The organism is Bradyrhizobium sp. 18BD (assembly GCF_054185225.1).
In genome coordinates this window covers 1-230,686 of the sequence record NZ_JAVAYL010000004.1, presented here as the reverse complement: position 1 = coordinate 230,686, position 230,686 = coordinate 1, and the positions used below count along the sequence as shown (strand labels likewise).

Below are 230,686 nucleotides of genomic sequence, written 5' to 3'. Positions count from 1 at the left end.
CAGGGTGGTGGATTCCCGGACCTGACTGACGAGCCCGACCGCAACCAATGTCTTGATGTGATGCGACAGCGTCGATGCTGGAATCTTCAGCTTGTCCTGCAGGCGGCCCACGGGCATGCCCGGGTGCCCGGCCCGGACCAGGGCCCGATAAATCTGGAGCCGGGTTTGATTACCCAAGGCTTCCAGACGTGCTGCTGCGTCGGCGATCTTCATGGGTGCAAAGCTGCGCCTCTTCACGCCGGCCGTCAACGATATTTCTAGAATATTCGAAATAGCAGGATTTCCGATTGACGCCCTCTCCATAATTCCATAAGTCTGGATATATGGAAACGGAAGAAGCTGTCCTCGCGCTTGCAGCGCTGGCCCAACCGACCCGTCTGGAGGCCTTCCAGACGCTGGTCAGGCACGAGCCTGATGGTCTTGCCGCCGGCGACCTCGCCCGCCTGTTGGAAGTCCCCCAGAACACGCTGTCGGCGCATCTGTCGATCCTGAGCCGCGCGCGTCTCGTATCGTCCGAACGGCACAGCCGATCGATCGTCTACCGCGCCAACCTCGGCGAATTTCGCGACGTTGCCGTTTTCCTGCTCCGCGACTGCTGCGGCGGCCGGCCAGAGGTTTGTGAACCCGTCGTCGAGACCCTGCAGTCCTGCTGCTCGCCAAAACGAAAGGAGCGAGCGCGCTGATGGACAATTTCGACCTTTCGCGACGCCTTGCAGCCGAAGCGCTCGGCACCGGCATTCTCGTCGCCACCGTTGTCGGCTCCGGCATCATGGCGGAGACGCTGACCAAGGATGTTGCCCTTGTGCTCCTCTGCAACACCCTACCGACTGGCGCCATTCTCGTTGTCCTCATTACGGTGCTCGGCCCGATCTCCGGCGCGCATTTCAATCCGGCGGTCACACTCGTCTTCACCGGGAAACGCGAGCTGCCGGTGAACGAAGCGATGCTCTATGTGATTGCGCAGATCGCCGGTGGCATCGTGGGGACGATGGCCGCACACCTGATGTTCGGACTGCCCCTGCTCGATCTCTCGACGAAGGTTCGAACGGGCGGGCCGCAATGGCTGGCCGAAGCCGTCGCCGCCTTCGGGCTGGTCGCGACGATCCTGGCCGGCGTCCGCTTTCAGCGGACAGCGGTCTCCTGGCTTGTCGGCCTCTACATCACCGCGGCCTATTGGTTCACGGCCTCGACATCGTTCGCCAATCCGGCGGTCGCCATTGCGAGATCGCTGACAAACACGTTCTCGGGCATTCGTCCCACCGACCTGCCCGGATTCATCCTGGCGGAGCTCTGCGGAGCTTTCGCCGGCTTGCTGTTGATGAATTGGCTGCTTGGACGGACCAGGGTCCGCGGCCCTGTCCCAATCGCAGAGACAACCCGATGAGCATCACGATCTATCACAACCCCAACTGCGGCACCTCGCGCAACACGCTGGCGATGATCCGGCAAAGCGGCATCGAGCCTGTCGTGATCGAATATCTGAAGACGCCGCCATCACGCGAAACGCTCAAGCAACTGGTCGCGGCGATGGGATTATCGGTCCGCGCGTTGCTGCGCGAGAAGGGGACGCCCTACAAGGACCTTGGCCTCGACGATCCCAAATGGTCCGATGACGAGCTGATCAACCAGATGCTCGCGCATCCCATCCTGATCAACCGTCCGATCGTGGTGACGCCAAAGGGCACGCGCCTGTGCCGTCCCTCCGAAGCCGTCGTCGATCTCCTGGACAATCCCGTCGGCCGCTTCGTGAAGGAGGACGGCGAGGTGGTGGAGGCGCGTTAGGCCGGCGCTGACTGGTGAGGCGTGACTCGGCGGGCAAAACTGGACTGGCAACATCAAAAGTTCGTCTCACCCACGCGGAGAAATCAGCCGCGGGCATTTCATGTCGCACCAGAAGCAGCCCGGGTCAGCAGATTTCTCTGGTTCCACCTGCGGTCAGCTTGCGCCATCGATTTGTAAGCGCCGAGGTTCCAGGAGTGACGGGCCTGATCCGATCACCTGCAGTGCTCCTGGAGAGCTGGACGGGGCCGGTTCCGCGTCGAGCCTTTGTCCGTGCCAAGCCAAAAAGGTTCAATCGATGCGATGACTTCGCTCCCCCGAACGCGGGGAGTTCATCATTGTCTCGGTTTGTCAATGTGATAGCCTTCACAGACGGTCGCATTAGGCTGTTGTAGGCTGGGCTCTCGCGTTCGAAAGTTTGTGGAGTCCCCGCTATGGGCGAAATTCGCAACTTCAGATCGGGAAGTCAGGATGAGCCGCCTCCGCAGGGAGTGGGGCCGCGTCGTCTTGCAGCGATCATCGTCGGCGATATCGCCTCCTACAGTCGCTTGATGCAAGCCGACGAGGAAGGCACGCACGTCCGCGTGAAGCGGATCGAGCGGGACCTCATCCAGCCCAGCATCGTCGAGCATCATGGAAGCCTCGTGAAGACGACGGGCGATGGCTTCATCGCCATCTTCGACAGCCCCGTCGAAGCCGTTCGATGCAGCATCGTCATCCAGCAGAACCTGATCGGCCGTAACGCCTCGCTCCCCAAGCATTCGCGGATCGAGTACCGGATCGGCGTCAATCTCGGCGACGTCATTGTGGAGCCGGACGATGTCTACGGCGACGGTGTCAACATCGCCACACGCATCGAGGGCCTTGCCGAACCGGGGCAGGTCTACATCTCAGGCGCGATCTACGAGCAGATCAAGCACAAGGTCGTGTGTGGTTACGAGTCGCTTGGGGATCGCAAGGTCAAGAACATCACCGATCCCGTGCGCGTTTATCGCGTACTGCCGGATGCCGACGCGGTCGGCAGGACGCGCGGCCGCCGCGAGAATGCCCTGATCTTTCTCCTGGGCATCACGCTGCTGATCATTGCCGCCGGCGCGCTGTGGTATCTGCTGGCTTTGCCGCGCGGGAAAGTGGGCGAGCAGGTCGCCATGCCGACCGCCTCTCCTGCTCCGTCGCCTGCGCAGTCACCGCCGACTCCAGAACGCCAAGCGGCGGCGCCGATGCCGCAGCCGTCGCCCTCGCCGGCTGCGTCGCCCTCACCGCCCGCCCCAGCGCCGAGCCCAACGGCGGCGCCCGTTCGCGAGCCCGAGATGATCGCCATTCGCGGCGGTAGCTTCGCAATGGGCAGCAATGATGATCCGACCGAGCGGCCTGTTCACCAGACCACAATCAAGCCGTTCTCGATCGGCAAATATCCAGTGACGGTTCAGGAGTGGAACGCTTGCGCGGCGGCCAAGGCCTGCGGCTTCACCGCCAGCGGCCGGGACGATGCGCCGGTCACCAATGTGAGTTGGACCGACGCGCAGCAATATGTCGCTTGGCTGGCGCAGACGACGAAGAAGGCCTATCGCCTTCCGAGCGAAGCTGAATGGGAATATGCCGCGCGCGGCGGAACGCAAACCAAATATTGGTGGGGCGACAAGCTTCAGCCCGGCATGGCCGGGTGCAAGGATTGCGGCGATGCCGCGGCCGAGCAGCCGGCGAAAGTGGGCAGCTTCAAACCCAATCCATTCGGACTCTACGACATGGGTGGTGCCGTCGATCAGTGGGTCGAGGATTGCTGGCATAAGACGTATCAGGGTGCGCCTGGCGACGGATCGGCATGGCGCGGCCCGGACTGCACGTCGCATGTCCTGCGCTCGGGCTCCTGGAAAAACGATTCCAGATATGTCCGGGCGTCAAATCGCGATGGCTACGACACCAATGTTCGATACCCGACTCACGGCTTCCGCGTCGCGCTCGATCCTTAAAGCGCGATGAGATGAGGATGAATCGTCACTTTGGGTTGTTGTTTGAGCATGATCGTTTCGAAAAACCGCTGCGCACTTTTCCGGATCATGCTTTAGTTGCGGGGAGTAGGTCTGATGCAAATCCTGCGCTGCCTTGCGCTGTCGGCGATGCTCGCATTGCTGCCGGCTGTCGCCTATCCACAGGGCAAGGCCGCCCCCAAGGACGCAAAGCTCTATTTCATCACGCCCCATGACGGGCAGAAGATCCGTGCCGGGTTCTGGGTTCGGTTCGGCTTGCGCAACATGGGTGTGACGCATGCGGGCGATGACTACCAGAACGCAGGCCATCATCATCTGCTGATCGACGTCAGCGACCCCATCGATCCCAAGGAGCCGATTCTGCAGGACAAATCGCATCTGCATTTCGGCGCGGGGCAGACCGAAACGTTCCTCGAGCTTCCGCCCGGGACTCACACGCTCCAACTGGTGCTGGGGGACGCCAAGCACTATCCGTTCGAGCCGCCGATCGTATCGGAGAAGATCACCATACGCGTCAGGCCGCCGGTTTCAGCGCGGCAAGGTAAATAGCAAGCCCGGATCGGCAAAATATTCGATTTCCTGACAACGCCTATTCGGCGGCCTGCGGCGTGCGCAGCGGATGTTCTTCCTCAGAGGTCGCACGCTCGCCCGGCGGCAGCCCCCGCCCCTTCACCAGGCCGAAGATCGCGGGGATCACGATCAGCGTCAGCAGCGTCGATGACAGCATGCCGCCGATCATCGGCACCGCAATGCGCTGCATGATCTCCGATCCGGCGCCGGTGCTCCACATGATCGGCAGCAGGCCCGCCATGATGGCGACGACGGTCATCATCTTGGGCCGGACGCGCTCGACGGCGCCGACCATGGTGGCGTCATTTAGATCGCGGCGCGTGAGGCGCCGACCTTCGGCATCTCGCATGGCCTTCATCTCGGCCAGCGCGTGATCGAGATAGATCAGCATCACGACGCCGGTCTCGGCGGCGACGCCGGCGAGCGCGATGAAGCCGACGGCGACGGCGACGGACAGGTTGAAGCCGAGCCACCACATCATCCAGATGCCGCCGACCAGCGCGAACGGCAGCGACAGCATCACGATCAGGGTTTCGGTCATCGCCCTGAAGTTCAGATACAGCAGCAGGAAGATGATCGCGAGCGTCACGGGCACCACGATCTTCAGGCGCGCGGCGGCGCGCTGCAGATATTCGTACTGGCCGCTCCAGACCACGTAGTATCCGGGCGGAAACTGGATGCTGTCCGTCACCGCGCGCTGCGCGTCGGCGACGTAGCTGCCGATGTCGCGATCCCTGATGTCGACGTAAATATACGTCGAGAGCTGCCCGTTCTCGGTTCGGATCGACGTCGGTCCCCTAGCCAGCTCGACCTTGGCCACCTCGCCGAGCGGCACCGCGCCGCCCGCCGGCATCGGCACCAGGATGTCGCTGGCGATCGCCGCGGGATTGTCCCTGAGGTCACGTGGATAGCGCATGTTCACCGTGAAGCGCTGCCGGCCTTCCACGGTCGTCGTGACCGTCTGGCCGCCGAGCGCGGCCGCGATGGTGTCCTGAACGTCCTGGATCAGGATGCCGTAGCGGGCGAGCGCTTCGCGGTCCGGCACGATCTCGAGATAGTAGCCGCCGATGCCGCGCTCGGCGTAGGCCGACGAGGTGCCGGGGACGGTCTTGATGACGCGCTCGATCTGCTTCGCCAGCCGATCGATCTCGACGAGATCGGTACCCATCACCTTGACGCCGACAGGCGTGCGGATGCCGGTGGACAGCATGTCGATGCGCGCCTTGATCGGCATGGTCCAGGCGTTGGACACGCCGGGGAATTGCAGCGCCTTGTCCATCTCGGCGATCAGGCCGTCGACGGTGACGCCCGCGCGCCACTGCTCCTTCGGCTTCAGATTGACGATCGTCTCGAACATTTCCGTCGGCGCAGGATCGGTCGCGGTCGCAGCGCGTCCCGCCTTGCCATAGACCGAGGCGACTTCCGGGAAAGACTTGATGATCCGGTCCTGCATCTGCATCAGCTCGGCCGCTTTAGTGACCGAGATGCCGGGCAGCGTCGTCGGCATGTAGAGCAGCGTGCCTTCGTCCAGCGTCGGCATAAACTCAGTGCCGAGCTGCCGCGCCGGCCAGATCGTCACCGCGAGCACGGCGAGCGATGCCAGGATTACCAGCGTCTTGGCACGCAGAACGCCCCTGATCACGGGACGGTAGACCCAGATCAGGAAACGGTTGATGATGTTCCTGCTCTCGGGGACGATCCTGCCGCGAACGAAGATCACCATCAGCGCCGGCACCAGCGTGACGGACAGCAAGGCCGCCGCGGCCATCGAAAAGGTCTTGGTGAATGCCAGCGGGCTGAACAGCCGTCCCTCCTGCGACTCCAGCGTGAAGATCGGCATGAACGACACCGTGATGATCAGCAGGCTGAAAAACAGCGCGGGGCCGACCTCGGACGCGGCATCGATCAGGACCTGGACGCGCGACTGACCGGGCCCGGCACGTTCGAGGTGCTTGTGGGCGTTCTCGATCATGACGATTGCGGCGTCCACCATGGCGCCGATCGCGATCGCGATGCCGCCGAGGCTCATGATGTTGGAGCCGAGCCCGAGCAGCTTCATGGCGCCGAACGCCATCAGCACGCCCACTGGCAGCATCAGGATCGCAACCAGCGCGCTGCGGACGTGCAGCAGGAACACGATGCAGACGAGCGCGACGACGATGCTCTCCTCGAACAGGGTGTGCTTGAGCGTATCGATCGCCGCATAGATCAGGTTGGACCGGTCGTACACCGGCACGATCTCGACCGACTTGGGAAGGCTGCTCGCGATCTCGTTGAACCGCTTCTTGACGTTCTCGATGACGTCGAGGGCGTTGACGCCGAAACGCTGCAGCACGATGCCGCTTGCGACCTCGCCCTCGCCGTTCAGCTCGGCAATGCCGCGCCGCTCGTCGGGACCAAGCTCGACGCTGGCGACGTCGCGCAGCAGCACCGGCGTGCCGCCAGAGGTCTTCAGCACGATGTTGCCGAGATCATTGATGCTCTTGATGTAGCCCCTCCCGCGGATGACGTATTCAAACTCCGAAAGCTCGACGGTGCGGCCGCCGACGTCGGAATTGCTGGCGCGGATCGCCTCGCGGATCTTCTGCATGCTGATGCCGCGGTCGCGCATCCGCTGCGGGTCGAGGACCACATTGTACTGCTTGACGAAGCCGCCGATGCCGGCGACCTCGGCAACGCCTTCGGCCTTGGCCAGCGCGAATTTCAGATTCCAGTCCTGGATCGTGCGGGTGTCCGCCAGGTTCAATTCCTTGGATATCACCGCATACTGGTAGACCCAGCCGACGCCGGTCGCGTCGGGCCCGATGGTTGGGGTCACCCCGGCAGGAAGCCGCGAGGCCGCACCGTTGAGAAACTCCATGACGCGCGAGCGCGCCCAGTAGATGTCGGTGCCGTCCTCGAAGATCACGTAGACGAACGACACGCCGAAGAACGAGAAGCCGCGCACGACCTTCGATTTCGGCACCGTCAGCATCGCCGTCGTCAGCGGATAGGTGACCTGATCCTCGATCACCTGCGGCGCCTGGCCGGGATACTCTGTGTAGACGATGACCTGCGTGTCCGAGAGATCCGGGATCGCATCCAGCGGAAGATGAACCAGCGCATAGAGGCCGGCGGCGGCCGCGAATCCGGTGCCGAACAGCACCAGCAGCAGGTTGCGCGCCGACCAGGCGATGATGCGGGCGATCATTTGCGATCTCCCATCGCGGGCTCGGAGCCGTTGGCGCGGGGCGCACCTTCCGCAAAGCCTTTCAGCGCGGCCTTCAGATTGCTCTCCGCATCGATCAGGAAGTTGGCGGAGGTGACCACCGCCTCGCCGTCGGCAAGACCATCTCGCACCTCGACGTAGCCGCCGCCGCGCCGGCCGAGCTTCACCTCGCGCGGCTCGAAGCGCCCTTCTCCCTTGTCGACGAGGACGGCCTGCCGGCGGCCGGTGTCGAGCACCGAACTATCGGGCACCGCCAGCACGGGCGCGGCATCAGCCGTATCGATGTCGGCATCGACATACATGTCCGGCAGCAGCACAGCGTCGGGATTGGCGAGCTCGATCCTGACACGGACGGTTCGCGTGTCGCGGTTCACCTGCGGATAGACGAGTGCGATCCTGCCGCTGAAGCTCCGGCCGGGAAAGCTCCGCGCGCGCACCGCCACGGACTGCCCGACCGCGACATTGCCGAGATCGCGTTCGGCCACGTCGACCAGTGCCCAGACCACCGAGGTGTCGGCGATACGAAACAGTACGTCGCCGGGATTGGCCCGCATGCCCTCGATCGCGTTGCGTTCGAGCACGACGCCGTCGCGCGGCGCCGACCAGCGCAGCGTGACGGGCGCGGTATGCGTCCTGTCCATTTCCGCGATGGCGGATTCGGGAACGTCGAGATTGACCAGCCGCTGCCGCGCGCCGCGGCCGTACATCTCGACGCCGCCGACCGTCTTGGAGGTGATGGTCGCGAGATATTCGGCCGCCGCGGAGGCGACCGCGGAACTGTAGATCTCCATCAGCGGCTGCCCGGCCTTCACGCGCGTGCCGGTGGTCACATCGGAAACCTTCTGCACGAAACTCTCGGCGCGCATCGCGATGACGGAGACGCGGCGCTCATCGAGCTGGATGGTGCCGGGCGCCTTCACCGCGACGCGGATGGCGCGCCGCGCGACCGGCTCGGACTTCACGCCGGTGCGCTGGATCCTGCCGGGCGAGAGTTTGACCGTGCCGTCGTCGACATCGTCGCCTTCGTAGACGGGGACATAGCTCATCCCCATCGAATCCTTCTTCGGCACGGGCGAGGTATCCGGCAGGCCCATGGGATTGCGGTAGTACAGGATTTTTCGCGAGGGCTCCGGCTGCGGCTGCGGCTTGGTCTCCACCGGGAGCGCCTGAGCGTCGTCATAGACCGGCAGATAGTCGCGCCCGCGGTCGTCCTTCCTGGGACCCGCGGACCACAGCGGCGCGCCTGAGGGGTCGCGGTAGTAGAGCGGCGCTCGGTCCGCGGCCGCCGCAGGCGGCGCGAACTCGCCCTTCGTGTATCCGAAGGCGAGGCTGCCGCCCAGCACGAAAATCGTCAGAAGACGCAGCGTTTTCATGGCGTGTCTCCGCGCACCCGGGAGCGCGCGTCCGTGTCAATGGAAGAGGGAATGTCGGGCGCCGCCCAGCAGCGCCCGAGCGCTCACTTGGTCGCCGTGACGATCACCTTGCCGGTGACGGTCTCCGGTTCGCCCTGCACCTTCACGGACAGCGTCACCTGGTAGCGGCCGGCCATCGGCAGGTCCGTCCTGAAGGCGTAGACGCCGGGCTCCTTCGACGGCAGCGGTGCGACCGCCGACTCCATCTCGGCCATCCCGTCCGGGGCCATGTCGACACGGGTCTTGAAGATGACGGCGTCGGACACCGGCTTGCCGGTTTGCCTGTTGGTCAGGCGAACGGTGAGCGTGACGTCCTCGCCCTTCTTCATTTGCGGATTAACCGGCTCGAAATTGTAGTCTCCGGCGCCCGCCATCGCGGCGGAAGCGGCAAGCGAAAGGGTGGCGGCGAGAGCCGCGGTGCTGAATTTGGCAAGCATTGTCCAGTCCTCATGAATTGATCTTCCGCCGCGGCGCATCGTGCGCGCACGTCAGTCGTCGTCGCGAGCAGCCCTGCTGCTCGCGTCTTCAGGCTTTGCGAGATCAGATTCGAGGAGGTCGGAAGGGAGGACTGCCGCCGCGGTAGGAGGCGACCTGATCCTCAGGGATGGCCATCGTGCTCGCCGCAACGGCAAGATGTTCGAAGGCGACGGGCCTGACGTCACCGAGCGCGACGATCCCGCCGATGCAGCAGAAACCCATCCCGCACTTGTAGCCGCCGGTGTGCGAGCCTGTTCCCTTCATGTCGGGACAACACTCGTCCATCGACATCTCGGCATCGCCGCCCATGGTCGTCTGCAGGTTGTCCGGCGACATCGCGATCTCGGCCGCGGACACACCAACGGGCAGCATCGCCAGGGATATGGCGATGGCAAATGCCAGGATGGTACGAACGAACCGCATCGATGAGACTTACCCTCTGGGCGCCGGAACTCGGCCTCAGTACCATATCCGGGCAGCGAAAACAGTCCTTGATCGCGGTCAAGCATCCGTGACCGAGGCTCCCAATTAACTATCTCGGCGGTCGCCTCTTCTCGCGCTGATTCATCGGCTTTTCGGATTGACGCCCTGCAGGCAATCTCTCGAGGCGCGATAGGGTTTCCCCTCCCCGGCTCAGATCTTCGGGATCTTCGCCCGCTCCACCACGGCCGACCATTTGGTGATCTCGGCCGCGATCAGCGCCTTCATCTCCTCCGGCGAGCTGCCGCGGACCTCGCCGCCGACGGCCGTCTCCAGGCGCTGCCTGATGTCAGGATCCCTGAGGACTTCGAGCGTCGCGGCGTTGAGCGTCGCCATGATCGCGGGCGGCGTTCCCTTCGGCGCCAGCAGGCCCGCCCAGGTGCGCACGTCATACCCCTTGATGCCGGCCTCCTGAACGCTGGGGACATTGGGCAACAGCGCGGTGCGCGCCGGCGAGGTCACCGCAAGGCCGCGGATCGCGCCGCTCTGGATCTGCGGGGCCAGCAGCACGGGCGTGCCGACGATGACAGGGACTTCGCCGCCGAGCAGCGCGGTGACCGACTGCGCATCGCCGCGATAGGGCACATGCACGATCTCGACGCCGGCAGACGCGTTCAGCAGCTCTCCGGCAAGGTGATGCGTGCTGCCGAAGCCGACCGATCCGAAGCTCAGCGCGCCGGGCTTCTCCTTGGCGATCGCGATGAGCTCGCCCAGCGACCTTGCCGGATGGTCGCTGCGCACGGCGATGACGAGCGCGTAATAGACCAGCGTCGAGATCATCTCGAAACTCTCGGCCGGCTGGTAGGCGAGGCTCTTGTAGGTCGCCGCCGAAATCGCGTGGGCACCGGTGACGAGGCCGAGCGTGTAGCCGTCGGGCGCCGCCTTCGCGATCGCATCCGCCGCGATGTTGCCGCCGGCGCCGGGCTTGGCCTCGACGATGATGGGCTGGCCGAGCTTCTTCGAGAGCCCGTCGGCGACGATGCGCGACAGCGTGTCGGCCGCGCCGCCCGCGGCAAATCCGTGCAGCAGCCGGATCGGGCGCGACGGATAGTTGTCCGCCGGCACTGGGGTGGTTGCAAGACAACCGCCCAGCAGAAAAATGGCCGCAGCAAGCCGCTTCATCCGTCGCATGGATGCGTCTCCCTTTGATTGTTATGTCTTTGGCCGCAACGCGCGCGGCGTCTTCGTGCCCTAGCTAGCGCGCGAACTCCGTACATTCAGGTGAAGGCGCCATGCCCCAGACGTCGCGCGGCAGGCCGACCCACACTTTCGGCCGCTGCGGACGATCGCGGTGCCACGGGCGCGGCTCGAAATAGCCGAGCTCCTCGTCGGTCATGCGATCGAGATCGTGAAACAGCTCGACCAGATGCCCGTCGGGATTGCGGTGATAGATCGCGGTGTTGTGCCCGGGGCCATGACGAACCGGCCCCCAGAGCACCGGCAGCTTGTGCCGCGCGAGATGATCGCAGGCCTGATGCATGTGGGCGGGTCCCCGCAGCTCGAAAGCGAAATGGTGCAGACTGCGCACAGGAGCGCGCGCAAAATTCAGCGTGTGATGCTCGAAGCCGCTGCGCATGAAGACGAAGCGGTCCTCGATCCAGTCGGAGACACGCAGCCCCATGACGTCAGCATAGAACTTCGAGGCCGCCTGCGGATCGGGCGTGCGAAGCGCGACATGGCCGAGCTTGGTGACGGCGAGCGCGCCGATCCGCTCCTGCGCCGGCGTCGGCGTCCAGCCCTGGATCAACTCGAAGCGCGTCCCTTCAGGATCGCTGAACGACAGCAGCCTGGAAATGCCGGGCAAGGGATCGCTGTGAAGCTCGGGCCGCAGATCGGCCTGTTTCAGCGCGGCGCCCAGCGCCTCGATCTCGACAGCGGGCGAGATCTCGAAGGCGATGCTTTTGAGCGCGGCCTCGCCGGGCTCGATCACGAGCGAGAGCTGCTCGGAATCATTGGCAAGAAAGAGACGCTTGCCATCGCGGGCGACGAGACCAAGCCCGATCACGCCACGATAATAGTCAAGCAGCCGCTCCGGATCAGGCGAGGTGAAGGTCGCGTGCCGCAGCCGGGTGAAGCGCGCAATGGGTGCTTGTGTGGTCATCGGTGCGTCCACCCCCTCATGGCGTCATGATGATCTTGCCGAGCGCGGAGCCCTGCTCCAGCAGCGTATGCGCTTTCCTGACCTCGTCGAGCTTCAGCACCGCCGAGATCGCCGGCTTGATCGCATTCTGGCTCAGCGCATCGATCACGCTGCGCATCAGGGCGCGGCGGCCGTCGCGATCGTGGTCATAGATGTGGAAGGAGAAGCAGCGGATCGCCGGACAGATGTCGAGATGGTCGCGCATCGCCGCCATCAAATTCTCTTCCGGCAATCCGGCAAAGGCGTTGTAGGACAGCAGCGTGCCCCATTTCCCGAGCGCGCCGAGATAGCCGGTGAACTCCGGCCCGCAGACGTGATCGAGCACGAGGCCGACGCCCTCGCCCTTCATCAGCTCGCGCGTCCGCGCCACCACGTCCTCGCTTCGGTAGAAGATGATGTGGTCGGCGCCGTTCGCCTTCGCAAACGCGGCCTTCTCCTCGGTCGAGACCGTGCCGATCACGGTCATCCCGGCGAGCTTGGCCAGTTGCACCAGCGCGGTGCCGACACCACCGGCGGCGCCGATCACCAGCACGCTTGCGGGGGCGCGCGGATGGCGGCACTCGTGCAGCAGCGCATAGGCGACCTGGTAGTTCGACAGGCATACGGCCGCCCGCAGATCGGCATGGTCGGGCAGCGCGTGGACCGCGTCCGCCGGCGCGACCACATAATCGGCGTAGCAGCCGCCGCGCTGCGACAGATCGCGCGCGCTCAGCAGTACCTTCTGGCCGGCGGCAAAGCCCTCGACGCCGGGTCCAAGCGCAGAGATGCGGCCGGCGACGTCATTGCCGGGGTTGGCCGGCAAAGGCGGCATCCATTTGTAGACGCCGCGCCGGATCAGCACGTCCGGCTGCCCGACCCCGAACGCCTCGGCCCGGATCTGCACCTGCTTGGGCCCCGGCACAGGCACCGGAAGCTCGACCATCTCAAGTGCATCTGGCCCGCCCGGCTGACGCACCAGCACTGCCCTCATGATTCATTGCTCCCTAGACCATATTTTCGAAAATAATATCGTTTACGAAAATTATTGCAAGATGGTCGTTGGCGCGGCATCTTGAGGCATCGATTCACTGGCAAAGCCATGCCCGACAGCGCCATTCGCCCCCGCAAGGAATTCGGCAAGACCATCGCCGCCGACATCACCCATCGGCTGCGCGAGGAGATCATTGCCTGCGCCCTGCCGCCGGGCGAGCCGCTGCGCTTCGACGTCCTGCGCGAACGGTTCCGCGCGAGCTTCACGACGCTGCGCGAGGCGCTGACCGCGCTCGCCGCCGAAGGGCTGGTCGACGCGCAGGAGCAGCGCGGATTTCGCGTGGCGCCGGTCAGCCGCCAGGATCTGGTCGAGGTCACCGACGCCAGGGTGCTGATCGAGGTGGAATTGATCCGCCGCGCGATCGAAAAGGGTAATGACGACTGGGAGATCGCCGTCATTTCGACGCTGCACCGTTTGAAGCGGATCGAGCAGCGCGATCCCGAGCATCCGCTGCGCGACCCCGAATGGAAGATCGCCCATCGCCAATTCCACCAGGCGCTGGTGTCGGCCTGCGGCTCGGCGACGCTGCTCGCCATTCGCGCCGAGCTGTTCGATCGCGCCGAGCGCTACCGGCATCTATCGGCCAGTTTCCGGCCGCGTCCGCGCGACAAGGCCGGCGAGCACCAGGCGATCATGCAGGCCGCGATCTCGCGCAATGCCGATCTCGCCGTACAACTGATTGAGACGCATATCCGCTCGACCTCCGACAACGTCGCCAAATATGCCGCCCACCTGCTCGACGCCGAATAGGCCAGAGCCGCATTTTCGCACCGGCGGGCTTGCGCGCCGGTAGATTTTCGAAAATAATACGTTAGATCGAAAGTCATAACCTTGGGGCGAAAACCATGAAGCTGCTGTCGTTCTTGGACGGAAACCGGGAAAGCTGGGGGGCCGTTGTCGAAAACGGTGTCGTGGACCTCGGCCGCGCCCTGCCCCAGTACCCCACGCTCGCGGACTTCCTCGGCAGCGACGATTATGCGCGGCGCGCGGCCATCGTCGCGGCCCACAAGCCCACGCTGGCGCTGAGCGACCTCAAATATCTGCCGGTGATCCCGCGGCCCGAGAAGATCGTCTGCGCCGTGCGCAACTATCTCGACCACCACAACGAGGCGGTGGCGTTCGGCATGAAGCGCGAGATCACGGAGTTTCCGCCGATCTTCCTGCGGGTCTGGCGCTCCCAGGTCGCGCACAACGCGCCGGTGATCCGACCGAAGGTGTCCGACAATTTCGACTGGGAGGGCGAGCTTGCCGTCGTCATCGGCAAGGGCGGCCGCCACATCAGCCAGGCCGACGCCTGGAGCCACGTCGCGGGTTACTCGATCTACAACGACGTCAGCGTGCGCGACTGGCAGCGCCACGCGCAGCAGATCGCCTCCGGCAAGAACTTCGTCGGCACCGGCCCGTTCGGACCGTGGCTGGTCACGCCCGACGAGATCGGCGACCCCACCAGGCTGAAGCTCGAGACGCGCGTCAACGGCGCGGTGGTGCAGTCCTCGGACACGTCGATGCTGATCTTCTCGATCCCGCGGCTGATCGAATATTGCTCGACCATTTTCGACCTCGTCCCCGGCGACGTCATCGCAACAGGCACGCCGGCCGGCGTCGGTTTCACCCGCAAGCCGCCGGTCTTCCTCAAGCCCGGCGACGTGGTCGAGGTCGAGATCGAGAACATCGGCGTGCTGCGCAATCCCGTCGTCGACGAAGCCTAGAGCCGCCCATGTCGCACGACATTCGCAAGACCGCGCTCAGCGTCGAAACGATCCGGCACGAGCGCGGCCCGCGGCTGGAGACGCCGCTGCTGGTCGGCACCGCCATTGCGGTGATCCGCAATCCCTTCGCCGGCCGCTACGAGCCGGACCTGATGCCGTTCCAGGCCTCGTTGCGTGAGCTCGGGCGCGAGCTCGCAAGCGGGCTGATCGCGCAGCTCGGCGGCGCCGCGCGCATCGAGGCCTATGGCAAGGGCATCATCGTCGGCGAGGACGGCGAGCTCGAGCATGGCGCCGTCTGGCACGAGGCCGGCGGCCATGGCATGCGCGAGGTGCTCGGCCAGCCCAAGGCGATCGTCCCTGCGGCGAAGACCATTGGCGGGCCCGGCACGCGCCTGATGGTGCCGCTCGGTCACATCCATGCCGCCTATGTCCGCAGCCATTTCGGCACCGCGGAGATGACATTGTGGGATGCGCCACGGCGCGACGAGATCGCCTTCGGGCTCGTGATGGCCACCGGCGGCCGCCCCCATGCCCGCATCGGCGGCCTCAAGGCATCCGACATCTCCGTGCATGACGGGCAGCGCTGACGACGGACCGGCCCGCGCTCAATGCCCGCCGCAGCGACAGTTCTCATAATCCACGGGATCGTGGCTGTTGACGATCCTGACGCGGTCGCCGTGCTCTTGCTTCAGCGCGCGCAGCCGCGCCTGGTTGGCGATCCGCATCTTGCGGTCCATGTCGCCCTTGCGCTGGAAGAAGCCGAGCATCAGCGGCACGCGCGGCGATGCGTCGAGCTGGGCGTGGTGGAAATAGCTGTCGCCGGCATGCAGCAGCCAGGCGTCGCCTGATCGCACCGCGATGCCGCAATGGCCGAGCGTGTGGCCGGCGAGCGGGATCATCAGGATGTCGGCCTCGGTGTCGCCGAGCGCGCGCACGCCCTTGAAGCCGAACCAGCCCTCGCCGGCTTCGCCATAGAATGTCCAGCGCGGACCATGGCTCCACTGTCCCGTGACATAGCGCCCTGCGGGCGGCGCCGGCTTGCGCTCGACCGCCATGTCGTATTCGGCGCGATGGACGTGGATCGCAGCGCGCGGGAAATCCGGCACGCCGCCGGCGTGATCGCGATCGAGATGCGTCAGCAGCACGTGCCGCACGTCGTCGGGGGAATAGCCGAGCGCCTTCACCTGCTCGACCGCCGTCTCCGAAGGGTCGAGCTTTGGCGCGGTCTGGCGCACCCATCGCCGTCCCAGCCGTTCGGGTGTCGCGATATCGCCGAGGCCGATGCCGGTGTCGACCAGGGCGAGCCCGTCATTGGTCTCCACCAGCAGGCAATGGCAGACCAGGCGGGCGCGCTGGAACAGGCTGCCGGTGCCGTTCACGAGACGGCGGCCCATCGGGCACATCGTGCCGGTGTTGAGGTGGTGGATCTTCATCGCGCGTCCCCGCTGTTGTGACGGGAGCGTTCTTGCCATCACGCGATCCATAGGTAAAATATCGACTATTGATATTATCTCTAGGTTTATCCTATGGACATCCGCGAGCTTCGCTATTTCGCCGCCGTCTACCGCGAACGCAACCTGACCGCAGCGGCGCGTGCATGCTTCGTGTCGCAGCCGTCGATCTCGACCGCGATCACCAATCTGGAGGCCGAGCTCGGCACCACGCTGTTCATCCGGCACAAGAAGGGCGTCGCGCCGACCGCCTCGGCCGAGCAGTTTCACGCCCTCGCCCGCCGCATCATCGACGAGACCGACGCGGCGCGCAGCCTGTTCAGGAAGCCGGCGAGCAAGACCGCACTCACCCTTGGGCTGATGCGCACGCTCGACGTGCCCCGGACGATCGCGCTGTTGAAGCCATTGACGGCGCGCAGCGACATCGCGCTCCGCCTCGTCGGCAGCGACGAGCGCGCCGATGCCCGGATCATCTCGAAGAGCATGCTGCGCGCGGACGAGCATTTCGTTTCGCTGTGGAGCGAGCGCTATGTGGCCGCGCTGCCGCCATCACATCCGCTGACGCTGAAGGAGAAGCTCCGGGCCGCCGATCTCGCCGGCGTTCCCCTGATCGACCGTTGCCATTGCGAGCAGAGCGAATTCTTCGCCCGCGCGGCACAACGGCGCCAGACCGCGGCGATCGCGCAATCGGAGGACTGGGCGATGGCGCTGGTCGCGGCCGGCGTCGGCATCGCCATCGTCCCGGAAGGGGTCGCGCGGGGCAATCCTGACGTCGCGGTGCGCGAGATCGAGGTCAAGGTGAAGCGCGACGTCGGCCTCGCCTACCGCGCGTCGATGCCGCTGGCGGACGCGCTGAAGGATTTTGTCGGGAAGCTGCAGAAGCAGCGGCGCAAGTCCGGGCCGGCCAAGCGGCCGCCCCGCGCGCGAAAATCCTAGCCCTTCGAAACTACCGCGCGGCCGTAGGGCGGTTGCGCCTGGACCGGCGGGTTGGCGGTCTGGGCTGCGAGCTCGCCGATCAGGCGGTCGGCATCGGCGGCCATGGGATCCGGCGCCTGGATCACCAGGCGCTCCAGCGCCCAGCGATAGGACGAGACGCGCTGCTCGAGGCTCTGCTGCACCCACTGGATGATCAGCGAGTTCTCCTGCATGCGCGCGACCGCGTCATCCCTCTCCTGCGGCGAGAGTGCGGAGACGCGCACCATGGTGGCATTGCGCTTCCTGTCGAGATCGATGACGCGGATCGCGGAGGCGAAGAACGGCTCGAAGCGCGTGGTGTCGTTGCGCACGTCCTCGATCAGCTGGGCATAGCGCGAGGAATGCGAGCGATGCGGCTCGTCGATCAGCGTGCGGCCGTACATGGTGCGGTCGAACACCACCTTCTGGTGCCAGGGAGCCGGCAGGGCCCTGTAGTCGCCGAACACGCTCTTCCATGCGGGGCGCGACAGCGGCGGCTCGATCATGGGATAAGCGAGGTCGCGAAGCTGGCGCTCCTCGTCGGTGAGCTGGAACTGGGAAGCTTTCAGGCCGAGGCTGCCGGTGGCTTCAGTGCCGAGCCAGCGATGCATGTCGTCGCTGCGCATGTCGGCGCGGGTGCGGCCGAAATCGCCGCCGCTGCAGGCGCCCAACATCGCGCCGAGCAGCGCAAGCAGGACGGCCGATAGGAAGGGCCGGATATGGCGGATGGTGTCCGGCATTGCAAAGTCCGGATCAGCGACGGCGACGACGGCGCCCCGGCGCTGTGCCCTGCTCCGGCCCGCGATCGCCGCTGGTTTCGTCGCTCTCGCGCTCGATCCGAATGACGGGGAGGATCAGAACGGTCCCCATATCCGCGCGTGGTGTGACATCCCCCGACGAGCCTACCCGGCGACCGGCCGGAAATTCGATGATGGTCCCCATGTGAGCTCTCTCAATTGCCGCGCGATGAAATACGCTCCTGCAACATGGCGATCATTAAGATCAGTACATGGTTAACGGGGTGTAAACATGCCGTCCGGACCGTAACTGCACGGACCCGCCGCCCCGTCTCGTTGCGGCACGAGATGCCTTCAAATTGAAGGGCCGGCTTCACGGCTCGTTTTCCTTAACGAGCCTTTAAAGGAACCTGCGCTAGGCTCGCCCGGAAGTTTCTTTCCGAGTTGCGTACGCTTCCATGACCAAGTCGCTGTTTCCCGGATTCGACGGGTTGATGACCCTGTCCCGTCGCGAAGGCGTCGATGTCCGCCCGACGCTGCTGCGCGTGCTGACCGACCTCTATGTCCAGACCCGCATCCACAGCGACGACGAGCAGCGGCAATTCGTCGAGCTCGCCACACGATTGATCGACCAGGTCGACGATGCGACGCGCGCCTCCGTCAAGGCGAAGCTCGCGATCTACCCGCAGACGCCCGTCCCGGTCCTGCAGAAGCTCGGGCTGGTCGCCGCCCAGGAAGGCCGCAGGGTTCCGCTCGCGCGCGAGATCCCGTCGTCCCCGGCAGAACCCGCCCCGGCCCGTACGCCGACCGACGCGGAGCTGCGGATGGCCGCGAACATGGCGATGCAGCCGAAGGACGCCGCCGAGATCTACGACATGTTCTTCCGCGCCGGCTCCTCCGAGCGCGCACTGATCCTGCACAATCTGGCGCAGACGCCGCTGAAGGCCGCCCCGCGGATTCCGACCGTGCGCGCCAAACGCGCGATCCAGATCCTGGAGATGGCGGCGATCGCCAACGACGCCGAGAACTTCACCTATGAGCTCGGCGACAGCCTGATCCTGCCCTCGCGCGTCGCAGCGCAAATCGTCGACGATGCCGGCGGCGAAGCGCTCGCGGTCGCCGCGCGCGCGCTCGACATGCCGAGCCCGAACTTCCAGCGCATCCTGTTGTTCTTCAAGCCGGAGATCGGCAACTCCGTGAACAACGTGTACCGGCTGTCGCGGCTCTACGATCGCCTCAATGACCGATCGGCCCTGGTGATGCTGGCGGCCTGGCGCGGCTCGACGCTCGCCGTCACCCGCGCGAAGTATCAATCGTCGCTGCACGACAGCGACCGCCAGCGCGCCCGCGCCGGTGCGAGCCAGTCGCGGCCCGGTGCACAGCCCGGCTCCAGCCCGTCGGTGCGAACGGGTACGGGTGGGTCGTCGGAGCGGTAACGCCGGCCTTCAGAGACAGCGACATTGGATGTGGGGCGCGCGCCGCCTCCACAAGCTCGTCATTGCGAGGAGCGTAGCGACGAAGCAATCCAGAATCCCTCCGCGGAAAGATTCTGGATTGCTTCGCTGCGCTCGCAATGACGGCAGCTAGGTCTTCGCCAATTCCAGAAAATGCCGCCCGGCGCGGTCCTCGGTCTCGACGATCCACGCATCGGGATCGAAGCGGAGCTCCTTGGTCAGGCGCTCCTCGACTGCAGCCTCCGGCATCGGCTGCGGCGCGGCGGGCACGAAGAAGCGATCGACCGGCCGGCCGTCGTCATAGACAGTCTGCGGCGCCGGCACGTAGAGCATCGCATTGCCGTCGAGCAGCGACACTTTGACGAACACCGCGCCCGCCTCCTCGGCGCCGCGACGGCGCACGGCGCCGAACACGCCCTCGCCCTGGCACCGGCGCAAATAGGCCGAGACCCATATGTTGGATTTCAAACGCATGAATCGCACGATAGGCCAGCGCCGGGATCAGCACCAGCCTTCGCAGGCCCAACGCTTATTCGACGGGATGGCCGATCGCGGCGGCGAGCTCGCGGAGCAGCCGATCGGAGACCTGGCCGGTGACTTGCATCTTGTGCTCGCGCTCGAATTTCTGGATGGCGGACTGGGTCTCGCCGCCCATCGCGCCCGTGATCTTCAGATTGCCATAGCCGTATTCAGACAGCGCGCGCTGCACGCCGGCGATGCGCCGTGCGGCAGGGGTCTGCGGCAGCGGGATCGGCGCCGGCGGACGCATCGCGGAGGAAGGCGTCGAGGTCGTCGCCTTGACCAGATTAGTCATGGGATCGTTGCCCGCGCGCGGCGTCGATGCGGTCGCCTCGACCGGCTTTTCGGCGGCGCGCTCGGGTGCTCGCTCAGCCGGCTTGGGCTCGACGCGGAACTCGGTCGCCTTCGGCTCGAGCGGCGAGGTGTCGGCGCCGACGGGGCGCGGACGCGGCAAGGGATTCGACAACGGCGACGACGGCGCGGGAAGATTAATCAGGGTGCCGAACATCGGCGCCGGATGCCGGCCGGTCTGCAGGAACAATGCATTGGCGACGATCGCGCTGATGGCGCCGACGGCGACGAGGCCGGCCAGTGTGTCCTTGGGGCTGTGCAGCAGCACGCGCATCACGAGATTGCGCTCGGTCTCGACATCGATGACCGCAGCCTTGGCGCCTCCTTTGGCGCCACGGCGGCGCGGAGCAGCTTCGTCGTTGGCAGACTTCTTAGGCACTTTTCTTCACCAGAGCAGGTTGGTCGTGAAGTTGTTCCGGAGTTTCCTGGCGCAGCACGGGCGTCAAGGTCGCGATCTTGTTCTCGGCAGGCTTCGCCTGCGGCGGCGTGTAGACGAGCGGCAGCTTGACGGTGACGGCAGTGCCCTCGCCCAACCTGCTTTGTACCGTCAAATCGCCGAGATGCAACGCCACGAGGCTCTTGACGATGGACAGGCCGAGGCCGGTGCCTTCGTGACGGCGCTCATAGGTCTTGCCGCATTGGAAGAACGGCGCGCCGATGCGCTTGAGATCGTCCGGCGCAATGCCGACGCCGGTGTCGCTGATGCGCAGCGTGAGCTGCGAGGCGGACGCGGCCGCCGACACCGTGACCTGGCCGCCGCGCTCGGTGAACTTGATGGCGTTGGCGACGAGGTTGAGCACGATCTGCTTGAAGGCGCGCGGATCGCCGGTCATCACAGGCAGGTCCTGCGGCGCGTCGGTGATGAGGTCGATGCCGTTCTCCCGCGCCTTCAGCGCCAGCAGGTTGCAGCAATGCATCAGCGAGGCGCGCGGCGCGAACGGCTCGGACGCGATCTCGAAATTGCCCGATTCCATCTTCGACATGTCGAGGATGCCGTTGACGACCGACAGCAGATGCTGGCCGGAATCGTTGATGAGCTGGGCATATTCCTTGCGCTGGGCTGCGCCCAGCATCAGGGTCTGCTCCTGCGCGATCATCTCGGAGAAGCCGATGATGGCGTTGAGCGGCGTGCGCAGCTCGTGGCTCATGGTGGCGAGGAAGCGCGTCTTGGCGGCATCAGCGGCTTCCGCCGCGCTGCGCGCCTGATCGAGCGCCTGCTCGGACAGCTTGCGATCGGTGATGTCGCGCATCACACCGACGACTTCCGCCTCGCGCGTGGCGTCGCGACCGAGATCCTGGTCGAGCGGCCGGCAGCGCATCTCGACCCAGATGAAATCGACCTGGCCCCGCTCGGCGCTGACAGGCTCGCGCCGCAGCCGGAATTCGACGCTGCGCACGTCGCCGCGCGCGGCATCGGACAAAGCGGTGAGATAGGCCGGGCGGTCGGCGACATGGACGCGGTCGAACAGGCCATGGCCGTGCAGTTGCATCACTGATATGCCGAGCATGGCCTCGGCGGCCGGCGAAATGAACTGCACCGCGCCATTGCGCTGATGCCGCGAGATGACGTCGCTCATGTTGCGCGTGAGCAGGCGATAACGCTCCTCCTCGCGCGACAGCAGCGCAACGCTGGTGCGTGCGAGCGACTCCGCGCCGAAGGCAAGACCCGCAGCATAGAGAGTCGCCGAGGCGACGCCGAACGCCATCAGCACGCCGCGCTCCGTGGCGCTCGGCTCTTCCACCGGCAGCCAGCCGAGCTGGCTGATCAGGATCAGGATCCCCGCGCAGGACAGCGCGAGCAGCGAGGCAAAGGCGGCGACGCGGCGCGAAGCCGACAGCGCGGCTTCGAGCGGCACCACGACCAGCCAGACCGCCGCGAATGAACCGATGCCGCCGGTGGTCGTCGCAACCGCCATGATCAATCCGGCGAGCGCCAGCGACGATAGCACATGCGCGCCTTCATAGCGGCCGGTCCGCGACAGGAACCAGGACAACATGATGGGTGCGATCAGCCAGGCGAAGGCCGCGACCTCGACCGCGCTCGGCGCGCCACGCATGGCGAGATAAACAGGAAATGCGGCAAAGGCTGCCAGGCTGCCGAGCAGCCGCGGCGCCATGAAGGCACGATGGCGTGCACGCGTCAGCGCATCGTAACGCGCGGAGGGATGCAGCAGCGCATCGAGACAATCGCGGATGATACTCAAAACTGTCACGGGTCTCGCGCTTCGGCTCACTCGTCGAGAAGACGCGCCGGAACGCCTCCTTATCGTTGAGCCAACCTGTCAGAGCGACCTTAAACGAGTGCTAAGGCGGCAACGCGTGCGGCCGGACACCGCGTCATCGCGGAGCTTTTTAGACGATTTGACGACGTCTTTAGCGAGGATGGTGAACACAGGGTTTCACCTTCCGCCGCATGGTTTCGAATTGGTGGATGCGTGATCTGGAGGAGCGCGGAGCCGCGCTATCAATAGAAAATTTACGAGACCGCGCATCTCGAAGATTTTTGCGTAAACATTCCCCGAATTAAGCTCGAAGCAATCACTTGCGATTTATCGAGAGTTGCTAGGTCCGAGCGCCTCGCGGAGATCGCCGCGGCCGGATCTAACGTACAGGTCGATAAGATGCGCTTTCTGCTCCGCATCACATTCTGGCTCGGGCTGGTGCTGGTACTCCTGCCGCGGGACAAGACGCCCGAATCGGAGAAGCTGCCGCAGATCGGCGCTGCCGATGCGGTGCAGGCTGCGACCGCGGCCGTCTCCGACGTGACCCAGTTCTGCAAACGCCAGCCGGCGGCCTGCGAGGTCGGCGGACAGGCCGCGACCATCATCGGCCAGCGCGCCCAGGACGGCGCCAAGAAGCTCTACCAGATCATCAACGACAAGAAGGAGCAGATCGAAAAGAACGACAGAAACGACAAGAGCGACAAGAAGGCGCCCGACCACACCGGCTCGATCGCACTGGCCGGCGAAGGCGACGCCGCCTCGAACGAGGCGCCGCGTGACACCCTGACCCAGGACGACCTCGCGCTGGAATGGCGCGGTCCTCACGCTGCGAATTAGGCCCCAATCCCTATCGATTTCACGGCTTCGCGTCCTTATATTGGCGTGAACGGGAACTTTGGGCCAACATGACGACGATCGACGAAATCAGGGACAATTTCGAACTTCTGGACGAGTGGGACGACCGCTACCGGTATGTCATCGAGCTCGGCCGCACCCTGGAACCGATGCCGGAGGCCGAGCACTCCGCCGAGAACAAGGTGAACGGCTGCGTGAGCCAGGTCTGGCTGCAGAAGCTGGTCGACCGCGATGGCGGTGCGCCGATCCTGAAATATCGCGGCGACAGCGACGCCCATATCGTGCGCGGCCTGGTCGCGATCGTGCTCTCGCTGTACTCGGGCCGCACGCCGCAGCAGATCCTCGCTACCGACGCGATCGCCGTGTTCAACGAGTTCGGCTTTCGCGACCATCTGACGCCTCAGCGCTCCAACGGCCTGCGCTCGATGGTCGAGCGGATCAAGACCGATGCGCGAGAGGCGCTGGCGGAGGCGTCGTAAGCGCCTCGCGGTGAGGCGCACTTCTCGAACCAAGCTGCAAAGATCTGGTAGGGTGGGCACAGCGCTGCGCGCCTTTGCCCAGCCTACGGGAGCTGACCGCGCGGACGGACTACTTCCGCTTCCGCTGCTGCTGTCCCAAGCCCATCTGCTTGGCCAGTTGCGAGCGCGCCACCGCGTAGTTCGGCGCGACCATGGGATAGTCGGCCGGCAGCCCCCATTTCTCGCGATATTGCTCCGGCGTCATGTTGTACTGGGTGCGCAGATGGCGCTTCAGCGACTTGAAGCGCTTGCCGTCCTCGAGACACACCAGATAGTCCGGCGCGATCGACTTCTTCAGCGACACCGCAGGCTTTGCCGGCTCGTGTGGGACGACCTCGTTGCGGCCCGACGAGACGCGTACCAGCGCGCCATGCACCTGGCTGATCAGGTTCGGAATCTCGGCGGCCGGCGTCGGGTTGTGGCCGACATAGGCCGACACGATGCTCGCCGTCAGCTCGATGAAATTCTTGGCTCCGGCATCCGACATGGCCCGCCCTTCCCTAAGATCCTGCGCGTCAGGAGATTGACGACCCCAAAGTATTCCGTGTCAACAATACGTTCGGCCAAAATACAGGACTGACGAATTCGAGCTGATGACTGATGAGCCGCAGCGCTTTACTTGGGCGCAGCGAGCGTCAGCCGCCCCGCTGGTCGAGATGCGCGCGCAACTCGTCGATCGAGGCGAAGCGCATCATGCCCTCGGGCATCTGCGCCTCGATCGAGCCGTCCGAATAGAGCGAATAGGCCATGCCGTCGACGATGCCGGATTTGAGCACCGTCACGGCCGCCTGCTCGACCTCCGGCTCGGGCTCGGGTGCAGGCGGTGGCGGCGGGGCAGCCTCGGCAAAGGTCGATGGCGAGCGTGGCGCCGGGCGGCGCGAGGCGGCCGGCGGCTCAGGCGCACGCAGGCGATCCGCCTTCGGCCAGGCGTCGTCGAAGCTCGCAGGCGGCGCGTCAGGGGCCGCAGGCGCTGCGAGCTCTGCATGTGGCGGCGCGCCTTCGGAGGCCTTTGCGGCCTCGGCGCGCTCGCGCTCCTTGCGCGAGGTCGAGGCGAACAACAGATTGCGCCGGCGCGGCGCTTCCGGCGCGGCAGGCGGCGTCGGAGCTTCCGGCTCGGCGAGCGGCGGCTCGACGCGCGGACGCTCGCGCGCGGGTAGCTCGCCCTGCCATGGCGGCGGCGCGGCGGGAGCCGGCGGAACTGGCGGCTCGGCCCGCATCGGCGGCGCAGGCTCGGGCGCACTCGGTGTCGCGAGACCCGGCAGCACGGGCCTGACCCGGACCTCGGACGACGCGGCCGCGCCGGCCAGCCGACGGCCGATGCCCTTCAGCTCCAGCGCCACGACGTAGAGACCAGTCAGTAACATTCCGGAGCAGACGCCGATCGTGCCGGAGATTATGAGGGTGCTGCCGAGGCTGAATTCCCTGACGGAAAAGCCAAAAGCGACCGCAAGGAGGCCCGCCACGGCGGCGACGATGCCCGCGATCAACAATGCCAAGGTCATCGAACCCACCCCAAGCCGCGCATCCACACGCGACATCCTCTCACTCTACGCCACGATACCGTCATACTGTGGTCCTCGCCAACGGCCAATTGAGGGCAGCGTTCCTAAAGGGAAGGATATCAGGGACTTATTCACATTCCCTTCAGCTACGGATCGCTACTGCTAGTCTGCCCCCGGTTGCAAGGATTTGCTGCGTCGCATCAGGAATTTAGCCATAATGCCCAATTACTTGGTAATGGAACTGCGCTATAGGGATTCCGGGGAAGTGGCCCGCGCGCGCCAGCAGGGCCAAGAGGGGATTCCGGGTCACCAATAGCCATGACATCCATCACGACTTCGGCGATCGACACGCCCCTACGGCGCTCGGTTGAACGGACTTGCGACGATCTCGCCATGCTGGTGCTGGCTGCGGTCGCCGTCATTTCAGGCCTGACCTTCCGCGACTACGGACTCGGCTGGGACGACTACACCCACGCTGAATATGCCGACCTGCTGCTGCGCATGTTCGGTTCCGGTTTCCGGGACACCGCGGCGCTCTCCTTTGCCAATCTCTACATGTATGGCGGCGGCTTCGACATGGTCGCAGCGCTCCTGCACAAGGTCATTCCGCTCGAGCTGTTCGAGACGCGACGCCTGGTCGGCGCGATCGTCGGCGTGATCGGCCTGGCCGTGACGTGGCGGCTCGGCCGCCGCATCGGCGGACCGCTTGCCGGCCTTGCCTCGCTCCTGCTGCTCGCGCTGTGCCCGATCTTCTACGGCCACATGTTCATGAACCCGAAGGATGCGCCCTTCGCGGTGGCCATGATCATCCTGATGCTGGGCCTCGTCCGGCTCGCCGAGGAATATCCGCAGCCCTCGCCGCGCACGATCCTGATCGTCGGCTTAGGCGCCGGCCTCGCGCTCGGCACGCGCATTCTCGGCGGCCTGTCGCTGGTCTACGCCGTGATCGGCTTCATTCCGCTGTTCCTGGAGGAGCTGCGCACCGAAGGCCTGCGCGAATCGGCCCGCCGCTTCGCCCACGTGGTCTATGTGCTGCTGCCCGGCCTTGCGCTCGGCTATCTCGTGATGGGCCTGATCTGGCCGTGGTCGATCATGGAGCCCGGCAATCCCTTCGAGGCCCTGACCTACTTCTCGCACTTCTTCGAAAAGCCCTGGAAGGAGATGTTCGACGGCGCGATCGTATCGGTGCCCGACATGCCCTGGTCCTATCTGCCGACGCTGTTCGCGCTGCAGCTGCCCGAGGTGATGCTGGTGATGATGGGCGGCGCCGTGGTCAGCACCTTCGCCATGCTGACGCGCCGCGAGGTTCCGGCCCGCCGCAAGACCATCATGCTGATGCTGACGCTGGCCGCGACCCTGCCGCTCGCGATCGCGATGGTGAAGCGTCCGGCGCTCTACAACGGCATCCGCCATTTCGTCTTCGTGATCCCGCCGATGGCGGTGCTCGGCGGCGTTGCGTTCGCCTGGACGATGGAGCGCCTGCGCGCCAACCATCGCACCTGGCAGCCGGTCGTGCTCGCCACCTTCTGCTTTGGCCTTGCGCTCTCGCTCGCCGAGATGATCCGGCTGCATCCCTATCAATACACGCACTTCAACCACATCGCCGGCACCGTGCGCGGCGCCGACGACCGCTTCATGCTGGACTATTGGGGCCTTGCGCTGAAGCAGGCTTCCGATGAGCTGCGCGAGCAGCTGGTCGAGCGCCAGGAAGCGCCGCCGCGCAACCGCAAATGGAAGGTCGCCGTGTGCGGCCCGCAGCGTCCGGCGCAAGTCGCGCTCGGCCCCGACTTCACCATCGGCTGGGATTCCAATGCGGCCGATTTCGCCATGACGCTCGGCGAGTTCTACTGCAAGGGCCTGACCGCGCCCGTCCTGGTCGAGATCAAGCGCGACGACGTGGTGTTCGCCCGCGTCTACGACATCCGCGGCAGCAGCATTTCGAGCCTGCTCTCGATCCCGGCGCCGTAACAACTTGCTCCTCACCCGTAGCCCGGATGAGCGACTTGTCCGCCGTAGCTCGAAGAGCGAAGGCGGAAGCGAAAACCGGGACCGCTCGTGAGGCCCCCTCCGCGGCGCTCCATGCGGGCTACGCTGAACTGCCGCGCTTTGTCCGCCTTGCTGCCAGCCCCGACCGCGACTACGCTCCCCCTCCGCAACAACGAGGTTCGGAGAAATTGTCATGTCACCAGCGGAAGCGCGCCTGAAGGAAGTGCCGTCGAACATGACGGAGGCCGAGTGGCAGCAACGGGTCAATCTCGCCGCCTGCTACCGCCTCGTCTCGCTGTATGGCTGGGACGATCTGGTCGACACCCACATCTCCGCCCGCGTGCCCGGCCCCGAGCATCACTTCCTGATCAACCCCTACGGGCTGATGTTCGACGAGATCACGGCGTCCAGCCTCGTCAAGGTCGACCTGCATGGCAACCAGCTCACCGAGAGCGAGTACAGCATCAACCCGGCCGGCTTCACCATCCATTCGGCGATCCACGAGGTGCGTGAGGACGCGATCTGCGTGCTGCATCTCCACACCCTCGACGGCACCGCGGTGTCGAGCTCGGCCGAAGGCCTGCTGCCGCTGAACCAGACCGCGCAGCTCGTCACCCACGACCTCGCCTATCACGATTATGAAGGCATCGCGCTCGATCACGACGAGCGGCCGCGGCTGCAGAAGGACCTCGGCGACCACAACCACATGCTGCTGCGCAATCACGGCACGCTGACGGTCGGCCGCTCGGTCGCCTCCGCCTTCGAGCGCATGTACCACCTCGAGCGCGCCTGCTCGATGCAGGTGCGCACCCGCGCGCTGGGCACGCCGGTCTATCCGGTCGAGGAGATCGCGATCGAGAAGAACACCGAGCTGCTCGCCAACCGCGACCGCGCCGAGTTGCGTGCGACCAACCTCGTCTGGCCGCCGCTGCTGCGCAAGCTCGATCGCGAGCTGCCCGGCTACCGGTCTTGAGATTTCGCGGATTTCGTGTAGGGTAGTTCTCAACGACCTCTGCACGTCTTGGAATGAAACGCCGCCCAATTCCGGGCGGCGTTTTTATTTGGTTCGCTCGTCATTGCGAGGAGCGAAGCGACGAAGCAATCCAGACTGCGCCCCGCGGAGAGATTCTGGATTGCTTCGCTTCGCTCGCAATGACGAGGACAGGTCTCGTAGGGTGGGCAAAGCGAAGCGTGCCCACGTCTTCTTTCTTCGTGATCACTGAGCGATGGTGGGCTCGGCGCGTTGCGCCTTTGCCCACCCTACGGCACCTCGGCTTACTTCACCTCCGCGAGCGCGGCGAGGATGCGGGCCCAGGAGCGGATGCCCTTCTGGAAGCTGCGCAGGTCGTACTTCTCGTTCGGCGAATGGATGTTGTCGTCGTCGAGGCCAAAGCCGACCAGCAGCGAATCGAGGCCGAGCGTGCGCTTGAAGTCGGCGACGATCGGGATCGAGGCGCCGGAGCCCATCAGCACGGTCTCCTTGCCCCATTCCTCCGCCAGCGCCTTGCTGGCGGCGGCAAGCGGCTTCATGTTCCAGTCGAGCGCGACCGCGGGCGCTGCGGAATGATCGCCGAACTCGACCTTGCAGTCGCCTGGCAGCCGCGCCGTGACATAGTCGCGGAAGGCCTTGCGGATCTTGGCGGGGTCCTGCCCCTCGACCAGGCGGAACGAGACCTTTGCCGAGGCGTGCGACGGGATCACCGTCTTCGAGCCTTCACCGATATAGCCGCCCCAGATGCCGTTGACGTCGCAGGTCGGACGCGACGAGGCCTGCTCGATCAAAAGGCGCCCCTTCTCGCCGGCCGGGATCGACAGGCCGATCGGCTTCAGGAACATCTCCGGCGTGAGATTGAGCTTCTTCCACTGCTCGAGGATGTCGGGCGGCAGGTCCTTAACGCCGTCGTAGAAGCCGGGGATGGTGATGCGGTTGTCGTCGTCGAACAGGCCGCCGAGGATCTTCGTCAGCACCCGGATCGGATTCATCGCGCTGCCGCCGAACACGCCGGAATGCAGGTCGCGATTGGCCGCGGTGATCTTCAGCTCTTCATAAAGCAGGCCTCGCAGCGAGGTCGTGATCGCCGGCGTGTTGCGGTCCCACATGCCGGTGTCGCAGACCAGCACGTAGTCGGCCTTGAACTCATCCTTGTTGGCTTCGATGAACGGCACGAAATTCTTCGAGCCGACCTCCTCCTCGCCCTCGATCAGGAAGGTGATGTCGATCGGCAGCGAACCCGTCACCTTCTTCCAGGCGCGGCACGCCTCGACGAAGGTCATGACCTGGCCCTTGTCGTCCTCGGCGCCGCGCGCGACGATGATCTTGCGGCCGTCGGCGTGGTCGGTGACGACGGGCTCGAACGGCGGACGATTCCAGAGATTTTCCGGATCGACCGGCTGCACATCGTAGTGACCGTAGAAGATCACGTGCGGGCGGCCGCCAGCGTTGGTCTTGCCGACGATGGCGGGATGGCCGGCGGTCGGGCGCACTTCGGTTGAGACGCCGAGGCTTGCGATGTCCTTGGCGAGATGCTCGGCCGCCGCTTTGCAATCGCCGGCAAAGGCCGGATCCGCGGAGATCGACTTGATCCGCAACAGCGAGAACAGACGCTCCAGGCTGTTGTCGAAATCCTTGTCGATGTGGTCGAGCACGGATTGAAGCTGGGCATTGGCCATGATCGGATTCCCTACGTTCGAGATGTCTCGGCTTTTAGCGCTGTCGCTGGCCCGGAGCCAGCCGCAACCGGCGGATGTCGGATGTGCCATGCCAGCGCACCGGCAAGAACAGCCGTGGCAATGAGGTTATTGCCCCAAGCCTGGATGACATTGGGAAACCACGGCAGCGCCAGCAGCATGAGGATGCCGGCAGCGCCCAGCGCCAGCCAGGTTCCCAGCCGCACATGCGGCCGCACGTCGAAGGCGGCGCGATGCATCAGCACCGTCATCGGGAAGAACAGCCACATGAAATAGTATTGCCGCGCGAGCGGCGAGGCCACCGTCATCAGGCAGAACAGGATACCGAGCTCTTCGGCATCCGAACGCGCCGTTCGCCGCCGCTCCGGCGGCATTACCGCGAGGAAGCCGAGCCCGAGCAACGCTGATACCGCCAGCACGATCCGGTTCGCCGTCTTGTAATCGACGTCGATGATATTCATCGTACGCGGCGGCTTGTTGTGATCTTCCTGATTGTAGTTGATCGGCCGGACCAGGCGATGCGTCACCGCAATGAGCGACTGGTTGACCCACGACCAGTTCTGCTCGTCGCGCTGGCCGAAGCCCTTTTCCGAGCTCGTGCCGACCATGCCCTGGTACCAGGTCTTGAGCTCGGCGGCGTTACGCTCGAAGCCGCGGATCGGCGCCGGCACGATATAAAGAAGGATGCCGGTGAAGGCGACCGTCGCGGCGACGGCGGCCCACTTCCTGCGCCAGACCAGATAAGGCAGCACCGCGATCGGAAACACCTTGATGGCGGTGGCGAGCGCGAACATGAAGCCCGCAAACCAGGCGCGCTGATGCTGCAACAGCCAGAAGCCCCACAGCATTATCGCCAGCAGCAGGAGGTTCGGCTGGCCGAGATCGAACATGTCGAACACGAAGGTGACGGTGACGAGGGCCGGCAGCGCCTCCAGCCAGGGACCGGGCTCGCGGTCCGATCCCGTCATGGCATTGGAGAGTATGCCCGTGTACCACCATGCCACCACGTTCAGGATCGACAGCACGGTATAGAGCGTGATCTTGCCGAACCAGCTCGGGATCGCCAGCAGGATCGCCGGCAGCGGCGGATAGATGAACTCGAAATACGCGCGGATGTCGCTGGGATAGAGCGGCCCGTTCTTCAGAACCTGCTGCCCGGCCCAGTACCACAGGCCGTAATCCTTGGTCTTGCCATGACCGAAGATCTCGGGGCCGAGGACATCCGCCGTCAGGATCAGGCAGCAGAGCAGAAAGAGCAGGTCGAGCGGCGCTCGCAGCGACAGGGTTCGGAGTGCGCCGGGTTTGGCGAAAGGTTCAGATGAGGTCACGATGAGGTCCAGTGGCGAAGGCACAGGACGTAGCAGACCGGGGGAGGCTTGAGAGCCCCCTCACCTGAAATTCTGTGGCGGTAACGGGCCTTTTCTGCCCCAAACCGGGCTTCTCTGCCTACCGACGCAGCAATCCGCCGAGCGCGCCGCGGACCAGCGTGCGGCCGATCGAGCCGCCGAGCTGGCCGCCGACCGACTTGCCGATATTGGCGGCCATTCCGCCGATCACCTGGTTGGTGACCGATCGCGTCACATCGCGTGCGATGACCTGGCCGGTCGACAGGCGGCCGCGCTTGACATTGGTGCCGAAGATGGTGCCGACGATCGAGCCGATCTGGCCGAGGATGCCGCCACCACCACCCGCCGCGCCTGCATCGGCCGTCGCGGCCGTGCCGGAAATGCGCTTCTGGATCATCTCGTAGGCGGACTCTGCGTCGACCGCGGTGTCATATTTGCCCTTCACCGGGCTCGCATCCATGATGGCCTTGCGCTCTTCCGGCGTGATCGGTCCGATACGGGCCGACGGCGGCCGGATCATGACCCGCTCGACCATTGCCGGCGTGCCGTTGCCTTCGAGGAAGGACACCAGCGCCTCGCCCTTGCCGAGCTCCATGATCACCTTGGCGGTATCGAGCTTCGGGTTGGGGCGGAAGGTCTGGGCTGCGGCCGCGACCGCCTTCTGGTCGCGCGGGGTAAAGGCGCGCAGCGCGTGCTGCACCCGGTTGCCGAGCTGACCGAGCACGCGATCCGGCACGTCGATCGGGTTTTGCGTCACGAAGTAGACGCCAACGCCCTTGGAGCGGATCAGGCGCACCACCTGCTCGATCTTGTCCATCAGCGCCTTCGGCGCGTCGTTGAACAGCAGATGCGCCTCGTCGAAGAAGAACACCAGCTTTGGCTTCGGCAGATCGCCCGCTTCGGGCAATTCCTCGAACAGCTCTGACAGCATCCACAGCAGGAATGTCGCGTAAAGCCGTGGACTCTGCAGCAGCTTGTCGGCAACAAGAATGTTGACCATGCCGCGGCCGTCGCGGTCGGTCTTCATGAAATCCTTCAGCGTCAGCGCCGGCTCGCCGAAGAATTTGGTGGCGCCCTGGTTCTCCAGCACCAGGAGCTGGCGCTGGATGGTGCCGACGGTGGCCTTGGTGACGTTGCCGAACCCTTGCGCCGCCTTCTTGATGTCGGCGAGCGGACTTTCCTCGGCGTCCGCGCCCTTCTTGCCGGCATCCGGCACGATGGCATCGAGCAGTGCGCGCAGATCCTTCATATCGATGAGGGTGAGGCCGGCGTCGTCGGCGACGCGGAAGGCGACGTTGAGCACGCCTTCCTGCACGTCGTTCAGATCAAGCATGCGCGCCAGCAGCAGCGGCCCCATCTCGGTGACGGTCGCCCGCACCGGATGGCCCTGCTCGCCGAAAACATCCCAGAACACCGTCGAGAACTGGTCCGGCTGGAATTTCAGCCCCATCTCGGCCGCGCGCTTGACGATGAAGTCCTTGGCCTCGCCGACCTCGGAGATGCCGGAGAGGTCGCCCTTGATGTCGGCCGCGAAGACCGGGACACCGGCGCGCGCAAAACCTTCCGCCATGACTTGCAGGGTCACCGTCTTGCCGGTTCCGGTTGCACCGGTGACGAGACCATGGCGATTGGCGAGCGCCAGCGTCAGCCATGCCTGCTCGTCTCCCTTGCCGACGAAGATCTTGTCGTCGGTGTCGCCGAGCTTGCTGTCCTGTGCGGTCATTATTCTCTCTGATCTCTCTGCCGGGTTTCGCGTATTGAAACTCAAATGCACCAGTTCCGTAGTTTAACGCATGTCGCGCGTCGATTAAAACCGTTCAACGCGGCCTCGGCATGCGACATTGTCGGAAACATCCGGACTTGCATCCGCCGAAAGTAGGAACGTTGCGTTCGCACCGCGGCAATTTTCTGCCGATTCCATCTCCGCTCTTGCATCGCTGCAACACTTTTTGCGCGTTCGAGAGTGAATCGGAACGTTGGCCGCGTTCATCGCTTGTATTTCACATCACACCGGCTCAAGATCATTTTCGAAAACAATACTCCGGCATGTGAACCGGCTGAGGGGCAGGCCATATGGACGAGCTGATCGGAAGGCTGGCGGCGAACGCCAGCATAGATAGTGCTGTCGCCGAAAAGACCGTCGGCATTATCCTGGGCTTCCTTCGCAACGAGGGTCCCTCCGAGAGCGTCCAGGCTCTGATCGATCAGATTCCCGGCGCAGAAGCAGCCATCGAGGCATCCAAAAGCGGCGGCGGACTGTCGCGGCTGATGGGCGGCGGCCTGATGGCGGTCGGCACGCGCCTGATGGGCCTGGGCCTCGGCATGTCCGACATTCAGACGATTGCCCGTGAACTTTTCCGCTTCGGCCGAGACAAAATCGGAGCGGATCAGATGGGCAAGATCATTGCGGGGACTCCAGGCCTCAGCCAGTTCGCCTGAGGCCTTTCGTATTTCATATCGAGTATCATGACATATCCGATCTCCGAGATTGAGGGCCTGTCGGCCTTTGCCGCCAACAAGTTGAAGGCGCAGGGAATCCGCACGACCGACGCGTTGCTCGAAGCGGCCTCGACCGTGAAGGGCCGCAAGGCGCTGTCCGCCAAGACCGGCATCAGCGAGCAGCAGCTGCTGGAATGGGCCAACGTTTCCGACTACATGCGCATTCCCGGCATGGGCCGCGCCAAGGTCGGCCTCGTCCGCGCCGCCGGCGTCACCACCGTGCGCGAGCTCGCCTATCGGAATCCGGCAAGGCTCGCCCAGAGCATGCGGGACGCCAACGAGAAGAAGAAGCTGCTGCGCATCCTTCCGTCCGAGAAGTCGGTCGGCGACATCATCGCCAAGGCCAAGAAGCTGCCGCCGAAGATTACGTATTAGCTCGCTCACTCACCCCGTCATCCTGAGGTGCTCTCCACGGGACGCAACGCGTCCCGTGGAGAGCCTCGAAGGATGCACGGCCACTCTGCGAGAGCCGGGCCGTCGCCCTTCGAGGGCCGCTGAAGAAGCGGCCACCTCAGGGTGACGGTGATAGAGCAACGTATGTGGCCTCGATCTCAGTCCGTAGCCCGGATGGAGCGCAGCGTAATCCGGGGCCAGACCGTCCGCATCGCAAGGCGGCCCGCGTGGCACGAAACCCGGATTTCGCTGCGCTCCATCCGGGCTACGAAGGCCATGTCCCGGCTTGACTCGCCCTCCCCGACCGCGCAAAGCGGGCGCCATGAATGCCTCGCCCTCCCCATCCGTCCCGCCGGCCGGCTCGGCCGGGCCAGATGCGCTGCGGACGCTGCTGGAACGACCGATCCCGGCGGTGATGGGCGTGCTCAACGTCACCCCGGACTCTTTTTCCGACGGCGGCCAGTTCATCGCGCCCGAGCAGGCGCTGAAACGAGCGCGGGCGATGATCGAGGCGGGGGTCGACATCATCGACATCGGCGCCGAATCCACCCGCCCCTACACCGGCGCGAAGGCCGTCACGGCCGAGGACGAGCTCGCCCGGCTGAAGCCGGTGCTGGCAGGCGTCGTCGCGCTTGGCGTGCCGGTGTCGATCGACAGCATGAAGGCGGAGGTGGTGGCCTTCGCGCTCGACCAGGGTGCGGCGATCGCCAACGACGTCTGGGGCCTTCAGCGCGACGCCGATATGGCACCGCTGATCGCCGCGAAAGGCGTCCCCGTCATCGTCATGCACAACCGCGACAGCGTCGATCCCGCCATCGACATCGTCGTGGACATGAAGGCGTTCTTCCTCCGCTCGATCGATATCGCCGCGAAGGCCGGCATCGCGCGCGACAAGATCGTGCTCGATCCTGGCATCGGTTTCGGCAAGACGGCCGAGCAGAGCATGACCGCGCTGGCCCGGCTCGACGAGCTCGACGTATTCGGCCTGCCGATCCTGGTTGGTGCCTCGCGAAAACGCTTCATCGCCTCGGTGTCGCCGTCGGAGCCATCAGGGCGGCTCGCCGGCTCGATCGCCGCGCATCTGATCGCCGTGCAGAAGGGCGCCAGGATCATCCGCACCCACGACGTCGCCGAGACCTTGCAGGCCCTGCGGGTCGCCAACGCAATCGAGAGCAAGCAATGACCGATACGATTTTCGTGACCGGCCTGTCGATCCACGCCCGCCACGGCGTGATGGATCACGAAACCGAAGTCGGCCAGCGCTTTGTCATCGACCTGGAGCTCTATACCGATCTGTCGGAGCCCGCGCGCAGCGACCGGCTCGCCGATACGGTGTCTTACGCCGAGGTCGTGGCGACCACGACGGCGGCGTTCAAGAACACCAATTACAAGCTGCTGGAGCGCGCGGCCGGCGCGGTCGCCGATGCCATCCTGTCGCACTTCCCGCGCATCCGCGCGGTCAAGATCACCGTACACAAGCCGCATGCGCCGATCGCCGCGATCTTCGACGACGTCGGCATCATGCTGACGCGCTCGCGGCATCCCTGACATGGCGAGCGTGCTGATCGCACTCGGCGGCAATGTCGGCGATGTCCGCGCGACATTCCGCAAGGCGATCGCCCATATTTGCGGCATGGCGCAAGCGGCGGTGATCGCGCGCTCCTCGGACTATGCGACGCCGCCCTGGGGCGACGAGGATCAGGATCCCTTCATCAATGCCTGCGTCGAGATCGAGACCGACCTCGATCCGCACGCGCTGCTGTTCGTGATGCAGAAGGTCGAGCAGAAATTCGGCCGCACGCGGGACAAGGAGCGGCGCTGGGGTCCGCGCACGCTCGATCTCGACATGATCGCCTATGACAATGTGTCATTGCAGAAGCCGGACCTGACCCTGCCGCATCCGCGCCTGTTCGAGCGCGCTTTCGTGCTGGTGCCGCTGGCGGAAATCGCGCCGGATCGCGTCATTGCAGGCATTCGTGTGCGTGACGGGCTTGCCAGCGTCTCGACGCAAGGCATTGAGCGGCTTCCGGATACCGGTTAACCAAAAACAACCGTTTGCAGGGACGGTCCGCCGTGGCAATTTCGCCTGCGAATAACAAGCCGCTTGGGAGCCCTTGGCCGTATGACCTCCGTGACTGACGATCTGCCGCTGGCGGCCGATTTTCCCAAGGCGAGCGTCGAAGACTGGCGCAAGCTGGTCGATGGCGTGCTGAAGGGCGCGCCGTTCGAGAAGCTGGTCGGCAAGACCTATGACGGCATCAAGATCGACCCGCTCTATCCGCGCGCCAAAGGCGTTGCGCCGGTGGTGGGGCGGGCCGCTTCCGCGCCGTGGCAGATCGTGCAGCGGATCGACCATCCCGATGCCGCCGTGGCGAATGCGCAGGCGCTGACGGATCTCGAAAACGGCGCGACGGGACTTGCGCTGGTGTTCGCCGGCGCCAATGGCGCCCGCGGTTTCGGCCTGGAACCCTCGGCGGAGGCGGTCGCAAAGGTTCTCAAAGACATTCATCTCGACGCCGGCATCGGCATCGAACTCGAGATTGGTCCGCAATCGCGGATGGCCGCGATCCATGTCGCGGAATATGTCAAGAGCAGCGGCCTCGATCCCGCCGCGTGCAGCATCCGCTTCGGCCTCGATCCACTCGCGGCCGGCGCGGTCTGGGGCCACAGCCCTTATACCTGGGACGAGATCGTTCCCGCCGTCACCGGCGCGATCAAGGGCCTCGCCGGGCTCGGCTTCAAGGGACCGTTCGCGTCCGCCGATGGACGCGTGATCCACGATGCCGGCGGCTCGGAGGTGCAGGAGCTTGCCTTCGTGCTCGCCTGCGGCGTCGCCTATCTCCGTGCGATCGAAGGCGCCGGCATTCCGCTGGAGCAGGCACAGGGCATGGTCTATGCGCGGCTCTCTGCGGATGCCGACCAGTTCCTGACCATGGCCAAATTCCGCGCGCTGCGGCTTTTGTGGGCGCGCATCGAGACGGCTTGCGGGCTATCGCCACAGCCGCTGTTCATCGCCGCCGATACAGCCTGGCGCATGCTGACCCAGCGCGATCCTTACGTGAACATGCTGCGCGCGACCATCGCGACATTCGCGGCCGGCCTTGCCGGCGCCAACGCGATCACCTTACTGCCGCATACGCTGGCGCTCGGCCTGCCCGATCCGTTCGCGCGACGCGTGGCGCGCAACACGCAGCTTCTGCTTCTGGAAGAAAGCAACCTCGCCAAGGTCAGCGATCCCGCAGCGGGTGCCGGCGGCATCGAGACGCTAACCGCACAGCTTTGCGACGCCGCCTGGGCGCTGTTCCAGGAGAGCGAGAAAGCCGGCGGCGCCTTTGCCGCGCTCCAGCAGGGCCTGTTCCAGAGCAAGGTCGCGGCCGCGCGAAAGGCGCGCGATGCCAATATCGCAAAGCGCCGCGACGTGCTGACCGGCGCCAGCGAGTTTCCGAACCTGCACGAGAGCGAGACGGCGGTGCTGAAGGCGACGCCGGTCGTGCTCGCACCCTACGGCGAGCAGAAATACAAATTCGATCCGCTGCCGCCGATCCGGCTGGCGGAACCGTTCGAGGCGCTGCGCGACAAATCCGATGCGGCGCAGAAGGCGCGCGGCGCGCGGCCCAAAGTGTTCCTGGCCAATCTCGGCACGCCCGCCGATTTCACGGCGCGCGCGACCTTTGCGAAGAGCTTCTTCGAGGCCGGCGGCATTCAGGCCGTCGACAGCGAGGGCTTTGCCGATCCGGCCAAGCTGGCGGCTGCGTTCAAGGCCTCCGGCGCGGAGCTTGCCTGCCTTTGTTCCAGCGACAAGGTCTATGCGGAACACGCCGAAGCCGCGGCGAAGGCCCTGCAAAGCGCGGGCGGCCGACATATCTATCTGGCAGGCCGCCCCGCGGAAGCCGAGGCAGCCCTGCGGGCCGCCGGCGTCACGGGCTTCGTCTTCGCCGGTGGCGACGCGCTTGCGACGCTACAGGACGCCTATCTTCGGATGGAGCAGGCATGACTGAAACGGGCAAACCAGTCTTCACCGGCGGCTGTCAATGCGGCGCGGTGCGCTTCGCCGTCACGGCCACGCCGAACCGGATTTCGATCTGCCACTGCCGGATGTGCCAGAAGGCGAGCGGCGCGCCGTTTGCCTCCTTTGCCGACATCAACCGGACCGATTTTGCCTGGACCAAGGGCGAGCCGTCGTTCTTCCGCTCCTCGACGATCGCCGATCGCGGCTATTGCGCCGCCTGCGGCACGCCGCTGAGCTTCGGCCGCATCGACGGCGACCGGATCGAGATCATGACCGGCGCGTTCGACCGGCCCGACCAGCTGGTGCCGACACGGCAGTACGGAACTGAATCCCGCCTCGGCTGGGTGGTCGGCATCTCCAATCTGCCGAGCCAGACCACGACACAGAATTACGGGCCGGAGAAGATGGCGACCATCGTCAGCCATCAGCATCCGGACCATGATTGAGGCGATCCATGCGGCTCGGCATTAATCTGCGCGGCGACCTCGCCAAGCTCGACGATACCGAGATCGCCGCGCGCCATGAGGAATTGATCACGCGAAAGGAAGCCGAGCTGCGGGCATTACCGTCACGTTCCAGGACCAAGCTGGGCCTGCGCCTAGACAGCCTGCTGCTTGCGCGGGGACCGTTTCATGCGCGGATTTTCTACCGGCTGCAGTGGTTCCTCTTCGCGCTGTTTAACGCCGTGAAGTTGCAGGACCTGACGTTGCCGTCGAGCTATAACAGCTATCTCTTGGAATGCGAGTTGAAGGACGTGCGCGACGAGATCAAGCGTCGGATCGCGGCCCGCAAGGCCGTGGCGGCGGCGTGAGCAGGACCATGCAGGAAGAAATTACCGCTCTCGAGGCTGAACGCGATCGGTTGCTTTGCGTGGTTGCCTATCATCGCGGTCCGGCTCACTCAGGGCGCGCGAACAAGACGAAGCCATGGTCCGTATTTGGCTTTGAGTTTACACTTTCGGATCTAGTTGGAGCTTTTATTGCACCGACGTTTGCCGGCCGGCCCGCTGGAGAGCCTCAAGTGCTTCAGCGCCTTGCAGAATGTGAGGCCCGGATCGCAAAATTGAAAGCAACCAGCCCGTGATCGGACTAAACGACAGGTTTGAGGAATTCAAGGAATGACACGCATTCCCAATTTCGCCGATGTCGCCTTCGAGCGCAGCGCCGCCGCAGGCCTCACCGGCAGCGCCGAGCCTTGGCTGACGCCCGAGGGCATCCTGGTGAAGCCCGCCTATGGCGAGGCCGACCTTGCCGGGCTCGACTTCCTCGAGACTTATCCGGGCATCGCGCCGTACCTGCGCGGCCCCTACCCGACCATGTATGTCAACCAGCCCTGGACTATCAGGCAATATGCCGGCTTCTCCACGGCGGAAGACTCCAACGCGTTCTACCGCCGCAACCTCGCGGCCGGACAGAAGGGCCTCTCGGTCGCCTTCGATCTCGCCACCCACCGCGGCTATGACTCGGACCATCCGCGCGTCGGCGGCGACGTCGGCATGGCCGGTGTGGCCATCGATTCCATCTACGACATGCGCACGCTGTTTGCAGGGATTCCCCTCGACCAGATGAGCGTGTCCATGACCATGAACGGCGCGGTGCTGCCGATCCTCGCGCTCTATGTCGCCGCCGCGGGCGAACAGGGCGTGGCGCCGGAAAAGCTGTCGGGCACCATTCAGAACGACATTCTGAAAGAGTTCATGGTGCGCAACACCTATATCTATCCGCCCGCGCCTTCGATGCGGATCATCTCGGACATCTTCGCCTATACCTCGCAGAAGATGCCGAAATACAATTCGATCTCGATCTCCGGCTATCACATGCAGGAGGCCGGCGCGACGCAGGACCTCGAGCTTGCCTATACGCTTGCCGACGGCGTCGAATATCTGCGCGCCGGTCTTGCCGCGGGCCTCGACGTCGACCGCTTCGCGCCGCGCCTGTCGTTCTTCTGGGCGATCGGCATGAACTTCTTCATGGAGGTCGCCAAGCTGCGCGCCGCGCGGCTGCTCTGGGCGAAGCTCTTGAAGCCGTTCAATCCTAGGGATCCGCGCTCGCTGTCGCTGCGCACGCACAGCCAGACCTCCGGCTGGTCGCTGACCGCGCAGGACGTCTTCAACAACGTGATGCGCACGACGGTCGAGGCGATGGCGGCGACGCAAGGCCACACCCAGTCGCTGCACACCAACGCGCTCGACGAAGCACTGGCGCTGCCGACCGATTTCTCGGCGCGCATCGCCCGCAATACCCAGCTGTTCCTGCAGCAGGAGAGCGGCACCACCCGCATCATCGATCCCTGGGGCGGCTCGTATTATGTCGAGCGGCTCACGCGCGACCTCGCGGCCAAGGCGTGGAGCCATATCCAGGAGGTCGAGGAGCTCGGCGGCATGGCCAAGGCGATCGAGGCCGGCGTGCCCAAGCTGCGCATCGAGGAAGCCTCGGCCAAGACCCAGGCCCGCATCGATGCCGGCAAGCAGGCGGTGATCGGCGTCAACAAGTACAAGCCGAGCGACGAGGCCCCGATCGACATCCTCAAGGTCGACAACACCAATGTCCGGCGGCTGCAGATCGACAAGCTGACGCGGCTGAAATCCGAGCGCAATCAGAAGGACGTCGATGCCGCGCTTGCCGCGCTGACGCGTTCGGCCGGTGAAGGCAACGGCAATCTGCTCGCGCTCGCGATCGACGCCGCGCGCGCGAAGGCGACCGTTGGCGAAATCTCTGACGCAATGGAGAAAGTGTTCGGCCGGCACCGCGCCGAGATCAAATCCATCACCGGCGTCTACAAGCGGGAGGCGTCCAGCATGGGCAACCAGGTCGAGAAGGTTCAAACGCTGATCGACGCGTTCGAGGAGGCGGAAGGCCGCCGCCCGCGCATCCTGGTCGCAAAAATCGGCCAGGACGGCCACGACCGCGGCCAGAAAGTGATCGCGTCTGCGTTTGCCGATATCGGCTTCGACGTCGACATCGGGCCGCTGTTCGCGACCGCCGACGAGGCCGCCCGCCAGGCCGTCGAGAACGACGTCCACATCCTCGGCGTCTCCTCGCTCGCCGCCGCTCATCTCACCGCGGTGCCGGAGCTGAAGGCCGCGCTGAAGAAGCAGGGCCGCGAGGACATCATGATCATCGTCGGCGGCGTGGTGCCCCCGCAAGATTACGACGCGCTCTACGCGGCCGGCGCCGAAGCGATCTTCCCGCCCGGCACTGTCATCGCGGATGCGGCCGAGGAGCTGATCCGCAAGCTGAACGCCCGGCTCGGGCATAGCGAGGCGGCGGAGTAATTCCGCCGCCGTTCGACCTCCAGACATCAAACCAGCAGGCGTGCTGGCGCGACTGATCTTCACAACCCGGTGTTCGCGCACCGCGTTGTGCGCCGGTTCATCTTGCGATCACTACGCTCGAGCGCATCGGTGCCGGCCGGCCAGAAAAACAGACATTCATGGATTTTGAAGTGACAGATCATCGTGCGCGCGTGGGGCTGCTCCCCCGCACCATCGCCATGCTTTCGACCATCGCTGCGATCGCGCTGGCCTCCCCCTCCCTCGCCGCCGACCCCAAGCCCGACGCGACCGTCAAGAACAAGAGCATCGACGCCCGGATCTTCCTCGACGACAAGATCAAGGGCGACGCAGCGCTTGCGGAGGACTGCCTCGCCGAAGGCAAGAAGTGGCTCGACAAGAACGCGGCCGAGGCTGCAGCCTCGCGCAAGGAGGACCCGCAGTTCTTCAAGAACGGCGGCTGGGACTTCGAGCGCAAATTTACGATCCGCTCCGTCGTCGCCGACCGCTATGTCAGCGTTCTCCGCAACGACTACATGGACACCCATGGCGCCCATCCCAATTCGGACGTGAACACGATCCTGTGGGACAAGACCGAAGGCAAGCGCATCTCGATCCGTCCGTTCTTCACGGAGACCGCTGACAAGGGGCCGACCATGAAGGCGATGGTGAAAGCCATCGTCGCCTCGCTGAAGGTCGAGAAGAAGAAGCGCGATACCAGCGAGACCGCGACCGACGAATGGTTCAAGAGCGTCGAGCCGAGCCTGCTCAAGATCGGCGCCGTGACGTTCGCTCCGTCAACCGAGGCAGGCAAGAGCTCCGGGCTCACCTTCCATTATCCGCCCTACGCGGTCGGCCCCTACGCCGAAGGCGAATATGTCGCATTCGTGCCGTGGGAGATGCTGAAGCCTTACCTCACGGCAGAGGGCACGCGCATCTTCGGCGGCGCGCGGCCGAAGGGCGATGAAGACAGCGGACAGTGAGCACCGCTAGCCGGACCGTGCGCGCGCCAGCGTCCGTGCCAGCGAATCTGTCCAATCCGGGATCCATGAGCCGAACAACGCCTTCCAGCGATCGGCGTCGGCCGGCTCGGTGTCGAGCGCGACCGACCACTCGATGAGCGTGCGGTTGCCTTCGACGATCGGACGCAGATGCATGGTGCCCTGATAGCGCGTCGGCGACGGCATCTCGCTTGAGCCGTCCTGCGGATACGGCAATGCTTCGAGACCGGCATACGTCAAGGTGTGCTGCCGGTCCGAATGATCGACCAGTCGCTGACGGATCCAGTTGCCGAGATAGCAGAAGCGCCTGACGGCGCCGACTTCGTCGCCTGGTTTGCCGTCCTCGATCACGCTCTCACTCACGCCGTCGATATAGGCGGGGTAATTGTTGAAGTCGCGGATCAGCGACCAGACAGTGTTCAGCGGATGGTCCAGCACGGCGCTGTAATAGGCTTGGGTCATCGGGAGTTGTCCCTGGTTTCGGTGATGCGCCCATTGATCGCGATCCGCGCGACCAAAACCCACCCGATTTCCGACTGCTCAAGCGGTGAGCATTTGCGGGTTTCGCACAACACATCGGGCTGGCTGGTAGCGCTACCTTGCAGCCGACTCGCAAAGCTGACTAGAATGCCGCCATCGACAAGAGCGCCCGGGTGTCACGGGCGCCGCTGGGAGGTATTGATGTCCAGGATTTCGCGCCGCACTTTTGCGGCTTCTTCCGCTGCGTTTGCCGCATCCGCCGCATTCGGCCTCACGCCCGCACGCGCACAGGCCTATCCGGCTCGGCCGGTCACCGTGATCGTGCCCTGGGGCGCCGGTGGCGGCACCGACGCCACTGCGCGCATTGTCGCAGCCCTGCTGGAAAAGGATCTCGGCCAGCCCTTCAACGTGGTCAACCGCACCGGCGGCTCCGGCGTGGTCGGCCACAGCGCGATCGCGACGGCCCAACCCGATGGCTACACCATCGGCATGCTGACGGTCGAAATCTCGATGATGCACTGGCAGGGCCTGACCGAGCTGACCCCACGGAGCTACACGCCGCTTGCGCTGATGAACGAGGATCCGCCGGGCATCCAGGTCTCCTCCTCCTCGCCTTACAAGACGGTGAAAGAGCTCGCGGAGGCAATCAAGGCGGCGCCTCCCGGCAAGTTCAAGGCCTCCGGCACCGGCCAGGGCGGCATCTGGCACCTCGCGCTGGTCGGCTGGATGCAGGCGATGGGCCTGCCGGCCAACCAGGTCGCCTGGGTGCCGTCGAACGGCGCGGCGCCCGCGATGCAGGATCTCGCCGCCGGCGGCCTCGACCTCACCACCTGCTCGGTGCCGGAAGCGCGCGCCATCATCGAAGCCGGCAAGGCCAGGAGCCTTGCCATCATGGCGCCGGCGCGCAACCCGATCTTCAAGGACGTGCCGACACTGAAGGAGGCGATGGGCATCGACTACGCGACCGGTGCCTGGCGCGGCATCGGCGCGCCGAAGAACCTGCCGCCGGAGATCGCGACCAGGCTCACCGCGGCGCTGAAGAAGGTCTACGACTCCGCCGAGTTCAAGGACTTCATGGGCAATCGCGGCTTCGGCACGGTGTGGGGCGATGCTGCCCACTTCGCCGGCTTCATGGACAAGGGCGACGCCCAGATGGGCGAAGCGATGAAGGCCGCCGGTTTGAGTAAGGCGTGATCTTCTGCAGCTCCCACGCGAGACGATGGTTGGTTGAAGTGTCCGGTCCGCACGCTCAGTTCACCTCGCCCCGCTTGCGGGGAGAGGTCGGAATTCAAGCACAGCTTGAATTCCGGGTGAGGGGGACTCTCCGCGAATCCAACTCTCACCTCCCTCGCGGAGAGCCCCCCTCACCCCGACCCTCTCCGCAAGCGGGGCGAGGGAGAGCACTTCTCATAGGACTCCTCCCATGCGTCTTCCCGACTCCGTCACGGGATCGTTTCTCGTCGTGCTCGGCGCGGCCGCCGCCTATGGCGGCTACATCCTGCCGCCGGTGCCGGGGCAGCCGGTCGGCCCCAACGTGTTTCCGCTGGTGATCGGCACGGGCCTTGCGCTGTGCGGGCTCGCGATCGTGTTCGGCATCGGCCATTCCTTCGAGGAAGAGGAAGAGCTGGTCCCGCTCGAGGATGGCCAGGCGGTCGCTGCCCCACCGCCGCAGGGCAAGCTCTACGGCTTGCGCGCACTGCTGCCGCCGGCGCTGCTGCTGTTCTACGTCTTCGCCGCCGACCGGCTCGGCTTCATCATCACCGCGGCGATCATGGTCTACGTCACCTCGACCGCGCTTGGCGCAAAGTGGAGGCTGGCGCTGCCGCTCGCCGCGCTGTCGCCCTTCGCCATCCACCTCATCTTCGGCAAGCTGCTGCGCGTGCCGCTGCCCGCCGGCCTCCTGCCGACGCCCTGGTAATCCCATGCTGAAAACCCTGCTCGAAGCCCTCGCGCTGATCTCCACCTGGGAGGTCATCATCGCGATGTTCGCGGCCTCCGTGTACGGCCTCGTGATCGGCTCGCTACCGGGCCTGTCGGCGACGATGGCGACCGCCCTGCTCGTTCCCGTGACCTTCTACCTGTCGCCGATCGCGGCGATTGCGACCATCGTGGCGGCGTCCTCGATGGCGATCTTCTCCGGCGACATTCCCGGCGCGCTGCTGCGGATTCCCGGCACGCCCGCCTCCGCGGCCTATGCGGACGAGGCCTATGCCATGACGCGCAAGGGCCAGGCCGAGCTCGCACTCGGCGCCGGCGTCTGGTTCTCCGCCGTCGGCGGCATTGCCGGCGTGCTGTCGCTGATGATCTTGGCGCCGCCGCTCGCCGAGATCGCGCTGTCGTTCTCGACCTTCGAATATTTCTGGCTGGCGCTGCTCGGCCTGATGTGTGCGACGCTGGTGGCGCGCTCCTCGCCGGTGAAGGCGATCGCCGGCATGTTCCTCGGCTTGCTGGTCTCCTGCATCGGCATCGAGAATCCCGGCGGCGTGCCGCGCTTCACATTTGGCATTACGGATCTGTTCGGCGGCATCGAGCCAATCCCGGCGCTGGTCGGTGTGTTCGCGGTGGCGCAGGTGATGCGCGCGATGCTGACGCCGGAACCGCCGCCGCTGCCCCGGCGCAAGTTCGGAAGCATCATGGCCGGCCAATGGCTGCTGACGAAGAAATACCATTGGCAGATGACGCGTGGAAACATCGTCGGCATCATCATCGGCGTGCTGCCCGGCGCCGGCGCCGACATGGCCGCCTGGGTCTCCTACGCGATGTCGAAACGCTTCTCCAAGGAGAAGGAAAAGTTCGGCACCGGCCATGTCGAGGGCCTGGTCGAGGCCGGCGCCAGCAACAATGCCAGCATCGCCTCGGGCTGGGTGCCCTCACTGCTGTTCGGCATCCCCGGCGACACCATCGCCGCGATCGCAATCGGCGTGCTCTACATGAAGGGCCTCAATCCCGGTCCGACGCTGTTCACCGAGAAGGCGTCGAGCATGTATGCGATCTATCTGATGTTCATCATCGCGAACATTCTGATGATCCCGCTCGGCATCGCCATGATCCGGGTCGCCGCCTACATCCTGCTGGCGCCGCGCTCCACCGTGATGCCGATCATCATGCTGTGCTGCGCGGTCGGCTCGTTCGCGATCGGCAACAACATGTTCGGCGTCGTCACCGTCGCCGCCTTCGGCGTGATCGGCTACGTCATGGAAGCCAACGGCTATCCCGTCGCCGCCATGGTGCTCGGCATCGTCATGGGCACCATGGTCGAGCAGGCTTTCGTGACCTCGCTGATCAAGTCCGACGGCAGCATCCTGCCGTTCTTCGAGCGTCCCGTCGCCGCCATCCTCGCCGCCATGGCGATCGGCGCACTGCTCTGGCCGGTGATGGTGTGGGTCTGGCGCAAGGTGAAACCGGCGCAGACGGCGGTGGCAACGACCCGGTGATATCGGGCGGGCGGCCCTCGCCTGCCCCGCCGGGCCGTTGTAAAGCAGGGCATGACTGAGAAGAAGCCCGCGCTTGACATCAAATCCCTCGCCCGCGACTTGCGCGCCGGCAGCCGTGCGGCGCTAGCGCGGGCGATCACGCTGGTGGAAAGCCGGCGCGGCGACCACCAGACGCTCGCGCGCGAGCTGGTGCAGATGCTGCTGCCCGACACCGGCAAGGCGTTTCGCGTCGGCATCACCGGCTCGCCCGGCGTCGGCAAGTCCACCACCATCGATGCGCTCGGGACCTATCTGATCGATCAGGACAACAAGGTCGCCGTGCTCGCGGTCGATCCGTCCTCGGCGCGCAGCGGCGGCTCGATCCTCGGTGACAAGACGCGGATGGCGCGGCTGTCGGCCTCCAACGATGCCTTCATCCGCCCCTCGCCTTCCTCGGGCACGCTCGGCGGCGTCGCCGCAAAAACGCGCGAGGCGATGCTGTTATGCGAGGCGGCCGGCTTCGACGTCGTGCTGGTCGAGACCGTCGGCATCGGCCAGTCCGAGACCGCAGTCTGCGACATGACCGACTTCTTTCTCGCCTTGATGCTGCCGGGCGGCGGCGACGAATTGCAGGGCATCAAGAAGGGCCTGGTCGAGCTCGCCGACATGATCGCGATCAACAAGGCAGACGGCGACAATCTCAAGCGCGCCAACATCACCGCCGCCGACTATCGCGGCGCGCTGCATATTCTCAGCCCCCGCTCCGAGCATTGGCATCCGCCCGTCATCACCTATTCGGCGATGGCCGGCACCGGCATCGCCGAGCTCTGGCAAAAAGTTCTGGATCACCGCAAGGCGATGAACGCATCCGGCGATTTCGCCGGCCGGCGGCGCGAGCAGCAGGTGAAGTGGATGTGGTCGATGCTGGAGCAGCGCATGCTGGCACGGCTGCGCAGCGAGGCATCGGTGCGCACGAAGGTGCGAAAGATCGAGACTGAAGTGGCCGACGGCCACCTCACGCCGGCACTTGCCGCCGAGGAGATCATGAAGCTCCTGCATTGAGGCCGCTTCACCTCTCCCCAGCGGGAAGAGGTGAAGCGAAGTCCGAGTTCGCGATCCAATGCAGTCTCGCGATTGCCTGGAGTCCCGTTCCGATGGAATCGGAACGGGGCTCCAGCTTCTTGTTTTGACGCGTTTTCTTGACGCGAACCGGTATCCACTTCGCTCGAAAACGCTCTAGCTGATCTGCCCGGCCAGCACCTTCGAGACAAAGCGCGCGGTCGCCTCGCCGACCTCCTGAGGTGCCTCTTCCTGCAGGAAGTGCGCCCCCTTCACCAGGACGGTCTCTTGATTGGGCCAGGCCCTGCAGAACTCGCGCTGTGCGCCGATCAGGAACCCCGCCGGCTCGGCATCGATGAACAGTTTCGGGATCCGGTTTTTCGACATCCAATCCGCATAGGCCTCGACGATCGCGACAACATCGGCAGGCTCGCCCTCAATCGGCAATTCGCGCGTCCAGGTCAGCATCGGCTGGCGGCTCGGACCGGGATTGCGGTAATAGCGGCGATAGACCTCCAGCGCGTCCGGTGCGATATGGCGCAGCGGCAGGAGATATTCGATGAACAGGTTCTTCTGCAGGATCAGGTCTTCGCCTTGCGGACTCCGTTGGCCCTGGAAGAAGGCGCGCGTCGCGTCGGGCCATTCGTCCCAGGAGCGGAACGGCCGGACGATGCCTTCCATGTAGACGATCGCCTTGATCCTCTCGGGGTGGCGATGGGCCCAGTGAAAGCCGAGCGCGGCGCCCCAGTCATGCACAACGAGGATGATGTTCTCGGTCAGGCCCAGCGCATCGAACCAGGCGTCGAGATAGCGCTGGTGGTCGACGAAGCGATAGGAACCGTTCGGCGCCGCACCCGAATTGCCCATGCCGACGAGATCGGGCGCAAGGCAGCGGCCATAGGGCAATAGATAGGGAATGATGTTCCGCCAGAGATAGGACGGCGTCGGAACACCGTGCAGGAACACGATGGGATCGCCCACGCCGACATCGACGTAGGCCATCTGGGTATCCAGCACCTCGATATATTTCCGGTAGGAGACTTCCTCGGTCGAGATCGGGGGATGGTTGACGTGCAACATGATGAAACTCCGTTCTCCGTCTTGCACACCAGTAAACGATCTATACTGGCTACTTGTTTCAACCGGTAAACAAGATTAAATGGTGTCCCATGTCCAGGGAATCGCGCAAGTTCCATGTGCCGGATGCGCTGGCGAATCTCTACGATTTCGCCAACACGCTGGATCTGCGGCACTTCACCCATCACGGCGTCCAGCATCAGCAGGTGGACGAGCTGCAAAATCCTCCCGCGCTCGGCGAGTGGATGCGCCAGCATGGGCTGATCGAACGTGCCGCCGCGCCATCGCAGAAGACCTTCGAGGCAGCCTTGCGGCTCCGCGCCGCGATCCGCAATTACCTCAAATGCGAGCCGGCAGAGCGCCATCGCAAACCAACCGTCACCGCCCCCCTCAACGCCGCGATCGAGCCGTTTGCATTGCGTGTCGCGGCCATCGGCAAGGATGGTTTTGCGCTCAGGCCGGTGACAAGCGATGTGCAAGCGAGCCTGTCGGCGATCGTCGCCGAATTGTACGACGCGGCCTCGGCCGGCACGCTCGAGCGGCTGAAGATGTGCGCTGCCGACGAGTGCCAACGTGTGTTTTTCGATCGCTCGAAGCCCGGCACGCGGCGCTGGTGCCAATCCACCTTGTGCGGCAACCGGGAAAAGACGCGGACCTACCGCGAGCGCCACCGGCACGATCCCCCATCAGAGATCTGACGACCCGCGAGCTTGGAAGACGGCCGGCCCCGGTGTTTACTGGATGCCAGCGCCCCCGACAGGATCGAGAGGACCACATCCATTGTCCGACAAGCTCCGCATTCTCCTCACCGGTTTCGGCCCCTTCCCCGGCGCCCCCCATAATCCGACGCAGCCGCTGGTGGCGCGGCTCGCGCAATTGCGCCGTCCGGCGCTCGACGATGTCGCGCTGTCGAGCCACATCTTCCCGGTCACCTATGCCGCGGTGGATCGGCAATTGCCCGAGGCGCTCGCGAAAGAGAAGCCGGATGCGCTCTTGATGTTCGGCCTCGCCGCGCGCACGCCTTACCTGCGCATCGAGACCCGCGCGCGCAACGCCGTCACCATGCTCTGGCCCGATGCCGCCAACACCCGCTCGAGCAAGCGCGGCATCGCCGGCCACGCGGACGCGATGACGTTCGGCCCGCACACGGCGCGGCTGCTGCGCGCCGCGCGCCTCACCGGCATCGACGCGCGCGCCTCGCGCGATGCCGGCGCCTATCTCTGCAACTATCTGAGCTGGCGCGCGATCGAGAACGTCAGGGCCGGCGCGCCGCAGCTGGCGGCGTTCATCCACATTCCACTGCTGGCGCGCAGCGGTGCCGTGCGGCGCAAGGGCGCGCCGCGGATCACGCTGGAGGAACTGGTGGATGCGGGGGAAGCGATGTTGATGGAGATGGTGGGTCTGGCCCGGAAAGGGCGAAACACTCAGGTTTCATAGGGTGGCAAAGGCGCACTTGCGCCGTGCCCACCATCTCGTTCCTATCTCCAGTCAGGTTCGTGGGCACGCTTCGCTTTGCCCACCCTACGGCACCTCGCTTTGCGTAAACATTTAACCCTACCGCGAACAATCCCCGCGAGCCCGGCCGCCTTGCGCTACCTAGTCCCGCGCGGACCGCCGCGTCCGCCGGAGGACGCGTCATGGACCTCAATCGCCGCCATCTCATCGGAGCTTCCACCGCTGGTATCGCGGGCGCACTCGCCATGCCGGCCGACGCCGCGCGCGCGGCGCCGCTGACGTCGCTGCTCGGCCGCGATGCCACGCAATATGGTGTGCGGCCCGGCAGCAGCGAGGACCAGACGCGTGCGCTCCAGCGCGCCATCGACGAAACCGCGCACACGCAGATGCCGGTGGCGCTGCCGCCGGGCGTGTATCGCACCGGATTGCTGCGGCTGCCGAACGGTGCGCAACTGATCGGCGTGCGCGGCGCGACCAAGCTCATCTTCACCGGCGGGGCCTCGGCGATCCAGAGCGACGGCTCGGATGCCATCGGCCTCACCGGCATCACCTTCGACGGCGGCGGCATTCCGCTGCCGACGCGGCGCGGACTGATCCATGTCCTCGGCGGACGCGACGTCCGCATCACCGATTGCGAGATCGAGAACTCCGGCGGCAGCGGCATCTGGCTCGAGCAGGTGTCCGGCGACATCGCCGGCAACATCCTCACCAACATCGCGGTGACGGCGGTGGTCTCGTTCGACGCCAGGGGGCTCAGCATCTCGCGCAACACCATCCTCGGCACCAACGACAACGGCATCGAGATCCTGCGCACCGCGATCGGCGACGACGGCACGCTGGTCAATGATAACCGCATCGAGGACGTCAAGGCCGGCCCCGGCGGCTCCGGCCAGTACGGCAACGCCATCAACGCCTTCCGCGCCGGCAACGTGACCGTGCGCGGCAACCGCATCAAGAACTGCGACTACTCGGCGGTGCGCGGCAATTCGGCCTCCAACATCCACATCTCAGGCAACAGCGTCAGCGATGTGCGCGAGGTCGCGCTCTATTCCGAATTCGCGTTCGAGGCCGCCGTGATCGCCAACAACACGGTGGACGGCGCCGCCGTCGGGGTCTCCGTCTGCAATTTCAACGAAGGCGGCCGCATCGCGGTGGTCCAGGGCAACATCATCCGCAATCTGATTCCGAAGCGGCCGATCGGCACCGCGCCGGATGATGACGCCGGTGTCGGTATCTACATCGAGGCGGACACATCGGTGACCGGCAACGTGATCGAGAATGCGCCCTCCTACGGCATCGTCGCCGGCTGGGGCAAATATCTGCGCGACGTCGCAATCACCGGCAATGTGATCCGCAAGGCACTCGCTGGCGTTGGCGTGTCCGTGGTGCCCGGCGCCGGTACCGCGCTCGTCAACAACAACATGATCTCGGAGACCCCGCGCGGCGCCGTGGTCGGGCTCGACCATGCGCGTGCGGTGACGTCGGACCTGTCGGCCGACGGCGCGCAGCGCTTTGCGCAGGTGGTGATCGGCGGGAATGCCGTGCGGCGGTAGGGCCGCCCCTCACCCCGCTTCCAAACCCTAGAACGCGTTCCGCAGCAGCGGGTACTTTGCTTGCAGGCCGTCGAGGCTGAGGGTGAATTCGACGACGCGCTCGGGGGCTGCGACGATCTCGGTGACGGGCGGGGCGAACTGCGGCAGGAGCGCGGCCATTGCAGCGGGCTGGGCCAGCGGCGCCTTCACGGCAGGGGCGGCACGCGGCGGCACAGCCGCGGGCGCAGCGACCGGCGGCTTCACGGCGGGCGCGATGAACGGCGCCAGAGCGGCGGGCGCGGCGGCCGGTGACATCACGGCCGGTACGGAGAGCGGAGCCCTCGCAGCAGGCGCCTTGAGCGGCGGCACCTCGGTCGGCGCGGTGAATGATGCGAACTTGGCAGCCGCCACGCGCGGTGTGGCCGGAGCCCGCGGTACGAGCGGGGCTTCGGTGACTTCGGGGAGAACGTCCAGCTTCGGCGCGAGCTTGACCGGCACGGCGGTCTCAGGCGCGATCTTAACGGCCTTCTGGACGGCCTTGGGCTGCATGGTCTGCGTCTCGCGCGGGAACACGCGGGGCATGGTCGCCGGCGACCAGCCGAAGGCGGGCGAGACGCTCGCTGCCGCCGCAGCCACGTCGCCACCGGTGGCGAGCGCCCGCCAGGTCTGGACGGCGCGTTTGGCTTCCTGGATGTTTTCGAGGAATGCGATCTCGGAGTGGTAACGGCGCCAGCGTCCGGTCTCGAACATTTCGGAGAGGTGTTCCAGCCGCTGCTCGGCGAGTGCGCACCAGCGCGCCGCAACGTCGCGGCCAGGGGCCACGGCACGAGCAGATTCTTGGCGATGTGTCATGAAACAGCCCGTCGGGAGAAAAATACGGACGCGACGCAACGCACACGAATCAATTTAGAAGCGACATGAATATTTTGTGGAAAAGCTTTGACTTGTCCAGCAACGACACAGCGTCGGTCACGAAATACCGTAGTCGTGCGGAGAATTCCTGGGTTTTCGAGTCAAGCTTCGCACAAGCATGGCGGACTTGTCCGGCTTGAACCGAGCGGCGATGGCCGACGCACGTGCGGCCCTTCAACCGCAAGCTGAACGAACGCGACGCTTCAAAGAAACAGACGCCCAAAAAGAAAAGACCCGTCCGGGGGGACAACCGGACGGGTCGAGCCATATGGGCGCTTGGGGTGGATGGGCGCTCGCGCCTGATATGACTGATGGGGAGGGATGACCGCTCCCACATAATTTGGTCGTGGCAGCAGGCTGAACGTTCAAAGCGGCGTTCGAATTTTTAACCTTCAGCGCGCGCGCAAAGTTGTCGCAGCCACTATCGCGCCGCCGGTCTATCCGCCTGAGAAACCGCAGCTTTATCGTCCGCGCTCGACAGCGAGGGCTGCTCGATGGCGCGAATGCCGGGCTCTGCGCGCGGCTTGTCGGCGTCTTCACGTTTTGTTGTACCCGACGCAGTGGCAAGCGGCGTCGTGCTGTCGGCGGGAACTGCCGTCACCGCAGCGAACGCATCGGCCTCGCCGTCGCCGAACAGATCATCACGCCCGGGTGAACCGAGATCGCGCGCGGTCTTCGCCAGCGTCATGCGCAGCGCTTCCGGCTTGAGCGCGTAGTTGCGCTCGAGCAGCAGCGCCGCGACGCCGGAGACATAGGCGGCCGAGAACGAGGTTCCCGACGTGATCTGGTATTTCCCGTCGGGCGCCGGCAGGAAGATGTCGACGCCGGGCGCGGCCAGCGCGACGTAATTGCCGCGGTTCGAGGCGGTGAACAGCTTGTCCTGCTGGTCGGTCGCGCTCACCGCGATCACGTTGGGATTGGCGGCGGGATAGAGCGGCGGCGATTTCGCGCCCGCATTGCCGGCGGCCGCGATCAGGACCAGGCCACGTGCGGCAGTGGCGGCAATGGCGCGCTCGATCACCGCATCCTTCGGACCGGCAAAGCTCATATTGACGATCTGCGCGCCATGCTCGGCGGCATAGTTCAGCGAGCGCAGGATGATGTAGGACGAGCTCTCGGCGCCGCCCGTGGTGCCGCCGAAAGCGCGGATCGCGATGATGCGCGCCTCGGGCGCGCTGCCCATCAGCTTGGCATGCGCCACGATCGCGCCGGCGATGCCGGTGCCGTGGACGTGCGCCCCCTCGGTGCTGCCGAGCGCGTCGAAATTGTCGGAGATGGAATTGGCGAGCTCGGGGTGCTTGGCGTCGATGCCGGAATCGATCACGGCAACCGTGACGTTGGCGCCGTGCGCCAGCGTATGCGCCTGCGGCAGGCGCAACTTGGCCAGCGCATATTGCGCCGGATCGCCTTCGGTCGGCGTCGTCGCCTTCTGATCCTGGAGCAGGTAGCGGAAGTTCGGCTGGACCGAGCGGACGCTGCCGTCGGCGGCGAATTCGCGCCGCACGGTCTCGTAGGCGCGGCCGTCGGTGATGCGGAACAGGCCGAACGTCGCCCCGATCAGCGGGAAATTCTCCGATGCAACGCGCGCAAGGCCGTGGCGGCGCGCAAGCTCGTCAGCCTCGGCGACCGGCAGCGCGCCGTCGATCTCGGCAACGAACTCGCCCGCGAAGCTCCGCTGGCTCGCCGCGACCGGCGTGTTGCTGTTGCCGCGCCCCTTGCTGGCGCTCTTCTTGCCCGATTTGCCGATCCCCTCGCCGCCCGCATTGGGCTCGGCAAGGCATTCGCCGTCGGCATCGCGATAGGCGGCCGTGCAGGACGGATAGAGGTTCGGCGAGTAGCGCACATGGGGCAGCACCGGCATCACCGGCGCGATCCGGGCCGACGGAATCCGTGCAACCACCGTCGTGGTGGTGGTGGTGGTGGTGGTGGTGGTGGTGACCGTGCGTGGACCGCGACCAACGCTCGCCGCCCGCGCCGCAACGGTGGGAGAGATGGTCGGCGTGCGCGAGGGAACGCTGATCGTGGGCGTGCGCATGATCGCCTGCGCCTCTGCAACCTCGACGCCGAGGGAGGCTGCAAGCAGCAGCGCGGCTCCGACCGAGGAAGCGTAGGCCCCGGGTCGCACTCTACTCTCGGACTTGCGCGCCATCGGTTCAGGGGCGCCTTACGGCGCCGCCACGGCCAGATTGACGAACTTCTCGCGCTGCATCCTGCCGAGCAGCGAGGCAAGCTCGTCCTGGCTCATCGCCTTGTCGAACTGGAGGCGGAACATGCCGCCCTTGGCATCGCCGATGATCGAAGCCTGGTAGCTGTCGAGCAATGCGGTGATGTCGGCAACCCGCGCCTCGGGCGTGAAGCGCACCAGCGCGCGTGCCGGTGCGGCGGATGCACCAAGCTCGCGCGTGATCGGCGCGCCGGTCGACAGTGAAGCGGTCTGGAAGGTCGCGGTCTGGGTCTTCATCAGCACCGCGCCGATGATGCCGGCCTGCAGCAGCAGCGCGATGGCGCCGAGGCTCGCCGACCAGGCCAGCGTGCGCGGCGACAGGCTCGCAAAGAAGGTCGAGATGCGCGTGGAGAGCGGCAGCGACGCGGGCACCTGCGCCGGCTCGGCGTCGATCGCGGCGAACAGCTTCTGCATCGCGCGGGCCGACGGAGCACCCAAGCTTTCGTTCAGATGAATGGTCTCTTCGTACTCGCCGCGGATCGCGGCGTACTGCTTGGCAAGCTCGGGATCGCGCGCCAGCGCGTCCTCGACGCGGCGGGCGTCGCGCGCGTTCAGCGTGCCGGCGGCGTGCCAGGGCAGCAGCAGTTCAATTTCACTGGGCTCTTGCTCCAGCATCTTCTTGCTCAATGCCATCATGGCCAGCCTCGCTCAACGCCGGCTGCCTTCAGCAGTTCGGCCAGTTTCTTGCGCGCGTAGAACAAGCGCGTCTTTACAGTGTTCTCGGGAATGCCGACGATTTCGGCCACCTCTTCCACGGACTTCTCGTGGTAGTAGACGAGATCGACGATTTCCCGGTGTTCCGGCGTGAGGCCCGTCAGACACTCACGCAACGCTTCACTGGTATCCTTTTTCTGCACCGCGATTTCCGGATCGTCGGACGAATCCTCGATCGCGTTGGCAGCTTCTTCGTCCAATCCAACGTCCTTCCTGCGCCGGAGCGCCGAGAGGGCCTTGAATCGGGTGATTGCCAGCAGCCAGGTGGAAACGGCGGATCGGCCTTCGAACTTGCCGGCTTGACGCCAGACGTCCAGAAACACCTCGCTGATGAGGTCTTCCGCCGCCTGCTCGTCCCGCACGAGCCTCAGCCCGAACCTGTAGACCCTGACATGGTGCCGCCCGTACAGCACCTGCATGGCGAGCCGGTCACCTTGAGCGATCCTGGCGATCAGGACCTCGTCCGAAGCCGCCTGTGTCACGCTCAATACCCGTCTCGCAAAGTTGGTCGGGTCGATATGGCGGACGGTTCGACGGGAGGGGCGAAATTCTTCAACCTACCGCAGTCATACGGGAGCCTGTGTGATCTACCCCACATACGCGTATCTTTCTCGTCCCACCCGCGGCGGTTGGCCGCCTCGATCCAGATCGGTAACATAATACTGAAACACTTTCTTGCGGAGCGCCAGCCCGGCATGGGCGGGCCGACCAGGTCCGGTTCCTTAGCAGTCCTGCACGACGTATGTCTCACGAAGCCCAACTTTGGCTCGACCGCATCGCCAACGATGCCTAACCGCCGGCAAAAATCCCCCGCCGGCCGATCTCACCCTGTTCTGCGGTGCACGGTTCGGATTCGGTTTCAAAGGATACCAAACCTAAAGGCTTGCCACGTAGATTTTTGGGCTGAGCTCCACCATTGGCGGGACCATGAGCACGGCCGCGACGTCCTTTCCGGAGAGGAATGCCGCTGAGACCGCGGATCTCGTCCTCACGCCCGAAGCGGCCGCGCCCGAGGTGGTGGTGCGCCGGGCCCGGCAGCGCCGCCAGATGTATATCGGCCAGGTCGCAAGCTACTCGCTCGGCGCCTTCGTCCTGCTGCTCTATGGCTATGACGGCACCGTCGCAATGCACGTGCCGTCGCTGTTCTGGGTCGGCGGTCTTTCGATCATCGGCATCTTCGTGGTGATGTCGGAGGCCGGCGTCGGCGACCGCTTCACCGACCACTATCTCACCGTCTTCCAGATCTCGGCGCATATGGCGCTGCAGTTCGTGTTCCTGGTGTCGGTCCCGACGATCGGCGTCGCCTTCATCAGCGTGCTGTTCCTGATCTTCGCCTTCGGCACGCTGCGGATGACCTCGGCCCAGGCCATGTTCACCTGGGCGGTCGCAACCACGGCTCTTGCCGCCGTGTTCCTCGGCTCCGACCTGCCGATCGGCATGCCCGTCACCACCAGGCTGCAGCGGATGGCCTCGATGCTGTGCTTTGTGCTGGTGATCGGCCAGTGCGCCTTCCTCGGCCTGTTCGGCGCCACGCTGCGCAAGATCCTGTACCGGCGCAGCATCGAGCTGAAGAATGCCTATCGGCGTATCGAGGAACTGGCCGAACTCGACGAGCTAACCGGCTCCTACAATCGCCGCTGCATCATGCGTCTTCTCGACGCAGAGATCGAGAAGTCACGGCAGGCCTCCGCGCCTTGCGCGATCGCGCTGATCGATCTCGACTGGTTCAAGCGCATCAACGACGCCCACGGCCATCCCGTCGGCGACGAGGTGTTGCGCACCTTCGCCATCACCATTTTCGCCAATATCCGCCCGGCCGACTGCTTCGGCCGCTACGGCGGCGAGGAATTTCTGCTGCTGCTGCCGGACACCACAAGCGAGGCCGCCTCGCGCATGATGGAGCGCCTGCGCGCCATCGTAGCCGATCTCGACTGGAGCGCATTCTGCGCCGGCATGCGCGTGACGATTTCCGCAGGCGTCGTGACGCTGCGCGATGCTGATACTGCCGACACGTTTCTCGCACGCGCCGACAGCGCGCTCTATTCCGCCAAGGCGCAAGGGCGCAACCGAATTGCAATGAGCTGACCAATCCATTTTCCCCCGGCGCGCCAAAGGCGGCCGGACCAAACGCTCCAGGACAGGGCAATGAGATCGAAATCCGCCAAAACATCCGAGAATCTGCTCGAAGAATTGCAGGCCGCGCTCTCGCACGGCACCGTTGCGCGCCGCGTCGAGACGCTGCGCCGTGTCACGGATCTCTTCCTGGGTAACGCGGTGGACTATTCCGACGAGCACGTCGGCGTGTTCGACGACGTGTTCCAGTGCCTGATCGAGCAGATCGAGACCTCGGCCCGGGCCCTGCTCGCCGACCGCCTCGCGCCGATCCCGGCGGCGCCGCCGAAGATCATCCGCACGCTCGCGCTCGACGAAGTCATCGAGGTCGCCGGCCCGGTGCTGACGAAATCGGAACGGCTGGACGAAGCAACCCTGATCGAGATCGCGCGCACCCGCGGCCAAGCGCATCTGAAGGCGATCTCGCTGCGCCGGGTGCTGTCGGAAGCGTTGACCGACGTGCTGGTGACGCGCGGCGACGAGGACGTGGTGCAATCGACCGTGAGCAATCCGGGCGCGCAGCTCTCCGAGGGAAGCCTCACCGACCTCGTCACGCGCGCCGAACGCGACGATGGTCTCGCCACCTGTATCGGCCTGCGGCCCGATTTGCCGCGCCATCATTATTTGAAGCTGGTTGCGAAAGCCTCCCTGAGCGTGCGCCGGAAGCTCGAGGCCGCCCATCCCGAGCTCGCGGACGAAGTCTCCAGCGTGGTCCAGGAAGCGGCCCAGCGGATCCGCGCCGCCACCATGACCAGGCAGACCGAGATGGCGCGCGCGCTGGTGAAGTCGCTGCACGAGGACGGCCGCCTCAACGAGTTCCAGGTCACCACCTTCGCCGAACAGGGCAAGTTCGACGAGACCAATGCGGGGCTTGCGGCGCTCGCGGGCGTCGCGGTCGAGACCGCCGAGACCATGATGATCGAGAGCCGCACCGAGGGCGTGATGATCCTCGCCAAGGTCGCAGGCATGCAATGGACGAGCGTGCGCGCGATCATCGCGATGCGCGAAAGACTCTCCGGCGGCTCGCAGACCGACATGCTGACGCTGCGCGACACCTATGAGGCCCTGCGCAGCTCGACCGCACAGCAGGTGCTGCGCTTCCACCGCATGCAGAATGCGACGCCGGCGGCCTGAAGCCGCCGGATTTAGTACCGCAGAACTCGCGAGCCCACCGCAGCGCCGATCACCGTCACCACCGCGGTTGCGATCGTGTACCAGGTCGCGACGAACAGCGGGGAATCGTCGGTGCAGTGCGAGGCATAGAGCGTCGCGGCTAGCCCGGCCGACACCAGGCCGGCGAGCGCACCGGCGAGCGCAGGGCGCGACGGTGCGCCGTGGCGCAGGCCGAACAGTGCGCCCGCGAGCAGCGGCAGCGACATCGCGGGGATTGCCATCAGGCAGGCCCGGGAGTTCTTGCCCATCAGCCGCATCGTCATCGGCATCGCCGGCGCCATCATCGCCTCGCTGCCGATCGCGACCGCGAGCAGGCCGACCGGCAGCAGCAGCAGCCAGCCCCAGCCCCGCATCAGGGCTTCGGGCCGCGACAGGTGCAGGCTGACGATGATCGCGGGGATCGCGAGCGACAGCGTGACCGCGAACTTCATGTCGAAGAACGGATTGTGCATCGCGCTCATCACGTCGGCACGCACGCCGAGGAACGTCGCGAAGATCAGGATCGACAAGGGCGCGGCCACCAGCAGCGCCATGGTCAGCACGGCGCCGACGCGCGGTGCGCGGTGGGCGTTGTCGGCCGCCAGCGAGCGAATGAGTTGATCGGTGTCCATAACTAGTGGTCCCGCAGTTTGGCTGTCAGTGCTGCAAGTCCGCGATGCAGCGCGACCCGCACCGCACCTTCGCTCATCGAAAACTTTGCCGCCGTGTCCTTGATCGACGCAGCCTCGACCGCGATCGACTGCAGCACGTCGCGCTGGCGCTGCGGCAGCGCGTTCAACTGCGTCGCGACTTCGGCGGCCGATGCCGTCTCCTCTGGCACCTCGCCCGGCAGCGTCTCGGCGAAATCGTCGATGTCGACGAAGATCCGCCGACCGCGCCGCCTCAGAGTGTCGATCAGCTTGTTGCGGGCGATCGCAAACAGCCACGGGGCGAAGGGGGCCTCGCTGTCCCAGGTGTGCCGCTTCAAATGCACCGCCAACAGAATTTCCTGCACGATATCCTCGGCCTGATCAGGGGGCTGCCCGGCCCGCGCCAGGCCCCGCCTTGCGGCAGCGCGCAGCACCGGCGTGACCGCCTTCAGCAGGCGATGATAAGCCGCATCATCCCCCGCCATGGCCGACCGCATCAGGCCGGTCCATTCGTCCTCACGTCCGCGCACGCGCGTCCTCACCATGCAATTCGGCCGCTCTTTCAGATTGTTACGCGGGCACCGGCAAGATCACGAATTCGTGATCCAAGCCTCGCCCCGCCACCCGATGCGACCGCCAAACCCGTGACGGGCTCATAACACCGATCCGTTCCGCCCGCACCCGGCACCCCGCCCCGGGGAGGCGGTTTGCCAAGCTTTTGCCCCGTGTAGCCCGAAGATTCCCATTTTCTGCCCCGCTGTCGTCACGCCCCGGGGTCTCTGTTCGGCCCGGGACAGGCGGAATTGGGGAGATCGTCAACATGATGAAAGCCAGCGGACACGCGGCATTGATTCTTCTTGCCGGGCTTTTCTTGCTGTTCGGCGGCGCTGTACAGGCAGCGCCCAGCGCAACCAGCAACTCGGACAGCGCAAGCAAACAGACCGACGTGGCCAAGCCGGGCAAGCAGCGGCGCCACGCCTCGCGCCACCGCGACAGCGTCAAGACCGCGCAGAAATCCGACGACAAGGCCGACAAGAAGGACGCCGCGCCGAAGGCTGGTGATCTAGCCAAGACTGAGAATGACGCACAGGCCTCCAGCCAGATAACGCCTGAGGTCGCCAACGCCCATGCGCAGCTCGCCGCCGCCGACACCCCCGCGGCCGCAGCTTCCGCGATGACCAATCGCGCCAACGACAACGTCCAGGCGGCAGCCGATAATACCGCCGCGCCGAATGCCGAGACCCAGGCAGCGGCGCCCGATCAGCTCAACGACATCGACCGCACCCTGCAGCAGGACAACCCGCCCGCGCCAAAGGCGGTGATCGCCGCGACCGACGCGCAGCCGCGGCCGGCGCCTGTCATGGCGAGCAGCCATCAAAGCTCGGCCTGGGACCAGAGCTCCCTGATCGGCAAGATCTTCATCGGTGTCGGCACGCTGCTGACGCTGGCCTCGGCCGTGCGGATGTTCATGGCCTAGTTTTCTTGGCCTGATTTTGGCCTGACGACATCCCGTCCGGAACGCGCGTCTTGCCGCGTGTTCCGGGCCGCCTTTGGGCCTTGAAGCCATCCGCGCCAGCGGGCACATTGCCCGCCCAATCAAACGCGTGGGTGGAGCATGAGCACGTTCGAACACATCATCGTCGAAAGCAAAGGCGCAGTCGGCATCATCAAGCTGAACCGGCCGAAGATGCTCAACGCGCTCTCCTTCGGCGTCTTCCGCGAGATCGCCGCCGCCGTCGACGATCTCGAGGGCGATGACGCCATCGGCTGCATCGTCGTGACCGGCAGCGAGAAAGCCTTTGCCGCCGGCGCCGACATCAAGGAGATGCAGCCGAAGGGCTTCATCGACATGTTCTCCGAGGACTTTGCCGCGATCGGCGGCGACCGTGTCGCGCGCTGCCGCAAGCCGACCATCGCGGCGGTTTCGGGCTACGCGCTCGGCGGCGGCTGCGAGCTCGCCATGATGTGCGACTTCATCATCGCCTCGGACACCGCAAAGTTCGGTCAGCCCGAGATCACGCTCGGCACCATTCCCGGCATCGGCGGCACCCAGCGCCTGACCCGCGCGATCGGCAAGTCCAAGGCGATGGACCTCTGCCTCACCGGCCGCATGATGGATGCCGCGGAAGCCGAACGCTCGGGCCTCGTCAGCCGCATCGTGGCCGCCGACAGGCTGATGGAAGAGGTCATGGCCGCGGCCGAGAAGATCGCTGCGATGTCGCGCCCTGCGGCCGCCATGGCCAAGGAAGCGGTGAACCGCGCCTTCGAGACCACGCTCGCCGAAGGCATGAGCGTCGAGCGCAACCTGTTCCACTCGACCTTCGCGCTGGAAGACCGCTCCGAGGGCATGGCTGCGTTCATCGAGAAGCGCAAGCCGGTGAACAAGAACCGCTGAAGCCGGCGCACGGTAAGGCTGGTGTAAGACTGTGCGGACTTCCCGCAGAAGCCCTGTGACGCACCTGCAACAAGCACGGAATACATGGGGGTTTTCCCCGCGGCAGTTTGCCTGCGGGACCCCGGCTGGCTAAACAGTTAAGAGAACCGCCATCGGCGGGGGCGGACAGCCGGGGTTGAGCGGGATTACATGATTGGGCGTGCCGCCAGAGCTGGTCGCGTGATGACGCGACGTCGATCGGGCGTGGGTCCTGTGCTTGCGACATGGACCACGCTGGCGCTCTGCTGCGCCCTGCCCTCCGCCGCATGGGCCGAAGCCCTGCCCGAGGCGCTCGCCAAGGCCTACCAGACCAATCCGCAGCTCAATGCCGAACGGGCGCGGCAACGCGCCACGGACGAGAACGTGCCGCAGGCGCTGGCCGGCTACCGGCCGCAGATCGTGGCGAGCCTCAGCGCCGGCCTGCAATCGGTGCGCAATCTGCTGCCCGACAACACCATCCAGACCGCCAATCTGAAGCCGTGGATCATCGGCGTCACCGTGACGCAGACCCTGTTCAACGGCTTCCGTACCGCCAACAATGTGCGCGCCGCGGAACTCCAGGTGCAGTCGGGCCGCGAGGCGCTGCGCAATGTCGGCCAGGGTGTGCTGCTCGACGCGGTCACCGCTTACACCAACGTGCTCGCCAACCAGTCGCTGGTCGAGGCGCAGCGCTCCAACGTTGCGTTCCTGCGCGAGACCGTGTCGGTCACCCAGCGCCGGCTCAACGCCGGCGACGTCACGCCGACCGACACCGCCCAGGCCGAAGCCCGTCTCAACCGCGGGCTCTCCGATCTCAACGCGGCGGAAGTTGCGCTCGCGGTGAGCCAGGCCACCTATGCGCAAGTGATCGGCAACCCGCCGTCGCAGCTCCGCGCCGCCGAGGTCGTCGACCGCTATCTGCCGAAGAGCCGCGAAGACGCGATGACGATGGCGATCCGCCAGCACCCGGCCGTGATGGCGGCCGGCTTCGACGTCGATGTCGCCTCCACCAACATCCGCGTTGCCGAGGGCGCGCTGCTGCCGAGCGCCAGCATCCAGGGCAGCGCCAGCAAAAGCCGCAACAACGATCCGACGCTCGGCACCCTCGCCGAGGACCAGGCCTCGATCGTCGCCAACGTCACTGCACCGATCTATGACGGCGGCCAGGCCGCCGCGCAGACCCGGCAAGCCAAGGAAGTCACGACGCAGAGCCGGCTCGTGCTCGACCAGGTGCGCAACCAGGCGCGCACGGCGGCGGTGAGCGCCTGGGTCGCCAATGAAGGCGCCAAGATCGCAGTCTCGGCCTCGGAGTCCGAGGTGAAGGCGGCAACGGTGGCGCTGCAGGGCGTGCAGCGCGAAGCCGCCGGCGGACAACGTACGACGGTGGATGTCCTGAACTCGCAGGCCGATCTGATCCAGGCCAAGGCCCGGCTGATCGGCGCGCTGCGCGACCGCGTCATCGCCTCCTACACGCTGCTCAGCGCCGTCGGCCATCTCGACGTCAAGACCTTGAGCCTGAACACGCCGGACTATCTTCCCGAGGTGCACTACCAGCAGGTCCGCGACGCCTGGCACGGCCTGCGCACGCCGTCGGGGCAGTAGTTTCAAAATCGATTGGCTTGGTGCCAATGAAAAGCCGCCGCATCCATCTCATAGGAGCTTCGGGCTCCGGCGTGACGACGCTCGGTCGCGCGCTTGCGGGCCGGCTTGCGCTACCGCATCACGACACTGACGACTATTTCTGGCTGCCGACCGTGCCGCCCTACCAGACTACGCGTCCTGCCGCCGAGCGTCTGCGCCTGATGCGCGAGATGTTCCTGCCGCGGCACGACTGGGTGTTGAGCGGAACCGCCAGCGGCTGGGGCGACGAACTCGTCGCGTATTTCGACCTCGTCGTCTTCGTCGTCACGCCGCGCGAACTACGGTTGGAGCGTTTGCGCGCCCGCGAGGCCGAGCATTTTGGTGCTGATGCTGTCGCGCCCGGCGGCTGGCGTCATGAGGAGACCGAGGCCTTCATCGAATGGGCCTCGCACTACGAAGCCGGGGATCGCGAAGGCCGCAGCCTCGCCACGCATGAGGCGTGGCTCGCGGGTCTGCCCTGCCCGCTGGTCCGCGTTGACGGCTCGCGTCCGCTTGCGGAGCTTGTCGAGCAGCTATGCAGCGAGGTGCAGCGGCTGCCCGGCTGATGTGATACTTTCCTGGCCTCACTGCCAAACAATAAAATCCAGGCAGAAACCGTGCTCGATCGCCGCAGCGTCCTGCTCGCCTCTCTTGCCGCCGGAGTACCATGACCAGCAAAGCCCACGCCCGCGCGGCGCAACCCGCGACGCCTGTCAATTTCGACGTCCCGGCGCATGCCTGCGACTGCCACACGCACATTCATGGCGATATCGAAAAGTTTCCGTTCTTCGCCGGGCGTGTCTACACGCCAGGGCCGGCGAGCCCCCAGGAAATGGCCGCGCTGCACAAGGCGTTGCATATCGAGCGCGTGGTGATCGTGACGCCCAGCGTCTACGGCACCGACAATTCCTCGTCACTGTTCGGCATGAAGGCGCGTGGCGCGACCGCGCGCGGGGTCGCCGTGATCGACGAGAAGACGACGGAAGCCCAGCTCGATACGATGCAGCAGGAAGGTTTCCGCGGCATCCGCATCAATCTCGCCACCGGCGGCGTCAGCGATCCCAATGTCGGCCGGGCGCGCTTCACCGCGGCCGTCGAGCGCATGAAGGCGCGCGGCTGGCACGTGCAGCTCTACGCCACGCTGCCGATGATTACGGCGATCAAGGAGCTGGTGCTGGCCGCGCCGGTGCCCGCCGTGTTCGATCATTTCGGCGGCCTCGAGGCTCCCCTCGGACTGGAGCAGCCGGGATTTTCCGACCTCGTCGCGCTGGTCAAATCCGGCAAGGCCTATGTGAAGATCTCCGGTGCCTATCGCTCGTCGAAACTCGCACCTGATTACCAGGACATGGTGCCCTATGCCCGTGCGCTGATCGCGGCGAACCCCGATCGCATCGTCTGGGGCACCGACTGGCCGCATCCGGATTCGAGCCGCGTCGAGGGACGCAAGGCCACCGACATCGCGCCGCTCTACCAGATCGATGATGGCCGCCTGCTCAACCAGTTGCCGGTGTGGGCGCCGGATGCGGATGTGCGCAAGAAGATCCTGGTCGACAATCCGGCGCAACTCTACGGATTCTGATTCGCTAGGCGCTACTGCTGATCACGCAGCGAGCATTAGGTTAGAGCGTGATCCGGAAAAGTGTGCAGCACTTTTCCGACAAGATCGCGCGCAGACAATAAGCCTCAGCGCGCGCGGCGCGAGAAGAAGGAGATCAGCACCGGCAGCGTCACCAGGATCACGACCGGCGCCAGCATCATGCCGGTGACCACGACGACCGCGAGCGGCTTCTGCACCTGCGAGCCGATGCCTTCCGACAGCGCGGCAGGCAGCAGGCCGACGCCCGCGACGACGCAGGTCATCAGCACGGGACGAAGCTGAAGCTCGCCGGTGCGGATCACCGCGCTCATACGGTCCATGCCCTCCTCGATGAGCTGGTTGAACTGCGACAGGATGATGATTCCGTCCATCACGGCGATGCCGAACAGCGCGATGAAGCCGATCGCCGCGGAGACGCTGAAGGCCGTGCCGGTGATCAACAGGCCCAGCACGCCGCCGAAAATCGCCATCGGGATCACGCTCATGGCGAGCAGTGTGTCGGTCATCGAACCGAAATTGAACCAGAGCAGGATGCCGATCAGCGCCAGCGAGATCGGCACCACGATCGACAGCCGCCGGATCGCGTCCTGGAGATTGCCGAACTCGCCGACCCATTCCATGTGCGAGCCGGGCGGCAGCTGCACCTGGTCGGCAATCTTCTGCTGCGCCTCGCGGATAGCGCTGCCGAGGTCGCGCTCGCGCACCGAGAACTTGATCGGCAGATAGCGTTCCTGCTGCTCGCGATAGATGTAGGCCGCGCCCGAGACCAGGCTGATGGTGGCGACTTCGCTCAGGGGAATCTGCGTGACGGTGCCGTTCGGCCCGGGCGCGCCGATCCGCAAATTCTGGATCACCTCGGCGCTCCGACGGTATTCCGGCGCGAGGCGCACGATGATCGGGAAATGGCGGTCGGAGCCCGGCTCGTAGATATCGCCCGCGGTGTCGCCGCCGATCGCGACCTTGATGGTGGCGTTGATGTCGCCCGGCGCAAGGCCGTAGCGCGCGGCCTTGGCGCGATTGATGTCGATCTGGATGGTCGGCTGGCCGAGCGAGGTGAACACTGCAAGGTCGGTGACGCCCTGCACGGTCGACAGCACCTGCTTGATCTTGTTGGCGGTGTCGGTCAGTGCCTGCAGGTCGCTTCCGAACAGCTTGATCGAGTTCTCGCCCTTCACGCCGGAGACGGCTTCGGAGACGTTGTCCTGGAGATATTGCGAGAAGTTGAACTCGACGCCGGGGAAGCGGTCGTCGAGCTGCTTGAGCAGTTGCGCGGTCAGCTCATCCTTGTCGCGGGTGCCGGGCCATTGGCTGACGGGCTTGAGCGGGGCGAAGAACTCGGCATTGAAGAAGCCGGCGGCGTCGGTACCGTCGTCGGGACGGCCGTGCTGCGACACCACGGATTCCACCTCGGGCCGGGCGCGGATCACCTTGCGCATCTCGTTGACGTAGGAGTTGCCCTCCTGGAGCGAGATAGTCGGCGGCAGCGTGGCACGGATCCAGAGATTGCCCTCTTCCAGCTTGGGCAGGAATTCGAGACCGAGCAGCCGGCTGAGTGCGACCGTCATCACCACGAGGCCGATCGCGGCACCGAGCATGATGTTGCGGTTGGCCACCGCCCAGTTCAGCACCGGCATGTAGATGCGGTGCAGGATCTGCATCACCTTGGTCTCGGTCTCCTCGACATGCGCGGGCAGGATGATCGCGGACAGCGCCGGGGTGACGGTGAAGGTCGCGAGCAGCCCGCCGGCGAGCGCATAAGCATAGGTGCGCGCCATCGGTCCGAAGATGTTGCCTTCGACGCCGGAGAGCGTGAACAGCGGGATGAAGGCCGCGATGATGATCGCGGCGGCGAAGAAGATCGAACGCGACACGTCGGCGGCGGCGCTGAGGATGGCGTGGCTCTTCATGCCGAACAGCGTCTCGGGCGACATATGCTCGGATTCCGACACCGGGGTCGTCTGCGTCAGGCGTCGGAAGATCGCCTCGACCATGATGACGGTGGCATCGACGATGAGGCCGAAGTCGATCGCGCCGACCGACAGCAAATTGGCCGATTCCCCGCGCAGCACCAGGATGATCACGGCGAAGAACAGCGCAAACGGTATCGTGGCGCCGACGATCAGTGCGCTGCGCAGATCGCCGAGGAAGATCCACTGCAGCAGCACGATCAAGAGAATGCCGACCACCATGTTGTGCAGCACGGTGTGGGTGGTGAGCTCGATCAGATCGCCGCGGTCGTAGATGCGCTCGATGCGCACGCCGGGCGGCAGGATGCTGGAATTGTTGATGGTCTGAACGAGCTGGTGAACGCGTTTGATGGTCGGCGAGCTCTGCTCGCCGCGGCGCATCAGCACGATGCCCTGCACGATGTCGTCGGAATCGTCGATGCCGGCGATACCGAGGCGCGGCTTCTGCCCAACGGTGACCGTGGCGACGTCTTTGACCAGCACCGGGTTGCCGTTGGTCTGGGCGATCATGGTGTTGGCGAGGTCGTCGATCGAGCGGATCAGGCCGACGCCGCGCACCACAGCCGATTGCTGGCCGATATTGACGGTGTTGCCGCCGACATTGACGTTGGAATTGCTCACCGCTTGGAGCACTTGCGGCAGCGTCAGGCCGTTGGCCACCAGCTTGTTGTTGTCGACCTCGAGCTCGTAGGTCTTGCTCTTGCCGCCCCATCCGGTGACGTCGATCACGCCGGGAACGGCGCGGAAACGGCGCTGCAGGACCCAGTCCTGGATGGTCTTGAGGTCGAGCACGCTGTAGTTCGGCGGGCCGACCAGGCGGTAGCGGAAGATTTCGCCGATCGGACTGAGCGGCGAGATCTGCGGCTGCACGTTGCCCGGCAGCGGCGCGAGCTGCGCCAGGCGGTTCAACACCTGCTGCAACGCCTCGTCGTAGGTGTAGGCGAAGGAGAACTGGAGTTTGACGTCGGAGAGGCCGTAGAGCGAGATGGTGCGGATGGTGGTGAGGTTCTTCAGACCCGCAACCTGGGTCTCGATCGGGATCGTGATGTAACGCTCGATCTCCTCGGCCGACAGGCCCGGGCTCTGCGTCACGATGTCGACCATCGGCGGGGTCGGATCGGGATAGGCCTCGATGTTGAGCTGATTGAACGCGATCAGGCCGCCGACGAGAACGGCGACGAACATGCCGACCATCAGGAAGCGCCGGTTGACGGCAAGTGCGACGAGGCGGTCCATTCAGGTCTTCAGTCTGGCTTCAGTTTCTTGAGGTCGCTGGTCAGCTACCGGACGCCGCGCGGTCGATGAACAGGCTGCCCTTGACGACGATCTGCTCGCCGGGCTTCAGATTGCTGGTGACCTCGACGAGGTTGCCGTTGATGAGGCCGGTCTTGATTTCGCGCAGCTCGACCGACTTGTCCTCGCGCGCGACCCAGAGCCGGACCTTGTCGGCTTCGTAGATCAACGCCTGCTTCGGCACCGCGGGCGCGGCGCGGTCGCCGGCCGAATAGATCGTGACGTTGGCGAACATTTCCGGCTTGAGCAGGCCTTCCTTGTTATCGATGGTGGCGCGAACCAGCAGACGACGCGTGCTCGGATCGATCGCCGCGGCGACGTAGTTGATCTTGGCCGTCAGCGGACGGCCCGGCAGCGCCATCACGTTGACGGTGATGTCCTGTCCGATGCACACCGCGGCCGCATCGCTCTCGCGCACGAAGGCGGTGAGCCAGACCGTGGAGAGATCGCCGACCACGAACACCGGATCGCTGGCGCCGGCGCTCACAAACTGGCCGGGGCCGATTTTGCGCTGCACGACGGTGCCTGCGATCGGCGAGTAGATCGTGATCTCCCGATCGATGACGCCCTTGTCCTGGAATGTCTTGATGGTCTCATCGGTGTAGCCGAGAATCCGCAGCTTGTTGCGTGCGGCTTCCAGCGCCGTCACCGAGGAGCGCATGTCGTTCTGCGCCTGGACCTGGTTCGTCTCCGCCTGCTGATAGTCCTTCAGCGGAATGGCGCGGCCCTCGTAAAGATCCTTGGCGCGCCTGAACTGGATGTCGGCAAGATCGATCGCCGACCTCGCCTTGTTCTGCGCGGTCATCGCGGCGATGAAATCGTTCTGGGCCTGCACGGTGTCGGCGGCCTCGATTGTGAACAGCGGTTGACCTTGGGTCAGGGTCTCGCCCGGCTTGGCGAACAGCTTGGTGACCCGGCCGGCATAGGGCGAGAACACCGGCGTGGACCGGTCCTCATCAACCGCGACCTTGCCCTCGGTGACATATTCGGCCCGGAAGGTCTTGGCCTTGACGGTCTCGATCGTCAGCGTCGCCCATTCGGACGCTGTCGGCGTGAAATTCTGCGCATTCCTGCGCGACTGGCTGGAGATCTCGGAGTGGCTCTTGTCCTTGGTCCCCGCATAGAGAAAGCCATAGGCACCGGCGCCGGCAAGCGCCAGTAAAACTACGGATGTGATCATCCGTTGTTTTGTAAACACCTGCAATCGCTTGGTATTTTCAACTACCATGGGGCCCGGTCGTGTCTGCGACGATCTTGGCAGACGCCTGCCTTATCGGTCGCGCTAATAGTGCTGAATTGGGATTTCAAACAACCTAAAAAACGCCTCGCACCTTTCGAACTGCGTTAAAATTTTGCGATGCGTCAGCTTCACGTCAGCTTTCAAGACGGCCACTTCGCCGGATGACTGCCGAGCGGCATCGCCGGGCGGCTCCATTGTGCCGGCGTCTTCGACAGCAGTGCCGAATGCTGCACCGCCTTCAACGTACCGAAGCCAGATGGCATGCTCTCGATGAACGCAGCATGTACGGCGTCGCCCGTAAGATCCGGGGTATTCAGTCCGCCGTCGAGCCGCCCAAGATTCCACAGCCAGCGCCCGGTCTGGGCCAGCGATACGCGCACGTGCCAGCTGCCGCCTTCGCGGGACTGGCGCGCCTTGGCCATCATCGCGCCGAACGCCATCAGATAGCCAGTGGCGTGATCGAGCATCTGGGCCGGCAATTCCTTGGGACCGTCGATGCCGGCGGCCTGCCCCTCGGCATGGTTGAAGCCGGTGGTGGTTTGCACCAGTGAATCGAAACCACGCCGCTCGGCCCAGGGGCCGGCATGGCCGTAGGCCGACAGCGTGACATAGACGATGCCGGGATTGATGCTGGCTGCATCTTCCGGCGCGAAGCCGAGAGCGGCGAGCGCGCGCGGGCGATAGCCTTGCGAGAAGATGTCGGCGTCTTTCAGCAGCTCGCGCATCTGCGTCCTGCCCGCCTCGCTCTTGAGATCGATGAACGTCGTGAGCTTACCACGGCCGGTGTCGATGGTGAGCCATGGGATGGCCGGCAGTTCCGGGCCTGAAACCAGCAGCACGTCGGCACCGTGCGCCGCGAGCGTGCGACCGGCAACGGGACCGGCAATGACGCGGGAGAGATCGAGCACGCGCAGGCCCGCGAGCGGACGATCGCCGCTGGACGATTCTTGCGGCCACGGCTTTGGCGGGGCTTCGCCGATCTTCTCGATCGCGATCAGCGGCAGTTCGGCGAGCGCGCGTGCCTGCGGCAGCGCCGACCATTCGTCGTGGGAGCGCATCAACGCAACGACGCCGCCCGCGGCATAGGCCGCGGTTTCAAAATCCTCACCCTTCCATTGCATCAGCGCGGCCTGCACCTTCTCGCGCTCGGGCACGCAAGCCAGCACCTTGCAGACGGCGTCGCGATGATGCGGAAAGTTGGTGTGGCAGCGGACGAAGCGGTTATCGCCGGTCTTGTAGACGCCGGCGATGGCGTCCCAGGCCGGTGGCGGCGGCTTGTCGTCGAGGCGAAGATAGCGCTCCGAGCGGCACTCGGCGACGGCGTGGCGCATGTCGACGGAGACATTCTGCCCCTCGCCGCTGCGCAAGCGCCAGATTTCGGCCGCAGCGAGCCCCGCGGCAGCGATCGTGGTTTGGCCGGCAACGGCGACACGAAAGGAGGATGGGATCTGCGGTTCTTCACCGGTCAGCCGCACGCGTTCGAGCGCGGCGACGTCACCGCCGGCGGAGGTCCAGATGTCCTTGAGAATGTCGGCGGGGCTTTGCATGACCGCTTCTCTCCCTTGTCGGATTGGGCATGATCTTTTCGGAAAACCGCTGCGCACTTGTCCGGATCATGCTGTAATTTTCGCGACCATGTCATGACCGCAGAAAGGATTGCAATGGCCGCTATCGATCCCCTCACCGCAGGCGCCGTGTTCGTCGCAACGGCGGCCACCGACGCGGTCTATGTGATGTTCACCTCCGCCGTGGTCGCACGCAAGCGCATGCCGGCGGCGACCTGGAGTGCGATCTGGTATCTGCTCTCGTCCTACGCCGTGATCAGCTACACCGAAAATGCGTTCTATGTGGCGTTCGCCGCGACCGGCTCCTGGGTCGGCGCCTATGCGTCGCTGACCTTCCTGCACCGCCCGCCCGGCGGCCCGCCGGTGGGAGCCGCGCCGGAGTGAGGGGGCAAGCTTCGTAGGATGGGCAAAGCGAAGCGTGCCCACCACCTCGTGCAAGTTGAGGGAATGGTGGGCACGGCGCTCACGCGCCTTTGCCCACCCTATGGCCTCTCCCCACGTCATTGCGAGCGTAGCGAAGCAATCCAGAATCTCTCCGTGGCGACAGTCTGGATTGCTTCGTCGCAAGAGCTCCTCGCAATGACGATGCTGAGGCTTCTAGGTATCCGCCGAAACAGCTACACTCCCTGCATTCAACAAGAAGGAGTCCCAAACAATGGATCTCGGTCTCAAAGGCAAGAACGCCATCGTGCTCGGCGGCACGCGCGGCATCGGGCGGGCGATTGCGGCGACGCTGGCCGGCGAAGGCGCCAATGTCGCGGTGTGCGCGCGCAACGCGGATCAGGTTGCCGCGACCGTCACTGAACTGAGGGCGAGTGGCATCAACGCGACCGGCGGTGCGGTGGACGTCACCGACGGCGCGGCGCTGAAAGTCTGGATCGAAGCTGCTGCGAAGGAGCTCGGCGGCGTCGATCTGCTGTTCTCCAATGCCGGCGCGATGTCGCAAGGCCACGACCCCGCATCCTGGGAGCAGAATTTCCGGCTCGACGTGCTCGGCGCCGTGCATGCGTTCGACGCTGCGCGGCCGTTCCTCGAAGCCGGCGGCGAGCGAAGCGGCGATGCCGCCTTCGTCATCATCTCCTCGATCGCGGCGGCGCAGGCCGATCTCGCCAGCTCCTACGGCCCGATCAAAGCGGCGCTGATCCACATGGCCAAGGGACTGGCGCGGCAATACGCCAAGAAGAAGATCCGCGTGAATGTGGTCTCGCCCGGTACCGTCTATTTCAAGGGCGGCGTCTGGAACATGATCGAGCAGAACATGCCCGAGCGTTACAACGACGCGATGAAGCGCAACCCGACGGGCCGGATGGCGACGCCCCAGGAGATCGCGACCGCCGCGGTGTTTCTGGCGAGCCCGGTGTCGGCCTTCACGACGGGATCGAACCTCGTTGTGGATGGCGCGATCTCGAACCGGGTGAATTTTTGAGAGCGCACTGTGATCGCCCGACTTGAAGACCGGGTGATCCAGGAGTCCAGAGCCGCCGCGGCTGGATCCGGGAGGCCGCGGCGTACTGGATACCCCGCCCGCCGCCTGCGCTGAAGCTTCGGCGCGCCGAAGACCGAAACCTCGGCGAAGCCTTGGCGTAGCCGAGTCGCGGGTATGACAGTCGCGAATGTGGCGTGCGCTCGCAATGACATGCGGAGGCGACGACGCTGGTATCGATTAGAACGCGAAGGCTAGGATCCCTGCGACACCGACGCACGTTTGCGCCTTTTGCTGATCAGCCTGGTCATCCACCTGATGATCCAGTCCGGAGCGTTCAGATGGCGCAATGTTTCGATTCCTCCGTCCTCGTCGCGCGCACGGAAGCTTGCATCGGCAAAGTAGTCATCCTCGTCCGCAACACACCACTCCAACGTCCGCGCTATCTCGTCTCGTAGCGCCTCGGTGTCCGGCAATTTATTGAGGAAGTTCAACTCCCGGCGAAGACAGATCGCTTCGATCCGGACACGCCTCGCCTCGAGATAAGTGATTCCCCAACCCTCGAGGCGTGCGTGGGTCGCTTCATGGATGAGCGTAGACGCAATCTGCTCCAGGGTCATCGTATCCCCCAGAATGTAGCGCTCATCGAGCACGCAAGCGTTCAAGGACCGATCGTAGTGCGCTTGGGCGCTGGGGAGCAGATTCACCCATATTCGGTCGAGATCCCGCGTGATCCGCGCATAACCAAGCGTGTCATGGCACTTGATGAGCCGGAGAGCCTCTTCAACGCGGCGTAGCGCCGGGTGGGGCTTGCTTTCGAACGTCCCGACCCAAAGTCCATCGATTGTGCTGCCTTTGGAGAACCAGAGAGCCAGCCTATCGATGCGGGATGGCTTCCGATCTGCTTTCACGGCGACTGCGAGGCCACGCGATCGTTGCAACGATTCCGGCTGGCGCAAGCATCACCCCGTCATGTCCAATCGAATTCGACGAACTATATCGACCTCTCGCTTTCAGGTTGCTTAGGGACTTGATTCAAATTGTTGCGATCGCCAGGAGATCCTCCGATGCGGCGGCACGCGCCTCAATGAAAATCCCGCGACGGGGGCAGGATGCGGACGTTGCGGGGGTGGCGGATTTTCTGCGCGGGCATGTCCGCGAGGGCGCGGGGGTCGTCGTTGAGCGGCTCGACCACCGTGGCGCCTGCGGGCACCGGATGCTTGCGGGTCAGGGCGTCGTTGGCGAGACCGACCAGATCGTGCGAGCGGTCGATCATGCGCTGGGCGATCAGATGCGTGACCTTCTCGGGGCTGCTCTGGATATAGCCCTGGACCTCGATGAGGCGCGCGCCCATCACCTCTTTGCGGTACTGCTCCATGATCTTGGGCCACACCACGACATTGGCGATGCCGGTTTCGTCCTCCAGCGTCATGAATACCACGCCGCTGGCGCTGCCTGGCCGCTGCCGGACCAGCACCACGCCGGCGCAGCGAACGCGGCGCCGCTCGTTCTCGTGGCTGATCTCCTTGCAGGCGACGATCCGCTCGCGCGAAAACATCTCGCGCAAGAATTCCATCGGATGGCCCTTCAGCGATAGCCGGATGGTCTGGTAGTCCGCGACCACCTGCTCGGCGCGCGGCATCACCGGGAGCGGTTCTGCGTGCTCGTCCGGCTGCTCGCGCGCGGTTGCCGCCTCGAACAGCGGCAGCGGCACGTCATCAGGCAGCCGCCGCACCTGCCACAGTGCCTCGCGACGGTCTAGCCCGAGCGAGCGGAATGCATCGGCATCGGCCAGCAGGATCAGCGCGCGCTTGGGCAGCCCGGTGTCGCGGGCGAAGTCTTCTAGCGAGGTGAAGGGGCTGCGGTTGCGGGCCTTGAGGATGCGGTCGGCCCAGTCTTCCTGAACGACATGGACCTTGCCTTGCCGCTTCGCCTGCTGCGCTTTGAGGAACTCCTCATCGGGATCGAGCCAATGGAAGCCGTCGATCTGGCGAAAGCCGAGACGTACGGCGCAATATTTTTTGTCAGTATTCTCCAGCGTGTTCTGCGCAAAGCTATAGGAGACATCGATATCGCGCACCTCGACACCGTTCTTGCGGGCATCGCCGACGATCTGCGCGGGCGCGTAAAAGCCCATCGGCTGCGAGTTTAACAGGCCGCAGCAGAAGGCGTCGGGGTGATGATATTTCAGCCATGAGGAAATGTAGACGAGCTGGGCGAAGCTCGCGGCATGGCTCTCCGGGAAGCCGTAGGAGCCAAAACCCTTGATCTGGTCAAAGCAGCTTCTGGCAAAGTTGGGATCGTAGCCGCGCGCGACCATGTTGCCGATCAGCTTCTCCTCGTATTGGCCGATGGTGCCAACATTGCGGAAGGTCGCCATCGAGCGGCGCAGGCCGTTGGCCTCCTCGGAGGTGAACTTTGCCGCCTCGATCGCGATGCGCATCGCCTGCTCCTGAAACAGCGGCACGCCCAACGTTTTGTTCAACACATTGTAAAGCTCATTTTTGTCTCCTTGATCCGGTGCCGGAGACGGGTAGCTCACCTTCTCCAGATTGTTCCGCCGGCGCAGATATGGATGCACCATGTCGCCCTGGATCGGTCCTGGACGCACGATCGCGACTTCGATGACGAGATCATAGAAGGTCCGCGGCTTCAGGCGCGGCAGCATGTTCATCTGCGCTCGACTTTCGACCTGGAAGACGCCGAGCGATTCCCCTTCACACAGCATGTCGTAGACCTTGGGATCGTCCTGCGGGACGGTCGCCAGAACCCAGCGCTTGCCCTTGTGCCGGTCGATCAGATCAAAGCACTTCCGGATGCAGGTCAGCATGCCCAGCGCGAGCACGTCGACCTTCATCATGCTGAGCGCGTCGACGTCGTCCTTGTCCCATTCGATGAAGGTGCGGTCATCCATCGCGGCGTTGCCGATCGGCACATAGGTATCGAGCCGGTCCTGGGTCAGCACATAGCCGCCGACATGTTGCGAAAGGTGGCGCGGAAATTCGATCAGCTCGGTCGCAAGCTCGACCGCGAGGTTGATCATGGGATTTTGCGGATCGAGCCCGGCCTGACGGACCTGCATGTCGTTGAGGCCCTTGCCCCAGCTTCCCCAGACGGTGTCGGCGAGTGCTGCGGTAACGTCCTCGGTCAGGCCCAGCGCCTTGCCGACGTCGCGGATGGCGCTGCGCGGGCGATAATGGATGACGGTGGCGATGATCGCGGCACGATGGCGACCGTAACGGCGATAGACATATTGCATCACCTCCTCGCGCCGCGAATGCTCGAAATCGACGTCGATATCGGGCGGCTCGAGCCGCTCCTTGGAGATGAAGCGCTCGAACAGCAGATCGACCTTGGTCGGATCGACCGAGGTGATGCCGAGCACGTAGCAGACAGCCGAATTCGCCGCCGAGCCCCGGCCCTGGCACAGGATGTTCTGGCTGCGCGCATAATGCACGATGTCGTGCACGGTGAGGAAGTAATGCGCGTATTTCAGCTCGGCGATCAGCGCGAGCTCTTTCTTCAGCGTGGCGCGCAGCTTGTCATCGATCTCGCCGCCAAAATATTTATCGACCCCTGCCCAGGTCAGGTCCTCCAGATGCCCTTGCGCGGTCTTGCCCGGCGGCACCGGCTCGTCCGGATATTGATATTTGAGCTGGTCGAGCGAGAAGTCGATTCTATCAGCAAAGCGCATGGTCTCCGCGATCGCCTCGGGGAAATCGCGGAACAGCCGCGACATCTCCCTTGGCGTCTTCAGAAAGCGCTCGGCATTGGCTTCGAGCTTCCGTCCGATCGCCTCGATCGTGGTCTTTTCCCGGATGCAGGTGAGCACGTCCTGCAAGGGACGGCGGCCGGGATGGTGATAGAGCACCTCGTTGGTCGCGAGCAGCGGCACCTTTGCCTTTGCGGCGAGATCGTCGAGCCGCGCCAGGCGGCGGCGGTCATCGCCGCGATAGATCAGGCTCGCCGCCAGCCACACGCCTTCGGCGCGGCTCGACTTGAGTTTTGAAAGCACATCCAGTGCCTGCGCATCATCAAACCGATGCGGCAACGCCAGGATCAGAAGCTGGCCTTGGGAAAACTCGAGAAGATCGGCGAAGGTGAGACGGCACTCGCCCTTCTCGATCCGCGTGATGTCGTCGCCGCGTTTGCCGCGGGTGAGAAGCTGGCACAGCCGGCCATAGGCGGCGCGGTCGCTCGGATAGACGAAAATGTCGGGCGTGCCGTCGATGAAGACGATGCGCGCGCCGATCAGGAGCTTCGGCTTGTGCAACACCTTGTCATTGTCGAGCTCCTTGTAGGCGCGCACCACGCCGGCCAATGTGTTGTGGTCGGCAATGCCGATGACGGGGATGCCGAGTTCGCTGGCCTGATGCACATAGGCGCGCGGGTCGGAGCCGCCGCGCAAAAAGGAGAAGTTCGTGGTGATGCCGATCTCGGCATACGCAGGCGTGTTCATGCGAAGAGACCGTGCACATACCAGTTGGGGGGAGCGGGCTTGCCCTCGGCGTCGAACACCTCTCCCTCGTAAAGACCGTCGCGAAAGATCCAGAAGCGCAGGCCCTCGGCATCCTCGATACGGAAATAATCCCGCGTCAGCTGCTTGCCGTTCTGCCGCCACCATTCCATGGCGATGCGCTCGGGCCCTTCCACTCGCACCACCGCATGTTTCGCCCGCCGCCAGGTGAATTGATGCGGCGGGCCGTCAGGCACGGTCGCGAACGGCACTGTGACCGGCTCCGGCTTGTCGAACAGCCGCAAGGGGCGCAGCGGCGGCTCGCTCTCGGCGCGCGCCGGCCATTCGGCCTGCATGGCGGCGGCGAGATGATGCTGCGCGGGCGCGGCCAGCACCGCCTGCTCGGGGATATGTGTATCCTCAGGCAAATGCACGACGACGCGCTTTCCGCCGATGCGCGCGGCGATGCGGTCGATCAGCGCGGCGAGCTCGTCATTGTCGTGGACATGGGCGTCGAGATCGCGCTGCTCCTGCACCACAATCTCGGTGCGGCTCGCCGACAGGCGCACCATGTCGAAGCCGAAACCGGGATCGAGGGGATCGGCGAGCGCATCGAGGCGCTCGCGGAACAGGCGGTCGATCACCGCACTTCGCGTCACGGGACGCCCGGTCTCGACCATGATCGTGCGTACCACACCGTCGGTACGGAAGAACGCGGCCTCCAGCCGGCGCGCGCCCTTGCCCTGCTTTTCCATGGAGGCGATCAGCGTGTCGGCGAGCCGCGACAGCGTCATCGCGATCATGGTGTCGGTCGCGATCGGCTCGGCGAAACGTTTCTCCACGATGTAGTCGGGCAGCGGCTTGCGCGGATTGATCGGTGCATCGCCCTGCCCCAGCGCATGCGCGAGCAGCGTGGAGAACCGCGCGCCGAACCGCGCCGTGATTTCGCTTGGCGAACGCGAGGCGACATCGCCGATGGTCTTCAGGCCGGCACGGCGCAGCCCGGTGGTGACGGCCTCGCCCGCGCCGAGCGCCGACACCGGAAACCGGTCGATCGCCGCCGCCTCGCCGCCATCGGCGACGATGATGCCGGGTATCTGCCGCGTCAGCGTGCGCGCACAGACCGAGGTGCCGGCAATCGCCGCGCTGACGGCAAAGCCCTGCCGCGCAAGCGCACGGACCAGCGTCTTCAACAGCGCGGCTTCCCCGCCGAACAGATGCGCGCAGCCGGTGATGTCGAGGAACAGCCCGTGCGGCGGATCGAGCGCCACCAGCGGCGTGAAGCGATCGCACCAGTCGGCGATGTCGCTCAGCGTCTTTGCATCGGCCACGATATCGGCGTCGAATACCTTTAGATCCGGACACATCGCCCGCGCATTCGCGAGCGGCTGGCCGATGTGCAGGCCGAGGCGCTCGGCAGCCTCGTCGAGTGCATGGATCACCAGCGCATTGTTGTCCTTGATGACAACGATGTTCGGCTCGTCTTTTTGTTTTGACGCGTTTTCTTCACGCGAACCGGTACCCACTTCGCTTGAAAACGCTTTGGTCCTACCCAGCCCGGCGCTGCCAAGGAAGCGTTGGATCCGGTCGATGGGCAGGCGCGGCAGCCACAGGCTGAGGATACGCCGACGGTTCACTGAACTGGCACTCATCACATTTCCATTCCATGATCCACCGGCCACACGGGCCATGACGATTGCGCAAGAGCTCGGCATCGAAGCGCGGCGCGCCCCAGGCGCTCCAAGGCGCCGCAGGCATTGAAGCTGACCCCGGCGGCGAATGCGCTGCGCGCAGCATCCATCGTGTCTCCGCGGTCGAGGGCAGCGGTTGCGCGGCCATGCGCAGCATCAGACCGGTGACGCCGGACGATTGCGCGGCGAGCGTCAGCTTGCGGCTCGCGACGAGATCGAACTGTCTGGTCTCGCCCCAGAGCTCGAGCACGACCGCGCCGAGCGCATCGCAGGCGAGCGCATCGGCCGAGGTGCGCAGCGCGCTCTCGACATCGGCGGCGCGCACCATCACCACGCGGCGCGGATCGAGGCCGAGCTCGGCGAGCCCGCTCATCGACAGCGCGCCGGTTTCAATCTCCGAAAAATCCTGCCGCACCCACAGCAGCGGCCGCTGTGCCGAGACGCGCCCCGCAAGGCCCATCACGAAACCGGTCGCGGCCGTGCTCTGCCGCCCCTCGCAAAACACCTCGTGGATCGCCGCGCGCGCGAGCCCACCCTTCAGCGCGGCATCGGCCTCGCCATGACCGAGCGCGACGCGATCGTGCTGATGCACGATCTCCGCCGTCTCGATGCGCTCGATCTGGCCGCGCAAGGTCGCAAGCGCGCTCATCCGTGCGCCGCTCATATACGCCGCTCCTTCAGGGGTGATTGCCGATGGCTCTCAAAAAAGAGAACCAGCGGCTGGCTCATTTGTTCATGATATGTTCTAATATAAAGCTAACGGCGGCCCGAGAGTCAATCGAATTGGTGGACTTTCGGATTCATGAGCCGAATCAAAGGGATTGAGGCATGGACGTGCAACGCAAGCTGGAGATTCTCGCGGACGCCGCCAAGTACGACGCGTCCTGCGCCTCCAGCGGCACCGAGAAGCGGGATTCCACCGACGGCAAGGGCATGGGCTCGACCGCGCCGGGCATGGGTATCTGCCATTCCTATGCGCCGGACGGACGCTGCATCTCGCTGCTCAAGGTGTTGCTGACCAATGCCTGCAATTACGATTGCCTCTATTGCGTCAACCGCGCCTCCTCGAACGTGCCGCGCGCCCGCTTCACCATCGACGAGGTGGTCAAGCTCACGCTCGACTTCTACCGGCGCAATTACATCGAGGGCCTGTTCCTCTCCTCCGGCATCATCCGCAGCCCCGACTACACGATGGAGCAAGTGGTCAGCGTCGCGCGCAAACTGCGCGAGGAGCATCACTTTCGCGGCTACATCCATCTCAAGACCATTCCCGAGGCCGACGACGCGCTGATCGCGGAGGCCGGCAAATATGCCGACCGTCTCTCCATCAACATCGAAATGCCTGAGGAAACGAGCCTGCAGCAATTCGCGCCGGAGAAAGACGTCCGCGCGATCCGCCGCACCATGGGCCGGCTGCGGCTGAAGCTCGACGAGGCCGAGGACAACCGCAACACAAAGACGAAGGCGAAGCCGCAGCGTTTCGCGCCGGCAGGTCAAAGCACGCAGATGATCGTCGGCGCCGACAGCGCGAACGACCACACCATTCTCCACACCAGCGCCAATCTCTACGGCTCCTACCGGCTGCGACGCGTCTATTATTCCGCCTTCAGCCCGATCCCCGATGCCAGCCGCGCCTTGCCGCTGGTGCAGCCGCCGCTGCTGCGCGAGCACCGGCTCTACCAGGCCGACTGGCTGATGCGGTTCTACGGCTTCGACGTCGGCGAGATCGTCGACGACAGCGCGATGCTGCCGCTCGACATCGATCCGAAGCTCGCCTGGGCGCTGCGCCATCGCGACCGTTTCCCGCTCGACGTCAACCGCGCCAGCCGCGAGGAATTGTTGCGCGTGCCGGGCTTCGGCACCAAGGCGGTCGAGCGCATCATCGCAACGCGGCGCACCACCACGATCCGCCTCTCCGATTTCGCGCGGCTGCACGTGCCCCGCAACAAGGCGCTGCCGTTCATCATCCTCAGCGATCACCGCCCCTCGCCGCATCGTCTTGATGCTGCCGGGTTGATCGACCGGTTCAAGCCGAAGGCAACACAACTAGGGTTTGGTTTCTGATGCAGTACATCATCCTCGACACCGAAACCGATTTCGACGGCTGGCGCAAAGCCGCGCGTTCGCTCGTGCTTCATCATGTGGAGCCTGCCGATATCACCTGGACCGTGCAGGGCGGCGAAACAGAATTGTTCGCGCCACCCGCGCCATCTCCGATCCTCGAGGTGAACGACGGCACCTTCAACGTATCAGGCAAATTCATCGACCTCGCCCAGGCCGCGATCCTGCATCGCGATGTCGAGCGATTTGCGATCCTCTATCGCCTGCTCTGGCGATTGAAGGACAATCACGATCTCATCGAGGTCGCGACCGACGCCGATGTCGCGCAGATCACGGCGATGGCGAGAGCGGTCCGTCGCGACGAGCACAAGATGCATGCCTTCGTGCGCTTCCGCGAGATCGGCCGGGAGCGCGATGCATATTACGTCGCCTGGTTCGAGCCGGAGCACTATATCGTCGAGCTCGCAGCCCCATTCTTCGCAAAACGCTTTGCTGACATGCCGTGGTCGATCCTGACGCCGGATCTCTGCGCGCATTGGGACGGCCATGCGCTCTCGTTCACGCCGGGCGTGAGCAAGAGCGAGGCACCGGGCGAAGACCGGCTCGAGGAAACCTGGCGCCGCTACTACGCCAGCATCTTCAATCCGGCGCGCTTGAAGGTGAAGGCGATGCAGACGGAGATGCCGAAGAAATACTGGAGGAACCTGCCCGAGGCTTCGATCATTAAGCCTTTGATCGAGGATGCCGAGCGCATGACCGGCGCCATGATCGCCAATGCCGCAACCGATCCGCACAAGCCTCAGAAGCGGCCGGAGGCTCCGATGACACGCAAGCGTGCTGCCGACGATCTCGAAGCGCTTCGCGAGGAGGCCGCGCATTGCCGCGCCTGCCCGCTCTACAGGGACGCGACGCAAACCGTGTTCGGCGAGGGCCCTGAGAACGCGACCATCATGCTGGTCGGCGAGCAGCCCGGCGACAAGGAAGACCTCGCCGGCCATCCCTTCGTCGGTCCGGCCGGGCAGATGCTCGACCGCGCGCTCGAGGAAGCCGGCGTCGACCGCAGGAAGGTCTACGTCACCAACGCGGTGAAGCACTTCAAATTCGTGCCGCGCGGAAAGATTCGCCTGCACCAAAAGCCGGCAACGCCGGAGATCAAAGCGTGCCGGCAATGGTATGAGCGGGAAGTTTCGGTAATCCAGCCTAAGCTCGTCGTGGCGATGGGCGCCACCGCCGCGCAAAGCGTGTTCGGCAAGATCACCCCTATAGGCAAGACCCGCGGCCGGCTCATAGACTTGCCCGACGGACGCAAGGCGCTGGTGACCGTGCACCCGTCCTATCTGCTGCGGCTGCCCGATCCGGAAGCCAAGGTGCTGGAATATCAGCGCTTTGTCGAAGACCTGAAGATCGCCGCCGGTCTGCAGAAGAAGGCCCCGCGCGCCGCCTAAATACAGGCGGGAAAGCGGCTTTTCGACGCAGCTGTCATCCAGCCTTCAAATCCTTCGCGGACAATAGCCCTTCCAATTAGTTAAGGGGCGTCCAAAAATGACAGATGTTGCATTCGACCGTGCGGTAGGCGATCCGGCACCCGTCCAACCGGCCTCCAGGCCCAATCTCGACAAAGGCTTCAATCCGCTGACGATGATCCTGTTCTTCGGCATCCTCGCCGCGGGCCTCTTATTCGTCGCCTACAGCATCTATTCCGATGTCGATGCGACCGGCACCAAGGTCACGAGCTTCGTTCCCTACATCCTGCTGTTCGTCGCGCTCCTGATCGCGCTCGGCTTCGAATTCGTCAACGGCTTCCACGACACCGCCAACGCGGTGGCAACCGTGATCTACACCCACTCGCTGCCGGCGGAATTCGCGGTGATGTGGTCCGGCCTGTTCAACTTCCTCGGCGTGTTGACCTCGACCGGCGCCGTGGCGTTCGGCATCGTCTCGCTGCTGCCGGTGGAGCTGATCCTGCAGGTCGGCTCCAGCGCAGGCTTTGCGATGGTGTTCGCGCTGCTGATCGCCGCGATCCTCTGGAATCTCGGCACCTGGTTCTTCGGCCTGCCGGCCTCGTCCTCGCACACGCTGATCGGCTCGATCATCGGCGTCGGCGTCGCCAACGCGATGATGCGCGGCCGCGACGGCACTTCGGGCGTGGACTGGGGCAAGGCCACCGAAATCGGCTATGCGCTGCTGCTGTCGCCGCTCGTCGGCTTTATCTGCGCCGCCGGCCTGTTGCTTGTGCTCAAGATGATCGTCAAGAACCCGGCGCTCTACGCCGCGCCTGAGGGCCACAAGGCCCCGCCGATCTGGATCCGCGGCCTGCTGATCCTGACCTGCACCGGCGTCAGCTTCGCCCACGGCTCGAACGACGGCCAGAAGGGCATGGGCCTGATCATGCTGATCCTGATCGGCACCGTGCCGACGGCCTATGCGCTCAATCGCGCGTTGCCGGAGTCGCAGGTCGCCCAGTTCCAGAAGGTCTCGGATGCCGCCGCCAAGGTGATCGCGGCCAAGGGCGCCGGCCACGCGATCATCGGCGATCCCCGTCCTGCGGTGACGCAGTACATCACCTCGCACCACATCAGCGAAGGCACCTATCCCTCGCTGTCGGTGCTGGTGAAGGACGTCGGCGACCAGGTCGCGAAGTACGGCTCGCTCAACAAGGTGCCGGCGGAAGTGGTCGGCAACACCCGTAACGACATGTACTTGACCTCGGAAGCGATCCGCTTCCTGATGAAGGACAAGGAAAACGATCTCAACAAGGAAGAGGTCGCGACCTTGAATGCCTACAAGGGCGGACTCGACAGCGCGACCAAATTCATCCCGACCTGGGTGAAGGTTGCAGTGGCGATCGCGCTCGGCCTCGGCACGATGGTCGGCTGGAAGCGCATCGTCGTGACCGTCGGCGAGAAGATCGGCAAGACCCATCTGACCTACGCGCAGGGCGCCTCCGCCGAGCTCGTCGCCGCCGGCACGATCTTCGCCGCGGACAACTTCGGCCTGCCGGTGTCGACGACGCACGTTCTGTCGTCAGGCGTCGCAGGCGCGATGGCCGCGAACGGCTCGGGTCTGCAGGTCTCCACCATCAGGAACATGGTGATGGCCTGGGTGCTGACCCTGCCCGTCGCCATCCTGCTGTCGGGCACGCTCTACGTGATCTTCTCGCGCATTTTCTGAAGCCGGTCAGATCCCGCAAAGACAAAGGGCCCGTGCGATGCACGGGCCCTTTTTAGTTGTGCTTCGGCCTGGCGCTACGACGCCGCCAGAGATTCCTCGACCAGCTTGACCCAGTAGGACGTGCCGTAAACGATCGCCTCATCGTTGAAATTGTAGGCGGGGTGATGCAGGCCGGCGCTGTCGCCATTGCCGCAGAAGATGAAGGCGCCGGGGCGCGCTTCCAGCATGTAGGCGAAATCCTCGCCGCCCATCAGCGGCGGCATCTCGTGCACATTGGCCTCGCCCGCAACCTGCTTTGCGATGCGCCGCGCCACCTCGGTCTCCGCGGCGTGGTTGTTCACGACGGGATAGTTGCGCTTGTAGTGCAGGTCGATCTTGGCGCCGGTGATCTGCGCCACGCCCGCGACCACTTCGTGCACGCGCTTCTCGACCAGCTTGCGCACCTCCGGCGACAGCGTGCGGATGGTGCCCCGCAGCGTCGCCGTCTGCGGAATGACGTTGCGGGCGTTGCCGGCGTGGAATTCGCAGATCGAGATCACGGCCGACTCGAGCGGATCGACGCTGCGCGCGACGATCGACTGCAAGGCGGTGATCACCTGCGCGCCAACCAGCACCGAGTCCACGCATTTGTGCGGACGCGCGGCGTGGCCGCCGAGGCCCTCGATATTGATGTCGACCTCGTCGGTCGCCGCCATGATCGGGCCCGGCCGGATCGCGAAGGAGCCGACCGGAATGCCCGGACCATTGTGCATGCCGTAGACCTGCTCGATGCCGAAGCGCTCCATCAGGCCGTCCTTGACCATGGCCGCGCCACCGGCACCGCCCTCTTCGGCCGGCTGGAAGATCACCACGGCATCGCCGGCGAAGTTGCGGGTCTCGGCGAGATAGCGCGCCGCGCCGAGCAGCATCGCGGTGTGGCCGTCATGGCCGCAGGCGTGCATCTTGCCCGGCGTCTTGGAGGCGTAAGGCAGGTTGGTCTGCTCATCGACAGGCAGCGCATCCATGTCGGCGCGCATGCCGATCACCTTGAGCCCGTCGCCGGCCGGCTTGTTGCCCTTGATCACGCCGACCACGCCGGTCTGGCCGAGGCCAGTCACGACCTCGTCGCAGCCGAACTCGCGCAGGCGGTCCGCGACGAATGCTGCAGTGCGGTGGACGTCGTAGAGAAGCTCGGGATGCTCATGGATGTCCCGGCGCCAGGCCTGAATACCGGGTTGAAGGTCGGCGACGCGGTTCACGATGGGCATGGAGGGGTCTCAAGCTCTGTTGAAAATACAGGACTGTCTACCATGCAAGCACCAGTCCACCCAACTGCCTGACATCGGGGCCTAGCCCTGCCCGCCTGGCATAGCCGAACTTGTGGCCTGCTTGTCTTGTGGCCTGCTTGTCTTGGCCCGCCGCGTCTGCCTATTAGGACGGAACGTTAAGTGACCATCCGGGTGGAAGCAGAATGCCAAGACGGCTCGAAGGTGAGTTTGACTATATCGTCGTCGGCGCCGGCACGGCCGGCTGCATCCTCGCCAACCGGCTCTCGGCCGTACCCGGGAACCGCGTCCTCATTCTCGAGGCCGGCGGCGACGACAACTGGATCTGGTTCCACATCCCGGTCGGCTATCTCTTCGCGATCGGCAATCCGCGTTCGGACTGGATGTTCAAGACCGAGGCCGAGCCGGGCCTGAACGGCCGCGCGCTCGCTTACCCCAGAGGCAAGGTGATCGGCGGCTGCTCGGCGATCAACGCCATGATCTCGATGCGTGGCCAGGCCGCCGATTACGATCACTGGCGCCAGCTCGGCATGACCGGCTGGGGCTATGACGACGTGCTGCCGCTGTTCAAGCGGCTGGAAGATCATTTCCTCGGCGCGAGCGAACATCACGGCGCCGGCGGTGGCTGGCGCATCGAGGCGCCGCGGCTGTCGTGGGACGTTCTCGATGCCGTCGGCGATGCAGCCGAGGAGATGGGCATCAAGCGCATCCCGGATTTCAACACCGGCGACAACGAAGGCACGAGCTATTTCCACGTCAACCAGAAGCGCGGCCGGCGCTGGTCGTCGGCGCGCGGCTTCCTCAAGCCGGCACTGAACCGTCCCAATCTGCGGCTCGAGAAGCATGTGCTGGTCGACCGTCTCATCATCGAGCAGGGCCGCGCTGTCGGCGTGCGCTTCATGCAGAACGGCGAGATCATCGAGGCGCGTGCGAAACGCGAGGTGGTTCTGTCGGCCGGCTCGATCGGCTCGGTGCAGGTGCTGCATCGCTCCGGCATCGGTCCCGCCGACTGGCTCTCGCCGCTCGGCATCGACATCGTCATGGACAAGCCTGGCGTGGGACGCAATCTGCAGGACCACCTCCAGCAGCGTGCGATCTACAAGGTCGAGGGCGTGCGCACGCTGAACGAGACTTACTACAATCTGTTCCGCCGCGGCCTGATGGGCCTCGACTATGCCTTCCGCCGCCGCGGTCCGCTGACGATGGCGCCGTCGCAGCTCGGCATCTTCACCCGCTCGGATGCAACGCGCGCCCGCGCCAACATCCAGTTCCACGTGCAGCCGCTGTCGCTCGACAAGTTCGGCGATCCGCTGCACCGCTTCCCCGCCATCACGGTGAGCGCCTGCAATCTGCAGCCGACCTCGCGCGGCACCGTACGGCTGCGCTCGGCAAGCCCGGACGAGAAGCCGATCATCGCGCCGAACTATCTATCGACCGACGATGACCGCCAGGTCGGCGCCGACGCCATCCGCACCACCCGCCGCCTGATGCAGCAGAAGGCGCTCGCCAAATATCGCCCGAGCGAATATCTGCCCGGCCCCTCCGTCGGCGACGACGATGCCTCACTCGCCAAGGCTGCCGGCGATATCGGCACCACCATCTTCCATCCCGTCGGCACCGCCAAGATGGGCGCGGTGAGCGATCCCATGGCGGTGGTGAACGAGCGCCTGCGCTTCTACGGCCTCACGGGCCTTCGCATCGTCGATGCCTCGATCATGCCGACCATCACCTCGGGGAACACCAACACGCCGACCGCGATGATCGCCGAGAAGGGCGCGACGATGATTTTGGAGGATGCGAAGTAGCATCACCGCTCACCCCATGATCAACCCACAGCGCTTTTCGATCGGCCCCGCCGGCGCAGAGATCGCCATGCTGCAATGGGGCGACAGCGGCAAGCCGCCCGCCCTCCTCGTGCACGGCACCGGTTTCGTGGCCGAGATCTGGGACGAGGTCGCTCGCGATCTTGCCTCGACCTACACCGTTTACGCGCACGACCGCCGCGGCCATGGCGCCAGCCACAAGCCCAACAGCTATCATTTCCTGGATTATGCCGACGACGTCTGCCGGGTGATCGACGCGCTCGGGCTGCGCGACGTCTACGGCATCGGCCACAGTGCGGGGGCGACCGATCTCCTGCTCGCGGCAAAGCTCTTGCCTGGTCGCTTCATACGCCTATTCGTGATGGAGCCGACCATCATGGACCCGCGCGCCGCACGCTCCGGCGGATTGGACGACGACTCCCTGTCCCGCGTGCAAGGCGCGCTGCGCCGTCAGTCGGAATTCGACAGTCTGGACGTCGTCTTCGAGCGCTACCGCGCGGCGCCGGTATTTGCGGATTGGACCGAAACGTCGCTACGGGCCTATGTGCGCCACGGCTTCGTGCCGCTCGAAGACGGCCGGGTCCGGCTCTGCTGCACGCCCGAGATCGAGTCGGCGATGCTGTGTCCGATCTACGAGGCGATGACGCAGGTCTACGTCGGCGATGCCCGCGGCAATCCGTTTACTGGGCTTGCCGAGATCGACTGTCCGGTGCGCGTCACGACCGCCGCGAAGTCGTGGCCGGTCTACAAGGTGATGGCCGCGCGCGCGGCGTCGCTGATTCCGCGCGTCAGCACACTGGTCTTTGAGGGCGCCGGGCATTGCGTCGCGCAGGAAGTGCCGGCGGCTGTGGTGGAAGCTGTGCGGGAATTCGCGAACTCCGCTCCGTAACCCGGATGGAGCGACGCGCAATCCGGGAATAGCCACGCGCTTGGCCCCCGCATTCCGCTCCGCTCCATGCGGGCTACAATACCCGCCACCTCACGAAAACGTCATCGCCTCCGGGAATAAGCCCCTCGCTCCCCCGATCACCTCCCCGAAGCCCAATTCCGGGCAAAGTGGAGACGTGGGATGAGCGGACACGATCACGGAGACGGCGTCAGCCGCCGCAAGGTGCTGGAATGCATGACCTGGGCCGGCACAGGGGTGCTCTGGACCGTCACGGGCGGCGTACCGCGCTCGCTCGGCATTATTGATTCCGCGGAGGCCGCGACCGCGGCGGCGCCCGGCATGACTTTCCTGCAGATCAGCGACAGCCATGTCGGCTTCGACAAGCCGGCCAATCCCAACGCGCTCGGCACTCTGGAGGAGGCCGTCAACAAGATCAACGCGATGCCGGCAAAACCATCGTTCATGATCCACACCGGCGACATCACGCATCTGTCGAAAGCCGCCGAGTTCGACAATGCCGAGCGCATCATCTCGCAGAGCAAGCTCGACGTGCACTACGTGCCCGGCGAGCACGACTTCCTCGACGAGGAAGTGAAATTCTATCGCGAGCGCTACGGCCGCGGCACTAAGGGCCAGGGCTGGTACTCGTTCGACGCCGGCGGCGTGCACTTCGTCGGCCTCGTCAACGTCGTCGACCTCAAGGCCGGGGGCCTTGGCAATCTCGGCACCGAGCAGCTCGCCTGGCTCGAGGACGATCTGCGCGGCAAGTCGAAATCGACGCCTGTCGTCCTGTTCGCCCATATCCCGCTCTGGACCGTCTATCCGGAATGGGGCTGGGGCACCGAGGACGGCGGCCGCGCGCTGGAGCTCGTGAAGGGTTTTGGCTCGGTCACCGTGCTCAACGGCCACATCCACCAGGTGATGCAGAAGGTCGAGGGCAACGTCACGTTTCACACCGCGCGCTCGACCGCCTTCCCGCAGCCGGCGCCGGGAGCAGCCCCCTCGCCCGGCCCGATGAAGGTGGAGGACGCAAAACTCCGCGGCATGCTCGGCGTTGCCAGCATCAACTTCAAGCAGAACGAGCAGCGGCTCGCGATCATCGACACGCCGCTGCAGGGCTAAGGCTGAACGGAAGCTGACAATGAAGACTCTCAATCGCCGCAACTTCAGTGCCGACCTCGGTCTCGCTTTGGCCGCGGCCATCCTTCTGCCCGCAACGAGCGCCCATGCCGACGACATGGAAGTCCATATCGACAATTTCGTCTTCCAGCCGGCCGAACTCAAGATCAAGGTCGGCACCACCGTGACCTGGACCAACCGTGACGACATCCCCCACGCCGTGGTGTCGGCCGGCAAGTTCAGGTCCAAGACCTTGGACACCGACGACAAGTTCTCGTTCACCTTCACCAATGCGGGCGACTACAAGTATTTTTGTTCGCTGCACCCGCACATGACGGGGATGATCAAGGTTGAGTAACAGCTCGAACCAAGGCATCAACGTCTTGCCCGGCCGGTGGTCCCACGCCGGCCGGGCCCGTGTGCCTTCGGTCACACACAGGGATGAAACGAAGCCGCGAACGGAACAAGAGGCAAAGCGAGGAGCGATGCCCGCCAACGACGAATTGCAGAAGGCGCAACGCTTTCGCGAGGCGGCGCTGCCCTATCTCGACGACGTCTACACGCTCGCGCGCTATCTCCTGCGCGACGCCTCCGACGCCGAGGATGCGGTGCAGGAGTGCTATCTGCGCGCGCTGAAGCATTTCGACAGCTATCGCGGGCCGGCGATGAAGCCCTGGCTGTTCGCGATCCTGCGCAACGTCTGCAACGCCGAATATGCGCGGCGCGCGCATCGGCCGAGCGCCATCGAAGATACGCCCGGCGCCGCCGACCAGACGCCGATCTGGCAGGAGAGCGAGGCGAGCCCCGAAACCGAGATGCTGCGCAGCCGCGATGCCGGCGCCATCCGCAAGCTGATCGACGCGCTCGCCGAGCCGTTCAAGGAGACATTCGTGCTGCGGGAGATCAACAACCTGTCCTATCGTGAAATCGCCACGGCCGCCGGCGTGCCCGTCGGCACCGTGATGTCCCGCCTCGCCCGCGCCCGCGCCATGCTGCGCGCGGCCTGGACGGCGGAAGAGGAGCAAGCAAGATGACCTGCGACGAAGCAAAGATCCTGCTTCACGCGCTGCTCGACAACGAGCTCGATGCCGGCCATGCGCGCGAGGTCGAAGCCCATATCGCGGGTTGTCCGGATTGCGCCGCGGAGTTCGCCGCACAGCGCGAGATGCAGCGTGTGCTCGCCGACACCGATTTGCGCTACACCGCGCCCGCGAGCCTGCGCAGCCGTATCGAAGCCGCGCTGCCGCAGCCGCAGCGCCAGCAACCGAGCCGCCGCTCCGTGCTGCGCGGTTTTGCGATGGGCTCGGCGGTCTCCGCCCTCGCCGCGTCCGGCGTCATCGCCGTGGTGCTGCGCCAGGACGATCAGCAGCGCATCCTGTCGGAGGTCGTCTCCGCGCATCTGCGCTCGCTCCAGGCCGGACACCTGATCGACGTCGTCTCCACCGACCAGCACACGGTGAAGCCCTGGTTCAACGGCAAGCTCGACGTCGCTCCGCCCGTGATCGATCTCACCGCGCAAGGCTTTACGCTGGTCGGCGGCCGGCTCGACTATATCGACGCGCGCGCCATCGGCGCGGTCGTCTACAAGCGCCGGCAGCATGTGATCAATTTGTTCGTGGCGCAGACGTCGAGCATCGAGCATCGGCCCCCGAAGACGCAGACCATGCAGGGCTTCAACTGCCGCCGCTGGGGCGAGCGCGGCCTGAACTTCTGGGCTGTCAGCGATATCGGCGCCGACGAGCTCGCCGAGTTCGTCGACAAGTTCGAGACGGCGATGAAGGCGAATGTGGAGGGGTAACAGCCTCGCCTGGCCACCGGCCACATGAGCATTCAACCGTGAGGGGTCTCACGGTCCTCCTGAGCGCGGCGCTGCAGGCTGCAGCAATCAAGGAGGACAAGAATGATTCCGCTGATAATTGTCTGCACCAGCCTGCCATCGATGTTCGCCGCCGGCTGCGCCGCATGGCTTGCCCTGAAAGAGCGCAGGCAATGGGTGTGGTTCGGCGGCCTCGCCGTACTCGCAGGCCTCGCCGGTCTGGTAACCCTGAACCTGATGCACATCTGGCAGTATGCCGGGCGATGCTAACACGGCAGCACGCCGCTACTCGAGCGGAGGAAACCGTTCGAACACGGGCAGTTCATGCGCCCGCTCCATCCAGCCAATCCGCTCGGCGACCTGGATGTGCATCACGGCCGGAACGGCATCGGGATCATCATAGGTGCCGCTCTGGATGTCGATGACGCCAGGCATCAGGTTTTCGTTGATGTAGAACAGCCCCGTGCCGCAATCGGCACAGAAGTGCCGTCGTCCATGCTCGGAGGAGTGATAGATCTTCGGCTGGCCGCGCACCACCTTGACCGCGTCGACCGGATACATCGCCCAGCCGACCATCGGTGCACCGGAGTGGCGACGGCAATCCGTGCAATGGCAGAGCGCGTGCACCATCGTGTCACCGTTCACTTCATAGCGAATCGCGCCGCAATGACAGCCGCCAGTCACAGGCATGGTTCGTTCCTTTCCCGGTCAGGTCAATGCCGGGAAAGTAAGTGGCGATTTGGCGTTTCAGGAGGCGGCCTGCTTCAGCAGGTCGCACGTCGCGACACCACGCCTCAGCCCTACGCCGACCGCCGCACCGCGTTGTCCACCAGCGTCTTGCCGAGCGACCAGATCGCGCCGGGGACCTTGTGGCTGCCGGCGATGACGTCGTCGAACGCCTTCTCGATCCAGCTGCAGTCTTCCTCGGTGATGGTGAGCGGCGGCAGCAGCTTGATGGTGTGGCTGCCGTGACCGGCGACCTGCGTCAGGATCTTGTGATCCTTGAACAGCGGCACGGTGATGAGCTGGCAGAACAGGCCCTTGTTGGCGGCCTCCAGCACGTTCCACGACGCACGCAGGCGGAGCGACTTCGGCGGACCGAACTCGACGCCGATCATCAGGCCCTTGCCGCGGACTTCCTTCATCAGCTCGTAGCCGGGCACCATCCGCGTCAGCGCGAGACGCAGCTCGGCGCCGCGCTTGGCGGCGGACTCGATCAGCTTCTCGGATTCCATGACGTCGAGCGTGGCGATGCCCGCGGCCATCGCGAGGTCATTCTTCGAGAAGGTCGAGCCGTGCACGACGGCGCGGTCCATCTGGTTGAAGATCTTGTCAAAGATGCTCTTGCGCGTCAGCACCGCGCCGACCGGCACGTGGCCGCCGGACAGCGACTTCGACAGCAGCACCATGTCAGGCTCGACGTTCCAGTGCTCGACTGCGAGGAAGCGGCCGGTGCGGCCCATGCCGGTCTGGATCTCGTCGGCGACGAACAGCGTGCCGTATTTCTTGCAGAGCGCGGCCGCGCCCGGCAGGAATTCGTCGGTGGGCATGTTGACGCCCTTGCCCTGGATCGGCTCGACGACGAACGCTGCGACCTCACGCGAGGCCAGCGCCTTTTCCAGCGCGGCCAGGTCGTTGAACGGGATCGAGGTGCAGCCCGGCAGCAGCGGCTCGAAGCCGGTGCGGAAGTTCGAATCACCGGTCAGCGACAGCGCGCCATAGGTCAAGCCGTGATAGCCGTGGGCGCAGTAGACGATGCCGGGACGCCCCGTCGCGCCTCGCGCGAACTTGATCGCGGCCTCGACGCATTCGGCGCCGGAATTGGCGAAGAACGCCTTGTCCAGATACGGGACGTATTTCAGGAGGCGTTCGGCCAGGACGCCGGCGAGCGTCGAGACGTCGAACTGGACGAGGTTGGGCAGGTCGGCATCGAGCACGCTCTTGAGCGCCTCGCGCATCACGGGATGGTTGCGCCCGATCGCAAACACGCCAAAGCCGGACAGCAGGTCGAGATAGCGCGCGCCCTCGCGGTCGTAGAGGTACTGCCCCTGCCCCTTCTGGAAGCCGACATCGTAACCGATGGTCTTCAGGACCCGGACGAACTGCTCGTTCAGATACCGATTATGCAGGGTGCTGCGCTGGGCCTGCCGGTCCGCGAACAGCTGAGACATGTCTGGATTTGGACTGTGCATCCGCTACATACTTCGGTTGAGGGCCGTCTCGTCAACAGAAAACGGACCGTGACTGAAAACGGTCTGTGCGGCCTTTTGCCCTTTTTCGGACCATCTTCGCAAGCACAGCTTTAGACCATGTTGCACTGCCAAGGAACTATCATGCGTTTAGCCCTTTACACCGGACTAATACTGGTTGGTGGTTACACCTGCCTGACTCCCGCCCTCGCGGCCGATCCGACCGGCGACTGGCGGGTCGCCGACGGCGTCGCGAATATCCGTGTCGCCCAGTGCAATGGCAGCATGTGGGGCGCGGTTTCCTGGGAGAAACAGCCCGGCGGCCGCGATGAAAACAATCCCGACGCGTCGAAAAAGACCCGACCGACGCTCGGCATGGCGACCCTGATCGACATGAAGAAAAAGCCCGGCGCCGATCTGTGGGAAGGACAGGTCTACAACGCCAAGGACGGCCAGCTCTACAGCGCGACCATCACGCCGGTTGGTTCCGATCAGCTCGAAATCAAGGGCTGCGTGATGGGCTTCCTGTGCGGTGGCGAGACCTGGACCCGGGTTGGCCCGCCGATTCCCTTGAGCACCGCCAATGCCATGGCCAAGAGCGCGCCGAAGTCCGGCGCGGCGCCAAAACCGCAAGCTGCAGCAGCGCCCCAAGGAACGGCCCAAGCCACGGCTCAAGCCACGACCGGCGCCACCGCGCCTGCGCCCGCAGCCCCGAAGGCCGCCGGCGCAGCCAAGCCCGGTCAGAAGAGCGCTGCCGACGCCGTCGGCGACATCTGCCTACTCCCGGAGATTGCGGGGTTTGCCCATTAGGGCGGGCTGAAACAGCAGCACAGCGGCAAGCGTCGTCACCAGCGAGAGTGCGAGCAGCTTGCCCATGCTGGACGTACCGGGATGGCTCGATAGCCACAGGCTGCCGAACGCGGTGGCCGTCGTTAGCGCGCTGAAAAAGATCGCGCGCGTCAGGCTGGTCTGAAGCAGGTTTGTTCTGCCCGAGCGCCAGGCCACGACATAATAGATCTTGAAGGCGACGCCGACGCCGAGCAGCAGCGGAAACGCGACGATATTGGCGAAGTTGAGCGGCAGGCCGATCAGCACGCAGATCTCGAGCGTGACCGCACCGGCCACCAGCAACGGCACCAGCGTCATCAGCACGTCCACGAAGCGGCGCAGCGTGATCCACAGCAACAAGCCGATCACCAGGAGCGCGTAGATGCCGGCGTGAATGAACGCCTTCACCACGGTGTCACCGGATTTCAGGATCGACACCGGGCCGCCGATCGCGGTCGGCTCGGCAACGAGCACCGCCGCCGCAAATTTGCGCAACGTGTCGTTGTCGTTGGGATCGCCCTTGGGCAGCGCCTCGACGCGGATGATGCCGTCCTTGCTCTTCCAGGCGTTGACCAGATCGGGCGGCAGTGAGCTCAGGGTGACGGGACCTGCCTGCATCGCATTCCTGAGCTGGTCGAACACGATCTTCATCGGCGTGACGAACACGTCCTGCGCCTTGTTGCGCGTGGCCTCGTCGCCATTGGCGAGCTTCTCGAGCGCATCCGCCAGCCTGCGCGAGGCAATGGCGCCCGGGCCCTTCGCGTCACCGGCGGTCCGGCGCAGATTTTCCACCGAGGATTTCAGCGCCTCGACGTTTTCCTGGTCGGTCGGCGCCGCGTCGATCTGGTCGGGGTTGAGCGCGGGATTCAGCACCTTGGCGCCCTGCGCAATCAGCTTCAGCTTCGGCGCCTGGTCCTGCGGCACGAAGCTGTCGAGCGACATCACCCGCAGCACCTCGGGCACCTTCTCCAGCTTCGCCTCGACCTGCCTTGCCTGCTCCTCCGACGTGGTCATCACATTGATGGCATTGGCACCGGTGTTCGGGTCCTTGCGCAGGTCGAGGAAGGTCGCGATCGACTCGGCCCTCGGATTGCGCAGGTTCATCGGGTTGAAGTCGAACTTCATGAAGTAGAGCAGCGGCAGGCCGGCGAGCGCCAGCAGCAGCGTGCCGCCCACGACCAGCACGCGGTGCTTCTCGAGGAAGTGATCGAGCGGCGCCAGGAAGGCGTAGCCGACCGGCTCCATCTCGCCGGGCGGGTTGAGCAGCTTGAGCATGGCCGGCAGAACGGTGATCGACGAGATGAACGCCACCAGCATGCCGACGCCGGCGATCTGGCCGAGCTCCGCGATGCCCTTGTAGTCGGTCGGCATGAAGCAGAGGAAGCCGGCCGCGGTCGCCATCGCCGCGAGCGACAGCGGCACCGCCGAGCGCTTCGCGGCCAGCACCAGCGCGCCCGAAAGGTCGTTGTGCTTGAAGCGCTCCGAGCGATAGCGGACGCTGTACTGGATGCCGAAATCGACGCCGAGGCCGACGAACAGCACGGCGAACGCGATCGACAGCAAATTGAACGATCCGACCATCATCAGGCCGGCGGCTGTCGTGATCGCAAGGCCGACGAAGAGATTGATGAACACGGCGAAAATGATCTTCGCCGAATGCAGCGCCAGCCACAGAATGAGCAGCACGACCAGGACGGTGCCGACGCCGTTGACGACGGCGCCCTCCTGGACGGTGGCGTATTCCTCGTTGGCGATCGGGACCGGGCCGGTCAGGCGCACGCGCGCCTGATATTTGGTCGCAAAATCCAGATCGACGGCGGCCTTACGGATCGCGTCGGTGGCGCCCTTGCCGGGTTCCAGCGCGTTGTAGTCGAGGATCGGCTTGAACTCGATGAAGGCGCGCTTCTCGGAGTCGGAGAGCGGCTCGTCGCTGACGAGCTCGCGCCAGGAGAAGCTGGCATTGCCCTTGTTGAGCACGGTCTCGACCGTCTGCGCGATCATGTTGAAGGGCCGCGCGGTATTGTCGAGCTTGACCTGGCCGCGCTTGATGCCGGCAAGCCCGGTCTCCAACGCGCCGGTCAGGCCGCGGATCGAGGGATCGCCCGCCATGATCTCGATCAGGGGCGCGGCGGATTCGAACTGGCTGGTGGTTTTGGCGACTTCCTCGGTCGGCAGGAACAGCAAGCCGTTCTTCTCGAAGAACTCGCCCGTGCCGAGCTGCTGCATCGACTGGAAGTTGGTCTTGTCGTCCTTCAGCTTGGCAAACAGCGCGTCCGAAGCCGCGGTGGCCATCTCCGGCGTCTTCGCCTCGACGACCGCCGTGATCGTCGCATCGCGGTCGAAGGCGCGGTCGAACTGCTGGTCGCGCTGGCGCCAGTCCAGATTCTGGGCAATCAGCGAATTGATGTCGGTGTTGATGGCGAAGTGCCGGGACGCGTAATAGCCCGCGCCCACCGACAGCAGGAGCCCGAGAACGACGACGAGGGAGGCAAACCGGGTGCAGGCCCTGACGATGGCAACGACTACGCTTTGCAGCACTTCTTTTCTTTCTGCGGTTAACAGCTTGCCGGAAACGCCCGCTGTTTATCGGAGTTCCCGGGCGAAACCTATTGCTGTTTTGAGTGGCTCTCGCCGCAAGAAGGTTCGAGGTAAACGGCGGGAGACCGTCGCAAATCATGCGGGGCGGTCGGTATAGCCGGGGAGTTGAGGCGGGAAAGTGGCGATGCATTGGGCACAAATGTCGCCATTTTGCCCAGAGCAGTTACTGTATTATAATACCGTGAATTTGAACCAGACGGAACCCGGTTTCATCGCACCTTTCCTTTTTGCCGATTTTTTGACACAAAGTGCTGTGCCTCCATGAGCCGGGCCCAGTTGGGGTGGGCGGTTACCGCGTACGCGAGGCCAATGGTGCGGTTATTGCACCTCATTGGCAGTGCCGGAGTGCCGCCGGGGACTTACGAAGCGGATTGGTGCAACTTGCGTGATGGGCGTCCTATGGAAGTTTATCTAGCGCAACCGCGCGGCTTTTGCGCGGGCGTGGTGCGTGCGATCGAGATCGTGGAGCGGGCGCTGGAGAAGTACGGCCCGCCCGTCTACGTGCGCCATGAGATCGTGCACAACAAATACGTGGTCGAAAGCCTGAAGAACAAAGGCGCCATCTTCGTCGAGGAGCTGTCCGAGGTTCCGCCGAAGGCCGTGACCGTTTTCAGCGCCCATGGCGTCGCCCGCAGGGTCGAGGAAGAGGCCGCCGCACGGGACCTTCCGGTGCTCAATGCCACATGCCCGCTGGTCACGAAAGTTCACAATCAGGGGAAGCGCTACATCACCAAGGGCCGCACTTTGGTCCTGATCGGCCATGCCGGCCACCCCGAGGTCGAGGGCACCATGGGCCAGGTTCCCGCCCCAGTCCTGCTTGTTCAAAGCGTTGAAGAGGTTAACGCCCTGACGCTGCCGGCAGATACGCCAGTGGCCTACATCACCCAGACCACCCTTTCGGTGGATGACACCAGGGACATCATTTCGGCCCTTCAGGCCCGCTTTACAGATATTCAAGGTCCGGATATCCGGGATATCTGCTATGCGACACAGAACCGCCAATCTGCGGTAAGGAACTTGAGCAAGCTGGTCGACGTGATCTTGGTGGTGGGCGCTGCCAATAGCTCGAATTCGAACCGGCTCCGCGAAATCGGCACTGAAGCCGGCGTCGCGAGTTATCTGCTTGCCGATGGCAGCGAGCTCAATCCGGAGTGGTTGAAAGATGCCAAGACCGTCGGCGTCACGGCCGGCGCCTCGGCGCCCGAGGTGCTCGTGGATGACGTGATTGAAGCGATGCGGAGAATCGGACCGGTCAAGGTCTCGGTGCTCCCGGGTCGCGAGGAAAACATCGAATTCAGGCTTCCGGCCCAATTGGCTGCGAGCTGACCCACCCGAATTCCAAGCCCAGAAAGAAACTTGTAATGGCTATCCCCTTCTTCAAGGAAATGCGTATCGGCGGCTATTTGCTCAAGCAGAAACTGCTTGGCCGCAAACGCTATCCGCTCGTGCTGATGCTGGAGCCGCTGTTTCGCTGCAACCTCGCCTGCGTCGGCTGCGGCAAGATCGATTATCCGGATGCGATCCTCAACCGCCGCATGACCGCCCAGGAGTGCTGGGACGCAGCCGACGAGTGCGGCGCGCCGATGGTTGCGATTCCCGGCGGCGAGCCGCTGATCCACAAGGAGATCGGCGAGATCGTGCGCGGTCTTGTGGAGCGCAAGAAATTCGTCTCGCTCTGCACCAACGCGCTGCTGCTCGAGAAGAAGCTCGATCTGTTCGAGCCCTCCCCGTATCTGTTCTTCTCCGTCCATCTCGACGGCCTGAAGGACCATCACGACAAGGCCGTGTCGCAGAAGGGCGTGTTCGACCGCGCCGTCTCCGCGATCAAGGCGGCCAAGGCGCGCGGCTTCACCGTCAACGTCAACGCCACCATCTTCGACGGCCACCCGGCCGAGGAGATCGCGAAGTTCCTCGACCTCACCGTCGAGCTCGGTGTCGGCGTCTCGATGTCGCCGGGCTACGCCTATGAGCGCGCGCCGGACCAGGAGCACTTCCTGAACCGCACCAAGACCAAGAAGCTGTTCCGCGACGTCTTTGCGATGGGCAAGGGCAAGAAGTGGAACTTCATGCATTCCGGCCTGTTCCTGGACTTCCTCGCCGGCAACCAGGAATACGAGTGCACGCCGTGGGGCATGCCCGCGCGCAACATCTTCGGCTGGCAGAAGCCCTGCTATTTGCTCGGTGAAGGCTACGCCAAGACCTTCAAGGAGCTGATGGACACCACCGACTGGGAGACCTACGGCACCGGCAAGTACGAGAAGTGCGCCGACTGTATGGCCCATTGCGGCTACGAGCCGACGGCTGCGACCGCAGCCCTCAACAACCCGCTGAAGGCGATGTGGGTGTCGCTGCGCGGCATCAAGACCTCGGGCCCGATGGCGCCGGAGATCGACATGTCGAAGCAGCGCCCGGCGCAGTACATCTTCTCGGAGCAGGTCCAGAAGAAGCTGTCCGAGATCCGCAAGGACGAAGCCGAGGCCGCTCAGGCGAAGGCCGCACGGAAGGCCTCGACCGCCGCGTAAAGCGCGCAACCTTGTAGCCCGGATGGAGCGAAGCGAAATCCGGGACAGTCTCTCCGCGCTGTAAGGCCCCGGATTGCGCTTCGGTCCATCCGGGCTACGAACACCCAAAACAGAAAAGGCCCGGTCGCTGATGGCGACCGGGCCTTTTCTTTTGCTCAGCGATGCGCGGACTCGTTCCTTCTCCTCCCCGCGCTCCCACTAAAAAATGAAAAAACAACCCCATGCACAGTAGAAACGCCGTTGCTCGCCGGCGCGAGGTCCACCCGGTTAGACCATTGCCACGTCGAGCAGATCAGCGACAAGCGAGCATGAAAGGCTGCATCTGCGGTGCGGGTTCGTTTTCGTAACCAGCCGTGTCGTCGGTCGGCCGCGATTCAGACCGGCGCAATTTCGTATTTTACGAATATCGTTTGACGCGTCGGGCAAAACAGTGGCACTATGCGATGCTGGCTCTTTCGGGGGCGACACGAGCTGAACGCCATATGCGACGCGCAAAGTCTTGGTCTTCGCGATCCTCAGATCATGCCGAACCAGATACTTCGTGATTGCGGGGCCGGCAATTTAGGCGACAGTCTGGCACTGTCACTGTAATTACCGGGTCTCACTTAAGGGATGCAGTCCAGTGCATTAAATAGGATCATTCCTCCTCCACCAACGGCTTCGGCCCGCGCTTGGCTGGCTTGAGGACGCGCCCGGTCTGGCGTTCGATACGGGCGAGAAAGCGGTTGTCTCCGAGCGGCCGGCCGATGCTTTCGGCGGAGCGCAGTGCGTCGAACAGATCGGCTTCCGGTTCGGTCGCCAGCAAATCGGCAAACTGCGGAAAGCGATCGTGGATCGGCGCCAGCGCCGTCACGCCGTCGTCCTTGCCGCGCAAATGGGCGCGTGTGCTCGACCAGCGCCAATCCTGTGCCCGCTGCACCAGGCGCGCCCGCACCGGGTTGAGCGACACATAGCGCAGCGCCGCCGCCAGATGCTGTTCGTCCATCACGACGGCGCCGAACCGGCCCTGCCAGAAATGTCCGGTGCGCTTGCGTCGCGCCTGGATGGTCCCGGCATAGCTGCGGTGAACGCGCGCAAGCGCGTGGCGCAACCCATCGGAATCGGACGGCACCAGGATGAGGTGCACGTGGTTGGGCATCAGGCACCAGGCCCACACCTCGACGCCGGCGGCCTTGCAATTCGCCGCGAGCAGGTCGCGATACAGCGCATAGTCGCCGTCCTCGAAGAACGTGCGCGCGCGACCGTTGCCGCGCTGGGTGACATGGTGGGGATGGCCGGGGATCACGACACGAGCAAGACGAGCCATGCCGCATCATGGCCGGGGAATCGTTCGATGTCAATTTAGTGCACTGTCACCGTAATTGAGGCCTCGACCGTCGAGTAAGCAGACGACCTTGTAGCCCGGATGGAGCGAAGCGAAATCCGGGACGGTCTTCGCGTTGCATGCCCCCGGATTGCGCTACGCTCCATCCGGGCTACGGCATCAAAACAAAAAAGGCCCGGTCGCCACCGCGATCGGGCCTTTTCTTTTGTTCAACTCAAGCGCCAGACGGGAAGACCGGAGCGATGCGCGGCTTTCGCATCAGACGGCTTCGCGTCACATCAGAAATGGACCTCGGTGCGCATGCCGAGAACCACGGCATTGTCGGTCTTCACGCCCGCCGCGTTATAGCCGCGCCCGCCGGGATTGATCACATATTGCGCGTCGAACTTGAGGTTCAGCCAGCCGGTCGCCTGCCATCCGTACCAGACTTCGAGCGGAACTTCGTTGCCGCCGGCATTGGGGCTGAGGGCCGCCGAATTCACATGGGTCGTGCCCACCGCGAAGCCGACTTCGTCCTGGGGACGCCAGGTGAACGTTCCGGTATGCCGGAAGCCCCCGGCGATCTGGTAGTCCTGGTACGCCGTCCGGTGATCGGCAACAGTCGTATTGAGGAAGACATACCAACCCTGCGCGCCGGGACCGTCAACAGTCAAGCGCTGAAGGATGGACTCGTAGACGCCGTAGCGGCCGCGTTGATCCCCGAGATTTTGATCGGGGACGCCACCGATGCCCGGAATGGTGGAGATGATACCAGGAAGGCCACCATCGATGGTCGATGCGTTGTCATACCAGCCGCCCAATCGCCAGGTCCCGTTCAACGGTGCCTTCGGTGCCCAGACCAACTCCACCGGCACCAGCACGCCGCTGGCGGGACTTGAGTGAGGAACGCCCGGCAGGAAGTAGACGGTCGAATCGTCTGTCGTCAGATAATTCGGGTTGGCGTCGTAGACGCCGACCGAAATCGTGAATTCGGGCGCGAACTTGTAGTGGACGACACCGGCCCATTGGCTGACCGGCCAGTTATAGATGTACCCACCCTGGATGTTGCCGGGCTGGCCGCCGCAGAAGGTCAGGTTGATGAACTCGCACAGACCGAAGAAGAAGTCGGAGCCGACCGGAAGACGGCCGCCCTTGAGTTCAAGGCGATCATCAAAAAGCTTCTGCGAGTAGTAGAGCTGAGTCAGGCGCAGAATATTGCCGCGGCCGAACACTTCGTTGGTCAGCTGCAAGGCGGGAATGCCCGCCTGATCATTCAGGTTGCGGCCGAAGCGATCGACCAGCGTAAGGCCGACGGTGCCGCCTTGGATGCCCGCGAGCTTCCCCATGTCGAACTTCGCGCCGAACCACAACTGACCAGCGTTCGCCGCAGTGTTCTTGCTTCCGCCCGTGACGTTGCCGACGGATTCGTTACCCAGTGTCAGGCCCAGTTCGATGCCCCGCTCCTTCAGCTGCGTCCTGCCGAGATCGCCAAACAGATACGGTCTCGTCCAGAAATCGTCGGTCTCCGCATACGGAACAGGCGCAGCTTTCGTCGCGAAATCGGCCGCATGTACGTCACCGCCAAACAGCGATGACAAAACAATCCCCGCACCGCACGCACCTGCGATGTTCACAAACCTGCGCAACATTTTCTTCGTCCTCCCGCCGTCTCAGGCTTTGTCATTCTTGCCTCGCGTTCCTGCCCAAGCCCTCGAGCCTGGAACGCGCTCCTTCCCCAGCACACCGTCGCAGCCGCGCGCCCACGAAGCTGCTGTGCGTCAACTGGAGCCTGGATCCGTCATGCCTGGTCGCCCGTTCTCGCCGGCAACGCGTCCACGCCGCGCGGTGCTGCGCCCTGCTGTCCTTCAACCGTCGATCTCGGCGCCATGCGGGCGAGGCCGGCCAGCGCCATCTTGCGCCGTCGTCGGGCCTGCAACTGATGATCCGCCAACACGCCGATCAGAATCACCGTCCCCATCACGGCAAAGTTCAGGGAATTGGGGATGCCCAGGATATTCACGAGGTTCTGCAGCACCTGCAGCAGCGCAGTCCCCAGCACGATGCCGAGGATAGACCCCTCGCCGCCGCGCAGGCTGCATCCGCCCAGGACGGCGGCCGCGATCGCGTAGAGCTCGTAGAAATTGCCGAAGGAGCTCGGAGATACCGAGTTCGTGTAGAACACGAACAGGACCGTTGAAACTCCGGCGAGCCCACCGCTGATGATGTAGGCGGTTGCGATCACGATATTGGTGTTGATGCCCGAGAAGCGCGCCGCTTCCTCGTTCTTGCCGACGGCATAAAGCCAGCGCCCGTAGACCGAGCGGTGCAGCAGCACGCCGAGGACGAGCGCAAGGATGATCAGAAAGATGAAGGTGTTCGGGATTCCCGCCACGTTGCCGGAGGCAATGCTGCTCAGCGTCGCGGCCTCATCGCCGTAGCCGAAGCCGCGCGTCGAGTCGCTCGTGTAGTAGCGGGCGGCGCCGCGATAAATCAGCAACCCGCACAGCGTCACGATGAAGGGCTGCATCTTCAGCCGGGTGACGAGGAAACCCTGAATTCCTCCCAGCGCCAGCCCGCCCAGCAATACGGCCAGCAGCGCCAACGGCCAGGGGACCTGATAAGTCGTCAGAAGGTCGATGAATACGACGCCGAGCAGCGCGAACATCGAGCCGAGCGAGAGGTCGATGCCGCCGGTGATGATCACGAGCCCCTCGCCGAGCGCAAACACACCGAACAGGCCGATCAGATTGGCCATGTTCAGCAAGTTCACCAGCGACAGGAAGGCCGGATTGATCGCGCCTGTGACGGCGGAAATCACCACGAGCAGCAGACCCAGGCCGAGTTCTTTCTTGTTCATGGCGCAGCCGCTTCCACGGTTTCCTGCGCCTGGCCGATTGCAAGCTGCAACACGTTGTATTCGCTGAACTGCGGACGCTCCAGCACGCCGCTGACGCTCCCTTCGTGCATCACCGCGATCCGGTCGGAGACGCCGATGACCTCCTCCATGTCCGAAGAAATCATCACGATCGCGACGCCCTGGTCGGCGAGCTCGCGCATCAGCGCGTAGATCTCGCTCTTGGCACCGACATCGACGCCGCGGGTCGGCTCGTCGAAGAACATCACGCGCGGCTGCATGGAAAGCCACTTGCCCAGCACGACCTTTTGCTGGTTGCCGCCGGAGAGCGTCACGGCCTCCATATCGATGCTCGGCACCTTGATGGAGAGGCGCCTCACCTGCTCTTTCGCGACCTTGCGCTCGGCCGGGCCGCTGACCAGCCACATCCGCGCATAATTCAGCAGGCTGGCCAGCGTCACGTTCTCCCGGATCGGCAGCTCCAGCACGAGCCCGGATTTCTTGCGGTCCTCCGGCATCAGATAGATGCCTTGCCTGATCGCATCCCGCGGCGAGGCGACATCGACCGGCGCGTTGTCGATCCTGATCTCGCCACCCAGCGGCGGGTCGATGCCGAAAGCCGCGCGGGCAAGGGAGGTGCGACCAGCGCCCACCAGCCCTGCCAGTCCGAGGATTTCGCCATGCCGCACGGAAAGATCGATCTGCCGGTCGGGAAAGGCCGATGTCACGAGGCCGACGATGTCGCAGCCGCCCGGCTGCGGCGGCCGCTTCGGCGGCGTATGCAGCGCCTTCAGGTCGCGCCCGATCATCAGCCGGATCATTGCGGCATGGCTGAGCTTGTCCCGCGCCAGCTCTCCCACCGTGCGCCCGTCGCGGAGCACCACGACGCGGTCGGCGCAGGTCATGATCTCGCTGAGCCGGTGAGAGATGTAGATCACCGAGATGCCGTGCGCCTTCAGATCGGCAATCACCTCCAGCAATCGTTCAGTCTCCGAAATCGTCAGGCTGGAGGTCGGCTCGTCCATGATGATCACGCGGGCGTCGATCGAGAGCGCCTTGGCGATCTCCACCAACTGACGCTCGGCGATCGACAAATTGTCGACCAGCGTGTCCGGGGTGAAGTCGGCACCCAGCCGCTCCAGCAGCGGCGTCACGCGGGCGCGCATCTCCGCGTCGTCCACCAGCTTCAGCGGGCCGCCGACGAGCCTCTCGCGTCCGATGAAGACGTTCGCGGCGACGTCGAGATTTTCGAACAGGTTCAGTTCCTGATGCACGAAGGCGATGCCGGCCTGCGTCGCCTCGTTCACCGTCATGCGGGCGTGGTCGGCGCCACCGATGCGGATCACGCCCTCGCTCGGCGCGATCACGCCACCCAGCACGCGCATCAGCGTCGATTTGCCGGCGCCGTTCTCGCCGATCAGGCCCAACACCTCGCCGCGGTAGACACGCAGACTGACGTCGTCGAGGGCCATGACGCCGGGATAGGACTTGCTGATCCCGGCGAGTTCGAACAGGATTTCCGCCATTCATTCCTCCCGCATGACGCCCGGCGGCCGTGCCGCCGGGCGCTGAATGTCACTTCTTCAGGAGGTCCTTCAGATTGGCGGTGAAGTCGGCGACGTTGGACTTGCTGATCACCTTGGTCGGCACGATCAGCTTGCCGCCCGCCGGGATCCAGGACTTGTCGCCGTTCAGCGTCTTGATGATGTTGGTGGCGGAGAGATAGCCGAACTCGTACGGCTGCTGCACCACCGTAGACTCGATCGTGCCGTCGGAGACGCCCCGCAGCGTGCGCTGGTCCTCGTCGAAGCCGACGATCTTCACCTTGCCGGCCTTGCCCGCCGCCTTGACCGCGTCATAGATCAGCGGTGTTTCGTAGCTCCAAAGGCCGGACAACAGCGCAATGTCGGGATATTTGACGAGCACGTTCTCCATGTTCGCCTTGGCCTTGGCGAAGTCCACCTGGTCGGTGAACACGTCGACCAGCTCGACCTTGGTGCCGGCGATCGCGTCCTTGATCCCCTGCACCCGCTCGCGGGCATTGTCCGCGTCCATCGTGCCGACGAACAGCGCGATCTTGCCGCCGTTCGGCAGTGCCTTCTTGATCTCCTCGCCTGCTTGCCTCCCGGCCGCGACGTTGTCGGTGCCGATATAGGCGAGACGATTGCTCTGCGGCGCGTCGCTGTCCGTCGTGATCAACACGGTCTTGGCCGCAACCTTGTTGAGCTGTTCGGTCGCGTGCGGCGCATCGTCGACCGAGATGGAGATGCCGGCGACGCCGCGCACCAGCAGGTCGTCCAACTCGCGCCGCTGGCCCGCCGCCGTGCCCTCGTTGGTGACGATCAATTCGATATTGTAGTCCGGGTGCTCCTTCTGCGCCTTTTCGAGCCCGCGGCCGGCGATGGTCCAGAAGTCGGCCGCAACATTGGTGACCAGCGCGATGGTCTTCTTCTGCTGGGCCTGCGCCATCCCCGTCGCCATTGCGAGCGCGGCGGTTGCGAGCAGCGGCACTAGCAATTTCTTCATCGATTCGTTCATGTTCACCTCCCTATGGTCACCCCGGATGAGGGGGCCTCTCGACGCTTTTGCGTCTTATTTTATTTACGCAGCGAACAAATGTCGCAGAGCAAAAACATCGAAATCAGGATGTACTGGCTCTTCCTTCAAGCAGAAATAGTACATGAGGCATGATGATAGTAAATACGGCTTGCAGACGACGCCTTCTGGCTGTGCTTTTCCGATCACACCACCCATCCATGCGCACATTAACTTCACTTACTGAATTAAAGAGACAACATGGCTGACCAAATTGAACCGCCGAGACGCCTTTCAAGCATCGCCCGCGGCGGCTCGAACCGCGGTCGCCTGGTCGAAGTCTTGCGACGCCAGGGGCCGTTGCCGCGTGTGGAGCTCGCCCGGAGTACGGGATTGAGTTTCCCCGCCGTTTCCGGCCTGACGTCGAGACTGATCGCGGAAGAGTTGCTGTGCGAGACCGAGACAGCAGCAAGCTCAGGGTCCGAGGACACGGACGAAGACGATGCGGACGGGCTGAACGGCCGCCGCCGTGGCCGGCCGGCCGTGCTGCTGACCCTGAACCCCGAGTTCGGCCGCATCATCGCGGTCTCGCTGCGCATGAATCTGATTGAAACGCTGATCGCGGATTTCAGCGGCTCTGGCCTCGCACAATCGCGGCTCGAAATCGCGACGCGGGCTCTCGATGCGGGCGCGTTGTGCGATCTTGTGATTGCGCAGATCGATGCGATGCTCGAGGCGACGGCCACACCGCGCGATCGCCTGTTGGGAATAGGGATTGCCCTGCAGGGTATCGTGAACGCGGACACCGGCCGGCATCTGTGGAGTCCGGCGCTGTCCGTCACCGATGTCGATCTGGTGAAGCCGGTGCGCCAGGCCTTCGGCGCCGAAGTCGTGATGGCGAATGACGCTGTCGCGGTTGCGCTCGCCCTCTCCGCCGCGGAGCCGTCACTGGCGCAGGGCCTCTCGGCCACGATCATGGTCGGCCACGGCGTCGGCATGGGAGTCGTTGTCGACGGTGAAGCGCGCTGGGGCGCCGGCGCCGGCAGCGAGATTGGCCATATCAAATTGGGATCGAACGGGCCGCAATGCCGCTGCGGCCAGCGCGGCTGCATCGAGGCCCATCTCGCCGACTATGCGCTCTACCGCGACGCCCGCACCTTTCTCGACTTGCCGCCGGCGGCGGCGCAACAGCCTTCCGAGGCGCAGATGGCCCTCCTGCGCGAGCGCGCGCGGGGCGGCGACCCCCGTCTCGAGCACGTCTTCCAGCAGGCAGGTCGCGCGCTTGCCGAGGCGGTCGCTGCAACGATATCCGTGCTGCGTCCGCACCACGTGATCCTGGCGGGACCCGGCCTGCAGGCATTTGACATGATGCGCCGCGCCTATGAGGAGCGGCTTGAGCAAGCGGTGTTGCCATGGCTGCTCAAGTCCACGGCGATCTATCTGCGTCCAAGCGAGTCGGCGGCAATTGTCGAGGGCATGATGCGACAGACGCTATGGGTCGTGGACCGAAACCGCATGGAGGCGACCGAGTGAGCATGGGACGCTGCGGCCTTGGCCGTCCCAAAACACAAAAGGCCCGGACGCCAATGGCGACCGGGCCTTTTGTTTTATCGGATCGAGAAGTTCAGGCCGCCTTGGAGACCAGCGCCTCGCTCTCGATGAGCTCGGTGCCGATCAGATAGTCGCGGCAGCCGCGCAAGGAGCGCAGCGCGCGGTTGAAGTCGATACCGGTCGAGACCAGTGCATGCAGCGTCGCCGGATTGCGGACGATGCCGCGCAGCACGGCCGCGAGGTCGATCTGGCCGTTCGGCTTGATCGCGGCGCGGGCGAGCGCCGGCAGCGCGCGGTGGGCGGGATCGCTGATGACGCGGACCGCAGCGAAGGGCAGCCCGGCCTCGGCGGCGTAGGCGGCGGCGATATGGCTCTCCATATCGACGGCGGCAGCTCCCGTCTCGGAGTGCAGCGCCGCCTTGCAGGACCGGCCCGTGACCACTTCCTCGGCGCCGGCGAGGCTGCTGCGCACGACGCGGCGGCGGCCCGAGGTCAGACGGTCGATCAGGTCGTCGCCGAGCGACAGATCAGCGGCCCAGCGGGTGTCGCCGGCGAGCACCTCGGTGGCCAGCACGACGTCGCCGGAACGCAGCGTCGGGTCGAGCCCGCCGGCCACGCCGAACGAGATCACGCCGCGAATCGTTTCGGGATCCACCACGGTCAGCAGCGCCCGCAGCTGGGTCGGGCTGCTGGATGAGCAGATAACAGCCATGCCCGGCCCGGCCGCGATACGGGCCTCCTGAACCAGTCCAGTCACGATCAAGATCGGCCGCGGATCAATGGCATTGCCCGCGGTAAGATAGTCCCCCGTCCCCAAAGTCACATTCCGACCCCTACCACCCTGCTGTTGGTGTTCCGCAAGTTCCGATACCGCGCCAGCGCCCACAACGGAAAGAACTTCGGGTAACCATGATACCGCAGATAGAATACACGCGGAAAGCCTGTGGCGGTGTACCGTTGCTCGTCCCACAGTCCTTTTTTGTTCTGTGTTGCAATCAGGTACTCCACCCCGCGGGCGACGGCCGGGTGATCAACCTCGCCTGCGGCCATCAGGGCAAGCAAGGCCCATGCCGTCTGTGAGGCGGTCGAGGGAGCGGCCTCCCAGCCCTTGTAGTCCAGCCGGTAGCTGACGGCGTCCTCGCCCCAGCCGCCGTCCTCGTTCTGGATCGAGGCCAGCCAGTCGGCGGCCTTCCGCATCATGGGGTCCTCGTGGTCCACGCCGGCCATGTTCAGGGCGCAGAGCACCGACCAGGTTCCATAGATGAAGTTCATGCCCCAGCGGCCATACCAGGACCCTTCGGGGTGCTGGGTCTTGCGGAGGTAGGCGACGCCATCGGCGACGTGCTTGCTGGTCTTCTCGGTCTCGCCGAGCTGCGCCAGCATCGAGATGCAGCGCGCGGTGACGTCCTCGGTCGGCGGATCGAGCAGCGCGCCATGGTCCGAGAACGGAATGTTGTTGAGGTAATATTCGAGGTTGTTGACGTCGAAGGCGGCCCAGCCGCCGTCGTCGCTCTGCATGCCCTCGATCCACTCCCGGCCGCGGTCGATCGCGGCGTCGTAGCCGGTCGCACCATGCTCGCGGCGCATGCGGTCCATCGACATCACCACGACGGCGGTGTCGTCAAGGTCGGGGTAATGGGCATTGTTGTACTGGAACGCCCAGCCGCCCGGGCGCACGTCGGGCCGCTTCACCGCCCAGTCGCCCTTCACCTCGAGCTCCTGCTTCGGGATCAGCCAGTCGAGACCACGCTTGGCGGCCGGCACGGCTTGCGCATCGCCGGCCTCGAGCAGCGCATGCGCGGTCAGCGTCGTATCCCACACCGGCGAGACGCAGGGCTGGCAATAGGCCTCGTCGTCGTTGATCACGAGCAGCTTGTCGATGCCCCGGCGCGTGATCGCACGCGGCGGGAAGTTCTCGTCCTTGCCGAGCGCGTCGTACATCATCACGATGTTGGCCATGGGCGGATAGATCGCGCCCATGCCGTCCTCGCCGTTGAGCCGCTCCTCGATGAAGGCGAGCGCAGCGTCGATCGCACGCTTGCGCAGGCTCTTCGGGAACATCGGCTCGATCACGCGCAGGATCGCATCGAGCGAACGAAACAGCAGGAACCAGGCCATGCTCTGATGCGGCGCCTTCGCAGTCATGCCGATCGAGCGCGGATCCTGCAGGAACAGCTCGTCGATGCCGACGCCCTTCGGATTCCTCGCACGCGGCTTCAGCGCGGCGATCACCATCAGCGGCACCATCGTGGTGCGCGCCCAGTACGAAATCTTGTTTAGGTGGAACGGCGACCAGAACGGCAGCAGCACGATCTCGATCGGCAGCACCGGCACCGCGCGCCAGGTCACGACGCCGAAGGTGGCGAGCAGGAAGCGGGTGAAGACGTTGCTGTTGATCGCGCCGCCGCGGGCATGGATCGCTTCGCGCGCGCGCACCATGTGCGGCGCGTCGACGGAATCGCCGATCATCTTGAGCGCGAAGTAGGCCTTCACGCTGGCGCTCATGTCGAACTCGCCGTCATGCACCAGCGGCCAGCCGCCATGGGCGCCCTGGACGCGGCGCAGATAGTTGCCGATCTTGGCCTCGAGTACGGTGTCGACCGGCTCCGCGAGATAATGGCGCAGCAGGATGTATTCGGCCGGAATCGTACAGTCGGCCTCGAGCTCGAACACCCAATGGCCGTCGGGTTGCTGGAAGCCGAGGACGCCTTCCCTCGCCGACGCAATGCTCGATTCCAGCATCCTTGCGTCCGGGGCTTCGCGGCTGATCGCGTTCACGGAATCCATGTCGCTCGATTGCTCCGATAGTCGATTGAATTTGACCGGGACAATTGCCCGTCAGGGCCGCTCTGCGGCCAAAACCAGATCGGCGGCACGATCACCCGACCGGACCGATCCCTCGATGGTTGCAGGCAATCCCGTAGCAGTCCAATCGCCTGCAAGAAACAGGTTTTTCAGCGCAGTGACCGGCCCCGGACGCAGGGCATTCTGCGCCGGCGTTGCCGCAAATGTGGCACGGCGCTCGCGCACGATCTGCCAGGGAGGCAATGGAGGCGGCAGCTCGCCGGAGACGCCGCCGGCCTTGCAGACGTCGTTCCAGATCGCCTGCGCGAGCTCCTCGCGCGGCATGTCGATGAGACGGTCGCCATTGCTGATGGTGACGGACAGCCGGTTCGGGAACGCGAACAGCCATTCCACCACGCCGCCGATCACGCCGAGGATCGGCGCCGAACCCGGCGGCGGCTCAAAACGGAAATGCGCGTTCACGATGGCGCGGAATTCGGTCGGCGTCTTCACGCCGGGGAGCAGGCTCGCAGCAGCGCGCGGCGGCACCGCCATCACGACGAAGTCGCCCTCAGCGAGCTGGATCACATCCTCGCCGCCGAAATTCAGCGCGCTGGCCTTGCCGTCGCTGGTCGTAAACGAACGCAGCTCGTGGCCGAGCTGCACGGTGTGGCCACGGTCAGCCAAGAATTTCACCGCGGGCTCGATCAGCACGGCGCTGAGGCCGTCGCGTGCGATCAACGGGCGGCACGCCTGCCCGCCGGCAAGCAGCGTCTCGCGCACGATCGCGCCGGCAAGCCCGGCCGAGCCTTCGGGCGGATCGACGTTGAGCGCCGCCAGCAGCAGCGGCTGCACCAGGCGCTGATAGAGCACGCCTTCGCAAGGAATGGACTTGCCGACCAGCGTCTCCTCCGACGCCCAGATCAGCGGCGCCAGCTTGAGATAATCGGTGAGCCCGGTGTCGGGCACGCGGCGGCTTTCGTCGAGCACCCAGGTCGGCAGGCGGCCGGTGCCGAGATCGATCTGCCAGCGCTGCCCGGTCTTGATGTCGACGAACGGAAACTGCGCGCTCTCGGGGCCGACGAGGCCTGCCTCGGTGCCGATCGAGCGCGCATAGGCGCGCGCGTGGCTGTTGCCCGACAGCAGCAGATGATTGCCGTTGTCGATGGTGAGATTGGTGGCGCCGTCGAAATAGGAACGGCAGCGGCCGCCGGCCTGGTGCGTCGCCTCGTGCACGGCGACCTTGAAGCCGGCATTGGCGAGCCGCACGGCGGCAGAGAGGCCGGAAATTCCGGCGCCGATGATGTGAGCTGTCTTTTGCATCAGATGAAAGCGTAACGGAGCAGGATCAGGATGCGTGTGACTTTCGACACACGCACCGGCTCGCGCGGCGCGTTGAAACCGCGCGCGATCAGGAGGTCCAGAATGGAATGATAATACTTCGACATGATCCGCGGCGCGCGCACCAAGCGGCGCTTGTTGCGGTTCATGATCTCGTCCGACTTCTCGAAATGCGCCTTCGCGCGCTGCGTCAGCGGCACGCAGACCTTCGGCAGCGCACGTTCGGCGATGACGCGGTTTGGATCGTTGGAGGTGATGCCGGCATGCAGCAGCGCCTCGCGCGGCAGATAGAGCCGGCCGAGGCCTGCGTCCTCGTCAATGTCGCGCAGGATGTTGGTGAGCTGCAGCGCGCGGCCGAGATGGTACGCGAGCAGGATGCCATCCTCTTCCGGCAGGCCGAACACCCGCACCGACAGCCGTCCGACGGCGCTCGCGACGCGGTCGCAATAGAGATCCAGCGTCGCCATGTCGGGCGCGCGGATGTCCTGCGGCACGTCCATTTCCATGCCGTCGACGATGGCGAGGAAATCCTCGCGCTTCAGACCAAAGGTCTTGACCGAGGCGACGTAGTCCTTCAGCCGCGGCGGCGGATTGCCCTGGTAGAGCGCGTCGATGTCGTTGCGCCATTCCTGAAGCGCGGCGAGGCGCTCGTCGCGCGGGCCATCGGAATCGGCGATGTCGTCGACCTGGCGGCAGAAGCTGTAGATCTGGAACATGGCTTCGCGCTGGTCATGCGGCAGGATCCGCATCGCAGCGTAGAAGGAGCTGTTCGATGCGGTCGAGCCGTAATTGGCGCTGGGCGAGGTCGCCTCAAGCGTCATGTGCAGTCCCCGGTCTGGAAATGGCCTTGCGTCCGATCGCGCGGCGGCCGACTTCGCCGATCATGCCGGCGAGGCTGAAAGTGAGAAGCTCGAACTTGTTCAGATGCACGCGCTCGCGCAGCGGATCGCGCGCCTTCAGCAGGCGCACGATGCGGTCGGCATAGGCCTGGATCACCGCGACGTCGACGCCGAGGCGAAAATCCCGGATCTCCGCGCTCAGCGACCTGCCCTCGTCGAGCAGCGCTGCGTTGCGCACGGCGAGCCCCTGCAGGCAGGCCAGCATTTCCGGCGGCGACTGCGTCAGCCCGAGCTGCTCGACCGAGGCGCCGCTCGCGGCCAGCGCATCGCGCGGCAGATAGACGCGGTTGAGCTCGCGGAAATCCTTGCCGCAATCCTGCAGATGATTGTTGATCTGGAGCGCTGCGCAGAGCGCGTCCGACGCGGCCCAGGTCGCGGTGCTCTCGCCATGGACGTCGAGCATGAAGCGGCCGACCGGCATCGCCGAGTAGCGGCAATAATGGATGACCTCGTCCCAGTTCTCGTAGCGCAGCTTGGTCACGTCCATGCGGAACGCGATCAGCACGTCGAGCGCGTGGCGCGGCGCCATGCCGCGCTCGGCCAGCGAGCGCCGCAGCGCGACAGCTTCGGCCTGGCTGTCGCCCTTGCCGAGCAGTTCCGCCTCGAGCAGGTCGAGATAGCGAAGCTTCTCGTCCGCCGGCAGACTCGCATGGTCGGCGATGTCGTCGGCGGTGCGGACGAAATTGTAATAGGCCAGGATCAGCGCGCGATGACGCGGATGAATGATCCAGGACGCGACGGGAAAATTCTCGTCGCGGTCACCTTTGCCGGATCGCAATTCGCTCGCAGAGGTCATCGAGGGCTGGTTTACAATCGTTTGGACAGGAAGGGGTTTTTCGCTCGCGCGGGCTCATGCCGGCGATGCCGCCGCGGCCCCCATATAGGGGAATACGGCCACAAAACCAATCCTGTCTCTCGATGGCCGCCCCGCGGATCCGGCCCGGAAAGGCGGCCCCGGGGCCGCCTCCATAGGCCAGTGGCCGAGCTTACTGGTTGTGGTTCTTCAGGACCTGGTCGCAGGCCTGCGAGATCTTGGCCCGGTTTTCCTTGAGGCAGGCGAGGATCGTGAAATCGCCCTGATCAATAACCGGGCGGCAGAACTTCTGCACATCGCGCGTGCAGGCTTTCTGCTCGGCGTCCGTGCCGCGTCCTGCCTGGGCGAAGGCCGCCGTCGTCGAAAGGGTCGACAGCAGGGTGAGAGCGACGAGAAGCTTACGCATTGTATTCCTTCATTCTGACGGCAGAATCGCACCAATCCCGGACTGCACAGGGCGGCCGGCGGGACCGGATTGTTCTGATGGCAAGTGCCGCGGAAGTAGCGGCCTCGGAGAAGGCACAAGCACTGGCAAATGCGGCCAAATTGGCGCCGCGCCCACCAAATCAGGTCTTCCCTGCGCCTTCATTGGCAGATGTAAGAGGTTGATACTACGTCATAATTCAGGCACCGCGCATTTTACTGCGCCCCTGTTGCAGCTCTGCATCTCCCCGCCCCGCCATTTCGGCCGGAAACACACCGAAACACGGCAAATCGCTCCCATCAGCCGCGGCCCAGGCCCTTCGTGAACGACCATCTCTGGCCGTCGCGCGTTGAACCTGACACAGGCTCGGAACACTAAACCTTCGATGTGGCGAGACGTCCTTCATCTTGCGCGGACGTCGTTCCAAAACGGGATATTTGTGATGAAATTCTTTGAGCGATCTGGACTGGCGATCAAGGCGGCCGGCATTGGGGCTGCGCTGGTCTTCTCAGTTGCGGCAAGCCACGCTCAGTCGTCCGGACCGTTTGCCGGTTTCGACGGTGCGTGGACCGGCACCGGCACGGTGTCGCTGTCTGACGGCTCCACCGAACGCATCCGTTGCAAGGCGGACTACAAGGTCGCCGGTAACGGCCTCAACCTGAAGCAGGCGCTCCACTGCGCCTCCGATAGCTACAAGTTCGATCTCACCAGCGACGTGACGAGCCAGGGCGAGCGGATCTCCGGCAACTGGAGCGAGTCCAACCGCAACATCTTCGGCAATCTGCAGGGCACCGCCGGCGGCGGCCAGATCGACGTGTTCGTCGAGGCCAACGGCTTCGCCGCCAACCTGTCGCTGCGCACCAACGGCACCAAACAGACGGTGCAGATCTCTTCCAAGGGCGAGATCCGCGGCGTCAACATCACGATGTCGAAGGGCTGATCGCCCCTCCCGCTTCGAAGGACGCGCCCTCGGTTCCCGCGAGCCGGGGGCTTTTTACTGACATGGACCATCTGCGCAGACACTTGCTCAAAGCCATCGGACTCTTCGCCGCCAGCCGGGCGTGGGCCGATGACCAACCGTCAATCCAGCGGGGACGGACATGCAGCCTTCGTCAGTGAAGCCGCGTCACGTGCTCTGCTTCCTCGGCAACAACGACAGCGTGCTGCATCCGCCGAAAGCTGTGGCGAAGACGATCGCCGATTTCAACTTCGAGATCGACCGCACCTATTCGCAAGACCAGCCCGATCCGCACATGGAGCGGTCGTTCGGTGTGTGCCGGGACCGCGTCTTTCCCAACGCATGGACCACCGCCGACGAAGCGGCCGTGGCCAACCACAAAGCGGTGCTCTACGTGCTGAGCCCGCCGCTGGAGCAGCCAAAATCGGTCGCCTATTCCGCGGCAGCCTTGCGCATCGTCGAGGAGATGATCGAGGCCGGCGCCACCGCAGTGGAGGGCGAGAGCGCGGGCGTTGCCCATGGCCTCAAGCGATGGATGCAGCTCGCCGGCGAGTGCAAAGCGGCGGCGCAGACCAACCAGGGCCTCGCTGTCACGACAGCGATGAGCCGAACCTGCCGCCTCGCCTTCGCCAAGCGTCCGCTCGGCGGCAACAGCTACAATGAAAGCGTCGGCTTCCATCTCGTCGGGCTGCCGGAGGTCTATGTCGCCAAATCGCGCGGCAGCGATCGGGACGCGGTCAAGCTCATGGACGAGATTGCGGACGCGATGGCCGAGCGCGGGATCGAGGCGACGCTGCGCGACCGCAAGCTCACGCTTTCGCGTGAGCAGGACTACGCCGAGAACGATTTCAAGTTCAATCCGTACGGGATCGTCCGCGTCAGGGCATGAGCGCGGATCAGTCCTTCCGTGCGACGCATTCGCAGCGGCACCGGAAATAGACCGCGTCCGGATCGGCTCCCCAAGCCTCCCATCCCGCAAGCGCAAGCTGAATTTCACGATCCGTGGCGAGCCCCTTGCCGACGAGCTGCGGCCCGAGGCCGAACAGGCTTCGCCTCGCATCGGCGACGGCCTCGCTGCGGCTCGCAGCATCGGCGCTGTGATTAATGTAGCTGGCACCCGCCCAGACCGGCGTGAAGCCGTGGGCGCGAAGAATGGAGCTCTGTCGTCGACCGAAGAAAAGCGCGTCCGGATCGTCATGCTCGTACCAGCGCTGCCAGAGATCGAGCGCAAGGCGCACGCCGTCGATTTCGGGATGAAGCACATTGCCGCCGGCATCGGCGTCGCGCGTTGCGACGAAGCCGCCCGGCTTCAGCACGCGACGCGCTTCCGCCAGCGTTCGCGTCAGGACCGCTCGGTTCTGATGGTAGAGCACCGCGTGAAAGAATACGGCGTCGAACGATCCATCCTCGAACGGCAGCGCCATCATATCGGCTTCGGCAAAGGCAAGGTTGGTCAATCCGGCGTCAGCCGCGAGGGCATTGGCGGCGGCGACCGCCTTCGGCTCGTTGTCGATCCCGATCGCCTTTCCGACAAGGTCCGCCAGCGCCGCGGTGATGGTGCCGGGCCCGCAGCCAGCGTCGAGCAAGGTCATGTCCGATGTCAGGAACGGAGCGAAAAACGCGGCGGAATCGCCGCCGCGCTTCTGCTGAAACGCCACGATGGAGCTGTCGTGCCGCATGGGCTGCATCCTCGGCCGGAACGCCGGCGCAGTCGTTCAGACTGCGCCGATTCCATGTCCGGGCGATGAAGCCGCTCAGATCGCGGGCTTGTCCGGCCCCTGCAGCTTGGCGTGCAGATTGATCAGCCACATCGCCGTCGGCCGCAGGATGAAGAGATCGGCGACGAGGGCCATCACCATCGAGAAGGCGCTTAGCCAGCCGAACAGCCGCAGCGACGGCAGGTCGGAGAACACGGTGACGACGAGGCCGCAGGCCAGCACCACCGTGGTCAGGATCAGTGCGGGGCCGACCAGCACGGTCGCCCGCTCCACCGCGAGCGCCGAGCCGACGCCCGGCTTGCTCTCGAGCCTCAGGCGATTGAGGAAGTGGATGGTCGCGCTCAATCCGAGGCCGAACGAGACGGTGAGCGCGACGACGCTGGCGAATTGCAGCCCCTCGCCCATCGCCCATAGCACCGTGCCCGACATCACCACCGGGAAGATGCCCGGCAGGATGCAGGCGAACATCACGACCCAGGAGCGGAAGGCGAGGCCGATGAAGATCGCGACCAGCGCGAATTCGATGGTCAGGCCGCGGTTCAGCTTCTCGATCATGCTGGCCGAGTTGCGCGCCGCGATCGCGGCAAGACCGGTCACCGCGATCTCATAGCCGGGATGCTTCTTGCGGACGGCGTCGAGCTCGGAATCGAGCTTGTCGACGATCGGCAGCAACTGGCTGGAATCCTTGTCCGGCACGCGGCCCGCGACCACGACGGCGTCCTGCTCGGCGTCAATGAAACGCCGCACCAGATGCTCGGGAATCACGCTCACATATTCCTTCAGCGTCGCGACGTCGGCGCTGCCGGCCTTTTCAGCGAGCCAGCGGCGCAGCGTTTCGAGCGACCAGACGTTGCCGACGCCGGCCGCCTTCTCGACGGTCGAATGCACGTCCGCAATGGTCTGCAGCGTCTCCGGCGAATAGAGCGATTCGCCCTTGGGGAACTGGATCAGCACGTTGACCGGGTTGGCGCCGGTCAGCTTGGCGTCGAGCCGGTCGCTGGCGGCGACGGCCTGGCGCTTGTCCGGCACCTGGTCGGCCAGGCGGTAGCGCGGCTCGAGGTTGGCGTAGATCACGCCGAGACCGCCGACGAACAGCACCGCGATCAGGCTGAACAGGCCGGGCCGGCCGACCATGCGCACCGCGATCCAGTAGCAGAAATTGCGCAGCGCCTGGACGCCGGCATCGGCGCTCTGGAACTTGACCGCGAACATCTTCTCGTTGCGCACCAGCAGCACGCCGAACACCGGCACCAGCGAGAGCACCGCGACCAGCGCGATGATGGTGGCGGCGAGACCCGCCTCGCCGAACTTGCGGATCAGGTCGGAGTCGGAGAACTGCAGCGCGATGAAGGAAATGCCGGCGGTGCCGTGCGTCAGCACGCAGGCCGGGCCCACCACCAGCACTGCGTTCTTGAACGCGGTGAACTTGTCCTGGCCCGCGATCAGCCGGTCGCGCGCGGCGAAGGTGAGCTGCATCGAGTCCGAGAAGCTGATGACCATGATGAGCGGCGTCATCACGTTCAGGAACATGTTGAGATTGAAATTGGCCCAGCCGAGCGCGCCGAGCGCCAGCAAGATCGCGATCATCGGCGGGAATGCCGCCGCCACCATGAAGGAGATTTTGCGGAAGAAGATGATGGCGATGACGCAGCCGGCGAGGATGCCGAGGATGTTGTAGGTGAGCCCGTCGCGCTCGACCGCGTTGCGGATCTCGAGCTGCATCACCGGCACGCCGGAGAGCTGCACGTTGAGGCCGGTATCGCTGAGATCTTCCTTCATCAACGCGCGGATGTCGCCGACGGTCTTGGTCAGCTTGCTGGAGGCCACCACCTCCGGATCGAGCGACAGCACGATCAGCGCCAGCGTGCCGTCCTCGGACAACAGCTTGCCGCGGATGATCTCATTGTTCTTGACGGTTTCGATGAACTTGTCATAGGCCGCGCCCTCGGGCAGCTCGGCCGGAAACAGCGCCGCCGGCAGCTTGCCCGGCGCCGGCGCCTGGCGCGCCGAGAACAGCGAAACGAGGCCCCGCGTGCCCTCGACCAGCTGCATGTCAGTGACGAAGTCACGCAGCTTCTCGAGGTTGTTCCGCGCCAGCAGGGTCTTGCCCTCGACCACGACGAGGACGTCGAATTCCTCGGCCGGGAACTTCTTCGTGACCTCTTCATACTGCTTGAATTCACGGGTGTCGGAGCGGAACAGCTGCGACAGCGAATCGTCGATCTTGATCCGGTAGATGCCGAACACCGCGCCGACGATCAGCGCGAGCAGGACGATGCAGGAGAGGATCGGCGCCCGGACGGCGATCAGGCCGATGCGCTCCAGCCCGAAGGCGATCGAGGACGTAGGTCCCTGTTCGACCTTGTCGACATGAACCTCACTCTCGCTGTGCTTTTCGAGCATGCCTTGTCCAGTTCCTAAATCGGCTCGGTCTGTGAGCTTATGGCGTCCCGCGAACGGCTTGAAAACGCCATACCAATGGGAGGCTTGCCCTTTGAAAATGCGCGGAAAATCGCCGGCAGCGGTTTAGCAGGACAATTACCCTTTTCGCAAGCAGGCGAAGGGCGGCCAAACCGATCAAGATGCGGCGATTTTGCCGAAATGCCCGTCATTCGGGCCGCGCCGTGCCGATTCGACGCGGTGCGCGGTCCGCGCTCTCGTCCTTGAGCGCCACACCCGTGACCTGGCGCGCCAGTCCCTCACGGACCAGCCAGGCGATCTTGAAGGCGGCCTCGTCATAGCTCAACCCGGCGTGGTGGACGTTCGACACGCAATTGCGCTCGGCATCGGACCGGCCCGGCTGCGGCGCGAAGGTCAGATAGGCGCCGAGACTGTCGGGGGCGGACAGGCCGGGCCGCTCGCCGATCAGCATCACAACCATGCGCGCACCGAGAATCGCGCCGATCTCGTCGCCCAGCGCGACACGCGCGCCTGAGGCAACGACGACATGGCCGGCCGCGACAGCGTCGCCCTCCGCGAGCAGCGGCAGCAGGCGCGCCACCAGCGTCACCGCGTGGGCGTGGACCGCCGCCGCCGACAGGCCGTCGCCGATCACGATGGCAAGCTGGCACGGCACAGAGGCACTTGCCGCCAGCAACTCCGCGGAGCCGGCGTCAAGCTGCCGTCCCAGATCGGGACGACGCAGATAGTCGCGGCGGTCGACCGCCTGGCTCCTCACTTGGGTAACGACGAGCCCGAGCGCGCGGAGATCGGCGGCCAGCCGCGGCGCATCGAACACCGCATGCACGGCGTCACGGGCGCGGGCATGGTCCAGCGTGAAATCGAGCAGCGCGCGGGTCGGCACGCTCGCGCCGCTGCGGCCGAGCGCGACGCGCGCGGGCGTGAATGATTTGAGGTCGATGGTCGGTCGGGCCGGAACGGACTTGTCGCTCATTCGGCTGGAACGGCGGCCTCGCGCAGCCGGATCGAGTAGTTCGAGGCGTTCTGCTTACCGCTCGATGCCGCGCGCGCAAAGGTGATGAGATGATGCGCGATCAGCGTGCAGCCAATCAGCCCTTCGATATCGCCGCGCTTGATGCGCCCGAGTGCGAACTTCCAGAACACGCGCTTGTAGTCGCCGAGCACGCCGACCTTCCAGAAGATGTTGCGCAGCATAACGAGACCGCGCCGGATGTTGGCCCAGGTCTTCATCTCGTCCGGCACCGGCATATTGAGGCGGTGGGGATAGACGTGGTCGCATTGATACTGGAAGCGCGCGTAGACCTTCTCGGGCTCGTAGGCGACGCTCATGGCATGCTTCCATGATGCGACGACATCGTCGTAAGGCAGCAGGAAGTCGACGTTGGAATCGCGGCCCTCGTCGTCGATCAGACGCCCTTCCCGCTCCAGCCGGTCCCACAGCGGCGTCTTCGGCAGCGCCTGGAGCAGGTTGATGGTGAGCAGCGGAATCCGGGACTCCTCGACGAAGGCCAGCAGCGCCTCCGAGGTGTTCGGCTTGTCGGTATCGAGCCCCATGATGATGCCTGACACCACCTCCATGCCGTAGGAGTTGATGGTGCGGACGCCCTCCAGGATCGGGACCATCATGTTGTGGTCCTTGTGCATTGCCTTCAGCGCGTCGGGGTCGGGCGTCTCGATGCCGCAGAAGATCGTGATGAAATAGGCCTCACGCATCTTCTTGAGAATCTCGGGACGCTTGGCGATGTTGAGCGTCGCCTCACAGGCGAGCCGCACCACATAGCCGGTCTTCTTCTGCCATTCGATCAGATGCGGCAGCAAATCCGACGCCGCCTTGCGGTTGCCGATGAAATTGTCGTCGACGAAATAGACCGTGTCGGTCATGCCGCATTCGCGCAGACGATCGAGCTCGGCGATGATCTGTTCCGGCGACTTGATGCGCGGGTTGCGTCCGTACAGGCCGGGGATGTCGCAGAACTCGCACTCATACGGACAGCCGCTGGAATACTGGATGCTGCCGAGGAAATAACGCTTCACATCGACAAGCTCATAGGCCGGGATCGGAAACTCCGTCATCGGCACGCGGTCCTTGGTGGTCAGGACCACCTGCTGCTCAGGGCGCGCCGTGTCGCGCGACAGGATTTCGAGCAACTGGTTGGTGGCGTCGCCGAGCTCGCCGACATGGAGATAGTCGAACGACGGATAATAGTCCGGGCAGGCACTAACCGACGGACCGCCGAGCGCGACCGGCAACTCGAACTCATGAGCGCGACGGCAGATGTCGTTCATCTGCTGGCGTTGGATGTGCATGCCGCTGACAAAGACCGCTTCGGCCCACTCGAACTCCTCCTTCGTCGTGCGGCGGAGATTCTCGTCGACGAATTTGACCTGCCAGTCCTCAGGCAGATAGGCGGCGAGCAGCAAAAGCCCCTGCGGCGGCATGAAGGCGCGGACGCCGTCGGTCAGGGGATAGGAATGCTCGAACGTCCCGAACGAGGAGGTGTATCGCGGAAACACACACAGAATCCGCCGGGCCGTACCGTTGCTTTCAGCTCGCATCAAAGCTCCCCCGCCACGCTTGACCTGGTTGCGGAAATTGCCAGCCAGACACATAGCGTAATGCTGTCGCCGGAATTTCTCAATATTGTGGCATGAGCATAATTCCGAAGGGGAGCAATGGTTTCCCAAAGGCCCCGGGGCGCTTCCCTCGTCAGGCGATCAGCCGGGAGGCAAAATCGGGCAACAGGCCTGCATCCCCGGCAAGTCGGAAATCGGCGCCCGCAATGCCCGACTGCACCAGCCAGTCGTCGAATTCCGGCGCGCGGCGCAGGCCGAAGACGTCGCGGACATAGAGCGCGTCGTGAAAGGACGTCGACTGGTAGTTCAGCATGACGTCGTCGGCCCCGGGGACGCCCATGATGAAGGTGACGCCGGCCGCCGCAAGCAGCGTCAGCAGATTGTCCATGTCGTCCTGGTCCGCCTCGGCATGGTTGGTGTAGCAGATGTCGATGCCGAGCGGCAGGCCGAGCAGCTTGCCGCAAAAGTGATCCTCCAGCCCGGCGCGGATGATTTCCTTGCCGTCGTAGAGATATTCCGGGCCGATGAAGCCGACCACGCTGTTGACCAGCAATGGCGCATAGGCGCGGGCGACCGCATAGGCGCGTGCCTCGCAGGTCTGCTGGTCGACGCCGTGATGGGCATTGGCCGACAGCGCCGAGCCCTGCCCGGTCTCGAAATACATGACGTTCTGACCGACTGTGCCGCGCTTCTGCGACAGGCCGGCCTCGTGCCCTTCCTTCAGCAAAGCGAGGTCGATGCCAAAGCTGCGGTTGGCGGCCTCGGTGCCGGCGACCGACTGGAAGACGAGATCGACCGGCACGCTCTGCCCGATCAGCGACAGCGTCGTGGTGACATGGGTCAGCACACATCCTTGCGTCGGGATCTTCAGCCGCGCGATGATCTCGTCGAGCAGCCGCAGCAATTGCGCGATCACGGCAGGGTCGTCGCTGGCCGGATTGATGCCGATGCAGGCATCGCCCGCCCCCAGCAAAATGCCGTCGAGGATCGACGCCGTGATGCCCCTGGCGTCGTCGAAGGGGTGGTTGGGCTGCAGCCGCGTGCTCATCCGGCCCTTCAGGCCGATGGTGTTGCGGAAGGCGGTGGTGACCTCGCATTTGCGCGCGGCCAGGATCAGGTCCTGGTTGCGCATCAGCTTTGACACCGCCGCCGCCATCTCCGGGGTGATGCCGGGTGCGAGCTTGCGCAGCACCTCGGGCGTTGCGGCATCCGACAGCAGCCAGTCGCGGAAGGCACCGACCGTCAGCGAGGCCACCGGCGCGAACGCTTTGGCATCATGGCTGTCGACGATGAGGCGGGTGACCTCATCGGCCTCATAGGGGATGACGGCTTCCTGCAGGAATCGTCCGAGCGGGACGTCCGCCAGCGCCATCCGCGCCGCGATCATCTGCTCGGCGCTGGCGGCGGCAATGCCGGCCAGCCGGTCGCCGGAGCGCGGCGGGGTCGCCTTGGCGAGGAGGTCGCGCAGGTCCGGGAAGGTGTAGGTCGTGGCGTCGATGGTGTGGCGGTAGACCAAGGGGCCTCTCCGGGTTCGTCGGCCAGCGGCCGACCTCAGCGCGATCCGAGGAACTATACCTCCGGATCAAGACGCTGAAACATCTTACCTTTCCTACGACCAAGGACGAAGGGGGCGCGCCGGGGCGTTAACACTGCGTCCATCTTCATTCTGCATAGTTTTGCATCAATTTTGACGACCGCGCTTTCCGGCCGCTCCCGGCCGTTCGGGCCCCCGCACCATGACCTCAGACCGATCTGGGAATGCCGCCAGCCTGGCAGGCCGTTTCACGCTTGCGACCAAGCTCTATGCGATCTTCGCGCTGTTCGCCCTGCTCACCGCGGCGATCGCGATGCTGTCCGACTACAACAGCCGCCGCAGCGCCGAGTTGACCAGCGCGATCGAGACCGCCAACGCCGCTGCGCTGAACGTCGAGCGCGTCAACTCGCTGGTCTACGCCGTCGTGATGGAATCGCGCGGCGTCTACATGTCGACCGAACCCGCGGTCGTGAAGAAATACGGCGAGGGCCTGCTCAGGTTCAACGACCAGATCCTCGACGTCGTGAAGCGCTGGGAGACCATCGTTAGGGACGACGACGCCGCGCAGTTCGCGACCTTCAAGAAGCGCATCGAACAGTTCGTCGACTTCCGCAAGGAGCTGGTGCGCCGCGGCGTCGAGATCAACGCGGCCGCGGGCCGCGAATGGGGCGACAACGACGCCAACCGCGCCGTGCGCTCGGCGCTGAACAAAGACCTCGAGGCGCTGTCCAAGGTCTATGCCGAGCGCGCCAGGCAGATCGCGCACGAGACCGAGACCAACCGCACCCTCTCCTTCGTGCTGACCTGCCTCGGCGGCGTGGCGCTGGCCCTGGTCGTGATCGGCATCATCATCATCGCCCGCTCGATCGCGCGCCCGCTGGCGTCGATCACCGCGACCATCAAGCAGGTCGCCGACGGCGCCGAGAATGTCGAGGTGCCGCATTCGGACCGCGCCGACGAGATCGGCGCGCTGGCCCGCGCGATCCAGGTCTTCCAGGACGCGATGGGGCGCAACCGCAACCTCGCCTCGCAGGTCTCGCAGGACTCCGCCGCGCGCGAGCAGCGCGCCCGCCATATCGAGCAATCGGTCGAGGAGTTTCGCGAGGCGATCGGCGCGATCATGCGCGGCCTCAGCGACAACGCCTCCGTCATGCGCGAGACCGCGCAGACCATCACGCGCGTCACCGCCGACGCGAACAGCCGCGCCGGCACGGCGGCGGACGCGACCGCGCAGGCCTCGCACAACGTCACGGCGGTGGCCGGCGCAGCCGAAGAGCTGTCGGCCTCCGTCGAGGAGATCGGCCGGCAGGTGCGGCAGAGCGCCAGCGCGGTCGAGCAGACCGGCCAGCGCACCGAAAAATCGATCTCCGAGATCGAGAGCCTCGCCGCCGCCACCCAGCGCATCGACGGCGTGCTCAGCCTGATCCAGGCCATCGCCGAGCAGACCAATCTGCTTGCCCTCAACGCCACCATCGAGGCCGCCCGCGCCGGCGATGCCGGCCGCGGCTTTGCCGTGGTCGCGCACGAGGTCAAGGCGCTCGCGGGCCAGACCGCGAAGGCGACCGCCGACATCAGCGAGAACGTCTCGATGATCCAGACCTCCACCCGCAACGCGGTCGACGCCGTGCGCGAGATCGGCGGCGCGGTGCGCGAGATCAACGAGGTGACCTCCGCGATCGCCGGCGCGGTCGGCCAGCAGGACCAGGCAACGCGCGAGATCTCCTCCAACGCGCAAAGCGCAGCCCAAGGCAACGAGACGCTGGTCGCCAACATCGCCTCGCTGCGCGATGCCATCGGCGAGACCGACACGGCGGCCTCGTCCGTGCTGACCGCGGCGAGCAGCCTCACGGCCACGGCAGACACGCTGTCGCGGGAGGTGGAAAAATTCTTCCAGAACCTGCGCTCGGGCGCGGAGAGCCGCGTCGCCAAGGCGGGATGACGGCGCATCCACCGCCCGCGAGGCCGGCGGTGGGCCTGCCTAAACAAAAACTCGCAAAACAACCCCATGCACAGTAGCCGGGGCTCGCGATATCAGTGACTTAGCCGGCAGGTTTTGGCGAATGCTGATTTTACGAAATCGCTTTGACTCGTCGGGCAAAACAGTGGCATGATGTCATGCTGCCGGCGGTGGACGTTTTGGCCTGTCCACTGAAGACGCCACCTCGACTGAGCAGGCCTTGGCGAACCCGATGAACCAGCGAAAGCACGTCCGCTCACTGTCGGCCAGCGAACATCGCAACTTCGTCAGGGCAAGTCAGCAGCGGGCCATAGGCTGAAATCAGGGCTTGAGCCTGCTCAATGGATGCTCTGTCGAACCGTCTGGATCAATCAGCGCCAAGGTAGTCCAGCGCGCTTCGATCGCTGGCTTGACCGCCCCCTCAACCTCCACCACCGTGTCCCACGCCGACTGGATGGACACTGCACGCTCGGTCAATCCAATCAGACGAAACTTGCCTCTTACCCGGACTCCGGATTTCACTGGGCTGAGGAAGCGAACCCGCTCGAACCCATAATTGACACCCATCCGAGTCCCTTCGACACCAGGCATTGCGTCGAAAGCGAGCGCCGACAGGAGCGACAATGTGAGAAAACCATGTGCAATGGTCCCTCCAAAGGGAGTTTCGCTCTCGGCTCGTTGACGATCGGTGTGAATGAACTGATGATCATGGGTGGCGTCGGCGAACATGTCGATCATAGCCTGATCGACTGTCAGCCAATCCGACACGTGCTCGGGGCCATTGAGGAGCTGACGATAGGCTGTCAGTGAAATAAGCTTTCGGCGGATCGCTTCGAGTTCGGCGGTTCGCTTGACGTCTGACACCTTCAGCCTCAAGAACTTCGATTGGTCCTAGCTCGTTTAAGCGAGGCTGCCGCGATGCGCCAGCAAGATTTCGGCCCGGACCGTCCTTTGAAGTCTGCTTCGGGCCCACAAGCCGACACCGGCCGAAACAATCCGGACGGCCGCTTACAACTCACAAGCTGGCTCGCTCCCGCCAATCCAACGCGAGGCCAAGTGCTGCCTCGATCAGACCAGACTCTGTTCAGCCAGGAAGCGCGTGAGCGCATCGGTCTGCTGCGCGCCCACGAAGGCACTGATGTAGCCGTCCGGACGCACCAGCGCCCAATCGCCCGGCGACACCGCGTAGGCACCGCGGAAATGTCCGCCGTCGTCGATCAGCTCGCCATCCGAACCGATGCAGTGGATGTGCAGTCCGCTCCGCGCCGGCACGGCGCCACGCTTCACCTGATAGCCGAGCAGCGTCCAATGCGTGCCCTTGAATAATTCGAACAGACGCCTGGTCTGTCCGGCGGCTCCGCGGAGTGGCGCATCCGGTGCGCGATCGCCCGCAAGCAGACCTTCCGAGCGCTCGGGCTGCTCCAGCGCCAGCGGCGAGCCGGGATAGCCGATGTCGAGTTGCTGCACCTCGCGGCCGCGCCGCATGTCGCCGCGCTTGGCGGCCTCGAGCAACCCGGTAGCGAGACCGAGCATGCCTGCCGCGACGGGGCGGCGCTCGCTCTCATAGCTGTCGAGCAGAGTTGAAGCAGCGCCGCCGATCACAGATGCAAGCTTCCAGCCGAGATTGTAGGCATCCTGCACGCTGGTGTTGAGACCTTGTCCGCCGGTTGGCGGATGAATGTGCGCGGCATCGCCGACCAGAAACACGCGGCCATCCCTGTAACGATCGGCGAGACGCGCGTTCATCTGATAGGCCGATGCCCACAGCACGGACTGAATGCGGATGTCGTCGCGCCCGGTGCGCTCGGCGATCATCCTCGACAGCCCTGCGGCCGACAGGTCGACCTCGCCTTCGAGCGGGACCGGCGCCTGCAGCTGGAACAGCTCCGTTCCAGCCAGCGGGCACAGCGAGATCTGGCGGTCCATCGCGCCGTCGTTGAAGCGGTGCCACGCCGCGCGATCCAGCCCGGTGAGGACGACGTCGGCGACCACGGCGCGCACGCCGAGCGTCTTGCCTGGAAAGCCGATATCGAGCGCGTGACGCACGAAGCTGCGGCCACCATCGGCACCGACGAGGTACCGCACCCGCATCGTCTCCTCGCCGGCCGCGCCGGACAGACGCGCGGTCACGCCGTCCTGGTCCTGCTCGAAGCCGATCAGCTCGCAGCCGAATTCCACGCGGTGGCCAAGCTCGAGCAGACGCTCGCGCATCAAGCCCTCGGTGAGGAATTGCGGGATCATCAGCGCCATGTGGTACGGCTCGGCCGGCGTCGGGGCGATGTGCTCGACCTCGGACTCCGTGAAGCTGCCGTCCGTGCGGTAGACGCGCTGCGGCGGATAGAGGCCACCGGCCGCCACGATGCGGTCGATGATGCCGAGATCCTCAAAAATCTCCTGGGTGCGCGGCTGGATTCCCTTGCCGCGCGAGCCGTGGAACGGGCGGTCCATCTTCTCGATCAGCCGGAACGACCCCCCTCGCCGCGCCAGTTCGATGGCGAGCGTGAGGCCGGCCGCGCCCGCGCCGCAGATCAGGACATCCGCCGTGAATTGCTTTGTCATGGGATCCTCAATATGTGTAATATGCACACATTAGGCAGAGGGCTATCGGGATGTCAAGAAGGGTGCAAAATACACATATTAAAAAACAGGTGCGTTCGCTTCACGAGGCGTTGATCGACATCATCAGCGTCATGAACCGCCGGCAGGGTGACGAGATGATGATCCGCGAGGCCGGGATATCGCTCGATCGCGCGCTGTTTCCGCTGCTGGTCGGCATCGAGCGGCGCGGTCCGATCGGTGTGGTCGACCTCGCCGATCGCATGGGACGCGACTACACGACGGTCAGCCGGCAGGTCGCGAAGCTGGAAACGCTGGGCCTGGTCAAGCGCCACGCCAGCGAGGCGGATCGGCGCGTCAGCGAAGCCACCATCACGCCGACCGGCAAGGCCATGACGGATGCGGTCGACCGGGCCCGCGAGCGGATCGTCGGAACGATGTTTGCAAGCTGGGACGATCGCGATATCGAGGAGCTGGTACGTTTGATGCGCAAATTGGCCGACGCGATGACCGCGCAGGGCGATCCGACCTAGAATGGAAGTAGCTGACTGATGAGCAAGACCCAGCGCGTATTGTTTCTCTGCACCGGCAATTATTATCGCAGCCGCTATGCCGAGGAGATCTTCAACCATCGGGCCCAGCTCGAAGGGCTGGACTGGCACTCCTTCTCGCGCGCCGTGGCCGAAGCGCTGTTCCCTCAGAACGTGGGGCCGATCTCACCCCATGCGCTCGAAGCCTTGCAGAAGAAGGGCATTGCGGCAGGCGGCATTACGCGGCTTCCGGTGCTCTGCACGGTCGACGATTTTGCGGAAGCCGAGCTCGTCGTCGCGCTCAAGGACGCGGAGCATCGCCCCATGATCGAGCGCCGCTTTGCGGGCGTCGCCCATCGCGTCGAATATTGGGACGTGGACGATATCGAATATCTCGATCCGCCGACGGCCCTTGGCAAGATCGACGAGCGTGTCGGACGGCTGATCGGGAGCCTGCAACGCGGCTCCCGATAGCCTGCGCCCTCCCCCGCGCTCACACCGTCAGCAGCGTCTTGATCGCGCGGCGCTCATCCATCGCCTTGTAGCCTTCGGCGACCTGGTCGATCGACAGCGTGAGATCGAACACCTTGCCCGGCTGGATCCGTCCATTGAGCACCCGCTCCATCAGATCGGGCAGGAACCGCCGCACCGGCGCCGGACCGCCCATCATGCGCCGCTGGGCGAAGAACAAGGCCTGGCCTTCGAAGGTCACGCCGTGGGGAACGCCGACATAGCCGATCGTGCCGCCGGGCCGCGCGCATTCGAGCGCCTGCGACATCGCCTCCTGGGTGCCGACGCATTCGAGCACCGAATCGGCGCCGACGCCGCGGGTCAATTCCTTGACGCGCGCGATGCCCTCTGCGCCGCGCTCGACCACGATGTCGGTGGCGCCGAATTGTTTGGCGAGATCCTGCCGCGTCTTGTGGCGGCTCATGGCGATGATGCGCTCGGCGCCCATCTCTTTCGCGGCGAGCACACCCATCAGGCCGACCGCGCCGTCGCCGACCACCGCGACCACCGAGCCCTGCTTCACGTTCGCAGCATCGGCCGCATACCAGCCGGTCCCGAGCACGTCGGAGGTCGCGAGCAGATGCGGGATGAGATCGGGTCCCGGCATCTCTTTTGTCGCAACCAGCGTGCCGCCGGCGAGCGCAACGCGCGCGTAGGGAGCCTGCGCGCCCGACATGAACTCGCGCTGCTCGCACGAGGACTGGAAGCCGAACTTGCAATGCGGGCACGTGTTGTCCGACAGGCAGAACGAGCCGACCACGAACTGGCCGGGCCTGATGGTGCGCACCGCGCTGCCGACCTCGACCACCACGCCGCAATATTCGTGACCCATATGCGCGGGGCCTTCGCTGGGCTGCAGCCCGCGATAGGGCCAGAGATCGGAGCCGCAGATGCAGGTGGCCGACAGCTTGATGATGGCGTCAGTCGGGTGAATGATCTTCGGATCGTTGACGTCTTCGTAGCGGATATCGCCGGGTCCGTAGAGGACGGTTGCTTTCATTGTCATTCTCCTTTCTTGGCGGGGCGCCGTACTGCTCATCCGTCACCCGTTCCATCCATGTGACCGGGTTGCCGTCGAGCGATTCCTGAATCGCGATATGGCTCATGGCAGACGTCACAGACGCGCCATGCCAGTGCTTCTCGCCGGGTTCGAACGACACCACGTCGCCCGGACGGATGTTTTCGACCGGTCCGCCCCAACGCTGCACGCGGCCGAGGCCTGAGGTCACGATGAGCGTCTGACCAAACGGATGCGTGTGCCACGCCGTGCGCGCGCCGGGCTCAAACGTGACGTGGTTGCCGGCGACGCGCGACGGATCGACGGCAGGGAACAAGGGATCGATACGGACCGTGCCGGTGAAATATTCTGCCGGAGCCTGGACTGACGGTTGCGAGCCTGCTTGCCGAATTTGCATGTCGTGCCTTCGTTGCTGCCAGCGTTTCAATCATTGCGCGCGAAACCGATTCACAAGGCACAAGCCGCGCATTGCGCGTTGGTTCTTCGCTTGCGACGAAAGATTCCGATCAAGACGACAGCGGAGGAGAGCGCGAGGATGGCGGCGCTGAACAGAAAGGTGTCCCGATAACCGCCGCCGTCGAACAGCACGCCGCCGCCTGCCGCTCCGATCGTGATGGCGAGTTGAACCACGGCGACCATCAGGCCGCCGCCTGCTTCGGCGTCGTCGGGCAAGGCCCTGCTCAACCACGTCCACCAGCCGACGGGCGCCGCCGTCCCGACGAAGCCCCACAGGAACATCAGCGCAGCCGTCGCGCCGAGTGAAGAACCATACGCCGTCAGTGCGACCGCCATGACGGCCATTGCGAACGGCATCAAGACGAGAGACGAATAGAGGTGCTGCTGGAGGACGCGCCCGATCAGTGACGTTCCGGCGAGCCCAGCCACGCCCATGACGAGCAGCAGAACGGAAATGGTCGTGGCTTCGACGCGCGTGACCATTTCGAAGAACGGTCGCAGATAGGTGAACAGCGAGAACTGCCCGAGGAAGAACAGCGCCGCGGCGAGCATGCCGTAGGGAACTTCAGGGCGGCGCAGGACCTTGAACGCCGCCGCTGGGCTTGCACGCTCCCGGCTCGGCATGGCCGGCAGCGTAACGAATTGCCAAAGCAGGGTCAGCGCGGCAATCGGCACGACGCAAAAGAAGGCGCCACGCCAACCGATGTACTGGCCGAGGAAGCTGCCGAGAGGCGCGGCGATCGTGTGGCGAGCGCATTGCCGCCATTGAGAAGCGCAAGTGCACGCGGCACGTCCCTGCCCGGCACCAGGCGGATCATCGTCGCGGCGGACATCGACCAGAAGCCGCCGACAGCCATGCCCACCAGCGCGCGTCCGACCATGAAGACCGGATAATTGGGCGCGAAAGCAACGAGGATGCCGGAGACGAGGGTGATGCCGGTCTGCCACAGCAAGACGGACCGACGATCGACACCGCGCGTTGCGGCCGAGATGAAGAGACTGGTGAGGATGGCGAACAGGCCGGACACGGAAATGGCTTGCCCGGCCTGGCCTTCGGTCAAATACAGACAGTCCGCGATCGGCGTCAGCAGACTCACGGGCATCCATTCAGCTGCGATCAGCGTCGAGGCGCAAAGCGACAGCGCAAAGACGGCACTCCACGCGGCCGTCGGCGTGTTCTGATTTGTCGTGACGTCCATCGGGGATCCATGTCTCGCGAAGTGCCCAGCGGGCTCACGGCAACAACTAGCGCCTGGGGCGGCATTCGATTAGCCGATATAATTTGCTTGCATTGATCGATGCAGGCCATGAATAGTCGCGGCCATGGCAGCACAGGATTTCAACGACCTCCTGGCTTTCGTGGCCGTCGCCCGCGAGCGCAGCTTCACGAAGGCCGCGGCGAAACTGGGCGTCGTGCAGTCGACGCTCAGCCACACCATCAAGCGGCTGGAATCGCAGATGGGCCTGCGGCTGCTGACACGCACGACCCGCAGCGTCGGCCTGACCGAGGCCGGCGAGCGGCTGCGGCAATCAGTTGCACCGCGCATCGAGGAGATCGAGCGCGACATCGCCGCGCTGATGTCGCTGCGCGACAAGCCGTCGGGCACGATCCGGATCACCCTCTCGGAGCATGCCCTCGACAAGGCCGTGTGGCCGAAACTGGCGCCGGTCCTGCAGAAATATCCCGACATCAAGGTCGAGTTCAGCGTCGACACGGCGTTCCGCAACATCGTCGAAGACGGTTTCGACGCAGGCATCCGCCTCGGCGAGAGCGTCGAGAAGGACATGATCGCGGTGCGCATCGGTCCGGATTGGCGGCTCGTCGCGGTCGCCTCGCCCGCCTATCTGAAGGAGCATCCGAAGCCGAAGCATCCGCAAGATCTCCTGAAGCACGTCTGCATCAAGCGGCGCGCGGCGGCCGGCGGCCATTACGTGTGGGAGTTCGCCAGGAACGGTCCCGACCTCCGCGTGCGGGTCGAGGGGCAACTGACCTTCAACGATTCCCGCGCGATGATCGAGGCCGCCGTCGAAGGCTTCGGCATCGCCTATGTGCCCGATGACATGGTGACGCGGCAGATCCGGTCCGGCGAGCTCGTCATCGTGCTCGACGACTGGTCGCCGCCGTTCGACGGCTACTACATCTATTATCCGACCTCGCGGCAGAACTCGGCCGCCTTCAAGGTGATCGTCGATGCGCTACGCCATCACGAGCCGCGACGGAAGCGCGGCTAAAGCATGATCCGGAAAAGTGCGCAGCGGTTTTCCGAAAAGATCATGCTCAAACAACGACCTAAAGCGCGATGACGATTCATCCAAATCTCATCGCGCTTTAGACGCGCTCGTGCATGCTCGACAACGAAAAGCCCCGGCACGCGGGCCGAGGCTTGCGATCCAGCTCGCGTACATCCGGCGAACCAATCGTCGATGCAGACACTAGCTGTGAATCTTGAACAGATGATGACGGAGTTCGACGCCGACAAAGTGTCGCGCCGGGCGGAACTCCATCACTCAATCGCGTCGCGAAGATAGAGTTCCACCCGTTTGAGCAGATGTTCGATCGCATCGACACGGATATAGCTCGCAGCGAGCCGTCGCGCCAGTTCGCGCGAGAGCGTGGTCTTCCCGGTCGCGGGAAGGCCGCCGAAGACAATGAGGATGGGTTGCCCTGTCATGCCTCATCATCCGCCAGCGCGCCTGGACCTGCAACGGCGCGGTCACAGACGGCCTCAGAGCATCATGGTAGCGAGAGCGATCAAGCCGATCGCGGTCAACCCCCAAGCCAGCGAATGCATCGCCCACGGCCGCATCATTGCACTCCGTCCGAGTGTCTGCCCACGACAGGAGACGCCCGAGGGACGCGCGCGGCTTGAGGTAGATCAATGGCTGAAGATGACGGCGGAGATGGCGGCGACGGTGAAAGCACCGGCCGCAATGGCAATGACACGCAGGAAAAGCTCGTCGCCCATGCCCAAGACTAACATGGGTTAAACCGGGAAAACTATGCAGTTTGTGCCAGAATGGACCGTTCCAACATGACGACCTCTCGATAGACCGGCCAGTCCGCCGTTGCGCCTATTTCGGCAGGCATTCCACGTTGTAGGCGATGATGATCTGGCTCGGATCCGCCTTGCCCAGGCTCTTCAGGTCTTCCAGGCCGCTCTTCAGCCTGGCGCCTGCCTGGCTCAGGCTGCCCTCAAGCGTCGTCTTTGCCGCCCTGCAGCGCTCTTCGCTCGAGAATTCCTGAAAGACGACGGTCGGCAGCAGCCGCCATTCCGCCTTGTCGTTGGTCGCGGCCGGACTGACCGAATAGGAGAAGACGTACATCAGGACCCACATGATGGGGGCTCCGGTGCGATGCGAGCGGGAGTGCGACACGCATCGCGCCATGCGGCGGCACGGCCTCGTTGATCCAGATCAACGAAGGTTCAGCCGACCGGCCCGGGCGTCCAGTCATTACCGGATAGCGGCCTGACCGTGACGTCAGGAATGACGCCGCGCTCCATGCTCGGATCGAAATGGCGCATGGTCCGCTCATTGAGATCGATGATGCGCCCGGGCCTGAGCGGCCCCACGTCATTGATCTTGACGATGACCTTCTTGCCGGCGGCCTCGACGAGCGCAAATTTCGGTCTCACACCAAATTGGACGCCGCCAAATTTCTGACGCAAGCTCGTCTTGATTGCGGCTGTCCACACTTCGGGATCATAACGCTCGCCGGAGGCTGTTCTCGGGCCGCCCTCCTCCTTGCCGGGCTTGAACGGATTATACGTGGACGCCGCGCCGACGATCATATCCCCACAGGCGGCTTCGACGACGGCACTTGATTGAACCCCACTTGTTTCACCACGGGCAATGGTCACAGAAACGCCAAGCGCAACCAGGGCGCCGCAAATTGCGGCGCTCGAGCGGAACACCATTACATCTCCTTTGATTTTCGTCCGGTTCCGGTCGCAGAACATGGTCAAGCGAACGCGGGAGCGTTTCGGAACTTGCGCCAATATTTTGCGGATTCGCGCCAACCCCTTGGCTGCGGAACCATTGCGAGAACCTGAGCGGTCCCGCGTCGTGTTTTCGTTATCGCCGTCTAAGACAGAGATTGAGTCAGCAACATGACCCCGGGGATCATCGGTCTTCGAACCCCGGAATCTTACGCGCTCAGCAGTGAGGGAGATTGCGGAACACCCGTGAAACCCACGATGCGCGGAACTTCAGGAGAGTTGCATATCGTTGTTTTGCAACGGGAGGCGCTAAAGCGCGACGAGATTAGGATGAATCGTCATCGCGCTTTAGATTGTTGTTTGAGCATGATCTTCTCGGAAAACCGCTGCGCACTTTTCCGGATCATGCTCTAGCCTCCGATCACTCCACCGCGCTTGATCAGTTCCTTGCCGACGGCGGCGAGGTGCACTTGATCCGGCCCGTCACCGATGCGGATGAAGCGGGCATAGACGTAGGCGCGCGCAAGGAACGTGTCCTGCGAGACGCCGGCGGCGCCGTGGATCTGGATGGCACGATCGATGACGCGCGCGGCCATGCTGGGCACCACGATCTTGGCGGCGGCGATCAAGTCGCGCGCGGCCTTGTTGCCTTCACGGTCCATCCTGTCCGCGGCTTGCAGCGTCAGCAGGCGCGCCTGCGCGATCTCGCAGAAGGAGTGCGCGATGTCCTCGCGCACCGAGCCCTGCTCGGCAAGCGGCTTGCCGAACGCGACGCGCGAGACCGAACGCTGGCACATCAATTCCAGCGCACGCTGGGCGCAGCCGATCAATCGCATGCAATGGTGAATGCGGCCGGGGCCGAGCCTACCTTGCGCGATCTCGAAGCCGCGGCCTTCACCGAGCAGCATGTTCGCGGCGGGCACGCGGACGTTCTCGTAGACGATCTCGGGATGACCGACCGGCGCGTCGTCGTAGCCGTAGGTGAGCATGTCGCGGACGATGCGCACGCCGGGCGTATTCCTGGGCACCAGGATCATGGATTGCTGGCGATGGCGGTCGGGATCATCAGGGGCGGTCTTGCCCATCACGATCAGGATCTCGCAATCCTCGTTCATGGCACCCGAGGTGAACCACTTTCGCCCGTTGATGACGTAGTCGTCGCCGTCGCGCGTGATCGCGCACTGGATGTTGGTGGCATCGCTGGAAGCGACCTGCGGCTCGGTCATCGAGAAGCCGGAGCGGATGCGCCCCTCCAGCAGCGGCTTCAGCCAGCGCTCCTGCTGCGCCTTGGTGCCGTAGTTTGCCAGCACCTCCATGTTGCCGACATCGGGCGCCGAGCAGTTGAAGACCTCGGGCGCCCAGAGGATGCGGCCCATGATCTCCTTCACCGGCGCATATTCGAGGTTGGTGAGGCCCGGCTTTGTAAGATCTGGGCCGTGCTCGCCAGAGGGAAACAGGTTCCAGAGCCCCTGCTCCCGCGCCAGCCGCTTGAGGTCCTGCAGCACAGGCGGCGTCTTGTAGCGCGCGGCCTCAGGCTTCACCTGTTCGTAATAGAGCTCCTCGACCGGCTCGACATGTGTGCGCATGAACAGGCGCACGCGCTCCTGCAGCTCCAGCGAACGGGCGGAGTGTTGAAAGTCCATGGTGGTCTCCTGTTCGTGCAGCGGAAGCCGCGCCGAATGAAGGTGCCTCTTCCCTTCTCCCCTTGCGGGAGAAGGTGGCGCGAAGCGCCGGATGAGGGGTTGCATCCGCGAGCTCAATGTAGAGCCGACTCGCGGAGAGAGACCCCTCACCCGGCTCGCCGCTTCGCGGCGATCCACCCTCTCCCGCAAGGGGAGAGGGTGCACCGTCTCTGCGGCCGGTCGCCCAATTGCCCCCTCACGTCCCCCGCAGCAGCTCGCTTGCCACGACCCAGTCGTTGCCGTCGAACTGGAGCATGTAGCCGTCCTTGATCGGGCGGAAATCCTGCGGGGTGGTGTTGAGCGTGATGCCGGGCATCAGCAGCGACAGCGGCACGTTCTTCAGATTGGACGCCTGCGCCATGATGTTCTCGCGCGTCAGATTGTCCTTGCACTGCTTGAGCAGGACTACCAGCGCCTCGGCGACGGTGTAGCCGTAGAGGCCGGCGACGTTGTTGATGTCGGCATTGGGCAGGCGCTTCTTCATGAACTCGATATAGGCCGTCATCGCCGGATCGTCCTTCGGCGCCTCGACGAACGGCTTGAGCGAACCGAGCGACAGCACGCCCTTGCCGGCGTCGAGCCCGGCCGGCACCATCACGGTCGCCTTGTTGGCGCACCCGCTGGCGAGGAAGCGCGTCGGCTGCCAGCCGACCTCGTGCGCCTTGCGGATCGCCTGTGCGCAGGCGCGCGGCGTCACTGAGTAAATCATAAAGACGTCGGCCTTGGTGTTGGCGAGCGTCAGCACCTGGGAATCGACGGTGGGATCGGCGACCTCGAAGCTCGAGGCCATCGCGATCGCCTTGTCGGCGTCGGCGCCGAGCGCTTCCTTGACGCCGCGAAGATATTCCTTGCCGGCGTCGTCGTTCTGATAGAGCACCGCGAAGCGCGCATTGGGGTTCTTGGCCCGGGCATAGGCGACGTCGATGGCGGCCTCGCTGGTGTAGTTCGGCGCCCAGGGCAGCGCCATCGACCACGGCATGTTGGCGGGATCGTTCCACTTCGAGGCCGAGCTGATCAGGAAGATCTGCGGCACCTTGTTGCTGTTGAGATACTTTGCGATCGCCGAGCTCGGCGCGGTGCCCATGGTCGCGAAGATGAAGGCGACGCCATCGCCCTCGACCAGCCGCCGCGCCGCTTCCATGGTCTTCGGCGGCGAGAACGCGTCGTCGAGCGACAGCAAATTGAGCTTGCGGCCGTTGACCCCGCCCTTCTCGTTGACCTCGTCGAAATAGGCCGAGATGACCCTGCCGGTGATGCCGAGCGGCGATGCCGGGCCGCTATAGGGCATGGTGTTGCCGATCTTGATCTCGGTGTCGGTGACGCCGGGACCGTAGGATTTCTGCGCGGATGCGGGCGCGGACAGGCAGGCGGCAGCCAGCGCTGCGGCCAGGGCCAAAGCGGCTTTCATGGTTTCTCCCCGGTGCTTATCGTCCGCGCGAGGCGGCGCGGCGTGCTGCTTTTTGTCAGCGCGTCAGCTCACCGGAGTTCCGCAAGATGGTCTTGCGTCGAGTTGCTGGTAGCCCTAAAGCGCGATGAGATCGGGATGAATCGTCATCGCGCTTTAGGTTGTTATTTGAACATGATCTTTCCGGAAAACCGCTGCGCACTTTTCCGGATCATGCTTAGTGGCGCGACTTCAGACCGAGGCCGACGCTGATCCAGCCCGCGCCCGCCATGATCAGGTCGATGCCGAGGAACAGGCCGAGGATGTAGACGCTGTTGACCGGCCAGCGCGCCAGGATCAGCAGCCCGAGCAATAGCGTGATCACGGCCGACAGCGCGACCCAGACCCAGGGGCTCTCCCGCTTCATGCTGAAGGCGAGAAACAATCTGACCGCGCCGGACGCGAGCAGCGATGCGCCGAGGAAGAGCGTCAGCAGCACTGCCGCGAACAGCGGATTCTCGAAGGTCAGGAAGCCGGCAACGATGTAGAGCACACCGAGCAAGGCCCAGATCAGGAACTTGCCCCAGCTCTTCATCTGGAATGCGCCGATCACCTCGGTCACGCCGGCGATGATCATCATGACGCCGACCACGAGGACGCTCGCCACCGTTGCCATCATCATGCTGCCGAGCGCGATGAAACCGGTGATGAGGTAGACGACACCAAGGGCGACGATCCAACCCCATTTGGCATGGAGTGACGCGATGCCCGAGCCGAGGCTGGAAGGATGAGACGTATCGGAAGCGCTTGTCATGGCGGCTACTCCTACATGCGAAGCCCTCGGGCACACGCCAGGATAGCACGGGCCGCGCCGGGACAACAGCCAGCATGCAGCCGCAGCCGGCAGCAACATTGACGCAAATCAAGCCCGAGGGGGCGTCAGGCGCGGGAGCGCTCCATCTCGAACTCGGCCTTGAGGTTGTCGAGATCGCGATAAATTGAGGCAACTGCGAGCACGCGGCCGCCCTTGCGGTACTTCAGCAGGCAGTCCCTGCCGGAAATGCTGCCGTCGATCGCGACGTCGTCAAAGCTCTCGGCGTGGCCGACATAGTTGATCGGCACGTCGTAATGCTGACTCCAGAAGAAGGGCACGGCGTCGAAGCGCTCGCGCTTGCCCAGCATGTTGCGCGCCGCGGTCTGGCCCTGCCGCTCCGCCACCACCCAATGCTCGACACGAATGGTTTGCCGGGAATGCGGATCGGGCCAGCGCGCGATGTCGCCGGCCGCGAAGATGCCGGCGACGCTGGTCTCCAGGAATTCGCTGACGCTGATGCCACGATCGGCGGCAAGCCCGGCATGCTCGGCCAGCGCAAGGCGCGGCTTGACGCCGATGCCGACCACGACGAGATTGGCCTCGATCACAGCGCCGCTCTTCAGCGTGGCACGGGTGCCGTCGAGCTTCTCGACGGTGTCCTGGAGGTGGAAGTTGACGCCGTTCTCCTGGTGAAGCGCACGTACGAAGTCGCCCATGTCGGGCCCGAGCACCTTCTGCATCGGCCGTTCCTCCGGCGCGACCACGTGCACCTCGATCTTGCGCGCCCGCAAGGAGGCCGCGACTTCGAGCCCGATAAAGCTGGCGCCGATCACCAGCGCGCGTTTCGCAACTCCTGCGGCCTTGATGATGGCGCGGCTGTCGGCGACGGAACGCAAGGTGTGGACATGCGGCTGGTCGGCGCCCGGGATCTGCAATCTGACCGGCTCGGCACCGGTGGCGAGCAGCAGCCTGTCGAACGGGAGCTTGTCGCCATTGCCGAGCGTGACGCTGCGCGTCTTCGCATCGATCGCGGAGACATTCGTGTTGAGCCTGAGGTCGATGCCGGCGTCCTGATAAAAATCCTCGCCCCTCAGCGGTAGCCAATCCTCGGGCGCGCTGCCGGCGAGATAATCCTTGGAGAGGTTGGGCCGGTCCACCGGCATCGCGCCGTCACTGCTGAGCATGGTGATGGCGCCGGCAAAACCCTCGCGCCGGAGCGTCTCGGCCGCCGCGAAGCCGGCCGCGCCGCCGCCGACGATGACGAATTTTTCGGGTGACGGCGCACTGCGGTGCGCGGCCGACGGCTTTCGCGCCTCGCGCTTGCGCTGAACGATGATCCTGTCCTGGTCGCGCGAGACATCCCACACCGCCAGCGCATTCAGTGCCGGCGGACGGGTGGCCTCTCCCGTGCGCAAGGAGAAGCAGGCGTGGTGCCAGGCGCAGCGGATGGTGTCGTCGACCACGAGGCCCTCGGCGAGCGGGCCGTGATAATGGCTGCAGGCCGGCTCGATCGCAAAAATCTCGCCGCCGGCCTGCACCAGGAGGACGTCTTCCGCACCGACATGGCCGAGCAATTTGCCGTCCTTGAATTCGGTCAGCGACACGCCTTTGGTCAGGTCGGGTCCACTCGGCGTCTTGTCCTCGGTCATGGCATCGCCTCCTTGGCATCGCTCCTTGGCGTCGTCTCCTTGCGGATCAATCGTCCGAATTGGCCAGCCCCAGCAGCTCCTGTCGGGTCAATGCGTTGTCGCGGAACACACCCAACATGCGGCTGGTGACGAGATCGGTCCCCGGCTTGTGCGCGCCGCGCGTGGTCATGCAGTGATGCGTCGCCTTGATAATGACGCCGACACCTTCGGGCCTCAGCACGTCGTTGATGGTGTTGGCGATCTGCGCGGTCATCTTCTCCTGGATCTGGAGACGTTTGGCGTAGATATCCACCAGACGCGCAAGTTTCGAGATGCCGACGACGCGGCCCTGCGGGATATAGGCGACCCAGGCGCGGCCGACGATCGGCGCCATGTGGTGCTCGCAATGGCTTTCGAAGCGAACGCCGCGCAGGACGATCATCTCGTCGTAACCTTCGATCTCCTCGAAGGTCTTTTGCAGGATTTCGGTCGGATCCTGCGCGTAGCCGGAGAAATATTCATCAAAGGCACGCGCGACGCGGTCCGGCGTCTCGCGCAAGCCGTCGCGCGCGGGATCGTCGCCGGCCCAGCGGATCATGGTCCGGATTGCCTGCTCGACCTCCGCCCTGTCAGGCCGATCGGTCGGCGCCTGCGCGACCGCGACACGTTCCAGCCTGCGCGCTTGTGACGTCATCGAAAACCTCCCCTGCAACGAGCCGCACACAAGCGGCCCCACAGCTTGGACGGCTGCGGTTGGAAAAGGTTCCCAAGGTCAAGAAAAATTGGAAGGTTGGCCCTAAACCCTCATGGTGAGGAGCCAGGCTGTCAACGGACGCACTAGCCTATCGATCAGTCGCCTTCCGCACATCCAGCACCGCCTGCGCCCATTCGGCGGGGCGCTCCTGCGGGAGATTGTGGCCGGCGCCGGCGAACACGCGCCGCTCGAAAAAGCCTTCGAACTTGCGCGCGTGGTGGGCGGTGCCGGGATTGACGCCGTCGCTGTCGCCGTCGATCGCAATCGTCGGCACGCGGATGGCCGGTTGCGCCGCGAGCTTTGCTTCGATCGCGGCGTAGGCGGGATCGCCTTCGACCAGCGCGTAGCGGTGACGGTAGGAGTGGATCACGACATCGACGAAGTCAGGATTGTCGAACGACGCCGCGCTCCTGGCGAACGTCGCGTCGTCAAAGCTCCATGTCGGCGACCACATCGCCCAGAGCTGGCGGGCGAAGCCGCGGCGGTTGCGCTCCAGCGCTCGGCGGCCGCGCTCGTTGTGGAAGAGATATTGATACCACAGCGCGGCTTCCTCCGGCGGTGAGGCCGGCTCCATCGCACGCGCGATGTTCTGGATGTTGTAGGAATTGCCGGAGACGAGGCCGGTCACGCGCTGCGGGTATAACGCCGAGACGACGCAGGCGGCCCGCCCGCCCCAGTCATAACCGCCGACGATTGCGTGTTCTATTTTGAGAGCATCCATAAAAGCCAGGAGATCCGCGCCGAGCGCGGCCTGCTCGCCGGAGCGCAAGGTCGAAGCTGAACGAAACCGCGTCGGCCCGTAGCCGCGCAGCCAGGGCACCAGCACCCGCGCGCCCGCCGCCGCGATGATCAGCGCGGCCTCGGCATAGGCGTTCACGTCATAGGGGAAGCCGTGGCCCATGATGCAGGGCCAGCCGTCGGGCGCGCCGTAGTCGAGATAGGCGATGTCGAGGACGTCCGTGGTGATGGTTTTTTGTTGCATGATTTGCTCACGGATTGGGACTTCGTAGCCCGGATGGAGCGCAGCGTAATCCGGGAATCGCGGATGCAGGCGTCCCCGCATTCCGCTTCGCTCCATGCGGGCTACGGCACCTGCAAGCGCGCAGGCTACTTCTGCGGCCCGGACAGCGAGATCTCGCGCTCGGCGCGGAAGACGTTGCTGTAGAGATTGGCGATCCATTGCCGGCCGATCTCGGTCTTGTTGAGATAGCCGATCTCGGTCTGGATGTGCGGTGCGACGCTATTCCAGTAGAACTGTGGATAGCGGTTCACGATGTCGGCGGGCGAGTCGTAGCCGAGCTGCCTGTTCATGCCGACTTCCTCGAACTCGTAGTAGAGCGCGTTGGCCTTGCGCAGATAGTTGGGATCGCCGAGCTGGCCGATGAAATCGGCGGCGCGCAGGATCGAGGCGTCCTCGTCATAGTCCTGGCCCTCGCGGGCCGGAAAACGCGTTCCCTCGATGGCGCGGGCAATGCGCTCGCTGTCGAGGCCTTCGACGGGCAGGAGCCGCTGCTCTACGTAAAGCTTCGACCGATCAACGTGATACATCATGAGGCTGGCATCCGATGCCCCCCGCGGCAAAGAGACCTTGGTCCCTGCCGCGTCGATCACGAAGCCGTCCTCATCATCATCCTCGAACAGGCCACGGACATAGCCGATGTCGTGCGCGAGGCAGGCCACGAGAATGTGGGTATAATCCTCAGCCGAGAGGTGTCCGTGCAGATGGCGGCCCTGGAGGATCGCCTGGCCCGCCAGCGTCACCAGCATGGTATGCTCGATATTGTGGTAGAGCGCGTCACTGTTGCCGATGCACTCCATTGCCGTGCGCGTTGCTCCCTCCACGATCCTTGCAGAGTCCTCGTCGTAGCGACGACGCATGAACGTGCCCAGCAACTTCTCCAGGGACTCGGCCGCCAATCTTGGCAACGTGATCATGGATGCAGCCCCGTTTGTCGGTCGTGTCCCACGCGTGCTCCCGACGCCTCGTCCTTCCTCGACGCACGAGCCAGCATAGCCCAACTTTGGCTGGCTGGACAAATCCCGAAACAGGGACACGAAAATATGTTGCGGTACCGCTTCGCAACATCACGGTTGCGGTCACCGTCCGGTACAGCCCGGGTGCAGGGCCCGGCCAATGGCCGACCTTAAACTTCATGTCATGGGGACGCCCGGCGGCGACAGAACATTGCGCGCGGCCAGGCGCGGACGCCCGCGCCGTGTTGCGGAGGCAGCGTCAAATCCCGCGCGCGCGGCGCGCCAACATGGCGTCGAAGGCGACCTTGATCCGGCGGACATAGGGGTCCTTGTAGGGACAATCCTGATTCTGTTCATGCACCAGCATGGAAGCGTTGACCTCGAACACGACGAGGCGGCCGTCGCGGTCGAGGGCGCAATCGATCCCGAAATAGTCGAGACCGATGCGGTCGCGGATCGCCCGCAACATGTCGTCATGCGCAGCGCCGAAGACCTTACCGGGATCGCGCAGGAAGCGCTCTTCCTCCGCCTGCATCCAGGCGTGATGCGCCATCTCCGTGCTGTCGCGATGCAGCTTCCAGTCGTCCCCGATCGCCAGATGATAGGGCAGGATGTCCTCGCCGACGAACAGGAATCTGTACTTGCGGAAGAAGCCGTCAAGGGAGCGATAGTCGACATAGTCGATCACGTAGCGGTCGCTGTCCGCGTGCTCTGCGAGGAACGTGGCCAGCGCCACATCGTCGTCGAGCTTCTCGAAGATGTCGCCGCCATGGGTGCCGGCCGGCCGCGCCAGCAGCGGAAATGCGAGCTCAGCGCGCGCGGCAAGTCCCTCGCCCGCACCGACGCGGATCGTGCGCGGCACAACGCATCCCGCAATGCCGGCAAGCCCGAGCGCCGTGGCATCGCGCGTGGTGCGCAGGATTTTTCCGGGATCGTTGATAACAGGCTTGCCGGTCGCCCTGGCAAGGGCGGCAACGAGCGGCAGAACCTCCCCGCCCTGGTCGGCATCGGACACGAGATTGACGACGACATCGGCTTGATGCGCGAGCATCGCGATGTCCGGCCGGCTTTGAGGCAACAGCGACAGGATGCTGGTCTCGTAAGCGCAGTGCTTGAACAGGAACTCGACCGGCGTGTTGCCGACGAAGGGCGCGAACAGCGCCAGCGCCCGGAATGCGGGCGGCGATGTGATCGCGGGCTTGCGCAACACCGGATGCGCCTGCGCGGCGCGGATGTAGGCCGCCTGCGCCGCCTCATTCTCGCCCCGCGCCTGCCGGATCGCGCCGATCCAGTAGAAATTCTCGGCATGATCGGGCGCGAGCACAATCGCCTGCTCGAAATGCGCGATGGCTTCACTGGTCTCACCAAGCTCGAAGCAGACCTTGCCGAGCTGGCTGTGGAGGGCGGCATCCTCAGGCGTCTCCTCCAGCAATTCGCGCAGCAGCGTCCTGGCAATGGCAAACTGCCGGGTTGCGACCAGCGCCTCGACCAGATTGGTCCGCGACGGCCTGTGCGCCGGATTGAGGCGGAGCGCTTCCAGATAGAGTGCGATGGCTTGCTGCGCCATGCCGCTGCGCTGATGGACGATGCCGAGATTGCACCAGCAGGCGACGAGATGCGGCGAAAGACGCAGGGCCGCCTTGTAGTTCTCGCCCGCGGAGACGATGTCGTCGCAGAGCATGAAGGCGTTGGCGAGCGCGGCATGAAGGTCGGCCACGACGCCGCCGGCTGCGCCGATCGCCGTCGTCGTCGCGAGCGCTAGTCCCGCCTGGAAGATCGCGATGGCGTCCCTGAGCCTGCCGCGGCGATAGTGCTCGCGTCCCCTCAGCAAATAGTCAGCCGCATCCGGCGCGCCGGCTGCCGCCGGCGCGAAGGCAAACGAAGTCGCAGTCATGGAGTCTCCGCCGGAAGCTTTGCCGCAGATGTCCGCGAACCGCTTCAGCAATGATGATGCGCCGGAATGTCGCGTCGCAGCGTTAACAAGCGCTTAATGAACGGGCTTTGGCCACAAACAGGAAACATGCCGAAACAATTTTCCCGCGTTCCCTCGCCGAACAATCACTCCACCAGCAGCACGTCCACGGCGACGCCGAGCTTCTGTTTCGGCGAGCCGACGATGATGCCGTCCACGGGAGACACATCGGAGAAGTCGCGGCCGACCGCGAGCACGATATGGTCGTTGGCGACCAAGAGATCGTTGGTCGGATCGAAATCGATCCAGCCGAGCTCCGCCCCGCACCACAACGATACCCACGCATGCGTCGCGTCCGCGCCCTGCAAACGCGGCTGGCCCGCCGGCGGAATGGTGCGCAAATAGCCGCTGACATAGGCCGCAGGCAGGCCGAGCCCGCGAAGCCCTGCTATCATCACATGGGCAAAATCCTGGCAGACACCGTGGCGCTTGTCGAAGACCTCGTTGAGCGGCGTCGAGATCACGGTGGCCTTGGGGTCGTAGCGGAATTCGGTGCGGATGCGATGCATCAGATCGACCGCACCAGCGAGGATGCCGGCGCCGGGCGCGAAGCTCGCGGCCGCATAGGCGCTGACCAGGCGCAGCACCGGCACCAGCGGGCTCGCAAAGACATAGCCGACCGGCGAGGACGGGCCGAGGCTGGTCGCTTCGAACGCGATATCGCGGATACCCTCCCAGGCCGGGCTCGCGGCGTCGCGCGCCGGCGGCTGCCGGTCGACGGAGACGCGCGAACGTGAATCGATACGCAGATTGCGATGCGCGGCTTCGATCACGACGCTCTCGGTCAGCGTGCCGAAGAAATCGCGGCGAACGTTGCGCTCGGCGGGGCGCGGACGGATGTCGACGCTGTGCGAGATCAGCTGCTGGCCATGGCCGCTTTTCGGCTCCAGCCGCAGCGTGCAGCGGGCGAAGCTGACCGGACTTTCGTATTCGTAGGTGGTGACGTGCCTTATGTCGTAGATCACGCCAGCCCCGTCAGCTTTTCCGGCCGGGCGGCATTGGGACCGTGCGGGAAGTAGTGCTGGCCGATCGCCTCGGCGAGGCTGAGCAGATCCTGCTCCAGCGAGAACAGCGTCTTGACCTCGAGCTTCTCGGCCTCCGCGGTCGCCAGCATCGACTGCACGGCCACCGCGAGCCGTTGCGGCTTCTCGATCAGGCCGTGCTCCTTCAGGCTCGGCAATGCCGCGATGTGCTCGTTCAGCGCCGCCACCTGGAACGCGACGGAACGCGGATTGTAGCTGTCGAGCACGGCGAGATCGCGCACCGGCGCCAGGATCGGCGCCAGCAGATAGCGCGAACGGTAGGTGATCTGCGAATCCACCAGCGTCAGCAGGATATCGAGATCCTCGTCGCCGGCCTCGTCATAGGCGAACTGACGCGCGAACCGCGCCGTGTTGATGGCGCGCTCGGCGCGGCGGCCGATGTCGAGGAAGCGCCAGCCGGCGGCACGGTTCATGTTCTCCTGCGCAAGGCCCGCAAAGCTCGAAAGCTCCTGCAAGGTCAGCTCGGCGGCGCTCAGCACGCCGTCGTCGCCCTCGACCTCGTAGGCGAGCCGGTCGGCCATCTCGGTGATGACCTGCCAGGCATCGGGCGACAGCCGCTCGCGCAACGAGGTCGCGGTGCGCTGGGCCGAACGCACCAGCGACAGGGCCGAACCGAAACGCTCGGCGCTCTGCAATGCCTCGGCGGTGATGCGCCCCGGTGTCGCGCGCGAGGTCTGCGAGATCGCGCCCCAGGCGACCAGCAGGCGCTGGATGCGTTCGGACGATTGCAGCGAGGCCGCGGTGCCCTTGTTGGGCCCGCTCGGCGAGCCCAGCGCGCGCACCAGCCGCAACGTCGCCTCGGCGCGTTCGAGATAGCGGCCGAGCCAGAACAGATTGTCGGCGGCGCGGCTCGGCAGCACCCCGGCGATGCGGCGGATGCGAACCTTGTCCTTCGCCGGCAGCAGGGTCGCGGTCGAGACCTGCTTGTCGGAGACCACCCAGACGTCGGCGGCGCGGGCACCGTCGCCCATCGACACAGCGCGCGCATCCGGCTGCTCGGCAATCCGGCAGAAGCCGCCGGGCATGATGGCCCAGCCGTCGGGCGTCGCGGCTGCGAACACGCGCAGCACGAACGGGCGCGGCGTGAGCTGGCCCTGCTCCCACACCGGCATGGTCGAGAGCCGCACCACCTCCTGGCCGACATAGTCCATGCCGCGAGCGCCGATGGCGTCGATCAGGCGCTGGCGTCCGGCCGCGTCGAGCTCGCTCGCGAGCACCGGCCCATTGCTGTCGAAGCCGGGCACGCCGCGGCGATAGGCACCTTCGATTGCGACCTCATCGAGCCGCGACAGCACCTCGTCGCGCGCATTGCGCTGGCCGCACCACCAGGTCGCGATGTGCGGCATCTTCAGCTCTTCGCCGAGCAGGCGACGGCTCAGCGCCGGCAGGAAGCCGAGCAGCGCTCGCGCCTCCAGCACGCCCGAACCCGGCATGTTGGCCACGACGACGCCGTCCTTGCGCAGCACGTCGATCAGGCCGGGCACGCCGAGATGCGAGGAGGCATCGAGCTCGAGCGGATCGAGCGAGTTGGAATCGACGCGGCGCAGGAGCACGTCGAGCCGCTTCAGGCCCGCGACGGTGCGGATGTGGACGCGGTTGTCGCTGACCGCGAGATCGTCGCCCTCGACCAGCAGGAAGCCGAGATAGCGCGCCAGCGTCGCATGCTCGAAATAGGTCTCGCTGAAACTGCCCGGTGTCAGCACGCCGATGCGCGGCTCGTCGCGATCGGCGCGGGCACGCAGACTGTCGCGGAACGCTTCGAAGAACGGTGCGACGCGCGGCACGTTCATCGACTTGTAGAGATCGGAGAAGGCGCGCGAGAGCACCAGGCGGTTCTCGAGCGCATAGCCCGCGCCCGACGGCGCCTGCGTGCGGTCGCCGAGCACCCACCAGCGGCCGTCGGGCCCGCGGCCGACATCGGCGGCATAGAGCGAGAGGTAGCGGCCGCCCGGCGGCGGCACGCCGCAGACCGGGCGGAGATATTCGGGGCTGCCGGCGATCGCGGCTGCGGGCAACGCGCCCTCGGCGACGAGGCGGCCCTCGCCGTAGATGTCGCGCAGCACCAGCTCCAAAAGCTCGGCGCGCTGGGTGATGCCGGCCGAGAGCTGCTTCCAGTCGGCCTCGTCGATCAGCAGCGGCAGGTGGCTGACCGACCAGGGCCGGTCGGCACTGTCGCCGGGCGCGCGGTAGGTGACACCTGCCTCGCGGAGGTGACGGTCGGCCATGGCGAAGCGCCGCTCGGCCTCGTCGGGGGCGAGCGCGCCGAAAGCGTCGAAGAACCGGCTCCAGACCGCGCGCGGGGCGCCGTCGGGCCCGAGGAATTCGTCGGGAATGCCGGGCAGGCGGCGATAGTCGCGGACCCATTGGGCAAGGCGGCGCTGGCCTTCACGCTGGCCTTCGCGTTGACCTTGCGCCTTGCCTGCCCTGTCGTCCTGTCCGGCTGCGCCCTCGCCCATGCGCCTCTCCCTGCCCCACCATCATACTCATTGCAGGAGCGGGGTCCGCAAGTCGAGGGTCAGCGGAAACTCATTTGTGCGTTCCTCGGGCGGCGGCTGCATTGGACCCGGCGTATGGCCGTGGTCCTGGAAGCGCGCCAGCCGCCTCGCCTCGGCCTCATAGGTGTTGACCGGCTTGGTGTCGTAGCTGCGGCCGCCGGGATGGGCGACGTGGTAGACGCAGCCGCCGAGCGAACGGCCGTTCCAGGTGTCGATCAGGTCGAAGGTCAGCGGCGCGTGGACCGGAATGGTCGGATGCAGGCCGGAGGCCGGCTGCCAGGCCTTGAAGCGGACGCCGGCCACGGCCTCGGCCGAGCGGCCGGTCGAGGTCATCGGCAAGCGGCGGCCGTTGCAGGTGACGATGTGGCGGCCTTCGACAAAGCCTTCCGCCTTGACCTGGAGCCGCTCGACCGAGGAGTCGACATAGCGCACCGTGCCGCCGGCCGAGCCCTCCTCGCCCAGCACGTGCCAGGGCTCGAGCGCCTGCCGCAGCTCCAGCGTCACGCCGCCATGATGGATGCGGCCGAAGGCGGGGAAGCGGAACTCGAGCTGGGCCAGATACCATTCCGGCTCGAACGGATAGCCGAACGCCTTCAGCTCGGTGAGCACGTCGAGAAAATCTTCCCAGATGAAATGCGGCAGCATGAAGCGGTCATGCAGCGCGGTGCCCCAGCGCACGAACTTGCCCTGTTGCGGCTCGCGCCACATCTTCGCGATCAGCGCGCGGATCAGAAGCTGCTGTGCGAGCGACATGCGCGGATCGGGCGGCATCTCGAGCGCGCGGAATTCGACGAGGCCGAGCCGGCCGGTTGGGCCCTCCGGCGAATACAGCTTGTCGATGCAGATCTCGGCGCGGTGGGTGTTGCCGGTGATGTCGACGAGCAGATGCCGGAACAGCCGGTCCACCAGCCAAAGGGGCGTCTGGTAGCCCGGCGGCGGCACGTGCGAGAGCGCGATCTCGAGCTCGTAGATGCTGTCGTGGCGGGCTTCGTCAATGCGCGGCGCCTGGCTGGTCGGGCCGATGAACAGGCCGGAGAAGAAATAGGACAGCGACGGATGCCGCTGCCAGTACAGCACGAGGCTCTTCAGGAGATCAGGACGGCGCAGGAACGGCGAGTCCTGCGGGCTCGAGCCGCCGACCACGACGTGATTGCCGCCGCCGGTGCCGGTGTGGCGGCCGTCGACCAGGAAGCGGTTGGCGCCGAGGCGCACCTTGGCCGCGTCCTCATAAAGGCCGGAGGTGATCTCGACCGCATCGCGCCAGCTCTTGGCCGGCTGGATGTTGACCTCGATCACGCCAGGGTCCGGCGTCACCTTGATCACCTCGATGCGCGGATCGAACGGCGGCGGATAGCCCTCGACATGGACCTGGAGCTGCATCTCCTCGGCCGTGGCTTCGAGCGCCGCGACCAGTTCGAGATAATCCTCGATACGCTCGACCGGCGGCATGAACGCGCAGATCACGCCGTCGCGGACTTCGATCGACATCGCGGTGCGGACGGGGACGGACGTGTTGAGCTTCTCGGGCGCCTCCCGCGGCGGCGATTTCGGGCGCGCGGGAGCCGTGAACACCGGCAGCTTGCCACGCGACTCCATCGGGTCCTGCTCGATGATGTAGGGATATTGATTGGGCGGCACGTAGCCGAGCGAGCCGATCGGCAAGCGCAGACCGAGCGGTGAATCGCCCGGCATCAGAAACAGGTGAGTGCGCCGGAGCGGCCAGCGTTCGCTGCGCCAGCGCGGCGGCGCATTCCAGCGCTGGATCGGCAGCACGAAGCCGCGTGGCGTGTTCAGGCCCTCGTCGAACACCCGCGCCATGCGGGCGCGCGCCTCGGGATCGGACAGTTTGGAATCGGCGGGATCGACGTTAACGGGAAGCTCGGCTTCCTTCTTCAGCCAATAGGCCGGATCCTCATAGGCCGGCATGATGTAGCCGTGGTCGAGGCCGAGCCGCGCGGCGGTGCCTTCCATGAAGGCTTCGGCATCCCTGACCTCGGGCCGCCGCGGATTCTCGATCTTGGCGATGAGGTCGGCGTTCTTCCAGATCGGCACGCCGTCCTTGCGCCAGTAGAGCCCGAAGGCCCAGCGCGGCAGGCTCTCGCCCGGATACCATTTGCCCTGGCCATAATGCAGCAAGCCGCCGGGCGCGAAGCGATCGCGCAGGCGCCGGATCAGATCGTCGCCGAGCGCGCGCTTGGTCGGGCCGACCGCTTCCGTATTCCACTCGCCCGCTTCGAGATCGTCGACCGAAACGAAGGTCGGCTCGCCGCCCATGGTGAGCCGCACGTCCTGCGCGGCGAGATCGCCGTCGACCTGCTCGCCGAGATCGTTGAGCCGCGCCCAGGATTCGTCCGAGAACGGCTTTGTGATGCGCGGCGCCTCGCGGATGCGCTTGACGCTCATGTCGAACGCGAACTCGACCTCGGCAAAGCCGGCGCCGCCGGAGATCGGCGCCGCCGAGCGATAATGCGGTGTCGCGGCAACAGGGATATGCCCCTCGCCCGCGAGCATGCCGGAGGTGGCGTCGAACCCGATCCAGCCGGCGCCCGGCAGATAGACTTCCGCCCAGGCGTGCAGGTCGGTGAAATCGTTTTCGACCTCGGGTGGTCCCTCGATCGGATCGATGTCGGGGCGGATCTGAATCAGATAGCCGGAGACGAAACGCGCGGCGAGGCCGAGATGACGGAAAGTCTGGATCAGGAGCCAGGCGGAGTCGCGGCACGAGCCGGCGCAGGAGGTCAGCGTCTCCTCCGGCGTCTGCACGCCCGGCTCCATCCGGATGATGTAGCGGATCTTCTTCTGCAGCTCCCTGTTGAGATCGACCAGGAAGTTGACGGTGTTGGGCGCATCGTGCGGGATCGTGTCGAGATATTTCGCGAACAGGCGATCGGGCTTGATGGTCTCGAGATAGGGCGCGAGCTCGGTCTTGAGATCCTTCGGATACTCGAACGGAAAGCTGTCGGCGTAGGGCTCGACGAAGAAGTCGAACGGGTTGACCACGGTCATCTGCGCCGTGAAGTCGACCTCGAATTTCAGCTCGGTGGTCTTCTCCGGAAAGACGTAGCGGGCGAGCCAGTTGCCCTGCGGATCCTGCTGCCAGTTCACGAAGTGGTTGGCTGGCGTGACCTTGAGCGAATAGCTAAGGATCGGCGTGCGCGTATGCGGCGCCGGCCGCAGGCGGATGGTCTGCGGGCCAAGATCGATCGGGCGGTCGTATTTGTAGTGCGTGACGTGGTGTAATGCGACGTAGATCGACACGGGGTGCGGTGCTCCAGCAGCTTTTTTGAGCAGAACACCTGACGTCAATGCGATCAAGCACTAACAACGGGCAGAGGGTGCCTAGGAAGTATCCCCGTTGTCCTCGGAGCGACCACCTAGCAGGTAGGAGTTTGGCGCCCTGAAGCCTCCACGGCGTCATGGCCGGGCTAGTCCCGGGCATGACGACCTCTTGTGGATCTACGTACTACTTTCGCGGCGCGGCCTCATGCCGCCGAGGTCAGCCGCTGCAAAAACTGCGTCACCTCGCGGCGGAGCGTCTCGACTTCGCCGTGGACGCGCTCGGAGGCGCTGTTGACGCGGCTGGCGACGCGGCCGGTGTCGGCGGCGGCTTCGCTGATGCCGGTGACGTTGGAAGAGACCCGCGAGGTGCCGGCCGAGGCTTCCTGGACGTTGCGGGCGATCTCGCGGGTGGCGAGACCCTGCTGCTCGATCGAGGTCGCGATTGAGGCGGTAATGCCGTTGATCTCGGCAATGGTCTGCGCGATCGCCTCGACGGCCGTGACCGAATTGGTGGTCGATTGCTGCATCTCGCCGACCTTGGCGCTGATCTCTTCAGTCGCCTTCGCGGTCTGGTTGGCGAGGCTCTTGACCTCGGCGGCCACCACCGCAAAGCCGCGGCCGGCCTCGCCTGCCCGCGCCGCCTCGATGGTGGCGTTGAGCGCCAGAAGGTTGGTCTGCGAGGCGATCTCGCTGATCAGCTTGACGACGTCGCCGATCCGCATCGCGGCGTCCGCGAGCGTGCGGATCTCGCTGCCGGCGCGGTTGGCCTCGTTCACCGCACGTCCCGTGCTCGCGGTCGAGCCGGTCACCTGGCGGCCGATCTCGGCGATCGAGGACGCGAGCTGCTCGGCGGCGCTGGCGACGGTCGCGACGTTGCGCGAGGCCTGGTCGGAGGCGCTGAGCACACCCGAGGTCTGCCGGCTGGTCTTCTCGGCTGCCGCCGCCATCTGGCCGGCGTCGGTTTCGAGATCGGTCGCGGCGCCCATCAGCGTGCCCGCGACCTGGTCGAGATGCGTGCCGAACTGTTTTGCGAGGTCGGCGATCTCGACGACGCGGCGACCGAGGCTGTCGGTGCCGGCATTGATGACGACGGCCGAACGGCGGAACGAGCCGGGCAGACCGCGCGCGAGGATCTTTCGGAAATGCTTGCCGCGGCTGGCATAGTCCATCGATGCCGAGGCCTCGCGCAGGTAGGCATCGGTGATGTCGAGCATGTCGTTGACGGATTTCTGGATCGCCCCGATCCGTCCGGCCTGACGATCGCTCAGGATGCGAGCTTCGAGATCACCGCGCGCCGCCTTGCGGCAGACATCGGCGACCTCATCGACGGCGATCGCCGTGCGATGCTGGCACCAGACCGCGTAGCCGAGCAGCGCGACGGTCGCACCGAGCAGTGCCGCACCGGCAATTCCCGTCACGCCGAGAAGCGAGAGGGCGAACGCAACGACAGCAAGAACACACGCGAGCGCGGTCGCTCCCTGCGCCTTAGAGAGAGAGCACAAATTCATCGTAACCGACACCCTGTTGCTTCAGTAGTCCGACCATCGCATCGAAGCTCGCGCGCATGCCGTCCTTGGCATTGGCGTGCCGCGCCTCTTCCGCGCACAGCGTCTTGTAGATCGGCTTGATACGCTCGATCTGCGCCGGATCCGGCTTGCGGCGGTTGGAGTGGTAGCCGACGATATTGCCGCGTTCGTCGAAGGTCGGCGTGACGTGGGCAAACACCCAGTAATGGCTGCCGTCCTTCGCCAGATTGACGACGTAGGCGAAGATCTCCTGCTTGGACTGGAGCGTGTCCCAGAGCAGCTTGAAGACGCAGCGCGGCATGTCGGGATGACGGATCATGCTGTGGGGCGCGCCCATCAGCTCCGCGTAGGAATATTTGGCCATGCGGACGAAGACGTCGTTGGCGTAGGTGATGCGGCCTTTCAGATCGGTCTTCGAGACGATCAGCTCCTCTTCACCGAGGAGATTTTCCACGCCAGTTGGCCGTACCGCATGCGTCATCGTTGACGAATCCTGTCGAAGGGCGAACGTCCCCCGAAAGGAGTCGGGCTCGCATCGCACAAGGATTACGACAGGAATTATTAATCATAAGTGAGCACGAGAACACGTGCGGTTACGCGGGAGCCTGTAGGATTGCCTACTCGTGGCCGGATTTTCGCTGGAGGGACCCGTCGGCGGTGTTGCGCCAAGCCTTTCGGCAGTCGCGACGTTCTCGACTGAACCGCCGCGAGATCAGCGGTCCGCAGAGAGTTTGAGGAAAGTGAAGTAGGTCACATTCGCCACGCAAATTGAGGGCTATAAGCTTGAGGAGTGCTACTTGCGATTGACGAGCAGGTGCACTAGGATCACTGGTTTCCACCAATGGAGGCGTGAAATGAAATCGCTTCTGTTCGCATTGATTGTAGGCCTATTTGTTTTCGGCGGCCTCTGTGCCCCGATCAGCCCTGCGGTGTCCTACGCACTGGCTGATCCAAAGTAGCTAGCAGCGCGGCTGCCAGCGGCATTTTAGAGTTTGACCCGAGAGCTTCATGATGGAGACTCTCATGCTTCCTCTATTTGCGACCTTTTTCTTGGCGACGGCCTGGATAGCAATTCCCTTGGTTCCGGCGATGATTTTCCATCGCGTCTGCCCCGAGATGATCATCTTCGCTTCCGGCAAAGTGCCTGGAACGGATCTCAAGCTAAATGCCGCTGGAGCCGTCGCCGTCTATTTCGTCGTGCTCTTTCTGCTCATGTATCAGCTGGTGGGTACGGCAACCAAGGATATCGCAAATCTAGGCAAGCCCTATTGGGAGATCACAGGCAGGTTGTACTTCCTTGACGGCACCAGAGTTGTTGCGCCGACAGACCAGCTGTTGCGCATCATGGAGTTGAAGGCAGATCCCAGCAATCTGTCTCACAATGGTAGCCTAGTAACATTGAAAATACCCGAGGAAACCGCCCGAGCGTTTCCAACGATAGACATTTCCTTTCCCGAAACTGAATGGGTCGCAAAGTTAGATTTGACCGAGACAACAATCCCGTGGTGGAAGTTTTGGGGGCACACCAATAACAAGATGAAAATCGATCCTCTGTACAAACAGATCGACGTTTCAAGGATCGAGGTGAATAAGCTGCCGCGTCGCGGAACCTATAATTCGCTCCAGCCAAACGATCGCCCCGACCCGTAAAATTGCGATATTGACTGAGGTGGCCGCAGCAAATTCGTTTCAGTAGAACGTGCGCGCTAGCCCGATTTGGGTGTACAGTAGAGATGCGGTTGCCTCACTACCGGAGGTGCGCAATGAATAGACTCTCATCTCTGGCGCCTGCTGGGCTCTTCAGCAAAGTGAAAACGCTTTCTGCGCGGTCGGCATGTGCCAACCGCCGAATGCGACGAAGGCCCGACAAGGTTGCGGCTTTGCTTGTCGTCGCGCTTGCAAGCTCATTCTCGTCCCGCGTTGCGATATCGGCAGGAGATCTCTCCGCGTGCTTCCAGGAAGATGCCGCCACCGCTATCTCTGCATGTTCGACTTTTCTGGAGTCTGGAGACGGGTCGGCGGGCGCCAAGTCGCAAGCCTATATCCTGAGAGGCAATGCCTATGAGAAAAGAGGAGACTACAACAAGGCTCTCAAAGACTTTGATAGCGCGATAAAAATCGTTCCGAGCAATCCTATCGCGCTGTACAACAGGGGCAATATCGAGACAAGCTTGGGCCAATATGATAAGGCGATCGACGACTACACCCAAGCGATTGCGCTAGATCCGCAGTACGCCAGAGCGTTTAACAACCGCTGCTTCGCATATAACGCCCGAGGAAAACGTGCCGAAGGGCCGATGACTGGGGATCCTCAAGGTAAAGGTGTCAGCGATTTCGAGAAGGCGGCAGCCGACTGCCGCCGCGCGATTGCGCTTGATCCGATGCAGACGAAATATTTCCTGGGATTGGGTAACGCGCTCGGCAGCGCCGGGAGCACCAAGGATCTTCACACGGCGATAGAAAACTACGATCTCGCAATCCGCCTGGATGCTCAGAACTCTAACGCATTCGTGGGACGGTGTAACGTAGACTTAAAAATGAACGAGTTTGCCCGTGCAGTCACCGACTGCAGCGAAGCCATCAAACTCGATAAACTTGATCCGATCCCATGGAACAACCGATGCTGGGCCCGAACGATCATCGGAGCCGAGCTTCAGGAGGCGTTGTCTGATTGCAACGAGGCGCTCAAGCTCCAACCGAATGATCCGTACGTGTTAGACAGCCGTGCGCTTACGCATCTCAAATCGGGTCGGTGGGACGATGCTATTGCCGACTATGACAAGGCACTCTCATTTCAAAGAGGTCGAGCGTCATCGCTATATGGACGAGGTCTTGCCAAGGAGAAGATAAGTGAGGGAAGCGGCAAGCAAGATGTTGAGGCGGCGATAGCGGCGGACTCGACGATCAGCCAAAAGTATCGGACCTATGGCGTAGACTCCGGCACGCAGTAGCTTCAAGAGCTGCTGTCGCATCGGGGGCCTAGGCGCCGCCCCAGATCCTCGACCTACTTGGCGCCACGCTACGACCTTGTTTCGCTAAAAAGCAATCCACGGAACGGTCTACCCGGACATCAAGGACCCGACCTGACATCTCAGCTCGAGCCGCCTTAGGACACATTGAGGGATTGATGAAGCTCTGTTTCGCTTCGAACCGCCTACATCCGTTCCGCTTGCTCACCTGGAGCCGGTACTAGGGAGGCCAAGAAGTCTTCGCAATGCCTGATTCCGTTTTGCGGCGTCAATGGAGCGAAGTTGGACCATACAACTTTCCAACCGCTTCGTGCTCGCGCATTTGTTGTGATGCAGTCGTTTCTTGTCCGCTGCAGAGGTCCAGCGCTGCCCGTTCTCGACCGCCTGCACGAGGTTGATCTCTTCATCGTTCAGCGAGCCGACCACACTGGCTCCCTCGATCGACGCTAACCTGCCGTAGTTCCCGGGAACGCTCCACAGGAACACGAAAACGTAGCCTGGAAACATCGGGCCCCGTTTCAGGACCTTTCGGCTCTTGGCGATGACCGTCTCCGAGTACCGCGGCACATAGATGCCGAAGTGCCTGCGCTGCAGCTCGGTCTCCACTTCGCGAGACCGAACCTCGACAACGGCCCACTTCCCTTCGACATCGTCCGCAAGCCGCACAATGCGCGGATCTCCAGACCAATACGGCCGCGCCACCTTCGCCAACTTCGTCGTCATCCAACATCTCGATCTGCCCACCGATGTGTTGGCACTTCCCGGCCCTGCGGCCGGTTCGAGAAACGGTACCGGTCGGGTACCGTTTCTCCGGGAGGATTGATGGGAGCTTGCCTGAGGCCCCTCAACGATCCTCCCGTCTCAAGAAAACATTGCGAGACAAGGCTTTCTTGAATCCTCGCGCGTCCTGCATATTTCCGCAGCGAGGTGCGTCCGGCGCGATTACATCGTCGCGCCGAGCACCCAGGGCGCGAACTCGGCGCCGCCGAAATCGAAGCTCTCGCTCTTGGTCGGCTGGCCCGAGGCGGTCTTCAGGATGAGATCGAAGATGCGCTGGCCGCACTCCTGCACGCTCTCCTCGCCTTCGAGGATGGTGCCGCAATTGACGTCCATATCCTCTTCCATGCGCTTGTACATGGGCGTGTTGGTGGCGAGCTTGATCGAGGGCGCGGGCTTGCAGCCGAACACGCTGCCGCGGCCGGTGGTGAAGCAGACCAGATTGGCGCCGCCGGCGACCTGCCCGGTTGCCGCGACAGGGTCGTAGCCGGGCGTGTCCATGAAGACAAAACCCTTCTTGGTGATCGGCTCGGCATAGCGCAGCACCTCGACGAGGTTGGTGGTGCCGGCCTTGGCCATCGCGCCGAGCGATTTCTCCAGAATCGTGGTGAGGCCGCCGGCCTTGTTGCCGGGGCTCGGATTGGCGTTCATCTCGGCGCCTTCGCGCTCGGTGTATTCGTCCCACCAGCGCATCAGGTCGACCAGCTTCTCGCCGACCTCACGGCTGACGGCGCGGCGCGTCAACAGGTGCTCGGCGCCGTAGGTCTCGGGCGTTTCCGACAGGATCACTGTGCCGCCGTGGCGCACGATGAGATCGCTCGCCGCACCCAGCGCCGGGTTCGCCGACACGCCGGAATAGCCGTCGGAGCCGCCGCATTGCAGGGCGACCGTGAGCTCACTCGCGGGCACGCTCTCGCGCTTGACCTTGTTGGCGTCGCCAAGCGCCTCGCGCACGAAGGCGATGCCGGCCTCGACCGTCTTGCGGGTGCCGCCGACTTCCTGGATGTCCATCGCGCGCAGGCGGCCGGCGAGCTTCTGCTCTTCCATCAGCCCGCCGATCTGGTTCACCTCGCAGCCGAGGCCGAGCACGATGACGTGGGAGAAATTGACGTGCCGCGCGTAGCCGCCGAGCGTGCGGCGGAGCAGCGCCAACGGCTCGTTCTGCGTCATGCCGCAGCCGGTCTTGTGGGTCAGCGCGACGACACCGTCGACATTGGGGAATTCGGCCAGCGGATTGTCGCCGGTGAAGGGATTCTTCTTGAAGACGTCGGCGACGAGGCTTGCGACATGCGCGCTGCAATTCACCGAGGTCAGGATGCCGATATAGTTGCGCGTGGCGACGCGGCCATCGGGACGGCGGATGCCTTCGAAGGTCGCCGGCAGGTCGAAATTCGGCGTCGGCTTGACGTCGGCGCAATAGGCATAGTCCTTGGCGAAATCGCCCATGCCGCAATTCTGCACGTGCACGTGCTGGCCCGGCGCGATCGGAATGGTCGCAAAGCCGATGATCTGGCCGTAGCGGATGACGGGCTCGCCCACCGCGATCGGCTTGATCGCGACCTTGTGGCCGGAGGGAATGCGCTCGACCGTGGTCACGCCGTCGGCGACCACCGTCCCCGGCGGCAGGCTCGCGCGCGCGATCAGCACGCCATCATCGGGATGCAGGCGGATGACGGGGCTGATGGTCATGGGTCTCTCCTTCGGCGAATAGTGAGTAGCGAGTGGCGAATGGAAAAGGGGAGCAGCACCATTCGCTACTCCCCATTCGCCATTCGCGAGTTGTCAGGCCTTGCCGCCGGAATCCTTGCGGGTCGCGTTGACCTGCATCTTGGCGTAGGTCGTCATCAGGCCGACCTCGTTCGAGAGCGTCACCAGCTTGAAGCCCATGTTGATGGCGCGCGCTGCACCTTCCGCGCCGCTGCAATGGATGCCCGGGTTGAGGCCGCGCTTGCCGCATTCCTTGATGATCTTCTCGTAGATCGCGAGAATCTCGGGCTCGCTGCGGTCGAGCTTGGGCTCGAGGCCGTAGGAGAAGCCGAGGTCGGACGGGCCGATATAGACGCCGTCGATACCCTCGACATCGAGGATCGCTTCCATGTTCTCGACCGCGGTCTTCGTCTCCATCATCGGCAGCAGGATGGTGTCGGCATTCGCGGTCTTCTGATAGGAGCCGGCGGTGCCGTACATGCCGGCGCGGATCGGGCCGTTGGAGCGGACGCCCTGTGGCGGATACTTCGAATAGGAGACGAGGTTCCTGGCTTCCTGCGCCGTGTTGACCATCGGGCAGATCACGCCATAGGCGCCGCCGTCGAGCACCTTGCCGATGATGCCGGGCTCGTTCCAGGGCACGCGGACCATCGGGGTGACCGGGTGCTTGTCCATGGCCTGGAAGCACTGCACCATCGACAGATAGTCCTGCACGCCGTGTTGCATGTCCACCGTGACGCTGTCGAAGCCGCATTGCGCGACCATTTCGGCCGAGAAGCCGGAGGGTATCGCCAGCCACGCGTTGACCACGGCCTTGCCCGACTTCCAGATTTCCTTGACCTTGTTCGCCACGTTGCCTTCCTTCTTCGTTGTTTGAGCCTTCGTCACCATGACGAGCGCCGCGACAGCACGACCTCGCTGTTACCGCGAACCGGCTCGCCGCGCTACGCTCGCAATGACGCAAGACCTATGCGCTGGTCCACTGGATGCTGCCTTGCGGGCGGCGACAGTATCGCCGCCCGGGTTCGTCCGGCAAGGGGATGCCTCCCAAGGCGCTCGGCCGGGGTTTTCCGCCCGGAAACGGCATCCCGATGACGGAACCGGTCAAGCACTCGCCTTGGCATGGCCGCCGAGATAGGCGGCGCGGATCGCTTCATTGCCCCAGAGCTCGTCGGGCTTGCCGCCGAGCACGATGCGGCCGGTCTCGAGCACATAGCCGTAATCGGCCACCGACAGGCCCATGCGCGCGTTCTGCTCGACCAGCAAGACCGTGGTGTTGCGGCGGATCTCGGAGATGATCTTGAACACGGCCTGCACGATGACCGGTGCAAGGCCGAGCGACGGCTCATCGAGCAGCAACAGCCGCGGCTTGGCCATGAGCCCGCGCGCGACCGCCACCATCTGCAACTGGCCGCCGGACAAGGTCCAGCCGAGCGCATTGGTGAACTTGCGGATATCCGGGAACAGGTCGAACATCGCATCGGCCTCGCGCGAGATCTCCGAGGTCGAAGCCCGGCGGTTGGACGCGCCGAGCATGATGTTCTCTTTCACTGTGAGTCCCGGGAAGACGCGGCGTCCCTCGGGCACGTGGCTGATGCCCATGCGGACTATGGCCTCCGGGCCGAGGCCCGCGATCGACTTGCCGTCGAACATGATGTCGCCGGAGGTCGGCTTGGCGAGGCCGGAGATGGCGCGCAGGGTCGTGGACTTGCCGGCGCCGTTGGCGCCCAGCAGCGTCACCACCTGCCCCTGCTCCACGGCGCAGGTGACGCCGCGCAGCGCTTCGATCTCGCCGTAGCGCACGACAAGGTTGCGGATTTCGAGCAACGGCATCATTCGCTCCCGAGATAGGCGGAGACGACGTCGGGATGACGCAGCACGGCCATGGATTCGCCGTCCGCGATGCGGCGTCCGAAGTTGAGCACGGTGATGTGCTGGGCCGCTTCCGAGACCAGCGTCATGTCGTGATCGATGATCAGGATGGTGAGGCCCTGCGCGGCGATACGCTTCAGCAGCTCGTGCAGCTCCAGCTTCTCGGTCGAGTTCAAGCCGGCCGCGGGCTCGTCGAGCAGCAGCAGCGTCGGGTTCGAGGCGAGCGCACGCGCGATCTCGATCAGGCGCTGATGGCCGTAGGAGAAGCTCGAAATCAGCTCGTTGGCACGGCTGCCGAGACCGACGAAGGTGAGCGCCTCCATCGCACGCTCGGTCAGGGCGTCGTCGCCCTTCCCGACCATGGTGTTGCCGGGCCGCTCCGCGCCGATCTCGACGTTTTCAAGCGCCGTCATCGAGCGGAACAGGCGGATGTTCTGGAAGGTGCGCCCCAGGCCCGCAGCCGTGCGCTGATGCGGCGGCATGTGGGTGATGTCGGTCCCGTCGAGCACGATCTTGCCTGCGGTGGCCTCATAGAGACCCGAGAGCACGTTGAGCGTCGTGGTCTTGCCCGAGCCGTTCGGCCCGATCAGCGCATGCACGCCGCCGCGCTTCACCGCGATATCGACGCCGTCGACGGCCTTGAGGCCACCGAAATGCTTCGACAGGCCGGTGACTTCCAGCACCGTATCGCCACCGATCGTCGCAGGCTTCAACTGCAGCGCGGCCGCGACCGGAGGTGCCTTGGTCTTGGCGCGCCAGCGCGTGAAGGCATCGGCGACAAAGCCCCAGATGCCGTCGGGCATGAAGCGGATGATCAGGATCACGAACAGGCCGTAGATCGCGAGATACAGGCCCGGCACGCTCTTGAGAAAGCGCAGCCATTCCGGGATCAGGATCAGCAGGCCGGTGCCGATCGCAGATCCGATCGGCGAAGCCACGCCGCCGAGCAGCGACATGGTCAGGAACACGATCGATTCCGCGAAGGAGAATTGATCGGGGCTGACATAGGCGAAACCGCCGGCGAACAGGCCGCCCGCGAGGCCGCCGAGCAGCGCGCACAGCGCGAACGCGTAGATCTTGGTGCGGAAGACGTCGATGCCGTTGACGCCGGCCGCAAGCTCGTTATCGCGCACGGCACGCATGGCGCGACCGAGCTTGGTGTCGGCGAGATGCCAGACGAGGTAGCCGACGATCGCCAGCATCGCGACGCAGAAGGCGAGATAGCTCTGCGACGACTGGAACAGCTCCGGGCGCTTGATGTTGGGCACGCCGTCGGGACCGTGCGTCAGCCAGATCGCGTTGATCATGACCAGCGTCACGATCTGCTGGAACGAGATCGTCACCATCGCGAGGTAATGGCCGCCGAGCCGCAAGGTCGACATGCCGAGGAAGGCACCCGCGAGCAGCGAGATCAGGCAGCCGCCGACGAGGCAGAGCCAGAAGCTGACATGCAGGTCGGTCGTGCCGATGCCGACCGCGTAGGCGCCGAGGCCGAAGAACGCGGCCTGCGCCAGATTGATCTGGCCGCACAGGCCGAGCACGACCGAGAGGCCGAACACCGCGATCGAGAACGTGGTGGCCTGCAGCAGGATGTTGTGGACGTACCCGTCGAAGCGCATGGTCGCGGCGAGCGCGACCAGGATCGCTGCGCCGATAAAGTAAGGCAAATGCCGGACCAGCAGCGGCTTCGAATGGATGGCGGGTGCCGGGATCGGCATGTTGTCGCTGGGAGCGCTCATGCTTTTTCCGCCACGCGTTCGCCGAAGATGCCCTGCGGCCGGAAGATCAGGAAGGCGACCAGCACCAGGAAGGCAAAGCCGTCCTTGTAGGGCACCGAAATGTAGGCCGCGCCAAACGTCTCGATCACGCCGAGCGCGAGACCGCCAATGATGGCGCCGGCGACGTCGCCGAAGCCGCCGATGATGGTGGCCGCGAACGCCTTCAGCGCGATGGTCGAGCCCATCTGGATCGAGACGAACAGCACGGGTGCGACGAGGATGCCGGCAAGGCCGCCGAGCACAGCCGAATAGATGAAGGTGATCATGATCATGGTGGACACGGAGATGCCGAGCAGCGAGGCCATCTCCTTGTCCTGCGAGGTCGCCTGCAGCTTCTTGCCGAGCAGCGTCTTCTCGAAGAACCAGAAATTGAAGATCACGAGGCAGATCGTGACGCCGATGATCAAGAGATACTGGCTGTCGAGATAGACCGGGCCGAGCTGAATGCCCGGTGTATCGAACCAGCCCTGCAGCACCTGCGGCTGCGGGCCGTAGATCGCGAGCACGGAGTTCGCCAGCAGGATCGAAGCGCCGATGGTGGCGATGATCACGGGCAGATAGGTGCGGTGGCGCAGCGGATAATAGACGCCGAGATTGAAGATGACACCGAGCAGTGCCATGCCGAGCAGCGCGACGATGAAGGCCGCCCAATAGGGCAGACCGGCCTCGACCGCGACGACCATCAGATAGGCCGCGACCATGGAGAACTCGCCCTGGGCGAAGTTCACCACGTTGGTGGCACGGAAGATCAGCACGAAGCCGAGCGCGACGAGCGCGTAGACGGCGCCGATACCGATGCCGGTAAAGAGCAATTGGAGGGCGAGATCCATGACAAGCGTTCTGTTGGAGATCGGATAGGTTCGACAAAGGACGTCACGACCTCCCCGACCGGCATCGGGGAGGTCGTTTCAACGTCAGTCGTTGAACTCGATGTGCTTGTCGAAGACGATGGTGCCCTTGTCGTTCTTCACGATGTTATAGCCGTGCAGACCATCGCCGTTCTGGTCGAAATTGTATTCGCCTTCGGCACCGGCGAACTTCTTGGTTGCCAGGATGGCTTCGCGGATCTTGGCGGGATCGGTCGAGCCGGCATTGTTGATGGCCTGCGCCAGCACGTTGATCGCATCGAACGTCCAGGAGCTCTGGTTGTCGGGCGCGACCTTGACCGCATCGCGGTAGATCTTGCCGAATGCCTTGGAGCCTTCGCTGGAATCCTCGGCATAGTCGGCGACGCCATAGGTGTTGTAGAGCGCGGGGCCGGCGAGCTTCAGCGCGGTGATGTTGACGATCGAGGGCGAACCGACCCACGGAATGTTGACGCCGAGCTGACGGAGCTGGCGGGCGAAGATGCCGAGGTCGTTCTCGAAGGTGAAGTAGGATCCGAGGATGTCGGCGCCCGACTGCTTGATCGCGAGCACGACCGGGGTGAAATCCTGGCTCTGGTTGGCGTAGCCCTGATCGAGCACGGGCGGCGCGCCCAGCTTGGTCAGCGCTTCCGTCAGCGCCTTGCCGCCGGCGGTGCCGAACGCGTCGGTCGAGTGCAGCACGGCCCATTTCTTCTTCGCCAGCGTGTTGACGCCGTATTCGGCGATGACGCGGCCGGAATAGCTGTCATTGGGGCGGCAGCGGAACAGCCACTGATTGCCCATATGGGTGAGGTTCGGATCGGTGCCGCCGATCATCACCGGCTTGCCGAGCTTGATAACGTCGGGCGCCATCGCGTGCACCTGGGTCGAGCGGATCGAGCCGAGGAACCCGACGATGTCGGACTGTGCGGCGAGCTTGGAGAATGCGAGCACGATGCCGGGATTGGTGGTCTGGTCGTCCTCGACGATCAACTCACCCTGCTTCCCCAGGATACCGCCGGCCTTGTTGACGGCCTCGAGCGCGAGCTTGGCGCCCTTGATGGCATAGCCGCCGGATTCAGCGGCGGGACCCGTGACGGGCGCGCACATGCCGATCTTGATGGTGGCGCCCTGCGCATTTGCGCTCTTGATGAGGTATGGCGCGGCAATGCCGGCAGCAATTCCGGCCGCAAAATCGCGTCTCGTCAGTCTCATTCATTCCTCCCTGGGGCCGGGCTTCCTTGTCGGCCCTTCTTGGTTTGGCTTTGTTACTGAATACAGAGCCGGATGCTACTTACGGATTCTCCCGGCGTGAGTAAATTGATATTGAGATGTCATCGACTAAGTGCGGAGAACGCGCGCCCGCTTGTGACTAACACCAGCAGCGATGATCTATTCTCGGCGATTTCCAGAGGGCTTTTCGCGCATTTCGCATCGCGCGCGCTGCTCGCGCTTTAGGCAAAGACGACAGTCATGCGCAGCGAGCAAGTCATCATGCAAATTTGCCGTTACGTCTCATCCGTGACGTCGTCACTCGTGCCGGTGGAAGCAAGGCACAACTCCAACTGTCCGAGCATTTCCTGCAACTCGGCGAGCTTGCGCGCGCCGAAGCGCTGCGTGATCTCGGCATAGATCGCTTCCGAGGACGGCGCGACCAGCGCCATCAGCTTCACACCCTCCTTCGAGATCGAGACCATGCTGCGGCGCTGGTCAGTCTTGGCGGTCTTGCGCTCGATCAGATTGCGCGCCTCGAGATCGCGCAGGATGCGCGACAGGCTGGGACCGAGGAGAAATGCGGTGCGCGCGAGTTCCGTCACCTCCGCCGCCTCGATCGAGGCGAGCGCGCGCAGGATGCGCCATTGCTGCTCAGTCAGGCCGTGCTCGCGCAGATTGGGGCGAAACTGCCGCATCACGGCTTCGCGTGCCCTCAGCAGCGACATCGGCAGCGAGCGCGAGAAGTCGCGCATCGGCACTTGTCGCGCGGCAGCCGCTTGTCCGTTCGCGGGATCGGCCGGTCTCTTCGTCATGACGCCCTTTCAGATCGCAAAACGTTTGCGGTGCAGCAAGCCAATTTCCGTTTGACGCATTCACTTAACATGTTAAGCATTTCCCGGCACCACGATTTTGGTAGACCGCCAATGGCGCTTTCCAACGACGATATCCAAGCTTGCGCGAGGCGTCTGCACCAGGCGGAAAAGACCCGCGTGCAGATCCGGCAGCTCTCGCGGGATTTCCCCGACATCACCATCGCCGATGCCTACGCGATTCAGAAGGCATGGGTCGACGTCAAGGTCGCCGAGGGGCGCGTCGTCAAGGGCCACAAGATCGGCCTGACCTCGAAGGCGATGCAGAGCGCGCTCAATATCGACGAGCCTGATTCCGGCGTGCTGCTCGACGACATGTTCTTCGCCGATGGCGGCCTCGTCCCGACCGAGCGCTTCATCGCCACGCGCGTCGAAGCCGAGCTCGCCTTCGTCATGAGCAAGCGCTTGTCTGGGCCGGACTGCACGATGTTCGACGTGCTCAACGCCACCGACTTCGTCGTGCCGGCGCTGGAAATCCTGGACACGCGGATCGAGCGCGTCGATCCCAAGACCAAGGCGACGCGCAAAATCTACGACACCATTGCCGACAATGCGGCGAATGCCGGCATCGTGCTCGGGGGACGGCCGATCCGTCCGCTCGACGCGGATTTGCGCTGGATCGGCGCGCTGTGTTTCAAGAATGGACAGTTGGAAGAAACCGGGCTTGCCGCCGGCGTGCTCAATCACCCTGCGACAGCCGTGGCCTGGCTCGCCAACAAGATCGCGCCGCTTGGCCTTGCGCTGGAGCCGGGACAGGTCGTGCTCGCGGGGTCCTTCATCCGTCCGATCGAGACCCGCAAGGGCGACACAATTCAGGCGGATTATGGCGCCTACGGCTCGGTCAGCTGCTACTTCGCCTGAACGATAAAAATACAGGGAGTGAAACCGCGATGCCGCATTTCACGATCGAATATTCGGCCAATCTCGACAGCCGTCTCGACATCGGCGCGGTCTGCGAGGTCGTGCGCAAGGCTGCGGTCGAGACCGGCATCTTCCCGCTCGGCGGCATCCGCGTCCGCGCCGTCAGGTGCGAGCATTATGCGATCGCGGATGCGCGGCAGGATTACGGCTTCCTCGACATGGTGCTGCGCATCGGCGAGGGCCGCGATCTTCCGACGCGGCAGAAGGCCGGCGAGCACGTCTTCCAGGCGCTGTCAAAACATCTCGATCCCGTCTTCGCCGCCAGCAAGTTCGCTTTGTCCTTCGACATGCAGATCAACGACAAGGACACGAGCTGGAAGCGCAACAACATCCACGACGCCCTGAAAGTGGAGGCCGCAAATGGATAAGCCCACGCCGAAATCCGATGTGTTCCAAGCCAATCGCGACCGCGTCGCGCCGCTGCTGAAGAAGCTGCGCGCCGACGGCATCGGTCACATGATCGACGGCAAGACCGTCGCCTCGATTTCCGGCGAGACCTTCGAGACGAGGTCGCCAGTCGATGGCGCGGTGCTCGCAACCGTTGCGCGCGGTAACGCCGAGGACATCGACGCAGCGGCCACGGCCGCTTCCCTCGCCTTCAAGTCGTGGCGCGACATGGGACCGGCGATGCGGCGCAAGCTGCTGCATCGCGTCGCGGACGCGATCGAGGACAATGCCGACGACATCGCAGTGCTCGAATGCATCGACACCGGCCAGGCCTATCGCTTCATGGCCAAGGCCGCGATCCGCGCCGCCGAAAACTTCCGTTTCTTCGCCGACAAATGCGCTGAGGCGCGCGACGGCCTCAACACGCCGAGCGACGAGCACTGGAATATCTCCACCCGCGTGCCGATCGGCCCGGTCGGCGTGATCACGCCGTGGAACACGCCGTTCATGCTCTCGACCTGGAAGATCGCGCCAGCGCTGGCGGCCGGCTGCACCGTCGTGCACAAACCGGCCGAGTGGTCGCCGGTGACGGCTTCCATCCTCGCGAGACTGGTCAAGGAAGCCGGCGTGCCCGACGGCGTGCTCAACACCGTCCACGGTTTTGGCGAGGAGGCCGGCAAGGCGCTGACCGAGCATCCCGCGATCAAGGCGATCGGCTTCGTCGGCGAAAGCGCGACGGGCTCGGCGATCATGGTTCAGGGCGCGCCCACCCTGAAGCGCGTGCATTTCGAGCTCGGCGGCAAGAATCCGGTGATCGTGTTCGACGACGCCGATCTCGATCGCGCGCTCGATGCCGTCGTGTTCATGATCTACTCGCTCAACGGCGAGCGCTGCACCTCGTCGAGCCGCCTGCTGATCCAGCAGAGCATCGCGGACAAGTTCGTGGAGAAGCTGACGGCGCGCGTGAAGGCGCTGAAAGTCGGCCATCCCCTCGATCCCGCCACCGAGATCGGGCCGCTGATCCACGAACGCCATTTGGCAAAGGTCTGCTCCTATTTCGACGTCGCGCGGCAGGACGGCGCGACCATCGCGGTCGGCGGCAAGGCCTATGACGGCCCCGGCGGCGGGCATTATGTCGAGCCGACGCTGGTCACCGGCGCGAGCGGCAAGATGCGCGTGGCGCAGGAGGAGGTGTTCGGCCCCTTCCTCACCGTGCTGCCGTTCAAGGACGAGGCACAGGCGATCGAGATCGCCAACGACATCCGCTATGGCCTGACCGGCTATGTCTGGACCAATGACGTCGGCCGCGCGTTGCGCGTTGCCGACGCGCTCGAGGCCGGCATGATCTGGCTGAACTCGGAGAACGTCCGCCATCTGCCGACGCCGTTCGGCGGCATGAAGGCCTCGGGCATCGGCCGCGACGGCGGCGACTACTCGTTCGACTTCTACATGGAAACCAAGCACGTCTCGCTGGCGCGGGGCACGCACAAGATTCAAAAACTGGGAATTTAGGGAAACGGTCATTCCGGGGCGCGACGAAGTCGCGAGCCCGGAATCCATATTCACCAGCCGGGGTTATGGATCCCGGGCCTGGCCCTGCGGGCCATCCCGGGATGACGAGACGAGAGGGGAAACGCCAATGCCCGTACCGCAACACATCTTCGAGCCGCCGTTCAACATCATTCGCTCCAGCCACGTCGTGCTCGACGTGACCGATCTGAAGCTGAGCCGCGAGTTCTACGAGACCACCGTCGGCCTGCATGTCGAGGATGCCGACAACAATGTCGTCTACCTGCGCGCCGCCGAAGAGCATCAGCATCACTCGCTGGTGCTGCGGAAGGCCGCAGTGCCGGCCTGCGCGCGGCTGGGATTCAAGGTCGGCAACGACGGGGATCTCGACAAGGCCGCTGCCTTCCTCTCCGAGAACGGTTTGAGCTACGCGTTCGTCGACCAGCCCTTCCAGGGCCGCACGCTGCAGTTCACCGACCCCTTCGGCTTCCAGATCGAGCTCTATGCGTCGATGGAGCGCCGGCCGCATCTGCTCCGCCGCTACGACCTCTACAGGGGGTGCCACCCGCAGCGGCTCGACCATTTCAATGTCTTCGCCGCCGAGGTACAGGACACCGTCGAATTCTATGCGCGGCTCGGCTTCCGTCTCACCGAATATGCCGAGGAGGATGGACCGAACGGTCGCATCGCCGCAGCCTGGATGCATCGCAAGGGCAACGTCCACGATTTCGCGATCACCAACGGCAAGGGCCCTCGCCTGCACCATTTCGCGTACTGGACGCCGACGGCGATGAACATCATCCATCTCTGCGACGTCATGGCCTCGCAGGGTTTCGTGAAGAACATCGAACGCGGTCCGGGACGTCACGGCATCTCGAACGCGTTCTTCCTCTACGTGCGCGATCCCGACGGACATCGCCTCGAGCTCTACACCAGCGACTATTTTACCGGCGATCACGACCACGAGCCGCTGCGCTGGTCGCTGCGCGATCCGCGCCGCCAGACGCTGTGGGGCGCACCGGCGCCGCGCTCCTGGTTCGAGCAGGGCTCGCCCTTCACGGGCCAGGCGGTGCGCGAGCCGAAGTTTGTCGCCGACGTGCTGGTGGCTGACTAATGAAGCTCCCTCGCCTCGCCACCTATTCCGTCAAGGGTGACATCCGCTACGGCGCCGTCCTCGAAGGCGGCATCGTCGATCTCTCCCCCCGCTACGGCAAGGACTATCCGACGCTGCGCGAGGTGATCGCGGCCGGAAAGCTCGCAAGCCTTGCCGAGGAAGCCGCCGGCCGTTCGCCGGATCACGCGCTCTCGGATATCATTTGGCTGCCGCCGGTGCCGACGCCGGAGAAGATCATCTGCATCGGCGTCAACTATCCCGACCGCAACGCCGAGTACAAGGACGGCCAGGACGCGCCGAAATATCCGAGCATGTTCATGCGCTCGCCCCGCTCCTTCGTCGGCCACGACACGCCGCTGGTGCGCCCGCGTGCATCGAGCCAGCTCGACTACGAAGGCGAGATCGTGCTGGTGATCGGCAAACCCGGCCGGCACATTTCGGAAAGCGCGGCGCTCGACCACATCGCCGCGCTCACGCTCTGCAACGAAGGCTCGGTGCGCGACTGGCTGCGCCACGCCAAGTTCAACGTCACGCAAGGCAAGAACTTTGATTCCAGCGGCAGCCTCGGGCCTTGGCTCGTGCCGTACACAAGGGAAGCGCAGATCGCGGACATCCGTCTCACCACGCATGTCAACGGTGAGCTGAGGCAGGACGATCGTACCAGCCGGCTGATGTTTCCGTTCCGTTATCTCATCAGCTATATCTCGACCTTCGCAACGCTCGTCCCCGGCGACATCATCGTCACGGGCACGCCGACGGGTGCCGGCGCGCGGTTCGATCCGCCGCGTTATCTCAAGCCCGGCGACGTCGTCGAGGTCGCGGCCGAAGGCATCGGAGCTTTGCGCAACGGTGTCGTCGACGAAGCCTGATGAACAATGGAAGTGGAATAGTGCAATGACCACCCTCACCGGCGGCGAAGCGATCGTAAGCGGGCTTGTCGCCCATGGCGTCGACACCGTGTTCGGCCTGCCCGGCGCGCAGATCTACGGCCTGTTCGATGCCTTCCACCAGGCCCAGCTCAAGGTGATCGGCGCGCGGCACGAGCAGGCTTGCGGCTACATGGCGTTCGGTTATGCGCGCGCGAGCGGCAAGCCCGGCGTGTTCAGCGTGGTGCCCGGCCCCGGCGTGCTCAATGCCAGCGCGGCGCTGCTCACCGCCTATGGCTGCAACGAGCCGGTGCTGTGCGTGACAGGCCAGGTGCCGACGCAATTCCTGGGCAAGGGCCGCGGCCATCTGCACGAGATGCCGGACCAGCTCGCAACCTTGCGCACCTATGTGAAATGGGCCGACCGCATCGAGCATCCCGGCAATGCGCCGACCACCGTGGCGCGCGCATTCCAGGAGATGACGTCGGGCCGGCGCGGTCCCGCCTCGGTCGAAATGCCCTGGGACATCTTTACGCAGCGCGCGGACACCCGTGCGGCACAGGTGCTGAGCCGCTGCCCGCGCCGCGGCCCGATCCCGACGTGATCAAGCAGGCGGCCGCGCTGATCAAAGCGAGCAAGGCGCCGATGATCTTCGTCGGCAGCGGCGCGATCGAAGCGCGCGAGGAGATCCTCGCGCTCGCCGAGATGATCGATGCACCCGTCGTCGCCTTCCGCAGCGGCCGCGGCATCGTCTCCAATGCGCACGAGCTCGGCCTCACCATGGCTGCCGCCTACAAGCTGTGGCCGAAGACGGACCTCATGATCGGCATCGGCTCGCGGCTGGAGCTGCCGACGATGTCGCGCTGGCCTTACCGGCCAGACGGTCTGAAAAGCATCCGCATCGACATCGATCCAGTTGAGATGCGGCGCTTCATCTCCGACACCGCCATCGTTGCCGACGCGAAATCCGCGACTGCCGATCTCGCCGCCGCCGTCAGCAAGGCCGGCTACAGCAAGACCACCGGCCGCCGCGCCGCGATCCGCGAGGCGACTGCGGCTGCGCAGCAAGAGATCCAGCGCATCCAGCCGCAGATGGCGTATCTCAACATCCTGCGCGAGGTGCTGCCGGCGAATGCGATCGTCACCGACGAATTGTCGCAGTTCGGCTTCGCCTCCTGGTACGGCTTTCCGGTCTACGAGCCGCGCACCTTCATCACGTCGGGCTATCAAGGCACGCTCGGCTCGGGCTTCCCGACCGCGCTCGGGGCCAAAGTAGCGAACCCCGACAAACCGGTGGTGGCGATCACCGGCGACGGCGGCTTCATGTTCGGCGTACAGGAGCTTGCCACCGCCGTGCAATTCAACATCGGCGTGGTGACGCTGGTGTTCAACAACAACGCATACGGCAATGTCCGCCGCGACCAGCGTGAACGCTTTGACGGCCGCGTGGTGGCGTCTGATCTGGTCAACCCGGATTTCGTCAAGCTCGCGGAGTCCTTTGGTGTGGCGGCCGCGCGCGTCACTGCGCCGCACCAGTTCAAGGCAGCCATGGAGAAGGCGCTTAGCCACGGCGGGCCGTATCTGATCTCGGTCGAGGTGACCAGGGATTCGGAAGTCAGCCCCTGGGCGTTCATTCATCCGCCGAAGCCGTAATCAACGCACCGTGGGAGAAGGAAGATCAGCGCGTCCTGCGAAACGTCAGATTGATCCGCTTCCGGCCGAGCAATGGATGCTCACCTTCCGCGAGCGGCGCGACGCCGTGATAGGCCAGCCGGCTCGGCCCGCCCCAGACCACGACATCGCCATGGACGAGCCGGAAGCGGCGCGGCTTGTCGCTACGCGCCATGCCGCCGAACAGGAAGGTCGCGGGCAGGCCGAGCGAGACCGAGACGATCGGCGCCGAATAATCCAGCTCGTCCTTGTCCTGATGCAGCGTCAGCCGCGTGCCGGGCTCGTAGCGATTGACGAGGCAGGCGTCGGGCGCGAAGTCTTGAAAGCCGCCCTGCTCCGCCGCGCCACGGGCGAGATCGCGGAGCACCGGCGGCATCGCCGGCCACGGCGCACCGGTTCGCGGGTCGATCGGGTCATAGCGGTAGCCGGTGTGATCGGTGATCCAACCGCGCTCGCCGCAATTGGTCATGGCGACCGACATCAAATGGCCGCCGGGCGTGGTCATCCGACGGAACGGCGATTGCGCCACGATGGCGCGCGCCGCTTCGATCAGCTCGCTCTCGATCGGCTTGACGAAGCCGCGCAGCAGCACCGCGCCCTCGGCGATCTCCTCGCGCGACGGCTGCGCCTCGGCAACGCTGTCGAACAAATCAGCAGTCAATCGCAGCACTCATTTGGCATCGTGAAAGATCACACCCAGCGTGTGGCGCTGGCCGGAGCGAATCCTGCTGACACCATGGCGCAGGTTAACGCGGTAGGTGCCGCGTGTCCCCTGCGCCGGGCGGTGATGCACGGCAAATGCGACGGCATCGCCCTGCGCCAACGGCACCACCTCGGCGCGGGACTGCATGCGCGGGCGTTGTTCCGTCAGCACGAACTCGCCGCCGCTAAAATCGCGGCCGGGCTCGGACAGCAGGATCGCGACCTGGAGCGGGAACACGTGCTCGCCATAGAGGTCCTGGTGCAGGCAATTGTAGTCGCCGGCCTCGTATTGCAACAGCAGCGGCGTCGGCCGCGCCTGCCCCGCCTCGTGGCAGCGCTTGAGGAACGCCGCGTGCGCCGTGGGATAGCGGATGTCGATCCCCATCGCCTCGTTCCAGCGATTGGCGACGCCTTGCAGGTGCGCATAGAGCGCGGGGCGTAGCTGCGCGATCAGATCAGGCAGCGGATAGGAGAAATATTTGTACTCGCCGCGGCCAAAGCCGTGGCGGCCCATGACGATGCGGCTGCGGAAGTGCGCGTCGTCGGGGTAGAGCGTGGCGACGGCGCGACACTGGTCGGGCGTTAGCAGGCCCTTCAGGACGGCGCAGCCCTGGGAGTCGAGCTCGGCGGTGATTTCAGGCCATGGAAGCGCCTCGACGCGAGTGGCGAGGTCGGGAACGGAGGGTTGGGCTGATTTTCGTGCGGTCATTGTCATAGCAATCACCTTGGCAGCCCCACGTTCACCCGCCACCCGATTTCCGACTATCTCCTCGTCATTGCGAGCGAAGCGAAGCAATCCAGAATCCCTCCGCGGAACCAGTCTGGATTGCTTCGTCGCTTCGCTCCTCGCAATGACAGTGGAGCGTCACCCCCGCACCGGCAGCGTCGCCACGGCGTAGCCGTGGCTGATCGTGCGCTTCAGCACGGGGTCCTCAAGCTCGAAATCGAAGCGGTCGGCGGGGCGGATGCCGCCCTTGGCTGCGAAGGTGCCGCCGAACATGGCGCAGCCGTCGGGGAACTTGCCGCCCGGAAAGCCGCGCGCGATGAGGTCGGCGACGGGCAGCATCGCGTCGAGCGTGCCCTCCTGGTAAAGCACGCGCTCGCCGTTGATCGTGGCGTAGGATCGCAAAATCATCTTGTCCCAATGGCCGATGACGTCCTCGAGCTCCCACAACGTGGATGCGATCGGCTTGTCGCACATCTGCTTGGACACGGTGACGTTATAGGCCTCGACCTTGCGGTCGGTGTGATCGGAGCCGCAGCCGACGAAGACGCGGCCCTGCCAGCCGATCAGCACGAACTCGACTTCGCCGGAGGAATCGCCGCCGGTGCATTCGATGCTGCCCTCCTGGGTCAGCCGCCGCGCCGAGGCGCGGTAATAGATCGGCGTCGAGGCCGGCGGGGCGATGCCCATCTCCTGCAGCTCGGCGATGTGCTTGTCGCGCGCGACGGGATCGCGGCCGGTCCAGCCGGCGATGACCATCTGGTCGATCGCCAGCGTCAGCGGGGTGGTGGTATCCTGGGCGTCGACGGTGAAAGTCAGGTCAAACACGAATTACGGCCTCCATGCCGGCAGCAAGTTCAAAAATGCGACGGTCCGAGCCGCCCGCCCCTGCAAGCATCAGGCCGACGGGAACATCGCCTTCGCGATGCGCGGGCACCGAGATGGCGCAGCCGTCGATCATGTTGATCAGGGTGCAGTTGCGCAGCGCGCGCAGATTTTGCGTGGTGAACGCCTTGTCGTCGGCGAGATCTGCGATCTTCGGCGGCGTGTTGGCGGTGGTCGGCAGCACCAGGGCGTCATAGGGCGCGATGCGCGCATTGACGCGTGCGATCAGCGAGCGGCGCTCGTTGAGGAGATCGATGTAGTCGGCTGCGCTCTGGGCCTCGCCACGCATGATGCGCACGGAGACGCGGGGGTCGTAGACGTCGCCCTTGGAGGTGATGAGATAGCGATGCCAGGCGTAGCTCTCGGACGCAGCGAAGCCACCCTTGGCGTTCATCGGGCCGATGTCGTGGAATTCGGCCATCTCGATACGCTCGATGATGGCGCCGTGATCGGCCAGCGACTTCAGCGCGCGTTCGAAGGTCTGCGCCACAGGTGCATCGAGATCGTCGAGCGCGATCGTGGTCGGCACGGCGAGCCGCATGCCCTTCACGGGGCGCGGCTTCAGCGGAACGATCGGCTCGTTGGCGAGCACGGCATCGAGAATGGCACAGCAACTGACCGATCGCGCCAGCGGCCCGATGCTGTCGAGCGAGAACGACAGCGGCACCGCGCCATCGAGCGGCACGCGGCGCTGCGTCGGCTTGTAGCCGACGATGCCGTTATAGGCGGCGGGAATGCGGCAGGAGCCGCCGGTGTCGGTGCCGAGCGCACCATGCGCCATGCCGTCGACCACGGAGACCGCGGCGCCCGAGGAGGAGCCGCCGGGCACGTGACCCTCGGCCCGGTTCCAGGCGCCCTTCGGCGTGCCGTAATGCGGATTGATGCCGATGCCGGAATAAGCGAACTCGGTCATGTTGGTGCGGCCGATCACGACGAAGCCGGCCTTGCGCAGCCGCGCCACCGTCGCCGCATCCTGCTCGGCCGGCGGAGAATCGTCGAGCGCGCGGGAGCCGGCGCGCGTCACCTGACCCTTGATGTCGAACAGATCCTTGATCGAGACCGGGATACCGGCATAGCGCGACGGCGCGGCGTTGGCCTTGCGCAAACCGTCCATTGCATCGGCCGCCGCGAGGGCGGCGTCCTTGTCGACATGGATGAAGGTGCGCTGCCCCTCACCGGCGGGGTCGGCGATTTTGGCGATGCACGCCTCGACCAGTTTTTGGGAGGTGGTGCTGCCGCTTTCGAGGTCGTCGGCGAGCTTCGCCAGTGTCGGAAAATCGGGCATGTCTGTCTCACGGAATATTTGCGCGCGCAATCTATAGCGCCGCCTCAGTTCGACACAAGCATTGTGCGCATGATGGCATGCATGCTCCCGGCTGGACCGTTGACGCGCCATAGTCGATTGTCGCATCAAGATCGAAACAGGCGGGCGTAACGCCTGTCTTTTGGGAGGTTTTCCGAGATGGCCGAACCGCAGCGCGCGCGACCGAAACCGACGCCGGAGACCCAGCATTTCTGGGACGGCACGAAAGCGGGCGAACTGCGCCTGCAGCGCTGCGACGCCTGCGCGCATGTCTATTTCCCGCCGCGCCCGTTCTGTCCCTCCTGCGCCTCGCGCAAGGTCAGCATCTTCAAGGCGAGTGGCAAGGGCTTCCTCTACAGCTACGTGATCAACCACCGTCCCGCCGCGCCCGGCTTCACGCCGCCTTACGCCATCGCGGTGGTTGAACTGGACGAAGGGCCGCGGATGATGAGCAACATCGTCGATTGCCCACAGACACCGGAGGCGCTCGAGCTCGACATGAAGCTCGAGGTCGCCTTCCAGGAGCTGGATGACAAGATCACCCTCCCCGTCTTCCGTCCGGCGAAGGGGTAAGTCATGCGCAAGAACCAGGTTGCCGTCGTCGGCGCGGCCGAGACCACCGAGCTCGGTGTCGTCCCCAACATGTCGCAGCTCCAGCTTCACGCGGATGCGGCGCTGAATGCCATTGCGGATGCCGGGCTGAAGCTCTCCGACATCGATGGTTTTGCCACCGCGGTCGAAACGCCGCAGCAGGTCTGCCACTATCTCGGCATCAAGCCGACTTGGGTGGACGGCACCTCGGTCGGCGGCTGCTCGTTCATGCTGCACGTCCGCCATGCGGCTGCAGCGATCGAGGCCGGGCTGTGCAAGACCGTGCTGATCACCCATGCCGAGAGCGGCAAGTCGATGATCGGCAAGCAGCCGCGCTTCACAGCGGCGGACAGCCTCAACGGCCAGTTCGAGGCGCCCTACGGCGTCTACGGCCCGCCAAGTATGTTCCCGATTCCCGTGCTGCGCTTCATGAAGACCTACGGCATCACCCACGAGCAGCTCGCCTCGGTCGCGGTCGTGCAGCGCGAATGGGCGGCGAAGAATCCGCGGGCGATGATGAAGGACCCGATCACGGTCGCCGACGTGCTCAACTCGCGCATGATCGCCTATCCGTTCCGCCTGCTGCAATGCTGCCTCGTCACCGACGGCGGCGGCGCGCTGATTCTGACCTCGGCTGACCGCGCCAAGGATTTTCCGCGCAAGCCCGTCTACATCATGGGCACCGGCGAGAGCGTGGAGACGCCGATGGTCAGCCAGATGGAAACGTTCAATTCCTCGCGCGCGTTCAAGACCGCCGGCCCGCTGGCGTTCAGGGAGGCCGGGATCGCGCACGGGGATGTCGACCATCTCATGATTTATGATGCCTTCGCGCATCTGCCGCTGTTCGGCCTCGGCGATCTCGGCTTCATGCCGCACGAGGAGACCGGCAGGTTCATCGCCGATGGCAACACGCGCCCCGGCGGCAAGCTGCCGCTCAACACCAATGGCGGCGGATTGAGCTATATGCACTCGGGCATGTACGGCATGTACGCGCTCCAGGAGAGCGTGCGCCAGATGCGTGGCATCGCGCCGGCGCAGGTGCCGAACGCGAAGATTTCAGTGTGCCACGGCGTCGGCGGCATGTTCGCCGCCAGTGGCACGATCGTGTTTACGAACGAGAGGTAATCGACATGAGCAAATCACTGCAAGACAAGGTCATCATCGTCACCGGCGCAGGCCGCGGCATCGGGCGCGAGATCGCGCTGCTCTGTGCGGCCGAAGGCGCCAAGGTCGTCGTCAACGATCCCGGCGGGGCCGCTGACGGTGCCGGCTCGAGCGCGACGCCTGCCGAGGAGGTGGTCGAGGAGATCAAGAAGCGCGGCGGCATCGCCGTCCCCAACTTCGAGTCGGTGGCGGAAGCCGTTCCCGCCAGCAAGATCGTGAAGACCGCGACCGATCATTTCGGCCGGCTCGACGGTGTCGTCAACAATGCCGGCATTTTGCGCGACATGATCTTCCACAAGATGAGCGTGGAAGCGTTCGAGGCCGTCATCAAGGTCCATCTGATGGGCTCGTTCTACGTCAGCCACGCTGCCGCGCGCATCTTCCGCGAGCAGGAGTCAGGCTCCTTCGTGCACTTCACCTCGACCTCGGGCCTGATCGGCAATTTCGGCCAAGCCAACTACGCCGCCGCCAAGCTCGGCATCATCGGCCTCTCGAAATCGATCGCGCTCGACATGGGCCGCTTCAACGTCCGTTCGAACTGCGTCTCGCCGTTCGCCTGGACCCGCATGATCGGCACCATCCCGACCGAAACCGAGGCCGAGAAGGCGCGCGTCGAGAAGATCAAGCAGATGGGTCCGGAGAAGATCGCGCCGATCTGCGCCTATCTGCTCTCCGATGCCGCCAAGGACGTCAGCGGCCAGATCTTCGGCGCGCGCATGAACGAGCTGTTCCTGTTCAGCCAGAACCGCCCGCTGCGCTCGGTGCACCGGAGCGAGGGCTGGACGCCGCAATCGATCGCGGCACACGGCATGCCGGCGCTGAGGGGCTCGTTCTACAAGCTCGACCGTTCCGCCGACATCTTCCCCTGGGATCCCGTGTAAGGATCCCGTCTAGCCATATTTTTGGCATCCCTGCGCTGCGGTCTCTGGTCGTCTTGTCCAGAGATCGCCCCGCTTTACGCCTGATTGCGGGCGAATGGTGTCCTCCCAACACAATCTTGGGAGGAAACCATGACAAGAATACTGACCAACTCGGACGACACGACTGCAAACGGTGGCCTCGGCCGCCGCACGCTTCTCAAGGGCGCGGCAACCGTCGCCGCATCCGCCCTGCTCGCCTCGCGCGCTGACGCCCGCGACTTCGGCGCCAATGCCGAGCCGCAGCGCTATCCCGACCCCGACATCGTCGTCATCGACCCCAAGCGCTTCAAGGCCAAGGTCGGCAACACCGCGATCAAGCGGCTCTACACCGGCTGCCTGTGGGCGGAGGGTCCGGCGTGGAATGCGCAGGGGCAATATCTCGTCTGGAGCGACATTCCCGCCAACCGGCAGCTTCGCTATCTCGATGACGACGGCCACATCTCCGAGCAGTTCCACAAGCCATCGAACGAGGCCAACGGCAATTCGTTCGACACTGAGGGGCGCCAGATCAGCGCCGAGCGCACCCGCCTCGTCCGCTACGAGCACGACGGCTCGGTGACGACGCTGGCCGAGCAGGCCAACGGCAAGCCGCTCAACGGGCCGAACGACATGGTCGTGCATCCCAACGACAAGGCGATCTGGTTCACCGATCCCGGCTACGGCGCGATCAGCATCTACGAGGGCAAGCTCGCCAATACGGGCTCGCTGCAGCCCTACCAGAAGGAAGCGGTGTATCGCCTCGACACGCAGACCGGCCAGGTTGCGAAGGTCGCGGACGAGCCGTTCAAGCCGAACGGCATCGCGTTCTCGCACGACTACAAGAAGCTCTATGTCTGCGACACCGGCATCACGCATTATCCGCAAGCCGAGAACGTGGTGTGGTCCTACGACATCGACGGGCCCAAGCTGTCGAACCCGAAGAAGCTGATCGACATGAAGCTCGACGGCAAGTCAGGCTTCCCCGACGGATTGCGCGTCGACACCGAGGGCAACATCTGGGTCGGCGCCGGCTGGGTCGGTCCAGGCTATGACGGCGTGCAGGTGTTTTCGGGGGCCGACGGCGCGCGGATCGGGCAGATCCTGTTGCCGGAGACTTGCGCCAATGTCTGCTTCGGCGGCCGGAAGCGCAACCGCCTGTTCATGACCGCGAGCCAGTCGCTGTACTCGGTCTATGTGGAGACGCAAGGGGCGCATTTCTGTTGAGACGCGAATAGTGAGTGGCGAATGGCGAGTGGAATCCATTCGCCATTCGCTTCTCAACCCGTATTCCTCAACCCCGCCGAGATGCCGTTGATCGTGAGCTGAATCCCCCGCAGCACCTGCTCGTCCGGGTTCTGTGCGCGATACTCTTTCAACAGCTCGACCTGTACATGATTGAGCGGATCGAGATACGGGAAGCGGTGGCGCACCGAGCGCTCCAGCAGCGGGTTGCCCTGCAGCAGCCGGTCCTGCCCCATGATGTCCAGCAGCGTCTCGATGCAAGAATGCCATTCGCGGCGGATGCGGCCGAAGATTTTTTCGCGCAGCGCCTCATCCGGCACCAGCTCGGCATAGCGCGAGGCGATCGCGATCGAGCTTTTGGCGAGCACCATGTCCATGTTCGACAGCAGCATGCGGAAGAACGGCCATTCCTTGTAGAGCTCTTTCAGGAACGGCATGCCCTTGTCCGGATGCTCGGCGATCCATTGCTCGACGGCGCTGCCGAAGCCGTACCAGCCCGGCAGCATCAGGCGGCATTGCGCCCAGGAGAACACCCAGGGGATCGCGCGCAGATCCTCGATGGCGCGGGTTTTCTTGCGCGAGGCCGGACGGCTGCCGATGTTCAGCGTCGCGATCTCGTTGATGACGGTGGAGCCCCAGAAATAGTCGACGAAGCCCTCGGTCTCGTAGACGAGGCCGCGATAGGCCTTGAAGGCGAGGTTCGACAGCTCGTCCATCGTGGTCAGATATTCGCGGCGCGGCGCGCTCTGGCGCGGCTGCAGCAGGCTCGCGTCCAGCGTTGCCGCCGCAAGAATCTCCAGATTGTTGCGACCGACTTCCGCGTTGGAATATTTCGACGAGATGATCTCGCCCTGCTCGGTAATGCGGATCTGGCCGTTCACCGCACCGCCGGGCTGCGCGATGATGGCGTCATAGCTCGGACCGCCGCCGCGGCCGACCGAGCCGCCGCGGCCGTGGAACAGGCGCAGCCGCACATGGTGGCGCTCGAACACCTCGACCAGGCCGATCTCGGCCTTGTAGAGTTCCCAGCCCGAGGTGACGAAGCCGCCATCCTTGTTCGAGTCGGAATAGCCGAGCATGACCTCCTGCACGCTGCCGCGGCTGTCGACGAGGCGGCGGTAATCGTGCAGCGACAGCATGCGGTCCATGATGCCGGAGGAGGCCTGCAGATCCTCGATGGTTTCGAACAGCGGCACGATGTTGATGGCGCTGCGCCCGGAGGGATGGACGAGGCCGACCTCCTTGAGCAGCACCGCGACCTCGAGCATGTCCGACATGCCCTTGCACATCGAGATGATGCATTGGGGGATGGCGTCCGAGCCGAACCGCGCATGCGCTTCCGCGGCGGCATGGAAGACGTTGAGCTCGCCCATGGTCTCGTCGCTGTATTTGACGAAGGGCGACACCAGCGCGCGCGTCGAGCGCAGCTCGTTGGTGAGCAGCGAGATGCGCGCCTCCTCGCCGAGCGCGAGATAGGACATGCCGGGGTTGGCGGCATCCATCAGCTCGGCGATGGTGCGCTCGTGCACGGCCGAGTTCTGCCGGATGTCGAGCCGCGCCAGATGGAAGCCGAAGCAATCCACCGCACGGCGCAGCAGCCGCAGCCGGCCGCGCGCGATGACGCGGGCGTTGTTGGAGATCAGCGAGCGGTGCAGCACGTCGAGATCGGCCTGCAGCTCCCTCACGCTCTCGTAAGGAACGCCCTTGCCGACCGGCCGACGGGTGATCTCGACCTCGAGCTTCTCCGCCGTAGCCGTCAGGCGCGCATAGATGCCGGAGACCGCGAGCCGATAGGGCTCGCCGCTCCGGTGCGGCGAGGTGTCCGGCGAGCGCTCCGCGAGCGAGCGCAGCTCCTCGGAGACGTCGGCGAGATGCGCCGCGATGGACAGCTCGGAGCCAAGCACATGCAGCTCTTCCAGATAGAACTGCATCACCCGGCTCGACTGCAGCCGCAGCGTGCCGCGCATGACATCGGCGGTGACGAAGGGATTGCCGTCGCGGTCGCCGCCGATCCAGCTTCCCATGCGCAGGAAGGAGGCGAGCTCGCTCGCGGCCGCCTCGCCGCCCTCCTCCAGCCGGTCTTCCAGCACGTTGACCAACCGCGGCACCTCGCGCAGGAACGTATAGTCGTAAAAGGACAAGCCGTTGGCGACTTCGTCGAGCACGGTGAGCTTGGTGCGGCGGAGCAGATTGGTCTGCCACAGCGTCAGCACCTCGCGGCGAAGCTGCTCGTCGCTGGCGGCGGCCTCGTCCGCGGTCAGCGCGACGCGCTCGCGGCGGTCGAGCAGGCTTGCGACCTGCATCTCGCGGTCCATGGTGCTTTTGCGGCGGACTTCGGTCGGGTGCGCGGTCAACACCGGGCTGACCAGCGCGGTTTTGAAGAAGCTGCGCAGCGCGTCGGCGCCGATCCCTGCGGCCTTGGCGTGGGCGAGCGTCTCCGCCAGCACGCCGGCGCCGTTGGCGGCGCTGCGGGCGCGCATCTGGCGGATGTTGTTCTGATCCTCGGCGATGTTGGCGAGGTGGGAGAAATAGCTGAAGGCACGGACGATCCGCACCGTCTCCGAGGTCGACATGCTGTCGAGGATCTGCTCGAGCTCGCGACGGGCGAGCCGGTCCTCATCGCGGTGGAACCGGATCGAGGTCTGGCGGATGCGCTCGACCAGGTCGAACGCATCGGCGCCCTCCTGGTCGCGCACGGTGTCGCCCAAGATGCGTCCGAGCAGGCGGATGTCGTCGCGCAGCCGCGCGTCTGCTTCCAGCGCCTGAATATCCTCAGGGCGGTTGGAGCGCTGATCGGTTGCGTCGGATGATACGGTCTGGAGGGACATTGGCTCGCTCCCCTTGTAGAGCTCCCTATGGCTCCCCGGCTGACCGAGTGTGCAAGTTTTTTGCCGCAGCGCAAGATGAAGTTAGGGGCGGCGCGGCAAACTTCGCGGGTCACGGGCGGGACTACGTCTTGCCGATCAGCGCGGACACATCTTTTCGATCTCGCGGCGCAAGCGCCCGAGCTTTGCTGTCCGTTTCACCCTCATCGAGACGAGAGGGCGCAGGGAAGGCCGGGCGCCGGCTGGCACCCAGGGTCCGCACGCGAGGAACGCACGCGGGGTGACCACAGGTGATGCCGGGACATCCCGACCTTCCCTGCGCAATGGTTTTACGGGTTATGGCGTGCTCTCCCCGGGGAGCGATGCACTATTGCCCCCGTCGCCTTGCGGATGATCGATGCGCGCGCCCGGTCGGGCAGCTCACACCACCGCAAGCCTTGACGCACAGACCCCGGGCGTCAGGACCACACGCTTTTGCTGTCCGCGGACGCCCCTCCCAAACATTCGGAAGCTCGCGCGTGCTCGCCCCCGAAGCCGAAAGGAAACGCTGTGACAGCGCCGTGTCGATCGCGCGGATGACGATGGCTCACGGGCCTCGCCCGCCCTGCCACCCCGTCGCGCGCCGGTGCCGCCGCGTCCATCGCATCCCGGCCTACGTATCGTGACGATCGCGAAACGTCCCTTTGACGGGCCGGAATGGAATGCGGTTTAGCCGAAATACTGAATTCGGTCAATCAGAAAATCGGTGCGAGGGTATCTTGACCTTCATGTGGCGTGTTTTGCCCGACGATCATGCGAGGGATGGTGCGCAACGAAGCAGGCGAAGACGTTTAGCGGGCATGCGACGCCGACAATCTCTTCGATGCAATGTTGGCATCGACCGATACACGAGAGGAATTGAGAGGAGCACCTACGCCAATACTTAGGTATTGACCTAAGTATTTTTCACCGATAAGTTCTTGCCCGAACTCTCGAGGCGGATGGAGCGAAAGCAATTGATGGTTCCCCATGCTGGGAGCGGCGCCAAGCCGGTGTCGCCCGCGATCATCGATGGCGTCTTCCGGGCGCTCGCCGATCCCACACGGCGCGATGTTCTGGGGCGACTAAGCGCTCGCGCGTCGTCTGTTAGCGATCTCGCAGAATTCTACGAGATGGCACTCCCCTCCTTCGTTGCTCACCTCAAGGTCTTGGAACAGAGCGGACTTGTTCGCTCCCACAAGCAGGGCAGGGTCAGAACCTACGAGATCGTGCCCGAGCGGATGAAGGTGGCTGAGAATTGGCTTTCACGGCAACGCACGTTGTGGGAGCGCCGCCTTGATCAACTTGATGATTACCTCATGAAGATGAAACAGGAGACGACGAAGTGACCGAATCCGTAATCAAGATCGATCCGAAGCTCGATCTAGTGCTTGAAAGAGAAGTCGATGTGCCCGTTGAACTGATCTGGAAAGCATGGACCTCGCCCGAGCACCTGCGTCATTGGTTCGCGCCGAAGCCTTGGACTATCACGTCTTGTGATCTGGACGTGCGCCCCGGGGGCGCGATCAACTTCACCATGCGCGGGCCGGACGGTCAGGAATTCCCAAACACGCAATCCTACCTTGAAGTCACGCCCTGCGAGCGCCTCATTATGACCGATGCGCTTCTTCCGGGCTATCGCCCGTCGCCACGCCCCTTCTTCACCGCCGTTTTGGAGCTTACGCGGAGAGGACCCAACGCCGCGCACTACAAGGCAATTGCCATCCACGGCAATGACGAGGCCCGGAAGAGCCATGAACAAATGGGCTTCGAAGCCGGCTGGGGAACCGTCGTGAAGCAGATGGTGGAGTACATCAAGGCGGGCCGCATGCAGTAAGGCACGCAGGCCACGCGCATGCGCAGAAGGCGGGACTTCAGCCCCGCCCGCCTTCTGCGCGATTATGAGTTTCGCACTCACATGGACTCTCAAACCGGCTGCATCTTCGATGGGCGACAAGACTTTCGCGGTCTCGCCTGCCGGAAGCGGCATTTTCCCCTCCAGGCTTGCTCAACTATGCTCCGATTTCTTTCGCCTCGAGAATAAGACGACCGCTAGAAGAAATGTAAAAAATACAACCGGCCAGAACTTGACCAGAAACATAAGGACGTAAGGTAGGCCGTGTACCTATAAACCCGCTAGCGTCGTGTGACTGGTGACACGTCCGCTTTGCTCCTATAGCGACCAAGTTCGTGTCGCAGCGCTGTAGGTCGCGATGGGCCAACAGCGGACGCAGGACCGCAAGGACCGAGGCTTATTGCAGGCCTAACCCGCTGCAATACCAGGCCATATCTTCGTGTCTCCAGCCGCGCTTGACGCCGGCTTCCTTGCACTCATTGTAGCTCTTGAAATTCGCTCCATTCCGGCAGCCCGATGGATAGCTTCCGAAGCCGCCACCCGAGGTGGAGCAAGCAACCGAGCTACTGGCGAGTTGATTACCGGGGGATGTGACTGTCTTGGGAGCCGCGACTGCAGCCGTGATTGTAAACGCGGTCAAGGCCGTTAGCAGAAGAGCTTTCACGGCTTTCTCCTAAGAACGAAACTATCACAGGATGTCTGATATCATAGAATGCAACCGGCCGCTACAGGCGAGCGAAGCTGCGGGCTAACATCCGCTTTGGGTCAAAGGCTGCCCTCGGCGTCTCCACGATGGCTTTCCGCTCAGCCCTCGGAAGCGGACCGTGCGAGGCCAAGAAGGGAAGTCAGCCACGGGCCAACAGGCGACATTCCGTCCAAGTGTAGTGTTGGTGAGTCGCCTTGCGTGTGATCACAATCGCGCCTCCCGGCGACGAAAGTACATGTATGCCCCGACGGTAAGATAATTGGTCACGACCGCGATCACATTCCAGATGATGATATTCCTTGAACCGATTGATACGCCATAGATCACCCAGAGAATTTGAAAACTGCCCGTGATGGCTGCCATTCTGGGGTTCATGCCGACACTGGACCGCCGATTCAGCATCGCAATGAGGTCGGGCATAGCCGCGAACGTTGTTCCGAATCCGGCTACGAAGCCGATGATTTGAGTAAGCTCCATCAATCCTCCGCTCAACACCCGACCAAACAGCCTTGGCCGCCTCGTGGCAGAGCATGGGCTTCATCGCAACCCGCCCGCTCTCCGCGCATCACGTGATAGTCGGTGCGGCAGAGACCGACTGCCGCGATGCGGACGAGCAACTCAGTTGGTCCACCAGGCCCATCGATCACAATGTGCTCGATCGATAACGGCAGACCGATGTCGCGAAATACCGCGGCGCGGCAATCTATCTTCAGCAAACCCAAATAGCCGGTGAGTAAAGCTATCGGCCAGACGAAGAAGTCGCAACTTCTGCTTTGGGTACACGCCTTCGAAAGCGTCTTTCCACCCGATAAATCGCTGGGCGGTTGCGGTTTTTGATCTTGATCCAGTCCTTCGGTCGACCGGCGCGATAGGGCCGATCCACGCGCTTCGATACCATGCCCTCAAGTCCCATTTTGCACGCGGCCGCAAACAGATGCGGCCCGATCTCGCCGCGCTCGAACGGCGCAACGAAGATGCCGTCGGGCCGACCGCGCAGAAGCCGCGCAAATTGTCCATGACTGCTTCGGGTCAAAAGGCGACCATCGGAAAGCAGCGCGGGCCTGTCTGCTTGGGGCCAGAAGCGGTTATCATCGCACATCAATCAAAGTGAGGGGCTCGCAGCGTCAGGCAGCCAAAGATGAATGTGTTTTCTTCCCGAGTTGGATAGCCTGAGCTATGCCTGGGAAATGGCCAATTGCGATCTATGGGGAGACCACGAATGAAGTGGATAGTCACTGTCACCATTGCGCTTGCTGCTTCGGTCATGTTCGCAGCCGCGCAGCCAGCAAAAGAGCTCTACCAACCGGGCCTTGGCGAATTCATGACAGCTACGCAGCTTCGCCACGCCAAGCTATGGTTTGCTGGCAAAGAAAATAACTGGGACCTCGCTGCTTATGAGATCGACGAGATCAAGGAAGGCCTAGAGGACGCCGCGAGGCTTTTTCCAACATCTGACGGCATCCCTGTCGCTGAGATGATCAAGACCATCATCGATCCACGGATAGAGGAGCTTGAAAAGGCGGTTAAAGCAAAGAGCAGCGCCAAATTTACGGCCGCCTTCGACGAGCTTACCAGCGGCTGCAATAGCTGCCACGCGGGGGCCGGTAAGCCGTTTATACGCATTCAGCGTCCAATCGCGTCTCCACTATCCAACCAGAATTTTGCGCCAAGAAAATAATGGAACTCAGGTTGAGCAAATCTGGTCCGCTCTGCCGCCATGAGCGGACGCGGTCCAACTTCGCAGATGGGCCAGAAGCGGAAGAATTCGGCAACCGCGTTGGCAGTGCGCATAACGAGGGTCATTCGGGCAGACCAGCTCGCCGTAATCCCTCTCTATACCGGGAAACGTCCTCAGACCTTTGATATGGCCCCAATCCGTTTTCCAGATTGGAGATTCGCAGCATCGGATGAAGCTGCCGCAGCCTGCCTAACGAATGCTGAGCCCGCTCCAGATGGCCCGCCATCGCGTTGCTGGCCGCCGAGATACTTAGCGCGGGTCGAAAGCTCGCATTGTCCTGCAATGCCATTGCAGCCCATCCTGCTGCGTCGTCGTAGTTTCCGGCAAAAAAATGTGCGTGCGCGATGCCGCTTCGCATCCCGCCCATTCTCGGATCAAGCGGATCCAGGCGGATGGCTCGCGCGAAGCAGTCAATTGCGGCCGCGTGTTCGCCGACCCAGCTCTTCACCCAACCGCTGAATCGCCACGCCTCAGCCAGATTGGCATTGAGCAGGATTGTGCGGTTCATCACGTTGGCGGCTGCCCCGAGGTCGCGAACAACAAAAGCCAGAGCCCAACCACTTCCAGCAAGCGCAATGGCATCATCCCAGCCCAGTTCGATCGCCTTCTGAGTGAGCCGTTTCACCTCAGCCAGCTCTGCAGGAGTGATCGTAATCCAACCGTCCGCCTTCAGACGCGCGTAGCAGGAGGCGGCACGGCCGTAGGCAGATGCGAAGTCCGGATCAATCTCGATTGCGCCATAGAACAGTCGCAACGCCTCCTCGTTCGCCGACTGGCTAGCAAATTGATAGATCTTGGCCATACCGCGCAAGTAGATGGCATAGGCATCCAGGCTCTCGGTCGGTCTGCGTTTTGAGCGCTCGATCTCCGCCGTTTCGACTGCGGACGCGATCGCCGCAACGACGCTTTCGGTCACCTGGTCCTGCAAACCGAAGATATCGCCAAGACCGCCTTCAACACGCTTCGCCCAAAGATGCGCTCCAGTGGCTGCATCGACAAGTTTTCCTGTAACACGTACTCGGTTCGCTGCTTTGCGTACGCTCCCTTGCAGCACGTAGCGCACGCCAAGTTCGCGCCCGACCCGCTTCACGTCCACCGCTTGCCCTCGATATGTGAAGCTGGAGTTCCGCGCGATGACAAATAGCGCCTTGAACTGAGATAGCGCGGTGATCAGATCATCGACCATTCCGTCGGCGAAATATGTCTGCTCCGGGTCCGTGCTGAGGTTGACGAAGGGAAGAACCGCGATCGAAGGCTTGTCGGGAAGCGCGAGTACTGGTTGGGGTGGCTCAATCTGATGAACGGTGGATGCTTGGTTCGGCTCCTCCTGTGGCGACCGCACTCGTCCGATGAAACGGTAGCCTTTGCGAGGCAGCGTTTTGATAAGGCGCTGCTCATCACCAGAATCGCCGATCGCACTCCGAGCCGCATTCAGCCGGGTCGTAAGGGCGGAATCAGAAACGGCCCCGCCGCCCCAAACGGCGTCGATAAGTTCTTCTTTGCTGACAACGCGCTCCCTATTGCAAATCAGGTAATCGAGAACATCGAACACCCTCGGCGCGATTGAAACGATCTCCGCGCCGCGGCGCAGTTCGCGCCGATCAACATCAAATGCGAACTCATCGAAAAGGTAGCGCAAGCTGATGCTTCCTGAATTGCTGGACGTACGGGTGCCAAAGTAAGCCCGCGGTGACAAAATAGTAAGCCAGAAGTTAAGCGCCAACGAAATGCCCTGATACTGTTTCCGTTCTTGGGCTCCAGCCGGAAAAGTGATTTCATGAGCAGTCAGACGCACATTGAGACTGGGACGGGGCGCTGCCTTCAGGCGACGCACGTTATAAATGGCCTTCTTGTATTCACCGCCTTCTGCATTCTCGCGACGAGGTCTGTCGCTGAGACATCGATCGAGCGCGGTAGCTACCTCGTCAACGCGGTGATGGCGTGCGACGGCTGCCATACGCCACGAGGACCAGGGGGGCTCGACATGGAGCGGCGGTTCTCCGGCGGATCCATCGTCTGGGACACGCCTGCCTACACGGTGTGGGGCTCCAATATCACGCCCGACCTCGACACTGGCATTGGCACATGGAGCAGGGACGACATTAAGCGGTTGTTGACCACCGGTGTCCGTCCCAATGGCGTGACGGTCGCTCCTCAGATGCCATATGGCTTCTATAGGATACTGACCCCGGGCGACGCCGACTCGATCGCGATCTACCTGAAGAGTATCAAGCCCATAGCCAATGGCACGTCGGCGCCAGTCTACAGGTCCGCGACGGTTCCGGTACCGCTTCCCGGTGCCGAGACCTCGATCGGCGATTCCATACCTCAAGACGCGGTCAAGCGGGGCTTCTATCTGGCGAGCCTCGCCCATTGCATGGAATGTCACTCGCGCAGACCTGACGGTGTGCAGGATTTCAAGAGCTGGTGGGGCAAGGGTGGTTCCGAAATGAAGGGGCCGTTCGGCTCCGTCGTTGTCCCCAACATCTCCTCGCACATGGAGAAGGGCGTCGGCGCGTGGACGGACGCCGAACTCAAGCGCGTGCTCACCGAAGGTATCGGTCGCGACGGTCGTGCGCTCAAACAGCCGATGGCCCGGCAACGCTACTTCAGCAAGATGACCGAACAGGATCTCAATGCTGTCATTGCCTGGTTGCGGACCATTCCGCCAATCGAATAAGCGACAATTCTTCGAGCATCGATGTCAGCTTGGGTCGAAGGCTCCTCTCGGCAACCCGCACTACCTTATTCAGCTCACCTCCCTGAACCAGACAGCGGAACGCACTGGGCGAAGGTCAGCCGCGGGTCCAGAACCGGACTTGTCTCAAACCGCGCGTCGCTTCGCGAGTTTGGCAAACGCTGCAGCCGGGGACAAGCCACGATCCTGGCTGGCAGCCACGATTGCGGGAGCGTTCTCTTTTGCCCGCCTTCGGTATTTGGTCGCGAGCGACGGGAGGACGGGCGATGCGGGGATCCCTCGGGGAGAAGATCAACCAGGGTGGCACGGCGGACATCCACGCCTGGGCGCCGGGTCAGGTCGTCAAACTGTTCAAGGAAGGTTTCCCGCGGCGGCTCGTCCAGCAGGAGGCGCGGACGACCCGGGCGGTCTTCGCTGCCGGAGTGCCGGCACCGGAAGTGTTCGACGAGGTGATGGTCGACGGACGCTTCGGCATCGTGCTCGGCCGCCTCGATGGACCGACGCTGCTGCAGCTCACGCGCAGCGGCGGCGTGACGTTCGCCCAGGCGGGCGCAATCATCGCGTCCCTCACCTTCTCCGTTCACAGGATGTCGCCACCGCCGGACGCCTTCGTCCTGCGAGGCTGGATGGACACCTCCTTCAGGCGCGCGGGCGACATCGTGCCCAATCACGTCGCCTCCGGCATCCTCGCGCTGATCGACCGCCTGCAGCAGCCGGGGGACGGGCTGTGCCATGGCGACATCCACCCGAACAACGTGATCATGACGACGGATGGTCCGCGGCTGATCGACTGGACCTTCTCGATCCGCGCGCCGGCGGCCTTCGATCACGGGCACATGCACATCAACCTGGCCGAGCTCGCCCTCGACGTCACCGACAATCCGCAGCGGCCGCTTGCGGTCAATGCCGCCGCGCAATCCGAATATGCGCGGCTGGCCGGCACGCCGGCCGCGGCGCTGACGCAAGCGCTGGAGACCTGGCTGCCGATCGCGATCGTCCGCTACTTCCTGATCATGGGCGGGCCGACAAGCGAGCGATGGAGGCGGATGATGCAGCGCGCCGAAGCGGCCCTGCGCCCACAGGACTGAACCCCTCACCGCGCGCGTGTGGCCGTCGATGCGGCTGCCGCCGGCGTAACTCCACCGAAGCACATCTCGGCCGGATCAAGCGCATCGACAAACTCGTCGATCGCGCGAACAGGGTTGTTCGTCAATGAGATCATCGAGGCGTTCAGGCAGCAGCGCCTCTTCGACGAAGCGCCTCATCGATTCCCCCTCAGAATCACGGGAGAATCACAACAGCGGCGCTATGTTTTCACACAGCCAGGGTCACAAGCGGTCATCCCGGCGCCTGTGGAAGACTGCTGCGTGGCCGATCATCTATAGTAGCATCTGATTCATACGCTGCGCGCCGGGGACAGAATGGGGAACTTCAAGGCCTGGACCGGGACACCGGTGCTCCAAAGGTTCGCGCTCTATCTCATCTTCGTCGCCTATGGTGTGATCGGATTTCGGAACGCGCCGGGCGACGACCTGTCGTCGTCCTATGTCGGCTGCCGTCTGCTTGCCGCAGGTCGCGGCGAGCACCTCTACGATTTCCATCCGGATCTGTTCTCCGCCGTCGATACGCCCGGATGGGTGAGCGCCGCGGCGGACGCAGGCTTCACGGGCGTCCTGCATCCCTACGTCCAGACCCCGCTCTGGGCCTGGATGCTGCAGCCGGTCTGCAGCCACATGACCTTCGGCGCCTTCGCCGTCATCTTCCTGTGTATCGGCGCAGTCTCGCTGGCAGCGATGATCGAGATCGTTGCGCGGAGCTGGGCCTGCAATTTCCTGCGGCCTCTGCCGCTTTCGTTCCTGTTGCTGGCGACCGCGATCAGCACGCCGTTCCAATACGCGATGTGGCTGATGCAGACGCACGCGCTGTTCCTGGTCCTGACCGTGATGGCCCTGGCGCTGGCGGAGCGCGGCCGGGCGGTGACGCCGGGCGCGCTGCTGGCGGCCGCCTGCGCTGTGAAAATCACGCCGGGATTTCTCCTGCTCTACTGGTTCGTCGGCGGACGCTTTCGCGCCGCGTTCTGGTTCGTCGTGTTCTCGCTGATCCTGGCCGCCATGACCGTTGCGGCCGCGGGATCGGACCTCATGCTCGCCTATGTTCAGTCGATGCGCCGTGTGTCGAACGTGCTGCTGGTCGCGTACAACAACCAGTCGCTGGCGGCTTGGCTCGGCTACTCATCCGATATGCGGGCCGATGTCGGAAACTGGCGGATGCTGCCGCTGTCGGCGGCGTTGAAATTCACGTCCCTCGCGGCAGCAATCATTGGCGTGGCACTGTCGGGTTGGATGTCGCGACGGCATGCGTGGCGTGGCGCCGCGACGGGCGTGGCGCTGATCAGCATCACGATCTGTACGCCGATCGCCTGGACCCATTACTTCGTGTCGTTGATCCCCGCAGTGATGGTCCTGACGAACGCCGGGGGCGTGTTGCCTTTGACGATTGCGGTTGCCACATTCATACTGAACGCGCGGCCGATTGCGATCGATCCGATCAACCCTGACTTTGGGTCGATCGCAATCCTACGAAGTCATTTCTTCTCGGCGATCATCCTGATGATCGCGCTGATCCTGCGCTGCCGCCTTCCCGAACGGCTCCGGTCTTCGCCCCGGTCGGCATAAGGACTGTCGCCGCTAAATCCTCAAGCACCAGCGCGTAGGATGGGTAGAGCGCAGCGAAACCCATCGGCCGTTTACACGAGGAGAGAAGATGGGTTTCGCTGACGCTCTACGCATCCTACGAGTTCTGTCGGCAGATAGCGCGGCAAGGTCCGCTATGGATTAGGGGGCGGCATCGCCGACGCGCCACAATTGTCGCCGACGACTTCCTTGCGTGAACTACCTAGCCGTGAAGTTGCGCGTTGAGGCCGCCCCAATTTGGCGTACGTCTGGTTGCCTCGAGAGCGCCGCTCTGGGAATTACGACGAAAAAGAAGGCCCTTCTGGCCCGAGAGTTCTCTGGCTTTCAGGACCCGGCCATCCTCCAAAAGGATGCGCGCGCCTGCCGTGACATAACAGCCTGCTTCGACGATGCAATCGTCACCCAGGGAAATGCCGATGCCGGCGTTGGCTCCGATCAGGCAGCGCTCGCCAACTGTAATCCGCTCTTTGCCTCCTCCGGACAGAGTGCCCATGATCGAGGCTCCGCCACCGACGTCGCTGCCGCTTCCCACAACCACGCCGGCGCTGATCCGGCCTTCGACCATGCAGGGACCGAGCGTGCCCGCATTGAAACTGCAGAAGCCTTCATGCATGACGGTTGTGCCCGGTGCCAGGTAGGCTCCCAGCCTGACGCGATCCGCATCTGCAATTCTCACGTCCGCGAGCGTCACATAGTCGGTCATGCGCGGAAACTTGTCGACGCCCGCCACCTCGAAAGCCAGGCCGCGCTTGCGTGCGACCATTCGCGCTTCCGGCACACGCGAGCATTCGCACGGCCCGAGCGTGGTCCAGGCCACGTTGGGCAACAGGCCGAAAATCCCTTCGAGGTTAAGCCCATGGGGTTCGACGAGCCGGTGGCTGAGCAGATGGAGCCGAAGGTAGGCCTCGTGCACGTCAGCGGGCGCGGATGCCAGGGATCCAATCTGGGTGCGGATCGGCACGATGTCGACGTTGCGAACATCGTCGTGCCGCGCATATCCGGCTGCCGGCTCGCCCAATGCTTCCTTGATCTCCCGCTCGGTCAGCCGCGCCGTCGCGGCCCCATCAGCCTCTGGACTTAGGCGCAACTGAAGGAACCAGGAATCCAGGACGCGGCCGTCACTAGAAATGGTCGCAAATCCCTCGCCTGTCGCGCCCCTCTGCTCCATCGCCATTTTGAATTGCCCGCGCTTTCATTGATCGAATACCGACAGTCTAGGAAATGTCGTGGATGCTGACCAGACCGGCGCGCAGGATGGGCTGGGCCCTTGAGACTAACAGTTCAGCGAACCGGCGGAATTTTCTCGATCGGCTGTGTCCACCCTGACTTCCGCTCGCGCTTGAGGCCGATCGCGTTCAGTCCCCGCGCAACGACGATCATCATCAGGACTCCAGCACAACTGACCACGATCTGCATCGCAAGTCCCTCGGAGAGGTCGAGCAGCGTAAGGTGGCTGCCCAGCGCCAGAAGGACGCCGAGACAATAGATCGGCAGCGAATTCTCGCCACACCACCTCGCGCAGCTCAGCGCCGGCGTTGATAGCGTTCCCCAATCCTGAGGAATGAATCGAAGCACCACAACGGCAAGAGCCATAAAATGCAGCAGGCGTATCGGACTGAGATTCGATTTATCCAGCGGAAATAGCAGGTCCCTCACAATTTGCGGGACCAGCGGCTTGATGCTCCAACTCTGTACAAGGACAAGGCCGAAAACCAGATAGAGAACGGCGAGAACAAGCGCCGGGCGCGACATCAGCCAGGGCCGGAGCTTCTCTCCCTCCATGACGCACCATGCACCCAGCACCATCGGAAGCTGCCACGCCAGCGGATTGAAGAACCAGACGCCCTTGGGCCAGGCTGGAACCGTCCAACCGAAGACGTGCACAAGCGCGTAGAGCAACAAGGAGACCCCAAGGGTGGCGTTCGGTGCTCGCAGCAACAGCCACAGCAGCGGCGCGAACAGCACGTGAAAAATCACAAAAACCGGCAAGATGTCGGTGTTGACAGGTCGGTATTGCAAGGTTGCTGCGTGAGCAAGCGTCGGGCCCGGATGCTCGAGCAGGATTCGCGTATTGCTTTCATCGGCGAGATCATCGCTGCCCGAGAGGTAGACGAGTATGGCGCAAGCGAGCGTGAGCAGTAGAAACGCCGCGTATATGTCCCATCCCCGCCGCAGCGAACGGCCGATCATACCGCTCCAGCCCTCGCGCTCACGTGCCCTGCCGTAGGCCAGCGCACAGGTCACGCCCGAGATGAACATGAAGATCTCGGCGGCGTCGCAGAAGCCGTAGTTGCGCGGCGTCAACCAGCTCCCGATGTTGTTGGGAACGTGGTCAAGAAAGATCCACCATAACGCGATCCCACGACAGACGTCGATACGCAGATCGCGGCCGGCTCCCTTGAACTCGGGTGGAGTTTCGCCGAACAATCGCGTCGAGGTGTGAGGTCGATCGTCCATCTGGTGACCTGCCTGCGTGCGCTCGCGTTCATGAGGTCGGTAACGCGCGCCAGCTACCCGATGGGTGATCGGGGCTCCTTGGTCGCCCAGCCGCTCTTCTGGGCGCCTTGGTCGGCAGGATCATCGTCCTCCCAAGGCACTTGCTCCCAAGGCACTTGCAAGATTTGGTCGCCGACGCCCCGTATCAAAAGTTGCTTTCGCATTTCGGTGAGACGGGCACGGCAGTATTCGCGATAAAGCATGTCGACTATGGCGAACATGATCGAATCCCTTCCCAATCACCACGGTTGACGTCCCATGTGACGGATTTCGACCACCTTACCCGGCGGCCGAAAACGAGCAGTGTCGGGACGTAACTTGCGTCCGACGGACCTCAATGGTGATGCGACGATCAAGGCCGACAGAAAGTCGGTATCAGAGGATAGCCTCGTTCTGCAGAACTTCCGCTTGCGGATCGTTGAGCCCGATCAGTCGCGAGCAGCGTTGTAAAGCTGGATTTGGTCTTGCACCCTGCCATGGATTTTCAAATTCGATCCGATGGCAGCAATTTGAAATAGAGCCATCACAATGATCTCCTCTTAAAGGAGAGATTTGCGTTCGATATTCGCAATCAAAGATTGTCGCATTTTTCTAGTCGCCACGTGAGCCAGTTCACATCAGCATCAATCACAGGTGAACGAGACTAGCAGACAAACGATGTAGCTTCTTGGAGTACTGCGTACCTCAAGATACGGTCGGTGCGCAAATTGCAAAATACTGATACCGAAAGCTGGCCTGTCGCTGCATTTGAACCAATCAATTGTCAAGGCTGGAGGTCCCCATGTCTACGGACGCAGCCAATTTCGTATCGCATCGATTTTCGACGCGCGAGCATCCGGAGCGGATGCGACTTCCACTATGGCGCGAGAGCTTTGTGCGGGGGATAGTCCACGCCGATGTCGAGCCTCTCGCGAACATTCCGTTACAAGTCGACGCAACGCTGCAAGCGATCCGCGGCTTGCGCACGCTCACACTGAAAGGCTCATCCATGCGCTTCAAGCGCTTGCGGACGAGCCTTGCCGACGGTGACGACTCGATCGGCCTGATCGTCTGCCCGCCCGGAAGAAGTCAACTGACGCAGCGCGGCCGCGACATCGAGCTTTGCGCCGGTGACGCAGCCTCGATTCTGCATTCGGAGCCAGCCACAGTCACCTATGTCGACGGAATGCTATTCGGTCTGGCTGTGCCCCGCGAGGCGCTTGCGCAGCGCGTGACTGATATCGAGAGCCTCGCTATGCGACCGATCCCCCGGCGAAACGAGCCGCTTCGTCTTCTCATGGCCTATCTGAGGTCGGCATTCAAGGAGGGGGCTCTGGCCGCCCCCAAGCTGCGTGATGTCGTCACGGCTCACACCTGTGATCTCGTAGCGCTCGCAGTCGGCGAGTGCGCTCCCTTGGGCGAGAGCGATGCGAGTGCGGTCGTGGCCGCGCGCCACAGTGCCGTCCTCGACTACATCGCGATACACTTTCAGGAGCCCGGGCTCAGCGTCGAGACGGTCGCTCGTCGCCAGGGCATTTCACCTCGCTATCTGCAGCGCCTGATGGCGTTGTCGGGATCATCGTTCACCGGGCACGTGAATGAGCTACGTCTGCAACTTGCGCTCAAATTGCTGACCGAAGCGCGCGCCGGCGCGCAACTGATTTCCGATATCGCCCTGGAAGTGGGCTTCTCGGACGTTTCGCACTTCAATCGCCTGTTCCGGGCCCGCTTTGGCGATTCGCCGCGCGGGGTCCGCTACATCGGCAGGGATCGCGGCCGAGCCACGTGCCCTTGATCGGCGCATGCGCGAGATGCTATCGAATTTCTTCGTCACAGGCGGACGGAATGATGGGCTTCGCTTACGCTCTGCCTAGCCTACGCGTTCGCCCTAAGCCGGCACGATCACCTTGCCGATCGGCCAGAGCGCGATGCCGGCGAGCTTCAGATGAGCCCAGGCGAAGGGGATGCCGATGATGGTGACGGCAAGGACCAGCGCGGTGACGAGATGGCCGAGCGCCAGCCACCAGCCGGCCAGCACGAGCCAGATGATGTTGCCGATCACCCCGAGCGGGCCGGTGCCGATATCGCTCATGCCGGTGACATCGTAGCGGTTGACCGCTCTCGAGCCGAACGGCAGCAGCGTGTAGACGGCAATGTTGAACGCCGCCCGCGCCCAGGGCAGGCCGATGATGGTGATGGCCATGATGACCGCGGCCACCAGCCAGCCGAACGCCATCCAAGCGCCGCCGATGAGGATCCAGAGGATGTTGAGCAGGATGGAAACAGGGGTCATGGGATGATCCGCGGGGTCAATGACCCCCTCACTATAGCACGCTCCCGGAGGTCATAGTCCATGACGCCGGCTACGTTCGGCACGCAGCGATGTGGCGACGAATCCAACATCCTCGATCCCTCGCGAAATCTCCTTCGCGCACAGATAAAGCGTCAGCGCGGCGACACCAATCGCGGTGAGTCCCGAGATGAGCACAGGATTTTGGCAGAATATGACAAGAAAATTGTCGAGCGGAACGGGTCCAATTGGCCAGCGCGGCCAGCAAGAAAATGCCAGAGCCCAACCGCACAGCATCGCGGCAGCAGCGTTCAGCCCAGCCAAGGCCGTCACGACGATCGCGAGACCCTTCCTCATGGAGAGCGCAAGATCGACCAGCTTCACGACGGCGCAGCATGCGACCACGATGATGATCATCAGACCCCATCCGGAAGCCCCGGCGGCGATGGCCTGGGCCTGACCGCTCCAGGCCCACAGCGCCATGACGCAGGCAAGCAGGGTCAGATTGACCTTCACGACCTCGGGAAACTTGCAACGAAGCGCCCAGGCATTCGCCTTCTCGACAAGGTCGAGCAACGCGCAGGCGATCAATCCGGCGGCAAAACCGCCGAGATGGACGCCCCAGTCGATCCGTGAATTGCTGAACGCGAACGCAATGTTCAATCCGATGTTGATCGCGAAGAAATCGAACCCGACATCGAGCTTGCCGAGAATCCACAGGCAGAGCAGCGCGCCGAGGATACCCGACGTGGCGCCGGACGCGCCGACCGTCAAATACGGGGTGGAATGGATACCATTGCCGATGACCGCGCCGAACACCATCGCGCAGAGATAGATGATGAGGAAATAAGCCGGTCCGACCCGCCGCTCCAGATGTCCGCCCCACAGCACCAGACACAACATGTTCATGGTGAGGTGGATGAAATTGACATGCAGAAAGCCATAGGCGAGCAGGCGCCAGTACTCATGCCGCGCGATCGCGGTCGAATACATGCCGCCGTAGCGATACAGCAGCTCCGCCGGCGCCGACGGACCCCCTGCCTGGATGAAGCAAAACCCTGACGCGAGGACTGTCACCGTCATCAAGGCATAGACGGCCGCATGAGGAACTTCGAAGAACCCGGGACGAAACGATGGCATGAGAAATCGGGACCAGTTGAAACAGGGAGCGGCAGCATAGCCGAGCCCGTCAAACAACTCTACCCATACGTGTATCAGATCGGTTATACCGATAGTTACGTTTACTTCTGCACTCAGGACGCGGCAGGACCGCGAGGAGCATCATCGATGGTTCGCATGGAGGCCGGAGGGCTGCGGATTTCAAGCGGGCGCTACCTCTCGCTTCATCGCGCTGACGCACGTACCGAGCAGAATGATCCGGCCGCTTGAAACATTCGGAACGCGATGGCGTTGCCGACGCGGCCAGGGGGTTCACATGTCCGATTTCATCATCGAGGAAGGCCTGCCCTATCCGCTGGGTGCCCATTGGAGCGGCGAGGGTACGAATTTCGCGGTCTTTTCCGCCAACGCCACAAAGGTGGAGGTCTGCCTGTTCGACGGCGAGCGCGAGACGCATCGCTTCGAGTTGCCGGAATATACCGACCAGGTCTTTCACGGCTATATCGCCGGCGTCGGTCCCGGCACCTTCTACGGCTACCGGGTCTACGGGCCCTACCAGCCCGACGCCGGCCATCGCTTCAATCCCAACAAGCTGCTGCTCGATCCCTATGCCCGCGCGCATGCCGGGAGCCTGACCTGGAATCCGGCCGTGTTCGGCTACAAGATGGAGACCGGCGACGACCTCAGCTTCGACGAGCGCGACAGCGCGCCGTTCATGCCGAAATGCGTCGTGGTCGATCCTGATTTCGACTGGCAGGCCGAGGCCGCGCGGCAGAACGTCCATTGGGACGAGACCATTGTCTACGAAACCCACGTCAAGGGTTTTACCAAGAAGCACCCCGCTGTGCCCGAGAACCTTCGCGGCACTTATGCCGGTTTCGCCGCGCCGGAGCTGATCGCACACCTGACATCGCTCGGCGTGACCTCGATCGAGCTGCTGCCGATCCATTCGTTCATCAACGACGACAATCTTCTGAGGAAGAACCTCGTCAACTATTGGGGCTACAACACCATCGGCTTCTTCGCGCCCGACCCGCGCTACGCATCGGACGTGCCGAACAGCCTGCGCGAGTTCAAGGAGATGGTGTCGAAGCTTCACGGCGCAGGCCTCGAGGTGATCCTCGACGTCGTCTACAACCACACCGCCGAAGGCAACGAGCTCGGGCCGACGCTGTCCTTCAAGGGCATCGACAATGCGAGCTATTATCGCCTGCTGCCGGACCGGCGGCGCTATTACATCAACGACACCGGCACCGGAAACACCGTCAACCTCTCCCATCCGCGCGTGATCCAGATGGTGATGGATTCGCTGCGCTACTGGGCCGGCCACATGCATATCGACGGCTTCCGCTTCGATCTCGGCACCATTCTGGCCCGCGAGGTCTACGGCTTCGACGAGCAGAGCGGCTTCCTGAAGGCGATGGACCAGGATCCGCTGCTGTCCACCGTCAAGCTGATCGCCGAACCCTGGGACTGCGGGCCCGGCGGCTACCAGGTCGGCGGCTTCCCGCCCGGCTGGGCGGAGTGGAACGACAAATACCGCGACACCGTGCGCGACTATTGGCGCGGCGAGGCGCCGCCGTCCGCGCTCGCAACGCGGCTGCTCGGCTCAGGCGACATCTTCAACCGCTGGGGCGGCCGGCGCTCATGGGCCAGCGTCAATTTCATCGCCGCACATGACGGGTTCACGCTGAACGACTGGGCGAGCTACAACGACAAGCACAACGAGGCCAATGGCGAAGGCAACCGTGACGGCAATTCCACCAACCGCTCCTGGAATTGCGGAGTCGAAGGCCCGACCGACAACACTGAGATCATCGCCCTGCGTGAGCGGCAGAAGCGCAACATGCTGGCGACCCTGCTGCTCTCGCAGGGCACGCCGATGCTGCTCGGCGGCGACGAATTCGGCCGTACCCAGCTGGGCAACAACAACGCCTATTGCCAGGACAGCGACATCTCCTGGTTCGACTGGAGCATGGGCGAGGATTCGCAAAAGCTGCTCGCCTTCACCAAACGCGTGATCCAGCTCCGGCGCGACTATCCGATCCTGCGCCGCAGCCGCTTCCTCACCGGCGTGCACGACGCGAAGCTCGACATCCGCGACGCCGTCTGGGTCAATGCCAATGGCAGCGAGATGTCGAGCGCCGACTGGGAGAGCGGCTGGCTGAAATGCTTCGGCGTCGTGCTCGACGGCCGTGCGCGAAAAACCGCGATCGCGCGCCATGGCGAGGACGACAGCGTGCTGATCATCCTCAACAGTTTTGAGGGCGAGGTCGACTTCAAGCTGCCGCGTACCACGGCGGGCCCATGCTGGTCATTGCTGCTCGACACCAATATCGGCGACGGCGCATCCGGCGCGCGGTTCGAGTTCGACAGCATCTACAAGGTGCCGGGACGATCGTTCCTGCTGTTCGTGGGCGGGGAGCTGGTGTAGGGGCAGGTCCGCTTTCACACCATGGTTGTCGTAGCCCGGATGAGCGTAGCGACATCCGGGGCTTTGCCGCTCACTGTCCCGGGTATCGCTTCGCTCACCCGGGCTACAAACTACTTCCCCTCGAACTTCGGCTCGCGCTTCTCCATGAAGGCCTTCATGCCTTCGGCCATGTCCTGGGTTTTGAACAGCGGCAGGAGCTGGAGATAGACGTGATGGACGTGGTCGTGGAAGTTTTCGTTGAGGCCCATCCGCATCATGCGCTTGGAGGCCTGCACCGCGAGCGGCGCGTTGGCGGCGATTTCGCGGGCGACGGCATACGCGCGGTTCATCAGCTCGGCATCCGGCACGACCTCGTTGGCGAGACCCCAGTCCAGGCACTCGCGCGCGCTGAGCGTGCGCCCGGTGAGGATCAGCTCGGAGGCCTTGGCCCAGCCGAGCATGCGCGGCAGCAGCCAGGTGCCGCCGGATTCCGGCACCACGCCGCGCTTGACGAAGGCCGCGGCGAGCTTCGAGGATTCCGCCATGATGCGGATGTCGCAGCCGAGCGCGGTGTCCATGCCGTAGCCGGCCGCGCCGCCGTTGACGGCGCAGATGGTCGGCTTGTCCATCGCCTGCAACACCGTCGGCGGCGTGTTGCGCAGGTTGATCGTGGTCGGCGAAGACGCAGCGCTGAGGCCGTTACCGTCGCGCTCCCTCCGCAGGTCGAGGCCGGCGCAGAACGCCCTGCCCTTGCCCGTGAGGATGACGACGCGGATGTTGTTGTCCTCGTTGGCTTCGGTGAGGAGCCGCGCCAGATCGTTCAGCATCGGGCCGGAGATCGTGTTCATGCGCTCCGGCGCGTTCAGCGTGATGGTCGCGATGTGGTCGGCGACCTCGTAGAGCACTTCTTCGGTCTCGCTTGCCGCATCGCTCATGGGAGTCCCCTCTTTTGTAGCCCGGATGAGCGCAGCGACATCCGGGACCTCAACTCTCACCGCCCCGGGTATCGCTTCGCTCACCCGGGCTACGGACTTTCAAATCTTCCGCCCCGCCTGCTCCCAATAGGGATCGCGCAGGCGGCGCTTGAAGATCTTTCCTGAATCTTCGCGCGGCAGCCCCCTGCGGATCTCGATGTGTTTCGGCACCTTGTAATCGGCGAGCGACGTCTTCAGCCTTGCACGCACATCGGACGCATCGAGCGTGATGCCGGCTTGCGGCTCGACCACCGCCATCAGTGCCTCGCCGAACTCGGCATCGGGGATGCCGAACACCGCGCAATCGTGCACGCCGGGCACGGCGTGCAGCACCGACTCGATCTCCGCCGGGTAGATGTTGACGCCACCCGAGATCACCATGTCGCGCTTGCGGTCGCAGATGAAGACGTAGCCGTCCTCGTCGATATAGCCGACATCGCCGGAGGTGATGAAACCATCGCGGTCGATCTCGGCGCGCTTCTCGGGCTTGCTGTGGTAGGTGAAATCGGCCATCCCGGCCATGCGTGAATAGATCTCGCCGATCTCGCCCACACCCAGCACGCGACCGTCATCGCCGATGAAGCGCAGCTCGGCGCCGGGCGAGATCTTGCCGACCGTGCCCGGCTTCTTCAGCGCATCCTCGGAGGTCGCGAAGGTCACGGCGCCGGATTCGGTCGAGCCGTAGAATTCGTAGATCACCGGGCCCCACCATTCGATCATGGCGCGCTTGACGTCGGCCGGACACGGCGCGGCGGCATGAATGATGTGGCGGAGCGAGGAGACGTCATACTTCCTGCGGACTTCCTCCGGCAGCTTCATCAGGCGGATGAACATGGTCGGCACCATGAAGATGGTGTCGATCTTGTACCGCTCGATCAGCTCCAGGAACTGTTCCGCCTCGAACCGCGGCATCAGCACCAGCACGCCGCCGAGCTTGCCGGCACGAATGCCGAACGAATTCGGTGCGGAGTGATAGAGCGGCCCCGGCAGGATCGCGCGGGCGCCGGGCTTCAAGCCATAGATCATCGCGCGCATGCGCTCGCCGGCTGCCTGCTGATCCGGCGTCGGCGCATTCCGCCGCACGCCCTTGGGATGGCCTGTGGTGCCCGAGGTGTAGATCATGTTCATGGGCTGCGGCACGACCGGGCCGTCATAGGGCTGGAATTGTGCGAGCCAGGATTCGAGATCGATCGCGAAATCCGGCGTCTTCAACTGATCGGGATCGATCTTGTAGTTGGACAAGATCTCCGGCGGCGTCGGCACGCTGAGCACGGTGACGCCCTCACGGATCGCATCGCGCAAGGCGTGCAGCATGTCGGCATGGCCGATCAGCACGGACGTGCCGGTATCACCAAGGATGTAGTTAATCTCCTCCGGCTTGAAGTGCCAGTTGATCGGCACGCCATAGGCACCCAGCCGCATCGCGGCATAGGCGGCCTCCAGGAAGGCGATGTCGTTACGCATCAGCATGCAGACGCAATCGCCCTGCCTGACGCCGATTTTGGCGAGGCCGGAGGCGATGCGGTCGGCGCGGGCGGCGACGTCGGTGTGGGAACGGCGGCGGTCGCCGGAGACGATGCCGAGGAAGTTGGACGTTTCGCTCATTTGTTGAATTCCGATCTTTCGTCGGGTTGAACAGTTTTGCCACAATCTCACCCGTCATTCCGGGCTCGCCGCTTACGCGGCGCCCCGGAATGACGGGGAGTTACTAGTCCGCATACTTCGCGGCGCGCTTCTCCAGATTGGAGCGCACTGCTTCGGTCTGGTTCGCGCTGCCGATCAGCTTCTGCTGCTCGACGGACTCCGCCAGCAACGCCGGGCCGGGATCGACCGAGAGATTGTTGAGCAGGCGTTTCGCCGCGCGGATCGCATCGGGGCTCTTGCCGGCGATCTCGCGCGCAACTTCAAGCGCTGCCGCGCGCGGATCATCGCAAATGCGCGTGGCGAGACCGTAGGTCATCGCCTCCTGCGCGGAGAAGATGCGGCCGGTGTAGGTGAGATCGCGCAGGATGTCGTCACGCACCAGCGAAGCCAGGATCGGCGTGCCCGCCATATCAGGGACGAGGCCCCATTTGATCTCCATCACCGACATCCGCGCATCGGGTGCGAGGAAGCGCATGTCGGCGCCGAGCGAGAGCTGGAAACCGCCGCCGAAGGCAACACCGTGCACCGCCGCGATCACGGGAACCGGAAGCTGTCGCCATCCCCATACCGCTTGTTGCGGAAAGTTCGCCTGACCGTGCGTGCGCTTGGTGAGGTCACGATTTTCGCCACCCGGAATTCCGTTGCCGCCTTTCTCCTTCATGGCGGCAAAACGCCCCATGTCGAGACCGGCGCAGAAGGCGCGGCCTTCGCCGGAGAGCACCACGACGCGCACGCCTTTTTCCTTCGAAAGCCGCTCGGTTGCCGCGACAAGCGCTTCGAACATGGCCTGATCGAGCGCATTCATCTTGTCGGCACGCACCAGGCGCACGTCGGCGACGCCTTCCGAGATCGAGATCGAGACGCGCTCTTCCATGGATGAATTCTCCCTGTTCTTGTTCGGTGCCGCTTTACAGAAAGCTGACGGCCGGATTTAGTCAATCGACCAATTAACCGACAATCCGTACGGGAGAAACAGCCATGTTCAAGGAAAATCTTCTGGCTGGGCGGCGCATTCTCGTGACCGGCGGCGGCACCGGGCTGGGCAAGTCGATGGCGGCGCGCTTCCTTCAGCTCGGCGCCGAGGTGCACATCTGCGGCCGGCGCAAGATCGTGTGCGACGAGACCGCGACCGAGCTGATGGATCAGTATGGCGGCCGCGTCACCAGCCACGGCGTCGACATCCGCAACGCGCTCGCGGTCGAGGAGATGGTCGAGAACATCTTTCGCGACGGGCCGCTCACCGATCTCATCAACAATGCCGCCGGCAATTTCATCTCGCGCAGCGAGGAGCTGTCGCCGCGCGGCTTCGATGCCGTCGCCAACATCGTCATGCACGGCACGTTCTATGTGACGCATGCGGTCGGCAAGCGCTGGATCGCGTTGAAGCAGCCCGGCAACGTGGTCTCGATCACCGTGACCTGGGTGCGCAACGGCTCGCCCTACGTCGTGCCGTCGGCGATGAGCAAATCCGCGATCCACGCCATGACGATGTCGCTCGCCACCGAATGGGGCCGCTACGGCATCCGCCTCAACACCATCGCGCCGGGCGAGATTCCGACCGAGGGCATGAGCAAGCGCATCAAGCCGGGCGACGAAGCCGGCGCGCGCACCAAGGCGATGAACCCGATGGGCCGCGTCGGCACCATGGAGGAGCTGCAGAACCTCGCGGTGTTCCTGATCTCCGGCGGCTGCGACTGGATCACCGGCGAGACGATCGCCATGGACGGCGCGCAGGCGCTCGCGATGGGCGGTAATTTCTACCAGCTCCGCGACTGGAGCGACGACGACTGGAAGACCGCGCGCGAGAGCATCATGGCGCAGAACGAGAAGGACCGGGCGAAGCGGGGGTGATCGCATACCCCGCCCTCTCCCATATTGTCTTTGCCCGCGGATGACGCCACACTCCGCGGCATAAAAACAAAACGCCACGGGAGAGACATGTCCACCACACAGCCATTGGCGAATCTCGCCGACATGGTGCGCGAGCGCGCGACGAGCCGCGGCAACGCCACCGCCTACGAGTTCGAGGGCCGCGTCACCAGCTTTGCCGAGTTCGACGTCAGGACCAACAAGGTCGCGAATGCGCTGATCGCGATGGGCGTGAAGAAAGGCGACCGCATCGCTTATCTCGGCAAGAACAGCGATCTCTATTTCGAACTGCTGATGGGCGCGATGAAGGCCGGCGTCGTCATGGCGCCGGTGAACTGGCGGCTCGCGGGACCCGAGGTCGCCTTCATCGTTGCCGACTGCAAGGCGCCGGTGCTGTTCGTCGGGCCGGAATTCATCACACAGGTCTCGCAGATCAGGGATCAGCTCCCGGGCGTCCGCACGGTCATCACCACCGAAGGCGGCGCGCCGGAATGGCAGGATTTTGCCGACTGGCGCGATGCGCAGAGCGGCGACGATCCCAAAGTGCCGATCGACACCAGGGACATCGCGATCCAGCTCTACACATCGGGCACCACACGCAAGCCGAAAGGCGCGATGCTGAGCCACGCGAACTTCCTCAACCTGGTGCAGACCGGTAATGCCGCGGACAAGCCGGAGTGGAACCGGTGGTCGACGGATGACGTCTCGCTGGTCGCGATGCCGATCTTCCACATCGGCGGCTCCGGCTGGGGCGTGATGGGGCTCTACCACGGCGCCCGCGGCGTCATCGCGCGCGAGTTCGATCCGACCAAGGTTTTGGATTTCTTCGAGCAGTCGGGCATCACAAAGCTGTTCATGGTGCCGGCGGCGATGCAGTTCGTGGTGCGGCAGCCGCGCGCCAGGACGGTCGACTTCTCCCGGCTGAAATACATACTCTACGGCGCCTCGCCGATTCCGGCGGCGCTGCTGAAGGAGTGCATCGAGATCTTCAAATGCGGCTTCGTGCAGATGTACGGCATGACGGAGACCACGGGCACGATCGTCGCGCTGCCGCCTGAGGACCACATCGAGGGTCTCGAGCGGATGCGCTCGGCCGGCAAGGCGTTGCCGGGTGTCGAGATCGCTATTCTGGATGCCGACGGCAAACCGCTGCCGCCGCGCGAGGTCGGCGAGATCGCGACGCGCTCGGGCTCCAACATGGCCGGCTACTGGAATCTGCCGGAGGCAACCGCCTCGACGCTGCGCGGCGACGGCTGGCTGCGCACGGGTGACGCCGGCTACATGGACGAGGACGGTTATCTCTACATCCACGACCGCATCAAGGACATGATCATCTCCGGCGGCGAGAACATCTATCCCGCCGAGGTCGAGAGTGCGTTGTGCGATCATCCTGACGTCGCCGAAGCCGCGGTGATCGGCATTCCCGACGAGAAATGGGGCGAGGCGGTGAAGGCCGTGGTGGTGATGAAGCCCGGCAAGCAGGCGACCGCCACCGACATCATCAACTTCACCCGCGAGCGCATCGCCGGCTACAAGACGCCGAAGAGCGTGGAGTTCCTGCCGGCGCTGCCTCGGAATCCCTCAGGCAAGATCCTGCGGCGGCAGTTGCGCGAGCCGTATTGGGCGGGGAAGGACCGGCGGGTGAATTGATCGTCATTGGGAGGAAAAATCCGGAGTCCCTTCGCGGCGACATTTCTGGATTGCTTCGCTTCGCTCGCAATGACGGTGTGGAGACAGACGCGCGCCTCTCTCCTCCCGTCATTGCGAGGAGCGCTTGCGACGAAGCAATCCAGTCTGTCCTTTTTGGAACAATTCTGGATTGCCTCTACGCTCGCAATGACAATCAATGCTTCCCCGGCCCCATATAGCCGAACAAGAACCCCGCCACCTTCCGCATCTGGATCTCCTCGCTGCCTTCAGTGATGCGGTAGCGACGGTGGTGGCGGTAGATGTGCTCAAACGGCTTGTGGCGCGAGTAGCCCATGCCGCCGTGAACCTGCATGGCGCGGTCGGCGGATTCGCAGCAGAGACGGTTTGCCCAATAGTTGCACATCGAGACGCGGTCGGAGAGCGTGCGCTCGATCTGCTCCTCGGTGAGCTGATCCATCTCCCAGGCGGTCTTGCGGATCAAGAGGCGCAGCATCTCGGCTTGCGTCGCGAGCTCGACCAGCGGGAACTGGATCGCCTGGTTCTCGGCGAGCGCCCTGCCGAACGGCTTTCGCTCGCGCGCATATTTGACGCTCTCGTTGATGCAGTAGACCGCAGCGCCGAGCGAGCTTGCGGCCTGGCGGATGCGGTTCTGGTGGACAAAGCACTGTGCCAGCGACAGGCCGCGGCCGACCTCACCGAACTGCGCGTCTTCCGGCACGAACACGTCCGTAAAGCTCACGCGGGGATGGTCGGTCGGCATGTTGAAGGTCCACATGTACTCCTCGACCTTCACGCCGTGGCTCTTGGCCGGCACCAGGAAGCAGGTGATGCCGCGGGCATCGCCGTCATTGCCTGATGTGCGGGCGAACAGCGCGCAATGCGTGGCGACATGCATGCCGGTGGTCCACATCTTCTCGCCGTTGATGATCCAGCCCTTGACGTTGTCGCGGGTCGCCGGCACCGCGCGCGTCTCCATGTGGGTGGCGTCCGAGCCGTGATGCGGCTCCGTCAGGCCAAAGGTGATGCGGTACTTGCCCTTGATCGAGCCGTCGATCATCGCCTTCTGGTCGTCGCGGCCGTAACGGTCAAGCATGGTGACGACGGGGAAATTGCCGACGATCGAATGCTCGTTCTGAAGGTCGTTGTGCAGGCCGAGCCCCTTGGCGGCAAAATGCTCGCGGATCACCGCCATCCAGAGGTTGGAGCCGTCCTTGCCGCCATATTGCTTCGACACCGGAAAGCGCAGATGGCCGGCGGCGTCTGCGAGATCCTTGGCCTTGCGCAGCAGCGCTTCCCATTCATGGCGCGGCAGGCCGCCATTCTCGAAATCGGTGCGCGCCCATTCGCGGCGATGGTCGAAGAAGCGGATGTTGTCGTCGGCCTCTTCCAGCGGCTTGATCTCGCGTTCGATGAAACGGTCGAGCTCTCCGAGATAGGCGACGAGATCGGCAGGCAATGAGAAATCCACGGTTCTCTCCCGGATTGATTTTTTCGTTTTGTGTTAAGGCGCTAGGCGCATTTTTGCTTCGTACGATTAAGGTGAGAAGTGTGCCGCCAAGTCAAGCAAGCTAACGTCAAGCAATGCGAGGCGTGTGAGGGATGCAAGGCGCATTGCGCAATTTGGTGGTGCTCGTGCGCCGCCGCGCGGTAGTATGACGCCAATATTCCTTCACGAGAAAATGCGGGAGCGCGCGATGGAGCTGAAATTCTCAAAGGTGGAACGCAAGGGGCCGATCACGATCGTCACGCTGTCGCGGCCCGAAGTCTACAACGCGCTGCACACCGACGCGCATTTCGAGCTGCAAAAGGTGTTTGACGATTTCTCCGCCGATCCCGAGCAGTGGGTCGCGATCGTCACCGGCGCCGGCGACAAGGCGTTCTGCGCCGGCAACGATCTGAAGTGGCAGGCAGCGGGCGGCAAGCGTGGCTGGGACAAGGGCGGCTTTGCCGGCCTCACGGCGCGCTTCGACTGCGACAAGCCGATCATCGCCGCGGTCAACGGCGTCGCCATGGGCGGCGGTTTTGAAATTGCGCTGGCCTGCGATCTGATCATTGCCTCCGAGAATGCGACCTTCGCGCTCCCTGAACCACGGGTCGGCCTTGCTGCACTTGCCGGTGGCCTGCATCGATTACCGCGCCAGATCGGGCTGAAGCGCGCCATGGGCATGATCCTCACCGCGCGCCATGTCAGCGCCAAGGAGGGACAGGAGCTCGGCTTCATCAACGAGGTGGTGCCGCAGGGCGAAGCACTTGCCGGCGCGCTGCGCTGGGCCGAGATGATCACCAAGAATTCGCCGATGTCGATCCGCGCCTCGAAGCAGACCATCCAGAAGGGCCTCGCCGTGTCGCTGGAGCAGGCGATCGAGGAGCAGCGCGAGTATCCCGCGGTGAAGGCGATGGTGGCCTCGCAGGATTACATCGAGGGGCCGAAGGCGTTCTCGGAGAAGCGGCCGCCGAAATGGGTGGGGAAGTAGCCCGCTCGTCATTCCGGGGCGCGCCGCAAGGCGCGAGCTATGATGCGCAATTGCGCATCTGAGAATCCATCGAGTGGCAGTAACGGTGGATGAATGGATTCCGGGCTCGTCGCTGCGCGACGCCCCGGAATGACGGCGGAGAGAGTGGCGCGGCTCTCTCAACACCTCGTCATTGCGAGCGTAGCGACTTGTCCGCCGAAGCCTCTGGCGAAGGCGGAAGCAATCCAGACTGCCTCCGCGGAAATGGTCTGGATTGCGTCGTCGCTTCGCTCCTCGCAATGACGGAGGAGAGAGTGGACGTAGCCCGGATGGAGCGAAGCGCAATCCGGGGCCGCGGCATCGTTTCGCGCGACCGTCCCGGATTACGCTTCGCTCCATCCGGGCTACGAAGCTACGGACTGCGCCCCAATTCCCGCTTGTAGGACGCATAGTTCGGCTGATCGACCGCAAGCTTGTCCATCGTGGTTGCCCACAGATGCTCGGCCAGACCCGGCGTTGCCAGGTCGACCTCGCCCTTTGCGATACGCTCGGCGAGCGCTCGATTGAGCTCGGTCACCGAGCCGTCCATGCCGAGCAGCGCACGCAGGCGCTCGACCTCGCTCGCATCGCTCCCCGCCTCCCGCGTCAGCTGGCGCGTGACGAGGTCGAGGATGTTGACGGCGACGCGCAGCTTGAAGGCCTGATGGCCGGAGATCAGCGGCGTGATGTCGTTGCGAAGGAAATCGGCGACCGCCTTGGTCAGCTCGATCGGTGTCGGTTCGTCCTGCATGCCTACCCTCCCCGCGGCGCCAGCAGCCGTAAGAGATCGATCTCGGTCTCGGACGCACGGCGGCCGATCATGGCGCGCTCCATGGAATGATCCGGCCCCTCGCGGAACCGCTGCATCATGCCGCCGCACATGATGCCCCAGCGCAGCGTGCCCATCACTTCCCAGAATTTCACGCGGGCAGGATCGCATTTGCGCCCCGCGGCCTCATAGCCGGCGAACAGATCTTCGCGCGAACCAAAGCCGCCGACCGGCTTGTCGACCTCGCCAAACCGCCAGGAGTTGACGCAGACCCAACCGAGATCCTCCATAGGATCGCCGAGATGGGCAAGCTCCCAGTCCAGCACCGCGCGGACACCATCAGGCCCAATGATGAGATTGCCGTTGCGGAAATCGCCATGCACCAGCGTGGTCTCGGCCGACGGTCCGGGATCGTGGTCGCGCAGCCAGCGCAGCGCCAGCTCGAACACGGGCTTTGGCCAGTTCAGGCTGCGATAATCGCGCTCGAACTCGGAGATCTCCTGGGTCGCGGAGCGGTTGCGCAACGCGGGCAATTTGTCCAGCGGCAGCCTGTGCAGTCCCGCCAGCACGCCGCCGATCTGCCGCGCCAGATGCGGCCGCGCCGCCGCGAATTCGTCATCGCGCAGAATCTTGCGGGCGATGGTCTCGCCCTCGACCCGCTGCATGATGAAGCCGGTGCCGAGATCGTCTTCCGGCGTCAGCACATGCAGCACGCGTGGCGACGGCACGCCGGCCTCGAAGGCTAGCTGCATCAGTTGCGCTTCGGCCGCAAGGCCCGCCGCCCGCGTCGGCGCGGCGCCATAGCCTTTCGGCGAGCGGCGCAGGATCGCGCCGACCGGCCCATCGGGATGCACGATGTCGAAGCGCCAGGTCTCCTGGCTGGCGCCACCCGACAGCCGCGCCGCGCCGGTGACGCCGGTCGCACCAGGACACCAGCGCACCACGCTGCGCGAAAGCTCGGCCTCGATCATTTGCCCCTAAACTGTGCCGGACGCTTCTCCAGGAAGGCGCCGACGCCTTCGCGGAAATCTTCCGTGTCGCCGGCGCGGAGCTGGCACTGGAATTCGAGATTGAGCTGCTCCTCGAAGGAGTTTTCGGGGCTGTCCCAATAGAGCTTGCGGATCAGCGACAGCGCCACCGTCGGGCCGCTTGCGAGATCGCGCGCGAGCTTCATCGCCTCTTCCATCAGCGCGCCGTCGTCATAGACGCGGTTGACGAGGCCCCATTCCAGCGCCTTCTCGGCCGGCAGCCGCTCGCCCATCAGCGACAATTCGATCGAGCGGGCACGGCCGACGAGGCGCGGCAGCAGCCAGGTCGAGCCGCAATCCGGCACGAGACCGATACGCCGGAAGGCCTGAAGGAAGTAGGAGGAACGCGCGCACAAAATCATGTCGCCGAGCAGCGCGAAGCTCATGCCGGCGCCCGCTGCCGGCCCGTTCACCGCCGTGATGATCGGGCAGTGCAGATTGCGGATGCGGCGCAGGAAGGGATGAAAGCCGGTCTCCAGCGTCAGGCCGGCCTTGGTCTTCTTCGACTGATTGTTGCGGCCCTGCAGATTCGCGCCGGTGCAGAACGCCCGCCCCGCACCGGTCAGCACGATGCAGCGCACCTCGTCCTTCTTCTCCTCGATCGCGTCGAGCGCTTCGGAGAGCCCGCCCAGCATGTCCATGGAGACCGCGTTCATCACCTCCTGATGGTCGAGCTTGAGGATCGCGACCGAGCCATCGAAATCGAGCGTGACGTGTTTGAACTGCATCGTTTCCTCGTCAGTTGCCGCCTGCATCAGTTTCGCAGGCCGGAATTAGTTTTGCCTGGGCGCATATTTGATTTTTGGCGCGGTCTTGTCCATGGTGACGAAAGCATACCCCACCGTCATATCGCATGATCTTGCGCGCACCGGCTGACGCGCGGCATGCCAAGAAACCTTGCCAAGAGACCTCGCCAAGAAACCTTGCCAAAACAGGAAACGCGCCATGAACCTTTTCGATCTTTCCGGCCGCGTCGCGGTGATCACCGGCGGCAATGGCGGTATCGGGCTCGGCATCGCACAGGCGCTCGCCGGCCAGGGCTGCAACGTCTCGATCTGGGGCCGCAATGCTGACAAGAACAAGGCCGCTGCCGCGAGCATGGCGGGCCTTCCGGGCAAGGTCGATAGCCGCGTCTGCGACGTCACCGACCCGGCCTCGGTCAACGCCGCGATGAAGGCGACGCTCGACACCTTCGGACGTGTCGACGGCTGCTTCGCCAATGCCGGCATCGGCGGCGGCGGCCGCAGGTCCTTCATCGAGCGCACCGAGGAGGAATGGCGCACGATGTTCGCGACCAATCTCGACGGCGTGTTTCACGCGTTCCAGGTTGCCGCAAAACACATGACCGAGCGCGCCAATGCCGGCGATCCCTTCGGCCGGCTGGTCGCGACCTCGAGCCTCGCCTCGATCTTCGGCACCGCGCGCAATGAGCATTATGCGGCGACCAAGGCCGCCATCAACGCGTTGGTGCGCGCGCTCGGCGTCGAGCTCGCCCGCCACGGCGTCACCGCCAACGCCATCCTACCCGGCTGGATCAAGAGCGACATGACCGCGGGCATCATGGCCAACGAAAAGTTCGTCGCCAATGTGATGCCGCGCATTCCGATGCGGCGCTTCGGCGAGGCATCCGATTTCGGCGGCATCGCTGTGTATCTGATGAGCAAGGCTTCGTCCTATCACACCGCCGATACGTTCGTGATCGACGGCGGCTATACGGCGTTCTGATTTAGGTTCGTAGCCCGGATGGAGCGTAGCGCAATCCGGGATCAGCCAAAGCAAGCAAGACCCGGATTTCGCTGCGCTCCATCCGGGCTACAAACTCTGAGGGGAATGGGCAAATGTTCTCACACATCATGATCGGCACCAACGATCTCGACAAGGCCAAGACGTTCTACGACACGCTGCTCGGCACGCTCGAGGTGCGCCCCGCGCGGGTTGATGGCCACCGCATCTTCTACATCACCAAGACCGGCGTGTTCTCGGTGTCGAAGCCGATCAACGGCGAGCCCGCGACATGCGCGAACGGCGGGACCATCGGCTTTTCCTGCAATTCGCCGGCGCAGGTCGATGCGTGGCATGCAGCCGGCATTGCGGCCGGCGGCGTGTCGATCGAGGATCCGCCCGGCGTGCGCCAGGGTCCCGGCGGCAAGCTCTATCTTGCGTATTTGCGCGACCTCGACGGCAACAAGATCTGCGCGATGCATCGGATGCCGAACTGAGCTAGCGCGCACAGTTGGATACCGTAGCCCGGATGGAGCGAAGCGTAATCTGGGTTGCGCTAAAGCTGACTCTGTCCCGGATTGCGCTTCGCTCCATCCGGGCTACAGATCTCGACCTGCCCCGTTCAAACAACATTTCAAACATCCTCGCGAAATTCCATCGCGTGGCATGGCTTGCGTGAGAAAATACGCGCTCGCACTTTAGCGGCGCTGCGACTATTCTCCCGGCCAACGCGATCTCAGTGCCCCCGGGAGGAACAATGACAAAGCACGCCTACATACCCCGCACCACCAACTACACCCTCAATCCCGGCGACGAGCTCAACGACCTCAGGATGTCGGACCAGGTCCGGCCGCTCTACGATCACGTCAAGAAGTTCATCCGCGACACCGTCGAGCCGATGTCGATCGAATTCGCCAAGGCCGGCGAAGGCAAGGAGGATCGCTGGAGCTTTACGCCCAAGCAGCTCGAGGTGCTGGAAAAGGCCAAGAACAAGGCCAAGCAGGAAGGCCTCTGGAACTTCTTCCTGCCCGATGACGAAACCGGCCAGGGCCTGAAGAACCTGGACTACGCCTATATCGCGGCCGAGCTCGGCAAGAGCCCGCTGGCGTCCGAAACCATGAACTGCTCGGCGCCGGACACTGGTAACATGGAGGTGCTGGAGCGCGTCGGCACCAAGGAGCAGAAGGAGAAGTGGCTGAAGCCGCTGATGAACGGCGAGATCCGCTCGGCCTATGTCATGACCGAGCCGAACGTCGCCTCCTCCGATGCCAAGAACATCTCGACCACCGCAAAACTCGTCGGCGACGAATGGGTCATCAACGGCGAGAAGTATTACATCTCCGGCGTGGGTGATCCGCGCTGCAAGATCCTCATCGTGATGGTGAAGACCAATCCCGATGCGGCGCCGAGCAAGCAGCAGTCGCAGATCCTGGTGCCGCGCGACACGCCCGGCGTCGAGGTGCTCGGCCCCATGTACGTGTTCGGGCAGGACCACGCCCCGCGCGGTCACATGCACATGCGCTTCAACAATGTGCGGGTCCCTAAGGAGAACATGCTGCTCGGCGAAGGCCGCGGCTTCGAGATCTCGCAGCTCCGCCTCGGCCCCGGCCGCATCCATCACTGCATGCGCACCATCGGCAAGGCCGAGAAGGCGCTGGATCTGATGGTGCAGCGTGGCCTCACCCGCGAAGCCTTCGGCAAGAAGATCGCCCATCTCGGCGGCAACATGCAGATCATCGCGCAGGCGCGCTGCGAGATCGAGGCGATGCGGCTGATGGTGCTCAAGGCCGCCAAGGCGATGGACGTGCTCGGCAACAAGGAAGCGCGCGTCTGGGTCTCCATGGTCAAGGCCATGGTGCCGGAGCGCGCCTGCAAGATCATCGACCAGTCGATCCAGATGCACGGCGCCACCGGCATCTCGCACTGGACCCCGCTCGCCGAGATGTACCAGGACGTGCGGCATCTGCGCTTCGCCGATGGTCCGGACGAGGTGCACTGGATGGTCGTGGGTCGCCACGAGCTGAGCATGGCGTAAAGGTCTCTCCTCTCCCTCTCCCCGTTCTTACGGGGAGAGGGGTGGGGTAAGGGGCTTCTCTCCACGGATAAGATGGTCGAGAGACCTGTACCCCCTCACCCGGATCGCACCGGACGATGCTTCGCATCGCCGAGGCGATCCGACCTCTCCCCGCAAGCGGGGCGAGGTGGAAGACAGCAAGCCCTCCCACGGAGCCCTCATGGAATACGCCGCCAGCGACCTGACGCCACGCGAGCGCTACAAGGTGCTGACGTCCTTCATCCTGCCGCGGCCGATCGCGTGGGTGACGTCGGTGGGGCCGACCGGCGTCGTCAACGCCGCACCGTTCAGCTTCTTCAACGCCTTCTGCGAGGATCCGCCGCTCTGCATGTTCGCGGCGAACCGCAAACCGAATGGCCAGGACAAGGACACCTTCCTGAACATCCAGCGCACCGGCGAGTTCGTGGTCAATCTCGCCGACGAGCCGCTGGCGAGGGCCATGCATGAGTCGAGCGGCGACTTTCCACCTGAAATCGGCGAACCGGACTATCTCGGCTTGAGGCTCGCGCCCTCGACGAAGATCGCCGTGCCCCGTCTCGCCGACACGCCCTGGGCGATGGAGTGCAAGCTCTGGAAGATGATCGATGTCAACGACGATCGCCGCCTGATCATGGGCGAAGGCATCCACTTCCACATCCGCGACGAGCTCTGGGACGACAAGGCGATGCGGGTGCATATGGACCGCTATCACCCGATCGGCCGCATGTTCGCCGACCGGTACTGCCGCACGGATGATCGCGTCGTGTTTCCGGCAGCGGAAGGGGCGAAGGGGAAGTAAAGCCGCAGCGAAGGTGCGCCCCCTCGCCCCGTTCTTACGGGGAGAGGGTTGGGGTGAGGGGCTTCTCTCCCCACGGGAGATCTATGCGAGACCTGTACCCCCTCACCCGGATCGCACCGGACGATGCTTCGCATCGCCGAGGCGATCCGACCTCTCCCCGCAAGCGGGGGGAGGTGAAGAAATAGCTCACGTCACGGGTGCGAGCTTGTCCTGCGTCTTGGTCTCGAAATCGCCGGCGTCGTGGCGCTCGTGGAGTTGGCTGGCGGGATCGCCGGAGACGCGGTTGACCATGCGGCCGCGCTTCACGGCGGGGCGCTGCGCGATCTGGTCGGTCCAGCGCTGCACGTTCTTGTAATCCTGCACCGACAGGAATTCGCCGGCGCCGTAGACCAGCCCCTTCGCGAGCGCGCCGTACCAGGGCCACACCGCGATGTCGGCGATGGTGTATTCCTTGCCCGCGAGGTACTCGTTGTCGGCAAGGCGCCGGTCGAGCACGTCGAGCTGGCGCTTGGTCTCCATCGCGAAGCGATCGATGGCGTATTCGATCTTGAACGGCGCGTAGGCGTAGAAGTGGCCGAAACCGCCGCCGAGATAGGGCGCGCTGCCCATCTGCCAGAACAGCCAGGACATCGCTTCGGTGCGGGCCTTGATGTCCTTCGGCAGGAAGGCGCCGAACTTCTCGGCGAGGTAGAACAGGATCGAGCCGGACTCGAACACCCGGATCGGCTCCGGACCGGAGCGATCCATCAGCGCCGGAATTTTCGAGTTCGGGTTGATGTCGACAAAGCCGCTGCCGAACTGGTCGCCGTTGCCTATTCTGATCAGCCAGGCGTCATATTCGGCACCCTTGTGGCCGAGTGCCAGCAGCTCCTCCAGCATCACGGTGACCTTCACCCCGTTCGGCGTCGCCAGCGAATAGAGCTGGAGCGGATGCTTGCCAACCGGCAGCTCCTTGTCGTGGGTGGGGCCGGCAATGGGGCGGTTGATGCTGGCGAACTGCCCGCCATTCTCCTTGTTCCAGGTCCAGACTTTGGGCGGCACGTAGACGGGGGCGTCGGTCATGCGGGGGCTCCGGCAAAAAGATGCGCGTGCATTAATTAGCCCGCGGACGGCCGATAGCAAGCCCCGCCGGCTCTGCGTCCGGCGCGGGCCTCAGGCCGGCGTCATGCATCCGCCTAGCCGGTCACCGCTCTGCGCGGCTGCACCTCGGCCTCCATCAAAAATCCCTCATATCCCTTCGCCGCGACCTCGTCGCAGATCCGGCGGTAGACGCCGACGCCGCCGATATAGGGCATGAAGATCCGCGGCTTGCCGGGGATGTTGGCGCCCATGTACCAGGAGTTGGCCTGCGGATAGAGCGTGCCGCTGGCGACCTCGTTGACGTGCGCCACCCACTTATCCTCGGCCTCCCGGTCCGCCTCCATCGTGACGAGGCCCTGCTCGCGCATGTGACGAAGGCAGTCGGCGATCCAGTCGACGTGTTGTTCGATCGACACCATCATGTTCGACAGCACCGACGGGCTGCCGGGCCCGGTGATGATGAAGAGGTTCGGAAAGCCTGCGCTCATCAGCCCGAGATAGGTCTTCGGCCCCTCCGCCCATTTCTGGTTCAGGGTCTGTCCGCTGCGGCCGCTAATATCGATTTTGGCGACCGAGCCGGTCATGGCGTCGAAGCCCGTCGCCAGCACCAGGGCGTCGACCTCGTGATCCACGCCGGCGACGCGCACGGCGCTTGCGGTGATCTTTTCAATCGGGTTGGTCTTGATGTCGACCAGCGAGACGTTCGGCCGGTTGAAGGTCGCAAAATAATCGGTGTCGATGCAGATGCGCTTGGTGCCGATCGGATGGCTGTTCGGCTGAAGCAGTCTTGCGGTCTCGGGGTCCTTCACGATCTCGGCGATCTTGCCGCGAACGAAGTTCGCCGCCGTGTCGTTGGCCGCCCGGTCAAGACCGAGATTGTTGTAGACATACATGAAGGTCAGCCCGCCCCGCTCCCAGCGCGCCGCATACTTGCCGTTTCTGGTCTCGTCGTTGTCGTCGAGCGCGCCGCGATCGGGCTGCTCGGCATAGATGCCGTTGCGCGTGTTCTCGCGCGCGAACTGACGGATCTCCGGATACTTCTTGCGGAACGCGTCGCGCTCCTCGTCGGTCAGCGCGGCGTTGCGGGCGGGGATCGAGAAATTCGCCGTGCGCTGAAACACGGTGAGATGCTTGGCCTGCTCCGCAATGACGGGGGCCGACTGGATGCCCGACGATCCCGTGCCGATCAGACCGACGCGCAAGCCCGTGAAGTCGACGTCTTCATGCGGCCAGTTGCCGGTGTGATAGACCGGCCCCTTGAAACTCCCGAGACCCTCGATGTCGGGTTTGCGCGCGTTGGAAAGGCAGCCGGTGGCGAGCACGACGAACTGCGCCAAGACTGTCTTGCCGTCGGACGTCGTCACCGACCAGATCTTCTCGCGTTCATCGAACACGGCGCGCTCGACGCGCGTGTTGAACTGGATATCGCGGCGAAGATCAAAACGGTCGGCGACGTGGTTGGCGTATTTCAGAATCTCCGGCTGTGGGGCGTAGTGCTCGCTCCAGTCCCATTCCTGCTGCAGCTCCTCCGAGAACGAGTAGGAATATTGCATGCTCTCGACATCGCAACGCGCGCCAGGATAGCGATTCCAGTACCAGGTGCCGCCGACGCCGCCCCCCTGCTCGAAGACGCGCACTGAGAAGCCGAGCCCGCGCAGGCGATGCAGCATGTACATGCCGGCGAAGCCTGCGCCGACGACGACCACGTCGTAGGCCTCGGTGCCTTTAGCCTGATACGCTTGCGCTGACGACATCGATGGCACTCCCTGATTGTTTTCTATTGTTGAGAGCCAGCATTCTCTGACATCACCGAAAGCGCAAGGGGCAAGTCGGCGGCCCCTCGCCGGCATATTTTATGCAGCGGAATGGCTGGTCGTCGCGCGGCGTCTGCACGCAAGATGCAGGGCCGAATCCGGCATGGCATCGCAGGCGACGATGAGCTAGCGTCGTCGAACGCCGCCGGGAGAGAGCCATGAAATCGCCGATCTGCGACATGCTGGGGATCGAGTTCCCGCTGCTCGCCTTCAGCCATTGCCGCGACGTCGTCGCCGCCGTCAGCCGCGCCGGCGGGTTCGGTGTGCTGGGTGCGACGGTGCACACGCCGGATACGCTCGAACGCGAGCTGAAATGGATCGACGATCACATCGACGGCAAGCCTTATGGCATCGACGTGCTGATCCCCGAGAACATCTCGACATCGGGCGAGAAGGACGTCACCTGGAAGAGCCTGGAGGCGCGCGTGCCGCAGGAGCACCGTGCCTACACGCGCAATCTCCTGAAGAAGTACGATATCGATCTGACCACCACTGAGGTCGCCGACAATCAGCCGCAGCCGTTCGATGCGAAGACAGCGCTTCAACTGCTCGAGGTTTCCTTCAATCATCCGATCCGCCTGATCGCCAACGCGCTGGGCGTGCCGCCGAAGGCGATGATCGAGATGGGCAAGAAGCACGGCGTGCCGGTGGCAGCCCTCGTCGGCGCCAAGGAGCATGCGCTACGCCAGGTCGCAGCCGGTGTCGACATCCTCGTGGTGCAGGGCACCGAAGCCGGCGGACATTGCGGCGAGGTCTCGACCATGGTGCTGGTGCCGGAGGTGATCAAGGCGATCAAGAATATCCGCGACGTGCCGGTGCTGGCAGCCGGCGGCATCATGACGGGCCGGCAGATGGCGGCGTGCATGGCGATGGGCGCCGCCGGCGCCTGGACCGGCTCGGTGTGGCTTGCGACCGTGGAAGCCGAGACCACCGAGATCTTCCGCGAGAAGATGATCGCGGCGTCCTCGCGCGATGCCGTTCGCTCGAAGGGCCGCACCGGAAAACCGGCGCGGCAGCTCCGCTCGGTCTGGACCGATGCCTGGGACCGCGCGCCGGAAAGCCCGGGCGCGCTGCCGATGCCGCTGCAGAGCATCATCAGCCGCGATGCCTTCAACTCGATCGATCGTGCCGCTGCGAGCGGCAACGCCAAGGCGCGCGATCTCGTCAGCTATTTCGTCGGCCAAGGCGTCGGCCTGATCGACAGCGTGAAATCGGCCGGCGCCGTCGTGCAGGAGTTCAAGGAAGAGTTCGCCGAAGCCGTCGAGCACATGAATGCGCTGGTGGCGGAGTGACGGTGTGCGCGGCCCATCCTTCGAGGCTCGCCCGACGGCGCGCTGCGCCGCCGGCCTCGCACCTCAGGATGACGCTGTATCCGTAGCCGTCATCCCCGCGCAATGGCGAAGCTATTGTCGCTGGAGGTGGCCGCTTCTTCAGCGGCCCTCGAAGGACGACGGCGTGCCAAGAATCTGAAACGTGAAGCAAGAAGAAATGACCAAGACTCACATCCCCGAAGACCGCATCCCCGTCATCGTCGGCATCGGCGAGATCGTCGACCGCCCGAAGGAGATCACCGCGGGCCTGGAGCCGCTCGATCTGCTCGAACAGGCGCTGCGGCGCGCCGAGCAGGACACCGGCGCAAGGCTGCTGGGCGAGGTGCAGTCGCTCGACGTCGTCAATTTCCTGAGCTGGCGTTATCGCGATCCCGAGAAGCTTCTGGCGCAACGCCTCGGCATCACGCCGTCCCATTGCTATTACGGTCCAGTCGGCGGCGAGAGCCCGATCCGTTACATCCACGAGGCAGCAAAACGCATTGCGCGCGGGGAGTGCGCGGTCGCGGCGGTCTGCGGCGCCGAGGCGCAGTCGACCGCGACCAAGGCGGAGCGCGCCGGCGCCAAACTGCCGTGGACGCCGTTCGCGCATGACGTCGAGGAGCCCAAGCGCGGCGCGGCGTTTCAGAAGCCGCTGGCCGTGACGCTCGGCGTGTTCCGCCCCGTCACCGTCTATCCGTTCTACGAGGCCGCCTCCTCCGCCCATTGGGGCCAGACGCCGCGTGAGGCGATGGCGGAGTCAGGCACGCTGTGGTCGCGCTATTCGGAAGCGGCCGCGCAAAATCCCAACGCTTGGCTGAAGCGGCGCTATGCGCCGGAGGAGATCACGACACCGACGGCGGACAATCGCCTGATCGCGTGGCCCTACAACAAGCTCATGGTCGCCAATCCCAGCGTCAACATGGGCGGCGCGCTGCTGCTCACGAGCCTGGCCAAGGCCCGCGCGGCCGGAATTGCCGAGGACAAGCTGGTCTACCCGCTCGGCGGCGCCTCGGCGGAAGAGCCGCGCGACTATCTCCTGCGCGACCAGTTCCACGAAAGCCATCCGCAGAACGCGGTGCTCAGATGCGTGATGGACCTCGCCGGCGGCGACGGCAGAAAGTTCGATGCGATCGAGCTCTATAGCTGCTTCCCCTGCGTGCCCAAGATGGCGCGGCGGACGCTGGGCCTCGGTGCCGACGTGCAGCCGACCGTGACCGGCGGCCTCACCTTCTTCGGCGCGCCGCTCAACACCTACATGACGCATGCGGCCTGCGCGATGGTGCGGCGGGTGCGCGATGGCGCCAGGCTTGGCCTGCTCTATGGCCAGGGCGGCTTCGTCACCAAGCATCACGCGCTGGTGGTGGCGAAGGCACCGCCGCGCGAAGCGCTGGCGCAGGAGACGAGCGTGCAAGGCGAAGCCGACCGCAACAAGCGCGCGGTGCCTGATTTCGTCACGGACGCCTCGGGCAAGGGCAAGGTGGAGAGCTTTACGGTGCTCTACGGCCGCGGCGGTGATGCCGAGCACGGCGTGGTGATGCTGCGGACGGAAAATAACCGGCGCACGCTGGCGCGGATTCCCGCGAGCGACACGGCGACGCTGGCGCATCTGCTCAACATGGATCGTACGCCGGTGGGGTCACTCGGCGAGATCACGATAGCCGCGGATGGCGTGCCGGAGTGGCGTGTGGTATGATCGCGTGCCCCGGACGCGGTGTGGCATGCAATGCCGCTCCGCAGAGCCGGGACTCAGAAAGCTACACGCGGTACAGCAGAGATATGGGCCCCGGCTCAGCAGCGCATCACTGCGTGCTGCGCTGCGTCCGGGGCACGAGACTCCCCTAGCTCTTCGGCGGCTGCTTCTCGGAGGCGGTTGCCGGCTTGCCCTTGGCGCCGGCGCCGACCACTCGCACCGCATCGCCGTCGGAAAGACCGTCCGGCGGAGCGGTGATGACGCGGTCATCCGCAGCGATCCCCGATGCGAGCTCGATCTCGCGGCCGAGGTCGCGCGCGATCGTCACCGGCTTGAACAGCACCTTGTCGTCGGCGCCGACGGTCGCGACGCGCAGGCCGCTGCCGTTGAAGATCAGCGCGCTGGCGGGAATGCTGAGCGGCGCGGAATCGCGCTGCAGGCTCAGCTTCACGCTGGCATAGCCGCCGGGCATCAGCTCGCCGTTCGAATTGTCGAGCCGGAGCTGCATGCGCGTAGTACCGGAAGCGACGTCGACGGCCTGCGAGGATGCCTCAACCGTCGCCTGGAAATTCCGGTTCGGATATTCCGGCAGGGTAATGTTGGCCTTGGCGCCAATCTTGATCGCCGGCACGTAGTTCTGGGGGACGTTGACGTAGACGCGCAGCTTGGTGATGTCGGAGATCACGAACATCGCCGGACCCGAGCCGCCGCCGGCATTGATCAGCGCGCCGACATCGGTGTCGCGCGCGGTGACGATGCCGTCGAAGGGCGCGGTGATCTTCTTGTAGCCGGCCAGCGCCTCGAGGCGCTCGACATTGGCCTTGCCTGAATTGACTGCGGCGTTCTTGTTGGAGAGATCGGCAGTGCGCTCGTCGATCTCCTGCGCGGAGACGAAGTTGGAGGCGACCAGCGTCTTGCGGCGGTTGAGGGTTGCTTCCGACAGCCTGGCGCTGGCCTGCTGGCTGGCGAGGTCGGCACGGGCCTGCAGGAGCTGCTGGTCGAGGTCGGGCGCCTCGATCTCGGCGATCACATCGCCAGCCTTGACGCGGGCACCCATGTCCGCGCTCCAGCTCTTCAGATAACCGGACACGCGCGCGAAAATCGGGGCGCGATAGTAGGCTTCCAGCCGGCCCGGCAGGTCGATGGTGGAATTGAGGCCCTTGGCGTTGGGCAAGGTCACCGCAACGCTGGGAACGGCCTGATCGTCGGTCCATTCCTTCAGCTTGGAGCTCTGATCCTCGCGGGCCCGGATGCCGGTGCCGACCACGAGGCCTGCCGCAATCAGCGCCACCACGCCGAAAATGCCCAGTTTCCGGTGCGACACCGGCGAGCGGGATTCAGTGGGCGACATGCGGAGTCTCCAATGAGGCGGCGGCTTTGGCGCCTTGTTTCTTGTGTACCATGCTGAACACCACGGGAACAAACATCAGCGTGGCGAAGGTTGCAAAGATCAGGCCGCCGATCACGGCGCGGCCGAGCGGCGCGTTCTGCTCGCCGCCCTCGCCCAGCCCCAGGGCCATCGGCGCCATGCCGATGATCATGGCGAGCGCGGTCATCAGCACCGGGCGGAACCGGACGAAGCCGGCTTCGAGTGCCGCAGCGATGGGATCGCCGAGTTCCTCATAGCGCTCGCGGGCAAAGGAGATCACGAGCACGCTGTTGGCGGTGGCAACGCCCATGCACATGATGGCGCCTGTCAGCGCCGGTACAGAGAGCGTCGTCTGCGTCGTGAACAGCATCCAGACGATGCCGGCAAGCGCCGCCGGCAACGCGGTGATGATCACGAACGGATCGGACCAGGACTGGAAGTTCACCACGATCAGCAAGTAGATCAGCACGACGGCACCGAGCAGGCCGAACAGCAGGCCGGTGAAGGCGCTGTTCATGGTCTGCACCTGCCCGAGCAGCACGACGGACGAGCCCTTCGGCACTTCCTTGGCGGTGTCGGCGATCACCTGGCGGATGTCGTTGGACACCGCGCCGAGATCGCGGCCCGAGGTCGTCGCAAAGATCTGCACCATCGACTGGATGTCGTATTGCGACACCACCGCGCTTGAGACCGAGCGCTTGATGTCGGCGATGCCGCCGAGGATCGGCGACTGCGCATTGCTGGCGGCCGTGATCGGCAGCGTCTGCAGTGCGCTGAGCGAGTCGATCTGATACTGCGGCGTCTGCATCACGATCGAGTAGGACACGCCATTGTCCGGATTGAGATAGTAGGTCGGCGCGACCTGTGAGGAGCCGGCGAGATTGACCACGAGGCTGTTGGTGACGTCGCGCTCGGTGAGGCCGACATATTGCGCGCGGGTGCGGTCCACATCGATGTTGAAGGTCGGATTGCTCGGCGATTGCTGGATGCGCGCATCGGCAACGCCCGGAATGCGCCGGACCTTCGCCAGCAGATTGTTGGCGTAGGCGAAGTTGCCGCTGATATTGGCGCCGCGGATCTGAAGGTCGATCGGCGCCGGTGCGCCGAAATTCAGGATCTGGCTGACGATGTCGGCCGGCAGGAAGGAGAAGCTGACGCCCGGGAACAACCGCGGCAACTGCTCACGCAGCGCCTTCACGTGCTCCTCGGTCGGCTTGTGGCCTTCCTTCAGCTTGATCTGGATGTCGCCGTCCTGCGGGCCGATCACGCCGGTGTTGTTGTAGGTCATGTTGATGCCGGAGATCGGCATGCCGATGTTGTCTGTCAGCGTCTCGATCTCGCCGGGGATCAGCTTGCGGACCGCCTTCTGCACGTCGGCGAGCTGGTTGGCGGTCTCCTCGACGCGGGTGCCGACCTGGGTGCGGACATGCATCAGGATGTTGCCGGCATCGACCGCGGGGAAGAAGTTGCGCCCGAGGAACGGCACGAGGGCGAAAGAGGCGCCGACAGTACACAGGAAGCCGATCACGAACACCGGACGATGCGCCAGCGCGAGCCCGAGAAAATTATGGTAGCCGCCGCGAATGCGCTCGAACTGCTTCTCGAAACCGCGCTGGAACCAGACGAACGGATTGCGCGACTTCGGCGGCTCGCCCTCGTGGTGGACATGCGGCTTCAGCAGATAGTTCGCCATGGTCGGCACCAGCGTGCGCGACAGGATGAACGACCAGATCATCGCGAACATCACCGCTTCCGCCATCGGCACGAACAGGAAGCGCGCGACGCCGGTGAGGAAGAACATCGGCACGAACACGATGCAGATGCAGAGCAGCGACACGAAGGCCGGCGTCACGATCTGGTTGGCGCCGTCGAGGATCGACTGCTCGACCGGCTTGCCCTGCTCCAGATGGTAGTTGATGTTCTCGATGGTCACGGTGGCGTCGTCGACGAGGATGCCGACCGCGAGCGCAAGGCCGCCGAGCGTCATGATGTTCAGCGTCTCGCCGATCGCCGACAGCATGATGATGGCGCCGAGCACCGACAGCGGGATCGAGACCGCAATGATGATGGTCGAGCGCCAGCTGCCGAGGAACAAGAGGATCATGACGCTGGTGAGCAGCGCCGCGATCACGCCCTCGAACGCAACGCCCTCGATCGCGCCGCGGACGAACACGGACTGGTCGCCGATGAAACCGATCTTCAAGGCATCCGGCAGCTGGTCCTTGACGTCAATCACCTTCTGCTTGATGCCGGCGATGATATCGAGCGTCGAGGTCGCGCCCGCCTTCAGCACCATCATCAGCACCGAGCGGTTGCCGTCGACATGGACGATGTTGGTCTGGGGCGGATTGCCGTCGCGCACGGTGGCGACGTCGCGGACATAGACCATCGCGCCGTTGACGGTCTTGATCGGCAGATTGCCGAGCTCGTCGATCTTGAGCGGCGAGTTGTTGAGCTGGATGTTGTATTCGAAGGTGCCGATCTTCTGGGTGCCGACCGGCGTGATCAGGTTCTGCGCGGCGAGCGCGTTGGCGACGTCCTGGCCGGACAGGCCGCGGGCCTGGAGCGCGGTCGGGTCGAGGTCGATCTGGACCTGGCGCTGCTTGCCGCCGAACGGATACGGGATCGCGGCGCCCGGCACGGTGACCAGCGGCGTGCGCAAATTGTTGATGCCGATATCGGCGAGGTTCTGCTCGGTCAGGCCGTCGCCCGACAGCGCCACCTGGATGATCGGCACGGTCGAGGCGGAGTAGTTCAGGATCAAGGGCGGCGTCGCGCCGGGCGGCAACTGCTTGAGCAGCGTCTGCGAGATCGCCGTGACCTGCGCGTTGGCGGTGCGGATGTCGACGGTCGGCTGGAAGAAGATCTTGACGATGCCGAAGCCGTTATAGGAGTTGGCGACGATGTGCTCGATGTCGTTGACCGTGGTCGTCAGCGAACGCTGGAACGGCGTGGTGATGCGCCCGGACATCTGGTCCGGCGGCAGGCCGGTGTACTGCCAGACCACACCGATCACGGGGATGCGGATCTCGGGGAAGATGTCGGTCGGCGTCCGCAGCGCTGCCAGCGGCCCGATGATCAGGAGCAGAAGCGCGAGCACGACAAACGTGTAGGGTCGGCTCAGGGCAATACGGACCAGAGCAATCATTCGTCAGGCAATTCCAATCAGGGACAGGGAACAGGCCCCACCTGTTCCTCAGCTGATTTACCCGAACACCGCCGAAATGGCCAACGACAGCGTGTCACGCGCGGTCACTTCCCTGCTATCGCATGGCGAAATCGCATTCCAGATATGCAGCCTCTGCCCGAAAGATTACAGAGGCGGCTTTCAGCCACGAAAAAAGCGGCGCCCGAAGGCGCCGCTTTCAGAACTGGCTTCGTCTTTAGGCTTACGCCGCGCGGACGTTGGTCAGGAACTTGCTGACCTCGGTCTTGAGGCGGTTGGAGTCGTTCGACAGCATCTGCGCCGCCGACAGCACCTGCGAGGAGGCGGTGCCGGTCTCGGTCGCACCACGCTGCACATCGGTGATGTTCGACGAGACCTGCTGGGTGCCCTGGGCGGCCTGCTGAACGTTGCGGGCGATCTCCTGGGTCGCTGCGCCCTGCTCTTCGACCGCAGCCGCGATGGCCGAGGAGATTTCCGAGAGACGCTCGATGGTCGAGGAGATCTCCTTGATCGCGCCGACCGAGTCGTTGGTCGCCGCCTGGATGCCGGAGATCTGCTGACCGATCTCGCCGGTCGCCTTGGCGGTCTGCTCGGCGAGCGCCTTCACTTCGGAGGCGACGACCGCGAAGCCGCGGCCGGCTTCACCGGCACGGGCCGCCTCGATGGTCGCGTTCAGCGCCAGCAGGTTGGTCTGGCCGGCGATGGTGTTGATCAGCTCGACGACGTCGCCGATGCGCGAGGCAGCCTTGGAGAGCTCGCTGACGCGCTCGGTGGTGGCGCGGGCCTGGCCGACGGCGTCACCTGCCATCCGCGCCGATTCCTGCACCTGCCGGCTGATCTCGCCCACGGACGACGCCATCTCCTCGGTCGCCGAGGCCACCGACTGCACGTTGGTCGAGGCTTCCTCCGAAGCGCCGGCAACCGTGGTCGCGAGCCGCTGGGAGCGGTCGGCGGTCGAGGTCAGCGTCGAGGCGGAGGCTTCAAGCTGGGTCGAGGCCGATGACACGGTCTGGACGATCTCGCCGATCATCGTTTCGAAATCGCGGGTGATGTTGTCGACGCGGCGGCCGCGCTCGATCTTGGCCTCGGCATCGGCCGCGGCGGCCTCGTCGGCGGCCTTCTTGGCGATCAGCGCTTCCTTGAAGATCTGGAGCACGTCGGCCATGGCGCCGATCTCGGTCTTCTCGCCGCGATGCGGCACTTCGGCGGAGAGGTCGCCCCTGCCCAGCGCCTGCATCGGCTCGATGATCGAGTTGATGCCGCTGGAGACGTCCTGGACGAGATAGAAGCCGACGCCGATGCCGACGATGACGGCGGCACCGAGGATGATCGAGACCAGCATGAAGGCATAGTAGTAGCTGTCGGCGGCATCCGCGGCGGCCTGGTCGCCGCCCTTGGTGTTGAGCTCGATGTCCTTGGTCAGGACCTCATCCGCCGCCAAGCCGATCTTGTTGACAGTCTTGGTGTTCAGCTCCTGGGCGTCATGCGGAACCTTGCCGGCCTCCTTGCGCGAAAGCGCGAAAACCTCTTCGGTGCCCTTCTTGTAGTCGTCCCAGAGCTTGGCCCAGTCGTTGTAGAGCTTCCGCTCCTCCGGAGAGGTGACCATCGGCTCGTAGGCCTTGCGGGACTTGGCGAGCGCCTCGATGACGGTCGCCGCCGTCTTTTCGTTGGCCAGCTTCTCCTCGAGGGTCTCGGACAGCATGTGCTGGCGGACCACGTTGCGGTAGGTGATGACGCTGGCCCGCAGTTCGCCCAGCACCCGGACGCTGGGCAGCCAGCTCGTGGTGATGTCCGTGGTGTTGGCGTTCATCGACCGCATCTTCATGACGGCGAGCAGGCCCATACCGGCCATCGCGACCAGCAGGAACGCCACGACACTGATGATCTTGGCGCGGATGGAAATCTTGGCGAACATAACTGGTCTCTTTGCGTTGGCGCGGCAGCGCGTCCGGAAATGGTGGATCAACCAAAAGGCGCGGCGCCAATATCCAACAACAAATCGACTGAGCAGTTGTTAACTACGACTCCGCACAAGTACGGAAACCCGAAAGAAGTGAACGTGGGACTAAGAATGCCCCGCGTTCAGCGCATGAGCCCAAGCGCATCCGAGAAAAACTCCGGCCCGCCGAAATTTCCGGACTTCAACGCGAGCAGCATGTCGCCTTCGACGCCCACCGCGCGCAGCACCGGAACGCCCGCTGCAATTTCCACTCCTACGAGAAATCCGGGAATCCTCAACCGATCGACCACGGCGCCGGATGTCTCGCCGCCGGCGACGACCAATCGCCGAACGCCTGATTTCACAAGGCCTTCCGCAAGGTCGGCCATCGTCTGCTCGATGGCGTGCCCGGCCGCGTCACGGCCGTGACGCGCCTGGAGCGCGGCGACCTGATCCGGTGTCGAGCTCGATGCGATCAGCACCGGACCTTCGGCCAATCGTGGCCTTGCCCAGTCGAGCGCGCGCTGCGCTTCGCCGCCTCCCGTAAGAATACGGTCAGGATCGAGATGAAGCACCGGCATGACCTTTTCAGCGCTGGCGATCTGCCTGAGCGTCGCCTGCGAACAGCTTCCGGCGAGGCAGGCCGCCGGTCCGCCGACCACAGCACCGGTCTCGCTGCTCGCGGCAGCCGATTCGACCTTGCCCGTCGAGACGAGCGCCTGCGCGAGCCCGAGGCCGATGCCGGAGGCACCGACCGACAACCGATGTTCGGCCGCCACGAGACCGATGGTCTCGAGGTCGCGGTCGAACACGGCGTCGATGATCGCAGCGCCAATGCCCTTGCCCGCGAGTTCGGCCAGCCGCGCCCGCACGGCTTCGGCGCCGCGGGTAACGGTGGCGAAGTCGACGAGACCAATCTGCGTCTTGCTCTGGCGGGCCAGCACCCGAACCAGATTGGAATCGCGCATCGGGTTGAGCGGATGATCCTTCAGCGGGCTCTCGTTCAGCGGCACCGAGCCGACGAACAGATTGCCCTGATAGACGGTGCGGCCGGTCTCCGGGAAGGCCGGTGTCACCAGCACGTTCGCCTCGCCGCAATCGGCGCGCAGCGCGTCCATGACAGGGCCGATATTGCCGGCATCGGTGGAATCGAAGGTCGAGCAGATCTTGAACAGCACATGACTCGCGCCGCGGCTGCGCAGCCATTTATCGGCCGCGCGCGAGCGCGATACCGCAAGGCCCGCCTCGATCGAGCGGCTCTTCAGGGACACCACGACAGCGTCGACCTCGGGCAGCGCCAAATCGTCGGCGGGGATGCCGATGGTCTGAACCGTGCGCAGGCCCGCGCGCGTCAGCGTGTTGGCGAGATCGGAGGCGCCGGTGTAGTCGTCGGCGATGCAACCCAGCGCAAGAGTCACGGCTTCACTCCCGCATAGGGCTTGAACCAGGCGAGGCCATCGGTGGTCTTGCCGCGCGGATTGTATTCGCAGCCGACGAAGCCGGCATATCCGAGCCGGTCGAGCTCGGCGAACAGGAACGGATAGTTCAGCTCCTCGCCGTCGGGCTCGTTGCGCGAGGGAATGCTGGCGATCTGGATGTGGCCGATGATCGGCATCATCTCGCGCAGCCGCATGGTGACGTCACCATGAATGATCCCGCAGTGATAGATGTCGAACTGCAGCTTGAGGTTCGGAAGCCTCAACTCCTGGATTAGATCGCGGGCGAAGCCGAAATCGTTGAGGAAGTAGCCGGGCACGTTGCGGGCATTGATCGGCTCAAGCACGATGTCGATGCCGTGCGGGGCAAAGAACTCGGCGGCCCAGGCCACCGATTTGTAGAAGGCCTCGATCGCGACGCGCTCGCCGCGGTTGGCGATGCCCGCCATCAGGTGTAGGCGCTTGACGCCGGTGGCCTTGGCGTAAGGCAGCGCCGTTTCGAGACTCGCCTTGAGGTCGTTGAAGCGCGCCGGCAACGCGGCAAAACCCTTCTCACCGGCGTTCCAGTCGCCGGGCGGCAAATTGAACAGCGCCTGGGTCAGGCCGTTGCGCTTGAGCCGCTCGCCGACGGCTTCGGCGGGATGCTCGTAGGGAAAGAGAAACTCGACGGCGGTGAAGCCGGCCTGCGCGGCCGCATCGAAGCGGTCGAGGAATGGCACCTCGGTGAACATCATCGAGAGGTTGGCGGCGAAACGGGGCATTGGAGATCCTCTCTTACTTGTCGCCGGGAAGCTTGACGCCGGTGACCTGCGCATACATCCGCGCCACCGAAGCGTCGTCATCGCGGCCCATGCCGGCGGCCGATGTCATCAGGAACATCTGGAGCGCGGCCGCCGAGACTGGCACCGGGAATCTGGCGCTGCGCGCCATGTCCTGGATGATTCCGAGATCCTTGACGAAGATCTCGACCGCGCTGCGCGGCGTGTAATCGCCGTCGAGCACATGCGGCATGCGGTTCTCGAACATCCAGGAATTGCCGGCGGAGGCCGTGATCACCTCATAGACCTTGCGGATGTCGAGGCCCTGCTTGGCCGCGAACGCCATCGCTTCGCTGGCGGCGGCGATATGCACACCGGCCAGCAACTGGTTGATCATCTTGAAGGCAGCGCCCTGCCCCGCAGCATCGCCGAGCTCGTAGAGTTTTGCCGCCATGGCATCGAGCGCGGGCCGCGCTTTTGCGAAGGCGGCGGGGCTGCCGGAGGCGAGGATCGTCAGCTCGCCCTGCGCGGCGCGCTGAGCACCGCCGGAGATCGGCGCATCGAGATAATGCCGGCCGGTTGCCTCGAGCTGCCTGGCGAGGCGCCGCGCTACGTCGGGGTCCATGGTAGCGGATGAGATGAAGACGCCGTCCTTCGGCAGGGTCTCGGCGACGCCGTCCTTGCCGAACAGGATCGACTCGGTCTGTGCGGCGTTGACGACGACGCTGACGACGATGTCGGCGTCCTTGGCCGCTTCGGCCGGCGTCTTGGCGCCCGCACCACCGTCCTTCACGAACCGCGCCACGGCATCGGCCGTAACGTCGCAGCCGGTGACGGCATGGCCGGCGCGCTTCAGCGAGGTCGCCATGCCGTATCCCATCGAGCCAAGCCCGATGACAGCGATGCGCTGATTTTGTGATGTGGAGGCGGCCATGCAACTAACCCTTGCGAACGTTTCCTGGACGGCCGTCCTTTGCGGCGGCTCGTCAAACCGCATAACACGGCTTGGCCGCGCTGCCAAAGCGTGAGACAAGCGGGCATGACGGCCATGAGAACTGAAACGAGCAACGAGACACGGCTGCGTGAGGATATCTGCCGCTTCGGACGGTCCCTGTTCGAGCGCGGGCTGACGCCGGGCTCCTCGGGCAATATCAGCGTCAGGCTGGATGGCGGCGGCTGGCTGATGACGCCGACCAATGCTTCGCTCGGCTTCCTCGATCCCGCAAAGCTGTCGCGGCTGGACGAACAGGGCCGCCTGGTTTCGGGCGACGCGCCGACCAAGGAAGTTCCGCTGCACACCGCGCTCTACGACACCCGCGGCAGCGCCCGCGCGATCGTGCATCTGCACTCCACCCATTCGGTCGCGCTCTCGATGCTGCCCGAGATCAACCCGCGCGCCGCGCTGCCGCCGATGACGGCCTATTATCTGATGAAGTGCGGCGCCACCGCGCTCGTGCCCTATTACCGCCCCGGCGATCCCGCGGTGGCAGACGCGATCAAGGGGCTGGCGGGGAAATACTCATCCGTGCTGCTCGCCAATCACGGCCCCGTCGTCGCCGGCGACACGCTGGAAGCCGCGGTGTTTGCGACCGAGGAGCTTGAGGAGACGGCGAAGCTGTACTTGCTGCTGCGCGGGATGAACCCGCGGTATTTGTCGCCTGAGCAGGTGACGGATCTGGTGAAGGTGTTCGGGGTGACGCTGCCGGTGCATGGACACGAGCATTAGCGCTGCGCTGTCATGGGCGCACCAGCGCCACTTCACCCGCCGCTGTCATTCCCCGCGAAAGCGGGGAATCCAGTACGCCGCAGCTTATCCGTATCTCTCTGGCGTCTCTGGAATACTGGATCGCCGATCAAGCCGGGCGATGACACCGACTGTGTGCGGTGATCTCAGCCATCTCGTCGCCTGCCACACGCACCGCCGTCATCCTGAGGTGCGAGCCTTGCGATGCTCGCATCGCAAGGTGAAGCCTCGAAGGATGGGCCACGGGGCGCTTGCGGCTCATCCTTCGAGGCGCGCGAAGGGCGCGCACCTCAGACCGTATGTCCCTTTGCTGAACGGGGCGACTCACCCTCGATGCGACTGCGAGGGTTACCCGGATGGTCCGGGCAGAGCCTCACGCAAGGAGGGCGAGTCATGGGTGATTATAGCGAGGCTTTCGTGGGTTTCGATACGTCGAAGT

The 230,686-nt window shown here is 64.5% G+C and carries 196 protein-coding genes and 4 pseudogenes (1 of these 200 cut by a window edge); 90 read left to right on the top strand and 110 right to left on the bottom strand.

Translation table 11 applies throughout. The annotated features are described in order from the left end of the window. Positions 1-213 carry the 5' portion of an ArsR/SmtB family transcription factor gene (locus RAD16_RS09460; RefSeq protein WP_458157603.1) on the bottom strand. The gene continues 105 nt to the left of window position 1, outside the view, so only the first 213 of its 318 coding nucleotides appear in the window; it begins with the start codon at positions 211-213; its stop codon lies beyond the left edge, outside the window. A gap of 110 nt (positions 214-323) precedes the next feature. Between RAD16_RS09460 and RAD16_RS09455 the strand changes: the two genes are divergently transcribed. The 5 genes from RAD16_RS09455 (at position 324) to RAD16_RS09435 (ending at position 4,316) form a co-directional block, all read left to right on the top strand. Beyond that, positions 324-683, top strand: a complete 360-nt coding sequence (locus RAD16_RS09455; RefSeq protein WP_458157602.1) for an ArsR/SmtB family transcription factor — start codon at positions 324-326, stop codon at positions 681-683. After that, complete coding sequence (locus RAD16_RS09450; RefSeq protein ID WP_458157601.1) at positions 683-1,384, top strand: aquaporin; 702 nt, start codon at positions 683-685, stop codon at positions 1,382-1,384. The genes RAD16_RS09455 and RAD16_RS09450 overlap by 1 nt, the downstream gene beginning before the upstream one ends. Then, the gene (gene arsC / locus RAD16_RS09445) at positions 1,381-1,782 is read left to right on the top strand and encodes an arsenate reductase (glutaredoxin) (protein WP_458157600.1); all 402 of its coding nucleotides are present in this window, start codon (positions 1,381-1,383) and stop codon (positions 1,780-1,782) included. The genes RAD16_RS09450 and arsC overlap by 4 nt, the downstream gene beginning before the upstream one ends. Before the next feature lie 431 nt (positions 1,783-2,213). Then, entirely contained in the window at positions 2,214-3,749 is a 1,536-nt protein-coding gene (locus RAD16_RS09440; RefSeq protein WP_458157599.1) for an SUMF1/EgtB/PvdO family nonheme iron enzyme, read from the top strand. A 114-nt stretch (positions 3,750-3,863) separates the two neighbouring features. Next, positions 3,864-4,316, top strand: a complete 453-nt coding sequence (locus RAD16_RS09435; protein ID WP_458157598.1) for a DUF4399 domain-containing protein — start codon at positions 3,864-3,866, stop codon at positions 4,314-4,316. 40 nt (positions 4,317-4,356) lie between these two features. Here the strand turns inward: RAD16_RS09435 and RAD16_RS09430 are convergent, their stop codons facing one another. The 7 genes from RAD16_RS09430 to RAD16_RS09400 form a co-directional block, all read right to left on the bottom strand. Then, a complete protein-coding gene (locus RAD16_RS09430; protein ID WP_458157597.1) occupies positions 4,357-7,527 on the bottom strand; it encodes an efflux RND transporter permease subunit in 3,171 nt (1,056 codons plus the stop codon). Beyond that, positions 7,524-8,918: an efflux RND transporter periplasmic adaptor subunit gene (locus tag RAD16_RS09425; protein ID WP_458157596.1), complete on the bottom strand. Its 1,395-nt coding sequence runs from the start codon at positions 8,916-8,918 to the stop codon at positions 7,524-7,526. The genes RAD16_RS09430 and RAD16_RS09425 overlap by 4 nt, the downstream gene beginning before the upstream one ends. Before the next feature lie 83 nt (positions 8,919-9,001). Then, complete coding sequence (locus RAD16_RS09420; protein WP_458157595.1) at positions 9,002-9,394, bottom strand: FixH family protein; 393 nt, start codon at positions 9,392-9,394, stop codon at positions 9,002-9,004. A 103-nt stretch (positions 9,395-9,497) separates the two neighbouring features. Continuing rightward, complete coding sequence (locus RAD16_RS09415) at positions 9,498-9,857, bottom strand: hypothetical protein (protein WP_458157594.1); 360 nt, start codon at positions 9,855-9,857, stop codon at positions 9,498-9,500. Between the two features lie 210 nt (positions 9,858-10,067). After that, the gene (locus tag RAD16_RS09410; protein WP_458157593.1) at positions 10,068-11,045 is read right to left on the bottom strand and encodes a tripartite tricarboxylate transporter substrate binding protein; all 978 of its coding nucleotides are present in this window, start codon (positions 11,043-11,045) and stop codon (positions 10,068-10,070) included. A 64-nt stretch (positions 11,046-11,109) separates the two neighbouring features. After that, entirely contained in the window at positions 11,110-12,015 is a 906-nt protein-coding gene (locus RAD16_RS09405) for a VOC family protein (RefSeq protein ID WP_458157592.1), read from the bottom strand. Positions 12,016-12,031: 16 nt separating this feature from the next. Next, on the bottom strand, positions 12,032-13,024 hold the full coding sequence (locus RAD16_RS09400) for a zinc-dependent alcohol dehydrogenase family protein (RefSeq protein WP_458157591.1): 993 nt from the start codon (positions 13,022-13,024) through the stop codon (positions 12,032-12,034). A 108-nt stretch (positions 13,025-13,132) separates the two neighbouring features. Here RAD16_RS09400 and RAD16_RS09395 point away from each other — a divergent pair, with 108 nt between their 5' ends. From RAD16_RS09395 to RAD16_RS09385, 3 genes are all read left to right on the top strand, one after another. Next, entirely contained in the window at positions 13,133-13,834 is a 702-nt protein-coding gene (locus RAD16_RS09395; protein ID WP_458157590.1) for a GntR family transcriptional regulator, read from the top strand. Between the two features lie 95 nt (positions 13,835-13,929). Further along, positions 13,930-14,793: a fumarylacetoacetate hydrolase family protein gene (locus RAD16_RS09390; RefSeq protein ID WP_458157589.1), complete on the top strand. Its 864-nt coding sequence runs from the start codon at positions 13,930-13,932 to the stop codon at positions 14,791-14,793. An 8-nt stretch (positions 14,794-14,801) separates the two neighbouring features. After that, complete coding sequence (locus tag RAD16_RS09385) at positions 14,802-15,380, top strand: amino acid synthesis family protein (protein ID WP_458157588.1); 579 nt, start codon at positions 14,802-14,804, stop codon at positions 15,378-15,380. Between the two features lie 18 nt (positions 15,381-15,398). Here the strand turns inward: RAD16_RS09385 and RAD16_RS09380 are convergent, their stop codons facing one another. Then, complete coding sequence (locus RAD16_RS09380) at positions 15,399-16,226, bottom strand: MBL fold metallo-hydrolase (RefSeq protein ID WP_458157797.1); 828 nt, start codon at positions 16,224-16,226, stop codon at positions 15,399-15,401. A 93-nt stretch (positions 16,227-16,319) separates the two neighbouring features. Here RAD16_RS09380 and RAD16_RS09375 point away from each other — a divergent pair, with 93 nt between their 5' ends. Next, complete coding sequence (locus RAD16_RS09375; RefSeq protein WP_458157587.1) at positions 16,320-17,180, top strand: LysR family transcriptional regulator; 861 nt, start codon at positions 16,320-16,322, stop codon at positions 17,178-17,180. Here the strand turns inward: RAD16_RS09375 and RAD16_RS09370 are convergent. Further along, on the bottom strand, positions 17,177-17,938 hold the full coding sequence (locus RAD16_RS09370) for a hypothetical protein (RefSeq protein ID WP_458157586.1): 762 nt from the start codon (positions 17,936-17,938) through the stop codon (positions 17,177-17,179). The two genes, RAD16_RS09375 and RAD16_RS09370, sit on opposite strands and share 4 nt — an antisense overlap. Before the next feature lie 13 nt (positions 17,939-17,951). Beyond that, the gene (locus tag RAD16_RS09365; protein WP_326899676.1) at positions 17,952-18,140 is read right to left on the bottom strand and encodes a hypothetical protein; all 189 of its coding nucleotides are present in this window, start codon (positions 18,138-18,140) and stop codon (positions 17,952-17,954) included. Between the two features lie 253 nt (positions 18,141-18,393). On the opposite strand from RAD16_RS09365, the gene RAD16_RS09360 reads away from it, so the two are divergent. Continuing rightward, complete coding sequence (locus RAD16_RS09360) at positions 18,394-19,371, top strand: DUF2336 domain-containing protein (protein WP_458157585.1); 978 nt, start codon at positions 18,394-18,396, stop codon at positions 19,369-19,371. 147 nt (positions 19,372-19,518) lie between these two features. Here RAD16_RS09360 and RAD16_RS09355 read toward each other — a convergent pair whose 3' ends face one another. From RAD16_RS09355 to RAD16_RS09345, 3 genes are read right to left on the bottom strand one after another with little or no spacing between them, the layout of a single operon-like run. After that, positions 19,519-19,863, bottom strand: coding sequence for a DUF1491 family protein (locus RAD16_RS09355; RefSeq protein ID WP_458157584.1), 345 nt, complete (start codon positions 19,861-19,863; stop codon positions 19,519-19,521). Between the two features lie 55 nt (positions 19,864-19,918). Then, positions 19,919-20,638 (bottom strand): peptidoglycan-binding protein, encoded by a 720-nt coding sequence (locus tag RAD16_RS09350; RefSeq protein WP_458157583.1) that lies wholly within the window; start codon positions 20,636-20,638, stop codon positions 19,919-19,921. Continuing rightward, complete coding sequence (locus RAD16_RS09345) at positions 20,631-22,472, bottom strand: PAS domain-containing sensor histidine kinase (RefSeq protein ID WP_458157582.1); 1,842 nt, start codon at positions 22,470-22,472, stop codon at positions 20,631-20,633. The genes RAD16_RS09350 and RAD16_RS09345 overlap by 8 nt, the downstream gene beginning before the upstream one ends. A gap of 408 nt (positions 22,473-22,880) precedes the next feature. Here RAD16_RS09345 and RAD16_RS09340 point away from each other — a divergent pair, with 408 nt between their 5' ends. Beyond that, on the top strand, positions 22,881-23,318 hold the full coding sequence (locus RAD16_RS09340; protein WP_458157581.1) for a DUF5330 domain-containing protein: 438 nt from the start codon (positions 22,881-22,883) through the stop codon (positions 23,316-23,318). 68 nt (positions 23,319-23,386) lie between these two features. Then, complete coding sequence (locus RAD16_RS09335) at positions 23,387-23,815, top strand: SufE family protein (protein WP_212482852.1); 429 nt, start codon at positions 23,387-23,389, stop codon at positions 23,813-23,815. 109 nt (positions 23,816-23,924) lie between these two features. Here RAD16_RS09335 and RAD16_RS09330 read toward each other — a convergent pair whose 3' ends face one another. Beyond that, positions 23,925-24,341 carry a Ros/MucR family transcriptional regulator gene (locus tag RAD16_RS09330; protein ID WP_326899667.1) on the bottom strand — a complete coding sequence of 139 codons (417 nt, stop codon included), beginning with the start codon at positions 24,339-24,341 and terminating at the stop codon, positions 23,925-23,927. A gap of 148 nt (positions 24,342-24,489) precedes the next feature. Continuing rightward, a complete protein-coding gene (locus tag RAD16_RS09325) occupies positions 24,490-25,356 on the bottom strand; it encodes a DUF308 domain-containing protein (RefSeq protein ID WP_458157580.1) in 867 nt (288 codons plus the stop codon). A 318-nt stretch (positions 25,357-25,674) separates the two neighbouring features. Between RAD16_RS09325 and RAD16_RS09320 the strand changes: the two genes are divergently transcribed. Beyond that, on the top strand, positions 25,675-27,324 hold the full coding sequence (locus tag RAD16_RS09320; RefSeq protein WP_458157579.1) for a glycosyltransferase family 39 protein: 1,650 nt from the start codon (positions 25,675-25,677) through the stop codon (positions 27,322-27,324). A 211-nt stretch (positions 27,325-27,535) separates the two neighbouring features. Next, the gene (locus tag RAD16_RS09315; protein WP_326899662.1) at positions 27,536-28,315 is read left to right on the top strand and encodes a class II aldolase/adducin family protein; all 780 of its coding nucleotides are present in this window, start codon (positions 27,536-27,538) and stop codon (positions 28,313-28,315) included. Between the two features lie 302 nt (positions 28,316-28,617). On the opposite strand, the gene RAD16_RS09310 is transcribed toward RAD16_RS09315, so the two are convergent. The 3 genes from RAD16_RS09310 to RAD16_RS09300 form a co-directional block, all read right to left on the bottom strand. Beyond that, positions 28,618-30,012 carry a M20/M25/M40 family metallo-hydrolase gene (locus tag RAD16_RS09310; protein WP_458157578.1) on the bottom strand — a complete coding sequence of 465 codons (1,395 nt, stop codon included), beginning with the start codon at positions 30,010-30,012 and terminating at the stop codon, positions 28,618-28,620. Between the two features lie 11 nt (positions 30,013-30,023). Then, positions 30,024-31,358: a glycosyltransferase family 87 protein gene (locus RAD16_RS09305; protein WP_458157577.1), complete on the bottom strand. Its 1,335-nt coding sequence runs from the start codon at positions 31,356-31,358 to the stop codon at positions 30,024-30,026. 118 nt (positions 31,359-31,476) lie between these two features. Continuing rightward, positions 31,477-33,099, bottom strand: coding sequence for a helicase HerA-like domain-containing protein (locus tag RAD16_RS09300; RefSeq protein ID WP_458157576.1), 1,623 nt, complete (start codon positions 33,097-33,099; stop codon positions 31,477-31,479). 350 nt (positions 33,100-33,449) lie between these two features. Here RAD16_RS09300 and RAD16_RS09295 point away from each other — a divergent pair, with 350 nt between their 5' ends. The 10 genes from RAD16_RS09295 to RAD16_RS09250 all read left to right on the top strand — a co-directional run bounded on the left by RAD16_RS09295 (position 33,450) and on the right by RAD16_RS09250 (position 42,531). After that, complete coding sequence (locus tag RAD16_RS09295) at positions 33,450-33,815, top strand: DUF2267 domain-containing protein (RefSeq protein ID WP_458157575.1); 366 nt, start codon at positions 33,450-33,452, stop codon at positions 33,813-33,815. Positions 33,816-33,842: 27 nt separating this feature from the next. Next, positions 33,843-34,250: a DUF4332 domain-containing protein gene (locus RAD16_RS09290; RefSeq protein ID WP_458157574.1), complete on the top strand. Its 408-nt coding sequence runs from the start codon at positions 33,843-33,845 to the stop codon at positions 34,248-34,250. Between the two features lie 340 nt (positions 34,251-34,590). Further along, on the top strand, positions 34,591-35,451 hold the full coding sequence (folP, locus tag RAD16_RS09285) for a dihydropteroate synthase (protein WP_458157573.1): 861 nt from the start codon (positions 34,591-34,593) through the stop codon (positions 35,449-35,451). After that, positions 35,448-35,816, top strand: coding sequence for a dihydroneopterin aldolase (folB, locus tag RAD16_RS09280; protein ID WP_063690939.1), 369 nt, complete (start codon positions 35,448-35,450; stop codon positions 35,814-35,816). The genes folP and folB overlap by 4 nt, the downstream gene beginning before the upstream one ends. Position 35,817: 1 nt before the next feature. After that, a complete protein-coding gene (gene folK, locus RAD16_RS09275; protein ID WP_458157572.1) occupies positions 35,818-36,309 on the top strand; it encodes a 2-amino-4-hydroxy-6-hydroxymethyldihydropteridine diphosphokinase in 492 nt (163 codons plus the stop codon). A gap of 81 nt (positions 36,310-36,390) precedes the next feature. Further along, a complete protein-coding gene (locus RAD16_RS09270; RefSeq protein WP_458157571.1) occupies positions 36,391-38,262 on the top strand; it encodes a methylmalonyl-CoA mutase family protein in 1,872 nt (623 codons plus the stop codon). Further along, positions 38,259-38,723 carry a GFA family protein gene (locus tag RAD16_RS09265; RefSeq protein WP_458157570.1) on the top strand — a complete coding sequence of 155 codons (465 nt, stop codon included), beginning with the start codon at positions 38,259-38,261 and terminating at the stop codon, positions 38,721-38,723. The genes RAD16_RS09270 and RAD16_RS09265 overlap by 4 nt, the downstream gene beginning before the upstream one ends. 8 nt (positions 38,724-38,731) lie before the next feature. Further along, positions 38,732-39,088 carry a hypothetical protein gene (locus RAD16_RS09260; RefSeq protein WP_458157569.1) on the top strand — a complete coding sequence of 119 codons (357 nt, stop codon included), beginning with the start codon at positions 38,732-38,734 and terminating at the stop codon, positions 39,086-39,088. Between the two features lie 306 nt (positions 39,089-39,394). Next, on the top strand, positions 39,395-41,551 hold the full coding sequence (scpA, locus tag RAD16_RS09255; protein WP_458157568.1) for a methylmalonyl-CoA mutase: 2,157 nt from the start codon (positions 39,395-39,397) through the stop codon (positions 41,549-41,551). Between the two features lie 218 nt (positions 41,552-41,769). Continuing rightward, positions 41,770-42,531 (top strand): RsiV family protein, encoded by a 762-nt coding sequence (locus RAD16_RS09250; protein WP_458157796.1) that lies wholly within the window; start codon positions 41,770-41,772, stop codon positions 42,529-42,531. Between the two features lie 6 nt (positions 42,532-42,537). Here the strand turns inward: RAD16_RS09250 and RAD16_RS09245 are convergent, their stop codons facing one another. Beyond that, complete coding sequence (locus RAD16_RS09245) at positions 42,538-43,011, bottom strand: SRPBCC family protein (RefSeq protein WP_458157567.1); 474 nt, start codon at positions 43,009-43,011, stop codon at positions 42,538-42,540. 219 nt (positions 43,012-43,230) lie between these two features. Between RAD16_RS09245 and RAD16_RS09240 the strand changes: the two genes are divergently transcribed. The 4 genes from RAD16_RS09240 (at position 43,231) to meaB (ending at position 47,504) form a co-directional block, all read left to right on the top strand. Beyond that, on the top strand, positions 43,231-44,223 hold the full coding sequence (locus tag RAD16_RS09240) for a tripartite tricarboxylate transporter substrate binding protein (protein ID WP_458157566.1): 993 nt from the start codon (positions 43,231-43,233) through the stop codon (positions 44,221-44,223). A 229-nt stretch (positions 44,224-44,452) separates the two neighbouring features. Beyond that, positions 44,453-44,947 (top strand): tripartite tricarboxylate transporter TctB family protein, encoded by a 495-nt coding sequence (locus tag RAD16_RS09235; protein ID WP_458157565.1) that lies wholly within the window; start codon positions 44,453-44,455, stop codon positions 44,945-44,947. 4 nt (positions 44,948-44,951) lie between these two features. Next, positions 44,952-46,463 carry a tripartite tricarboxylate transporter permease gene (locus RAD16_RS09230; RefSeq protein ID WP_458157564.1) on the top strand — a complete coding sequence of 504 codons (1,512 nt, stop codon included), beginning with the start codon at positions 44,952-44,954 and terminating at the stop codon, positions 46,461-46,463. A 51-nt stretch (positions 46,464-46,514) separates the two neighbouring features. Beyond that, positions 46,515-47,504, top strand: coding sequence for a methylmalonyl Co-A mutase-associated GTPase MeaB (gene meaB / locus RAD16_RS09225; RefSeq protein WP_458157563.1), 990 nt, complete (start codon positions 46,515-46,517; stop codon positions 47,502-47,504). A gap of 174 nt (positions 47,505-47,678) precedes the next feature. On the opposite strand, the gene RAD16_RS09220 is transcribed toward meaB, so the two are convergent. After that, the gene (locus RAD16_RS09220) at positions 47,679-48,581 is read right to left on the bottom strand and encodes a haloalkane dehalogenase (protein ID WP_458157562.1); all 903 of its coding nucleotides are present in this window, start codon (positions 48,579-48,581) and stop codon (positions 47,679-47,681) included. 89 nt (positions 48,582-48,670) lie between these two features. Here RAD16_RS09220 and RAD16_RS09215 point away from each other — a divergent pair, with 89 nt between their 5' ends. The 3 genes from RAD16_RS09215 (at position 48,671) to RAD16_RS09205 (ending at position 51,586) form a co-directional block, all read left to right on the top strand. Continuing rightward, the gene (locus RAD16_RS09215; protein WP_458157561.1) at positions 48,671-49,276 is read left to right on the top strand and encodes a CGNR zinc finger domain-containing protein; all 606 of its coding nucleotides are present in this window, start codon (positions 48,671-48,673) and stop codon (positions 49,274-49,276) included. Positions 49,277-49,358: 82 nt separating this feature from the next. Further along, on the top strand, positions 49,359-50,015 hold the full coding sequence (locus tag RAD16_RS09210; protein WP_458157560.1) for a pyroglutamyl-peptidase I family protein: 657 nt from the start codon (positions 49,359-49,361) through the stop codon (positions 50,013-50,015). 200 nt (positions 50,016-50,215) lie between these two features. Beyond that, positions 50,216-51,586 (top strand): TIGR03808 family TAT-translocated repetitive protein, encoded by a 1,371-nt coding sequence (locus RAD16_RS09205; RefSeq protein ID WP_458157559.1) that lies wholly within the window; start codon positions 50,216-50,218, stop codon positions 51,584-51,586. Positions 51,587-51,613: 27 nt separating this feature from the next. Here the strand turns inward: RAD16_RS09205 and RAD16_RS09200 are convergent, their stop codons facing one another. From RAD16_RS09200 to RAD16_RS09185, 4 genes are all read right to left on the bottom strand, one after another. Then, entirely contained in the window at positions 51,614-52,387 is a 774-nt protein-coding gene (locus RAD16_RS09200; RefSeq protein WP_458157795.1) for a TIGR03809 family protein, read from the bottom strand. Positions 52,388-52,898: 511 nt separating this feature from the next. Further along, positions 52,899-54,626 carry a S8 family serine peptidase gene (locus tag RAD16_RS09195; RefSeq protein WP_458157558.1) on the bottom strand — a complete coding sequence of 576 codons (1,728 nt, stop codon included), beginning with the start codon at positions 54,624-54,626 and terminating at the stop codon, positions 52,899-52,901. A 15-nt stretch (positions 54,627-54,641) separates the two neighbouring features. Beyond that, the gene (locus tag RAD16_RS09190; RefSeq protein ID WP_458157557.1) at positions 54,642-55,337 is read right to left on the bottom strand and encodes a hypothetical protein; all 696 of its coding nucleotides are present in this window, start codon (positions 55,335-55,337) and stop codon (positions 54,642-54,644) included. Next, on the bottom strand, positions 55,334-55,903 hold the full coding sequence (locus RAD16_RS09185) for a sigma-70 family RNA polymerase sigma factor (RefSeq protein WP_326899638.1): 570 nt from the start codon (positions 55,901-55,903) through the stop codon (positions 55,334-55,336). The genes RAD16_RS09190 and RAD16_RS09185 overlap by 4 nt, the downstream gene beginning before the upstream one ends. 439 nt (positions 55,904-56,342) lie before the next feature. Here RAD16_RS09185 and RAD16_RS09180 point away from each other — a divergent pair, with 439 nt between their 5' ends. Next, entirely contained in the window at positions 56,343-57,500 is a 1,158-nt protein-coding gene (locus tag RAD16_RS09180) for a GGDEF domain-containing protein (RefSeq protein WP_458157556.1), read from the top strand. A gap of 60 nt (positions 57,501-57,560) precedes the next feature. Further along, positions 57,561-58,661 (top strand): DUF2336 domain-containing protein, encoded by a 1,101-nt coding sequence (locus RAD16_RS09175; RefSeq protein ID WP_458157555.1) that lies wholly within the window; start codon positions 57,561-57,563, stop codon positions 58,659-58,661. Positions 58,662-58,672: 11 nt separating this feature from the next. On the opposite strand, the gene RAD16_RS09170 is transcribed toward RAD16_RS09175, so the two are convergent. Both RAD16_RS09170 and RAD16_RS09165 read right to left on the bottom strand, forming a co-directional pair. Then, the gene (locus RAD16_RS09170; RefSeq protein WP_458157554.1) at positions 58,673-59,311 is read right to left on the bottom strand and encodes an NrsF family protein; all 639 of its coding nucleotides are present in this window, start codon (positions 59,309-59,311) and stop codon (positions 58,673-58,675) included. A 2-nt stretch (positions 59,312-59,313) separates the two neighbouring features. Beyond that, on the bottom strand, positions 59,314-59,859 hold the full coding sequence (locus RAD16_RS09165) for a sigma-70 family RNA polymerase sigma factor (RefSeq protein WP_458157553.1): 546 nt from the start codon (positions 59,857-59,859) through the stop codon (positions 59,314-59,316). A 290-nt stretch (positions 59,860-60,149) separates the two neighbouring features. On the opposite strand from RAD16_RS09165, the gene RAD16_RS09160 reads away from it, so the two are divergent. From RAD16_RS09160 to RAD16_RS09140, 5 genes and pseudogenes are all read left to right on the top strand, one after another. Further along, positions 60,150-60,806: a hypothetical protein gene (locus tag RAD16_RS09160; RefSeq protein ID WP_458157552.1), complete on the top strand. Its 657-nt coding sequence runs from the start codon at positions 60,150-60,152 to the stop codon at positions 60,804-60,806. 138 nt (positions 60,807-60,944) lie between these two features. After that, entirely contained in the window at positions 60,945-61,724 is a 780-nt protein-coding gene (locus tag RAD16_RS09155) for an enoyl-CoA hydratase (RefSeq protein WP_458157551.1), read from the top strand. 189 nt (positions 61,725-61,913) lie between these two features. After that, positions 61,914-63,344 carry a TolC family outer membrane protein gene (locus RAD16_RS09150; protein ID WP_458157550.1) on the top strand — a complete coding sequence of 477 codons (1,431 nt, stop codon included), beginning with the start codon at positions 61,914-61,916 and terminating at the stop codon, positions 63,342-63,344. A 26-nt stretch (positions 63,345-63,370) separates the two neighbouring features. Then, positions 63,371-63,928: a hypothetical protein gene (locus tag RAD16_RS09145; protein ID WP_458157549.1), complete on the top strand. Its 558-nt coding sequence runs from the start codon at positions 63,371-63,373 to the stop codon at positions 63,926-63,928. Between the two features lie 51 nt (positions 63,929-63,979). Continuing rightward, positions 63,980-64,941, top strand: a pseudogene (locus tag RAD16_RS09140) (amidohydrolase family protein). Positions 64,942-65,045: 104 nt separating this feature from the next. On the opposite strand, the gene RAD16_RS09135 reads toward RAD16_RS09140, so the two are convergent. From RAD16_RS09135 to RAD16_RS09125, 3 genes are all read right to left on the bottom strand, one after another. After that, the gene (locus RAD16_RS09135) at positions 65,046-68,162 is read right to left on the bottom strand and encodes an efflux RND transporter permease subunit (protein ID WP_458157548.1); all 3,117 of its coding nucleotides are present in this window, start codon (positions 68,160-68,162) and stop codon (positions 65,046-65,048) included. A gap of 40 nt (positions 68,163-68,202) precedes the next feature. Beyond that, positions 68,203-69,447 carry an efflux RND transporter periplasmic adaptor subunit gene (locus RAD16_RS09130; protein WP_458157547.1) on the bottom strand — a complete coding sequence of 415 codons (1,245 nt, stop codon included), beginning with the start codon at positions 69,445-69,447 and terminating at the stop codon, positions 68,203-68,205. A gap of 152 nt (positions 69,448-69,599) precedes the next feature. Further along, a complete protein-coding gene (locus RAD16_RS09125) occupies positions 69,600-71,006 on the bottom strand; it encodes a CoA transferase (RefSeq protein ID WP_458157546.1) in 1,407 nt (468 codons plus the stop codon). 114 nt (positions 71,007-71,120) lie between these two features. On the opposite strand from RAD16_RS09125, the gene RAD16_RS09120 reads away from it, so the two are divergent. Beyond that, a complete protein-coding gene (locus RAD16_RS09120) occupies positions 71,121-71,408 on the top strand; it encodes a hypothetical protein (RefSeq protein ID WP_458157794.1) in 288 nt (95 codons plus the stop codon). A gap of 271 nt (positions 71,409-71,679) precedes the next feature. Next, entirely contained in the window at positions 71,680-72,450 is a 771-nt protein-coding gene (locus tag RAD16_RS09115) for an SDR family NAD(P)-dependent oxidoreductase (protein WP_458157545.1), read from the top strand. A gap of 251 nt (positions 72,451-72,701) precedes the next feature. On the opposite strand, the gene RAD16_RS09110 is transcribed toward RAD16_RS09115, so the two are convergent. The 4 genes from RAD16_RS09110 to RAD16_RS09095 all read right to left on the bottom strand — a co-directional run bounded on the left by RAD16_RS09110 (position 72,702) and on the right by RAD16_RS09095 (position 79,258). Further along, on the bottom strand, positions 72,702-73,406 hold the full coding sequence (locus tag RAD16_RS09110; RefSeq protein WP_458157544.1) for a hypothetical protein: 705 nt from the start codon (positions 73,404-73,406) through the stop codon (positions 72,702-72,704). 125 nt (positions 73,407-73,531) lie between these two features. Further along, positions 73,532-76,906 carry an error-prone DNA polymerase gene (locus RAD16_RS09105; protein ID WP_458157543.1) on the bottom strand — a complete coding sequence of 1,125 codons (3,375 nt, stop codon included), beginning with the start codon at positions 76,904-76,906 and terminating at the stop codon, positions 73,532-73,534. Further along, positions 76,903-78,555, bottom strand: coding sequence for a Y-family DNA polymerase (locus tag RAD16_RS09100; protein ID WP_458157542.1), 1,653 nt, complete (start codon positions 78,553-78,555; stop codon positions 76,903-76,905). Before RAD16_RS09100 ends, RAD16_RS09105 begins: the two co-directional genes overlap by 4 nt. Then, positions 78,452-79,258: an ImuA family protein gene (locus RAD16_RS09095; protein ID WP_458157541.1), complete on the bottom strand. Its 807-nt coding sequence runs from the start codon at positions 79,256-79,258 to the stop codon at positions 78,452-78,454. The genes RAD16_RS09100 and RAD16_RS09095 overlap by 104 nt, the downstream gene beginning before the upstream one ends. A gap of 164 nt (positions 79,259-79,422) precedes the next feature. Between RAD16_RS09095 and RAD16_RS09090 the strand changes: the two genes are divergently transcribed. From RAD16_RS09090 to RAD16_RS09080, 3 genes are all read left to right on the top strand, one after another. Then, positions 79,423-80,658: a putative DNA modification/repair radical SAM protein gene (locus RAD16_RS09090; RefSeq protein WP_458157540.1), complete on the top strand. Its 1,236-nt coding sequence runs from the start codon at positions 79,423-79,425 to the stop codon at positions 80,656-80,658. Then, positions 80,658-82,100, top strand: a complete 1,443-nt coding sequence (locus tag RAD16_RS09085) for a UdgX family uracil-DNA binding protein (RefSeq protein ID WP_458157539.1) — start codon at positions 80,658-80,660, stop codon at positions 82,098-82,100. Before RAD16_RS09090 ends, RAD16_RS09085 begins: the two co-directional genes overlap by 1 nt. A gap of 97 nt (positions 82,101-82,197) precedes the next feature. Beyond that, on the top strand, positions 82,198-83,826 hold the full coding sequence (locus RAD16_RS09080) for an inorganic phosphate transporter (protein ID WP_458157538.1): 1,629 nt from the start codon (positions 82,198-82,200) through the stop codon (positions 83,824-83,826). Between the two features lie 74 nt (positions 83,827-83,900). Here the strand turns inward: RAD16_RS09080 and RAD16_RS09075 are convergent, their stop codons facing one another. Further along, positions 83,901-85,073, bottom strand: a complete 1,173-nt coding sequence (locus RAD16_RS09075) for a M20 aminoacylase family protein (protein ID WP_458157537.1) — start codon at positions 85,071-85,073, stop codon at positions 83,901-83,903. 203 nt (positions 85,074-85,276) lie between these two features. On the opposite strand from RAD16_RS09075, the gene RAD16_RS09070 reads away from it, so the two are divergent. From RAD16_RS09070 to RAD16_RS09040, 7 genes are all read left to right on the top strand, one after another. Beyond that, on the top strand, positions 85,277-86,896 hold the full coding sequence (locus RAD16_RS09070; protein WP_458157536.1) for a GMC family oxidoreductase: 1,620 nt from the start codon (positions 85,277-85,279) through the stop codon (positions 86,894-86,896). 16 nt (positions 86,897-86,912) lie between these two features. After that, positions 86,913-87,803 (top strand): alpha/beta fold hydrolase, encoded by an 891-nt coding sequence (locus RAD16_RS09065; RefSeq protein WP_458157535.1) that lies wholly within the window; start codon positions 86,913-86,915, stop codon positions 87,801-87,803. 180 nt (positions 87,804-87,983) lie between these two features. Next, positions 87,984-88,925: a metallophosphoesterase family protein gene (locus tag RAD16_RS09060; RefSeq protein ID WP_458157534.1), complete on the top strand. Its 942-nt coding sequence runs from the start codon at positions 87,984-87,986 to the stop codon at positions 88,923-88,925. A gap of 19 nt (positions 88,926-88,944) precedes the next feature. After that, positions 88,945-89,280: a cupredoxin domain-containing protein gene (locus RAD16_RS09055; RefSeq protein WP_458157533.1), complete on the top strand. Its 336-nt coding sequence runs from the start codon at positions 88,945-88,947 to the stop codon at positions 89,278-89,280. A gap of 127 nt (positions 89,281-89,407) precedes the next feature. Continuing rightward, the gene (locus RAD16_RS09050) at positions 89,408-89,956 is read left to right on the top strand and encodes a sigma-70 family RNA polymerase sigma factor (RefSeq protein WP_458157532.1); all 549 of its coding nucleotides are present in this window, start codon (positions 89,408-89,410) and stop codon (positions 89,954-89,956) included. Next, positions 89,953-90,720: an anti-sigma factor family protein gene (locus RAD16_RS09045; protein WP_458157531.1), complete on the top strand. Its 768-nt coding sequence runs from the start codon at positions 89,953-89,955 to the stop codon at positions 90,718-90,720. Before RAD16_RS09050 ends, RAD16_RS09045 begins: the two co-directional genes overlap by 4 nt. A gap of 102 nt (positions 90,721-90,822) precedes the next feature. Further along, positions 90,823-91,008 carry a hypothetical protein gene (locus tag RAD16_RS09040; RefSeq protein ID WP_458157530.1) on the top strand — a complete coding sequence of 62 codons (186 nt, stop codon included), beginning with the start codon at positions 90,823-90,825 and terminating at the stop codon, positions 91,006-91,008. Between the two features lie 15 nt (positions 91,009-91,023). On the opposite strand, the gene RAD16_RS09035 is transcribed toward RAD16_RS09040, so the two are convergent. Both RAD16_RS09035 and hpnO read right to left on the bottom strand, forming a co-directional pair. Further along, positions 91,024-91,428: a GFA family protein gene (locus tag RAD16_RS09035; protein WP_458157529.1), complete on the bottom strand. Its 405-nt coding sequence runs from the start codon at positions 91,426-91,428 to the stop codon at positions 91,024-91,026. Positions 91,429-91,538: 110 nt separating this feature from the next. Further along, positions 91,539-92,930, bottom strand: coding sequence for an aminobacteriohopanetriol synthase HpnO (hpnO, locus tag RAD16_RS09030; RefSeq protein WP_326899602.1), 1,392 nt, complete (start codon positions 92,928-92,930; stop codon positions 91,539-91,541). A 141-nt stretch (positions 92,931-93,071) separates the two neighbouring features. Between hpnO and RAD16_RS09025 the strand changes: the two genes are divergently transcribed. After that, positions 93,072-93,737 carry a DUF2147 domain-containing protein gene (locus RAD16_RS09025; RefSeq protein ID WP_458157528.1) on the top strand — a complete coding sequence of 222 codons (666 nt, stop codon included), beginning with the start codon at positions 93,072-93,074 and terminating at the stop codon, positions 93,735-93,737. Here the strand turns inward: RAD16_RS09025 and hpnN are convergent. After that, positions 93,705-96,293: a hopanoid transporter HpnN gene (gene hpnN, locus RAD16_RS09020; RefSeq protein WP_458157527.1), complete on the bottom strand. Its 2,589-nt coding sequence runs from the start codon at positions 96,291-96,293 to the stop codon at positions 93,705-93,707. The two genes, RAD16_RS09025 and hpnN, sit on opposite strands and share 33 nt — an antisense overlap. Positions 96,294-96,752: 459 nt before the next feature. Here hpnN and ispH point away from each other — a divergent pair, with 459 nt between their 5' ends. Continuing rightward, positions 96,753-97,679 carry a 4-hydroxy-3-methylbut-2-enyl diphosphate reductase gene (gene ispH, locus RAD16_RS09015; protein ID WP_458157526.1) on the top strand — a complete coding sequence of 309 codons (927 nt, stop codon included), beginning with the start codon at positions 96,753-96,755 and terminating at the stop codon, positions 97,677-97,679. A 35-nt stretch (positions 97,680-97,714) separates the two neighbouring features. Further along, positions 97,715-98,875 (top strand): adenosyl-hopene transferase HpnH, encoded by a 1,161-nt coding sequence (hpnH, locus tag RAD16_RS09010; RefSeq protein WP_326899598.1) that lies wholly within the window; start codon positions 97,715-97,717, stop codon positions 98,873-98,875. 637 nt (positions 98,876-99,512) lie between these two features. Here hpnH and RAD16_RS09005 read toward each other — a convergent pair. The 5 genes from RAD16_RS09005 to RAD16_RS08985 all read right to left on the bottom strand — a co-directional run bounded on the left by RAD16_RS09005 (position 99,513) and on the right by RAD16_RS08985 (position 105,570). Beyond that, positions 99,513-100,181: a transposase gene (locus RAD16_RS09005; protein WP_458157525.1), complete on the bottom strand. Its 669-nt coding sequence runs from the start codon at positions 100,179-100,181 to the stop codon at positions 99,513-99,515. A gap of 296 nt (positions 100,182-100,477) precedes the next feature. Next, positions 100,478-101,827 (bottom strand): carbohydrate porin, encoded by a 1,350-nt coding sequence (locus RAD16_RS09000; protein WP_458157524.1) that lies wholly within the window; start codon positions 101,825-101,827, stop codon positions 100,478-100,480. A gap of 149 nt (positions 101,828-101,976) precedes the next feature. Next, the gene (locus tag RAD16_RS08995; protein ID WP_458157523.1) at positions 101,977-103,035 is read right to left on the bottom strand and encodes an ABC transporter permease; all 1,059 of its coding nucleotides are present in this window, start codon (positions 103,033-103,035) and stop codon (positions 101,977-101,979) included. Next, positions 103,032-104,558: a sugar ABC transporter ATP-binding protein gene (locus RAD16_RS08990; RefSeq protein ID WP_458157522.1), complete on the bottom strand. Its 1,527-nt coding sequence runs from the start codon at positions 104,556-104,558 to the stop codon at positions 103,032-103,034. Before RAD16_RS08990 ends, RAD16_RS08995 begins: the two co-directional genes overlap by 4 nt. Before the next feature lie 49 nt (positions 104,559-104,607). Next, positions 104,608-105,570, bottom strand: coding sequence for a sugar-binding protein (locus tag RAD16_RS08985; protein WP_458157521.1), 963 nt, complete (start codon positions 105,568-105,570; stop codon positions 104,608-104,610). Between the two features lie 258 nt (positions 105,571-105,828). Here RAD16_RS08985 and RAD16_RS08980 point away from each other — a divergent pair, with 258 nt between their 5' ends. Then, positions 105,829-107,100 (top strand): ROK family protein, encoded by a 1,272-nt coding sequence (locus tag RAD16_RS08980; RefSeq protein WP_458157520.1) that lies wholly within the window; start codon positions 105,829-105,831, stop codon positions 107,098-107,100. A 91-nt stretch (positions 107,101-107,191) separates the two neighbouring features. Here the strand turns inward: RAD16_RS08980 and RAD16_RS08975 are convergent, their stop codons facing one another. From RAD16_RS08975 to RAD16_RS08950, 6 genes are all read right to left on the bottom strand, one after another. Beyond that, positions 107,192-107,941 carry a phosphorylase gene (locus RAD16_RS08975; RefSeq protein WP_458157519.1) on the bottom strand — a complete coding sequence of 250 codons (750 nt, stop codon included), beginning with the start codon at positions 107,939-107,941 and terminating at the stop codon, positions 107,192-107,194. Beyond that, entirely contained in the window at positions 107,938-109,905 is a 1,968-nt protein-coding gene (gene shc / locus RAD16_RS08970) for a squalene--hopene cyclase (protein WP_458157517.1), read from the bottom strand. Before shc ends, RAD16_RS08975 begins: the two co-directional genes overlap by 4 nt. Before the next feature lie 51 nt (positions 109,906-109,956). Further along, a complete protein-coding gene (gene hpnE, locus RAD16_RS08965; RefSeq protein ID WP_458157516.1) occupies positions 109,957-111,225 on the bottom strand; it encodes a hydroxysqualene dehydroxylase HpnE in 1,269 nt (422 codons plus the stop codon). Then, the gene (hpnD, locus tag RAD16_RS08960) at positions 111,225-112,064 is read right to left on the bottom strand and encodes a presqualene diphosphate synthase HpnD (RefSeq protein WP_458157515.1); all 840 of its coding nucleotides are present in this window, start codon (positions 112,062-112,064) and stop codon (positions 111,225-111,227) included. The genes hpnE and hpnD overlap by 1 nt, the downstream gene beginning before the upstream one ends. Then, complete coding sequence (hpnC, locus tag RAD16_RS08955; RefSeq protein ID WP_458157514.1) at positions 112,054-112,938, bottom strand: squalene synthase HpnC; 885 nt, start codon at positions 112,936-112,938, stop codon at positions 112,054-112,056. Before hpnC ends, hpnD begins: the two co-directional genes overlap by 11 nt. Before the next feature lie 190 nt (positions 112,939-113,128). Further along, a complete protein-coding gene (locus RAD16_RS08950; RefSeq protein ID WP_326899592.1) occupies positions 113,129-113,362 on the bottom strand; it encodes a hypothetical protein in 234 nt (77 codons plus the stop codon). A 460-nt stretch (positions 113,363-113,822) separates the two neighbouring features. Here RAD16_RS08950 and RAD16_RS08945 point away from each other — a divergent pair, with 460 nt between their 5' ends. Together RAD16_RS08945 and RAD16_RS08940 are read left to right on the top strand one after the other, a co-directional pair. Beyond that, complete coding sequence (locus RAD16_RS08945; RefSeq protein ID WP_458157513.1) at positions 113,823-114,320, top strand: hypothetical protein; 498 nt, start codon at positions 113,823-113,825, stop codon at positions 114,318-114,320. Between the two features lie 160 nt (positions 114,321-114,480). Then, positions 114,481-115,227, top strand: a complete 747-nt coding sequence (locus tag RAD16_RS08940; RefSeq protein WP_458157512.1) for a hypothetical protein — start codon at positions 114,481-114,483, stop codon at positions 115,225-115,227. Between the two features lie 7 nt (positions 115,228-115,234). On the opposite strand, the gene RAD16_RS08935 is transcribed toward RAD16_RS08940, so the two are convergent. The 5 genes from RAD16_RS08935 to RAD16_RS08915 form a co-directional block, all read right to left on the bottom strand. Then, entirely contained in the window at positions 115,235-116,017 is a 783-nt protein-coding gene (locus RAD16_RS08935; RefSeq protein WP_458157511.1) for a methyltransferase domain-containing protein, read from the bottom strand. 75 nt (positions 116,018-116,092) lie between these two features. After that, positions 116,093-118,459: an efflux RND transporter permease subunit gene (locus RAD16_RS08930; RefSeq protein ID WP_458157510.1), complete on the bottom strand. Its 2,367-nt coding sequence runs from the start codon at positions 118,457-118,459 to the stop codon at positions 116,093-116,095. A 205-nt stretch (positions 118,460-118,664) separates the two neighbouring features. Then, positions 118,665-119,450 carry an ethanolamine ammonia-lyase subunit EutC gene (gene eutC, locus RAD16_RS08925; RefSeq protein WP_458157509.1) on the bottom strand — a complete coding sequence of 262 codons (786 nt, stop codon included), beginning with the start codon at positions 119,448-119,450 and terminating at the stop codon, positions 118,665-118,667. Then, positions 119,447-121,033: a B12-binding domain-containing radical SAM protein gene (locus RAD16_RS08920; protein ID WP_458157508.1), complete on the bottom strand. Its 1,587-nt coding sequence runs from the start codon at positions 121,031-121,033 to the stop codon at positions 119,447-119,449. Before RAD16_RS08920 ends, eutC begins: the two co-directional genes overlap by 4 nt. Positions 121,034-121,184: 151 nt before the next feature. After that, positions 121,185-122,567 (bottom strand): ethanolamine ammonia-lyase subunit EutB, encoded by a 1,383-nt coding sequence (locus tag RAD16_RS08915; RefSeq protein WP_458157507.1) that lies wholly within the window; start codon positions 122,565-122,567, stop codon positions 121,185-121,187. A 220-nt stretch (positions 122,568-122,787) separates the two neighbouring features. Between RAD16_RS08915 and RAD16_RS08910 the strand changes: the two genes are divergently transcribed. After that, complete coding sequence (locus tag RAD16_RS08910; RefSeq protein WP_458157506.1) at positions 122,788-124,524, top strand: methyl-accepting chemotaxis protein; 1,737 nt, start codon at positions 122,788-122,790, stop codon at positions 124,522-124,524. Positions 124,525-124,863: 339 nt separating this feature from the next. On the opposite strand, the gene RAD16_RS08905 is transcribed toward RAD16_RS08910, so the two are convergent. Together RAD16_RS08905 and RAD16_RS08900 are read right to left on the bottom strand one after the other, a co-directional pair. Further along, positions 124,864-125,406: a MaoC family dehydratase gene (locus RAD16_RS08905; RefSeq protein WP_458157505.1), complete on the bottom strand. Its 543-nt coding sequence runs from the start codon at positions 125,404-125,406 to the stop codon at positions 124,864-124,866. A 204-nt stretch (positions 125,407-125,610) separates the two neighbouring features. After that, positions 125,611-127,101, bottom strand: a complete 1,491-nt coding sequence (locus RAD16_RS08900) for an FAD-dependent oxidoreductase (RefSeq protein WP_458157504.1) — start codon at positions 127,099-127,101, stop codon at positions 125,611-125,613. A 50-nt stretch (positions 127,102-127,151) separates the two neighbouring features. Here RAD16_RS08900 and RAD16_RS08895 point away from each other — a divergent pair, with 50 nt between their 5' ends. Beyond that, complete coding sequence (locus RAD16_RS08895) at positions 127,152-127,631, top strand: MarR family winged helix-turn-helix transcriptional regulator (RefSeq protein WP_458157503.1); 480 nt, start codon at positions 127,152-127,154, stop codon at positions 127,629-127,631. Positions 127,632-127,649: 18 nt separating this feature from the next. Then, positions 127,650-128,102, top strand: a complete 453-nt coding sequence (locus tag RAD16_RS08890) for an arsenate-mycothiol transferase ArsC (protein WP_458157502.1) — start codon at positions 127,650-127,652, stop codon at positions 128,100-128,102. Between the two features lie 19 nt (positions 128,103-128,121). Here RAD16_RS08890 and RAD16_RS08885 read toward each other — a convergent pair whose 3' ends face one another. The 3 genes and pseudogenes from RAD16_RS08885 to RAD16_RS08875 all read right to left on the bottom strand — a co-directional run bounded on the left by RAD16_RS08885 (position 128,122) and on the right by RAD16_RS08875 (position 130,811). Beyond that, positions 128,122-129,138 (bottom strand): zinc-dependent alcohol dehydrogenase family protein, encoded by a 1,017-nt coding sequence (locus tag RAD16_RS08885; RefSeq protein ID WP_458157501.1) that lies wholly within the window; start codon positions 129,136-129,138, stop codon positions 128,122-128,124. Positions 129,139-129,160: 22 nt separating this feature from the next. After that, a pseudogene (locus tag RAD16_RS08880) lies at positions 129,161-129,553 on the bottom strand ((R)-mandelonitrile lyase); the annotation flags it as partial. Between the two features lie 50 nt (positions 129,554-129,603). Beyond that, positions 129,604-130,811 (bottom strand): annotated as a pseudogene (locus tag RAD16_RS08875) (MFS transporter). Between the two features lie 124 nt (positions 130,812-130,935). Between RAD16_RS08875 and RAD16_RS08870 the strand changes: the two are divergent. Continuing rightward, positions 130,936-131,844: a LysR family transcriptional regulator gene (locus RAD16_RS08870; RefSeq protein ID WP_458157500.1), complete on the top strand. Its 909-nt coding sequence runs from the start codon at positions 130,936-130,938 to the stop codon at positions 131,842-131,844. Positions 131,845-132,116: 272 nt separating this feature from the next. Here the strand turns inward: RAD16_RS08870 and RAD16_RS08865 are convergent, their stop codons facing one another. The 16 genes from RAD16_RS08865 to RAD16_RS08790 all read right to left on the bottom strand — a co-directional run bounded on the left by RAD16_RS08865 (position 132,117) and on the right by RAD16_RS08790 (position 152,582). Beyond that, complete coding sequence (locus tag RAD16_RS08865; protein WP_458157499.1) at positions 132,117-132,284, bottom strand: AAA family ATPase; 168 nt, start codon at positions 132,282-132,284, stop codon at positions 132,117-132,119. 400 nt (positions 132,285-132,684) lie between these two features. After that, positions 132,685-132,948, bottom strand: coding sequence for a hypothetical protein (locus RAD16_RS08860; RefSeq protein WP_458157498.1), 264 nt, complete (start codon positions 132,946-132,948; stop codon positions 132,685-132,687). An 89-nt stretch (positions 132,949-133,037) separates the two neighbouring features. Continuing rightward, positions 133,038-133,529, bottom strand: a complete 492-nt coding sequence (locus tag RAD16_RS08855) for a septal ring lytic transglycosylase RlpA family protein (protein ID WP_458157497.1) — start codon at positions 133,527-133,529, stop codon at positions 133,038-133,040. Positions 133,530-133,960: 431 nt separating this feature from the next. Next, positions 133,961-135,193 carry an acyl-CoA dehydrogenase family protein gene (locus tag RAD16_RS08850; RefSeq protein ID WP_458157496.1) on the bottom strand — a complete coding sequence of 411 codons (1,233 nt, stop codon included), beginning with the start codon at positions 135,191-135,193 and terminating at the stop codon, positions 133,961-133,963. A gap of 235 nt (positions 135,194-135,428) precedes the next feature. Further along, on the bottom strand, positions 135,429-136,640 hold the full coding sequence (locus RAD16_RS08845) for an ABC transporter substrate-binding protein (RefSeq protein WP_458157495.1): 1,212 nt from the start codon (positions 136,638-136,640) through the stop codon (positions 135,429-135,431). 214 nt (positions 136,641-136,854) lie between these two features. Further along, positions 136,855-137,430: an HdeD family acid-resistance protein gene (locus RAD16_RS08840; protein WP_458157494.1), complete on the bottom strand. Its 576-nt coding sequence runs from the start codon at positions 137,428-137,430 to the stop codon at positions 136,855-136,857. Positions 137,431-137,555: 125 nt separating this feature from the next. Beyond that, complete coding sequence (locus RAD16_RS08835; RefSeq protein WP_458157493.1) at positions 137,556-139,079, bottom strand: FAD-dependent oxidoreductase; 1,524 nt, start codon at positions 139,077-139,079, stop codon at positions 137,556-137,558. Between the two features lie 46 nt (positions 139,080-139,125). After that, a complete protein-coding gene (folE, locus tag RAD16_RS08830; RefSeq protein WP_458157492.1) occupies positions 139,126-139,752 on the bottom strand; it encodes a GTP cyclohydrolase I FolE in 627 nt (208 codons plus the stop codon). 148 nt (positions 139,753-139,900) lie between these two features. Further along, positions 139,901-140,794, bottom strand: coding sequence for an alpha/beta fold hydrolase (locus RAD16_RS08825; RefSeq protein ID WP_458157491.1), 894 nt, complete (start codon positions 140,792-140,794; stop codon positions 139,901-139,903). A 125-nt stretch (positions 140,795-140,919) separates the two neighbouring features. After that, on the bottom strand, positions 140,920-141,747 hold the full coding sequence (locus RAD16_RS08820) for a metal-dependent phosphohydrolase (protein ID WP_458157490.1): 828 nt from the start codon (positions 141,745-141,747) through the stop codon (positions 140,920-140,922). 298 nt (positions 141,748-142,045) lie between these two features. Next, positions 142,046-143,680 carry a tetratricopeptide repeat protein gene (locus RAD16_RS08815; RefSeq protein ID WP_458157489.1) on the bottom strand — a complete coding sequence of 545 codons (1,635 nt, stop codon included), beginning with the start codon at positions 143,678-143,680 and terminating at the stop codon, positions 142,046-142,048. A gap of 164 nt (positions 143,681-143,844) precedes the next feature. After that, positions 143,845-144,723, bottom strand: a complete 879-nt coding sequence (locus tag RAD16_RS08810) for a transglutaminase family protein (protein ID WP_458157488.1) — start codon at positions 144,721-144,723, stop codon at positions 143,845-143,847. Continuing rightward, positions 144,720-147,257 carry a circularly permuted type 2 ATP-grasp protein gene (locus tag RAD16_RS08805; RefSeq protein ID WP_458157487.1) on the bottom strand — a complete coding sequence of 846 codons (2,538 nt, stop codon included), beginning with the start codon at positions 147,255-147,257 and terminating at the stop codon, positions 144,720-144,722. Before RAD16_RS08805 ends, RAD16_RS08810 begins: the two co-directional genes overlap by 4 nt. Positions 147,258-147,284: 27 nt before the next feature. Next, on the bottom strand, positions 147,285-150,554 hold the full coding sequence (locus tag RAD16_RS08800; RefSeq protein WP_458157486.1) for a transglutaminase family protein: 3,270 nt from the start codon (positions 150,552-150,554) through the stop codon (positions 147,285-147,287). 224 nt (positions 150,555-150,778) lie between these two features. Beyond that, positions 150,779-152,083, bottom strand: a complete 1,305-nt coding sequence (locus RAD16_RS08795) for a methyl-accepting chemotaxis protein (RefSeq protein WP_458157485.1) — start codon at positions 152,081-152,083, stop codon at positions 150,779-150,781. Then, positions 152,061-152,582: a PAS domain-containing protein gene (locus RAD16_RS08790; RefSeq protein ID WP_326899553.1), complete on the bottom strand. Its 522-nt coding sequence runs from the start codon at positions 152,580-152,582 to the stop codon at positions 152,061-152,063. The genes RAD16_RS08795 and RAD16_RS08790 overlap by 23 nt, the downstream gene beginning before the upstream one ends. A gap of 527 nt (positions 152,583-153,109) precedes the next feature. Here RAD16_RS08790 and RAD16_RS08785 point away from each other — a divergent pair. Further along, positions 153,110-153,751 (top strand): hypothetical protein, encoded by a 642-nt coding sequence (locus RAD16_RS08785; protein WP_458157484.1) that lies wholly within the window; start codon positions 153,110-153,112, stop codon positions 153,749-153,751. A gap of 113 nt (positions 153,752-153,864) precedes the next feature. After that, positions 153,865-155,052 (top strand): tetratricopeptide repeat protein, encoded by a 1,188-nt coding sequence (locus RAD16_RS08780; RefSeq protein WP_458157483.1) that lies wholly within the window; start codon positions 153,865-153,867, stop codon positions 155,050-155,052. Positions 155,053-155,274: 222 nt separating this feature from the next. Here the strand turns inward: RAD16_RS08780 and RAD16_RS08775 are convergent, their stop codons facing one another. From RAD16_RS08775 to hpaR, 8 genes are all read right to left on the bottom strand, one after another. Next, the gene (locus RAD16_RS08775) at positions 155,275-155,793 is read right to left on the bottom strand and encodes a transcription termination/antitermination NusG family protein (RefSeq protein ID WP_458157482.1); all 519 of its coding nucleotides are present in this window, start codon (positions 155,791-155,793) and stop codon (positions 155,275-155,277) included. A 219-nt stretch (positions 155,794-156,012) separates the two neighbouring features. Further along, a complete protein-coding gene (locus RAD16_RS08770) occupies positions 156,013-157,536 on the bottom strand; it encodes a UxaA family hydrolase (RefSeq protein ID WP_458157481.1) in 1,524 nt (507 codons plus the stop codon). Between the two features lie 93 nt (positions 157,537-157,629). Then, positions 157,630-158,406, bottom strand: coding sequence for an HpcH/HpaI aldolase family protein (locus RAD16_RS08765; RefSeq protein ID WP_458157480.1), 777 nt, complete (start codon positions 158,404-158,406; stop codon positions 157,630-157,632). Between the two features lie 252 nt (positions 158,407-158,658). Next, entirely contained in the window at positions 158,659-159,387 is a 729-nt protein-coding gene (locus tag RAD16_RS08760) for an ABC transporter ATP-binding protein (RefSeq protein WP_458157479.1), read from the bottom strand. Then, positions 159,387-161,165: a branched-chain amino acid ABC transporter ATP-binding protein/permease gene (locus RAD16_RS08755; protein WP_458157478.1), complete on the bottom strand. Its 1,779-nt coding sequence runs from the start codon at positions 161,163-161,165 to the stop codon at positions 159,387-159,389. Before RAD16_RS08755 ends, RAD16_RS08760 begins: the two co-directional genes overlap by 1 nt. Further along, complete coding sequence (locus tag RAD16_RS08750; protein WP_458157477.1) at positions 161,162-162,034, bottom strand: branched-chain amino acid ABC transporter permease; 873 nt, start codon at positions 162,032-162,034, stop codon at positions 161,162-161,164. Before RAD16_RS08750 ends, RAD16_RS08755 begins: the two co-directional genes overlap by 4 nt. 84 nt (positions 162,035-162,118) lie before the next feature. Beyond that, the gene (locus RAD16_RS08745; RefSeq protein WP_458157476.1) at positions 162,119-163,264 is read right to left on the bottom strand and encodes an ABC transporter substrate-binding protein; all 1,146 of its coding nucleotides are present in this window, start codon (positions 163,262-163,264) and stop codon (positions 162,119-162,121) included. 293 nt (positions 163,265-163,557) lie between these two features. Beyond that, positions 163,558-164,076 (bottom strand): homoprotocatechuate degradation operon regulator HpaR, encoded by a 519-nt coding sequence (gene hpaR / locus RAD16_RS08740; protein WP_458157475.1) that lies wholly within the window; start codon positions 164,074-164,076, stop codon positions 163,558-163,560. A 111-nt stretch (positions 164,077-164,187) separates the two neighbouring features. Here hpaR and hpaH point away from each other — a divergent pair, with 111 nt between their 5' ends. From hpaH to RAD16_RS08710, 6 genes and pseudogenes are all read left to right on the top strand, one after another. Then, entirely contained in the window at positions 164,188-164,994 is an 807-nt protein-coding gene (hpaH, locus tag RAD16_RS08735) for a 2-oxo-hept-4-ene-1,7-dioate hydratase (RefSeq protein WP_458157474.1), read from the top strand. Between the two features lie 29 nt (positions 164,995-165,023). After that, positions 165,024-165,422 (top strand): 5-carboxymethyl-2-hydroxymuconate isomerase, encoded by a 399-nt coding sequence (locus RAD16_RS08730; RefSeq protein ID WP_458157473.1) that lies wholly within the window; start codon positions 165,024-165,026, stop codon positions 165,420-165,422. Further along, a complete protein-coding gene (gene hpaE, locus RAD16_RS08725; protein ID WP_458157472.1) occupies positions 165,415-166,953 on the top strand; it encodes a 5-carboxymethyl-2-hydroxymuconate semialdehyde dehydrogenase in 1,539 nt (512 codons plus the stop codon). The genes RAD16_RS08730 and hpaE overlap by 8 nt, the downstream gene beginning before the upstream one ends. Before the next feature lie 127 nt (positions 166,954-167,080). Next, entirely contained in the window at positions 167,081-168,064 is a 984-nt protein-coding gene (hpaD, locus tag RAD16_RS08720; RefSeq protein WP_458157471.1) for a 3,4-dihydroxyphenylacetate 2,3-dioxygenase, read from the top strand. Next, entirely contained in the window at positions 168,064-168,933 is an 870-nt protein-coding gene (locus tag RAD16_RS08715) for a fumarylacetoacetate hydrolase family protein (protein ID WP_458157470.1), read from the top strand. The genes hpaD and RAD16_RS08715 overlap by 1 nt, the downstream gene beginning before the upstream one ends. A gap of 25 nt (positions 168,934-168,958) precedes the next feature. Beyond that, positions 168,959-170,583: pseudogene (locus tag RAD16_RS08710) on the top strand (thiamine pyrophosphate-dependent enzyme). Between the two features lie 25 nt (positions 170,584-170,608). Here the strand turns inward: RAD16_RS08710 and alkB are convergent. The 4 genes from alkB to RAD16_RS08690 form a co-directional block, all read right to left on the bottom strand. After that, positions 170,609-171,262, bottom strand: coding sequence for a DNA oxidative demethylase AlkB (gene alkB, locus RAD16_RS08705; protein ID WP_458157469.1), 654 nt, complete (start codon positions 171,260-171,262; stop codon positions 170,609-170,611). A 9-nt stretch (positions 171,263-171,271) separates the two neighbouring features. Beyond that, positions 171,272-172,018, bottom strand: a complete 747-nt coding sequence (locus RAD16_RS08700; protein ID WP_458157468.1) for a 2OG-Fe(II) oxygenase — start codon at positions 172,016-172,018, stop codon at positions 171,272-171,274. A 150-nt stretch (positions 172,019-172,168) separates the two neighbouring features. Continuing rightward, on the bottom strand, positions 172,169-172,855 hold the full coding sequence (locus tag RAD16_RS08695) for a DUF2848 domain-containing protein (RefSeq protein ID WP_458157467.1): 687 nt from the start codon (positions 172,853-172,855) through the stop codon (positions 172,169-172,171). Beyond that, the gene (locus tag RAD16_RS08690; RefSeq protein WP_458157466.1) at positions 172,848-174,197 is read right to left on the bottom strand and encodes an amidase; all 1,350 of its coding nucleotides are present in this window, start codon (positions 174,195-174,197) and stop codon (positions 172,848-172,850) included. The genes RAD16_RS08695 and RAD16_RS08690 overlap by 8 nt, the downstream gene beginning before the upstream one ends. Positions 174,198-174,374: 177 nt before the next feature. On the opposite strand from RAD16_RS08690, the gene RAD16_RS08685 reads away from it, so the two are divergent. The 4 genes from RAD16_RS08685 to RAD16_RS08670 all read left to right on the top strand — a co-directional run bounded on the left by RAD16_RS08685 (position 174,375) and on the right by RAD16_RS08670 (position 178,093). After that, positions 174,375-174,788, top strand: a complete 414-nt coding sequence (locus RAD16_RS08685) for a Zn-ribbon domain-containing OB-fold protein (RefSeq protein ID WP_458157464.1) — start codon at positions 174,375-174,377, stop codon at positions 174,786-174,788. Positions 174,789-174,791: 3 nt separating this feature from the next. Further along, on the top strand, positions 174,792-175,931 hold the full coding sequence (locus RAD16_RS08680) for a thiolase C-terminal domain-containing protein (RefSeq protein WP_458157463.1): 1,140 nt from the start codon (positions 174,792-174,794) through the stop codon (positions 175,929-175,931). A 5-nt stretch (positions 175,932-175,936) separates the two neighbouring features. Further along, positions 175,937-176,851, top strand: coding sequence for an SDR family oxidoreductase (locus RAD16_RS08675; protein WP_458157462.1), 915 nt, complete (start codon positions 175,937-175,939; stop codon positions 176,849-176,851). 129 nt (positions 176,852-176,980) lie between these two features. Beyond that, positions 176,981-178,093 (top strand): SMP-30/gluconolactonase/LRE family protein, encoded by a 1,113-nt coding sequence (locus RAD16_RS08670; RefSeq protein ID WP_458157461.1) that lies wholly within the window; start codon positions 176,981-176,983, stop codon positions 178,091-178,093. Between the two features lie 53 nt (positions 178,094-178,146). Here the strand turns inward: RAD16_RS08670 and ppc are convergent, their stop codons facing one another. Beyond that, on the bottom strand, positions 178,147-180,939 hold the full coding sequence (gene ppc / locus RAD16_RS08665; RefSeq protein WP_458157460.1) for a phosphoenolpyruvate carboxylase: 2,793 nt from the start codon (positions 180,937-180,939) through the stop codon (positions 178,147-178,149). A gap of 995 nt (positions 180,940-181,934) precedes the next feature. Between ppc and RAD16_RS08660 the strand changes: the two genes are divergently transcribed. Together RAD16_RS08660 and RAD16_RS08655 are read left to right on the top strand one after the other, a co-directional pair. Then, positions 181,935-182,303, top strand: coding sequence for an ArsR/SmtB family transcription factor (locus RAD16_RS08660; RefSeq protein WP_458157793.1), 369 nt, complete (start codon positions 181,935-181,937; stop codon positions 182,301-182,303). Beyond that, positions 182,300-182,791: an SRPBCC family protein gene (locus tag RAD16_RS08655; protein WP_458157459.1), complete on the top strand. Its 492-nt coding sequence runs from the start codon at positions 182,300-182,302 to the stop codon at positions 182,789-182,791. The genes RAD16_RS08660 and RAD16_RS08655 overlap by 4 nt, the downstream gene beginning before the upstream one ends. 928 nt (positions 182,792-183,719) lie before the next feature. On the opposite strand, the gene RAD16_RS08650 is transcribed toward RAD16_RS08655, so the two are convergent. Then, the gene (locus RAD16_RS08650; protein WP_458157458.1) at positions 183,720-183,992 is read right to left on the bottom strand and encodes a SemiSWEET family transporter; all 273 of its coding nucleotides are present in this window, start codon (positions 183,990-183,992) and stop codon (positions 183,720-183,722) included. A 742-nt stretch (positions 183,993-184,734) separates the two neighbouring features. Between RAD16_RS08650 and RAD16_RS08645 the strand changes: the two genes are divergently transcribed. Next, positions 184,735-185,193 carry a hypothetical protein gene (locus tag RAD16_RS08645; protein WP_458157457.1) on the top strand — a complete coding sequence of 153 codons (459 nt, stop codon included), beginning with the start codon at positions 184,735-184,737 and terminating at the stop codon, positions 185,191-185,193. A 121-nt stretch (positions 185,194-185,314) separates the two neighbouring features. On the opposite strand, the gene RAD16_RS08640 is transcribed toward RAD16_RS08645, so the two are convergent. After that, positions 185,315-186,892, bottom strand: a complete 1,578-nt coding sequence (locus RAD16_RS08640; RefSeq protein WP_458157792.1) for a winged helix-turn-helix domain-containing tetratricopeptide repeat protein — start codon at positions 186,890-186,892, stop codon at positions 185,315-185,317. A 345-nt stretch (positions 186,893-187,237) separates the two neighbouring features. Here RAD16_RS08640 and RAD16_RS08635 point away from each other — a divergent pair, with 345 nt between their 5' ends. The 3 genes from RAD16_RS08635 (at position 187,238) to RAD16_RS08625 (ending at position 190,626) form a co-directional block, all read left to right on the top strand. Further along, the gene (locus RAD16_RS08635) at positions 187,238-187,933 is read left to right on the top strand and encodes a c-type cytochrome (RefSeq protein WP_458157456.1); all 696 of its coding nucleotides are present in this window, start codon (positions 187,238-187,240) and stop codon (positions 187,931-187,933) included. Between the two features lie 284 nt (positions 187,934-188,217). Further along, positions 188,218-189,039, top strand: coding sequence for a phosphotransferase (locus RAD16_RS08630; protein WP_458157455.1), 822 nt, complete (start codon positions 188,218-188,220; stop codon positions 189,037-189,039). A 333-nt stretch (positions 189,040-189,372) separates the two neighbouring features. Continuing rightward, complete coding sequence (locus RAD16_RS08625) at positions 189,373-190,626, top strand: glycosyltransferase family 87 protein (protein WP_458157454.1); 1,254 nt, start codon at positions 189,373-189,375, stop codon at positions 190,624-190,626. Between the two features lie 220 nt (positions 190,627-190,846). Here RAD16_RS08625 and dapD read toward each other — a convergent pair whose 3' ends face one another. Further along, entirely contained in the window at positions 190,847-191,818 is a 972-nt protein-coding gene (gene dapD / locus RAD16_RS08620; RefSeq protein WP_458157453.1) for a 2,3,4,5-tetrahydropyridine-2,6-dicarboxylate N-succinyltransferase, read from the bottom strand. Between the two features lie 107 nt (positions 191,819-191,925). Next, positions 191,926-193,101, bottom strand: coding sequence for an OpgC family protein (locus RAD16_RS08615; protein WP_458157452.1), 1,176 nt, complete (start codon positions 193,099-193,101; stop codon positions 191,926-191,928). Positions 193,102-193,921: 820 nt separating this feature from the next. Here RAD16_RS08615 and RAD16_RS08610 point away from each other — a divergent pair. Further along, a complete protein-coding gene (locus tag RAD16_RS08610) occupies positions 193,922-194,914 on the top strand; it encodes a helix-turn-helix domain-containing protein (protein ID WP_458157451.1) in 993 nt (330 codons plus the stop codon). 93 nt (positions 194,915-195,007) lie between these two features. On the opposite strand, the gene RAD16_RS08605 is transcribed toward RAD16_RS08610, so the two are convergent. Together RAD16_RS08605 and RAD16_RS08600 are read right to left on the bottom strand one after the other, a co-directional pair. After that, positions 195,008-195,412 carry a YccF domain-containing protein gene (locus RAD16_RS08605; RefSeq protein WP_458157450.1) on the bottom strand — a complete coding sequence of 135 codons (405 nt, stop codon included), beginning with the start codon at positions 195,410-195,412 and terminating at the stop codon, positions 195,008-195,010. A gap of 51 nt (positions 195,413-195,463) precedes the next feature. Further along, entirely contained in the window at positions 195,464-196,549 is a 1,086-nt protein-coding gene (locus RAD16_RS08600; RefSeq protein WP_458157449.1) for a rhomboid family intramembrane serine protease, read from the bottom strand. A 295-nt stretch (positions 196,550-196,844) separates the two neighbouring features. On the opposite strand from RAD16_RS08600, the gene glgX reads away from it, so the two are divergent. Continuing rightward, complete coding sequence (gene glgX, locus RAD16_RS08595) at positions 196,845-198,962, top strand: glycogen debranching protein GlgX (RefSeq protein WP_458157448.1); 2,118 nt, start codon at positions 196,845-196,847, stop codon at positions 198,960-198,962. A 110-nt stretch (positions 198,963-199,072) separates the two neighbouring features. On the opposite strand, the gene RAD16_RS08590 is transcribed toward glgX, so the two are convergent. The 3 genes from RAD16_RS08590 to RAD16_RS08580 all read right to left on the bottom strand — a co-directional run bounded on the left by RAD16_RS08590 (position 199,073) and on the right by RAD16_RS08580 (position 202,433). Then, positions 199,073-199,876, bottom strand: a complete 804-nt coding sequence (locus RAD16_RS08590) for an enoyl-CoA hydratase/isomerase family protein (protein ID WP_458157447.1) — start codon at positions 199,874-199,876, stop codon at positions 199,073-199,075. Positions 199,877-199,975: 99 nt separating this feature from the next. After that, complete coding sequence (locus RAD16_RS08585) at positions 199,976-201,520, bottom strand: acyl-CoA synthetase (RefSeq protein ID WP_458157446.1); 1,545 nt, start codon at positions 201,518-201,520, stop codon at positions 199,976-199,978. 103 nt (positions 201,521-201,623) lie between these two features. Continuing rightward, positions 201,624-202,433 carry a crotonase/enoyl-CoA hydratase family protein gene (locus tag RAD16_RS08580; RefSeq protein ID WP_458157445.1) on the bottom strand — a complete coding sequence of 270 codons (810 nt, stop codon included), beginning with the start codon at positions 202,431-202,433 and terminating at the stop codon, positions 201,624-201,626. A 104-nt stretch (positions 202,434-202,537) separates the two neighbouring features. Here RAD16_RS08580 and RAD16_RS08575 point away from each other — a divergent pair, with 104 nt between their 5' ends. Beyond that, complete coding sequence (locus RAD16_RS08575) at positions 202,538-203,410, top strand: SDR family oxidoreductase (RefSeq protein ID WP_458157444.1); 873 nt, start codon at positions 202,538-202,540, stop codon at positions 203,408-203,410. 87 nt (positions 203,411-203,497) lie between these two features. Then, positions 203,498-205,078: a fatty acid--CoA ligase gene (locus tag RAD16_RS08570; RefSeq protein ID WP_458157443.1), complete on the top strand. Its 1,581-nt coding sequence runs from the start codon at positions 203,498-203,500 to the stop codon at positions 205,076-205,078. 193 nt (positions 205,079-205,271) lie between these two features. Here RAD16_RS08570 and RAD16_RS08565 read toward each other — a convergent pair whose 3' ends face one another. Beyond that, positions 205,272-206,546, bottom strand: a complete 1,275-nt coding sequence (locus RAD16_RS08565; protein WP_326896245.1) for an acyl-CoA dehydrogenase family protein — start codon at positions 206,544-206,546, stop codon at positions 205,272-205,274. 226 nt (positions 206,547-206,772) lie between these two features. Between RAD16_RS08565 and RAD16_RS08560 the strand changes: the two genes are divergently transcribed. After that, on the top strand, positions 206,773-207,552 hold the full coding sequence (locus RAD16_RS08560; RefSeq protein ID WP_458157442.1) for an enoyl-CoA hydratase-related protein: 780 nt from the start codon (positions 206,773-206,775) through the stop codon (positions 207,550-207,552). A 391-nt stretch (positions 207,553-207,943) separates the two neighbouring features. Here the strand turns inward: RAD16_RS08560 and RAD16_RS08555 are convergent, their stop codons facing one another. From RAD16_RS08555 to RAD16_RS08540, 4 genes are read right to left on the bottom strand one after another with little or no spacing between them, the layout of a single operon-like run. Then, the gene (locus tag RAD16_RS08555; RefSeq protein ID WP_458157441.1) at positions 207,944-208,321 is read right to left on the bottom strand and encodes a DUF6285 domain-containing protein; all 378 of its coding nucleotides are present in this window, start codon (positions 208,319-208,321) and stop codon (positions 207,944-207,946) included. A gap of 2 nt (positions 208,322-208,323) precedes the next feature. Beyond that, positions 208,324-209,310 (bottom strand): phosphotransferase family protein, encoded by a 987-nt coding sequence (locus tag RAD16_RS08550; protein ID WP_458157440.1) that lies wholly within the window; start codon positions 209,308-209,310, stop codon positions 208,324-208,326. Further along, the gene (locus tag RAD16_RS08545) at positions 209,307-210,095 is read right to left on the bottom strand and encodes an enoyl-CoA hydratase/isomerase (protein ID WP_458157439.1); all 789 of its coding nucleotides are present in this window, start codon (positions 210,093-210,095) and stop codon (positions 209,307-209,309) included. The genes RAD16_RS08550 and RAD16_RS08545 overlap by 4 nt, the downstream gene beginning before the upstream one ends. A gap of 45 nt (positions 210,096-210,140) precedes the next feature. Then, positions 210,141-210,314: a hypothetical protein gene (locus RAD16_RS08540; RefSeq protein ID WP_458157438.1), complete on the bottom strand. Its 174-nt coding sequence runs from the start codon at positions 210,312-210,314 to the stop codon at positions 210,141-210,143. Between RAD16_RS08540 and RAD16_RS08535 the strand changes: the two genes are divergently transcribed. The 4 genes from RAD16_RS08535 (at position 210,313) to RAD16_RS08520 (ending at position 213,941) form a co-directional block, all read left to right on the top strand. Beyond that, positions 210,313-211,092, top strand: a complete 780-nt coding sequence (locus RAD16_RS08535) for an SDR family NAD(P)-dependent oxidoreductase (protein ID WP_458157437.1) — start codon at positions 210,313-210,315, stop codon at positions 211,090-211,092. The two genes, RAD16_RS08540 and RAD16_RS08535, sit on opposite strands and share 2 nt — an antisense overlap. A gap of 113 nt (positions 211,093-211,205) precedes the next feature. Further along, positions 211,206-211,586, top strand: a complete 381-nt coding sequence (locus RAD16_RS08530; RefSeq protein WP_458157436.1) for a VOC family protein — start codon at positions 211,206-211,208, stop codon at positions 211,584-211,586. A gap of 260 nt (positions 211,587-211,846) precedes the next feature. Further along, the gene (locus RAD16_RS08525) at positions 211,847-213,124 is read left to right on the top strand and encodes an acyl-CoA dehydrogenase family protein (RefSeq protein ID WP_326896238.1); all 1,278 of its coding nucleotides are present in this window, start codon (positions 211,847-211,849) and stop codon (positions 213,122-213,124) included. Between the two features lie 199 nt (positions 213,125-213,323). After that, a complete protein-coding gene (locus RAD16_RS08520; protein ID WP_458157435.1) occupies positions 213,324-213,941 on the top strand; it encodes a flavin reductase family protein in 618 nt (205 codons plus the stop codon). Between the two features lie 186 nt (positions 213,942-214,127). Here RAD16_RS08520 and yghU read toward each other — a convergent pair whose 3' ends face one another. Both yghU and RAD16_RS08510 read right to left on the bottom strand, forming a co-directional pair. Continuing rightward, complete coding sequence (gene yghU, locus RAD16_RS08515; RefSeq protein WP_458157434.1) at positions 214,128-215,003, bottom strand: glutathione-dependent disulfide-bond oxidoreductase; 876 nt, start codon at positions 215,001-215,003, stop codon at positions 214,128-214,130. Between the two features lie 113 nt (positions 215,004-215,116). Further along, positions 215,117-216,775, bottom strand: a complete 1,659-nt coding sequence (locus tag RAD16_RS08510; RefSeq protein ID WP_458157433.1) for a flavin-containing monooxygenase — start codon at positions 216,773-216,775, stop codon at positions 215,117-215,119. Between the two features lie 218 nt (positions 216,776-216,993). Here RAD16_RS08510 and RAD16_RS08505 point away from each other — a divergent pair, with 218 nt between their 5' ends. Together RAD16_RS08505 and RAD16_RS08500 are read left to right on the top strand one after the other, a co-directional pair. Further along, entirely contained in the window at positions 216,994-218,127 is a 1,134-nt protein-coding gene (locus RAD16_RS08505; protein ID WP_458157432.1) for a nitronate monooxygenase, read from the top strand. 196 nt (positions 218,128-218,323) lie between these two features. Further along, on the top strand, positions 218,324-219,838 hold the full coding sequence (locus RAD16_RS08500) for an acetyl-CoA acetyltransferase (RefSeq protein WP_458157431.1): 1,515 nt from the start codon (positions 218,324-218,326) through the stop codon (positions 219,836-219,838). Positions 219,839-219,983: 145 nt separating this feature from the next. On the opposite strand, the gene RAD16_RS08495 is transcribed toward RAD16_RS08500, so the two are convergent. The 6 genes from RAD16_RS08495 to ltnD all read right to left on the bottom strand — a co-directional run bounded on the left by RAD16_RS08495 (position 219,984) and on the right by ltnD (position 229,437). Further along, the gene (locus tag RAD16_RS08495) at positions 219,984-221,186 is read right to left on the bottom strand and encodes an efflux RND transporter periplasmic adaptor subunit (RefSeq protein WP_458157430.1); all 1,203 of its coding nucleotides are present in this window, start codon (positions 221,184-221,186) and stop codon (positions 219,984-219,986) included. Further along, a complete protein-coding gene (locus RAD16_RS08490) occupies positions 221,173-224,352 on the bottom strand; it encodes an efflux RND transporter permease subunit (RefSeq protein ID WP_458157429.1) in 3,180 nt (1,059 codons plus the stop codon). The genes RAD16_RS08495 and RAD16_RS08490 overlap by 14 nt, the downstream gene beginning before the upstream one ends. Positions 224,353-224,593: 241 nt before the next feature. Further along, positions 224,594-226,285 (bottom strand): methyl-accepting chemotaxis protein, encoded by a 1,692-nt coding sequence (locus RAD16_RS08485; protein ID WP_458157428.1) that lies wholly within the window; start codon positions 226,283-226,285, stop codon positions 224,594-224,596. 167 nt (positions 226,286-226,452) lie between these two features. Continuing rightward, the gene (gene otnK, locus RAD16_RS08480; RefSeq protein WP_458157427.1) at positions 226,453-227,727 is read right to left on the bottom strand and encodes a 3-oxo-tetronate kinase; all 1,275 of its coding nucleotides are present in this window, start codon (positions 227,725-227,727) and stop codon (positions 226,453-226,455) included. Further along, positions 227,724-228,506 carry a 2-oxo-tetronate isomerase gene (gene otnI / locus RAD16_RS08475; protein WP_458157426.1) on the bottom strand — a complete coding sequence of 261 codons (783 nt, stop codon included), beginning with the start codon at positions 228,504-228,506 and terminating at the stop codon, positions 227,724-227,726. Before otnI ends, otnK begins: the two co-directional genes overlap by 4 nt. Before the next feature lie 13 nt (positions 228,507-228,519). Next, positions 228,520-229,437 carry an L-threonate dehydrogenase gene (gene ltnD, locus RAD16_RS08470; protein ID WP_458157425.1) on the bottom strand — a complete coding sequence of 306 codons (918 nt, stop codon included), beginning with the start codon at positions 229,435-229,437 and terminating at the stop codon, positions 228,520-228,522. Positions 229,438-229,542: 105 nt separating this feature from the next. On the opposite strand from ltnD, the gene otnC reads away from it, so the two are divergent. Further along, positions 229,543-230,229: a 3-oxo-tetronate 4-phosphate decarboxylase gene (otnC, locus tag RAD16_RS08465; RefSeq protein ID WP_458157424.1), complete on the top strand. Its 687-nt coding sequence runs from the start codon at positions 229,543-229,545 to the stop codon at positions 230,227-230,229. The last annotated feature ends 457 nt before the right edge of the window (positions 230,230-230,686 follow it).

Coding starts and splice junctions, on each gene's coding strand:
- RAD16_RS09435 (WP_458157598.1), top strand. CDS start 3,864: ATGCAAATCCTGCGCTGCCTTGCGCTGTCGGCGATGCTCGCATTGCTG.
- RAD16_RS08675 (WP_458157462.1), top strand. CDS start 175,937: ATGAGCAAATCACTGCAAGACAAGGTCATCATCGTCACCGGCGCAGGC.
- RAD16_RS08555 (WP_458157441.1), bottom strand. CDS start 208,321: ATGCAGGACGAACCGACACCGATCGAGCTGACCAAGGCGGTCGCCGAT.
- RAD16_RS09395 (WP_458157590.1), top strand. CDS start 13,133: ATGCCCGACAGCGCCATTCGCCCCCGCAAGGAATTCGGCAAGACCATC.
- RAD16_RS09450 (WP_458157601.1), top strand. CDS start 683: ATGGACAATTTCGACCTTTCGCGACGCCTTGCAGCCGAAGCGCTCGGC.
- RAD16_RS08935 (WP_458157511.1), bottom strand. CDS start 116,017: ATGCGGCACGACAGCTCCATCGTGGCGTTTCAGCAGAAGCGCGGCGGC.
- RAD16_RS08825 (WP_458157491.1), bottom strand. CDS start 140,794: ATGCAACAAAAAACCATCACCACGGACGTCCTCGACATCGCCTATCTC.
- hpnO (WP_326899602.1), bottom strand. CDS start 92,930: ATGCACAGTCCAAATCCAGACATGTCTCAGCTGTTCGCGGACCGGCAG.
- RAD16_RS09440 (WP_458157599.1), top strand. CDS start 2,214: ATGGGCGAAATTCGCAACTTCAGATCGGGAAGTCAGGATGAGCCGCCT.
- RAD16_RS09220 (WP_458157562.1), bottom strand. CDS start 48,581: ATGTTGCACGTCAACCATCCCCCGATCTCGACCGAGGAAGTCTCCTAC.
- RAD16_RS09050 (WP_458157532.1), top strand. CDS start 89,408: ATGCCCGCCAACGACGAATTGCAGAAGGCGCAACGCTTTCGCGAGGCG.
- RAD16_RS09190 (WP_458157557.1), bottom strand. CDS start 55,337: ATGATGGCATTGAGCAAGAAGATGCTGGAGCAAGAGCCCAGTGAAATT.
- RAD16_RS09145 (WP_458157549.1), top strand. CDS start 63,371: ATGAAAAGCCGCCGCATCCATCTCATAGGAGCTTCGGGCTCCGGCGTG.
- RAD16_RS09415 (WP_458157594.1), bottom strand. CDS start 9,857: ATGCGGTTCGTTCGTACCATCCTGGCATTTGCCATCGCCATATCCCTG.
- RAD16_RS09235 (WP_458157565.1), top strand. CDS start 44,453: ATGCGTCTTCCCGACTCCGTCACGGGATCGTTTCTCGTCGTGCTCGGC.
- RAD16_RS08950 (WP_326899592.1), bottom strand. CDS start 113,362: ATGCGTAAGCTTCTCGTCGCTCTCACCCTGCTGTCGACCCTTTCGACG.
- RAD16_RS09410 (WP_458157593.1), bottom strand. CDS start 11,045: ATGCGACGGATGAAGCGGCTTGCTGCGGCCATTTTTCTGCTGGGCGGT.
- glgX (WP_458157448.1), top strand. CDS start 196,845: ATGTCCGATTTCATCATCGAGGAAGGCCTGCCCTATCCGCTGGGTGCC.
- dapD (WP_458157453.1), bottom strand. CDS start 191,818: ATGGCGATGGAGCAGAGGGGCGCGACAGGCGAGGGATTTGCGACCATT.
- hpnE (WP_458157516.1), bottom strand. CDS start 111,225: ATGCAAAAGACAGCTCACATCATCGGCGCCGGAATTTCCGGCCTCTCT.
- hpnD (WP_458157515.1), bottom strand. CDS start 112,064: ATGACGCTTGAGGCGACCTCGCCCAGCGCCAATTACGGCTCGACCGCA.
- RAD16_RS09405 (WP_458157592.1), bottom strand. CDS start 12,015: ATGACCACACAAGCACCCATTGCGCGCTTCACCCGGCTGCGGCACGCG.
- RAD16_RS08635 (WP_458157456.1), top strand. CDS start 187,238: ATGGAGCGGCGGTTCTCCGGCGGATCCATCGTCTGGGACACGCCTGCC.
- RAD16_RS09040 (WP_458157530.1), top strand. CDS start 90,823: ATGATTCCGCTGATAATTGTCTGCACCAGCCTGCCATCGATGTTCGCC.
- RAD16_RS08560 (WP_458157442.1), top strand. CDS start 206,773: ATGGAGCTGAAATTCTCAAAGGTGGAACGCAAGGGGCCGATCACGATC.
- RAD16_RS08755 (WP_458157478.1), bottom strand. CDS start 161,165: ATGAGCGCTCCCAGCGACAACATGCCGATCCCGGCACCCGCCATCCAT.
- RAD16_RS09130 (WP_458157547.1), bottom strand. CDS start 69,447: ATGGTAGTTGAAAATACCAAGCGATTGCAGGTGTTTACAAAACAACGG.
- RAD16_RS09250 (WP_458157796.1), top strand. CDS start 41,770: ATGCTTTCGACCATCGCTGCGATCGCGCTGGCCTCCCCCTCCCTCGCC.
- RAD16_RS08570 (WP_458157443.1), top strand. CDS start 203,498: ATGTCCACCACACAGCCATTGGCGAATCTCGCCGACATGGTGCGCGAG.
- RAD16_RS09360 (WP_458157585.1), top strand. CDS start 18,394: ATGACCAAGTCGCTGTTTCCCGGATTCGACGGGTTGATGACCCTGTCC.
- RAD16_RS08930 (WP_458157510.1), bottom strand. CDS start 118,459: ATGCTCGAAAAGCACAGCGAGAGTGAGGTTCATGTCGACAAGGTCGAA.
- RAD16_RS09355 (WP_458157584.1), bottom strand. CDS start 19,863: ATGCGTTTGAAATCCAACATATGGGTCTCGGCCTATTTGCGCCGGTGC.
- RAD16_RS08780 (WP_458157483.1), top strand. CDS start 153,865: ATGAATAGACTCTCATCTCTGGCGCCTGCTGGGCTCTTCAGCAAAGTG.
- RAD16_RS08995 (WP_458157523.1), bottom strand. CDS start 103,035: ATGAACAAGAAAGAACTCGGCCTGGGTCTGCTGCTCGTGGTGATTTCC.
- RAD16_RS08625 (WP_458157454.1), top strand. CDS start 189,373: ATGGGGAACTTCAAGGCCTGGACCGGGACACCGGTGCTCCAAAGGTTC.
- RAD16_RS08650 (WP_458157458.1), bottom strand. CDS start 183,992: ATGGAGCTTACTCAAATCATCGGCTTCGTAGCCGGATTCGGAACAACG.
- ltnD (WP_458157425.1), bottom strand. CDS start 229,437: ATGGCCGCCTCCACATCACAAAATCAGCGCATCGCTGTCATCGGGCTT.
- RAD16_RS09160 (WP_458157552.1), top strand. CDS start 60,150: ATGATGAAAGCCAGCGGACACGCGGCATTGATTCTTCTTGCCGGGCTT.
- RAD16_RS09230 (WP_458157564.1), top strand. CDS start 44,952: ATGCTGAAAACCCTGCTCGAAGCCCTCGCGCTGATCTCCACCTGGGAG.
- RAD16_RS08870 (WP_458157500.1), top strand. CDS start 130,936: ATGGCAGCACAGGATTTCAACGACCTCCTGGCTTTCGTGGCCGTCGCC.
- RAD16_RS09455 (WP_458157602.1), top strand. CDS start 324: ATGGAAACGGAAGAAGCTGTCCTCGCGCTTGCAGCGCTGGCCCAACCG.
- RAD16_RS08845 (WP_458157495.1), bottom strand. CDS start 136,640: ATGAAAGCCGCTTTGGCCCTGGCCGCAGCGCTGGCTGCCGCCTGCCTG.
- RAD16_RS09265 (WP_458157570.1), top strand. CDS start 38,259: ATGACTGAAACGGGCAAACCAGTCTTCACCGGCGGCTGTCAATGCGGC.
- RAD16_RS08815 (WP_458157489.1), bottom strand. CDS start 143,680: ATGACTGCGACTTCGTTTGCCTTCGCGCCGGCGGCAGCCGGCGCGCCG.
- RAD16_RS09175 (WP_458157555.1), top strand. CDS start 57,561: ATGAGATCGAAATCCGCCAAAACATCCGAGAATCTGCTCGAAGAATTG.
- otnC (WP_458157424.1), top strand. CDS start 229,543: ATGACGGCCATGAGAACTGAAACGAGCAACGAGACACGGCTGCGTGAG.
- RAD16_RS08660 (WP_458157793.1), top strand. CDS start 181,935: ATGGTTCCCCATGCTGGGAGCGGCGCCAAGCCGGTGTCGCCCGCGATC.
- RAD16_RS09325 (WP_458157580.1), bottom strand. CDS start 25,356: ATGACCTTGGCATTGTTGATCGCGGGCATCGTCGCCGCCGTGGCGGGC.
- RAD16_RS09025 (WP_458157528.1), top strand. CDS start 93,072: ATGCGTTTAGCCCTTTACACCGGACTAATACTGGTTGGTGGTTACACC.
- RAD16_RS08495 (WP_458157430.1), bottom strand. CDS start 221,186: ATGTCGCCCACTGAATCCCGCTCGCCGGTGTCGCACCGGAAACTGGGC.
- RAD16_RS08615 (WP_458157452.1), bottom strand. CDS start 193,101: ATGGACGATCGACCTCACACCTCGACGCGATTGTTCGGCGAAACTCCA.
- RAD16_RS08895 (WP_458157503.1), top strand. CDS start 127,152: ATGTCAAGAAGGGTGCAAAATACACATATTAAAAAACAGGTGCGTTCG.
- RAD16_RS08550 (WP_458157440.1), bottom strand. CDS start 209,310: ATGATCGAGGCCGAGCTTTCGCGCAGCGTGGTGCGCTGGTGTCCTGGT.
- folK (WP_458157572.1), top strand. CDS start 35,818: ATGGCGAGCGTGCTGATCGCACTCGGCGGCAATGTCGGCGATGTCCGC.
- RAD16_RS09070 (WP_458157536.1), top strand. CDS start 85,277: ATGCCAAGACGGCTCGAAGGTGAGTTTGACTATATCGTCGTCGGCGCC.
- RAD16_RS08745 (WP_458157476.1), bottom strand. CDS start 163,264: ATGAGACTGACGAGACGCGATTTTGCGGCCGGAATTGCTGCCGGCATT.
- RAD16_RS09365 (WP_326899676.1), bottom strand. CDS start 18,140: ATGGGGACCATCATCGAATTTCCGGCCGGTCGCCGGGTAGGCTCGTCG.
- RAD16_RS08525 (WP_326896238.1), top strand. CDS start 211,847: ATGACAAAGCACGCCTACATACCCCGCACCACCAACTACACCCTCAAT.
- otnI (WP_458157426.1), bottom strand. CDS start 228,506: ATGCCCCGTTTCGCCGCCAACCTCTCGATGATGTTCACCGAGGTGCCA.
- RAD16_RS09295 (WP_458157575.1), top strand. CDS start 33,450: ATGGACGAGCTGATCGGAAGGCTGGCGGCGAACGCCAGCATAGATAGT.
- RAD16_RS09155 (WP_458157551.1), top strand. CDS start 60,945: ATGAGCACGTTCGAACACATCATCGTCGAAAGCAAAGGCGCAGTCGGC.
- RAD16_RS09215 (WP_458157561.1), top strand. CDS start 48,671: ATGTCCAGGGAATCGCGCAAGTTCCATGTGCCGGATGCGCTGGCGAAT.
- RAD16_RS09375 (WP_458157587.1), top strand. CDS start 16,320: ATGGACATCCGCGAGCTTCGCTATTTCGCCGCCGTCTACCGCGAACGC.
- RAD16_RS08770 (WP_458157481.1), bottom strand. CDS start 157,536: ATGACCATCAGCCCCGTCATCCGCCTGCATCCCGATGATGGCGTGCTG.
- RAD16_RS09430 (WP_458157597.1), bottom strand. CDS start 7,527: ATGATCGCCCGCATCATCGCCTGGTCGGCGCGCAACCTGCTGCTGGTG.
- RAD16_RS09245 (WP_458157567.1), bottom strand. CDS start 43,011: ATGACCCAAGCCTATTACAGCGCCGTGCTGGACCATCCGCTGAACACT.
- RAD16_RS09115 (WP_458157545.1), top strand. CDS start 71,680: ATGGATCTCGGTCTCAAAGGCAAGAACGCCATCGTGCTCGGCGGCACG.
- RAD16_RS09335 (WP_212482852.1), top strand. CDS start 23,387: ATGACGACGATCGACGAAATCAGGGACAATTTCGAACTTCTGGACGAG.
- RAD16_RS08900 (WP_458157504.1), bottom strand. CDS start 127,101: ATGACAAAGCAATTCACGGCGGATGTCCTGATCTGCGGCGCGGGCGCG.
- RAD16_RS08610 (WP_458157451.1), top strand. CDS start 193,922: ATGTCTACGGACGCAGCCAATTTCGTATCGCATCGATTTTCGACGCGC.
- RAD16_RS09075 (WP_458157537.1), bottom strand. CDS start 85,073: ATGCCCATCGTGAACCGCGTCGCCGACCTTCAACCCGGTATTCAGGCC.
- RAD16_RS09300 (WP_458157576.1), bottom strand. CDS start 33,099: ATGACCGCACAGGACAGCAAGCTCGGCGACACCGACGACAAGATCTTC.
- hpnC (WP_458157514.1), bottom strand. CDS start 112,938: ATGACCTCTGCGAGCGAATTGCGATCCGGCAAAGGTGACCGCGACGAG.
- RAD16_RS08775 (WP_458157482.1), bottom strand. CDS start 155,793: ATGACGACGAAGTTGGCGAAGGTGGCGCGGCCGTATTGGTCTGGAGAT.
- RAD16_RS08795 (WP_458157485.1), bottom strand. CDS start 152,083: ATGAATTTGTGCTCTCTCTCTAAGGCGCAGGGAGCGACCGCGCTCGCG.
- RAD16_RS09425 (WP_458157596.1), bottom strand. CDS start 8,918: ATGAAAACGCTGCGTCTTCTGACGATTTTCGTGCTGGGCGGCAGCCTC.
- RAD16_RS09270 (WP_458157571.1), top strand. CDS start 36,391: ATGACCTCCGTGACTGACGATCTGCCGCTGGCGGCCGATTTTCCCAAG.
- RAD16_RS08860 (WP_458157498.1), bottom strand. CDS start 132,948: ATGTGGGTCCTGATGTACGTCTTCTCCTATTCGGTCAGTCCGGCCGCG.
- RAD16_RS08730 (WP_458157473.1), top strand. CDS start 165,024: ATGCCGCATTTCACGATCGAATATTCGGCCAATCTCGACAGCCGTCTC.
- RAD16_RS09240 (WP_458157566.1), top strand. CDS start 43,231: ATGTCCAGGATTTCGCGCCGCACTTTTGCGGCTTCTTCCGCTGCGTTT.
- ppc (WP_458157460.1), bottom strand. CDS start 180,939: ATGTCCCTCCAGACCGTATCATCCGACGCAACCGATCAGCGCTCCAAC.
- RAD16_RS08855 (WP_458157497.1), bottom strand. CDS start 133,529: ATGGTGTTCCGCTCGAGCGCCGCAATTTGCGGCGCCCTGGTTGCGCTT.
- RAD16_RS08820 (WP_458157490.1), bottom strand. CDS start 141,747: ATGATCACGTTGCCAAGATTGGCGGCCGAGTCCCTGGAGAAGTTGCTG.
- RAD16_RS09260 (WP_458157569.1), top strand. CDS start 38,732: ATGCGGCTCGGCATTAATCTGCGCGGCGACCTCGCCAAGCTCGACGAT.
- meaB (WP_458157563.1), top strand. CDS start 46,515: ATGACTGAGAAGAAGCCCGCGCTTGACATCAAATCCCTCGCCCGCGAC.
- RAD16_RS09420 (WP_458157595.1), bottom strand. CDS start 9,394: ATGCTTGCCAAATTCAGCACCGCGGCTCTCGCCGCCACCCTTTCGCTT.
- RAD16_RS08590 (WP_458157447.1), bottom strand. CDS start 199,876: ATGAGCGATGCGGCAAGCGAGACCGAAGAAGTGCTCTACGAGGTCGCC.
- folB (WP_063690939.1), top strand. CDS start 35,448: ATGACCGATACGATTTTCGTGACCGGCCTGTCGATCCACGCCCGCCAC.
- RAD16_RS08850 (WP_458157496.1), bottom strand. CDS start 135,193: ATGGACTTTCAACACTCCGCCCGTTCGCTGGAGCTGCAGGAGCGCGTG.
- RAD16_RS08945 (WP_458157513.1), top strand. CDS start 113,823: ATGAAATTCTTTGAGCGATCTGGACTGGCGATCAAGGCGGCCGGCATT.
- arsC (WP_458157600.1), top strand. CDS start 1,381: ATGAGCATCACGATCTATCACAACCCCAACTGCGGCACCTCGCGCAAC.
- RAD16_RS09400 (WP_458157591.1), bottom strand. CDS start 13,024: ATGAGGGCAGTGCTGGTGCGTCAGCCGGGCGGGCCAGATGCACTTGAG.
- RAD16_RS08760 (WP_458157479.1), bottom strand. CDS start 159,387: ATGCCGTTGCTCGAAATCCGCAACCTTGTCGTGCGCTACGGCGAGATC.
- RAD16_RS08940 (WP_458157512.1), top strand. CDS start 114,481: ATGCAGCCTTCGTCAGTGAAGCCGCGTCACGTGCTCTGCTTCCTCGGC.
- RAD16_RS08485 (WP_458157428.1), bottom strand. CDS start 226,285: ATGTTCGCCAAGATTTCCATCCGCGCCAAGATCATCAGTGTCGTGGCG.
- RAD16_RS08790 (WP_326899553.1), bottom strand. CDS start 152,582: ATGACGCATGCGGTACGGCCAACTGGCGTGGAAAATCTCCTCGGTGAA.
- RAD16_RS09290 (WP_458157574.1), top strand. CDS start 33,843: ATGACATATCCGATCTCCGAGATTGAGGGCCTGTCGGCCTTTGCCGCC.
- RAD16_RS08750 (WP_458157477.1), bottom strand. CDS start 162,034: ATGGATCTCGCCCTCCAATTGCTCTTTACCGGCATCGGTATCGGCGCC.
- RAD16_RS08840 (WP_458157494.1), bottom strand. CDS start 137,430: ATGACAAGCGCTTCCGATACGTCTCATCCTTCCAGCCTCGGCTCGGGC.
- RAD16_RS09380 (WP_458157797.1), bottom strand. CDS start 16,226: ATGAAGATCCACCACCTCAACACCGGCACGATGTGCCCGATGGGCCGC.
- RAD16_RS08490 (WP_458157429.1), bottom strand. CDS start 224,352: ATGATTGCTCTGGTCCGTATTGCCCTGAGCCGACCCTACACGTTTGTC.
- RAD16_RS09320 (WP_458157579.1), top strand. CDS start 25,675: ATGACATCCATCACGACTTCGGCGATCGACACGCCCCTACGGCGCTCG.
- RAD16_RS09055 (WP_458157533.1), top strand. CDS start 88,945: ATGAAGACTCTCAATCGCCGCAACTTCAGTGCCGACCTCGGTCTCGCT.
- RAD16_RS08990 (WP_458157522.1), bottom strand. CDS start 104,558: ATGGCGGAAATCCTGTTCGAACTCGCCGGGATCAGCAAGTCCTATCCC.
- yghU (WP_458157434.1), bottom strand. CDS start 215,003: ATGACCGACGCCCCCGTCTACGTGCCGCCCAAAGTCTGGACCTGGAAC.
- RAD16_RS09340 (WP_458157581.1), top strand. CDS start 22,881: ATGCGCTTTCTGCTCCGCATCACATTCTGGCTCGGGCTGGTGCTGGTA.
- RAD16_RS09170 (WP_458157554.1), bottom strand. CDS start 59,311: ATGGACACCGATCAACTCATTCGCTCGCTGGCGGCCGACAACGCCCAC.
- folE (WP_458157492.1), bottom strand. CDS start 139,752: ATGACGTCACAAGCGCGCAGGCTGGAACGTGTCGCGGTCGCGCAGGCG.
- RAD16_RS08575 (WP_458157444.1), top strand. CDS start 202,538: ATGTTCAAGGAAAATCTTCTGGCTGGGCGGCGCATTCTCGTGACCGGC.
- RAD16_RS08715 (WP_458157470.1), top strand. CDS start 168,064: ATGAAGCTCCCTCGCCTCGCCACCTATTCCGTCAAGGGTGACATCCGC.
- RAD16_RS09085 (WP_458157539.1), top strand. CDS start 80,658: ATGCAGTACATCATCCTCGACACCGAAACCGATTTCGACGGCTGGCGC.
- RAD16_RS09205 (WP_458157559.1), top strand. CDS start 50,216: ATGGACCTCAATCGCCGCCATCTCATCGGAGCTTCCACCGCTGGTATC.
- RAD16_RS08535 (WP_458157437.1), top strand. CDS start 210,313: ATGAACCTTTTCGATCTTTCCGGCCGCGTCGCGGTGATCACCGGCGGC.
- RAD16_RS09315 (WP_326899662.1), top strand. CDS start 27,536: ATGTCACCAGCGGAAGCGCGCCTGAAGGAAGTGCCGTCGAACATGACG.
- RAD16_RS08585 (WP_458157446.1), bottom strand. CDS start 201,520: ATGAGCGAAACGTCCAACTTCCTCGGCATCGTCTCCGGCGACCGCCGC.
- RAD16_RS08545 (WP_458157439.1), bottom strand. CDS start 210,095: ATGCAGTTCAAACACGTCACGCTCGATTTCGATGGCTCGGTCGCGATC.
- RAD16_RS09330 (WP_326899667.1), bottom strand. CDS start 24,341: ATGTCGGATGCCGGAGCCAAGAATTTCATCGAGCTGACGGCGAGCATC.
- RAD16_RS08885 (WP_458157501.1), bottom strand. CDS start 129,138: ATGAAAGCAACCGTCCTCTACGGACCCGGCGATATCCGCTACGAAGAC.
- hpaH (WP_458157474.1), top strand. CDS start 164,188: ATGGCGCTTTCCAACGACGATATCCAAGCTTGCGCGAGGCGTCTGCAC.
- RAD16_RS08910 (WP_458157506.1), top strand. CDS start 122,788: ATGACCTCAGACCGATCTGGGAATGCCGCCAGCCTGGCAGGCCGTTTC.
- RAD16_RS09095 (WP_458157541.1), bottom strand. CDS start 79,258: ATGAGCGGCGCACGGATGAGCGCGCTTGCGACCTTGCGCGGCCAGATC.
- RAD16_RS08890 (WP_458157502.1), top strand. CDS start 127,650: ATGAGCAAGACCCAGCGCGTATTGTTTCTCTGCACCGGCAATTATTAT.
- RAD16_RS09065 (WP_458157535.1), top strand. CDS start 86,913: ATGATCAACCCACAGCGCTTTTCGATCGGCCCCGCCGGCGCAGAGATC.
- RAD16_RS08980 (WP_458157520.1), top strand. CDS start 105,829: ATGGCTGACCAAATTGAACCGCCGAGACGCCTTTCAAGCATCGCCCGC.
- RAD16_RS08690 (WP_458157466.1), bottom strand. CDS start 174,197: ATGCCCGATTTTCCGACACTGGCGAAGCTCGCCGACGACCTCGAAAGC.
- RAD16_RS09180 (WP_458157556.1), top strand. CDS start 56,343: ATGAGCACGGCCGCGACGTCCTTTCCGGAGAGGAATGCCGCTGAGACC.
- RAD16_RS08670 (WP_458157461.1), top strand. CDS start 176,981: ATGACAAGAATACTGACCAACTCGGACGACACGACTGCAAACGGTGGC.
- eutC (WP_458157509.1), bottom strand. CDS start 119,450: ATGAGCGACAAGTCCGTTCCGGCCCGACCGACCATCGACCTCAAATCA.
- RAD16_RS08630 (WP_458157455.1), top strand. CDS start 188,218: ATGCGGGGATCCCTCGGGGAGAAGATCAACCAGGGTGGCACGGCGGAC.
- RAD16_RS09385 (WP_458157588.1), top strand. CDS start 14,802: ATGTCGCACGACATTCGCAAGACCGCGCTCAGCGTCGAAACGATCCGG.
- scpA (WP_458157568.1), top strand. CDS start 39,395: ATGACACGCATTCCCAATTTCGCCGATGTCGCCTTCGAGCGCAGCGCC.
- hpnH (WP_326899598.1), top strand. CDS start 97,715: ATGGCTATCCCCTTCTTCAAGGAAATGCGTATCGGCGGCTATTTGCTC.
- folP (WP_458157573.1), top strand. CDS start 34,591: ATGAATGCCTCGCCCTCCCCATCCGTCCCGCCGGCCGGCTCGGCCGGG.
- hpaE (WP_458157472.1), top strand. CDS start 165,415: ATGGATAAGCCCACGCCGAAATCCGATGTGTTCCAAGCCAATCGCGAC.
- RAD16_RS09135 (WP_458157548.1), bottom strand. CDS start 68,162: ATGGACCGCCTCGTCGCACTTGCCGTCAACCGGCGCTTCCTGATGGTC.
- RAD16_RS09105 (WP_458157543.1), bottom strand. CDS start 76,906: ATGAACACGCCTGCGTATGCCGAGATCGGCATCACCACGAACTTCTCC.
- RAD16_RS08685 (WP_458157464.1), top strand. CDS start 174,375: ATGGCCGAACCGCAGCGCGCGCGACCGAAACCGACGCCGGAGACCCAG.
- RAD16_RS08865 (WP_458157499.1), bottom strand. CDS start 132,284: ATGACAGGGCAACCCATCCTCATTGTCTTCGGCGGCCTTCCCGCGACC.
- RAD16_RS08600 (WP_458157449.1), bottom strand. CDS start 196,549: ATGCCATCGTTTCGTCCCGGGTTCTTCGAAGTTCCTCATGCGGCCGTC.
- RAD16_RS09370 (WP_458157586.1), bottom strand. CDS start 17,938: ATGCCGGACACCATCCGCCATATCCGGCCCTTCCTATCGGCCGTCCTG.
- RAD16_RS09045 (WP_458157531.1), top strand. CDS start 89,953: ATGACCTGCGACGAAGCAAAGATCCTGCTTCACGCGCTGCTCGACAAC.
- RAD16_RS09060 (WP_458157534.1), top strand. CDS start 87,984: ATGAGCGGACACGATCACGGAGACGGCGTCAGCCGCCGCAAGGTGCTG.
- RAD16_RS08835 (WP_458157493.1), bottom strand. CDS start 139,079: ATGACCGAGGACAAGACGCCGAGTGGACCCGACCTGACCAAAGGCGTG.
- RAD16_RS09120 (WP_458157794.1), top strand. CDS start 71,121: ATGGCCGCTATCGATCCCCTCACCGCAGGCGCCGTGTTCGTCGCAACG.
- ispH (WP_458157526.1), top strand. CDS start 96,753: ATGGAAGTTTATCTAGCGCAACCGCGCGGCTTTTGCGCGGGCGTGGTG.
- RAD16_RS08985 (WP_458157521.1), bottom strand. CDS start 105,570: ATGAACGAATCGATGAAGAAATTGCTAGTGCCGCTGCTCGCAACCGCC.
- hpaR (WP_458157475.1), bottom strand. CDS start 164,076: ATGACGAAGAGACCGGCCGATCCCGCGAACGGACAAGCGGCTGCCGCG.
- RAD16_RS08530 (WP_458157436.1), top strand. CDS start 211,206: ATGTTCTCACACATCATGATCGGCACCAACGATCTCGACAAGGCCAAG.
- RAD16_RS09310 (WP_458157578.1), bottom strand. CDS start 30,012: ATGGCCAATGCCCAGCTTCAATCCGTGCTCGACCACATCGACAAGGAT.
- RAD16_RS09100 (WP_458157542.1), bottom strand. CDS start 78,555: ATGAGTGCCAGTTCAGTGAACCGTCGGCGTATCCTCAGCCTGTGGCTG.
- RAD16_RS08500 (WP_458157431.1), top strand. CDS start 218,324: ATGACCAAGACTCACATCCCCGAAGACCGCATCCCCGTCATCGTCGGC.
- RAD16_RS09195 (WP_458157558.1), bottom strand. CDS start 54,626: ATGGCGCGCAAGTCCGAGAGTAGAGTGCGACCCGGGGCCTACGCTTCC.
- RAD16_RS08605 (WP_458157450.1), bottom strand. CDS start 195,412: ATGACCCCTGTTTCCATCCTGCTCAACATCCTCTGGATCCTCATCGGC.
- hpaD (WP_458157471.1), top strand. CDS start 167,081: ATGCCCGTACCGCAACACATCTTCGAGCCGCCGTTCAACATCATTCGC.
- RAD16_RS09150 (WP_458157550.1), top strand. CDS start 61,914: ATGATTGGGCGTGCCGCCAGAGCTGGTCGCGTGATGACGCGACGTCGA.
- RAD16_RS08700 (WP_458157468.1), bottom strand. CDS start 172,018: ATGACAATGACCGCACGAAAATCAGCCCAACCCTCCGTTCCCGACCTC.
- RAD16_RS08645 (WP_458157457.1), top strand. CDS start 184,735: ATGAAGTGGATAGTCACTGTCACCATTGCGCTTGCTGCTTCGGTCATG.
- RAD16_RS08510 (WP_458157433.1), bottom strand. CDS start 216,775: ATGTCGTCAGCGCAAGCGTATCAGGCTAAAGGCACCGAGGCCTACGAC.
- RAD16_RS09090 (WP_458157540.1), top strand. CDS start 79,423: ATGGACGTGCAACGCAAGCTGGAGATTCTCGCGGACGCCGCCAAGTAC.
- RAD16_RS08680 (WP_458157463.1), top strand. CDS start 174,792: ATGCGCAAGAACCAGGTTGCCGTCGTCGGCGCGGCCGAGACCACCGAG.
- RAD16_RS09125 (WP_458157546.1), bottom strand. CDS start 71,006: ATGCAAAGCCCCGCCGACATTCTCAAGGACATCTGGACCTCCGCCGGC.
- RAD16_RS09000 (WP_458157524.1), bottom strand. CDS start 101,827: ATGTTGCGCAGGTTTGTGAACATCGCAGGTGCGTGCGGTGCGGGGATT.
- RAD16_RS08520 (WP_458157435.1), top strand. CDS start 213,324: ATGGAATACGCCGCCAGCGACCTGACGCCACGCGAGCGCTACAAGGTG.
- RAD16_RS08805 (WP_458157487.1), bottom strand. CDS start 147,257: ATGGGCGAGGGCGCAGCCGGACAGGACGACAGGGCAGGCAAGGCGCAA.
- RAD16_RS09390 (WP_458157589.1), top strand. CDS start 13,930: ATGAAGCTGCTGTCGTTCTTGGACGGAAACCGGGAAAGCTGGGGGGCC.
- RAD16_RS08580 (WP_458157445.1), bottom strand. CDS start 202,433: ATGGAAGAGCGCGTCTCGATCTCGATCTCGGAAGGCGTCGCCGACGTG.
- RAD16_RS08785 (WP_458157484.1), top strand. CDS start 153,110: ATGATGGAGACTCTCATGCTTCCTCTATTTGCGACCTTTTTCTTGGCG.
- RAD16_RS09080 (WP_458157538.1), top strand. CDS start 82,198: ATGACAGATGTTGCATTCGACCGTGCGGTAGGCGATCCGGCACCCGTC.
- RAD16_RS08505 (WP_458157432.1), top strand. CDS start 216,994: ATGAAATCGCCGATCTGCGACATGCTGGGGATCGAGTTCCCGCTGCTC.
- RAD16_RS08920 (WP_458157508.1), bottom strand. CDS start 121,033: ATGCGAGCTGAAAGCAACGGTACGGCCCGGCGGATTCTGTGTGTGTTT.
- shc (WP_458157517.1), bottom strand. CDS start 109,905: ATGGATTCCGTGAACGCGATCAGCCGCGAAGCCCCGGACGCAAGGATG.
- RAD16_RS08540 (WP_458157438.1), bottom strand. CDS start 210,314: ATGGCGCGTTTCCTGTTTTGGCAAGGTTTCTTGGCGAGGTCTCTTGGC.
- RAD16_RS09035 (WP_458157529.1), bottom strand. CDS start 91,428: ATGCCTGTGACTGGCGGCTGTCATTGCGGCGCGATTCGCTATGAAGTG.
- RAD16_RS09005 (WP_458157525.1), bottom strand. CDS start 100,181: ATGGCTCGTCTTGCTCGTGTCGTGATCCCCGGCCATCCCCACCATGTC.